General features: G+C 62.2%; 185 protein-coding genes, 7 tRNA genes, 3 rRNA genes and 23 pseudogenes (1 of these 218 only partly in view). 92 read left to right on the top strand and 126 right to left on the bottom strand.

All coding sequences use genetic code 11. From position 1 onward, the window contains the following. Positions 1-8: 8 nt before the first annotated feature. The 4 genes from greB to AB5975_19610 form a co-directional block, all read right to left on the bottom strand. A complete protein-coding gene (gene greB, locus AB5975_19625; protein ID XDR18792.1) occupies positions 9-479 on the bottom strand; it encodes a transcription elongation factor GreB in 471 nt (156 codons plus the stop codon). An 11-nt stretch (positions 480-490) separates the two neighbouring features. Then, positions 491-799, bottom strand: coding sequence for a hypothetical protein (locus AB5975_19620; protein XDR18791.1), 309 nt, complete (start codon positions 797-799; stop codon positions 491-493). A 224-nt stretch (positions 800-1023) separates the two neighbouring features. Beyond that, positions 1024-1461 carry a DoxX family protein gene (locus tag AB5975_19615; protein ID XDR18790.1) on the bottom strand — a complete coding sequence of 146 codons (438 nt, stop codon included), beginning with the start codon at positions 1459-1461 and terminating at the stop codon, positions 1024-1026. A gap of 113 nt (positions 1462-1574) precedes the next feature. Continuing rightward, a complete protein-coding gene (locus tag AB5975_19610; protein ID XDR18789.1) occupies positions 1575-2981 on the bottom strand; it encodes a transglycosylase SLT domain-containing protein in 1407 nt (468 codons plus the stop codon). Positions 2982-3138: 157 nt separating this feature from the next. Here AB5975_19610 and AB5975_19605 point away from each other — a divergent pair, with 157 nt between their 5' ends. From AB5975_19605 to AB5975_19595, 3 genes are all read left to right on the top strand, one after another. Further along, entirely contained in the window at positions 3139-3933 is a 795-nt protein-coding gene (locus AB5975_19605; GenBank protein ID XDR18788.1) for a TatD family hydrolase, read from the top strand. Positions 3934-4027: 94 nt separating this feature from the next. Beyond that, positions 4028-5506, top strand: a complete 1479-nt coding sequence (locus AB5975_19600) for a methyl-accepting chemotaxis protein (protein XDR18787.1) — start codon at positions 4028-4030, stop codon at positions 5504-5506. A gap of 75 nt (positions 5507-5581) precedes the next feature. Then, a complete protein-coding gene (locus AB5975_19595) occupies positions 5582-5950 on the top strand; it encodes an Mpo1-like protein (protein ID XDR18786.1) in 369 nt (122 codons plus the stop codon). Between the two features lie 36 nt (positions 5951-5986). Here the strand turns inward: AB5975_19595 and AB5975_19590 are convergent, their stop codons facing one another. The 3 genes from AB5975_19590 to AB5975_19580 form a co-directional block, all read right to left on the bottom strand. Beyond that, positions 5987-6784, bottom strand: coding sequence for an acyl-CoA thioesterase (locus AB5975_19590; protein ID XDR18785.1), 798 nt, complete (start codon positions 6782-6784; stop codon positions 5987-5989). 77 nt (positions 6785-6861) lie between these two features. Then, the gene (locus AB5975_19585; protein ID XDR18784.1) at positions 6862-7641 is read right to left on the bottom strand and encodes a CHAD domain-containing protein; all 780 of its coding nucleotides are present in this window, start codon (positions 7639-7641) and stop codon (positions 6862-6864) included. A 14-nt stretch (positions 7642-7655) separates the two neighbouring features. Beyond that, positions 7656-7934, bottom strand: a complete 279-nt coding sequence (locus AB5975_19580; protein XDR18783.1) for a lipoprotein — start codon at positions 7932-7934, stop codon at positions 7656-7658. Positions 7935-8111: 177 nt separating this feature from the next. Between AB5975_19580 and AB5975_19575 the strand changes: the two genes are divergently transcribed. Further along, positions 8112-9152: a patatin-like phospholipase family protein gene (locus AB5975_19575; protein ID XDR18782.1), complete on the top strand. Its 1041-nt coding sequence runs from the start codon at positions 8112-8114 to the stop codon at positions 9150-9152. Between the two features lie 82 nt (positions 9153-9234). On the opposite strand, the gene AB5975_19570 is transcribed toward AB5975_19575, so the two are convergent. The 11 genes and pseudogenes from AB5975_19570 to AB5975_19520 form a co-directional block, all read right to left on the bottom strand. Then, positions 9235-11106 (bottom strand): SurA N-terminal domain-containing protein, encoded by a 1872-nt coding sequence (locus tag AB5975_19570; GenBank protein ID XDR18781.1) that lies wholly within the window; start codon positions 11104-11106, stop codon positions 9235-9237. 181 nt (positions 11107-11287) lie between these two features. Continuing rightward, entirely contained in the window at positions 11288-11560 is a 273-nt protein-coding gene (locus AB5975_19565; GenBank protein ID XDR18780.1) for an HU family DNA-binding protein, read from the bottom strand. A 152-nt stretch (positions 11561-11712) separates the two neighbouring features. After that, positions 11713-14047, bottom strand: a pseudogene (gene lon / locus AB5975_19560) (endopeptidase La). Positions 14048-14271: 224 nt separating this feature from the next. Continuing rightward, complete coding sequence (gene clpX / locus AB5975_19555; GenBank protein ID XDR18779.1) at positions 14272-15555, bottom strand: ATP-dependent Clp protease ATP-binding subunit ClpX; 1284 nt, start codon at positions 15553-15555, stop codon at positions 14272-14274. A gap of 108 nt (positions 15556-15663) precedes the next feature. Next, on the bottom strand, positions 15664-16305 hold the full coding sequence (gene clpP / locus AB5975_19550; protein ID XDR18778.1) for an ATP-dependent Clp endopeptidase proteolytic subunit ClpP: 642 nt from the start codon (positions 16303-16305) through the stop codon (positions 15664-15666). A gap of 91 nt (positions 16306-16396) precedes the next feature. After that, positions 16397-17710: a trigger factor gene (tig, locus tag AB5975_19545; protein ID XDR18777.1), complete on the bottom strand. Its 1314-nt coding sequence runs from the start codon at positions 17708-17710 to the stop codon at positions 16397-16399. A 248-nt stretch (positions 17711-17958) separates the two neighbouring features. Next, positions 17959-18258, bottom strand: a complete 300-nt coding sequence (locus AB5975_19540) for a DUF6388 family protein (protein XDR18776.1) — start codon at positions 18256-18258, stop codon at positions 17959-17961. Between the two features lie 244 nt (positions 18259-18502). Then, a tRNA-His gene (locus AB5975_19535) sits at positions 18503-18578 on the bottom strand. Between the two features lie 44 nt (positions 18579-18622). Next, a tRNA-Leu gene (locus tag AB5975_19530) sits at positions 18623-18707 on the bottom strand. A gap of 52 nt (positions 18708-18759) precedes the next feature. Beyond that, positions 18760-18835 (bottom strand) — tRNA-His (locus AB5975_19525). 41 nt (positions 18836-18876) lie between these two features. After that, positions 18877-18953 (bottom strand) — tRNA-Arg (locus tag AB5975_19520). A 270-nt stretch (positions 18954-19223) separates the two neighbouring features. Here AB5975_19520 and folD point away from each other — a divergent pair. Continuing rightward, the gene (folD, locus tag AB5975_19515) at positions 19224-20078 is read left to right on the top strand and encodes a bifunctional methylenetetrahydrofolate dehydrogenase/methenyltetrahydrofolate cyclohydrolase FolD (protein ID XDR18775.1); all 855 of its coding nucleotides are present in this window, start codon (positions 19224-19226) and stop codon (positions 20076-20078) included. Between the two features lie 96 nt (positions 20079-20174). Here the strand turns inward: folD and AB5975_19510 are convergent, their stop codons facing one another. From AB5975_19510 to AB5975_19485, 6 genes are read right to left on the bottom strand one after another with little or no spacing between them, the layout of a single operon-like run. After that, the gene (locus AB5975_19510) at positions 20175-21914 is read right to left on the bottom strand and encodes an extracellular solute-binding protein (protein XDR18774.1); all 1740 of its coding nucleotides are present in this window, start codon (positions 21912-21914) and stop codon (positions 20175-20177) included. A gap of 39 nt (positions 21915-21953) precedes the next feature. Next, positions 21954-22226: a DUF2160 domain-containing protein gene (locus AB5975_19505; protein ID XDR18773.1), complete on the bottom strand. Its 273-nt coding sequence runs from the start codon at positions 22224-22226 to the stop codon at positions 21954-21956. Positions 22227-22238: 12 nt separating this feature from the next. Then, positions 22239-23039, bottom strand: a complete 801-nt coding sequence (locus tag AB5975_19500) for a carbohydrate ABC transporter permease (protein ID XDR18772.1) — start codon at positions 23037-23039, stop codon at positions 22239-22241. Positions 23040-23042: 3 nt separating this feature from the next. After that, positions 23043-23906: a carbohydrate ABC transporter permease gene (locus AB5975_19495; protein ID XDR22997.1), complete on the bottom strand. Its 864-nt coding sequence runs from the start codon at positions 23904-23906 to the stop codon at positions 23043-23045. Then, the gene (locus tag AB5975_19490; GenBank protein XDR18771.1) at positions 23906-25003 is read right to left on the bottom strand and encodes an ABC transporter ATP-binding protein; all 1098 of its coding nucleotides are present in this window, start codon (positions 25001-25003) and stop codon (positions 23906-23908) included. The genes AB5975_19495 and AB5975_19490 overlap by 1 nt, the downstream gene beginning before the upstream one ends. Next, positions 25003-26097, bottom strand: a complete 1095-nt coding sequence (locus tag AB5975_19485; GenBank protein XDR18770.1) for an ABC transporter ATP-binding protein — start codon at positions 26095-26097, stop codon at positions 25003-25005. Before AB5975_19485 ends, AB5975_19490 begins: the two co-directional genes overlap by 1 nt. A gap of 223 nt (positions 26098-26320) precedes the next feature. Here AB5975_19485 and AB5975_19480 point away from each other — a divergent pair. From AB5975_19480 to AB5975_19470, 3 genes and pseudogenes are all read left to right on the top strand, one after another. Then, positions 26321-28068: pseudogene (locus AB5975_19480) on the top strand (sigma-54-dependent Fis family transcriptional regulator). A 165-nt stretch (positions 28069-28233) separates the two neighbouring features. Further along, entirely contained in the window at positions 28234-29298 is a 1065-nt protein-coding gene (locus AB5975_19475) for an ornithine cyclodeaminase (protein ID XDR18769.1), read from the top strand. Between the two features lie 79 nt (positions 29299-29377). Then, on the top strand, positions 29378-29848 hold the full coding sequence (locus AB5975_19470; protein ID XDR18768.1) for an Lrp/AsnC family transcriptional regulator: 471 nt from the start codon (positions 29378-29380) through the stop codon (positions 29846-29848). A gap of 7 nt (positions 29849-29855) precedes the next feature. Here the strand turns inward: AB5975_19470 and AB5975_19465 are convergent. Then, positions 29856-31548: pseudogene (locus AB5975_19465) on the bottom strand (putative bifunctional diguanylate cyclase/phosphodiesterase). A 13-nt stretch (positions 31549-31561) separates the two neighbouring features. Next, a complete protein-coding gene (locus tag AB5975_19460; GenBank protein XDR18767.1) occupies positions 31562-33127 on the bottom strand; it encodes a PAS domain-containing methyl-accepting chemotaxis protein in 1566 nt (521 codons plus the stop codon). 266 nt (positions 33128-33393) lie between these two features. On the opposite strand from AB5975_19460, the gene AB5975_19455 reads away from it, so the two are divergent. From AB5975_19455 to AB5975_19435, 5 genes are all read left to right on the top strand, one after another. After that, the gene (locus tag AB5975_19455) at positions 33394-33708 is read left to right on the top strand and encodes a helix-turn-helix domain-containing protein (GenBank protein ID XDR18766.1); all 315 of its coding nucleotides are present in this window, start codon (positions 33394-33396) and stop codon (positions 33706-33708) included. A 227-nt stretch (positions 33709-33935) separates the two neighbouring features. Continuing rightward, positions 33936-35249, top strand: a complete 1314-nt coding sequence (locus tag AB5975_19450; GenBank protein XDR18765.1) for a C4-dicarboxylate transporter DctA — start codon at positions 33936-33938, stop codon at positions 35247-35249. Between the two features lie 44 nt (positions 35250-35293). Beyond that, the gene (locus tag AB5975_19445) at positions 35294-35998 is read left to right on the top strand and encodes a FadR/GntR family transcriptional regulator (protein XDR18764.1); all 705 of its coding nucleotides are present in this window, start codon (positions 35294-35296) and stop codon (positions 35996-35998) included. Between the two features lie 16 nt (positions 35999-36014). Continuing rightward, the gene (locus AB5975_19440) at positions 36015-36683 is read left to right on the top strand and encodes a GntR family transcriptional regulator (protein XDR18763.1); all 669 of its coding nucleotides are present in this window, start codon (positions 36015-36017) and stop codon (positions 36681-36683) included. A gap of 120 nt (positions 36684-36803) precedes the next feature. Next, complete coding sequence (locus tag AB5975_19435; GenBank protein ID XDR18762.1) at positions 36804-37862, top strand: hypothetical protein; 1059 nt, start codon at positions 36804-36806, stop codon at positions 37860-37862. Positions 37863-37898: 36 nt separating this feature from the next. On the opposite strand, the gene AB5975_19430 is transcribed toward AB5975_19435, so the two are convergent. Further along, positions 37899-38327 (bottom strand): PACE efflux transporter, encoded by a 429-nt coding sequence (locus AB5975_19430; GenBank protein ID XDR18761.1) that lies wholly within the window; start codon positions 38325-38327, stop codon positions 37899-37901. A 101-nt stretch (positions 38328-38428) separates the two neighbouring features. Here AB5975_19430 and AB5975_19425 point away from each other — a divergent pair, with 101 nt between their 5' ends. Together AB5975_19425 and mcpA are read left to right on the top strand one after the other, a co-directional pair. After that, a complete protein-coding gene (locus AB5975_19425) occupies positions 38429-39307 on the top strand; it encodes a LysR family transcriptional regulator (protein ID XDR18760.1) in 879 nt (292 codons plus the stop codon). A 142-nt stretch (positions 39308-39449) separates the two neighbouring features. Beyond that, positions 39450-41336, top strand: a complete 1887-nt coding sequence (mcpA, locus tag AB5975_19420) for a methyl-accepting chemotaxis protein McpA (GenBank protein ID XDR18759.1) — start codon at positions 39450-39452, stop codon at positions 41334-41336. 152 nt (positions 41337-41488) lie between these two features. On the opposite strand, the gene AB5975_19415 is transcribed toward mcpA, so the two are convergent. The 3 genes from AB5975_19415 to AB5975_19405 form a co-directional block, all read right to left on the bottom strand. Then, complete coding sequence (locus tag AB5975_19415; GenBank protein XDR18758.1) at positions 41489-42562, bottom strand: hypothetical protein; 1074 nt, start codon at positions 42560-42562, stop codon at positions 41489-41491. Between the two features lie 94 nt (positions 42563-42656). Continuing rightward, the gene (locus tag AB5975_19410; GenBank protein ID XDR18757.1) at positions 42657-43034 is read right to left on the bottom strand and encodes a RidA family protein; all 378 of its coding nucleotides are present in this window, start codon (positions 43032-43034) and stop codon (positions 42657-42659) included. Then, positions 43024-44181 carry an NAD(P)/FAD-dependent oxidoreductase gene (locus AB5975_19405; protein ID XDR18756.1) on the bottom strand — a complete coding sequence of 386 codons (1158 nt, stop codon included), beginning with the start codon at positions 44179-44181 and terminating at the stop codon, positions 43024-43026. Before AB5975_19405 ends, AB5975_19410 begins: the two co-directional genes overlap by 11 nt. Positions 44182-44296: 115 nt before the next feature. Between AB5975_19405 and AB5975_19400 the strand changes: the two genes are divergently transcribed. Continuing rightward, on the top strand, positions 44297-44890 hold the full coding sequence (locus tag AB5975_19400) for a helix-turn-helix domain-containing protein (protein XDR18755.1): 594 nt from the start codon (positions 44297-44299) through the stop codon (positions 44888-44890). A gap of 110 nt (positions 44891-45000) precedes the next feature. Then, positions 45001-45786: a sulfite exporter TauE/SafE family protein gene (locus AB5975_19395; protein XDR18754.1), complete on the top strand. Its 786-nt coding sequence runs from the start codon at positions 45001-45003 to the stop codon at positions 45784-45786. Positions 45787-45789: 3 nt separating this feature from the next. On the opposite strand, the gene AB5975_19390 is transcribed toward AB5975_19395, so the two are convergent. From AB5975_19390 to AB5975_19370, 5 genes and pseudogenes are all read right to left on the bottom strand, one after another. After that, complete coding sequence (locus tag AB5975_19390) at positions 45790-46329, bottom strand: histidine phosphatase family protein (GenBank protein XDR18753.1); 540 nt, start codon at positions 46327-46329, stop codon at positions 45790-45792. 111 nt (positions 46330-46440) lie between these two features. Next, positions 46441-46779 (bottom strand): DUF3325 domain-containing protein, encoded by a 339-nt coding sequence (locus AB5975_19385; GenBank protein ID XDR18752.1) that lies wholly within the window; start codon positions 46777-46779, stop codon positions 46441-46443. Then, positions 46776-48295: pseudogene (locus AB5975_19380) on the bottom strand (PepSY-associated TM helix domain-containing protein). Before AB5975_19380 ends, AB5975_19385 begins: the two are co-directional and overlap by 4 nt. Further along, entirely contained in the window at positions 48292-48579 is a 288-nt protein-coding gene (locus tag AB5975_19375) for an iron transporter (protein ID XDR18751.1), read from the bottom strand. Before AB5975_19375 ends, AB5975_19380 begins: the two are co-directional and overlap by 4 nt. Before the next feature lie 55 nt (positions 48580-48634). Continuing rightward, positions 48635-50868, bottom strand: a pseudogene (locus tag AB5975_19370) (TonB-dependent siderophore receptor). Positions 50869-51267: 399 nt separating this feature from the next. Here AB5975_19370 and AB5975_19365 point away from each other — a divergent pair. From AB5975_19365 to AB5975_19345, 5 genes are all read left to right on the top strand, one after another. After that, positions 51268-52758, top strand: coding sequence for an aldehyde dehydrogenase (locus tag AB5975_19365; GenBank protein XDR18750.1), 1491 nt, complete (start codon positions 51268-51270; stop codon positions 52756-52758). Positions 52759-52770: 12 nt separating this feature from the next. Further along, on the top strand, positions 52771-53955 hold the full coding sequence (locus AB5975_19360) for an iron-containing alcohol dehydrogenase (GenBank protein ID XDR18749.1): 1185 nt from the start codon (positions 52771-52773) through the stop codon (positions 53953-53955). 58 nt (positions 53956-54013) lie between these two features. Further along, complete coding sequence (locus AB5975_19355; GenBank protein ID XDR18748.1) at positions 54014-55456, top strand: cytosine permease; 1443 nt, start codon at positions 54014-54016, stop codon at positions 55454-55456. A 111-nt stretch (positions 55457-55567) separates the two neighbouring features. Further along, positions 55568-56206, top strand: a complete 639-nt coding sequence (gene betI / locus AB5975_19350) for a transcriptional regulator BetI (GenBank protein ID XDR18747.1) — start codon at positions 55568-55570, stop codon at positions 56204-56206. Between the two features lie 114 nt (positions 56207-56320). Continuing rightward, on the top strand, positions 56321-57526 hold the full coding sequence (locus tag AB5975_19345) for an MFS transporter (GenBank protein XDR18746.1): 1206 nt from the start codon (positions 56321-56323) through the stop codon (positions 57524-57526). Between the two features lie 76 nt (positions 57527-57602). Here the strand turns inward: AB5975_19345 and AB5975_19340 are convergent, their stop codons facing one another. The 6 genes from AB5975_19340 to AB5975_19315 form a co-directional block, all read right to left on the bottom strand. Continuing rightward, positions 57603-59411, bottom strand: a complete 1809-nt coding sequence (locus AB5975_19340) for an ABC transporter ATP-binding protein/permease (protein ID XDR18745.1) — start codon at positions 59409-59411, stop codon at positions 57603-57605. Positions 59412-59584: 173 nt separating this feature from the next. Further along, positions 59585-59700 (bottom strand): 5S ribosomal RNA (gene rrf / locus AB5975_19335). Between the two features lie 136 nt (positions 59701-59836). After that, a 23S ribosomal RNA gene (locus AB5975_19330) occupies positions 59837-62728 on the bottom strand. A 244-nt stretch (positions 62729-62972) separates the two neighbouring features. Then, a tRNA-Ala gene (locus AB5975_19325) sits at positions 62973-63048 on the bottom strand. Positions 63049-63072: 24 nt separating this feature from the next. Further along, positions 63073-63149, bottom strand: a tRNA-Ile gene (locus tag AB5975_19320). Positions 63150-63236: 87 nt separating this feature from the next. Then, positions 63237-64773 (bottom strand): 16S ribosomal RNA (locus tag AB5975_19315). Together the 16S, 23S and 5S rRNA genes with 2 tRNA genes alongside form the textbook arrangement of a ribosomal RNA operon. A gap of 473 nt (positions 64774-65246) precedes the next feature. Between AB5975_19315 and rhtA the strand changes: the two genes are divergently transcribed. Continuing rightward, entirely contained in the window at positions 65247-66134 is an 888-nt protein-coding gene (gene rhtA / locus AB5975_19310) for a threonine/homoserine exporter RhtA (GenBank protein XDR18744.1), read from the top strand. Between the two features lie 190 nt (positions 66135-66324). Then, positions 66325-66606: a hypothetical protein gene (locus tag AB5975_19305; GenBank protein ID XDR18743.1), complete on the top strand. Its 282-nt coding sequence runs from the start codon at positions 66325-66327 to the stop codon at positions 66604-66606. 39 nt (positions 66607-66645) lie between these two features. On the opposite strand, the pseudogene AB5975_19300 reads toward AB5975_19305, so the two are convergent. Then, a pseudogene (locus tag AB5975_19300) lies at positions 66646-68453 on the bottom strand (aminopeptidase P family protein). A gap of 186 nt (positions 68454-68639) precedes the next feature. On the opposite strand from AB5975_19300, the pseudogene AB5975_19295 reads away from it, so the two are divergent. Together AB5975_19295 and AB5975_19290 are read left to right on the top strand one after the other, a co-directional pair. After that, positions 68640-69757: pseudogene (locus AB5975_19295) on the top strand (DUF3182 family protein). Continuing rightward, positions 69741-70511: an alpha/beta hydrolase family protein gene (locus tag AB5975_19290; GenBank protein ID XDR18742.1), complete on the top strand. Its 771-nt coding sequence runs from the start codon at positions 69741-69743 to the stop codon at positions 70509-70511. Before AB5975_19295 ends, AB5975_19290 begins: the two are co-directional and overlap by 17 nt. Here AB5975_19290 and AB5975_19285 read toward each other — a convergent pair. Both AB5975_19285 and AB5975_19280 read right to left on the bottom strand, forming a co-directional pair. Then, complete coding sequence (locus tag AB5975_19285; GenBank protein XDR18741.1) at positions 70490-70870, bottom strand: antibiotic biosynthesis monooxygenase; 381 nt, start codon at positions 70868-70870, stop codon at positions 70490-70492. The genes AB5975_19290 and AB5975_19285 overlap by 22 nt on opposite strands. 81 nt (positions 70871-70951) lie before the next feature. Then, positions 70952-71944: a GlxA family transcriptional regulator gene (locus AB5975_19280; GenBank protein ID XDR18740.1), complete on the bottom strand. Its 993-nt coding sequence runs from the start codon at positions 71942-71944 to the stop codon at positions 70952-70954. Between the two features lie 82 nt (positions 71945-72026). Here AB5975_19280 and AB5975_19275 point away from each other — a divergent pair, with 82 nt between their 5' ends. After that, the gene (locus AB5975_19275) at positions 72027-72575 is read left to right on the top strand and encodes a cysteine hydrolase family protein (GenBank protein ID XDR18739.1); all 549 of its coding nucleotides are present in this window, start codon (positions 72027-72029) and stop codon (positions 72573-72575) included. A 49-nt stretch (positions 72576-72624) separates the two neighbouring features. On the opposite strand, the gene AB5975_19270 is transcribed toward AB5975_19275, so the two are convergent. After that, a complete protein-coding gene (locus AB5975_19270) occupies positions 72625-73188 on the bottom strand; it encodes a helix-turn-helix domain-containing protein (GenBank protein XDR18738.1) in 564 nt (187 codons plus the stop codon). 85 nt (positions 73189-73273) lie between these two features. Between AB5975_19270 and AB5975_19265 the strand changes: the two genes are divergently transcribed. The 7 genes and pseudogenes from AB5975_19265 to AB5975_19235 all read left to right on the top strand — a co-directional run bounded on the left by AB5975_19265 (position 73274) and on the right by AB5975_19235 (position 80429). Then, positions 73274-74224: a DMT family transporter gene (locus tag AB5975_19265; GenBank protein ID XDR18737.1), complete on the top strand. Its 951-nt coding sequence runs from the start codon at positions 73274-73276 to the stop codon at positions 74222-74224. A gap of 149 nt (positions 74225-74373) precedes the next feature. Continuing rightward, positions 74374-77288: pseudogene (locus AB5975_19260) on the top strand (monovalent cation/H+ antiporter subunit A). Beyond that, a pseudogene (locus AB5975_19255) lies at positions 77288-77631 on the top strand (Na+/H+ antiporter subunit C). Before AB5975_19260 ends, AB5975_19255 begins: the two co-directional pseudogenes overlap by 1 nt. Continuing rightward, positions 77628-79307: a monovalent cation/H+ antiporter subunit D gene (locus AB5975_19250; GenBank protein ID XDR18736.1), complete on the top strand. Its 1680-nt coding sequence runs from the start codon at positions 77628-77630 to the stop codon at positions 79305-79307. The pseudogene AB5975_19255 and the gene AB5975_19250 overlap by 4 nt, the downstream one beginning before the upstream one ends. Continuing rightward, positions 79304-79792, top strand: coding sequence for a Na+/H+ antiporter subunit E (locus tag AB5975_19245; protein XDR18735.1), 489 nt, complete (start codon positions 79304-79306; stop codon positions 79790-79792). Before AB5975_19250 ends, AB5975_19245 begins: the two co-directional genes overlap by 4 nt. After that, positions 79789-80067: a K+/H+ antiporter subunit F gene (locus AB5975_19240; GenBank protein ID XDR18734.1), complete on the top strand. Its 279-nt coding sequence runs from the start codon at positions 79789-79791 to the stop codon at positions 80065-80067. Before AB5975_19245 ends, AB5975_19240 begins: the two co-directional genes overlap by 4 nt. Next, positions 80064-80429, top strand: coding sequence for a Na+/H+ antiporter subunit G (locus tag AB5975_19235; GenBank protein ID XDR18733.1), 366 nt, complete (start codon positions 80064-80066; stop codon positions 80427-80429). Before AB5975_19240 ends, AB5975_19235 begins: the two co-directional genes overlap by 4 nt. A gap of 12 nt (positions 80430-80441) precedes the next feature. On the opposite strand, the gene AB5975_19230 is transcribed toward AB5975_19235, so the two are convergent. The 17 genes from AB5975_19230 to AB5975_19150 form a co-directional block, all read right to left on the bottom strand. Further along, on the bottom strand, positions 80442-80654 hold the full coding sequence (locus AB5975_19230) for a hypothetical protein (GenBank protein ID XDR18732.1): 213 nt from the start codon (positions 80652-80654) through the stop codon (positions 80442-80444). After that, positions 80651-81121: a hypothetical protein gene (locus AB5975_19225; GenBank protein ID XDR18731.1), complete on the bottom strand. Its 471-nt coding sequence runs from the start codon at positions 81119-81121 to the stop codon at positions 80651-80653. The genes AB5975_19230 and AB5975_19225 overlap by 4 nt, the downstream gene beginning before the upstream one ends. A gap of 345 nt (positions 81122-81466) precedes the next feature. Continuing rightward, complete coding sequence (locus AB5975_19220; protein XDR18730.1) at positions 81467-81661, bottom strand: hypothetical protein; 195 nt, start codon at positions 81659-81661, stop codon at positions 81467-81469. Positions 81662-81838: 177 nt separating this feature from the next. Further along, positions 81839-82243, bottom strand: coding sequence for a TraR/DksA family transcriptional regulator (locus AB5975_19215; GenBank protein XDR18729.1), 405 nt, complete (start codon positions 82241-82243; stop codon positions 81839-81841). 334 nt (positions 82244-82577) lie between these two features. Further along, positions 82578-83351, bottom strand: coding sequence for an enoyl-CoA hydratase (locus AB5975_19210; GenBank protein XDR18728.1), 774 nt, complete (start codon positions 83349-83351; stop codon positions 82578-82580). Between the two features lie 13 nt (positions 83352-83364). After that, positions 83365-84492 carry an acyl-CoA dehydrogenase gene (locus tag AB5975_19205; GenBank protein ID XDR18727.1) on the bottom strand — a complete coding sequence of 376 codons (1128 nt, stop codon included), beginning with the start codon at positions 84490-84492 and terminating at the stop codon, positions 83365-83367. An 8-nt stretch (positions 84493-84500) separates the two neighbouring features. Next, positions 84501-85694, bottom strand: a complete 1194-nt coding sequence (locus AB5975_19200; protein XDR18726.1) for an acetyl-CoA C-acyltransferase — start codon at positions 85692-85694, stop codon at positions 84501-84503. Positions 85695-85705: 11 nt separating this feature from the next. Then, positions 85706-86473, bottom strand: a complete 768-nt coding sequence (locus AB5975_19195; protein XDR18725.1) for an SDR family NAD(P)-dependent oxidoreductase — start codon at positions 86471-86473, stop codon at positions 85706-85708. Positions 86474-86485: 12 nt separating this feature from the next. Beyond that, positions 86486-88132: an acyl-CoA synthetase gene (locus AB5975_19190; protein XDR18724.1), complete on the bottom strand. Its 1647-nt coding sequence runs from the start codon at positions 88130-88132 to the stop codon at positions 86486-86488. Positions 88133-88256: 124 nt separating this feature from the next. Further along, entirely contained in the window at positions 88257-92783 is a 4527-nt protein-coding gene (locus AB5975_19185; GenBank protein XDR18723.1) for an NEL-type E3 ubiquitin ligase domain-containing protein, read from the bottom strand. 69 nt (positions 92784-92852) lie between these two features. Continuing rightward, positions 92853-93377 carry an NEL-type E3 ubiquitin ligase domain-containing protein gene (locus AB5975_19180; GenBank protein XDR18722.1) on the bottom strand — a complete coding sequence of 175 codons (525 nt, stop codon included), beginning with the start codon at positions 93375-93377 and terminating at the stop codon, positions 92853-92855. Between the two features lie 13 nt (positions 93378-93390). After that, positions 93391-94323 (bottom strand): NEL-type E3 ubiquitin ligase domain-containing protein, encoded by a 933-nt coding sequence (locus AB5975_19175; protein XDR18721.1) that lies wholly within the window; start codon positions 94321-94323, stop codon positions 93391-93393. A gap of 34 nt (positions 94324-94357) precedes the next feature. Continuing rightward, positions 94358-95611 (bottom strand): hypothetical protein, encoded by a 1254-nt coding sequence (locus tag AB5975_19170; GenBank protein ID XDR18720.1) that lies wholly within the window; start codon positions 95609-95611, stop codon positions 94358-94360. 71 nt (positions 95612-95682) lie between these two features. Then, positions 95683-96246: a hypothetical protein gene (locus tag AB5975_19165; protein XDR18719.1), complete on the bottom strand. Its 564-nt coding sequence runs from the start codon at positions 96244-96246 to the stop codon at positions 95683-95685. Beyond that, a complete protein-coding gene (locus AB5975_19160) occupies positions 96195-97379 on the bottom strand; it encodes a DUF6543 domain-containing protein (GenBank protein ID XDR18718.1) in 1185 nt (394 codons plus the stop codon). Before AB5975_19160 ends, AB5975_19165 begins: the two co-directional genes overlap by 52 nt. A 33-nt stretch (positions 97380-97412) precedes the next feature. After that, on the bottom strand, positions 97413-98435 hold the full coding sequence (locus AB5975_19155) for an AraC family transcriptional regulator (GenBank protein ID XDR18717.1): 1023 nt from the start codon (positions 98433-98435) through the stop codon (positions 97413-97415). 38 nt (positions 98436-98473) lie between these two features. Beyond that, the gene (locus tag AB5975_19150; protein XDR18716.1) at positions 98474-99337 is read right to left on the bottom strand and encodes a LysR substrate-binding domain-containing protein; all 864 of its coding nucleotides are present in this window, start codon (positions 99335-99337) and stop codon (positions 98474-98476) included. Between the two features lie 112 nt (positions 99338-99449). On the opposite strand from AB5975_19150, the pseudogene AB5975_19145 reads away from it, so the two are divergent. From AB5975_19145 to panB, 3 genes and pseudogenes are all read left to right on the top strand, one after another. Further along, positions 99450-100555, top strand: a pseudogene (locus tag AB5975_19145) (2-aminoethylphosphonate--pyruvate transaminase). A gap of 34 nt (positions 100556-100589) precedes the next feature. Next, on the top strand, positions 100590-101417 hold the full coding sequence (phnX, locus tag AB5975_19140) for a phosphonoacetaldehyde hydrolase (GenBank protein ID XDR18715.1): 828 nt from the start codon (positions 100590-100592) through the stop codon (positions 101415-101417). A gap of 146 nt (positions 101418-101563) precedes the next feature. After that, positions 101564-102379 carry a 3-methyl-2-oxobutanoate hydroxymethyltransferase gene (gene panB, locus AB5975_19135; GenBank protein XDR18714.1) on the top strand — a complete coding sequence of 272 codons (816 nt, stop codon included), beginning with the start codon at positions 101564-101566 and terminating at the stop codon, positions 102377-102379. Here the strand turns inward: panB and AB5975_19130 are convergent. Together AB5975_19130 and AB5975_19125 are read right to left on the bottom strand one after the other, a co-directional pair. Beyond that, the gene (locus AB5975_19130; protein XDR18713.1) at positions 102367-103776 is read right to left on the bottom strand and encodes a PLP-dependent aminotransferase family protein; all 1410 of its coding nucleotides are present in this window, start codon (positions 103774-103776) and stop codon (positions 102367-102369) included. The genes panB and AB5975_19130 overlap by 13 nt on opposite strands. Positions 103777-103827: 51 nt before the next feature. Then, positions 103828-104891: pseudogene (locus AB5975_19125) on the bottom strand (AI-2E family transporter). Between the two features lie 133 nt (positions 104892-105024). On the opposite strand from AB5975_19125, the gene yegQ reads away from it, so the two are divergent. The 6 genes and pseudogenes from yegQ (at position 105025) to AB5975_19095 (ending at position 110959) form a co-directional block, all read left to right on the top strand. Next, on the top strand, positions 105025-106359 hold the full coding sequence (gene yegQ, locus AB5975_19120; GenBank protein ID XDR18712.1) for a tRNA 5-hydroxyuridine modification protein YegQ: 1335 nt from the start codon (positions 105025-105027) through the stop codon (positions 106357-106359). 78 nt (positions 106360-106437) lie between these two features. After that, positions 106438-108138: a copper resistance system multicopper oxidase gene (locus AB5975_19115; GenBank protein ID XDR18711.1), complete on the top strand. Its 1701-nt coding sequence runs from the start codon at positions 106438-106440 to the stop codon at positions 108136-108138. Continuing rightward, positions 108131-109005: pseudogene (locus AB5975_19110) on the top strand (copper resistance protein B). Before AB5975_19115 ends, AB5975_19110 begins: the two are co-directional and overlap by 8 nt. Before the next feature lie 14 nt (positions 109006-109019). Continuing rightward, entirely contained in the window at positions 109020-109448 is a 429-nt protein-coding gene (locus AB5975_19105; protein XDR18710.1) for a DUF411 domain-containing protein, read from the top strand. Next, positions 109448-109885: a YqaA family protein gene (locus AB5975_19100; GenBank protein XDR18709.1), complete on the top strand. Its 438-nt coding sequence runs from the start codon at positions 109448-109450 to the stop codon at positions 109883-109885. The genes AB5975_19105 and AB5975_19100 overlap by 1 nt, the downstream gene beginning before the upstream one ends. Before the next feature lie 75 nt (positions 109886-109960). Beyond that, on the top strand, positions 109961-110959 hold the full coding sequence (locus AB5975_19095; GenBank protein XDR18708.1) for an alpha/beta fold hydrolase: 999 nt from the start codon (positions 109961-109963) through the stop codon (positions 110957-110959). 32 nt (positions 110960-110991) lie between these two features. Here AB5975_19095 and zapE read toward each other — a convergent pair whose 3' ends face one another. The 5 genes from zapE to AB5975_19070 all read right to left on the bottom strand — a co-directional run bounded on the left by zapE (position 110992) and on the right by AB5975_19070 (position 115987). Then, positions 110992-112098: a cell division protein ZapE gene (zapE, locus tag AB5975_19090; GenBank protein XDR18707.1), complete on the bottom strand. Its 1107-nt coding sequence runs from the start codon at positions 112096-112098 to the stop codon at positions 110992-110994. Positions 112099-112197: 99 nt separating this feature from the next. Continuing rightward, positions 112198-113349 (bottom strand): PQQ-dependent sugar dehydrogenase, encoded by a 1152-nt coding sequence (locus AB5975_19085; GenBank protein XDR18706.1) that lies wholly within the window; start codon positions 113347-113349, stop codon positions 112198-112200. Positions 113350-113371: 22 nt separating this feature from the next. Further along, entirely contained in the window at positions 113372-113689 is a 318-nt protein-coding gene (locus tag AB5975_19080) for a hypothetical protein (GenBank protein XDR18705.1), read from the bottom strand. A 227-nt stretch (positions 113690-113916) separates the two neighbouring features. After that, complete coding sequence (speB, locus tag AB5975_19075; GenBank protein XDR18704.1) at positions 113917-114882, bottom strand: agmatinase; 966 nt, start codon at positions 114880-114882, stop codon at positions 113917-113919. A 25-nt stretch (positions 114883-114907) separates the two neighbouring features. Beyond that, positions 114908-115987 (bottom strand): polyamine ABC transporter substrate-binding protein, encoded by a 1080-nt coding sequence (locus AB5975_19070; protein ID XDR18703.1) that lies wholly within the window; start codon positions 115985-115987, stop codon positions 114908-114910. 102 nt (positions 115988-116089) lie between these two features. Between AB5975_19070 and AB5975_19065 the strand changes: the two genes are divergently transcribed. Continuing rightward, entirely contained in the window at positions 116090-116980 is an 891-nt protein-coding gene (locus AB5975_19065; protein XDR18702.1) for a LysR family transcriptional regulator, read from the top strand. A gap of 40 nt (positions 116981-117020) precedes the next feature. On the opposite strand, the gene AB5975_19060 is transcribed toward AB5975_19065, so the two are convergent. Both AB5975_19060 and AB5975_19055 read right to left on the bottom strand, forming a co-directional pair. Then, positions 117021-119447 (bottom strand): TonB-dependent receptor, encoded by a 2427-nt coding sequence (locus tag AB5975_19060; protein ID XDR18701.1) that lies wholly within the window; start codon positions 119445-119447, stop codon positions 117021-117023. Positions 119448-119594: 147 nt separating this feature from the next. Beyond that, on the bottom strand, positions 119595-120719 hold the full coding sequence (locus AB5975_19055; protein XDR18700.1) for a sigma-70 family RNA polymerase sigma factor: 1125 nt from the start codon (positions 120717-120719) through the stop codon (positions 119595-119597). Between the two features lie 135 nt (positions 120720-120854). Between AB5975_19055 and AB5975_19050 the strand changes: the two are divergent. Then, positions 120855-121336 (top strand): annotated as a pseudogene (locus tag AB5975_19050) (LEA type 2 family protein). Between the two features lie 18 nt (positions 121337-121354). Here AB5975_19050 and AB5975_19045 read toward each other — a convergent pair. Continuing rightward, positions 121355-121618: a hypothetical protein gene (locus AB5975_19045; GenBank protein ID XDR18699.1), complete on the bottom strand. Its 264-nt coding sequence runs from the start codon at positions 121616-121618 to the stop codon at positions 121355-121357. A gap of 128 nt (positions 121619-121746) precedes the next feature. Here AB5975_19045 and AB5975_19040 point away from each other — a divergent pair, with 128 nt between their 5' ends. Continuing rightward, entirely contained in the window at positions 121747-122067 is a 321-nt protein-coding gene (locus tag AB5975_19040) for a YqjD family protein (protein XDR22996.1), read from the top strand. A 22-nt stretch (positions 122068-122089) separates the two neighbouring features. Here the strand turns inward: AB5975_19040 and AB5975_19035 are convergent, their stop codons facing one another. After that, complete coding sequence (locus tag AB5975_19035) at positions 122090-122707, bottom strand: tRNA-(ms[2]io[6]A)-hydroxylase (protein ID XDR18698.1); 618 nt, start codon at positions 122705-122707, stop codon at positions 122090-122092. Positions 122708-122859: 152 nt separating this feature from the next. Between AB5975_19035 and AB5975_19030 the strand changes: the two genes are divergently transcribed. Next, positions 122860-123723 carry a universal stress protein gene (locus tag AB5975_19030; GenBank protein XDR18697.1) on the top strand — a complete coding sequence of 288 codons (864 nt, stop codon included), beginning with the start codon at positions 122860-122862 and terminating at the stop codon, positions 123721-123723. A 160-nt stretch (positions 123724-123883) separates the two neighbouring features. Here the strand turns inward: AB5975_19030 and AB5975_19025 are convergent, their stop codons facing one another. From AB5975_19025 to fepB, 7 genes are all read right to left on the bottom strand, one after another. Next, positions 123884-124087, bottom strand: a complete 204-nt coding sequence (locus AB5975_19025; GenBank protein XDR18696.1) for a formate dehydrogenase subunit delta — start codon at positions 124085-124087, stop codon at positions 123884-123886. Beyond that, positions 124084-126966 (bottom strand): formate dehydrogenase subunit alpha, encoded by a 2883-nt coding sequence (fdhF, locus tag AB5975_19020; protein XDR18695.1) that lies wholly within the window; start codon positions 126964-126966, stop codon positions 124084-124086. The genes AB5975_19025 and fdhF overlap by 4 nt, the downstream gene beginning before the upstream one ends. Next, a complete protein-coding gene (locus AB5975_19015) occupies positions 126963-128522 on the bottom strand; it encodes a formate dehydrogenase beta subunit (GenBank protein XDR18694.1) in 1560 nt (519 codons plus the stop codon). The genes fdhF and AB5975_19015 overlap by 4 nt, the downstream gene beginning before the upstream one ends. Beyond that, positions 128516-128998 carry a formate dehydrogenase subunit gamma gene (locus AB5975_19010; GenBank protein XDR18693.1) on the bottom strand — a complete coding sequence of 161 codons (483 nt, stop codon included), beginning with the start codon at positions 128996-128998 and terminating at the stop codon, positions 128516-128518. Before AB5975_19010 ends, AB5975_19015 begins: the two co-directional genes overlap by 7 nt. A gap of 252 nt (positions 128999-129250) precedes the next feature. Next, the gene (locus AB5975_19005; protein XDR22995.1) at positions 129251-130294 is read right to left on the bottom strand and encodes a FecCD family ABC transporter permease; all 1044 of its coding nucleotides are present in this window, start codon (positions 130292-130294) and stop codon (positions 129251-129253) included. Continuing rightward, the gene (locus AB5975_19000; protein ID XDR18692.1) at positions 130291-131295 is read right to left on the bottom strand and encodes a FecCD family ABC transporter permease; all 1005 of its coding nucleotides are present in this window, start codon (positions 131293-131295) and stop codon (positions 130291-130293) included. Before AB5975_19000 ends, AB5975_19005 begins: the two co-directional genes overlap by 4 nt. Before the next feature lie 2 nt (positions 131296-131297). Continuing rightward, positions 131298-132197 (bottom strand): Fe2+-enterobactin ABC transporter substrate-binding protein, encoded by a 900-nt coding sequence (gene fepB, locus AB5975_18995; protein ID XDR18691.1) that lies wholly within the window; start codon positions 132195-132197, stop codon positions 131298-131300. A 110-nt stretch (positions 132198-132307) separates the two neighbouring features. Between fepB and AB5975_18990 the strand changes: the two genes are divergently transcribed. Continuing rightward, complete coding sequence (locus tag AB5975_18990; GenBank protein ID XDR18690.1) at positions 132308-133111, top strand: ABC transporter ATP-binding protein; 804 nt, start codon at positions 132308-132310, stop codon at positions 133109-133111. A 9-nt stretch (positions 133112-133120) separates the two neighbouring features. On the opposite strand, the gene AB5975_18985 is transcribed toward AB5975_18990, so the two are convergent. Beyond that, on the bottom strand, positions 133121-133873 hold the full coding sequence (locus AB5975_18985; protein XDR22994.1) for an IclR family transcriptional regulator: 753 nt from the start codon (positions 133871-133873) through the stop codon (positions 133121-133123). Positions 133874-134158: 285 nt separating this feature from the next. On the opposite strand from AB5975_18985, the pseudogene AB5975_18980 reads away from it, so the two are divergent. Continuing rightward, a pseudogene (locus AB5975_18980) lies at positions 134159-136242 on the top strand (TonB-dependent receptor). A 57-nt stretch (positions 136243-136299) separates the two neighbouring features. Continuing rightward, positions 136300-137607, top strand: coding sequence for an NtaA/DmoA family FMN-dependent monooxygenase (locus tag AB5975_18975; protein ID XDR18689.1), 1308 nt, complete (start codon positions 136300-136302; stop codon positions 137605-137607). 57 nt (positions 137608-137664) lie between these two features. On the opposite strand, the gene AB5975_18970 is transcribed toward AB5975_18975, so the two are convergent. Beyond that, positions 137665-138246, bottom strand: a complete 582-nt coding sequence (locus tag AB5975_18970; GenBank protein XDR18688.1) for a hypothetical protein — start codon at positions 138244-138246, stop codon at positions 137665-137667. A gap of 93 nt (positions 138247-138339) precedes the next feature. Continuing rightward, the gene (gene sfnG, locus AB5975_18965) at positions 138340-139434 is read right to left on the bottom strand and encodes a dimethylsulfone monooxygenase SfnG (protein XDR18687.1); all 1095 of its coding nucleotides are present in this window, start codon (positions 139432-139434) and stop codon (positions 138340-138342) included. A 294-nt stretch (positions 139435-139728) separates the two neighbouring features. On the opposite strand from sfnG, the gene AB5975_18960 reads away from it, so the two are divergent. Next, complete coding sequence (locus AB5975_18960) at positions 139729-141654, top strand: AMP-binding protein (protein ID XDR18686.1); 1926 nt, start codon at positions 139729-139731, stop codon at positions 141652-141654. Positions 141655-141723: 69 nt separating this feature from the next. On the opposite strand, the gene AB5975_18955 is transcribed toward AB5975_18960, so the two are convergent. From AB5975_18955 to fabG, 3 genes are read right to left on the bottom strand one after another with little or no spacing between them, the layout of a single operon-like run. Continuing rightward, positions 141724-143034 carry an aspartate aminotransferase family protein gene (locus tag AB5975_18955; GenBank protein ID XDR18685.1) on the bottom strand — a complete coding sequence of 437 codons (1311 nt, stop codon included), beginning with the start codon at positions 143032-143034 and terminating at the stop codon, positions 141724-141726. 11 nt (positions 143035-143045) lie between these two features. Then, positions 143046-144596 carry an APC family permease gene (locus AB5975_18950; protein XDR18684.1) on the bottom strand — a complete coding sequence of 517 codons (1551 nt, stop codon included), beginning with the start codon at positions 144594-144596 and terminating at the stop codon, positions 143046-143048. 41 nt (positions 144597-144637) lie between these two features. Continuing rightward, complete coding sequence (gene fabG / locus AB5975_18945) at positions 144638-145411, bottom strand: 3-oxoacyl-ACP reductase FabG (protein XDR18683.1); 774 nt, start codon at positions 145409-145411, stop codon at positions 144638-144640. A 229-nt stretch (positions 145412-145640) separates the two neighbouring features. Between fabG and AB5975_18940 the strand changes: the two genes are divergently transcribed. From AB5975_18940 to AB5975_18930, 3 genes are all read left to right on the top strand, one after another. Continuing rightward, positions 145641-146651 carry a phosphotransferase enzyme family protein gene (locus AB5975_18940; GenBank protein ID XDR18682.1) on the top strand — a complete coding sequence of 337 codons (1011 nt, stop codon included), beginning with the start codon at positions 145641-145643 and terminating at the stop codon, positions 146649-146651. Positions 146652-146846: 195 nt separating this feature from the next. Continuing rightward, positions 146847-147926 (top strand): AraC family transcriptional regulator, encoded by a 1080-nt coding sequence (locus tag AB5975_18935; GenBank protein XDR18681.1) that lies wholly within the window; start codon positions 146847-146849, stop codon positions 147924-147926. A gap of 100 nt (positions 147927-148026) precedes the next feature. Further along, a complete protein-coding gene (locus tag AB5975_18930; GenBank protein ID XDR18680.1) occupies positions 148027-148587 on the top strand; it encodes a nucleotidyltransferase family protein in 561 nt (186 codons plus the stop codon). Between the two features lie 3 nt (positions 148588-148590). Here AB5975_18930 and AB5975_18925 read toward each other — a convergent pair. The 7 genes and pseudogenes from AB5975_18925 to AB5975_18895 form a co-directional block, all read right to left on the bottom strand. Next, positions 148591-148773: pseudogene (locus AB5975_18925) on the bottom strand (MFS transporter). 208 nt (positions 148774-148981) lie between these two features. Continuing rightward, the gene (locus AB5975_18920) at positions 148982-149503 is read right to left on the bottom strand and encodes a ProQ/FinO family protein (protein ID XDR18679.1); all 522 of its coding nucleotides are present in this window, start codon (positions 149501-149503) and stop codon (positions 148982-148984) included. A 111-nt stretch (positions 149504-149614) separates the two neighbouring features. Continuing rightward, a complete protein-coding gene (locus AB5975_18915; GenBank protein XDR18678.1) occupies positions 149615-150169 on the bottom strand; it encodes a helix-turn-helix domain-containing protein in 555 nt (184 codons plus the stop codon). 180 nt (positions 150170-150349) lie between these two features. After that, positions 150350-151708 carry an aspartate aminotransferase family protein gene (locus AB5975_18910; GenBank protein XDR18677.1) on the bottom strand — a complete coding sequence of 453 codons (1359 nt, stop codon included), beginning with the start codon at positions 151706-151708 and terminating at the stop codon, positions 150350-150352. A gap of 68 nt (positions 151709-151776) precedes the next feature. After that, on the bottom strand, positions 151777-152550 hold the full coding sequence (locus tag AB5975_18905; GenBank protein ID XDR18676.1) for a gamma-glutamyl-gamma-aminobutyrate hydrolase family protein: 774 nt from the start codon (positions 152548-152550) through the stop codon (positions 151777-151779). A 72-nt stretch (positions 152551-152622) separates the two neighbouring features. Next, complete coding sequence (locus tag AB5975_18900) at positions 152623-153969, bottom strand: glutamine synthetase family protein (GenBank protein ID XDR18675.1); 1347 nt, start codon at positions 153967-153969, stop codon at positions 152623-152625. Between the two features lie 27 nt (positions 153970-153996). Then, positions 153997-154551, bottom strand: coding sequence for a helix-turn-helix domain-containing protein (locus AB5975_18895; protein ID XDR18674.1), 555 nt, complete (start codon positions 154549-154551; stop codon positions 153997-153999). A 214-nt stretch (positions 154552-154765) separates the two neighbouring features. On the opposite strand from AB5975_18895, the gene AB5975_18890 reads away from it, so the two are divergent. The 3 genes from AB5975_18890 to AB5975_18880 all read left to right on the top strand — a co-directional run bounded on the left by AB5975_18890 (position 154766) and on the right by AB5975_18880 (position 157802). Continuing rightward, the gene (locus AB5975_18890) at positions 154766-155659 is read left to right on the top strand and encodes a LysR substrate-binding domain-containing protein (GenBank protein ID XDR22993.1); all 894 of its coding nucleotides are present in this window, start codon (positions 154766-154768) and stop codon (positions 155657-155659) included. Between the two features lie 152 nt (positions 155660-155811). Beyond that, on the top strand, positions 155812-156945 hold the full coding sequence (locus tag AB5975_18885; GenBank protein ID XDR18673.1) for an aminotransferase class V-fold PLP-dependent enzyme: 1134 nt from the start codon (positions 155812-155814) through the stop codon (positions 156943-156945). A gap of 149 nt (positions 156946-157094) precedes the next feature. Next, the gene (locus AB5975_18880; protein XDR18672.1) at positions 157095-157802 is read left to right on the top strand and encodes a tellurite resistance TerB family protein; all 708 of its coding nucleotides are present in this window, start codon (positions 157095-157097) and stop codon (positions 157800-157802) included. A 16-nt stretch (positions 157803-157818) separates the two neighbouring features. Here the strand turns inward: AB5975_18880 and AB5975_18875 are convergent. Both AB5975_18875 and AB5975_18870 read right to left on the bottom strand, forming a co-directional pair. Beyond that, positions 157819-158448: pseudogene (locus AB5975_18875) on the bottom strand (murein L,D-transpeptidase catalytic domain family protein). Positions 158449-158618: 170 nt separating this feature from the next. Continuing rightward, positions 158619-159653: a L,D-transpeptidase gene (locus tag AB5975_18870; GenBank protein XDR18671.1), complete on the bottom strand. Its 1035-nt coding sequence runs from the start codon at positions 159651-159653 to the stop codon at positions 158619-158621. Between the two features lie 294 nt (positions 159654-159947). Between AB5975_18870 and AB5975_18865 the strand changes: the two genes are divergently transcribed. Further along, entirely contained in the window at positions 159948-161468 is a 1521-nt protein-coding gene (locus AB5975_18865; GenBank protein XDR18670.1) for an NCS1 family nucleobase:cation symporter-1, read from the top strand. A gap of 117 nt (positions 161469-161585) precedes the next feature. Here AB5975_18865 and AB5975_18860 read toward each other — a convergent pair whose 3' ends face one another. Beyond that, on the bottom strand, positions 161586-162818 hold the full coding sequence (locus tag AB5975_18860; protein ID XDR18669.1) for a hypothetical protein: 1233 nt from the start codon (positions 162816-162818) through the stop codon (positions 161586-161588). A gap of 210 nt (positions 162819-163028) precedes the next feature. Here AB5975_18860 and AB5975_18855 point away from each other — a divergent pair, with 210 nt between their 5' ends. The 3 genes from AB5975_18855 to AB5975_18845 all read left to right on the top strand — a co-directional run bounded on the left by AB5975_18855 (position 163029) and on the right by AB5975_18845 (position 165015). Then, on the top strand, positions 163029-163418 hold the full coding sequence (locus AB5975_18855; GenBank protein XDR18668.1) for a GFA family protein: 390 nt from the start codon (positions 163029-163031) through the stop codon (positions 163416-163418). A 198-nt stretch (positions 163419-163616) separates the two neighbouring features. After that, on the top strand, positions 163617-163946 hold the full coding sequence (locus AB5975_18850; GenBank protein ID XDR18667.1) for a hypothetical protein: 330 nt from the start codon (positions 163617-163619) through the stop codon (positions 163944-163946). A gap of 199 nt (positions 163947-164145) precedes the next feature. Continuing rightward, on the top strand, positions 164146-165015 hold the full coding sequence (locus AB5975_18845) for a GyrI-like domain-containing protein (GenBank protein ID XDR18666.1): 870 nt from the start codon (positions 164146-164148) through the stop codon (positions 165013-165015). A gap of 258 nt (positions 165016-165273) precedes the next feature. On the opposite strand, the gene AB5975_18840 is transcribed toward AB5975_18845, so the two are convergent. Continuing rightward, positions 165274-166149: a helix-turn-helix domain-containing protein gene (locus AB5975_18840; GenBank protein XDR18665.1), complete on the bottom strand. Its 876-nt coding sequence runs from the start codon at positions 166147-166149 to the stop codon at positions 165274-165276. A 305-nt stretch (positions 166150-166454) separates the two neighbouring features. On the opposite strand from AB5975_18840, the gene AB5975_18835 reads away from it, so the two are divergent. The 8 genes from AB5975_18835 (at position 166455) to AB5975_18800 (ending at position 175030) form a co-directional block, all read left to right on the top strand. Next, complete coding sequence (locus tag AB5975_18835) at positions 166455-167309, top strand: hypothetical protein (protein XDR18664.1); 855 nt, start codon at positions 166455-166457, stop codon at positions 167307-167309. Positions 167310-167470: 161 nt separating this feature from the next. Next, positions 167471-168709: an MFS transporter gene (locus AB5975_18830; GenBank protein ID XDR18663.1), complete on the top strand. Its 1239-nt coding sequence runs from the start codon at positions 167471-167473 to the stop codon at positions 168707-168709. Between the two features lie 187 nt (positions 168710-168896). After that, positions 168897-169727 carry a dihydroorotate dehydrogenase electron transfer subunit gene (locus AB5975_18825; GenBank protein ID XDR18662.1) on the top strand — a complete coding sequence of 277 codons (831 nt, stop codon included), beginning with the start codon at positions 168897-168899 and terminating at the stop codon, positions 169725-169727. Next, entirely contained in the window at positions 169727-170662 is a 936-nt protein-coding gene (locus AB5975_18820; GenBank protein ID XDR18661.1) for a dihydroorotate dehydrogenase, read from the top strand. The genes AB5975_18825 and AB5975_18820 overlap by 1 nt, the downstream gene beginning before the upstream one ends. Beyond that, the gene (locus AB5975_18815; protein XDR18660.1) at positions 170659-171915 is read left to right on the top strand and encodes a Zn-dependent hydrolase; all 1257 of its coding nucleotides are present in this window, start codon (positions 170659-170661) and stop codon (positions 171913-171915) included. The genes AB5975_18820 and AB5975_18815 overlap by 4 nt, the downstream gene beginning before the upstream one ends. Then, a complete protein-coding gene (locus AB5975_18810; protein XDR18659.1) occupies positions 171912-173273 on the top strand; it encodes a dihydroorotase in 1362 nt (453 codons plus the stop codon). The genes AB5975_18815 and AB5975_18810 overlap by 4 nt, the downstream gene beginning before the upstream one ends. 24 nt (positions 173274-173297) lie before the next feature. After that, on the top strand, positions 173298-173627 hold the full coding sequence (locus AB5975_18805) for a hypothetical protein (protein ID XDR18658.1): 330 nt from the start codon (positions 173298-173300) through the stop codon (positions 173625-173627). Between the two features lie 134 nt (positions 173628-173761). Then, a complete protein-coding gene (locus tag AB5975_18800; GenBank protein ID XDR18657.1) occupies positions 173762-175030 on the top strand; it encodes a malic enzyme-like NAD(P)-binding protein in 1269 nt (422 codons plus the stop codon). A 257-nt stretch (positions 175031-175287) separates the two neighbouring features. Here the strand turns inward: AB5975_18800 and AB5975_18795 are convergent. Then, positions 175288-175443, bottom strand: a pseudogene (locus AB5975_18795) (site-specific integrase). Between the two features lie 104 nt (positions 175444-175547). Here AB5975_18795 and dusA point away from each other — a divergent pair. The 3 genes from dusA (at position 175548) to AB5975_18780 (ending at position 179602) form a co-directional block, all read left to right on the top strand. Next, complete coding sequence (dusA, locus tag AB5975_18790) at positions 175548-176558, top strand: tRNA dihydrouridine(20/20a) synthase DusA (GenBank protein XDR18656.1); 1011 nt, start codon at positions 175548-175550, stop codon at positions 176556-176558. 169 nt (positions 176559-176727) lie between these two features. Then, on the top strand, positions 176728-177654 hold the full coding sequence (gene tal / locus AB5975_18785) for a transaldolase (protein XDR18655.1): 927 nt from the start codon (positions 176728-176730) through the stop codon (positions 177652-177654). A gap of 97 nt (positions 177655-177751) precedes the next feature. Continuing rightward, positions 177752-179602: an alkaline phosphatase D family protein gene (locus AB5975_18780; GenBank protein XDR18654.1), complete on the top strand. Its 1851-nt coding sequence runs from the start codon at positions 177752-177754 to the stop codon at positions 179600-179602. A gap of 74 nt (positions 179603-179676) precedes the next feature. On the opposite strand, the gene rssC is transcribed toward AB5975_18780, so the two are convergent. Together rssC and rssB are read right to left on the bottom strand one after the other, a co-directional pair. Further along, entirely contained in the window at positions 179677-180159 is a 483-nt protein-coding gene (rssC, locus tag AB5975_18775; protein XDR18653.1) for an anti-sigma factor antagonist RssC, read from the bottom strand. Then, on the bottom strand, positions 180156-181337 hold the full coding sequence (gene rssB, locus AB5975_18770) for a two-component system response regulator RssB (GenBank protein ID XDR22992.1): 1182 nt from the start codon (positions 181335-181337) through the stop codon (positions 180156-180158). Before rssB ends, rssC begins: the two co-directional genes overlap by 4 nt. 270 nt (positions 181338-181607) lie before the next feature. On the opposite strand from rssB, the gene AB5975_18765 reads away from it, so the two are divergent. Further along, positions 181608-181907: a PilZ domain-containing protein gene (locus tag AB5975_18765; GenBank protein ID XDR18652.1), complete on the top strand. Its 300-nt coding sequence runs from the start codon at positions 181608-181610 to the stop codon at positions 181905-181907. 34 nt (positions 181908-181941) lie between these two features. On the opposite strand, the gene AB5975_18760 is transcribed toward AB5975_18765, so the two are convergent. Beyond that, a complete protein-coding gene (locus AB5975_18760; protein ID XDR18651.1) occupies positions 181942-182649 on the bottom strand; it encodes a VacJ family lipoprotein in 708 nt (235 codons plus the stop codon). A gap of 200 nt (positions 182650-182849) precedes the next feature. On the opposite strand from AB5975_18760, the gene AB5975_18755 reads away from it, so the two are divergent. Both AB5975_18755 and AB5975_18750 read left to right on the top strand, forming a co-directional pair. Beyond that, positions 182850-183413 carry a phosphonoacetaldehyde phosphonohydrolase-related protein gene (locus tag AB5975_18755; protein XDR18650.1) on the top strand — a complete coding sequence of 188 codons (564 nt, stop codon included), beginning with the start codon at positions 182850-182852 and terminating at the stop codon, positions 183411-183413. A 122-nt stretch (positions 183414-183535) separates the two neighbouring features. Then, the gene (locus AB5975_18750) at positions 183536-183799 is read left to right on the top strand and encodes a DUF4404 family protein (GenBank protein ID XDR18649.1); all 264 of its coding nucleotides are present in this window, start codon (positions 183536-183538) and stop codon (positions 183797-183799) included. A 39-nt stretch (positions 183800-183838) separates the two neighbouring features. Here the strand turns inward: AB5975_18750 and queF are convergent, their stop codons facing one another. Continuing rightward, on the bottom strand, positions 183839-184669 hold the full coding sequence (queF, locus tag AB5975_18745) for an NADPH-dependent 7-cyano-7-deazaguanine reductase QueF (GenBank protein ID XDR18648.1): 831 nt from the start codon (positions 184667-184669) through the stop codon (positions 183839-183841). Between the two features lie 68 nt (positions 184670-184737). After that, entirely contained in the window at positions 184738-185265 is a 528-nt protein-coding gene (locus AB5975_18740) for a cupredoxin family protein (protein XDR18647.1), read from the bottom strand. A gap of 181 nt (positions 185266-185446) precedes the next feature. On the opposite strand from AB5975_18740, the gene cinR reads away from it, so the two are divergent. Further along, on the top strand, positions 185447-186127 hold the full coding sequence (gene cinR, locus AB5975_18735; GenBank protein ID XDR18646.1) for a two-component system response regulator CinR: 681 nt from the start codon (positions 185447-185449) through the stop codon (positions 186125-186127). Next, positions 186124-187476 carry a heavy metal sensor histidine kinase gene (locus tag AB5975_18730; protein ID XDR18645.1) on the top strand — a complete coding sequence of 451 codons (1353 nt, stop codon included), beginning with the start codon at positions 186124-186126 and terminating at the stop codon, positions 187474-187476. The genes cinR and AB5975_18730 overlap by 4 nt, the downstream gene beginning before the upstream one ends. Before the next feature lie 40 nt (positions 187477-187516). Here AB5975_18730 and AB5975_18725 read toward each other — a convergent pair whose 3' ends face one another. From AB5975_18725 to AB5975_18715, 3 genes and pseudogenes are all read right to left on the bottom strand, one after another. Next, complete coding sequence (locus AB5975_18725; protein ID XDR18644.1) at positions 187517-188758, bottom strand: lipoprotein-releasing ABC transporter permease subunit; 1242 nt, start codon at positions 188756-188758, stop codon at positions 187517-187519. 61 nt (positions 188759-188819) lie between these two features. Then, positions 188820-189503, bottom strand: coding sequence for a lipoprotein-releasing ABC transporter ATP-binding protein LolD (gene lolD, locus AB5975_18720; protein XDR18643.1), 684 nt, complete (start codon positions 189501-189503; stop codon positions 188820-188822). A gap of 7 nt (positions 189504-189510) precedes the next feature. After that, positions 189511-190760: pseudogene (locus AB5975_18715) on the bottom strand (lipoprotein-releasing ABC transporter permease subunit). A 93-nt stretch (positions 190761-190853) separates the two neighbouring features. Here AB5975_18715 and AB5975_18710 point away from each other — a divergent pair. Both AB5975_18710 and AB5975_18705 read left to right on the top strand, forming a co-directional pair. Further along, positions 190854-191438, top strand: coding sequence for a PilZ domain-containing protein (locus AB5975_18710; protein XDR18642.1), 585 nt, complete (start codon positions 190854-190856; stop codon positions 191436-191438). Between the two features lie 31 nt (positions 191439-191469). Continuing rightward, positions 191470-192186 (top strand): glycerophosphodiester phosphodiesterase, encoded by a 717-nt coding sequence (locus tag AB5975_18705; GenBank protein ID XDR18641.1) that lies wholly within the window; start codon positions 191470-191472, stop codon positions 192184-192186. 48 nt (positions 192187-192234) lie between these two features. Here the strand turns inward: AB5975_18705 and sthA are convergent, their stop codons facing one another. From sthA to AB5975_18690, 3 genes are all read right to left on the bottom strand, one after another. Next, complete coding sequence (gene sthA, locus AB5975_18700) at positions 192235-193629, bottom strand: Si-specific NAD(P)(+) transhydrogenase (protein XDR18640.1); 1395 nt, start codon at positions 193627-193629, stop codon at positions 192235-192237. A gap of 186 nt (positions 193630-193815) precedes the next feature. Next, entirely contained in the window at positions 193816-194832 is a 1017-nt protein-coding gene (locus tag AB5975_18695) for an FAD:protein FMN transferase (protein ID XDR18639.1), read from the bottom strand. 157 nt (positions 194833-194989) lie between these two features. Next, positions 194990-196453, bottom strand: coding sequence for a glyceraldehyde-3-phosphate dehydrogenase (locus AB5975_18690; GenBank protein ID XDR18638.1), 1464 nt, complete (start codon positions 196451-196453; stop codon positions 194990-194992). Positions 196454-196620: 167 nt separating this feature from the next. Here AB5975_18690 and mfd point away from each other — a divergent pair. The 3 genes and pseudogenes from mfd (at position 196621) to AB5975_18675 (ending at position 203969) form a co-directional block, all read left to right on the top strand. Next, a pseudogene (gene mfd / locus AB5975_18685) lies at positions 196621-200069 on the top strand (transcription-repair coupling factor). Positions 200070-200078: 9 nt separating this feature from the next. Continuing rightward, entirely contained in the window at positions 200079-200651 is a 573-nt protein-coding gene (locus tag AB5975_18680; GenBank protein XDR18637.1) for a CsiV family protein, read from the top strand. Position 200652: 1 nt separating this feature from the next. Beyond that, a pseudogene (locus tag AB5975_18675) lies at positions 200653-203969 on the top strand (SNF2-related protein). Between the two features lie 64 nt (positions 203970-204033). On the opposite strand, the gene nagZ reads toward AB5975_18675, so the two are convergent. Genes nagZ through AB5975_18660 form a run of 3 tightly spaced genes read right to left on the bottom strand, consistent with a single transcriptional unit; the run spans position 204034 to position 206328 of the window. Then, entirely contained in the window at positions 204034-205032 is a 999-nt protein-coding gene (gene nagZ, locus AB5975_18670; protein ID XDR22991.1) for a beta-N-acetylhexosaminidase, read from the bottom strand. Between the two features lie 8 nt (positions 205033-205040). Continuing rightward, positions 205041-205580 carry a L,D-transpeptidase family protein gene (locus AB5975_18665; protein ID XDR18636.1) on the bottom strand — a complete coding sequence of 180 codons (540 nt, stop codon included), beginning with the start codon at positions 205578-205580 and terminating at the stop codon, positions 205041-205043. Positions 205581-205620: 40 nt separating this feature from the next. Further along, a complete protein-coding gene (locus tag AB5975_18660; GenBank protein XDR18635.1) occupies positions 205621-206328 on the bottom strand; it encodes a TetR/AcrR family transcriptional regulator in 708 nt (235 codons plus the stop codon). Positions 206329-206543: 215 nt separating this feature from the next. On the opposite strand from AB5975_18660, the gene lexA reads away from it, so the two are divergent. Beyond that, complete coding sequence (gene lexA, locus AB5975_18655) at positions 206544-207152, top strand: transcriptional repressor LexA (protein ID XDR18634.1); 609 nt, start codon at positions 206544-206546, stop codon at positions 207150-207152. A 13-nt stretch (positions 207153-207165) separates the two neighbouring features. Continuing rightward, positions 207166-207642, top strand: coding sequence for an SOS-induced cell division inhibitor SulA (sulA, locus tag AB5975_18650; protein XDR18633.1), 477 nt, complete (start codon positions 207166-207168; stop codon positions 207640-207642). A gap of 50 nt (positions 207643-207692) precedes the next feature. Here sulA and AB5975_18645 read toward each other — a convergent pair whose 3' ends face one another. The 7 genes and pseudogenes from AB5975_18645 to AB5975_18615 form a co-directional block, all read right to left on the bottom strand. Continuing rightward, positions 207693-207926 (bottom strand): hypothetical protein, encoded by a 234-nt coding sequence (locus AB5975_18645; GenBank protein XDR18632.1) that lies wholly within the window; start codon positions 207924-207926, stop codon positions 207693-207695. 50 nt (positions 207927-207976) lie between these two features. Next, positions 207977-208492 (bottom strand): DUF6586 family protein, encoded by a 516-nt coding sequence (locus AB5975_18640; protein XDR18631.1) that lies wholly within the window; start codon positions 208490-208492, stop codon positions 207977-207979. Between the two features lie 91 nt (positions 208493-208583). Beyond that, positions 208584-211192, bottom strand: a pseudogene (topA, locus tag AB5975_18635) (type I DNA topoisomerase). 100 nt (positions 211193-211292) lie between these two features. Next, positions 211293-211544, bottom strand: a complete 252-nt coding sequence (locus tag AB5975_18630; GenBank protein ID XDR18630.1) for a DUF1653 domain-containing protein — start codon at positions 211542-211544, stop codon at positions 211293-211295. 77 nt (positions 211545-211621) lie between these two features. After that, positions 211622-212797 (bottom strand): acetyl-CoA C-acyltransferase FadA, encoded by a 1176-nt coding sequence (gene fadA / locus AB5975_18625; protein XDR18629.1) that lies wholly within the window; start codon positions 212795-212797, stop codon positions 211622-211624. A gap of 31 nt (positions 212798-212828) precedes the next feature. Further along, positions 212829-214976, bottom strand: coding sequence for a fatty acid oxidation complex subunit alpha FadB (gene fadB / locus AB5975_18620; GenBank protein XDR18628.1), 2148 nt, complete (start codon positions 214974-214976; stop codon positions 212829-212831). A gap of 530 nt (positions 214977-215506) precedes the next feature. Then, positions 215507-215944 (bottom strand): hypothetical protein, encoded by a 438-nt coding sequence (locus tag AB5975_18615; protein XDR18627.1) that lies wholly within the window; start codon positions 215942-215944, stop codon positions 215507-215509. Between the two features lie 110 nt (positions 215945-216054). On the opposite strand from AB5975_18615, the gene AB5975_18610 reads away from it, so the two are divergent. Beyond that, positions 216055-216495, top strand: a complete 441-nt coding sequence (locus AB5975_18610; protein XDR18626.1) for a universal stress protein — start codon at positions 216055-216057, stop codon at positions 216493-216495. A gap of 63 nt (positions 216496-216558) precedes the next feature. On the opposite strand, the gene AB5975_18605 is transcribed toward AB5975_18610, so the two are convergent. After that, positions 216559-218487, bottom strand: a complete 1929-nt coding sequence (locus tag AB5975_18605; GenBank protein ID XDR18625.1) for an ATP-binding cassette domain-containing protein — start codon at positions 218485-218487, stop codon at positions 216559-216561. Positions 218488-218708: 221 nt separating this feature from the next. Between AB5975_18605 and AB5975_18600 the strand changes: the two genes are divergently transcribed. Further along, entirely contained in the window at positions 218709-220634 is a 1926-nt protein-coding gene (locus tag AB5975_18600) for a transglycosylase SLT domain-containing protein (GenBank protein ID XDR18624.1), read from the top strand. Between the two features lie 81 nt (positions 220635-220715). Here the strand turns inward: AB5975_18600 and AB5975_18595 are convergent, their stop codons facing one another. Together AB5975_18595 and AB5975_18590 are read right to left on the bottom strand one after the other, a co-directional pair. Further along, complete coding sequence (locus AB5975_18595) at positions 220716-221519, bottom strand: MOSC domain-containing protein (GenBank protein ID XDR18623.1); 804 nt, start codon at positions 221517-221519, stop codon at positions 220716-220718. Positions 221520-221574: 55 nt separating this feature from the next. Then, on the bottom strand, positions 221575-222510 hold the full coding sequence (locus AB5975_18590) for a chemotaxis protein CheV (GenBank protein ID XDR18622.1): 936 nt from the start codon (positions 222508-222510) through the stop codon (positions 221575-221577). Positions 222511-222859: 349 nt separating this feature from the next. On the opposite strand from AB5975_18590, the gene AB5975_18585 reads away from it, so the two are divergent. The 3 genes from AB5975_18585 (at position 222860) to AB5975_18575 (ending at position 225280) form a co-directional block, all read left to right on the top strand. Next, complete coding sequence (locus AB5975_18585; protein ID XDR18621.1) at positions 222860-223369, top strand: histidine kinase; 510 nt, start codon at positions 222860-222862, stop codon at positions 223367-223369. Positions 223370-223734: 365 nt separating this feature from the next. After that, positions 223735-224631, top strand: a complete 897-nt coding sequence (locus AB5975_18580; GenBank protein XDR22990.1) for a sensor histidine kinase — start codon at positions 223735-223737, stop codon at positions 224629-224631. Continuing rightward, a complete protein-coding gene (locus tag AB5975_18575) occupies positions 224621-225280 on the top strand; it encodes a response regulator (protein ID XDR18620.1) in 660 nt (219 codons plus the stop codon). The genes AB5975_18580 and AB5975_18575 overlap by 11 nt, the downstream gene beginning before the upstream one ends. On the opposite strand, the pseudogene yegS reads toward AB5975_18575, so the two are convergent. Further along, positions 225264-226150: pseudogene (gene yegS / locus AB5975_18570) on the bottom strand (lipid kinase YegS). The gene AB5975_18575 and the pseudogene yegS sit on opposite strands and share 17 nt — an antisense overlap. 230 nt (positions 226151-226380) lie before the next feature. Here yegS and AB5975_18565 point away from each other — a divergent pair. Beyond that, a complete protein-coding gene (locus AB5975_18565) occupies positions 226381-227628 on the top strand; it encodes a glycosyltransferase family 4 protein (GenBank protein ID XDR18619.1) in 1248 nt (415 codons plus the stop codon). Here the strand turns inward: AB5975_18565 and glp are convergent. Both glp and moaB read right to left on the bottom strand, forming a co-directional pair. After that, a pseudogene (gene glp, locus AB5975_18560) lies at positions 227617-228844 on the bottom strand (gephyrin-like molybdotransferase Glp). The gene AB5975_18565 and the pseudogene glp sit on opposite strands and share 12 nt — an antisense overlap. Next, positions 228828-229367: a molybdenum cofactor biosynthesis protein B gene (gene moaB, locus AB5975_18555; GenBank protein XDR18618.1), complete on the bottom strand. Its 540-nt coding sequence runs from the start codon at positions 229365-229367 to the stop codon at positions 228828-228830. Before moaB ends, glp begins: the two are co-directional and overlap by 17 nt. A gap of 187 nt (positions 229368-229554) precedes the next feature. Here moaB and AB5975_18550 point away from each other — a divergent pair, with 187 nt between their 5' ends. Continuing rightward, a complete protein-coding gene (locus AB5975_18550; protein ID XDR18617.1) occupies positions 229555-229776 on the top strand; it encodes a YgdI/YgdR family lipoprotein in 222 nt (73 codons plus the stop codon). Between the two features lie 80 nt (positions 229777-229856). Then, a tRNA-Pro gene (locus tag AB5975_18545) sits at positions 229857-229933 on the top strand. Positions 229934-229989: 56 nt separating this feature from the next. Here the strand turns inward: AB5975_18545 and mqo are convergent. Then, positions 229990-230686, bottom strand: partial view of a malate dehydrogenase (quinone) gene (gene mqo / locus AB5975_18540; GenBank protein ID XDR18616.1) — the end only. Its footprint extends 884 nt past the window's final position; only the last 697 of its 1581 coding nucleotides appear in the window; its start codon lies beyond the right edge, outside the window — the gene reads right to left on this strand; its stop codon occupies positions 229990-229992.

Raw genomic sequence — 230686 nt, 5'->3', positions numbered from 1 at the left:
TCAACTCATCACCCGTAGCTGATGCTGTTCACATACCAGGTCGCTTCACCAGTAGGTGTATGCACCACCACCTCATCGCCCTCCTCCTTCTTCAACAAGGCGCGGGCCATGGGCGAGTCGATCGAAATGTAATCGTTGCGCCCGTAGATCTCGTCATAGCCGACAATGCGAAACTTCATGGTCTCGCCCTCATCGTTCTCGATTTCGACCCAGGCACCGAAAAACACTTTGCCCTCCTGCTGCGGCGAGTACGCCACCACCTTCACATCTTCAAGGCGCTTGCGCAGGTAACGCACTCGGCGGTCGATTTCGCGCAGTAGCTTCTTGTTGTACTGATAGTCGGCGTTCTCGCTACGGTCTCCCAGCGACGCCGCCCAGGCGACTTTCTGGGTGATTTCCGGCCGATACACCCGCCACAGGTGGTCCAGCTCCTTCTTCAGCGCCTCATGGCCTTCCGTGGTGATGATGTTGGTGCTCAACAGCGCACTCCTCAGCGGCGGGTAATCAGGCCTTGGCGCGCGATGCGGGTGAGGTGGCCGATGACTTCGGCAGCCTCCTCCAGCGCTGGCGCCTGGATCACGGCCAGGTCGAAACGGTCAGTGCCATACTGCGCGAGGTAGCAGCCGCTATCGGCGAACTGAATCAGAAAGGCACGCGCCTGGCCCTTGCGCCGTGACAGGCCTTCGAGATGACGCAAAAGGGTGGGCTGATGCTGGCCGCCGAGCAGGATGCGCGGTGTGCGGGACGCCTGGTTGGCAGGCAAAGGGCTCAAACAGACACTGGTACGTGGGCAACTCATGGAGCTTCTCTCCGCCTCGCGAATCCCGCTGGGCAGCGGTGGGAGGCGTCACCGAACCAGCGCTTTAGCGGTATTTCGGATGGCCCGGAGGTGGGGCTTTCCTGCGCCCCGCAAGTAGCTGTTTAAATCGGCGCAGGCGGTATGCTAGAGCTACAAGCGGCAAGATACAAGCCTCAAACCGATCACTTTCGGCTTGAGGCTTGTATCTTGCCGCTTGCGCAGTATCAGCGGGCGATCAGGCGGTCGAGCGAGAAGCGGCCTGCGCCTTCGATCATGACGGCAACGGTACCGGCCAGCAGCGCCAAGGCGAACTCATAGCCGTTGTTGGACATGAACAGGCCATTGCCGATGTGCACCGAGAAGATCGCCACCACCAAGGTCACGGTCAGCGCCAGCGCCGCTGGACGAGCCAGCAGGCCAACCACCAGGGCCAGGCCGCCGAAGAACTCGGCACTACCGGACAGCAGGGCCATCAGGTAACCCGGGGCCAGGCCGATGCTTTCCATCCATTGGCCGGTGCCTTCCAGGCCATAGCCACCGAACAGGCCGAAGAGTTTTTGCGCACCATGCGCCATGAAAATGATGCCGACCAGGATGCGGATAACGCTGAGGCCAGCGCCAGCACGGGTAGAGAACAGGGCGTTGAGGGTAGTGTTGTTCATGTCGGAGCGTCCTTGAAGCGAGGAAGTTGTGTTGGGATGAGCGCCATCATAATCAATTCTACTGATATGAAAATCGCAAAAAGCCCAACATAACAATCTACAAATTCGATACATCAACGCTTCGCTACGCGCTCCAGCGCGACCCGTTCGCGGTTGAACGCCAGGTAGTATTTGTTGACGCTGTTGACGAAATTGACTGGCCCCATACCCACCTGCTCCATGGCGATGCGTTCGGTCTGGAAAAACCACTGGTTACCGTTGAGCCCACGCCGCCGAGCCTCGGCGCGCATGGCCTGGACCCGCTCGGGGCCAAGATTGTAGGCTGCCAGCACAAAGGCCATGCGCTCACGCTCGTTGATCTTGGCACTGGCGAAGAACTTGCGCCGGATAAGCGCCAGGTATCGAGCACTGGCCTGGACATTGCCATCCACCGTCGCGGTGTTGCTCACCCCCACGCGCTGGGCGGCCGAAGGGGTGATCTGCATCAGGCCATGGGCACCACCGGTGCCGCGTGCAGCCGGGTTGAGCGTCGACTCCTTGAAGGCCAGCGCAGCCAGGTTGAGCCAGTCGATCTGCTGCGCCTGACCATGCTTCTGCAGCACCGCCCGCACCGAGGCCAGGCGCTGGCGGTCCTTGCTGGCCAACGGGTTGTGCACCCGATACTGACGGCGGTAGATGCGCTCGAACGCGGCATCCTGGTTGTCAGGCGCGCGGTAACCTTGCAGGAAGTGATCGACCGTCGCCAACAATTGCGGCGCATCACGCCCCACATACCAGCGCATGGCTTGCGGCGCCCCCAGGTGCACCCGGCTGTCCAGGCGCAGGCGCGGCATAACCCGCGCCCATCGGCGGGCAATTGGCTGCTCGACTACGGTCAGGTGGTAGATGCCAGCCTGCACCATCTCCAGCACGTCCTCCACCGCCAGCGTCGAATCGACCCACTCCACCTTGATTGGCGGCCGCTTGCGCAGCGCCAGTTGCTGGTTGACCTGCTGGATCATTGGCCCGGCGGCGCTGGCGCTGGTCAAGGCCACGGTACGCCCGGACAACTGCTCGACCTTGCTGAAGCTTCGCTCGCCTTTACGCCCGACCAGCATCAACGGCACCTGGTCGAGTATCGGCGCACTGCTGCTGACGCCGCGCACCGTGCTGGGGTCGAGCAGTTCGCCAGGCGCAGCCAGGTCACCCTCGCCACGGGCCAAGGCGCCCAGCAACTGCTCCTTGGCCCTTGGGATGAGCTTTAGCTGGATCTGCTGGTCGTCGGCGGTACGAGCATTGAGGTAATGCTCCAGGGCACGCAGGCGATAATACTCAATGCCGACCGGCTCGCCCTTGACCTCACCCGAGCTGTTGCGGCTCTGGTTGACCAGCACTCGCAGCACTTTGCTGGTGCGAATCTGCTGCAGGTCACGCACCTTGGCTGGCGGAATATTCTGCTGCGGCCCCGGCGCGCGCGCCTGTGCCGGACCGGCAAGGACCAGCCCGAGCGTCAGCAGGAAAACAAGCCAGCATCGCAGCATGCGCAAACGTGTCCGTGGTCGGTGGGCGGCATCCATGGGTTGCACCGCCAAGTGATAAATGACGGTAAAAGACCACGGCAACAGCATGAAGTTCTTGGTTTTTTCAGAAAAACGCGGTTTTTGCTATGCTGGCCGCCCCGCGGCACGAGATAGCACCATGCAACTGATCGATATCGGCGTCAACCTGACCAACAGCAGTTTCCACGACCAACAGGCAGCAATCGTCGAGCGCGCACTTGAGGCCGGGGTTACGCAAATGGTGCTGACAGGCACCAGCCTGGCCGTCAGCGAACAGGCGTTGGCGCTGTGCCAGCAGCTGGACCCGAGCAGTGCGCACCTGTTCGCCACGGCCGGCGTGCACCCTCATGACGCCAAAGCCTGGGATGCCGACAGCGAGCGCCAGCTGCGCCTGTTGCTGAATGAACCGCGCGTGCGCGCCGTGGGCGAATGCGGCCTGGATTTCAACCGCGACTTCTCCCCTCGCCCGCTGCAGGAAAAAGCCCTGGAAGCCCAGCTGGCCCTGGCTGTGGAGCTGCGCCTGCCGGTGTTCCTGCACGAGCGTGATGCCAGCGAACGCTTGCTGGCAATCCTCAAAGATTACCGCGACCACTTGACCGGCGCGGTGGTGCACTGCTTTACCGGTGAGCGCGAAGCACTGTTCGCCTATCTGGACATGGACCTGCATATCGGCATTACGGGCTGGATTTGCGACGAACGCCGCGGCACCCACCTGCACCCTCTGGTAGGCAACATTGCGCAAGGCCGGCTGATGCTGGAAAGCGACGCGCCCTACCTGCTGCCGCGCAGCCTGCGGCCCAAGCCAAAAAACGGCCGTAACGAGCCGGCGTTTCTGCCGGAGGTCTTGCGCGAAGTGGCCCTGCATCGAGGTGAGTCGGCCGAGCAGACCGCGGCGCATACCACAGCGACGGCGCGGGCATTTTTCCAAATCTGAATTTGACGCATATCAACAACGGACCTGAGTGATACAGGCACAATGATGGCACCTTGCCAATATTGTTTCCGCTCAACTCAGAGAAGACCTGCCCATGGGTGCCTGGCTTAGCAACGTTTCCTTGAAGTACAAATTCTGGGCCGTCAACGCGGTGGCCTTTGTGACCACCTTGCTGCTGGTGCTGTATGCCGTGCACCTGGAGCAACGCGCACGCGCCGAGGCAGCGCAGGAGCAAGCGGCCGCGCAAGCCCAGTTGTTGGCTGCCTGGCCGGCCGGGCAAGCACTGCCGCGCCCGGCCAACGTCATCAGCTGGTCGGCCGGGCAAACGCCAACCCTCGCCGGTGAGGCCCTTGAAGCCCTGCGCAACGCCCAGGGCTGGGTTGCACTGCCCAGCGCCTGGATCCTCGGTGACAACCCGCTGCGCGGCGCACAGGTACTGCGCAACGGCGACCAGCAGGTTGCCGTGCTGGCCCAGTCGCCCAGCCTGCGCCAGGTATTCTTCGATCGCTTCAGCAATTACGCGGTGTGCGTGCTGATATTGATGCTGGCCATGCTCGGCGCCTCACAACTGCTGATCCGCTTCCTGCTCAGCCAGCTCAATACCCTCAAGGACGTGATGCTGCACGTGGAAAAAACCGGCGACCTGGCGGCTCGGGTACCGCTAGCCTGTGGCGACGAGGTCGGCCAGATGGCCGGGGCCTTCAACGCCATGCAGGCAACCTATCACCGCGTGGTCAGCACCGTCGCCCATACCGCTGCACAGTTGGACTCAGGTGCCGCACGCCTGGCCGCCAGCATGAGCGACGTGCGCCACGGCATGCTTGGCCAACAGAGCGAGACCGATCAAGCGGCCACCGCCATCAACGAAATGTCGGCGACGGTGCACCACATTGCCCAGCACGCCGGCGCCACCCGCGACTTGTCACAATCCGCCGACACCCTGGCCGGCAGTGGCAAAGAGGTGGTCAGCCGGGTGCAGGATTCGATTTCCGGGCTTTCCAGCGGCGTGCAGCAAACTGCCGAGATGATTCGTCAGCTGGCTGAAGACAGTCAGAAAATCAACGGCGTGGTCAGTGTGATCCACAGTATTGCCGAACAGACCAACCTGCTGGCGCTCAACGCCGCCATCGAAGCAGCGCGCGCCGGTGACTTGGGGCGCGGCTTTGCCGTGGTGGCCGATGAAGTGCGCAACCTGGCCAAACGCGTGCAATCCTCCACAGACGAGATCACCACCATGGTTTCGGCCCTGCAGTCGGGCACCCGCGATGCAGTGGAGTTCATGCAGGAAAGCTCGTACAAGGCCGACGACTGCGTGCGCCAGGCACAGGAAGCCGGTGAGGCGCTGGCCGAAATCACCGGTGCCGTGGCGCAAATGCGCGAAAGCAATACCCAGATTGCTGTGGCGGCCGAGCAGCAAAGCCAGGTGGCCGAGGAAATGAACCGCGCGGTGGTGAGCATCCGCGATGTCACCGAGCAGACTGTGCAGCAGACAGTGAGCTCGGCGACCACCAGCAGCGAACTGGCGACCCTGGCAGGCGAACTGAGCAAAGCCATTGGCCAGCTCAAGCTATAGCCACCATAGCCAGCCTCGATTGGCCCCCGCTCGGGGGCCGCACTAAGCTTTGGGCATGACCGAGAGGAATTACCCATGAGCAAACGCCTGCCCAACCTGCCCGCCTGGCAATGGCGCGGCTACCACCATAACCACCGCCACCCGACCAATCTGGTGCTGCACCTGATTGCCGTGCCGTTGTTCATCCTGGGGGCTCTGCTGGTGCTGTCCGGCCTCTTCGGTCTCGACCTGGGCCAGATCGCGGTGGGTATCATTGCCTTGATCGCCGGCCTCGGCCTGCAGCGCCATGGCCACCGCCTGGAAGCCGAACAGCCCGAGCCATTCGCCAACCGCCAGGATGCCATGCAACGCTTACTGACCGAGCAGTTCATCACCTTCCCGCGCTTTGTACTCAGCGGGGCTTGGTGGAAGGCCTGGCGGGAGCGGCACAAGCACCGCCATTGACGTGACGATCATGCGCGCAATCGCTGTGGTTACGGGTTAGGCAAACACGGTGACGGTCTGGCGGCTCAAGGCCAGCAATTCACCCCCTGCGGTCCACAACGCCGCAGCAGCATGCCCATAACCATCCCGCGCATGCTCGGTCTCTACGCAATACCGGCACCAGTCCAGGGTCGATAGCTTCGCTGTGGGCTGAATGAATTCGATGGTCCAGGTCAGCGTGCTGCCCGCTGCGGGCTGCTTGAGAAACGGCATCAGGCTCGGTGGCCAGGCATCGACCAACGCCAGCAGGTGCGTTTCGTTGACCTGTTCTTCAGCCACATCCCGCAACCGTACCCAGCCCCCCATCTTGCGCGACTGATTGCCACTAAACGGCAACCCGCCCACTGCCCAGCGCAATGCCACGTGCCGCATGAACTCCGGGGTAACGCCTTTGATGTACGGTAACTCGGGAGCTGCATCATCGAGTGCCGGTATTTCCATCGCCGGTAATGCTGGCACTTCGACCACCGAAGGCCGGCCTGCACCGAAATTGCCCTGTACCAGCGTCACAACCTGGCCATCCTGAACGGCGCGGCCCAGCAAGGTGCTGACTGCCTTGCCTTCACGCAGCACCTCCACCTCGAAGCGGATCGGCACATCTGCCGCCGCTGGCGCCACAAAGCTGATGGCCAGCGAGCGTACCGGGCGGCTGTCGCTTAGTTTCAGGCGCATGGTTTCATAGACCATTGCCGCCATCAGCCCGCCAAAGGCAGCGCGGCCCTGGGCCCAGCTGGGCGGGATACTGACGGAGTTCGGGTTGGCCCGCACGGCGTCGAGCAGTTGGTTGAAATTCATTGGCCGGCTCCTGCCTGCAGCGAAAAAGGTCTGCCCATCCTAGCCAGCAAACCTCGGGGGATCAGCCCGCATTTCGGTCATTTTTCGGGCTGGCGCCGCGCCAGCGCCCGTTGCAGGGCATCGAGGGTCACATCCGATTGGCGCTCAGCCTCGTGCAGCTCATGCTCCCAAGCCGCCTTGCAGGGGGCCAGGTCGGCATGATCGCGCACTTGCAGCAGCCATTGCAGGCGGTCGTGCCAGTTGCCAAGGTCGCCCTGCGCCTGCTTCAGCAAACGCTGCAGTTTCTTGCCTGCATGGTTGAGCTGCGGGTATGCCTCATCGCCATAGCGCGCACGCTTGATCAGCAAACGCAGCCGATGACGATCGTGGGCCGGGTCCTGCAGCGCTTCGTTCAACCTGCGCCATTGCTTGACCAGGCGTTTGTCGATGCGCTTGCCCAGCGACTTGACCAAACCCTCACGGCCTGCCGCACGCAAAAACAGTGGAAACGCGTCGACAATCGCCAGCACCCTTGCCAGCTGTGGGCTAGCAGCGACACTGGCGAAGATTCTGTCACGCCCCTGAAGGCGCCGCTGGCCGGCCGCGGTTTGGCCGCGCCCCATCAGCTCAGCCGCCAGCACCTCGCGATCACGCAGCGGCGTGGTCAGGGTACCCAGCGCGCTGGCGGCATCTTCCAGTTGCTCCACGCCAGGCAGGCCGCGCAGCGGCCGCAGCAGGCTGCGCAGCCGGCGCAAGGTGATACGCAGGTCGTGCAAGGCCTCGCTGTCGGTATTGGCAGCCAAGCGCTCGCGACAGGCCAGCAGGCGCACCTGCACGGCCAGAATCTGAGCTACGACATGATCGAGCATGGCAGACATTGGACGCTCCTTGGTCAACGCCCGGCGCGCGATTCACGAATGTAGAAGCGCGCCTTTTCAGCTTTGCGGGTACAGCTTTCGTAACCTTCGAACTGCTGCTGGGTCTTGGCCCCGGTGAGCAGCGACAAAGCCTTGGAATAGCTCACGGCACCGGCAAAGCCTTCGGCCTTGGCCAGGTCCAGTTCCTTCCAGGCGGCATCCAGCTGGGTCGCGCAGCTGTCACGGTAGGCCGTCTTGCCCGCACAGCCGGCAAGGGCCAAGGCAATCAGTGGAAGGCAGATCCAGGCTTTCATCAGTAATACCTCAATGGAAAATTCGGTGGCTGTTCGACGCCCCGGCAGCTGAAAAGTGCCCTGCCCGGCCAGCGGGCTCCGGCCGGTTTTAATACAGTAGCTCAGCGCGATCTACATTGAAGCACAGGCAGCGATGGGTGCATTGTAGGACCATGGTGGCAATGGCCGGGAATGTTCATGAGTAAACGCGTAGCGCTGGTACTGGGATCGGGCGGAGCCCGGGGGTATGCACACATCGGCGTCATCGAGGAAATCGAGCGCCGCGGCTACGACATCGCCTGTATCGCCGGCTGCTCCATGGGCGCGGTGATTGGCGGCATCTACTCCGCCGGCAAATTGGACGACTACCGCAACTGGATCGAAAGCCTGGATTATCTGGATGTATTGCGCCTTGTAGACGTCAGCTTTCGACTGGGTGCCATTCGCGGCGACAAGGTGTTTGGGCAGATCCGCAAGATCGTCGGCGAAATCAACATTGAGCAACTGCGTATTCCTTACACAGCAGTGGCCACCGACCTCACCAACCAGCAGGAAATCTGGTTCCAGGAGGGCTGCCTGCATCAGGCCATGCGCGCCTCGGCAGCCATCCCCAGCCTGTTCACACCGGTGATGCAAGGCAACCGCATGCTGGTCGACGGAGGCATCCTCAACCCCTTGCCAATCGTCCCGGTGGTGTCCAGCCATTGCGACCTGATCATCGCGGTCAACCTCAACGCCACCAACCAGAAGCACTATCAGTTGCCGGTGATCGAACGCCCGGCGGCATTCAAGATGCGTTTTGATGCTTTGTTGAGTTCACTGGGTTCACGCTTGCCGTTTCGGCGCAAGCCGGCCGAGGAGCTGATACGCATCGAGCAGGAGATCGTCGCCGAAGGGCTGGCTCCACCCAGCCCATGGCTGAACGATGCCGCCGACCCGGAAAGCCAGCAACCGGCGGCGGCACCGGAGCGCGAGGGTGCACCGAAGTCGGCTACCGGTTCGTTCATCATCGATAACGTGGGGCCTGCTTCGCTGCTGGACCTGATCAACCAGAGCTTCGAGGTCATGCAGACCTCGTTGGCACAGTACAAAATCGCCGGCTATCCGCCAGACGTGCTGATCAACGTGCCTAAACGGGTCTGCCGGTTTTTCGAGTTCTACAAGGCGCCGGAGCTGATTGCTCTAGGGCGGGAGATTGCGCGGGATACGCTGGATAACTATGAAGGGGTGAAGCGCTAACACGATGACCGTGCATGCCTTCACGTGAACCGAAATGAAACAGGCCGCACGAGGCGGCCTGTTTGTTCATGCAGCGATCACCTTAGTAACGGGTGATATCCGCATTGGCTTCCAGCTGCTTGCGGTAGGCCGCGAAGTCCTGCTGGCCAGCACGCGACGCAAGGTAGCGGCGGATCTGCTGCTTCTCTTCGTCGGTGGCAGTTGCGCCTTCGTTGACGCCCTTGAGCTGCAGTACTACCAGGCTACCGTCGCGCAGCACTACGCTGCCATAAACCGGCTTGTCCTTGGCTTGCGGCTTGCCCAGGCGGAACAGCGCCTGCAGCTCGGCCGGGTCAATGCCGTCCTCACCACGGGTAACTGCTTCATAAGCTTTCCAGCCTTGCCCTTCATGCACGCTACCTGCTGCGATGGAACCATCACGCAGGCCGGCAATCAGCTTGTCCGCCTTGGCCTTGAGCTCGGCAGTCGCCTTCTCTTTGGCCAGGTGTTCGCTGATGTTCTTGGCCACAGCTTCCAGCGGCAATTGCTCTGGCTTGCGGTGCTCCTTGACACGCAGCACTACAGTGGTTTCCGGGTCGAGTTCGATGGCGGTGCTGTTGGCACCCTCATCCAGCACTTCTTCGGAGAACGCGGCCTGCACCACTGAACGGTTGGCCGTGATGCCCTCACCGCCTTCGCGGCCAAACGCTGCAGAGGTGTGCACCTTGAGGTTCAGGTCCTGGGCCGGCTGGGCCAGGTCGGAAGCCTCGTAGGCTGCATCCTGCAGTTGCTTGCTGGCGTCGACATAACGCTGCTCGACCAAAGGAATCTTCAGGTCGCGGGTCAGCTTGTCCTTCAGGCTGGCGAAGCTCGGTACTTCTGGCGCCTGCACGCCCAGCAGCTTGATCAGGTGGTAGCCAAACTCGGTACGCACCGGCGTCGATACCTGGCCATCCTGCAGCTTGTAGAGCGCGTCTTCGAAGGCTGGGTCGTATACACCCGGGCCGGCAAAGCCGAGGTCGCCGCCGTTGTTGGCCGAGCCTGGGTCCTGGGAGAACTCCTTGGCCAGCGCGGCGAAGTCTTCACCCTTGGCCAGGCGCTGCTCGATCTCTTCGGCGCGGGCCTTGGCCTGGGCTTCGGTGACCTTGTCGTTGACCTCGATGAGGATGTGCGCGGCATGGCGCTGCTCGGCGAGGTTGGCGATTTCCTTCTCGTACTGGGCCTTGAGTTCTTCGTCGGTGACCTTGACCTGGTCGAAGAACGCCGACTTCTTCAGCTCGATGTAGTCGATCACTACTTGGTCAGGCGACATGAACTCCTTGGCGTGCTGGTCGTAGTGCGCCTTCACCTCTTCTTCGCTGACCTTGACCGCGGCCGGGTCGGCCTTGAAGGTCAGGGAGGCGAAGTCGCGCGTCTGCTTCTCGAGGCGAGCAAAGGCGTCAACCTGCTGATCGGTCACGAAGCTGCTGCCAGCCAGGCCGGTGCGCAGCTGGCCGATGAGCATTTCCTCGGCGAGCATCTCGCGGAACTGCATGCGACCGTAGCCCATCTGGCGGATGACCTGGTCGAAACGGTCGGCACTGAACTTGCCGTCCACCTGAAACTCCGGCGTCTGCAGGATCACCTGATCAAGCGCGGCCTCGGAGAAGGCGAACTTGGCATCTTCGGCGCCTTGCAGCAGCAGCTTGCGGCTGATCAAGCCCTTGAGGGCCTCTTCACGCAGCAATTTGTCATCCAGCAGCGCTGGGTCGAAATCCTTGCCCAACTGTTGCATCAGCTGACGGCGCTGCATGTCGGCCGCCTGGCTCAGCTCGTTCTGGCTGATGGTCTGGCCGTTCACCTTGGCGGCGTCCTGGCTATGGGTGGCGGCCTGAAAAATGGCTTCGAAGCCGGTCAACGCCATCAACACGACGATAAGGCCGATGATGGTCTTGGCAATCCAACCTTGTGAATTGTCCCTGATATTTTGCAGCATGCGTCCCCCAGAAACGGCTGTACCACTGCGTCGACAACCGCGGAGCGTGGGTAGAATCCTGATAAAAGAAAGGCGCATCCGAGGATGCGCCTTTTCTTAGCAAACGTGTCAGGCGGGAACGTTTGCGCCCCGCCGTCACCGTGCTCGGACCAGGCCAGGCCGGGTCCGGCTGAAAGACGACTTAGTTGACGGCGTCTTTCAGGCCTTTGCCTGCCTTGAAACCTGGAACCTTGGCGGCTTCGATCTTGATCGCCTTGCCGGTTTGCGGGTTGCGGCCGGTACGCTCGGCGCGATCCTTGACCGAGAAGGTACCGAAGCCAACCAGTACTACATCGTCACCTTGCTTCAGGGCGCCGGTGACGGATTCGATGACTGCATCCAGCGCACGGCCGGCTACAGCTTTCGGGATGTCTGCAGATGCGGCGATAGCGTCAATCAGTTCCGACTTGTTCACTCTAAGTCCCCTTATTTCTCTATTGAGTTTGTTTCTAAGTATGTAATGAAAAGCTTATGAAACGTGCGCTGGGTGGCCTGTTGACAATAGCGTGCCGCTTTATAGCAAGGCCCCGAAAAAACTGTCAAGGAAAGCCCCCCAGCCAAAAACTACTAATGCGTGCTGATTCTTTCCTTAGCATCGCCGTCGCGCTTTTCATCTTTCGCGACAATCTCAGGAGCCACATCTGGCAAGGGCTCCGGGGCGTATTGCAGCGCAATTTGCAGGACTTCGTCAATCCATTTGACCGGTTTGATCTGAAGATCCTGTTTGATATTTTCCGGAATCTCCTTCAGATCGCGAACATTTTCCTCTGGAATGATCACCGTCTTGATCCGCCACGGTGTGCCGCCAGCAGTTTTTCCTTCAGCCCGCCAATGGCCAACACCTGGCCACGCAGGGTGATTTCGCCGGTCATGGCCACGTCGGCACGTACCGGAATCTGCGTCAGCGCCGACACCAGCGCGGTGCACATGCCGATACCGGCACTTGGGCCGTCCTTCGGCGTGGCGCCTTCAGGCATGTGGATGTGCACGTCGTGCTTCTCGTGGAAGTCGGCTGCAATCCCCAGGCTGCGGGCGCGGCTGCGAACCACGGTCTGCGCGGCGGTGATCGACTCGACCATGACATCGCCCAGCGAGCCGGTCTTGATCAGTTGGCCTTTGCCGGGGATGACCACGGCCTCGATGGTCAGCAGTTCGCCGCCAACCTGAGTCCAGGCCAGGCCGGTCACCTGGCCGATCTGGTCCTGCTGCTCGGCCAGGCCGTAGCGGAACTTGCGCACGCCCAGCAGATGCTCCAGCTGCTCGCTGGCCACCTTGACCTTGACCTGCTTCTGCCCGGTATGTTCCTTGACCACCTTGCGGCAGACCTTGGCGATTTGCCGCTCGAGGCCCCGCACACCGGCTTCGCGGGTGTAGTAGCGGATGATGTCGCGGATCGCCGAGACGTCGACTTCCAGCTCTTCCTTCTTCAAGCCATTGGCCTTGACCTGCTTGGGTACCAGGTACTTGACCGCGATGTTGATCTTCTCGTCCTCGGTGTAACCCGGCAGGCGGATGACTTCCATCCGGTCGAGCAGCGCCGGCGGGATGTTCATCGAGTTCGAGGTGCACAGGAACATCACGTCCGAAAGGTCGTAGTCGACCTCCAGGTAGTGGTCGTTGAAGTTGTGGTTCTGCTCCGGGTCGAGCACTTCAAGCAGCGCCGAGGCCGGGTCGCCGCGCATGTCGCTGCCCATCTTGTCGATTTCATCGAGCAGGAACAGCGGGTTGCGCACCCCCACCTTGGTCATCTTCTGGATCAGACGGCCCGGCATGGAGCCGATGTAGGTACGGCGGTGGCCGCGAATTTCGGCCTCGTCACGCACACCACCCAGGGCCATACGCACGAACTTGCGGTTGGTGGCGGCAGCGATCGACTCGGCCAACGAGGTCTTGCCGACGCCGGGTGGGCCGACCAGGCACAGCACCGGGCCGCGGATTTTCTTGACGCGTTTCTGTACGGCAAGGTACTCGAGGATACGTTCCTTGACCTCTTCCAGACCATAATGGTCGGCGTCGAGGATTTCCTCGGCCTTGGTCAGGTCCAGGCGCACCTTGCTCTGCGCCTTCCACGGCACCTGCACCAGCCAGTCGAGGTACGAACGTACCACGGTGGCCTCGGCCGACATCGGCGACATCTGCTTGAGCTTGTTCAGCTCTGCCTGGGCCTTGGCCAGGGCATCTTTGGGCAGGCCAGCGGCTTCGATACGCTTTTTCAGCTCTTCGACTTCGTTGTGGCCTTCATCGCCATCGCCCAGCTCTTTCTGAATGGCCTTCATCTGCTCATTCAGGTAGTACTCGCGCTGGCTGCGCTCCATCTGCTTCTTGACCCGGCCGCGAATGCGCTTTTCGACCTGCAGCAGGTCGATTTCGGCGTCCAACAGCGCAAGCACGTGTTCGACACGGGTAGTCAGGTCGACGATTTCGAGAATTTCCTGCTTCTGCTCGATCTTCAGGGCCATGTGCGCGGCCATGGTGTCGACCAGACGCCCAGGCTCTTCGATGCTGTTCAGCGAAGACAGCACTTCGGCAGGGACTTTCTTGCCCAACTGAACGTACTGCTCGAACTGCGACAGCAGCGTGCGCACGAACACTTCCGACTCGCGCTCGGCGGCATCGGTTTCGTCGATCAGGGAGACTTCGGCACGGATGTGCCCTTCTACTCGGTGAAACGCTCGACGGCGCCACGCTGCTCGCCTTCGACCAACACCTTCACGGTGCCATCAGGCAGCTTCAGCAGTTGCAGCACAGTGGCAACGGTACCGACGCGGTACAGGGCGTCCTCACCCGGGTCGTCGTCGGCTGGATTCTTCTGGGCCAGCAGGAGGATCTGCTTTTCGCCCGTCATCGCTGCCTCGAGGGCTTCGATGGACTTTTCACGCCCCACGAACAGCGGGATAACCATGTGCGGGTAAACAACGACATCGCGCAATGGCAAAAGAGGCAAGTCGAGGGTGGTCTTCATGATTTCGCCTCTACAGCGGCCTTATGGCCGGAAACCGGTGGAAATGATGCTTGGACCTAATGTGGGGGCACGCCTGGGAAATTACAAGCGCTTGCGCAGGAAAAGCAGAAAGGGGCCCGTAGGCCCCCTTCTTGCTTGCAACCGATAACCGGCCATTACCTGAATCAGGCGTCTGGCGCGGCCTTGGCTTGCGGCTCGCTGTTCTCGTAGATCATCAGCGGCTGCGAGGTGCCCTCGATGACGCTCTCGTCAATCACCACCTTGCTGACCTCCTTCTTCGAAGGAATCTCGTACATGGTGTCGAGCAGCACGCCTTCGAGGATCGAACGCAGGCCACGGGCGCCGGTTTTACGCTCCAGGGCTTTGCGCGCTACGGCCTTGAGCGCATCACTGCGGAACTCGAGGTCGACGCTTTCCATCTCGAACAACTTGGCATACTGCTTGGTCAGGGCGTTCTTCGGCTCGGTGAGGATCTGCATCAACGCAGCCTCGTCCAGCTCGTCGAGTGTAGCCAATACCGGCAGACGGCCGACAAACTCCGGGATCAGGCCAAACTTGACCAGATCGTCCGGCTCGACCTCACGCAGGGATTCGCCAACCTTCTTGCCCTCTTCCTTGCTACGCACTTCGGCGCCAAAACCGATGCCACCCTTGGTGGAACGGTTCTGGATGACCTTTTCCAGGCCCGAGAACGCACCACCGCAAATGAACAGGATGTTGCGGGTATCAACCTGCAGGAATTCCTGTTGCGGGTGTTTGCGGCCACCTTGCGGCGGAACCGAGGCCACGGTGCCCTCGATCAATTTCAGCAACGCCTGCTGCACACCCTCGCCCGAAACATCACGGGTGATGGATGGGTTGTCCGACTTACGCGAGATCTTGTCGATTTCGTCGATGTAGACAATGCCCATCTGGGCCTTTTCCACGTCGTAGTCGCACTTCTGCAACAGCTTCTGGATGATGTTCTCGACGTCCTCACCCACATAACCGGCCTCGGTCAGGGTGGTGGCGTCAGCAATGGTGAACGGTACGTTCAACAGGCGTGCCAGGGTTTCGGCGAGCAGGGTCTTGCCCGAGCCAGTCGGCCCGATGAGCAGGATGTTGCTCTTGCCCAGTTCGACTTCGTCACCCTTCTTGTCACGCTGGTTCAGGCGCTTGTAGTGGTTGTACACCGCTACGGCCAGCACCTTCTTCGCGCGCTCCTGACCAATGACGTACTGGTCCAGGATGCCGCTGATTTCTTTCGGCGAAGGCAATTTGTGCGCGCTGCTTTCGGCCTGGGCTTCCTGCACCTCCTCACGGATGATGTCATTGCACAGGTCGACGCACTCGTCGCAGATAAATACCGAGGGCCCGGCAATCAATTTGCGCACTTCGTGCTGGCTTTTGCCGCAGAAGGAGCAATAGAGCAATTTGCCGCTGTCCTCGCCGTTACGGGTGTCAGTCATTCGATCGATCCAATCCGGTAGGCTTGCAACACAAGATGAAGGCAATTGCGGGCTTTTTCAAGTCCGCAGGTAGGCGCTTTCGGCGCCTACCTGCTCTGGCACCCCGGTTCAGGAGGCCAGTTGCCGCTTGTCGTAGACCGAGTCGATCAGGCCGTACTCGGCCGCGCGCGAGGCGCTCATGAAGTTGTCACGCTCAGTATCGCGCTGAATGGTCTCGAGGTCCTGGCCGGTGTGGTAGGCCAGCAGCTCGTTGAGACGCGCCTTGATGCTGAGGATTTCCTGGGCGTGGATCTGGATGTCGGTAGCCTGGCCCTGGAAGCCGCCCAGCGGCTGGTGAATCATCACCCGCGAGTTAGGCAGGCAGTGACGCTTGCCCTTGGCGCCAGCGGCCAACAGGAAGGCACCCATGCTGCAGGCTTGGCCGATGCAGATGGTCGAGACATCCGGCTTGATGAACTGCATGGTGTCGTAGATCGACATGCCAGCCGTCACCGAACCGCCTGGGGAGTTGATGTAAAGATGGATATCCTTGTCCGGGTTTTCCGCCTCAAGGAACAGCATCTGCGCCACTACCAGGTTGGCCATGTAGTCTTCTACAGGGCCCACCAGGAAGATCACTCGCTCCTTCAACAGGCGCGAGTAGATGTCGTAGGCGCGTTCGCCACGGGCGGACTGCTCGATAACCATCGGGACCAGACCGCCTGCGGCCTGGATGTCAGAGCTCTGCTGAATATAAGAATTGCGGGACATGTCCTGCGCTCACTCCCAAATAGTCATGGCTTGAATACGCACAAGCCAGCTCGAAGGCTGGCTTGTGGGGGTTTCCTACGAGAGAAGCCCGTTACTCAGCAGCGGCAGGAGCCTCAGCTGGCTTAACGGCATCTTCGTACGAGACCGACTTGTCGGTCACAGTCGCTTTCTGCAGAACAGTATCTACAACTTGCTCTTCCAGCACAACCGAACGCACTTCGTTCAGTTGCTGATCGTTCTTGTAGTACCAGGCGATGACCTGCTCAGGCTCTTGGTAAGCCGAAGCCATTTCTTCGATCATCTCGCGAACCTTGGCGTCATCTGGCTTCAGCTCGAACTGCTTGACCACTTCGGCCACGATCAGGCCCAGCACTACGCGGCGCTTGGCTTGCTCTTCGAACAGCTCGACTGGCAGCTGCTCAGGCTTGATGTTGCCACCGAACTGCTGAACAGCCTGCACGCGCAGACGATTGACTTCGTTTTCCAGCAGGGCTTTCGGCACTTCGATCGGGTTGGCAGCCAGCAGACCGTCCATGACCTGGTTTTTCACCTTGGTCTTGATCGCCTGACGCAGCTCACGCTCCATGTTCTTGCGAACTTCGGCGCGGAAGCCTTCCAGGGTCGATTCCTTGATGCCGAACTGGGCGAAGAACTCTTCGTTCAGCTCTGGCAGCACAGGTGCCGAAACGCTGTTGACGGTGATGGTGAACTCGGCGGCTTTGCCAGCCAGGTCCAGGTTCTGGTAATCCTCTGGGAAGGTCACGTTCACAACGCGCTCTTCACCCGCCTTGGCGCCAACCAGACCATCTTCGAAGCCTGGGATCATGCGGCCGGAGCCCAGTACCAGCTGGGTGCCCTTGGCCGAACCACCGGCGAATACTTCACCGTCGACCTTGCCGACGAAGTCGATGTTGACCTGGTCGTCGTTCTGCGCAGCGCGCTCGACGGCCTCGAAACGGGTGTTCTGCTTGCGCAGCACTTCCAGCATGTTGTCCAGGTCGGCGTCAGCCACTTCGGCGCTCAGGCGCTCGACGTTGATCGACTCGAGGCCGGAAACAGTGAACTCTGGGAACACTTCGAAGATGGCGACGAATTCCAGGTCCTTGCCCTTTTCGAAGGACTTCGGCTCTACAGCCGGGGCACCAGCCGGGTTCAGCTTCTGCTCGACGATGGCTTCGTAGAAGGAAGCCTGGACCAGGTCACCGAAAGCCTCTTGACGGGCGTCAGCTTCGAAACGCTGACGGATCACGTTCATCGGCACTTTACCAGGACGGAAGCCCGCAATCTTGGCGCGCTTGGCAGTCTGCTGCAGACGCTTGTTGACTTCGTTCTCGACGCGCTCGGCCGGAACGGCGATGGTCATGCGGCGCTCGAGAGCGGAAGTGTTTTCAACAGAAACTTGCATGGATATTCCTCGTTGCACAGACGTTAGCCGGCGTTAGCCCGACTCCAAGAATCAAGGGCAAGCATTCTAGTGAGTCACGCAGCAGAAGTCACCCCACTCGGGACGACGGGAAACAACGCCGGTCGATTAACTTTCAAGGCCCGCACGGCACACCGCCGGGCCTGCTTCAATAAGGGCTGCACGACACCCGAGGCGACGTGCAGCCGAAATACCTTGTCAAACAACTGCCTGTGGCGAATTCGCTTCCTTTATTCAGGATCGATTTCGTTGAACTGGCAGTACTCTTCCCATTCCAGCCCCAGCGCCTCGGCCACCTCACGGTGCGTCTCCAGACGCATGGCGTTCAGCTGCTCCGGGGTTTCGGCAATCAATTGCAGCGCCAGCTCCCAGGGCTGAATACCCTGCTCGTCGGCTGCATCCTCGAACGCCCACTCGATCTGCTGAGCCTGCTCACGCGCGTCCAGCTCACGGATCTCCTCGAGCAACTGCGGATTGGCTTCGGCAAAGCGCTGCAGCGCCAGGGCCTGACGGGCTTCTTTTGCAATCATCGTGGTGTCCTCTGCCAGCCAAACGGGCCGGTGTTTCAACCGGCTGAAATCTAACAGCTTTTATTGGGGTGTCACCAGTGGATTGCAAGGGCGAGGGATGCGATTTGGCGGGAAGGGGCTCGCCACGACATTTTCGGCGCCTCTGAGATCGAGCGCCGACGCACCCAAGGCATACAACCACAGCCACGCAGAACCCAAAACAAAAAGGCGCCCGATCTCACGATCAAGGCGCCTTTCAAGAATATGGGGTGGACGATGGGAATCGAACCCACGACAACTGGAATCACAATCCAGCGCTCTACCAACTGAGCTACGCCCACCATATTGCGGTCTTGCGATGTTGCGGTACAACCTTACAGAAGCATGGTGCGGACGAAGAGACTCGAACTCTTACAGCTTGCGCCGCTGGAACCTAAATCCAGTGTGTCTACCAATTTCACCACGTCCGCGTAACGCTTAAAACAAAGGCGCCAGATGCTATCGAGGCGCCCTTGAAGAATATGGGGTGGACGATGGGAATCGAACCCACGACAACTGGAATCACAATCCAGCGCTCTACCAACTGAGCTACGCCCACCATATTGCATTACTGCCTACTTGCTTGCCAAAGCTGCCTAATGGCGCACCCGGCAGGACTCGAACCTGCGACCATCCGCTTAGAAGGCGGATGCTCTATCCAGCTGAGCTACGGGCGCTTAAGCTTGAAGCCTAACCGAACAAGACGTTAACAAGTAATTGTTAAACCATTCATTCTGCCCGACTTAGCCAACCAGTGCTAGGCTGTGCCCGACAAGTGCGGCGAATCTTATAGGCGACCCCGAAAGTCGTCAACACCTTTTTAAAAAAAATTTAAATTATTTAAGGGCTTAGGGGATTTGCCCGACCACCCGCCTTTGCCCTTGGCCCATGTCGTGCGAGAATGCGCGTTCTTAATTGTTTCCTTCTCGATGGTTAATCACGCGTCTATGACTGCACACCTAATCGATGGCAAGGCGATCGCCGCCAGCCTGCGCCAGCAGATCGCTCAACGTGTCGTGGAGCGTCGCCAGCAAGGCCTGCGTACGCCGGGCCTGGCGGTGATCCTGGTCGGCACCGACCCCGCCTCCCAAGTCTATGTTTCGCACAAGCGCAAGGACTGCGAAGAGGTCGGCTTCATTTCGCAGGCATTCGACCTGCCCAGCGAGACCACGCAACAAGCCCTGACCGAGCTGATCGACCGCCTCAATGATGACCCGGCCGTCGATGGCATCCTGCTGCAGCTGCCACTTCCGGCGCACCTGGACGCCTCGCTGCTGCTCGAGCGCATTCGCCCGGACAAGGATGTGGACGGCTTCCATCCGTACAACATTGGCCGCCTGGCCCAGCGTATTCCGCTGCTGCGTCCGTGCACGCCAAAAGGCATCATGACCCTGCTGGAAAGCACCGGTCAGGACCTGTACGGCATGAACGCCGTGATCGTCGGCGCGTCCAACATCGTTGGCCGCCCGATGGCCATGGAATTGCTGCTGGCCGGCTGCACCGTGACTGTCTGCCACCGCTTCACCAAGGACCTGGCCGGCCATGTAGGCCGTGCCGACCTGGTGGTGGTGGCTGCCGGCAAGCCGGGCTTGGTCAAGGGTGAGTGGGTCAAGGAAGGCGCCATCGTCATCGACGTGGGCATCAACCGCCAGGAAGACGGCAAACTGGTTGGCGACGTGGTCTACGAGACCGCCCTGCCGCGCGCCGGCTGGATCACGCCGGTGCCGGGTGGCGTCGGGCCGATGACCCGGGCGTGCCTACTGGAAAACACGCTGTATGCGGCAGAAGAGCTGCATAAGTAATACCGCGTGATGTGAAAACGGCACCTCTGGCAGGTGCCGTTTTTTTTGCCTGTGATTTTTCGGTGGCTGCACCGCCTCTTCGCGATGTTCAGCCAATCACTTCCTGGCCGCCTCCCACGACTTCAACAGTTCGTTGTAGCTGACCGTCTCGCCTTTGGGCTTTTCGTTGGCCAGCTTGGGCTTCGGTGCACCCGGCTGGTCGAACCAGTACTGTGCGTCCTTCTCTGGGTTCAGCTTCGGTGCACAGGTCGCCTGGGCATTGGAGCGTTGCAAGCGTTCCATCATGCGATCCTGGTCGCGGGCCAGGCCATCCAGCGCCTCCTGCGGGGTCTTCTCGCCACTGGCCACTTCGGCAATATGGCTCCACCACAACTGCGCCAAGCGCGGATAGTCCGGCACGTTGGTGCCGGTTGGCGTCCACTGCACCCGCGCCGGGCTGCGATAGAACTCGACCAGCCCACCGAGCTTGGGCGCCAGCTCGGTCATGGCCTGGGAGTTGATGTCCGACTCGCGAATCGGCGTCAGGCCGACGATGGTCTTTTTCAGCGACACGGTCTTGGAGGTGACGAATTGGGCATACAACCATGCCGCCAGCCGTTGCTTCTCGGGGGTGGACTTGAAGAACGTCCACGAGCCGGTGTCCTGGTAGCCCAGTTTCATCCCCTCCTCCCAATACGGCCCCTTCGGCGAGGGCGCCATGCGCCACTTCGGTGTGCCGTCGGCATTCACCACCGGCAAGCCGGGCTTGGTCATGTCGGCGGTGAACGCGGTGTACCAGAAGATCTGCTGGGCGATGTTGCCCTGCGCCGGCACCGGGCCGGCTTCGGAGAAGGTCATGCCCTGGGCTTCCTTGGGCGCGTAGGCGCGCATCCAGTCCACATACTTCTGCGTGGCATAGACGGCGGCCGGTCCATTGGTGTCGCCGCCACGGGTCACGCTGGAGCCCACCGGATGGCAGTCCTCCACACGAATGCCCCATTCATCCACCGGCAAACCGTTGGGAAGCCCCTTGTCGCCGCCGCCGGCCATGGAGAACCACGCATCGGTAAAGCGCCAGCCCAGCGATGGGTCTTTCTTGCCGTAGTCCATATGGCCATAGACGCGCTTGCCGTCGATCTCCTTGACGTCTTCGGTGAAGAACTTGGCAATGTCCTCGTAGGCCGACCAGTTCACCGGCACACCTAGCTCGTAGCCGTACTTCTCCTTGAACTTGGCTTTCAGCTCAGGCCGTTCGAACCAGTCGGCACGAAACCAGTACAGGTTGGCGAACTGCTGGTCGGGCAACTGATAGACCTTACCATCAGGCGCGGTGGTGAACGAAATACCGATGAAGTCCTTCAGGTCGAGGGTCGGCGAGGTGTAGTCCTTGCCCTCGTTAGCCATCAGGTCGGTGATCGATTCGACCTTGCCGTAGCGAAAGTGCGTACCGATCAGGTCGGAGTCATTGACCCAGCCGTCGTAGATGTTCTTGTCCGACTGCATCTGTGTCTGCAGCTTTTCCACCACGTCGCCTTCCTGCAGCAGGTCGTGGGTCAGCTGGATGCCGGTGATCTCGCTGAAAGCCTTGGCCAGCACCTTGGACTCGTATTCATGGGTCGTGATGGTTTCCGACACCACATTGATCTTCATCCCACGGAACGGCTCGGCGGCCTTGATAAACCACTGCAGTTCAGCCAACTGCTGCTCTGGGGTAAGGGTCGAAGGCTTGAACTCGCTGCCGATCCATTTTTTGGCCGCATCTTCGTACTGGTCGGCCCAGGCTGAGCCTTGCACGCTGGCCAGTACCAGCAATGCGGCCAGGGTCAAATGTCGCCTGTTGTGCTTGTTATCGAACATTGTGATCTCCCGTTTCAGTTATCCCACAGGGCCGCTCGCTCAGCCCCAGCGCAGTACCACCACCAGCCACGCCAGCGACAGCAGCGAGGCCCCCCACAATGGCCAGTCGCTGACGCCGACCACCAGCAGGTGCAGGTAGGCGCTGGCCAGCAGGCCGATGAACAAGCGGTCACCACGGCTGGTGACCAGCGGCAAGAAGCCCCGTCGCTCCACGCACGGGCGACGCAGTTCAAGCAGGGTCATGCTCAGCAGCAGCATGCCTATGGCGACGAAAAACAGCGCCGTCGGCAAGGTCCAGGCCATCCACTCCATGCGTCGCCCTCCTCACACCCGGCCCAGGGCAAAGCCCTTGGCCACATGGTTGCGCACGAACCAGATCACCAGCATGCCCGGCAAGATGGTCAGTACCCCCGCCGCCGCCAGCACGCCCCAGTCGATACCTGATGCCGACACGGTGCGGGTCATCACTGCGGCAATCGGTTTGGCATTCACCGACGTCAGAGTGCGCGCCAACAGCAGTTCGACCCAGGAGAACATGAAGCAGAAAAACGCCGTGACGCCGATACCGGAGCCAATCAGCGGAATGAAAATCTTCACGAAAAAGCGCGCAAAGCTGTAGCCGTCGATGTAGGCCGTTTCGTCTATCTCCTTCGGCACCCCCGACATGAACCCCTCCAGAATCCACACCGCCAGCGGTACGTTGAACAGGCAATGGGCCAGGGCCACGGCGATATGGGTATCGAACAGGCCAATTGACGAGTACAGCTGGAAGAACGGCAGCAGGAACACCGCAGGTGGCGCCATGCGGTTGGTCAGCAGCCAGAAGAACAGGTGCCGGTCGCCAAGGAAGCGGTAGCGCGAGAAGGCATAGGCCGCCGGCAACGCCACCAGCAAGGAAATCAGCGTGTTCAGGCACACGTAGTACAGCGAGTTGATGTAGCCGCTGTACCAGCTGGCATCGGTGAAGATCACCCGGTAGTTGTCGAGGGTGAACGCCTGCGGCCACAGGGTCAGGCCACCCAGGATCTCGGTGTTGCTCTTGAACGACATGTTCAGCAGCCAGTAGATCGGCACCAGCAGAAAGAAGAAGTACAGCAGCAGGGCCAGCGATTTGCGCGTGCTCATGGCCTAGTCCTTGTCGGCATGGGTCATGGCTGTGTAGAACAGCCACGACACCAGCAGGATGATCAGGAAGTACACCAGCGAGAACGCCGCTGCCGGGCCCAGGTCGAACTGCCCCACGGCCATGCGTGTGAGGGTCTGGCTGAGGAACGTGGTCGCGTTGCCAGGCCCACCACCGGTCAGCACGAATGGCTCGGTGTAGATCATGAAGCTGTCCATGAAGCGCAGCATCACCGCGATCAGCAGCACGTTCTTCAGCTTGGGCAGTTGGATATGGCGGAACACGGCCCAGCCCGAGGCACGGTCGATGCGCGCGGCCTGGTAGTACACGTCGGGGATGGCACGCGGCCCCGAATAGCACAGCAACGCCACCAACGAGGTCCAGTGCCACACATCCATCACCAGCACGGTGAGCCAGGCGTCGAACGGGTCGCCGGCGTAGTTGTAGCTGACCCCAAGCTTGGCCAGGGTGGCGCCGAGCAGGCCGATGTCGGCACGGCCGAAAATCTGCCAGATAGTGCCAACCACGTTCCACGGGATCAGCAACGGAATAGCCATGATGATCAGGCACACCGAGGCCATACGGCCTTTGGTTGGCATGGTCAGGGCAATGCCGATACCCAGCGGGATCTCGATCAGCAGCACGCAGGCGGAGTAGATGAACTGGCGCAGCAATGCATCGTGCAGCGCCGGGTCGCGCAGCACCTGGCGGTACCAGTCGGCGCCGACGAAGTAGCGGTTGGACTGGTCGAAGATGTCCTGCACCGAATAGTTGACCACCGTCATCATCGGCACCACCGCACTGAATGCCACCAGCAGAAACACCGGCAGCACCAGCCACCACGCCTTGTTGTTCGGCACCTTGTTGATCATGGCCCGGCCTCCAGCAGCACATCGTCGACGTACAGCATCAGCCACTGCGCGGGCAGGCTGACCCAGGCCAGCTCCACGGGCAACGGGCGATCCTCGCTCAGCCGCGCCTTGAGCGCGACGCCGCCCAGTTCGAGGGTGACGATGCGGTAGGTACCCAGGTCTTCGACATCCAGCACCCGCGCCGGGTGGGCATCATCGAACGGGCCGTCCCACAGCTGCACGAACTCCGGGCGAATACCCACTTGCAATCGCCCACCCGCCATCGCCGCCAGGCGCTCGCGCAGGCCATCGGGCAGCGCCAGGCGGACATCACCGAACACCACTGCATCTGTCTCGGCGCGCACGTCAATCAGGTTCATCCCGGGGCTGCCGATGAAGTAGCCGACAAACGTATGTCGCGGTCGCTCGAACAGCTCGCGCGGGGTGCCGAACTGGACGATGCGCCCGCCGTGCATCACTGCGATCTTGTCGGCGAAGGTAGAGGCCTCCAGCTGGTCATGGGTGACGTAGATCATGGTGATGTTGAACTGCTCATGGATCTGCTTCAGCTTGCGCCGCAGCTTCCATTTCAGGTGCGGGTCGATCACCGTCAGCGGCTCGTCGAACAGGATTGCCGATACGTCATCGCGCACCAGGCCACGCCCCATCGAGACCTTCTGCTTTTCGTCGGCACTGAGGTTGCGTGCCTTCTTGCGCAGCACGCCAGCCAGGTCGAGCACCTCGGCAATTTCTTCCACCCGGGCACGCACACGCGCTTCGTCCAGCCCCTGGTTGCGCAGGGGAAAAGCCAGGTTGTCGAACACCGTCATGGTGTCGTACACCACCGGAAACTGGAACACCTGAGCGATGTTGCGCGCCTGCGGTGACAACTGGTTGACCGGTTTGCCGTCGAACAGCACCTCGCCATGGGACGGCGTCAGCAGCCCGGAAATGATATTGAGCAACGTCGACTTGCCGCAGCCCGATGGCCCGAGCAAGGCATAAGCACCGCCCTGCTCCCACACATGTTCCAGCGCGTGCAGGGCATAGTCTGCCTCGCTGGCGGGCTGGCGACTGTAACTGTGCGCCAGTTGGCGCAGGCGAATTTCGGCCATTACCCTCTCCTTGCCTGGCGCAGCCCCGGGGCCTGCACCAACACCCCGGCGCTGTCGAAGACGAACAGCTTGTGCGTGGGGATGAACACACGGATCGGCGTATCCACCTGGTATTCGTGCACCCCAGGCAGGTGCAGGACCATGCGCCAGAATTCGTTGCGCACATGCAGAAAGGTTTCTGAACCACTGATCTCTGCCAGTTCCACCAGCACCGCCAATTCCAGGTCATCGTCATGGGCCGGCACCAGGGTGATATGGCTGGGGCGCACGCCAAAGCGGTAGTCGCCCTCGGCCAACGGCTGCAAATCGGCATTGCGGGCAAAGTGCACGGCCTGGGCCAGGCTCACCTCGTTGCCACTGATACGGCCGGGCACCAGGTTGATCGGCGGCTCGGAAAACAACTCGGCAGCCAGCACGCTGCACGGGCGCTGATACACCTCGGCGGTGGGCCCGCTTTGCACGATGCGGCCTTCGTGCACCAGGGTAGTGGTGCCGCCCAGCGCCAGCGCCTCGTTGGGCTCGGTGGTGGCGTACACAGCAATGCAATGGCGGGCCGCGAACAACTCACGCAGCTCTTGGCGCAGGCCCTCGCGCAACTTGTAGTCGAGGTTGACCAATGGCTCGTCGAACAGGATCAACGAGGCGTCCTTGACCAACGCCCTGGCCATCGCCGTGCGCTGCTGCTGGCCACCGGAAAGCTCAAGCGGCAGGCGCTGCAGGTAGGTTTCGATGCGCAGCATCTCGGCGGTTTCCTGCACCCGGCGGCGGATCTGGTCCTCGGCCATGCGCGCCTGGCGCAGCGGTGAGGCGATGTTCTCGTACACGCTCAAGGTAGGGTAATTGATGAACTGCTGATACACCATCGACACATTGCGCTGGCGCACCGGCACGCCGGTGACGTCCTGGCCGTCCATCAGCACCCGCCCCCGGTCCGGGCGGTCGAGCCCGGCCATCAGGCGCATCAAGCTGGTCTTGCCCGCCAGGGTACGGCCCAACAGCACGTTGAACGAACCGGGCTCGAAACGCAGTGAGGCATCGACGACCCAGGGCTGGTTGTCGACACTGCGGCTGACCTGCTCCAGCACCAGGGACATGGCGTGGCCTTTTTGTGAGGGTTGTCCGCCGAGCACAGCCAGTTTCGTGCCAGTCATTCCCCGGTGCTCTGGTCCGGGGCCTGGATGGCAGAACGGGCAAATCGCGGGTTCACAAGTGAACACAATCACTGAACAACTGAACACTTGCCGGTTTGACAATGAACAGCGGTGAACAACACTGAACAGCGGTCCGCCCATAACAACAACCACTTAGGACAGGCCCATGGCCGCATCCGCGTCGACCCACACCCAACTGATCCAGGCGTCCTGGGCCCGCTGCCGCGATCACGGCCTGCAACCACAGCACGCACCGGACTTCGACTGCCTGACCCGTACCGAGCTAAGCGCCCTGCTGGAGCGGCGCCAGGCGCTGCTACGCCTGACCCGCGAGGAAGTGCTGCCGCAATACGCGCACCTGCTGGGCAATGCCAGCTACCTGGTGATGCTGGCCGATGCCGGTGGCTGCCTGCTCGACAGCTGGGGCTCGCGACGCTTCATCGAACCGCACCAACAGCACGGCTTCAGCGCAGGCGCCCATTGGCACGAGCGTGGCGTGGGCACCAATGCCCTGGGCACCGCACTGATTTGCGCCGAGGCGATTCACGTCGGCCAGGACGAGCACTTCCTGCGGCAGAACCGCTACATGTCCAGCGCCGCCGCCCCCCTGTTCGACGCCGCACGACAACTGGTCGGGGTGCTCGACGTAGCGAGCGACGGCTACTTGCCGGCCAGCCAGACGCTTGGCTTGGTGCGCATGATGGGCCAAAGCCTGGAAAACCGCCTGATCCTCGCCGAACATGCCGACCAGCATGCACAGCTGATCTTCAACAGCGCCTCTGACAACCTCGACAGCCCCTGGGCCGGCCTGCTGGTATTCGATGAGCGCGGGCAGGTCATGGCTGCCAATCACCGGGCCGACAGCCTGCTCGGCGGCAACCCGCTGCAACAGAACATCGAGCAACTGTTCCAGTTGCCCCTGCAGCAGCTGCTCAGCCATCCCCAGCAACAGCCCTTCGCCCTGCAGGCCACGGGGCGCAACCGCTTCCATTGCCAGTGGCACCCTGCGCGCGAAGCCACACGCCGCCGCGAGGCTGGCAGTGGCGAGGCGCGCCTGGATAAAGCGTTGCAACAGGCCGGCCTGTTGCTGGAAAAGGACATCCCGGTGTTGGTGCAGGGTGAAACCGGCGTAGGCAAGGAAGTGTTCGTCGAAACCTTGCACCGGGCCAGCAGCCGCGCCAATCAGCCGCTGATTGCCGTCAACTGTGCGGCGATCCCAGCCGAACTGGTGGAGTCGGAACTGTTTGGCTACGACAAAGGCGCGTTCACCGGCGCCCACCACAAGGGCAACCTGGGGCTGATCCGAAAAGCCGACCACGGCATCCTGTTTCTCGACGAAATAGGCGACATGCCACTGCCCACTCAAGCCCGCCTGCTGCGTGTGCTGCAGTCACGCACTATCCAGCCACTGGGTAGCGGCGAGCCGGTAGCGGTAGATATCCGCGTGGTGTCGGCGAGCAACCGCGACCTGGCCGAAGAAGTGCGCGCCGGGCGCTTTCGCCAGGACCTGTACTACCGCATCGCCGGGCTGGCCGTGGTATTGCCTGCGCTGCGCGAGCGCAGTGACCGGCGTCAGTTGATTGAGCAGCTACATGCCCGCTACCGCGACCCCGGGCAACCTGCGCGGCTGCCCCGGCCATTATCGACCTGCTCGATCAACACCCATGGCCAGGCAACCTGCGCGAGCTGGTGAGTGTGCTGCAGGTGGCACTGGCGCTGGCGGGCAACGGACCGGTCGGCATCGAGCACCTGCCTGCGGGCTTTCTGGCCGAGTCGCAGCTACCGGTACGGGTGACGACCGAAGAGACGGACCTGCAGACCCTGGTCGAGCAAGCCAATGGCAACCTGTCGGCGGTGGCGCGGGGGCTGGGTATCAGCCGCACTACGCTGTACAAGCGTTTGCGGGCGCACTGAATCCATTGGCAGGTTTAGGCTCCCCACAGCCGTTTCGGCTGTCAGTGTCTCCAAATCAGCCGTAGCCGCTGCCGCCAGGGCCCATTACAGCCAGCTTTACCTCCCTGCCCACCGCACAATGAACCCAGTGCCCACTCTGGAAGCGTCGCCGCAGGGAGACCCCTCATGACCCGCTTTATCGATGTGCAAGACCTGGCCCGCCTGGTCAACCGCAAAGGCCTGCCTACCTGCCTGCTGGAAATGGCCGAATACATCCGCCAGGACTACCTGCGCTGGCCCGCCTTCGAGAAATGCGCCCGGGTTGCCAACCATTGCGCGGACGGGGTGATCGAGCTGATGCCGGTTGCCGATGCCAGTCGCTACGCCTTCAAGTACGTCAACGGCCACCCGAAGAACACCCGCCACGGCCTGCCCACGGTGATGGCCTTCGGCGCACTGGCCAGCATCGATACCGGCGCACCGTTGCTGCTCAGCGAGATGACCCTGACCACGGCCATTCGCACGGCGGCCACCTCGGCCCTGGCCGCCCGCTACCTGGCGCGAGAGGACAGCCGCAGCATGGCGCTGATCGGCAATGGCTCGCAAAGCGAGTTTCAGGCCATCGCCTTCAATACCCTGCTGGGCATTGACGAAATACGCCTGTTCGACATCGACCCCGCCGCCTCGGCCAAGCTGGTCGCCAACCTGGCCAACCGCCCCGGCCTCAAGCTGACCATCGCACGCTCCGTGGCCGATGCGGTGCGCGGTGCCGATATCGTCACCACGGTGACCGCCGACAAAGCCTACGCCACCATCCTCACCCCCGAGATGATCGAGCCGGGCATGCACCTGAACGCCGTGGGCGGTGACTGCCCAGGCAAGACCGAACTGCACCGGGCAATAGTCGAGCGGGCTCGGGTGATTGTCGAGTACGAGCCGCAAAGCCGGGTTGAAGGCGAGATTCAGCAGATGCCGGCGGATTCGCCGGTGACCGAGTTCTGGCGGGTGGTGGCGGGTGAGGCCAAGGGCCGCGAGCACGCCGAGCAGGTGACGCTGTTCGACTCGGTCGGGTTTGCCTTGGAGGATTTTTCGGCGCTGCGTTATGTGCTGGATACGGCGCAGGCGCTGGGTATCGGCAAGGACATCGGGCTGGTGCCGGTGCTGGAGGATCCGAAGGATCTGTATGCGCTTTTACAGCCGCGCAAGGTTGAGTTGCGAGCGGTGCCCAAGGCTGATTCCGTATGCGCCTGACAGACCTGGGGGCTGCTGTGCAGCAGCGCCCTTTACCGCCTAACCTGTCCATGCCCACTTCTGAAAGAAGCCCACGCGCATGGACACCAATGCCCACCCCCTCGACCGCATCGACGAAGCGATCATCGACATCCTGCGCCACGACGGTCGTATCACGTTCGAAAAACTCTCCACCCTCGTCCACCTCACCCCGCGCCCCTGCCTGGAGCGCGTGCGCAAGCTGGAGCGACGTGGCGTGATTCGTGGCTATGGGGCAATCATCGACCAGCACAAAGTGGCGCCCGGGGTGTCACTGCTGGTGCTGGCGGCCCTGTCCAACCAAAGCGGGCGCGCGGCACAGAAGGCCTTCGAAGCCACCTTGCACAACTGCCCGGAGGTGCATGAATGCCAGCTGATCAGTGGCCACTTCGACTACAGCCTGCGCCTGCACTGCCGCGACATGGAACACTACCGACTGCTCAGCGAACGCTGGATGAACGACGACACCTTGCACATCGACAAGCTGGTGGCGCACCCCGTGCTGGCCGAGGTCAAGACCATGGCCCGCTAATGGGCGTTCACGTGGCCCGCCATTGCTCCGGCTGCCGGTAGGCCTGTGCCCAGGCTTGCACCTCACTGACCGGCATCGGCCGAGCAATGCAGTAACCCTGCGCCAGCTCACAGCCCAGGCCCATCAGCACCCGGCCGTGCTCGACACTCTCCAGCCCCTCGGCAATCACCTCGCGGCCAAACGCCCGGGCCAGGCCGATCACCGCCGCCGTCAGCGCCAGGTCATCCTGGTCGTGAAGGATGTCACGCACGAACGACTGGTCGATCTTGATCGTCTGGGTCGGCAAGCGTTTCAGGTAACTCAACGACGAATAACCGGTGCCGAAATCGTCCAGCGAGAAACGCACGCCCAGTGCACGGCAGGCGTCCAGGCAGCGGCTGACGTGCTGCAGGTTGTCGATGGCAACCGACTCGACGATTTCCAGGTCCAGCCGCGCCGGGTCCACCTCCGGGTACGCTGCCAGTAGCTGCTGCAGGCGCTCGGCGAAGTCATTGCGCTGCAAATGCCGTGCGGCGATATTCACACTCAACGACCAGGGCTGCCCTTGGCGCTGCCAGGCCTGCAGCTGGCTCACTCAGCGCCTGGCCGACCACCCACTCGCCGATTTCGACGATCAGGTCGGTCTGCTCTACCCAAGGCAGGAAGTCGCCGGGCGGCACCACGCCACGGCCTGGCCGTTGCCAGCGCAACAACCCTTCGAAGCCCAGCACCTGGCCGCTGCGCAGGTTGACCTTGGGTTGGTAGTAAAGGCACAGCTCACTGTTGTGCAGTGCCCGGCGCACGCGCGCTACAGTCTGGTGAGTGGCCTTGAGCTCCTGCTCCTGCGACACGTCGAACAGGTGATAGCGGTTGCGCCCGCGCTGCTTGGCCACATACATGGCCTGGTCGGCGTGGCGCACCAAGGTGTCGGCATCTTCGTCATCCTGCGGGTACAGGGTCACGCCGATACTGGCGCTGAGCGAAAGCCTGTGTTCACGCACCACACAGGGCGCCGCCAATGCCCGCAACACCCGCCGCAGAGCTGCATGCAACTGCTGCTCATCATCGACATCGCGCAGGATCAGCACGAATTCGTCGCCCGAAAGCCGGGCCACGGCATCGCCACCACGCAGGATGCTCTTCAAGCGCTGCGCCACTTCCACCAGCAGCAAGTCGCCCACGGCATGCCCATAGCCGTCATTGACCGCCTTGAACCCATCCAGGTCGAGCATGCACACCGCCAGCGGAATGTCTTCGCGGCGCGAGTAGGCCAGGGCCTGATTCAGCAGGTCGGACAGGTAGGCGCGGTTGGGCAGGCCGGTGAGCACATCGTGGCCCACCCGCCACTGCAGGGTATGCAGCAGCTGGCGTTTCTCGGTGACGTCAAAGCGGATCGACACATACTTGCGCACCTGGCCGGTCAGCGGGTCGATCAATGGCACCATGGTGCTGTCGACCCAATACAGCGAACCGTCCTTGGCCCGGTTGCAGATCTCGCCCTTCCATACCCGCCCGGCAGCCAGGGCACGCCACATGCCAACGAAGAACGCCGGTTCGTGCAGGCCCGAGTTGAGGATGCGGTGGTTGGCGCCCAGCAGCTCCTCACGGCTGTAGCCCGAGATGCTGCAGAACTGCTGGTTGACGTAAGTGATGTTCCCACGCAGGTCGGTTTCGGAAAAGATCGCGGCCGCGTCCACGGCCGCGCGATAGTTGTCATCCATAAAGCATCCTGCCTTAGCGGTTGAAGCGCTCCACCAGGGCGCGCAATCCGGCGCACACCTGTTCCAGTTCGGCGCCGCGCGAGGCGGCGGCGTTGGCGCTGTGGGCGCTGTGCTGGGCAATACCGGCTACGCCGTTGATCTGCCGCGAAACGTCTTCGGCCACCGCCGACTGCTGCTGCGAGGCGGTGGCCATCTGTTGGCTCATGTCACTGATGCGCTGCACCGCGTCACGAATGCCGTGCAGCGCCTGCCGGGCTTCCTGTACCTGGGCAACGCCCTGCTCGGCGCCATCGATGCCTTGGCTGGCGATCGCCACGGCCTCCTCGGCACCACTGCGCAGGGCATCGATAATCGCCTGAATGTGCAGGGTCGACTGGCGAGTCTTGTCGGCCAATGCCCGCACCTCATCGGCGACCACGGCAAAACCGCGGCCCTGCTCGCCTGCACGCGCCGCCTCGATGGCGGCGTTGAGGGCCAGCAGGTTGGTCTGCTCAGCAATGCCGCGAATCATCCCAGCAGCCTCGGCGATGGCACCGGTCTGACCAGCGAGGTGGCTGACCGCCTGGTTGATCTGCGTCACGGTGCTGGCCAGGGTCCGAATGGCCGCGCCGCTGGCATCGGCCACCTGGCTACCCTGCTCGGCCAGCAGGTGTGCGGTGTGTGCCTCGGCGGCGGTCAACTGGACGTGATTGGCCACTTCGCCGATAGAGGCGGCCATCTGATTCATTGCCGTGGCGCTCAGGTCAGTTTCGGCACGCTGCTTGAGCAAGGCCACCTCGGTGCTGCGCGACAACTGCCCGGCATCGTGGGCGGCTACCGCCATTTGCCCGGCCAGGTCACTTAGCCGCGTCAATGCGGTTTTCAGGCGTGCCTCTTCGCTGATCAGCATCAGTTGCAACTGCCCGGCGGCACCCGGCAGGTCGCTGTAGGTCAAGGCGGCGACCGGGTCGGCAAACGTGCCTTGCGCGCCCTGCACAACCTGCTGAAGCTGTCGCCCAAGGGCGTTGCGCACCCACAAGCCATAGGCCACGAACAGCCCCACCGTCAGCCCCTGCCCCACCAGGCCAGGCCACAGCTGATGGGCGCCAACTGCCAGCACTCCCCCGGCCAGTGGCAAGGCCAGGGCCTGCGCCAGCAAGCTCAACCGGCGCGGCGCCGACAATGCCGCTTGACCGTTACGCAGCCGCGCATACAAAGCCTCGGCACGGGCCACCTGCTCGCGGGTGGGGCACACCCGCACCGACTCGTAGCCCACTACCCGCCCGCCTTCGAGGATGGGCGTGACGTAGGCGTTGACCCAGTAGTAGTCGCCGTTACGGCAGCGGTTCTTGACGATACCCATCCAGCTCTTGCCGGCTTTCAGGTAGCGCCACATCAGCTCGTACACCGCCGGCGGCATGTCCGGGTGGCGCACCAGGTTGTGCGGGCTGCCGATCAGTTCGGCCTCGCTATAGCCGCTGATGGCAGCGAATTCAGGGTTGCAGTAGGTGATCAGGCTGGCGGTATCGGTAGCAGAAATCAGCCGCTGATCTGAGGGGAAACGTTGCTCGACCGGGGTTACCGGCAAGTTGAGGCGCACGATGAGACTCCATTCACTGACGAACCGGTACCCAGCTCATCGACAGCCGCCGGAACCGATCCATGGCGATCCGCTCCAATTGGCAAATGCGCTTCCCGCCGTTGGGGCACGAGGCCGACCGAAGCAAGGAAGTTGACGATGACTGGCCAGTCAAGCCGTGAATTCTACGAAATTCATCACATAAATAAAACAAAGGTGATCAATCATGGCGTTGCGCCATGCCGATAGATATCGTTAAGTTCTTGATTCTAAATGGGAATTAAGTGATGACGAGATCAGCTTTGGGTTTCGCCCTGCGCCGCTACCGCAAGCTGGCGGGCCTGACCCAGGCACAACTGGCCGAACGGACCGGCTTCGACCCCAAGACCATCAGCCGCTTCGAAACCAGCACCTATACCCCCAGCATTGATGCACTGATGGAGTTCGCTCAGGTGCTGGGTGTAAAACCCAAGGACTTCTTCGCCGAACCGGACGACGAAGAGGAGCAGCGCGCCTACCTGTTCGGTGTCATTCACAACGCCCCGCCCAAGGATCTTGGCAAGCTGATTGCAGCAGTGGAGCAGGCACTGGCCAAGCCCTGACCTGTTCACGCGCCCCCCCTCTACGGTACGCACCGAACTAGAGCCTGGCAGGCCGGATTGCCCCATAACTGGTCAGACCGGTAAGGCCAAAAAACCTTGCACTCAGGGTTTTTTCGCGCTTTTATGGCTTCGCGCTGAACAAACCGGTAAGACCACAATAATTAAGTCCTGCGCTCTTTCGCCCCGTGCGGCTACCGAAGCAAGGACACCGATCAGAGACTCCTCCCATGCTCAAATGGTGCTCGCGTTCGATTTTCCTGCAAGTCGTACTCGGCCTTGCCCTCGGCATCGCCTGCGGTCTGAGCTTCCCCGACCTCTCCCTGCAACTCAAACCTCTTGGCGACGGCTTCATCAAGCTGATCAAGATGCTCATCGGCCTGATCGTGTTCTGCGTGGTGGTCAGCGGCATCTCGGGGGCGGGCGACCTGAAAAAGGTCGGGCGCATCGGCCTGAAATCGGTGATCTACTTCGAAGTGCTGACCACCCTGGCGCTGGTGATCGGCCTGGTGTTCGCCTTCAGCAGTGGCATTGGTAGCGGTGCCAACATTCACCTGGACCAGCTGTCCACCGCTGATGCCAACGGCTTGGCCGAGCGCGGCCAGCACATTCACGGCGCCACGGCGTTCTTCATGGACCTGATCCCCACTTCGGTGATCGGCGCCTTCGCCGACAACAACATTCTCCAGGTGCTGTTGTTCTCGGTACTGTTCGGCAGCGCGCTGAACCTGGTGGGTGACTCGGCCGCCGGCATTTCGCGGCTGATCAACGAACTGAGCCATGTAATCTTCCGCATCATGGGCATGATCGTGCGCCTGGCGCCGATCGGCGTGTTCGGCGCCATTGCCTTCACCACCAGCAAATACGGCCTGGAATCGCTGCAGCACCTGGGCGGCCTGGTCGCGCTGTTCTACCTGACCTGCGCCGGCTTCGTACTGATCGTGCTGGGCACCGTCATGCGCCTGTCGGGCCTCAAACTGCTGCCGTTGATCAAGTACCTGCGTGAGGAGCTGACCATCGTTCTCGGCACCGCTTCTTCCGACGCCGTACTGCCACAAATCATGCGCAAGCTGGAGCACCTGGGCATTGGCAGTTCCACGGTCGGCCTGGTGATTCCGACCGGCTACTCGTTCAACCTCGATGGTTTCTCCATCTACCTGACCCTGGCCATCGTGTTCATCGCCAACGCCACCGGCACACCGCTGGAAATGACCGACCTGCTGACCATCCTGCTGGTGTCGCTGGTGACTTCCAAAGGCGCTCACGGCATCCCAGGCTCGGCGCTGGTGATTCTCGCTGCCACCCTGACCGCCGTACCGGCCATTCCGGTGGTCGGGCTGGTATTGGTACTGGCGGTGGACTGGTTCATGGGTATTGGCCGGGCGCTGACCAACCTGATCGGCAACTGCGTGGCTACCGTGGCCATCGCCCGCTGGGAAAAAGACATTGACCTGGAACGCGCGCAGAACGTGCTCGATGGCAAACTTGGTTTTAACCCCACGCAGCGCAAACAGCCCAACACACACCATCAACAGGAATTTTGACCGAAAGTGGCCGGCGAAGACGCCGGCCCTAGCAGGAGCGAACCGTGATCAGCTCATCGACCGTCGTCAACTCAGTGGTGGAAAAACTGCGCCAGGCCCTGGCCCGCGGCCAATGGCGCACCGGCGACATGCTGCCAGGCCAGCGCGAGCTGGCCGAACAACTGGGTATCAGCCGCCCGAGCCTGCGCGAAGCGGTGACCGTGCTGGAAACCCTGGGCCTTGTGCGCTCAATGCCGGGCAAAGGCGTGCTGGTGCTGGATGCCGATGCCATTAGCCATGAAGCAGGCGTGGACACCAGCGCCGCGGCCAGCCTGGCCGACGTGCTGGAACTGCGCTACACCCTCGAACCCTTCATCGTCGGCCTGGTGGCGCAATCGGCCAACAGCCAGGACATTGGCCAACTGCGGCTGACCCTGATGGACATGCGTGAAGCGCTGGAGGCCGATGACAGCGAAGCCGGGGTCAAGGCCTACATCGCCTTCCATGAGGCGCTGTTCGCCCTGACCACCAACCCGATCTTCCAGAGTGTGGTGCAGCAAACCGGCAATGCCCTGAAGCAGAGCGCCGACATGCTGCGCAACTCGCCAGAGCACCTGGCCGCGCGGCTGAAGGAGAACGAAGCGGTGGTACGCGCCATTCGCGAGCGCAGCAGTGCAAAGGCCAGTGCCCAGATGCGTCAGCATATCGTGGCCGAAGGGCTGCGCATGGGTATTGCGCTGAATATCCCGGACGAACATCCGCATCCATGACTTCAGGAGAGCGACCATGAACGCCGCCCACCACTTGCCTGCCCTGCTCGCGGCCGGTGAAACCCGCCTGTCGGCCGAGCAGATCTACCCGCGCCTGTTCGATGCCATCCTGGAACAGCGCCTGCCACCCGGCAGCCTGCTGCCCGAGGAGGCCCTGGGCCATGCCTTTGGTGTCAGCCGCACGGTGATCCGCCGCGTGCTCGGGCGCCTGTCCGACCAGCAAGTGGTGGTGCAGCGCCCCAGCCACACCGCACACCTGGCCGCGCCCGACCCAGACCAGGCACGCCAGGTACTCAGCGCCCGGCGCCTGGCCGAGACCACGCTGATTACCCTGGCCGCGCAACGCGCCCGGCCGGCGCAGGTTCGCCAGCTGCGGCAACTGGTGGAGCGCGAGCGCCAGCACCATGAAAGTGGTGAACGCTGTTCGGCGATCCGCCTGGGCGGCGAGTTCCACCTGAAACTGGCGCAAGTGGCGGCCAACGCACCACTGGCACGCTTTCTCAATGGGCTGGTGCCGATGACCTCGCTGATCATCGCCCGCTACGAGTCGCCGTGCTGTGACCACTGCGCGTGGCAAGAACATGCAGCAATCATCGATGCCGTCGAGCAAGGTGATGCCGAGGCGGCCTTGGGGCTGATGCACAAACACCTCGACCGCCTGGAAGAAAAGCTCGTCCTGAAGTGATTACGCGGGTTCCTTTGGGAGCGCGTTGGGCAGGCGATTGGCGATGGGCTGCACGGCAGCAGCTCGCACCCCACCCTATACTGCGAGAACCACCCCAGCCTCTACCAGGGAGGCGGTCGCGTGAGCTCTCGAATGCTTTTGTTGCTGTGCCTTCTGCTGGCCCTCGGCGGTTGTGCCAGCAAGCGCCCACCTGCCCCGCCGCCACCTGCAGTACTCACCCCCGCTGCCTGGCAACGCATCGACCAGGAGTTGATCGATGCCTCGGTGGGCGCCGCCGGCTCGGCTAATGACTATGCCCGGCGCTCCATGCGGGTGTGGAAAGAACAGGTACAGCAACGTACCGAAAGCGACTTCATCCCCTGGTTCACTGGCTACTGGACCCAGCAGTGGCTCACCCTCAAGGTGGCCTGGTACAAGCTCGACAGTGGTGAGGGCCGGGAACCGGCAGAAAAGCGCCTGGCGCTGTACCTGCAGGAGCAGTACCACGCACGGGTGATCGAGCCGGTGGCCGAGCAGATCAACCCCGAGGGCATTCGCGACCGGGCCTGCGAGCTGTACCTGCAACTGCTCGGCCAGCAACTGCCGGCCATCATCAGCCGCTACAACGCGCCGCCCGAGCAGTTCAGCCAGCGCCTGAACCGTATTCCCGTCATCGCCCTGGGGCCACCGGATGCGCGCAATGCCAGCCTATATCAGCTGCTGCGGGCCAAGTCGCTGGACCAGCAACCGGCATGGCAAGCCATGCGCCAGCACTTGCATCAGCAAGCCAGCAAAGGCCCCGGCAAGACCGATGTCGGGCTGAACTCGGTGGCCACCCAGGCAAGCGAAAAACTCGGCGCCACCCTGGCCCCACGCGGTATTGCCAGTGCCGTGGCATCGGCAGTGGGCAAGGTGGCAGGGGCGATGATTTCGATTGCAGCGGCCGGTTACGGGATGATGACCCATGACCGTGAACAACCACAGATGGTCGAGCAGCTGCGGGTGATCCTCAACGTGGCGTTGAACCAGGAGTGGCAGGAGTTGATGGAGAACCGCCAGAGCGGGGCCATGGCGGGGGTGTACTACCTGTCGGGGCAGGTTGAGGACAGCTTGCTGGCCAGTGCGCCGCGACCGGTGGAACAACCGGTGCAGCAGGTGAAACAACAGCAGGCGCCATTGATCATTCGCCTGCCGCCGTAGCAGCCTTGTGCCGTGTAGAGGCCAGTACCCGCTAGATCAAGCTGTAGCCATGGCCGAGTTGGGCAACCCAAACACCCGATCAAACGCCCAGTTATAGGCAAAGGTGTAGCACGGCACCAGAATGATGAACGCCATGTCCACCAGCAGCGCTTCCAGCAACGTCATGTCCAGCCACCAGGCAATCAGCGGGATCAGGTACACCACCAGGGTCAACTGGAAGCCGATGGCATGCGCCACCCGCCGCACCACGCTGCGACCACGCTTGGCCTGGCGGCTCTCCCAATACTCGAACAGGCTGTTGTAGACCAGGTTCCAGAGCATGGCGATGGTGGTGATCATCACCGCCAGCGGCCCGGTGTGCGACGCCTGCGTGTCCGACAGGTAAGCCAGCCCTAGGGTCGACATGCACAGCCCGATGAGTTCATAGAACGTCACGTAGACCAGTTTGCGTTTCAGTCCCTGCACGCGGGATTACCTCCAATGAGAAAAGCGATGGGGGCGATCATGCTTCAATGCACTTGACAGCAAAAGTAAGCAGCTGTCAGATCTACTGACAGGAGGCTGCCATGAATTTTTCCAGCGACAACATCCAGCTGTTTCTTGCCGTGCTCGACCGCGGTTCCTTTTCCGCCGCTGCGCGCGCGCTCAAACGCGTGCCGTCGGCCGTGAGCATGGCCATCGGCAACCTTGAGGCGGAACTTGGCTACAACCTATTCGAACGCGGCCCGCGTGAAGTTCGTCCAACTGCACAAGCTTTGGCCCTGGAGCCACACGCCAGGCTGATTGCCGAGCAATTGGGGCTGCTTCAGGTGCATGCCCTGGAGCTTTCCCAGGGGCTGGAGAGCAGCCTGACGCTGGCGGTGGCACCCGACATCGATCACCGCCCGTTGCTGGCGGCCATCGCCAACCTCGGCGAGCGCCACCCTCTGCTGGACATCGCCCTGCTGAGCGCCCCGCAGGAGGAAGCCCTGCAGTTGCTGGACAGCGGCCGCGCCGACCTCTGCGTGGCCTTTGCCGGCCTGCAGGTCGATGCCCGGCGCGGCTTCCAGCACATCGGCATGGAGACGCTGGTGGCTACGCTGTCACCGGCCCACCCGGCCTTGCGTGAGGGGCGTATCCACTACCTTGAGGACCTGACCCAAGTGCGTCAGATTCTGGTGCGCAGCCGCGACCTGCCACTGGCTGACCCTCGCCCGCTGATCGGCGCCACCCACTGGTTCACCGACAGCTTCGACCTGGCTTTGCAGATGGTGGAAACCGGCCTGGGCTGGGGCGACTTGCCGCTGTCGCGGGTCGCGCCGCTGCTGGCCAGCGGGCGCCTGGTACGCCTGGATTTTCGCAATACCCGCAACGAATTGCAGTTGCCGGTGCATATCCTGTGGCGCAAACAACAGCCGCTGCAGCAGGCCGCACGGCTGCTGATCGAACAGTTGGCTGAGCAGTGACTGCCGTCTGTCGAAACGACCGTAAGAAATTTCTGTAAGCGCTTCAATCTTTTACCCCTTGAGCCGATATCTCGGTCGATAGGCCCCGCAGTGCGTCATGAGCGCGCTGCGCCCTCCCCTCATTGGCTCAAGGTCTCGAAACATGAACCTGAAATTTCGCCACAAGATCCTGCTCAGCGCCTGCGGCGTCGTGGTCCTGGCATTTGCCCTGTTCACGCTTTACAACGACTACCTGCAACGCAACACCATCCGCCAGAACATCGAAGCCTCGGTACAGCAGTCCGGTGCACTGACTGCCAGCAGCGTGCAGAACTGGATGAGCGGGCGCATCCTGGTGCTGGAAAACCTGGCCCAGGACATCGGCCAGCAAGGCGCCGGCGACACCCTGGCCGGGCTGATCGAGCAGCCGTCCTACACGCGTAATTTCCTGTTCACCTACCTGGGCCAGGCCAACGGCGTATTCACCCAGCGCCCGGATACCCAGATGCCCGCCGGTTACGACCCGCGCCAGCGCCCCTGGTATGGCGCCGCCGCCAGCGCCGGGCAAACCGTGCTGACCGCCCCATACCAGGGTGCGGTCGGTGGCCTGATGGTAACCATCGCCACCCCGGTGAAGAGCAAGAGCAATGGCGAACTGATCGGCGTGGTCGGCGGTGACGTGACCCTCGATACCCTGGTAGAAATCATCAACTCGGTCGACTTCGGTGGCATCGGTCACGCCTTCCTGGCCGACGCCAACGGCCAGGTGATCGTCAGCCCCAACAAAGACCAGGTGATGAAGAACCTCAAGGACATCTACCCAGGCAGCAACCTGCGGGTTGCCGCCGGCATGCAGGATGTCACCCTCAACGGCCAGGACCGCATCATTTCGTTCGCCCCGGTGAACGGCCTGCCGTCGGCGCAGTGGTACATCGGCCTGTCCATCGACAAGGACAAAGCCTACGCCGCGCTCAGCCAGTTCCGCACCTCGGCGATCATTGCCATGCTGATTGCCGTGGCCGCCATTGCCGGCCTGCTCGGCCTGCTGATCCCTGTGCTGATGAGCCCGCTGACCACCATGGGCCGCGCCATGCGTGACATCGCCGAAGGCGAAGGTGACCTTACCCGCCGCCTGGCCGTGCAGAACAAGGATGAGTTCGGCGAACTGGCCACCTCGTTCAACCGCTTTGTCGAGCGTATCCATGCCTCGATCAGCGAAGTGTCCTCGGCCACCCGCCTGGTGCATGACCTGTCGGAGAAAGTGGTCAGTGCGTCCAATGCGTCTATCAGCGGCTCTGAAGAACAGAGCATGCGCACCAACAGTGTGGCTGCGGCCATCAACGAACTGGGCGCAGCCACCCAGGAAATCGCCCGCAATGCCGCCGATGCTTCGCAACATGCCAGCGGTGCCAGCGAACAGGCGCACGGTGGCCGTGAAGTGGTTGAAGAAGCCATCAGCGCCATGACGGCCCTGTCGCAGCGCATCAGCGAGTCGTGCGCGCAGATCGAAACGCTCAACGCCAGCACCGACGAAATCGGCAAGATACTCGACGTGATCAAGGGCATCTCGCAGCAGACCAACCTGCTGGCGCTGAACGCCGCCATCGAAGCGGCCCGTGCCGGTGAAGCCGGCCGTGGTTTTGCCGTGGTGGCCGACGAAGTGCGTAACCTGGCGCACCGGACCCAGGAATCGGCGGAAGAAATCCACCGCATGATCACCAGCCTGCAGGTGGGCTCGCGCGAAGCGGTGCACACCATGAACACCAGCCAGGTTTCCAGCGAGCAGACCGTGCAGGTGGCCAACCAGGCCGGCGAACGCCTGGCCAGCGTGACCCAGCGTATTGGCGAAATCGATGGCATGAACCAGTCGGTGGCCACGGCTACCGAAGAGCAGACCGCCGTGGTCGAGAGCCTTAACCTGGACATTACCCAGATCAACGCCCTGAACCAGCAAGGTGTGGAGAACCTCAACGACACCCTGCGCCATTGCGATCAGCTGGCCCAGCAGGCCGGGCGCTTGAAACAGCTGGTAGGCAGCTTCAGGATCTAAATCGGAACACACCCTGTAGGAGCGGCCTTGTGTCGCGAAAGGGCCGCAGAGCGGCCCCGGCAATTTCTGCGGCTTAGCTGAAAATCCGGGGCCGCAACGCGCCCCTTTCGCGACATAAGGCTGCTACTACAGGGGATCGCGTCAGCAGCAAATCATGCGTCAGCAGTGAGCGCCGCTTTAACGGCCCTACCCCGCCGCACCCACGCCAGCAACACCGCTGCCATCAGTACAAAGCCCAAATAACCGAAAAGCGGGTACACCTGGCCCACCAGGCTGATGAACCCCACCAGGCTGCAGCCGAACGCCACCACCCCGGTCACTACCGAGCCCCAACGGAACTTCGCCGTGCCTGCCGGCAACAGCCGCGAGAGGAACGAAAACAGCGTGCCCACTGCAGTGTTGACGATCATGCCGAAGATGATCAGGCACATCACCAGCCCCAGCAGCGGTGACACTTCGTTGGCAATCGACAGCATCGGCATGGGCAGGTCGGCCACACTGTCCAGCCGCGACAACAGCCCGGCACTCATCACCAGCATCAGGCCACCCAGTGCCGCACCACCCAGCAGGCCACCCCATATTGCAGTTTTCTCGCCCTTGGCCGAACCGCCCAGAATGGCCAGGATCGGCGCACCGGCCACGATGTTGTACGACACATACAGGAACGCACCCAGCAGCCAGTGGCGGGTGCCGGCCTGTTGCTGGCTGGCCAGCTGGTCGAGCGCCGCGAAGCTCTGTTCACGGGTGAACACGGCGTACAAGGCAATTGCCGAGGCCACCAGAATCAGCAGCGGGGTAATGGCGCCAATCGCCAGGATCACCTTGCGCACGTCCAGGCACACGATGGCCACCACCACCAGCGTCACCATTACACTGCCGGTCAGCGCCGGAATACCGAACTGCTGCTCCAGCAACGCACCACCGCCGGCCAGCATGACCACGGTGACCGCGAACATGAAAAAGGTGATCAGCCAGTCGACGAACAGGCCCAGGTGACGGCCACAGATGGCCTGGATTACGTCCTTGTGCGAAGTGGCCTGCTGGCGGTTGCCCAAGCCGGCCAAGGCCATGCCAAGGAAGGTGAACAAGGCGGCGCTGACCAACGCGCCAACCAGCCCCCACACGCCGAAATCGACAAAGAACAACAACAGTTCCCGCCCCGAAGCGAACCCCGCCCCCACGATCACGCCGACAAATGCGCCGGCAATCTTCAGCTGCTCTTGCATGTGAACCTCTGGATTTATTGTTGTTGTGTCATTGGCGCCGCCTATCTCTTGTTGGCGCAGCCTTGCGCTGCGCCTACAAAAGCGCTTTGTTCGGTCACAGGTCGCCGACGAACGCCTGCACTTCAATCTCTACATCCACCCCAAGCGCCAACGCCGAGGCTACGGTAGAACGCACCGGCAGCGCCGCGCCGAAGAACTCCTTGTACACCTCGTTGAAACCGGCGAAATGGCTCATGTCCGACAGCCACACCGTGGCCTTGACCACCTGGTCGAAACGCGCCCCGCAAGCGGCCAGGCTTTCGGCAATGCGCTCGCAGGCTGCGCGGGTCTGGGCCTGGATATCACCGCGTACCACTTCACCGCTGGCGCTCATCGGCACCTGGCCAGAGAGGAACAGAAAGCCACCGGCCTTTACCGCGCGGGAGAAAGGGAACGGCAGGCTGCTGGGGAAACGCTGGATGTCATTGCTCATGGGGTACTCCTTCAAGGGTGTTGGAAACGGGCCGGGACAGGCGCTCGGGCGCCACGCCCTGGCTGACAAGGCTAGGACACAAGGGCTGGCCAAGCAGCAGGTCGGCGGCCAGGCGCGAAGCGCCCGCTGCCGACTGGATGCCATAGCCACCTTGCGCCGCCAGCCAGAAAAACGCGGGAGCGTGTGCATCGAAACCGATCACCAGGTCGCCATCGGCAACGAACGAGCGCAACCCGGCCCAGGTGTGGCTGGGGCGGCGGATCGCCAAGGTGGTCATGGCTTCGATGTTGTAGATACCCAAGGCCACGTCGAGCTCCTCGGGCGCGGCGTCCTGCGGTTCGACCGGGTCGGCATTGGCAGGCGACCCAAGCAACTGGCCGGCATCAGGCTTGAAGTAGAAGCTTTCGTCGACGCCGATCACCGCTGGCCAGCGGACGAAGTCCTGATCCGCAGGGCCTGGGAAGGTAAAGGCGCTACGTCGGCACGGTTGCAGGCCGATGCGCGCCACACCGCACTGCTCGGCCACGCGGTCGGCCCAGGCACCTGCGGCATTGACCAGTTGGCGTGCCTGCACGCGGCTGCCATCAGCCAGTTCCACCTGCCACAGGCCGTCCAGGTACCAGGCCTGGATCAGCTCGGCGTTGCAGCGCAGCTCACCGCCGGCCGCGCGATAACCGCGCAAGAAGCCCTGGTGCAGGGCGTGCACATCCAGGTCCATCGCGCCCGGCTCAAGTACTGCGCCGGCCAGGGTTTCGCCACGCAGGCTGGGCACCAGGGCCAGGGCGGCGTCACGGTCCAGCAGGCTGACTTCGGTGCCATTGGCCAGGTTCTGCGCGTGGGTCTGCTCCAGCAGCGCGTGCTGCTCCAGGCTGGCCACATACAGGCAGCCACGCGGTTCCAGCAGCGGGTGCTCGCAGAAGCCCTGCGGCGGCGCTTCGTAAAAGGCCCGGCTGGCGCGGGTCAACGCCTGTATCTGTGGCGTGCCGTAGGCTTCCATGAACATGGCCGCCGAACGCCCGGTGGAATGGTAGCCAGGCTGCGACTCGCGTTCGAGCAACAGCACATGCTGCTGGCCGGCCAAGCGATAGCCCAGCGAGGCGCCGGCAATGCCGGCACCGATGATCAGGGTGTCGTAGGTCGGGGTCATGCACGCTCCTGTCAGGCAAATTATCATTTATGAGAATTCTAATATATGAGAATTTAGAAATGCGCAAGGGTCCAAGGTAAGATGCCCGACCAACGCCGTATACCGAGAACCCTGAATGCCCGCTGCCCTACCCCTGCTCGACCGCGCCGTAGTCGGCCAGCGCCTGCGCCAGGTGCGCAAGGCGCGCCAGATGACCCTCAAGCAATTGTCCGAAGCCAGTGGCGTGCCGGTATCCACCTTGTCGAAGATGGAACTGGCGCAGGTGTCGGTCAGCTATGAAAAGCTCGCCGCTGCAGCGCGGGCGTTGAATGTCGACATCGCCCAGTTGTTTCGCGCCAGCGGCACGGTCAGCGCCCCGGTGCCGGTGACCGTAGTGGTCGATTCATTGCCGGCGGCGGCGGGCTATTCGACCGGTACCTATGACTATCACCCGATTGCCGGTGACTTCCCCGAACGGCGCATGACACCGGCCTATGCCCGCATCATTGCCCGCGAACGCGGCCAGTTCGACGATTTTATCCGCCACCCAGGGCAAGAGTTCGCCCTGGTACTGAGCGGGCGTGTGCGCATCGAGTTCGAAACCGGAGAAGCGGTGAGCATCGGGCCGCAGGAGACCGCTTATTTTGACAGCCAGGTAGGGCACATCTACCTGTCGGAAAGCGATGACGGGGGTGATGCGCATGTCATGGTGGTGATGACCGATCGGTGATTGGGTGCACCCAGTTATAACCTAATAACGAACAAGTCTATTTGGCTATAAAAAAATCTATATGCTGGCTTGCATCCGATAACGGGCAAAGTTGGGCAGTCGAGTAGCGTATGGATGTAGGTTCTTTCGGTTTCACCATTGCTGGCCTGGTCGTGGGTTTCATCGTCGGTATGACCGGCGTCGGTGGCGGCTCGCTGATGACCCCGATCCTGTTGTGGTTTGGCATCAACCCGGCGACAGCAGTCGGCACCGACCTACTCTATGCGGCCATCACCAAGGCCAGTGGCGTCTGGGTGCATGCGCGCCAAAAGAACATCGACTGGAAGATCACCGGCCTGCTCAGCCTGGGCAGCGTGCCCGCTGCGGCGCTGACCTTGTGGTTCCTCAGCACCCTGCACACCGACACCTCGGCGCTAAATGCGATCATCAAGCAAGGCCTGGCGGTGGTGCTGATCCTCACTGCGCTGGCCATCCTGTTCAAATCGCGCCTGCAGGCCTTCGCCAGCCGCCATGCCGGTGACCACTACCACCTCAGTGACCGCAGCCTCAATATCCTCACTGTGCTGACCGGTGTGGTGCTGGGCGTGATGGTTACCCTCACGTCCATCGGTGCTGGCGCATTGGGCACCGTGGCGCTGTTCCTGCTTTACCCGTTCCTGGTCACCCGCCGGCTGGTCGGCACCGAAATTGCCCACGCCGTACCGTTGACCCTGGTAGCAGGCCTGGGCCACGCGGGCATGGGCAACATGGACTGGTCGTTGCTGGGCTACCTGCTGTTGGGCTCGCTGCCGGGTATCTACCTGGGCAGCCACCTCACCGGACGCATCTCCGACCGCGTGCTGCGCCCGTGCCTGGCCGCCATGCTGTTACTGATCGGTTACAAGCTGGCGTTCTGAACCTTAGCCCAGGCGCAGCCGCCACTGCCCCGTGAAACTCAACACAAGGCGTGACAGTGGCAGCACATCGATACGCTGACCAGCAGTCAACGGGCACCCTAGCAACTGCACCAGTACCGCGCGCATGACCATCGGGTGGGTCACCGCCAACCATTCACCCGGCCTGTCGAAGGCCGCCAGCCAGGCGGCCAGGCGCTGGCACAGCGCCGCGAACGACTCCCCACCATGCACCGCACTGGCCGGGTCTTGCAGCCATTCGGCCAACGCCTGCGGTTGCTCGGCTTGCAACTGTTTCAACGACAACCCTTGCCAGCGCCCCAGGTCGCAATCGGCCAATGCCGGCTCGATTTGCACCTGCCCCGACAACCACGCCGCCGTCTCGCAGGCTCGCCGTTCTGGCGCAGTCAGCACGCGCATGCCGGGCAGAAGAACGTCGGCTTTCTGGGTCAACGGCAAGATGCCATCATCTGCACAGTGCAGGCTTCCGGTTTTCTGAGCCTGGGTCAGGGCATGGCAGATAAAGGTAAGGCGAATGGCTTTCACCGGGGCTCTCTCGCAGCAGGCTGGGGCCAATGGTTTAGCATGCTGCGAGGCTTTTGGCTGCAACAATGTCGTCGACTGAACAAACGCGTACCCCTTGCAGGAGCGTTCAGTTCACAGCGAAGAAACCCCTTGCACCAATCCCCATACCGGCAGCGCCCCCACCAGCCCCACTGCCAGCCGCGGCCAGTACGGCAGTAGCATCACCAGCAACAAGCCCGCCAGCGACAGCACGCCGAACCAGGCCACCGGCCCCATGGCCCAGCCCCAGGCCTGGGCGCACAGCGTCAGGCTAGCCAGCAACGCCAACCAACCTGCACTGCGCAGGCCGATACGCAACACGCGTGGGCAGGTGCGATTCCACACCTGCTTGTAGTGCCGCTCCAGCCCTTGGCACAGCCCGAGCATGCCGGCGTAGGCGAACAGCACGCCGCCTATGACCCACATCGTCATGCCTCGGCCTCCATGCGCCGCCCCGCCCTGGCCTTCTGTGGCACCGGTTGCGCCTGCCGCACCCGCCAGGCCGCCAGCCCAAGCATTGCCCCCAGCACCAGCGCACATGTCGCAACCCCCTGGCGCATCGAGTCTTCAAAGCCGCCAAACGCACCCAGGCCAATGCACAGCGTTGCCGCCAGCAGTAGTTGCTCGGCCCAGGCCCGGCGTGCCGGCCTGACGCCGGCATGCAACAGCGCCAGTAGCCAAATGCCAAAGAACGCACGCACCTCCCAGCTTTCCCGCTGTATCAGGTCAACCGGCAGCAACCGGCTGGCCCACAGCAGCCCTACGCACGCCAGCAACAGGCCGCTGATGAAGCCGACGTTGCACACCTCGGCCACCCGGTACCAGCGTCGCGCCGAAGCATCGGCCGTGGTGCTGGTGTACTTGCGCCCGCGCTTCACGCAGAACAGCACCAGACCACTGGCGATCATCAGGCAGCTGACCAGCCCGCAAACGAAGTACAACCAACGCATCGGGTAACCGCCGAACTGGGCGAAGTGCAGGCCGACCATGACTCGCTGGGTCAAAGGCACCGCGCGCCACTGCGGCACGTCGCTGAGCAACTGCCCGCTGACGCCATCGAAGACCATCGCCTGCCCCTTGGCCAGGGCAATGCGGTTGCCCAACTCGGGGCGGATTTCGATACGCGCTGCCGCAGTGTTGGGGTTACGAATATTCAAGCCAGCAATCGGCCCCAAGCGCGCTTCGGCCTGGGCCAGCAACGGCACCACATCGACCAGCGGCGCTGGCTGCCTTGTCGCGCCACGGGGCTGTTCCAGGCGTGCATTGCCCTGGGCCTGGAAGTAGGCGCGCGTGTCGCCGGCGAACAATGCATCTACCCGGCAGGGATATAGATGAGCATGAAAATCACCAGGCCGGTGTAGGTGATCATCAAGTGGAACGGCAGCAACAGCACAGCGCTGGCATTGTGAAAGTCCAGCCACGAACGCTGGCCCTTGTTTGGCCGGAAAGTGAAGAACTCCTTGAAGATCTTCTTGTGAATGACAATACCGGTGACCAACGCAGCAAGCATCACCAGCGCCAGCGCACCGACCACGAAGATGCCCCAGTTGCGTGGCAGGTCGAGGGTAAAGTGGAAGCGGAAGAAGAAGTTGCCGCCCACGCTGTCGCGCACCTCGATGGCCTCGCCAGTGCTCGGGTCAAGCTGCGCGCCACCGCCGTGGCGCCGCTCACCGGTGGATACGCGCAACCCAGGCGATCGCTCGCTCGGCAGGCTGATACCCCAGTTGCCCGCCTGCGGCTCATGGGCCTGCAGGTAGGTGATGGCGCGCCGGGCGGCGTCGGCCTGGGACACCTGGGTGGCCGGGATTTCCGGCTGCATCCAGTGGTTGAGCTCCTTGTCGAACACCGCCAGGGTGCCGGTGACGAAGATGGCGAACAGCAGCCAGCCGAAGATCAGCCCGGCCCAGGTGTGCAGCCAGGCCATCGATTGGGTGAAGGTGTTCTTCATGCCAGCCACCCCAGCACTTGCGGCCAGAAGCCGATCAGGTTGAGGGGCACTGCCAGCGCCAGCGGCGCCCAGGCACGCAGGGCATCACGGCAGGCAAACGCCCAGAGGATGGCGGCGGTGTAGAAGATGAAGGCCGGCAGTGTTGCGACGATGACCGCGTCGGTGGCGGACAGCGGCAGGGTACGAGCCAGGCACGCACTGGCGGCGTAGCTGAGGGCATAGCCGCCGAGCAGCGCGGCGCCGCTGCGGGAGAGGATTTGTAGCCAGGCGGGAAATTTAAACATTTGGCTTCCTGGAAAAACGTGTCCGCCGCGAATGGGCCGCAAAGCGGCCCGGGTCTCAGAAATTGATGTTCAGCGCAGCGAACACCGCCCTGCCCGGCTGGTTGTAGTGTTTGCCCCCGAGCTGCTGGCATTGCCACCCCGCAGGATCTGCTTGTTGAACACGTTGTTCACCCCCACGCGCACGTCGTAGTTGGCGTTGAACTTGTACCCGGCACTCACGTCCACCAGGCCATAGGCCTCGACGTCCTGCTGTGCGGTCTTGTCGTAGTCTTGCTGGGTGCGGTAGTTGTAGGTCGGCGATTTCTGCTTGCCGAAATAGGTACCTGCCACCTGGAACGACAGCTGCTCGGTGGCACGCCAGTCGAGGGTGGTGTTGACGGTGTATTCCGGGATCACCGACAGCGGCTCGCCCGTCTCGCGGTTGTCGTTGTCGAGCATCCAGGTCAGGTTGGTGTTCCAGTCCAGGGTCGGGGTCAGCTCGATGAAGAGGTTGCCTTCGATACCTTCGACCCGCGCCTTGCCGGCGTTATCCCACTGGGTCACGCGACTGCCGGTACCGATGGTGTAAAGCACATCGGTATCACCGATGATTTTGTTCTTGTAGTCGTTGCGGAAGTAGGTGGCACTGGTGCGCCAGGTACCACGGTCGTACTGCAGGCCGATCTCCTTGTTGACGCTGATCTCGGGCTTGAGGTCGGCGTTGCCCTGCAGGTAGCAGCCACCATTGTTGGTCTGCTGCACACTGCAGCCGTTACCGCGGCTGTACAGCAAGTAGTTGGGGTTGGATTGGTAGAGGTTCGGGACCTTATAGGCACGGGCAATGCCGCCTTTTACCGACAGCGCTTCGGTCAGCTTGTGGGACAGGTTGAGGCTGGGGCTGAAGTTGTCGCCGAAGCTTTCGTGGTGGTCGAAGCGCAAGCCAGGGGTAATGGTGGTGTCGCCAACAATGATGTTGTCTTCGACGAACAGCGCATAGCTGCGTGCGGTCATCTTCGAGCTGCTGCGATCGAAGCCGACAAGCCCGCCATTGCTGGTGGGGTCGGAACTTTGCGGGCGCAACGAACCCTGGTCGTTGAGGGCTTCATACAGGTACTCGCCGCCCAAAGTGAGCACGTGCTCGGTGCTGCCCATGGCGAACGGCAGGTTAACTTCACTGCTCAGGCGCGTGTTGCGCAAGCGTGACATGGCTCCACCCTCGTCGCTTGGCGCACCTTCGGTGCGGCCTGCCAGGCCCTCGTTGAGCCGCCAGTTGCGCACGTACTCGTAGGCCAGCGTGGTCTTGCTGGTGCCCCAGGTGAAATCACCGAGGTGGGTCAGGTCGTAGGTGCTGCGCTGCATGACGTTGGTTTCGTGGCCGTACAGACTGGAGACGAAATCGACGTCGCCGCCGCCATTGCTGTTCATGGTGTCGCCGGCAAAAATGTTGCCCTGGCGGCTGTAACCGGCGCTGGCTTCGAGGCGATGCTCGTCGTTCAGTTTCCAGCTCAGCAGCCCGTTGATGTCCTTGTTGCGCACCCCTTCACGCCCCGCCACCAGTGCACTGGTGGCATGCCCGGCGTTGATGTCCAGGTCGTCGGCATCCGTCTTGGCCAGGCCGCCATACAGGCGGAAGCCGAGGTTATCGGTAAGCCCACCGCCGAGGTTGAAGTTGGCCCGGCGGCTGGCGCCTTCGGCGCTGTCTTCGGGCAGTTGGGTGTATAGGCTGACGCTGCCTTTCAGCTCGTCAGAAGGGCGCTTGGTGATGATGTTGACCACCCCGCCCATAGCGCCGGAGCCGTATCGTGCGGCGGCCGGGCCCCGCAGGATCTCGATGCGCTCGACCGCTTCGGCCGGCACCCAATTGGTTTCACCCCGGGTATCTCGGTCACCGTTCCAGCCATAGCGCACGGCGTTGCGCGCGCTGGACGGCTTGCCGTCGATGAGGATCAGGGTGTTTTCCGGGCCCATGCCGCGCAGGTCGATCTGGCGGTTGTTGCCGCGTGCGCCACTGGCGCTGTTGCCGGTCAGGTTGACGCCGGGCTCGCGGCGAATAATGTCGGACAGGTCATTGGCCGGCGGGTGGCGCTTGATGTCTTCGGCGGTGATGATCGACGTACCCAGGGCCTGTCGCGCTTCGCGCTCGGCAGTGATCAGGGTGTCCTGGATCACCAACGCATTGTCGGCAACCGGCACTTCCAGCACCTCACCCGCACGCTGCTCCTCGGCTTCTGCCGCGGTGGCCATCATGGCCGGCGACGCCAGCGCGACGAACGCCAGGGCCAGGCTGTTGGGTGAAGTTCTGCACTGCATGGGTACATCTCCTGCGATTCATGAGCAAAAAGGCACATCCCTGTCGGAAACCGGGAGCCCTCGCCCACCGGCCCCGCAAACACAGTTTGGCGGCCAACAGGGGTGGTAAATATAGGGAATCGCAAATGCGAGTAAATCTTATTTACGAACTTTACATGTTTGTAACGGAACTTTGCTGAACCGCGGAATAGAGCGCCGCTTTAGGCTCGCGGCGGACTCGGCAACGCCGAGCTCGCTATTTGTCACCGAGCCCTCTGGTGACCTTGGCGGAAAAAATAGCGCTACCATTTTCGGTCATTACTGAAAAAGTCTTCAATAGCAACCGCCTCACTATTGAATAGATTTTCAGTATGCCATAGGATCTCCGAGCCTAAACAAAAACAACATGAGGAGATGCGCATGCCGCAACTCAGAGATGCCGTCTATTGGCGTGGACGAAGCACCGACCTGGTGGTGGAGGCGCGTGCGTTCATCGCCGGTGCCTATGTGGGGGCCAGCGAAGGCGAGACGTTTGCTGTGTGCAGCCCGATTGATGGCCGCGAGCTGGCGCAGGTTGCGTTGTGCCGTGGGACTGACGTAGAACGCGCCGTGGCTGCCGCCCGCGGGGCATTCGAGCGCGGTGGCTGGGCCGACCTGGTACCACGCCAGCGCAAGGCCGTTCTGCTGCGCTGGGCTGCGTTGATGAGGGAGCACGCCGAGGAGCTGGCGCTGCTGGAAACCCTGGACACTGGCAAACCCATCGCCGATACCACGGCGGTGGATATTCCCAGTTCCATCTACTGCCTGGAATGGTTCGCCGAGCTGGTCGACAAGGTCACCGGCGAGGTGCCCGCCTGCGATCCGCAGTTCCTCGGCACCGTGACCCGCGAGCCGGTCGGCGTGGTGGCGGCAATAGTGCCCTGGAACTACCCGCTGCTGATGGCGACCTGGAAGTTCGCCCCAGCCCTGGCCGCCGGCAACAGCCTAATCCTCAAGCCTTCGGAGAAGAGCCCGCTGAGCGCCTTGCGCATTGCCGGCCTTGCCCGCGAGGCGGGTATTCCCGAGGGCGTTTTCAACGTGGTGCCGGGCGATGGCGAGACCGGTCGCCTGCTCAGCCTGCACCCGCAGATCGACTGCCTGGCCTTCACCGGCTCCGGCGCTGTTGGCCGGCAGATCAGCCGCAATGCGGCGGACAGCAATCTCAAGCGCGTCTGGCTGGAGCTGGGCGGCAAATCGGCGAACATCGTCATGGCCGACTGCCCGGACCTGCGCCGTGCGGCTGAGGCTGCCGCGGCTGCGGTGTTCAGCAACATGGGCCAGGTGTGCAGCGCAGGTTCGCGCCTGTTGGTGCAACGCCCTATCGCCGGGGCCTTCATCGCCGAACTGCTGGAGGCCGCGCGCGCCTACCTGCCCGGCGACCCGTTGGACCCGACCAGCGTCACCGGCAGCCTGATCGATGAAGCCCAGTACCAGCGTGTACGCCAATACATCGAGCTGGGCAAGCGTGAAGCGCGCCTGCTGCTGGGGGGCGAGGACTGCGCGGCGGTCCCCGGCGGCCACTATCTGCAACCGACCATCTTCGCCACTGACGCCACCTCGCGCATCGCCCGCGAAGAGGTCTTCGGGCCGGTGCTGAGCGTCATCGAATTCGATGGGCTGGACGACGCCATCGCTGTCGCCAATGCCAGCGAATACGGCCTGGCGGCGGCCTTCTGGTCGGCCGACCTCGGCGCCATCCGCCGTGCCTCGCGACGCCTGCGTGCCGGCACCGTGTGGGTGAACTGCTACGACGAGCTGCTCGACATGAACTTCCCGTTCGGTGGCTTCAAGGAGTCCGGCAATGGCCGGGACAACTCCGTGCACGCCCTGGACAAGTACAGCGAACTCAAGTCGACCATCATCCGCTGCTGAAGGTGCAATACCGTGATTGACAATCTTTCCCCCCTGTCGCGGCAGAGCTGGAGCCTGCCACTTCCCATCGAGTACGGCCCTGGCGCGCGGACCGCGCTGGTCGAGCTGTGCAAACGGCATGGCATTTCCCGGCCGTTGATCGTGACCGACCAGGGCTCGATGCGCCTGCCCTTCGTGGCCGAGCTGCAGGACTTGCTGAACGATGCGGGCCTGGCATGCGGGCTGTTCGGCGAGGTCGAGCCCAACCCCAGTGATCGCGCCGTGCTCAAAGGCGCCGCGGCGTTTCGCGAGTGGCGCGCCGACGGCATCATCGCCCTCGGTGGCGGTAGTGGCCTGGACGGCGGCAAGGCCGTGGCCCTGGTGGCCCGGCAGACACGTCTGCCGTTGTGGGCGTTCGATTTCGACAAGCCGGTACCCGAAGGCCTGGTCGCCAACGATTTCCCGCCGGTGATCTGCATCCCGACCACCGCCGGCACCGGTGCCGAGACCGAGAGCACGGCGATGCTCACCGACAGCGAGCGCGCTATCAAAGGCTGCGTCTGGCATCCGCTGGCGCGTCCCCAGGCGGTGATCCTCGACCCCGAACTGACCCTCAGCCTGCCGGCGCACCTGACGGCCTGGACCGGCCTGGATGCGGTCATCCATGCCCTGGAAGCCTACTTCGTGCCAACCTTCAATCCGCTCTGCGACGGCGCCGCGCTGCAGGCGCTGGAACTGCTCTGGGGTTCCCTGGAGCAAGCTGTGGAACAGGGCGACGATCTCGAAGCACGCGGACGCATGCTGATCGGTTCGTGCCTGGCGGGCGTGGCCTTCCTCAAAGGGCTTGGCCTGGTCCATGCGCTCAGCCACATGGTCGGTGCCACCTACAACAGCCATCATGGTTTGACCAACGCCATGATTCTGCCCAGGGTGCTGCGCTTCAACCGCGCGGCCATCGAGCCGCGCCTGGGGCCGGTGTGTCGCGCCATGGGGTTGGCGGGCGAAGACTTCGAGAGCTTCCAACGGGCGATCTGTGCGTGCCTGGACCGCCTTGCCATCCCGGTTTCCCTGGCCTCGCTGGGCTTACGCAGCGATGACATTCCAGCCATTGCGCGCAAAGCCATGGGCGATCCGGCGCGGCAGACCAACCCGCGCCCAAGCAGTCTCGAAGACCTGGAAGCGCTGCTGCATCAAGCCCTGGAAGAGAAACGGGCCTAGTCGCGGGAAGCGACGACCTTGCTGTGCTCACAACAATATCAATAAAGGTACGAACCCCATGTCAGCTCCCAAGACTGCCTCCGCCAACGGACGGCTGAATCTGGAAACCCGTTCCATCGACTACGTGCCCCTCGCCGAGCGCCACGGCAAGGCTTGGCACCTGTGGCCAATCTGGTTCTGTGGCGAGGCGCACCTGACCACCCTGGCGGTAGGCATCATCGGCATCGGCCTGGGGGCCAACCTGATGTGGTCCGCCATCGCCATCTTCCTCGGTTGTGCCTTCGGCACCCTGTTCATGGCCGGGCACTCCACCCAGGGGCCACAGATGGGGCTGCCGCAACTGATCCAGTCGCGGCCGCAGTTCGGCTACTTGGGAGCGCTGTTGGTGTACGTGGTGGCCATCGTCACCTACGTTGGCTACAACGCCTTCAACCAACTGCTGGTGGGGCAGACCCTGCACGAGCTGTTCGACGCCCCGCAGGAGCCCTCGGCGATCCTCTTCTCGCTAGTGGCCATCGCCATGGCCATCGCCGGCTACAACACCTTCCACAAGGTGCAGCGCTGGCTGGCGTTCCTGCTGATCGGGGTCATGGCGGTGTTTACCGTCGGCCTGTGCGTCTACGTGAAACTGCCGCAGGAGCACTTGACCCTCAGCGGTTTCAAGGCCACGCCCTTCCTTGCGCAGTTTTTTGTTGCCGCCGCGTACCAGTTGAGCTGGGCGATCTATGTGTCGGACTACTCGCGCTACCTGCCGCCGAATGTCAGTGTCCGCTCATCGTTCTGGTGGACGTACCTGGGCGCGATGATCGGTGGCGTGTGGATGATGCTCCTCGGCGCGTTGGCCGCCGCCTTGAGTCCCGGCCAGAATCTCGCCAAGGGCTTGGTGCTGCTGGGCGACATGGTGTTCCACGGTTTCGGCGAGTTTGTCCTGATTCTCGCCGTGCTGAGCCTGGTGACCAGTGCCGCACAGAACTTCTACGGCGCGTCGATCACGCTCTTGAGCATCGTCGACACGGTGAAGCCCCAGACGTCGACCCTGCTCAAGCGTGTGCTATCGATGCTGGCAGTGGGCGGCGCGGCGATCTATATCGCGATGACCGCCTCCGACAACTTCGTAAAGGACTTCGGTGACTTCCTCGCAATCCTGCTGTACCTGTTCACGCCTTGGACGGCAATCAACCTGGTGGACTTCTACGTAGTGCGTCACGGCAAGTTCTCTATCCGGGAAATTTTCAAGCCCAAAGGCATCTATGGACGCTGGAACTGGCGGGGCATTGGTGCCTACCTGGTGGGCTTCGTGGTCATGCTGCCATTCTCCGCGACTGGGCTGTACACCGGTTACGTGGCGCGGCAACTGGACGGCGCCGACATCAGCATGCCGATCGGCCTTGCGGTATCGGCGCTCGCTTACTGGTGGCTGTGCCGCTCGCAAAACATTAAACAAGAGCTCAGTCAGGTCGGCCGCCTCGATCAGGACCTGGAAAACGGCGCAACAGCTTGAGGTTGAGCTTCGGCACCTGCACGCATCGGTAAATCTTGTTAGATTGGCGTCCCCGCCCGGCGCTCTGCATCGGGCGGGCTTGCCATTCCAGTGAGAGAAACGGATTCAGCCATGAGCGTGGACAGCCAGAACGATAAGCCCCGAAAGCGCAGGACCAGAGTCGATCCAGAGACACGGCGCAAGGCCATCGTCGAAGCGACCATGCGCTGCATCACGCGCTTCGGCCACGCCGGCACTACCATCGAACGCATCTGCGACGAGGCCGAGGTGTCGGTCGGGCTGATCGGTCATCATTTCTCCAGCAAGGACGAACTGATGCTCGCCACCTATCAGGAGCTCACCAACCAGTTGCGCGAGGAGACCCGCCGCTATCTGGAAACCAAGGGCAGTACGCCTGTGGAGCGTCTCACCGCGATCATCCGCTCCTCATTCCGGGGCAGCATTTTCAATGAGTTCATCCTCACCACTTGGCTCGGCTTCTGGAGCGCGGCGGTGTCTTCCGAGCAACTGCGGGAGCTCAATCGCAAACTCTATGCTGACTACCGCAAGGAGCTTGAGGGGGTGTTCAAAGCCATCGCAGCCGAGCGAGACCTGGCGCTAGATGCCAAGGGCAGCGCGCTGATTATCACCGCTTTGATTGATGGCTTCTGGTTGGAGTGGGCACTGGACCATAGGGCTTTCAGCGCCCGCAAGGCAGAAAAGTGCTGTTTGCAGACGGCGCAGCTGTTGATTGGTGCGCAGCCCGTCTAAGAGCTGTGGGGGTTATCTGCCTGAGCATGTACCTGCTTTCACTTGCGACATCCGATTTGCATCCTGCGTAGGGGCTCCTACAGTTTCGAACGTACAACTCTGCCGAGAGCCCAGATGCGCAGCAATGAAGACAGCAGCCCCGCCAGGGGCCTGACGAAAATCCCTCGCAGTGTCTGGGCACTGGGCTTCGTGTCGATGTTCATGGACATCTCCTCGGAAATGATCCACGCCCTGTTGCCCTTGTACATGGTCAGTGTGCTTGGTGCTTCGGTAGTAGCTGTGGGCTTTATCGAAGGCATCGCCGAGGCGACTGCATCGATCACCAAGGTATTTTCCGGTGCTCTCAGCGACCGGCTGGGCAAACGCAAGCTGCTGACGGTACTCGGCTACGGCCTGGGTGCGCTGACCAAACCGGTATTTCCCATGGCCTCGGGGCTTGAGTGGCTGACGGCGGCACGCTTCGTCGACCGGGTCGGAAAAGGCATTCGTGGGGCGCCGCGCGATGCGCTGGTGGCCGATGTTACGCCAGCCGAGTTGCGTGGCGCGGCGTTCGGCCTGCGCCAGGCCCTCGACACCGTGGGCGCCTTCCTCGGACCGTTGTTGGCGATCGTGTTGATGTGGCTGACCGCGAGCCATTTCCAGACCGTATTCTGGGTGGCGGTGATCCCTGCTTTCGTGGCGGTATACATCCTCATCGCCTTCGTTCGCGAACCTGAAACGCCGGCCACGGGGCGGCCGGTACGCTCACCGTTGGCACTGCACGAACTGGGGCGCCTTGGGCCGCCCTATTGGCGCCTGATCGGCCTGGCCACGTTATTCACCCTCGCCCGCTTCAGCGAGGCATTCCTGCTGCTGCGTGCGCAAGACATGGGCCTGGCACCTTTGTGGGCGCCGGCGGTGCTGGTATTGATGGCACTGGCCTACTCACTGTCGGCCTACCCCGCCGGGGTGCTGTCGGACCGGGTGGGGCGCCGTGGCGTGCTGATGGTCGGGCTGGGTTTGCTGATCACTGCCGACCTGCTATTGGCCCTGCTGCCGGGCTGGGCCGGGTTGGCCCTTGGGGTAGCGGCCTGGGGCTTGCACCTGGGCTTCAGCCAAGGCATTTTCGCGACCATGATCGCCGACAGCGCCCCGGCCAACCTGCGTGGTACCGCCTTCGGCCTGTTCAACCTGCTGACCGGTGTAGCGCTGCTGGTGGCCAGCGTGGTAGCCGGATTGCTGTGGGATGGTGTGGGGTTCCAGGCAACGTTCCTGGTCGGTGCGGGGTTCGCCGGCGCTACACTGGCGGGACTGACGCTAATGAAGGTGACAGGATCATGATCACTACCACCGCCATGTCCATGACCGCCAGCCTCTGGTGGTGGGGCTGGCGGATACATGCTTGGATCGATCCGGGCTAGGCCATCGCTGCCTGCTGCTCCAGCAACGTCCAGCCGCCCTGCCCGTTCACCTCCAGCCGGTGGGTATGGAACCCTGCCAGCGTGCTGCGGTGGCCGACACTGACCAGCAATGCACCCGGCATTTCTGAGCGCAGCAGCGCATACAGGGCATGCTCGAGCCCCTCATCCATCGCTGAGGTGGACTCGTCGAGGAACACCACCTGCGGCCGGTTGAACAGCACCCTGGCGAACGCCAGGCGCTGCTGCTCACCCACCGAGAGGATGTGTGACCAGTCGCTGCTGACGTCCAGGCGCTCGGCCAGGTGGGCCAGGTTGACCTGGTGCAACGCCTGCTGCATTCGCGCCTCATCCTCGGGCTTGCCGGCTGCCGGATAGGCAATGACGGTACGCAAGTCACCCAGTGGCAGGTATGGACGCTGCGACAGGAACAACGCCTGGTGACCCGTCGGCCGCCTGACTTCACCTTCGGCATACGGCCACAACCCTGCCAGGGCGCGCAGCAGCGTGGTCTTGCCACTGCCCGATGGCCCTTTGATCAACAGCGCCTGACCGGCATGCAAGCTCAAGTCCAGGTCGGCGATAAGGGCGTGTCCGTCCGGGCGTAGTACCTGCAGCCCCATGATCTGCAGCGCATGCGCCTGGTCTTCGGTAGTCACTCGCGGCAACCCACTTGCCTGCTCGTTAGCATCGAGAAAACCAGTCAGACGGTCGAGGGTAGCGCGATACTGGGCAAACGCATCGTACGACTCTCGGAAGAACGACAAAGAGTCCTGCACCTGGCCAAAGGCCTGGGACGTTTGCATGACATCGCCCAGCTTGATCGCACCACTGAAGAAGCGCGGCGCCTGGAGAATGAACGGGAACACCACGGCAACCTGGCTGACCCCCAGGTTGAAGCCACTGAACTTCAGGTTCCGGAACACCAATGCCCAGGCATTGACGATCAAGGCAGCAAAACGGCCCAGCAACGTGCCCCGCTCCACTTGCGCACCTTGATAGAAGGCAATGTTCTCTGCGTTCTCACGCAGGCGCATCAACGCGTAACGGAAGTTGGCGGTGAGTTTTTCGTTGAGGAAGTTCAGGCGGATCAGCGGGCGCCCGAGGCGGAAGGCGACCCAGGTGGCGACGATGACATACAGGTACACGGCAAACACCATCGCCCGAGGGATCTCCACCCCAGCCACTGTCAACGGTGCTGACAGCCCCCAGAGGATACCGGTGAACGCCACCAGTGAAACCAGCGCACTGACCGCGCCCAGGGCAAGGGTGACCGAGTTGGTGACGAAGGCGTTGACGTCCAGTTCGATACGCTGGTCGGGGTTGTCCACCGGCTCGGCGAGGAACTGGCCACGGTAGTAGGCATCGCCCTGCATCCAGTCGTGGGTCAGGCGCTCGGTCAACCAGACCCGCCACTTGATGCTGAATGCCTGGCTTACATAGAAGGTAAACAACGAGCGCAGCACGTGGATGGTGGCCAGTACCGCGAAGACCCCGAGCAGGTACCAGAAAGCGGCTTGGTCGAGGCCCTGCAGGGCGCTGTAGAAGCCGTTGTACCAGAATGAAAACAGCACATTGAGCCGAACCGAGAACAGCGTCAGTACCAGCAGAAGGGCAAACACCAGCAACGGTCGCCAACTGCGCCTGAAACTGAAATAGGGCCCGGCGAGCTGCCAGAACTGGCTACCCCAGCGCGTGCAACGCACAGCCAGTGCTGCGGCTGCAGTGAAGCAGACAAGGGTGATGAACGAGGCGATCGCCAGCCAGCTCAGGCTCTCTTGCAGGGCCTGGTGCCAGTTCATTTCCATGGTAGGTATCCGTGATGAGTATTTCCGCGAGCGTAGCATTGTCCCGCGATTCGTCAGGCATAGATGACGCACATTTCATGAACTGTAGAAGCGACAATGCGTGGGGCTTGGATTTCAAGCCACAAAGACAAAACCCCTACCTGCATGCGCAGATAGGGGTTTTGCGAAATGAATCTTGACGATGACCTACTCTCACATGGGGAAACCCCACACTACCATCGGCGATGCATCGTTTCACTGCTGAGTTCGGGATGGGATCAGGTGGTTCCAATGCTCTATGGTCGTCAAGAAATTCTGTAGCCAGAATGTCCAGATGGACAGCCCAGCGAATTCGGATATGTGATTGTGTGGTTCGTTGCGAACTTTCGGTTCGTATCATCTTCACCACCGCAATTTGGCTGACGCGCAAATTGCTTGGGTGTTATATGGTCAAGCCTCACGGGCAATTAGTATTGGTTAGCTCAACGCCTCACAGCGCTTACACACCCAACCTATCAACGTCGTAGTCTTCGACGGCCCTTTAGGGGATTCAAGATCCCAGTGAGATCTCATCTTGAGGCAAGTTTCCCGCTTAGATGCTTTCAGCGGTTATCTCTTCCGAACATAGCTACCCGGCAATGCCACTGGCGTGACAACCGGAACACCAGAGGTTCGTCCACTCCGGTCCTCTCGTACTAGGAGCAGCCCCTCTCAAATCTCAAACGTCCACGGCAGATAGGGACCGAACTGTCTCACGACGTTCTAAACCCAGCTCGCGTACCACTTTAAATGGCGAACAGCCATACCCTTGGGACCGGCTTCAGCCCCAGGATGTGATGAGCCGACATCGAGGTGCCAAACACCGCCGTCGATATGAACTCTTGGGCGGTATCAGCCTGTTATCCCCGGAGTACCTTTTATCCGTTGAGCGATGGCCCTTCCATACAGAACCACCGGATCACTAAGACCTACTTTCGTACCTGCTCGACGTGTGTGTCTCGCAGTCAAGCGCGCTTTTGCCTTTATACTCTACGACCGATTTCCGACCGGTCTGAGCGCACCTTCGTACTCCTCCGTTACTCTTTGGGAGGAGACCGCCCCAGTCAAACTACCCACCATACACTGTCCTCGATCCGGATAACGGACCTGAGTTAGAACCTCAAAGTTGCCAGGGTGGTATTTCAAGGATGGCTCCATGAGAACTGGCGTCCCCACTTCAAAGCCTCCCACCTATCCTACACAAGCAAATTCAAAGTCCAGTGCAAAGCTATAGTAAAGGTTCACGGGGTCTTTCCGTCTAGCCGCGGATACACTGCATCTTCACAGCGATTTCAATTTCACTGAGTCTCGGGTGGAGACAGCGCCGCCATCGTTACGCCATTCGTGCAGGTCGGAACTTACCCGACAAGGAATTTCGCTACCTTAGGACCGTTATAGTTACGGCCGCCGTTTACCGGGGCTTCGATCAAGAGCTTCGCTTGCGCTAACCCCATCAATTAACCTTCCGGCACCGGGCAGGCGTCACACCCTATACGTCCACTTTCGTGTTTGCAGAGTGCTGTGTTTTTAATAAACAGTCGCAGCGGCCTGGTATCTTCGACCGGCATGGGCTTACGGAGCAAGTCCTTGACCCTCGCCGGCGCACCTTCTCCCGAAGTTACGGTGCCATTTTGCCTAGTTCCTTCACCCGAGTTCTCTCAAGCGCCTTGGTATTCTCTACCTAACCACCTGTGTCGGTTTGGGGTACGGTTCCCAGTTATCTGAAGCTTAGGAGCTTTTCTTGGAAGCATGGTATCAACCACTTCGTCGCCTAAAGGCAACTCGTCATCAGCTCTCGGCCTTAGAATCCCGGATTTGCCTAAGATTCCAGCCTACCACCTTAAACCTGGACAACCAACGCCAGGCTGGCCTAACCTTCTCCGTCCCTCCATCGCAATAACTGGAAGTACAGGAATATTAACCTGTTTTCCATCGACTACGCTTTTCAGCCTCGCCTTAGGGACCGACTAACCCTGCGTCGATTAACGTTGCGCAGGAAACCTTGGTCTTTCGGCGTGCGAGTTTTTCACTCGCATTGTCGTTACTCATGTCAGCATTCGCACTTCTGATACCTCCAGCAAGCTTCTCAACTCACCTTCACAGGCTTACAGAACGCTCCTCTACCGCATCACCAAAAGGTGATACCCGTAGCTTCGGTGCATGGTTTGAGCCCCGTTACATCTTCCGCGCAGGCCGACTCGACTAGTGAGCTATTACGCTTTCTTTAAAGGGTGGCTGCTTCTAAGCCAACCTCCTAGCTGTCTAAGCCTTCCCACATCGTTTCCCACTTAACCATGACTTTGGGACCTTAGCTGACGGTCTGGGTTGTTTCCCTTTTCACGACGGACGTTAGCACCCGCCGTGTGTCTCCCATGCTCGGCACTTGTAGGTATTCGGAGTTTGCATCGGTTTGGTAAGTCGGGATGACCCCCTAGCCGAAACAGTGCTCTACCCCTACAGTGATACATGAGGCGCTACCTAAATAGCTTTCGAGGAGAACCAGCTATCTCCGAGCTTGATTAGCCTTTCACTCCGATCCACAGGTCATCCGCTAACTTTTCAACGGTAGTCGGTTCGGTCCTCCAGTCAGTGTTACCTAACCTTCAACCTGCCCATGGATAGATCGCCCGGTTTCGGGTCTATACCCAGCGACTAAACGCCCTATTAAGACTCGCTTTCGCTACGCCTCCCCTATTCGGTTAAGCTCGCCACTGAATATAAGTCGCTGACCCATTATACAAAAGGTACGCAGTCACCTAACAAAGTAGGCTCCCACTGCTTGTACGCATACGGTTTCAGGTTCTATTTCACTCCCCTCTCCGGGGTTCTTTTCGCCTTTCCCTCACGGTACTGGTTCACTATCGGTCAGTCAGTAGTATTTAGCCTTGGAGGATGGTCCCCCCATATTCAGACAAAGTTTCTCGTGCTCCGTCCTACTCGATTTCGTTGATAAGAGATTTTCGTGTACGGGGCTATCACCCACTATGGCCGCACTTTCCAGAGCGTTCCACTAATCTCAAACCAACTTAAGGGCTGGTCCCCGTTCGCTCGCCACTACTAAGGGAATCTCGGTTGATTTCTTTTCCTCAGGGTACTTAGATGTTTCAGTTCCCCTGGTTCGCCTCTTGCACCTATGTATTCAGTACAAGATAACCAGCTTGTGCTGGCTGGGTTCCCCCATTCAGAGATCTCTGGATCACAGTCTGTTTGCCGACTCCCCAAAGCTTATCGCAGGCTACCACGTCTTTCATCGCCTCTGACTGCCAAGGCATCCACCGTATGCGCTTCTTCACTTGACCATATAACCCCAAGCAATCTGGTTATACTGTGAAGACGACATTCGCCGAAAATTCGCACGTCGCTCTTTCGAGCAGAACTCACAAATTTTACCTTAGCCTGATTAACCAGCAGTGAAACTGGCCATCAGTCTATTTCTATCACATATCCGAATTTTTAAAGAACGATCTGACAAAAGTCAGAAATCAACATTCATCAACGAATGTTCATTTCTAAGTTCTGACAAGTAACTGCTTACTGCAAAAGTGGTGGAGCCAAGCGGGATCGAACCGCTGACCTCCTGCGTGCAAGGCAGGCGCTCTCCCAGCTGAGCTATGGCCCCGTATTTTACGCCTTAACCATGTGATGGTAGGTCTGGGCAGATTTGAACTGCCGACCTCACCCTTATCAGGGGTGCGCTCTAACCAACTGAGCTACAGACCTATAACAGGGTCGCGTTACAGCATCGTCTTTATACAAGTGAATCAAGCAATTCGTGTGGGAGCTCATCAGCAGGCTGATGTCGTCGATTAAGGAGGTGATCCAGCCGCAGGTTCCCCTACGGCTACCTTGTTACGACTTCACCCCAGTCATGAATCACACCGTGGTAACCGTCCTCCCGAAGGTTAGACTAGCTACTTCTGGTGCAACCCACTCCCATGGTGTGACGGGCGGTGTGTACAAGGCCCGGGAACGTATTCACCGCGACATTCTGATTCGCGATTACTAGCGATTCCGACTTCACGCAGTCGAGTTGCAGACTGCGATCCGGACTACGATCGGTTTTGTGAGATTAGCTCCACCTCGCGGCTTGGCAACCCTCTGTACCGACCATTGTAGCACGTGTGTAGCCCAGGCCGTAAGGGCCATGATGACTTGACGTCATCCCCACCTTCCTCCGGTTTGTCACCGGCAGTCTCCTCAGAGTGCCCACCATAACGTGCTGGTAACTAAGGACAAGGGTTGCGCTCGTTACGGGACTTAACCCAACATCTCACGACACGAGCTGACGACAGCCATGCAGCACCTGTGTCAGAGCTCCCGAAGGCACCAATCCATCTCTGGAAAGTTCTCTGCATGTCAAGGCCTGGTAAGGTTCTTCGCGTTGCTTCGAATTAAACCACATGCTCCACCGCTTGTGCGGGCCCCCGTCAATTCATTTGAGTTTTAACCTTGCGGCCGTACTCCCCAGGCGGTCAACTTAATGCGTTAGCTGCGCCACTAAAATCTCAAGGATTCCAACGGCTAGTTGACATCGTTTACGGCGTGGACTACCAGGGTATCTAATCCTGTTTGCTCCCCACGCTTTCGCACCTCAGTGTCAGTATCAGTCCAGGTGGTCGCCTTCGCCACTGGTGTTCCTTCCTATATCTACGCATTTCACCGCTACACAGGAAATTCCACCACCCTCTACCGTACTCTAGCTTGCCAGTTTTGGATGCAGTTCCCAGGTTGAGCCCGGGGCTTTCACATCCAACTTAACAAACCACCTACGCGCGCTTTACGCCCAGTAATTCCGATTAACGCTTGCACCCTCTGTATTACCGCGGCTGCTGGCACAGAGTTAGCCGGTGCTTATTCTGTCGGTAACGTCAAAACAGCAAGGTATTAGCTTACTGCCCTTCCTCCCAACTTAAAGTGCTTTACAATCCGAAGACCTTCTTCACACACGCGGCATGGCTGGATCAGGCTTTCGCCCATTGTCCAATATTCCCCACTGCTGCCTCCCGTAGGAGTCTGGACCGTGTCTCAGTTCCAGTGTGACTGATCATCCTCTCAGACCAGTTACGGATCGTCGCCTTGGTGAGCCATTACCCCACCAACTAGCTAATCCGACCTAGGCTCATCTGATAGCGCAAGGCCCGAAGGTCCCCTGCTTTCTCCCGTAGGACGTATGCGGTATTAGCGTTCCTTTCGAAACGTTGTCCCCCACTACCAGGCAGATTCCTAGGCATTACTCACCCGTCCGCCGCTGAATCAAGGAGCAAGCTCCCGTCATCCGCTCGACTTGCATGTGTTAGGCCTGCCGCCAGCGTTCAATCTGAGCCATGATCAAACTCTTCAGTTCAATACTGCTTGGGTTTTTAAGAAACCCTAAACTTGGCTCAGCAATCTCAAATGACTATGTGATTTCTCGCATGGCCACTTGTGATGCTGATAATCTTTTTGACTATCAGCCCGTACTCACAAGCACCCACACGAATTGCTTGATTCAATTTGTTAAAGAGCGTTTGGTTAAGAGCTTTTCGTCCCAACCGAGGCGCGCATTCTACGCTTTCCTCAGAGCCTGTCAAGCGTTTATTTTGAAGTTTTTTGCGAGAAACTCGTTTAGCTTCAAACACTTGACTCAACAGGGTGGCTAGCTTTACTTCGCTACCGCGTTGGAGTGGTGCGCATTATAGGGCGGCCTTCACGGAGGTCAACCTTTAATTTCAATGATTTGAAATATATCTGCTGCAAACACCTCAGGGCTACCACGCGCCCCTGCAATTGCGCACTATATTGCTCACCTCCCACCCGCCCAAGGATCGCCGCACCTAAATGAACACCCAACCCCGCAGCCTGGCCGCTACCCTTTTCCCGATCGGCCTGCTGCTAATCGCCATGGCATCGATTCAGTCCGGGGCCTCCCTGGCCAAAAGCATGTTCCCCATCATTGGCGCCCAAGGCACCACCACCCTGCGCCTGATCTTCGCCAGCATCATCATGCTCCTTATACTGCGCCCGTGGCGGGTACGCATGACCGCCAACACGTTGCGTAACGTGGTCATCTACGGCATGGCGCTGGGTGGCATGAACTTCCTGTTCTATATGGCCTTGCAAACGCTGCCTATCGGTATTGCCGTGGCCCTGGAGTTCACCGGCCCACTGGCCGTGGCGATTTTCTCCTCGCGCCGACCGATCGACTTCCTATGGATTGCCCTGGCCATCGCCGGCTTGCTGCTATTGCTGCCGGCAGGCCAAAGCGGCCAGACACTCGACCCACTGGGCGCTGCCTATGCACTGGGCGCGGGTGTATGCTGGGCCCTATATATCCTGTTCGGGCAACGTGCGGGAGCAGAGCACGGCATCCAGAGTGCGGCCTTGGGGGTGGTAGTCGCCGCCCTGTTCGTCGCCCCCATTGGTATCGCCCACGCTGGTAGCGCACTGCTCACACCTGCCGTGATCCCGATGGCCCTGGCCGTTGCAGTGCTGTCCACCGCCCTGCCCTACAGCTTGGAAATGGTTGCCCTCACGCGCATCCCGGCGCGCACCTTCGGGACTCTGATGAGCATCGAACCGGCATTTGGCGCATTGTCCGGCCTGCTGTTCCTCGGCGAGGTGCTGACGGTTACACAGTGGCTGGCGATCCTGGCGATCATTACCGCATCGGTCGGCACCACCCTGTCCATGCGCAACACGTCCAAACCGGCCATCGCGGCAGACTGATATGAGAAATATTTTCATTTGAGACAGGATTAATGATTGTAGCAGCCCGCCTCGCTGATTAAGCTGTCACAGAATCATCATCTTTACGCTATCTACTGGACCGAACACGGAAGCTGGGGAAGTTTCAGGAAGAACCGAAGCGATAACGACAGGGCGTGACAACTGATTTGCCCTGCATTTAAGGACAGGAATGAAACGTATTTTTCTCATCCTGGCCATCTTGGCTATTGCTGGATGTGCCGCCACAGCCAAGACCGAGGTCAAAAGGGGCAAAAAGGGCCTGCATATCAATTGCTCCGGCCTTTCCTCCTCGTGGGATAATTGCTATAGCAAGGCCGCAAGCTCCTGCAGCACGCGGGGCTACCGGGTCATTGCACGCTCGGGCGATAGCGATGAAGAGGCCGGTGACTACTTGTTCGGCATCAACCCGGCGGGGTACACCAGCCGCAGCATGATCGTCATGTGCAAGTAGTGAAAAGGGCAGCTCGTAAGCTGCCCTTTTTCATTTGCCTTACAGCGGCGCAGTACGTGCCTCCAGCCAGGCCAGTGCATCACCCTTGAGTAGAGGCGCAAGGCGCTCACGCACATTGGCATGATAGCCGTTCAGCCACTCCACCTCTTCCTTTACCAGCAGCGCGGGCAGCAGACAGCGGGTATCGATCGGGCACAGGGTCAAGGTCTCGAAGCACAGGAAATCGCCGAACGCACTCCTGCCCGCTTCGCGGTTGACCACCAGGTTCTCGATACGTACCCCCCACTGCCCCGGCCGGTACGTACCCGGCTCGATCGAGCTGATCATGCCCGCTTGCATCGCCGTCTGCGGTGCAGCCACTGCCTGATAGGCAATTACTTGCGGCCCTTCGTGTACGTTCATGAAGTAGCCCACCCCGTGCCCGGTGCCATGGCCATAGTCGACCTGGTCAGCCCAGATCGGCGCCCGGGCGATAGCGTCGAGCAACGGCGACAGTACCCCCGCGGGAACGTGGCACGCGACAGGGCAATCATGCCCTTCAGTACCCGCGTGCAGTCCTGCTTCTGTGCATGGCTGGGGTTACCGACTGGCACCATGCGGGTGATGTCGGTGGTGCCGCCCAGGTATTGCCCACCCGAGTCGATCAGCAGCAAGCCATCACCTTCGATGACCGCATGCGACTGCTCGGTGGCACGGTAATGCGGCATGGCGCCATTGCCATTGAAGGCGGCAATGGTCGAGAAGCTCAGCGACACGAAATTCGGGCGCCGGGCACGTGCGGCACTCAATTGCTCGTCAACTGTAAGCTCAGTGACAACCTCTCGCCCAAGGTTCGCCTCGAACCAGGCAAAGAACTCGCACAAGGCCGCGCCGTCTTGCTCCATGACCTGGCGGATATGCACCAAGTCATCGCCGCCTTTGCAGGACTTGCTCAGCGTGGTGGGGTTTAGCCCCTCGACCAGCACCACCTCTGCCGCCAGGTTGGCCAACAGGCCGCAGGTGACACGGGCAGGATCCACCAGCAACCGCCCACCCGCCGCAACAGCGGCCAGGGCCTTGCCTGCCTCGCTATAGTCGCGCACCTCGATGCCGTCGACCGCCAGCACCTGGCGCAGGTGCGCATCCACCTTGTCCTGGCCTACGAACAAAATGGCCTGCTGCGGGTTGATCAGGGCAAAGGCCAGGAAAACCGGGTTGTAGGAGACATCGCTACCGCGCAGGTTGAACAACCAGGCAATGTCATCGAGGGTTGCGATAAAGTGCCAGTCGGCCCCCTTGTCCTGGATGCCCTGGCGCAGTTGCGCGAGCTTTTCCGCCCGGCTCACCGTGGCATGTGGCGGCAAGTGCTGGTACACAGGGTTGGCTGGGAGCGCCGGGCGCCCGTCCCAGACCTGGGCCAGCAGGTCCTTGTCGGTCACCAGCCGCGCCCCACGTGCCTTCAGCCGCTCACCTAGCTGGCGCGCCGAAGCCAGAGCCATGACCGCACCATCTACCGCGACGCTACCGTTGGGCTTGACGTTATCACCCAGCCACTCCAGCGCCCCTGGCTTGCCTGGCAACAGTTTCATCAGTTCGATGCCGCTGCCCGCCAGCTCGTGATCCGCCTGCTCCCAGTAGCGGCTATCGACCCACAGCCCGGCGAACCCAGAGGTGACCACCAGCGTACCGACCGAGCCATGGAACCCCGACAGCCACTGGCGCCCCTGCCAGTGACCGGGCAGGTATTCGGAAAGGTGAGGGTCGGCCGAGGGTACCAGCAAGGCATCGATGCCCCCTGCCGCCATGGCCTCGCGCACGTGCGCCAGTCGCTGTGGCACGCTTTGCTCAAGGGTGGTCTGGACGTTCATGCGCTCTCCTGCGGCTACATCAGAATTGATCCAATACACCGATAATGGAACAGCCGCCAGAGCCCTGCAATCGCCGCTGCACAAACAGGACACTTCCTACAGCTGGGCCTGGACCACCGATCCAGTTTTGCTGAACTTCCCCAAGGCACCGGCTTCACACACAGTACATTCATTGCACACAGGCAAATGACCATGCCCAGTGCCAGCGAACCGAAAGCCGGCGTGGTGCTGCTCGATACCCGCGATCACACCCCCGAACATGAGCATGCCGTGCACCTCAAGCTTGCCGATGGCCTGGCCGGCCTGCTGGGCTGCCCGCACGTGAAACCCACCCCCTCAGCAACCGCCGTCGATGGCTACTACTACCTGCCCACCGAAACCCTGATCGACGCCAGACGTCAGGCTGCTAGAGGTATCCGCAGCGAGCAGGATCTGTTTGGCGGGCTGGTCGACCAGCCCTACATGGCAACCAAGGCGATCTCTCACCCGCTACCGGCCGGGGCCAGTTTTCCGCCGGGCTGGACCGATGACTTCGCCCGGCAGGCCAGTGACGCCTTGCTGCGCGGCTATACCGTATTCAGCAAAGCCGATGCGCGCACTGCTGCACAGCTACTGCTGCTCGACGGCCCCGTGCGGGTCAAGCCCGTGTTGGCCTGCGCAGGGCGCGGGCAGCAAGTCATCACCCTGGCAGACGCGCTGGAGCCCCTGCTGGCCGCCATGGACGACCAGCAGTTGGCACGGTGGGGGCTGGTACTCGAAGAGGACTTGAGCGACGTGCAAACCTTCAGCGTCGGCCAGGTGCGCGTCGCCGGCCTGACCTGCAGCTATCACGGCACTCAACAACTGACCCGCGACCATCAAGGCACCGAGGTGTACGGAGGTTCCGACCTGGTGGTGGTACGCGGCGACTACCAGGCACTCCTCCAACTCCCCATGGAAGAGCACCTGCGACTGGCCATCAACCAGGCCATCACCTACGAGCAGGCTGCCGAGCAGCACTTCCCTGGTTTCATTGCCTCCCGGCGCAACTACGACATCGCCCGCGGCCTCGATTCGCAGGGCCACCTGCGCAGCGGCGTACTCGAACAATCCTGGCGCCTGGGCGGTGCCAGCAGCGCCGAGCTGTTGGCCCTGCAGGCTTTTGCCGATGACCCGGCATTACAGCGGTGCGAGCCTCCACCCATGAAGTGTTCGGCACCCCCGACCTGCCCACTGACGCCACCCTCTTCTACCAAGGAAACGACAGTGAACTCGGACAACTCAGCAAATTTGCGCGGATTCGCGAACATGACCATTCAGAGTGAAACCGTTGAACTGCAGGTCGAAAATGATCGCATCAATGGCACCCTGGTCAGCCCGGGCAGCAAGATGCCAGGTATTCTCTTCGTCCACGGCTGGGGCGGCAGCCAGCAACGCGACCTCGCCCGCGCCCGGCATATTACCGGGCTGGGTTGCGTGTGCATGACGTTCGACCTGCGCGGCCACGAAAAAACCGAGAGCCAGCGCCTCACGGTCACGCGTGAGCAAAACTTGCAGGACTTGCTGGCGGCCTACGATCGACTGGTCAGTCACCCGGCCGTCGATAGCAGCGCCATCGCCATCATCGGCAGCAGCTATGGCGGTTACCTGGCCACCCTGCTGACCCGCGAACGGTCAGTCAGATGGCTGGCCCTGCGGGTACCTGCCATGTATTGGGACGATGAATGGGGCAGCCCCAAGCAAACGCTCGACCGTCAACGCCTGAACGACTACCGCCGACGTCCGCTCGGCCCGGCGGACAACCGCGCGCTGGCCGCCTGCGCCGAATTCAGCGGGGATGTACTGCTGGTGGAGTCCGAGCAGGACGACTACGTACCGCACAGCACACTGATGAGCTACCGCTCGGCGTTCGTCAGTGCCCACTCGCTCACCCATCGCATCGTCGACGGCGCCGACCACGCACTGTCCAGCGAAGAAAGCCAGAAAGCCTACAGCTCGATCCTGGCGGCATGGATCGGCGAAATGGTCATCGGTGCCCGTCTGGACCGCTACCCGCACTATGCACCCTGGTATGCATGAGGCTCGCCCACCTGGCAATGCAGGCCGCCATCCGTGCCGCGCACCAGGCTGCGCAGGGCCTGGTAGGCGGCGAAGTTGACGCCCCGGGCCTGATGCTGCCCCAGCAGGTCAAGGAACGATTCTTCGACGAAGTGCACTGCCGCCTCCGCCCAGGCCTGGCGTGACTGCCATTGCAGGTACTGCAACACCCGGCTGCCATCGTCACTGGCCTGGATGCTCACACCCTGCAAGCCTTCGCAACGCGTGGCCAACACTTCGCTACGCGCCACCAGGGCCTGGGCCAGTGCGTGCTGGCACACGCTGGGCACTTCATATTCGATCATCTGGGTGAACCACAAGGCATGAGCGTTTGCCGACATCGACGGTCTCCTGGATAAGGACGCATGCAGCGCGATGCCGAGCAGGGTAAAACCTCAAGCAAAGTCAAGGTCAAGTGGTTTCTACATACCCTGATCGGACACCGCAAACCGCCGCCGATAGTCGCTCGGGGTAAAGCCGGTGACGCGTTGGAACACCTTGCGAAAGGCGCCCGGATCCTGGTAGCCCACACCCCAGGCGATCTGTTCGACGTTGCGCCGGGTAAACTCCAGCAAACGGCACGCCCGCCCTACCCTGACCTGCTGGCAGTACTCGGTCGGGCGTAGCCCGGTAGCAGCACGAAATCGCCGCAAGAAGGTCCGCGCCTCCAGCCCCGCGCAGGCAGCCATCGCGGCCAGGTCGGCATCCTGCCCACCATTGCCCTGCAACCAGTGTTGTACTTTCAGCACGGCCTCGTCACCGTGATCCAGGCGCGGGCTGAATACAGCCCCGGGCAGCGTCGCCGTGACCGGATCGACGGCCAGATAGCGGGCGGTCTCCCGTGCCACCGTAGCCCCCAGAAAGCGCTCCAGCAGGCGCAAGCCCAAGTCGGTCCAGGCCATGAGCCCGGCCGAGGTCACGATGTCCCCGTCATCCAGCAACGGCTGCTGGGCCTCTACCCGCACCTTGGGGAAGCGCTGTGCAAGCGCCTGTACATAGTTCCAGTGGGTGCAGGCCGGGCGCCCGTCCAGCAGGCCGCTGGCGGCAATGAAAAACACCCCGATACATACTGACGCCAGCACCGTACCCTGCACGTGCAGTTGGCACAGCAACGCGCGGTGACGCTCGAGCAGCTCGGCTTGCGGAGCCGACTCCAGGCTCGGCGGAATGATCAAAACGCGCAAGCCCAGCCCGGCATCAGCCGGGCTATCCGGGGCAGGCAGCAATCGCCCCAATTCATCTGCCTGCCAGAAGCTGACGCGAATAGTCGGCAACCCAACGCCACCCAGCTCGGCCGCAACCCGGTTGGCCACCAGGAACAGGTCGGCCAGCCCATGCACGGCGGCGCGCTGCACGCCGGGGTACAGCAGCAGACCGATGTCCAGGCTGGATGGGGTGTCAGTTTTTGCCCGCATAGTGTCGTTCGCGCCAATCCTCATGTCAGTGCACACAGCCTATAACTAACGTCTATCCACGACTACTGCCACAGGAGGCAGCATGAGCAAGCAGGCACTGATCATCATCGACATCCAGAACGACTACTTCCCGGGCGGCAAGTGGACACTCGATGGCGCCGACCAGGCGGCCGACAACGCTGCACGCTTATTGGCAGCAGCGCGCCAGCGTGGCGACCTGGTGGTGCACGTGCGGCATGAGTTCGACAGCGCCGATGCGCCATTCTTCGCCCCAGGCTCGCAGGGTGCGGCCATCCACTCCAAGGTCGCGCCGGTAAAAGGCGAGCCGGTGGTGCTCAAGCACAAGGTCAATGCCTTCCTAGGCACCGAGCTTGAGCACACGCTGGACCGGCATGGTGTCGAGGCCCTGACCATTGCCGGCAGCATGAGCCACATGTGCATCGACGCCGCTACCCGCGCCGCGGCAGATTTGGGCTATACGGTGACCGTGGCGCACGATGCCTGCGCGACCCTACCACTGGAATTCGACGGCAAGCAGGTGCCGGCGGCGCAGGTGCATGATTCGGCGATGGCGGCGTTGGCGTTTGCCTACGCCAAGGTGGTGAAGACCGAAGAACTGCTGAAAGATTGATCAGCTCGAGAGCTTTGGGGGCTGCTGTGCAGCCCCTAAAGCTGCAAGCTCAAATCACCACATTGCGCACAAACCGCACCGCCACCGCGCCATCGTTACGGTAGGCATACCGGCAATTGCTGGGGAACACGTGGAACTGCCCCACCTGCAAGCGATGCTCGACATCTTCGATGATCAGCGTCAATTGCCCTTCGGCCACATAAATCTGCTCGCTCCAGCCTTCGGCATCAGCCTCGCTGGAATAGCACTCGCCCGGTGCGAGGGTCCACTCCCACAGCTCCACCTCGCGCCGTGCCGCACTGGTGCCAAGCAACACCGCCCTGCTCTGCGGATGTTCGCCAGCCCAGGCCAGCTCTTCGATGCGCCCGGGGTCGCGCAGGTCTGGCGCCTGGATCAGGGTACTGAAGGCCACGCCCAAGGCTTCAGCGATCAAGTCCAGGGTGGTCAAGCTGACATTCTTCTCGCCCGCCTCGATCGCTACCAGCATGCGGCGGCTGACCCCGGAGCGCTCGGCAAGCGCCGTCTGGCTCATTCCGGCAGCGTTGCGCAGGCTGCGCACATTGAGGCTGACATGTTGCAGCACCGATGCCCGGTGCAAAGAATCTTTGTGCACTATATTGCTCACTGGTCAAGATTGCGCAGTATACTGCCCACTTTTGCGGCGATTGTGCGCCGCCCCCCGCCGAGTGTGCAAGACCATGAGCCAGCCCAGCAGCAAGTCGACCTCCACCGTTACCTTTCGCCTGAGCAAGGCCGAACTGGTGCTGGTGTTCATCACCATGTTGTGGGGCGGCACCTTCCTGCTGGTGCACAACGTGATGACCGTCAGCGGCCCGATGTTCTTCGTCGGCCTGCGCTTTGCGGCAGCCGCGCTGTTCGTAGCCGTGGTGTCGGCACGAGCGCTGCCTGGGCTGACCTTTACCGAACTGAAGGCCGGCATGCTGATCGGTGTGTCGATCATGCTCGGCTACGGCTTGCAGACCATGGGCCTGCAAACCATCAGCAGCAGCCAGTCGGCGTTCATCACCGCACTTTACGTGCCGTTCGTGCCGCTGCTGCAGTGGCTGGTGCTGGGCCGGCGGCCTGGCCTGATGCCCAGCATCGGCATTTGCCTGGCGTTCATCGGCCTGATGCTGCTGGCCGGGCCCGAAGGCGGCAGCCTGCACTTCAGCGAAGGCGAACTGGTCACCTTGGTCAGCGCGGTGGCCATTGCAGGCGAAATCATCCTGATCAGCCGCTATGCAGGCCAGGTCGATGTGCGACGGGTCACCGTCGTGCAACTGGCGACTGCTTCACTGCTAGCGTTCCTGATGATCGTGCCGACCCAGGAGCGCATCCCCGACTTCTCCTGGCTGCTGCTGACCAGCGCAGTGGGCCTGGGCGCCATGAGCGCAGTCATTCAGGTGGCAATGAACTGGGCGCAAAAGTCGGTCTCCCCCACCCGCGCGACCCTCATCTATGCCGGTGAACCGGTGTGGGCCGGTATCGTCGGGCGCCTAGCCGGCGAGCGCCTGCCGGGCGTGGCGCTGCTTGGCGGCTTGCTGATCGTGATCGCGGTGGTGGTCAGCGAACTCAAGGTGCGCCGCCCGCGCGAAGTCGATGCCGCACGGGACGTGCAAAATTCAGGCGAGCGCCAGGCAGGGCTGTAAAGCCGCCAACTACGACTATGCTTTGTAAAAAACTGTTATAAAAAAACAGCTTGTCACAGCCTGTTTGTAGGATTCTGCGACAGCTTGCGTGTTGGTGATCATCCACTCGGCACGTATGATCTTTGCAAACTTCTCCAGAATAGGCCGCTATGTCTTTGATAGTGCTACTGCTTCTGCCGTTCGTGGGCAGTTGCCTGGCAGCCGTGCTGCCGCACAACGCACGTAACGCCGAGTCCATTCTTGCCGGGCTCGTAGCCCTGGTCGGTACCGTCCAGGTAGCACTTCTGTACCCTCAGATTGCCCACGGTGGCGTAATTCGCGAAGAATTCCTGTGGCTGCCCAGCCTGGGGTTGAACCTGGTGCTGCGCATGGACGGCTTTGCCTGGCTGTTCTCGTTGCTGGTGCTGGGCATTGGTACGCTGGTGTCGCTGTATGCCCGCTACTACATGTCGCCGCAAGACCCGGTACCGCGTTTCTTCGCCTTCTTCCTGGCCTTCATGGGCGCCATGCTCGGCCTGGTGATCTCCGGCAACCTGATCCAGCTGGTGTTCTTCTGGGAACTCACCAGCCTGTTCTCCTTCCTGCTCATCGGCTACTGGCACCACCGCGCCGACGCCCGCCGCGGCGCCTACATGGCGCTGATGGTCACCGGCGCGGGCGGTTTGTGCCTGTTGGTAGGGGCCCTGCTGCTAGGCCATGTGGTCGGCAGCTACGACCTGGACAAGGTCCTGGCTGCCGGCGACACCATCCGCCAGCATGCGCTGTACCCGGTGCTGCTGCCCCTGATCCTCATCGGCGCCCTGAGCAAGAGCGCACAGTTCCCCTTCCATTTCTGGCTGCCCACGCCATGGCAGCGCCCACCCCGGTATCGGCCTATCTGCACTCCGCCACCATGGTCAAAGCGGGCGTGTTCCTGCTGGCGCGCTTCTGGCCGGTGCTGTCGGGCAGCGATGAGTGGTTCTGGATCGTCGGCGGCGCCGGCGCCCTCACTCTGCTGCTCGGCGCTTTCGCCGCCATGTTCCAGAACGACCTCAAGGGCCTGCTGGCCTATTCGACCATCAGCCACCTGGGCCTCATTACCCTGCTGCTAGGTCTGAACAGCCCGCTGGCGGCCGTTGCCGCCGTGTTCCACATTCTCAACCATGCCACCTTCAAAGCCTCCCTGTTCATGGCCGCCGGTATCATCGACCACGAAAGCGGTACGCGTGACATCCGCCGCCTCAGTGGCCTGATCCGCCTGGTGCCATACACCGCCACCCTGGCCATGGTGGCCAGCGCCTCGATGGCCGGCGTCCCGTTGATGAACGGCTTCCTGTCGAAAGAAATGTTCTTCGCCGAAACCGTATTCATCAGCTCCACCGCCTGGGTCGAAACGACGTTGCCGGTGATCGCCACCCTGGCCGGTACCTTCAGCGTGGCTTATGCCCTGCGCTTCACGGTCGATGTGTTCTTCGGGCCGCCAGCCCAGGACCTGCCCCATACCCCGCACGAGCCGCCACGCTGGATGCGTGCGCCGGTCGAGCTGCTGGTGCTCACCTGCCTGGTAGTGGGCATCTTCCCTGCTCAGTCGGTCGGCCCGCTGCTGGCCGCTGCGGCCCTGCCGGTAGTAGGCGGCACACTGCCGGAATACAGCCTGGCCATCTGGCATGGCTGGAACGCACCGCTGATCATGAGCCTGGTGGCCATGAGCGGCGGCATCGTCCTGTACCTGCTGCTGCGCAAGCAGCTGCGCCTGGGCCGCTTCCCCTACCCACCGCTGATCGAGCGCTTCAACGGCAAGCGCCTGTTCGAGCACGGCCAAGTGCACCTGATGCTGCTGGCACGTCGCATCGAGCGCCTGTTCACCACCCGTCGCCTGCAGTCGCAGCTGTTCATGCTGGTCGTCGCCGCGTTTCTTGCTGGCCTCACGCCCATGCTCTATAGCGGCCTGAGCTGGGGCGACCGGCCGAAGATTCCGGGTTCGGGTGTGTTCGTCGCCCTGTGGCTGATCGCCATTGCCTGCGCCATCGGCGCCGCCTACCAGGCCAAATACCACCGTCTGGCAGCACTGATCATGGTCAGCGTCTGCGGCTTGATGACCTGCATCACCTTCGTCTGGTTCTCCGCGCCCGATCTGGCCCTGACCCAGTTGGTGGTGGAAGTGGTCACCACTGTGCTGATCCTGCTCGGCTTGCGCTGGTTGCCGCGACGGATTGAAGGCGTGTCGCCACTACCGGGCAGCCTGGAGCGCGCGCGCATGCGCCGCCTGCGCGACCTGCTGCTGGCGGTGCTGGTAGGGGGCGGCATGGCCGTGCTGTCCTACGCGATGCTGACCCGGCCGACGCCCAACGATATTTCCTCGTTCTACCTGAGTCGGGCGCTGCCTCAGGGCGGTGGTACCAATGTGGTCAATGTCATGCTGGTCGACTTCCGCGGCTTCGATACCCTCGGTGAAATTACCGTGCTGGTGGCCGTGGCGCTGACCGTGTTCGCCCTGCTGCGGCGCTTCCGCCCACCGAAGGAGAGCATGCAACTGCCGGCGCAGCAGCGCCAGCTGGCGCCCGACGTGGTCACCGACCTGATCAACCCGCGGCACGCCACCGACACCGCACTCGGTTTCATGATGGTGCCGGCGGTACTGGTGCGCCTGCTGCTGCCGATCGCCCTGCTGGTGTCGATGTACTTGTTCATGCGCGGGCACAACCAGCCGGGCGGTGGCTTTGTCGCCGGCCTGGTGATGTCGGTGGCGTTCATCCTGCAGTACATGGTGGCCGGCACCCAGTGGGTCGAAGCACAGATGAGCCTGCGGCCGCTGCGCTGGATGGGCACCGGGCTGCTGTGCGCGACCCTGACTGGAGTCGGTGCCATGTTGCTTGGCTATCCGTTCCTCACCACTCATACCGCCCACCTGCACCTGCCGTTGCTCGGTGACGTGCACGTGGCCAGCGCGCTGTTCTTCGATGTCGGCGTGTACACCGTGGTGGTCGGCTCGACGCTGTTGATCCTCACGGCCCTGGCGCACCAGTCGGTGCGCGCCTACCGCCCGGGCAACCCGGCGAAAACCAGCCAAGCAGGAGCCGCCTGATGGAAGAAGTGATTGCAGTCGCCATCGGCGTGCTGGCCGCCTCGGGGGTGTGGCTGATCCTGCGCCCGCGTACCTACCAGGTAATCATGGGCCTGTGCCTGCTGTCTTACGGGTCAACCTGTTCATTTTCAGCATGGGCAGCCTGTTCATTGGCAAGGAGCCGATCATCAAGGACGGCGTCACTCAGGACCTGCTGCATTACACCGACCCACTGCCGCAGGCGCTGGTGTTAACCGCCATCGTCATCAGTTTCGCCATGACTGCGCTGTTTCTGGTGGTGCTGCTGGCCTCGCGTGGCCTGACTGGTACCGACCACGTGGATGGCCGGGAGCGTGACGAATGAGTGGCATGAGTCAACTGATCGTCGCCCCCATTCTGCTGCCGCTGATTACTGCATCGGTGATGTTGCTGCTGGGTGAAAAGCACAGGCATATCAAGGCCAGGCTGAACCTGCTGTCAACCTTCGCCGGCCTGGTCATCGCGGTCTCTCTGCTGCTGTGGGTGCGGACCCAGGGCCAGGCAGAGTCGATAGGCGTGTACCTGCCGGGTAACTGGCCGGCGCCATTCGGCATCGTGCTGGTGGTGGACCACTTGTCTGCGCTCTTGCTGACCCTGACCGGGGTCATCGGTTTCAGTGCGCTACTGTTTGCCCGTGCCCGCTGGGACGGCGCCGGGGCCAGCTTCCATGCGCTGTTCCAGATCCAGCTGATGGGCCTGTACGGGGCCTTCCTCACCGCCGACCTGTTCAACCTGTTCGTGTTCTTCGAAGTGCTGCTGGCCGCCTCCTATGGCCTGCTGCTGCATGGCTCGGGTCGCGCTCGGGTGCGCGCCGGCCTGCACTACATCGCCATCAACCTGTTCGCCTCATCGTTGTTCCTGATCGGCGCAGCAATGCTGTATGGCGTGACCGGTACCTTGAACATGGCCGATCTGGCACTGAAGATTCCACTGGTACCGGAGGCCGACCGTGGCCTGCTGCATGCCGGCGCGGCAATCCTGGCCATGGCCTTCCTGGTCAAGGCCGGTATCTGGCCGCTGAACTTCTGGCTGGTGCCAGCCTACGCCTCGGCCAGTGCGCCGGTGGCTGCGCTGTTCGCCATCATGACCAAAGTCGGCCTGTACGCCGTGCTGCGCCTGTGGACGCTGCTGTTCTCCGGGCAGGCCGGAGCCTCGGCGCATTTCGGCGGCGAGTGGCTGGTGTACGGCGGCCTGGTCACTCTGGCGGTGGCAGCAGTATCGATCCTTGCCGCACAGCGCCTGGAGCGCATGGCGGCCCTGAGCATACTGGTCTCGGCCGGCACCCTGCTCGGCGCCGTCGGCTTTGCCCAGTCGGCGCTGACCGGCGCGGCGTTGTTCTATCTGGTCAACTCGACCCTCGCGCTGTGCGCACTGTTCCTGCTCGCTGAACTGGTCGAGCGTTCGCGCTCGGCCAATGAAGCACCGCTGGACGAAGAAGAAGACGCCATGCCCCCACCGCTGGAATCGCTGCACCCGCCCAAAGGCATCAACCTCGACGATGAGCAGAAGGCGGTGATCGGCCAGATCATCCCGTGGACCATGGCCTTCCTCGGCCTCAGCTTCATCGCTTGTGCGCTGCTGATCATCGGCATGCCGCCGCTGTCGGGTTTTGTCGCCAAGCTCAACCTTATCAGCGCGCTATTCAACCCACTGGGCCTCGGCGTGCCCGCCGAACAGCCGCTGAGTGTGGCCGGCTGGGGTCTCGTGGCCTTGCTGATCCTCTCCGGTTTGGCCTCGCTGATCGCCTTCGGCCGCGTTGGCATCCAGCGTTTCTGGAAACCCGAAGAACGGCCCTCGCCGGTACTGCGCCGCTATGAGTGCCTGCCAATCGTCATCCTGCTCGGCCTGTGCATCATACTCAGCCTCAAGGCCGAGCCGTTGCTGCGCTACACCCAGGACACAGCTGCCAGCCTGCAGGCCCCGGACGCCTATATCGAAGCCGTGATGGCCGCCCGGCCGATTCCTGGCCCCACCACGCTCGACGTACAGGTGCAGCCATGAACCGACTGTTCCCCGCCCCACTGCTGTCGGTCTCGCTGTTCGGCCTGTGGCTGTTGCTGAACCTCTCGGTAAGCCCTGGCAACCTGCTGCTAGGCGCCGCACTCGGCGTGCTGGCGCCGCTGCTGATGGCGCCCCTGCGTCCGCAGCATGCCCACGTACGCCGGCCACTGGTCATCGCCAGGCTGATCGCCCGGGTCGGCCTGGATGTAATCATCTCCAACCTGCTGGTTGCTCGTGGCGTGCTGCGTGCCGGCAAGCAGCCTCCACGCTCCGCGTTCGTCCACATATCGCTGGCACTGCGCGACGCGCACGGCCTGGCAGCGCTGTCGATGATTACCACGGTGGTACCGGGCACCGTCTGGTCCGAACTGGCGCTGGACCGCAGTGTCTTGCTGCTGCACGTGTTCGACCTGGAGGATGAAGCGGCCTTCATCCAACACTTCAAGGACACCTACGAACGCCCGCTGATGGAGATTTTCCAATGACAGGCCTGCTCGCCAATGCTGTTCTCGCCAGCCTGTTCATCTTCGCCCTGGCCATGGGCCTGGCGCTGATCCGGCTGTTCCGTGGCCCATCCGCCCAGGACCGTGTGCTGGCGCTGGACTACCTGTACATCCTGGCCATGCTGACCATGCTGGTGCTGGGTATCCGCTATGCCAGTGACACCTATTTCGAGGGTGCCCTGCTGATTGCGCTGTTCGGCTTCGTCGGCTCGTTTGCCCTGGCCAAGTTCCTGCTGCGCGGTGAGGTGATCGAATGACTGAAACCCTGGTACTGCCGTTTTGGCTGGAACTGGTCACTGCCGCGCTGCTGCTGACCGGCAGCCTGTTCGCCCTGATCGGTGCGATAGGCCTGGTGCGCCTGAAAGACTACTTCCAACGCATGCACCCGCCCGCACTGGCCTCGACCATTGGCGCCTGGTGCGTGGCACTGGCCTCGATCATCTATTTCTCGTGGCTCAAGGACGCCCCGGTGCTGCATGCCTGGCTGATCCCGATACTGCTGTCGATCACCGTGCCGGTCACCACGCTACTGCTGGCGCGGGCGGCGCTGTTCCGCAAGCGCATGTCGAAAGAGCCGGTCCCTGAAGAGGTCAGCAGCGGCAGCGACCGAGGTAACTGAAGGGTTGCCGCCTCAGCCTTGGCTGAGGCGCTGCAACTCGCGCCGAACCATGGCGGCATATGGCGGCGGGCTGAGGCCATAGAGCTCAGCCGCCACCCAGTTCAACCAGGTGCCTTTCAGCTCCTCGCGCTTGGCCAGCATGCGTTCGGCCTCGGCCACGGCATGTGCTTGGTGCTGCCGATGAAACTCGGACCGCGAGGCAGGACCGGCGTCAGCGTCGGTCATTCACTGGCCTTGAACGTGGTCAGTTCACCCTTGCGCCACTTGGCAACTTTGCCGGTCACCGCTTTGAGCAACTTGCCCAGGCCTTCCTGCACTTGTTGCTGCGCGGCGAACACCAGCATCACGCCATGCCCTTCCCGAAACACGATCCCATCGCCTTCCGGCACCGAAACGAAGGCGTAATCGCCCACGCCATACACATTCAACTTTATTTCGCGAAAGCGCATTTCCAGCTTGCCGCCTTCGCGGCTGGGCAATACGGCAGCGCGGAAGTGGTCGCCGACTTTCAGCTCAAGGCGCTGTTTGTCATCGACCACCAGTGCACTTTCGGTGTCGATTTCGGCCATGTACAGGCCTTCGGGATTCTGTTCGGTGACATAGATGAAGCGACCCTGGAACAGTTGGGCCAATTTACCGCGCAAGTCGCCCAAGGCGAACAACGCATGAGTATCAAGTGTGCTGACTGCCAATGAAGTAATCCTCAACCGGTTACAACCCGCCCTCTCCCAAGCTCGGGGAGGCACGGCCACTTCTTATCGATAGGCGAAAAGAGTAATAAAGCGATATGCGAAATGTCTGTGCTCGCTGACGATGCAGCGTGCAGGAATCTTTACTCTGGTCTGCCAGATTCGCCTTCAACCGAAGGCGTTTGGCTCATCCCCGGTTAGGGAAGTGTGATGCCTGAGATCACTCGCCAGAAAACGCAACCATGGGAGTGAGCCTGCAAGAAAACAAGCCCTGGCATCCATGTGCGCATTACTGTAGAACAAATATGCCCGAAAACACTGAAACACGTCGAGAGGCAATAAACATTTTCAGGCTGCCAACCCCTTCTTCAGCTGCTGCTGCCAGGCAGCCTGGCACTCCAGCGCTTCTTCACGCGTGGCAAACGCGGTGCCACGGCGCTCGCCATTGACCAGCACCACCCAGCAAATGCGCTTACCCAGTGCCTGCAGGGTGGCCGGCACACCCGAACCAATCATCACGGCTACATCGACTCGGCTATTCATCATTCCCTCCGGAATTTAATTAGCACCCTAACGATAAGGCCATGATACGCCTGCCTGCGAAGAGAAAACAGCGCATGCCAGTACAGCAGTGTTTCTTATGGCGCAACAAAAACGGCGGCGACGACAAGCGCAAAAAGCCCCAGGGATCGCTCCGTGGGGCTTTGCACCTGGCGCGGGTTATACCTGGCGCTGGTGGCGGTCGAGCTGCTCGTGGCGCTCCTGGGCTTCGATGCAGTACTTGGTGGTCGGGCTGATCAGCAGGCGCTTCAGGCCGATTGGCTCACCACTGTCATCGCACCAGCCGAAGCTTTCGTCGGTAATGCGGTCCAGGGCCATTTCCAGCTGTGGCAGCAGGCGTTGGTCGCGGTCGATGGCATTTACCAGCCAGCTACGTTCTTCTTCGACCGAAGCCACGTCGGCAGGGTCCGACGGGGTGTCAAGGCCTTCGATGGTGGTGCGGCTGAGCTCGATGCGTTCATGGGTTTCGACTTTCATCGCCTGCAGCAGCTCAGTGAAGAAGGCCAGCTGGTCGGCGTTCATGTAGTCATCGGCCGACATGGCCAGCAACTGTTCCTTGGTCATCGATTTCTCTATGAAAAAATGTGCATTTGGGCGATTCATGTGCCGCCGACGCCTTGGCATCGGCAGCGGAATTCTTCAAGCGCCAACCGGCACTCTTTTACAGGGGGCGGCAGTCTAAGGCGCCACGTCGCGTGGAGCAACTGCAAATGGGTGCGAATTTGCTTCCAGTGCTTACAATCCGCCGGTCGGTGCAGGGATGGCTGGTCTTGGGAGGCTCGCCACAACCTTTTCAGCGCCCATGAGATCGAGCGCCACCCGCCCGGCGCTCGATCTCACAGCGACCAGACCTCTCAAGGCATGCACCTGGAGGCCCAGCCCAAATTCCCAGCTGGCATCAACGATCCTTGAACTGCGCCTCGCGCTTGGCGATGAAGGCGGCCATGCCTTCTTTTTGGTCTTCAGTGGAGAAAGCCGCATGGAAGACCCGGCGTTCAAAGCGCACGCCCTCGCTGAGGGTAACTTCAAACGCTCGGTTAACGCTCTCCTTGACCATCATGCTCACCGGGATCGATTTGCTGGCAATGGTCGCAGCCACCTTAAGCGCCTCTTCCAGCAACTCCGCCTGCGGCACGATTCGCGCCACCAAGCCAGCCCTCTCAGCCTCTTCAGCCCCCATCAGGCGGCCAGTCAGGCACAGTTCCATGGCCTTGGCCTTACCCACGGCACGGGTCAGACGCTGGGTACCGCCCATGCCCGGCAACACGCCAAGGTTGATTTCCGGTTGACCGAACTTGGCGTTGTCGGCGGCGAGGATAAAGTCACACATCATCGCCAACTCGCAGCCGCCGCCCAGCGCGAAGCCGGAGACCGCCGCGATGATCGGCTTGCGCCGGTTGGCAATGCGGTCAGCATCGCTGAACAGGTCGTCGACATAGATCTGCGGGTATTGCAGTTCGGCCATTTCCTTGATGTCGGCGCCAGCGGCAAAGGCCTTGGCCGAACCTGTCAGCACCACGCAACCGATATTCGGGTCACGCTCGAGCTGGTCAAGGGCCTGGTTGATCTCGCCGACAATCTGCGCGTTCAGCGCATTGAGGGCTTGCGGGCGGTTGAGGGTGATCAGGCCGACCTTGCCGTGGATGTCCAACAGGATGGTTTCGAATGCCATGCAGTCTGCTCCTTCAAAGATTGCGCGCAATGACCATGCGCTGAATGTCGCTGGTGCCTTCGTAGATCTGGCAAACCCGAACGTCACGGTAGATCCGCTCCAGCGGGAAGTCGCTCAGATAGCCATAACCGCCCAGGGTCTGCAAGGCATCCGAGCAGACCTTTTCGGCCATTTCCGAGGCAAAAAGCTTGGCCATCGACGCCTCCACCAACGCCGGGCGCCCGGCGTCACGCAGCGCGGCGGCGTGCAGCACCATCTGCCGGGCAACGGCGATTTTCGTCGCCATGTCGGCCAGGCGGAAGGCCACAGCCTGGTGCTCGATCAACGCCTTGCCGAAGCTTTGCCGCTCGTTGGCGTAGTCGCGCGCCACTTCGAACGCGGCCCGGGCCATGCCAACCGCCTGCGAGGCGATACCGATGCGGCCACCTTCAAGGTTGGCCAAGGCTATCTTGTAGCCCTCGCCTTCTGCACCCAGGCGGTTGACCACCGGCACACGCACGTTGTCGAAGACGATCTGGCAGGTGTCGGATGCATGCTGGCCGAGCTTGTCCTCCACCCGCGCCACCTGGTAGCCCGGCGAATCGGTGGGCACGATGAAGGCGCTGATCCCGCGCTTGCCGGCGTCCGGGTCGGTCACGGCAAACACGATCACCACCCCGGCGTTCTGCCCGGAGGTGATGAACTGCTTGCTGCCAGTGAGCACATAGTGGTCACCGTCCAGACGCGCACGGGCCTTCAGGCTGCTGGCATCGGAGCCCGCCTGCGGTTCGGTCAGGGCAAAGGCGCCGAGCATCGCACCGCTGGCCAGCGGGGTGAGAAACCGTGCTTTCTGCTGCTCGGTGCCGAAACGCAGGATCGGCACGCAACCGACCGAGTTGTGCACGCTCATGATGGTCGAGCAGGCCCCATCACCGGCGGCGATCTCTTCCAGGGCCATGGCATAGGCCACATAACCGGTGTCGCTGCCGCCCCACTGCTCCGGCACCAGCATGCCGAACAGGCCCAGCTCGGCCATTTCGTCAATGGCCTCTTTCGGGAACCGATGTTCCTTGTCCCATTGTTCGGCGAACGGTCTCAGGCGCTCCTGGGCGAAGGTACGTACCGCATCGGCTATCTGTTGTTGCTCGTCAGTTACCAGCATGGTTCACCTCAGTACAGGCATTCGACAGCCATGGCCGTGGCCTCGCCACCGCCGATGCAGATGGCGGCCACACCTCGGCGCAGGTTGTTCTGGCGCAAGGCCGACAACAGGGTTACCAGAATGCGAGCGCCAGAAGCGCCAATCGGGTGCCCGAGTGCGCAGGCGCCGCCGTGGATGTTGACCTTTTCGTGGGGCAGGTCGAGGTGCTTCATGGCCGCCAGCGTGACCACCGCAAAGGCCTCGTTGATCTCGAACAAGTCGACTTCTGCCAGGTTCCAACCGGTGCGTTTCAGCAGTTTGTCGATGGCCCCGATCGGCGCGGTCGGGAACAACGCCGGGGCGTCGGCGAAGGCAGCATGGCCATGGATGACTGCCAGGGGCTTGAGGCCGCGCTTGTCAGCTTCGGAGCGGCGCATCAGCACCAGCGCGGCAGCGCCGTCGGAAATCGAACTGGAGTTGGCCGCCGTCACGGTGCCACCTTCACGGAACGCCGGCTTGAGCTGCGGGATCTTGTCCAAGCGCGCCTTGGGCGGCTGCTCGTCATCCTTGATCACGCGTTTTTCCTTGCCCTCGGCGACTTCCACCGGCACGATCTCGGCGGCAAAGCGGCCGCTGCTGATCGCGTCCTGGGCACGGGTCAGCGAGGCGATGGCGAACTGGTCCTGGGCTTCGCGGCTGAAGGCGTTGGCCTGAGCGCAGTCTTCAGCGAAGGTACCCATCAGGCGGCCTTTGTCGTAGGCGTCTTCCAGGCCGTCCATGAACATATGGTCGATGATCTTGCCGTGTCCCATGCGGTAACCACCACGGGCTTTGTCCAGCAGGTACGGGGCATTGGTCATGCTTTCCATGCCCCCCGCTACCACCACGTCTGCAGTGCCGGCCAGCAGCAAGTCATGGGCCATGATCGCGGCTTGCATGCCCGAGCCACACATCTTGTTCAGGGTGGTGCAGGTGGTGTGCTTGTCCAGCCCGGCGCCCAGCGCGGCCTGGCGCGCCGGGGCCTGGCCTTGCCCGGCCGGCAGCACGCAGCCGAACAACACTTGCTCGACACTGGCGGCGTCGATGCCGGCGCGCTCCACGGCGCCGCGAATGGCCGCGCTGCCCAGTTGCGGCGCTGTCAGGCTTTTGAGGTCGCCCTGCAGCCCACCCATGGGCGTGCGCACGGCGCTGACGATAACGATCGGGTCATTGGCGAGGGTCATGTTCGTTCTCCTTACTTGGCAGCCATGCGCAGTGCACCGTCGAGGCGGATCACCTCGCCGTTGAGCATGCTGTTCTCGATGATGTGACGGGCCAGTGCGGCATATTCCTGGGGGCGACCCAGACGCGGCGGGAACGGCACGCCGGCAGCCAGCGAAGCACGCACGTCCTCGGTCATGCCGGCCATCATCGGTGTTTCGAAGATGCCTGGGGCGATGGTCATCACACGGATACCGAAGCGCGCCAGTTCGCGGGCGGCCGGCAAGGTCAGGCTGGCGATGGCGCCCTTGGAGGCCGCGTAGGCGGCCTGGCCGATCTGCCCGTCATAAGCGGCAATGGACGCAGTGTTGATGATCACCCCGCGTTCGCCCCCCTCGTCGGCAGCCCCTTCGGCCATGGCCGCAGCAGCCAGACGCAGCAGGTTGAAGCTGCCGATCAGGTTGACGTTGATGACCTTGGCGAAGCTGCCCAGGCCATGCGGGCCCTGCTTGCCCAACACCTTCTCGGCACCGACGATGCCGGCGCAATTGACCAGCCCATGCAAGCTGCCAAAGGCGTTGACGGCTGCATCGACCGCCGCCTGGGCAGCCTGCTCGTCGCTGATGTCGGCCACCGCGAAGCGGGCGTTGTCGCCCAGCTCGCGAGCCTTGGCCTCGACGGCCTGGGCATTGAGGTCGACCAGCATGACCTTGGCGCCGGCCTCGACCAGCATCTGAGCAGTAGCGGCACCCAGCCCGGAAGCGGCGCCGCTGACGATGAAGTGTTTGTTGGCTATGTGCATGATCGGTTCCTTTCAGGCGCTGGCAGGGGTGGCCTGTTGCGCGTGTTGTTTGGCGACTTCCTGATTACGCAGGATGAAGCGTTGCAGCTTGCCGCTCGGGGTCTTGGGCAGCTCGCTGACGAATTCGATTTCTCTGGGGTAGGCATGCGCGTATAGGCGCTGGCGCACGTGCTGGCGCAAGGTTTCTTCCAGCTCGGCGTTGCCGGCGACGCCGCTGGCCAAGACCACGAAGGCCTTGATCAGCTCGGTGCGCTCCGGGTCCGGTTTGCCGATCACGGCCGCCTCGATCACCGCCGGGTGCTCGATCAACGCACTCTCCACATCGAATGGGCCGACCCGGTAGCCAGAGGTAGTGATCACATCGTCGCTACGGCCGACGAAACTGATGCTGCCATCCTGGTTCAGCTCGACGGTGTCGCCACTGAGGTAGTACTTGCCGACGAACGATTTGGTCGGCAAGCCGTGGTAACCACCGAACCAGCACAGCGGCGACTGCTCGCGATCGACCGCAAGGATGCCCGGCTGGCCGGCAGGTAGTTCGCTACCCTGCTCGTCCAGCACGACAATGCGATGACCGGGGATGGCGAAGCCGGCCGAGCCCAGATGCACCGGGTGCTGCAGGCCATGGTGGTTGCACAGCACCATGCCCAGCTCGGTCTGGCCGTAATGGTCGTGGATGGTGACCCCAAGCTCGTCGGCAAACCAGCGGATCACTTCCGGGTTAAGCGGCTCACCGGCACTGCTGACTACCCGCAGGCGGCCTTTGACGGGCGCCGAAAAAGCACTGCCGGCGGCGATCAACAGGCGGTACGCGGTGGGCGAGCCTGCCAGGTTGGTGATGCCAAGCTTGTCGATGACTCGCGCGCAGCTTTCGACGCTGAACGGGCCATCGTAGAACGTGGTGGCATGGCCCAGCGACAACGGGCCGGTGACCGCGTAGTACAGGCCATAGGCCCACCCCGGGTCGGCCAGGTTCCAGAAGTTGTCTTCGGGGCGCAGGTCGATGGCGTCGCGCATGTAGCCTTGAAACGCGACGATGGCACGCAGAGGCACTTCCAGTGGCTTGGCCGGGCCAGTCGTGCCTGAAGTGAACATGAGCAAGAACGGGTCGTTACCCGCGCGCATGACCGGTTCACAGTCGTCTGCCGCACGCTCAAGGCACTGTTGGAAATCCAGCTCGCCAACGCGAGCCTTGACCGTGATGATCGTCGGGCAGGCATGCACGTCGTCCAGCTTGGCACGGTTTTGGCTGTCGGTGACGACGACACGGGCGTGCGACTGCTCAAGGCGATGCTCGATGGCCTTGGGGCCGAACGCAGTGAACAACGGCTGATACACCGCCCCCAGGCGCCAGGTGGCGAGGATGGTGACAAGCAACTCAGGTGTACGGGGCATTAGACCCGCCACCCGGTCCCCGGCACTCACGCCTTGCGCCTTGAGTACATTGGCAAAACGGGCAGCCTGCACCTTGAGTTGCTCGAAACTGTACCGCTCAGTGTGGCCGTCCCGGTCTTCGTGGATCAGCGCCAGCTTGCCGCCACCGGCATGGCGGTCGCAGCATTCGACACAGGCATTGAGGGCTTCGAGGTTGCCATGCAGTGCCGCAGTAGCGGCCTGCGCAAGGTCGAACGCTCGAGCGGCCTCGGCGTAATCACGCATCGTCGGACTCCTGGTTTCTTGTTTTTGGAGTTGAACCATCGGTCCGACGATGTTCGCGCCGCTCAAGCACGGCGGCAATGGCCAAAGCTGTCAATCTCGATGACCGGTTTGGCCGCCTTGCAGGTCAGCCGTCGCCCCGACTCTCGCCACGCAAGTAGGACTCGGTCAGGCCTGCCTGCAATCGTTCTCTATCGCGTTGCTCCTGATCCTCCAGATCCGCGACCTGCGAACGAAGCTGCTCAGCCGAGAGCGGTGGCTGGATAGCGCGCAGGTTCGCCCTGCGCTGGAGATAGTCGGTTCTGAGCGACTCGAACAAGTTCCGGTGCTGCTCACCAAGAAAAGTCTCCCAGAACGCTTGACTCACCAGGCTTTGAGTGCGCGCCTCGATCGTCTCGTTGGCGAGGACAGCCGCAGCCACATCGTTGATGTGTTGATCGCTCAGCGCGACAGCGTTCGGGTAACGCATCGCCCATGGCTGACCAGGCAAATCAAGACGCTCGCGCAAGCGCACACGGTATGCCAGTGACCAGGCCGAGCGCCCCACCTGCTCACCTTCGACACCCTGGCGCAGGATCGCCTGGCGGGCCTGCTGCTGCACCTGGTCAAGACGGTACAGCTGCCGACCGAACGCCATGAGCTGCGCCCGTTGCGTCAGGTCTTGTGCGTCCGCTTCAGCCTTGGCCAACAAGACCTGTACATTCATGTGGCTGAACCGATCGCTGACCATGTCCGAGCAGGAAACCGGTTGATTGGCCGCTTCAAAAACGCGCAACCGCAGCGCTGGACTGACGTCCATCGCCTGCAGCATGGCCCACACATCACGCACAAGTACTTCCCGACCGCCCCCGGCAACTGCTGAAGCATAATCAGCGGTATGCTCCAACCACGCCAGGATACGAAAAAAACCCGCACTGTCTGGTTCGGCCAGCAGACCGTCCCATAGCACTGCGCGCGCAGCGCGGTCGTTTTCGGCAATATGCTGCAGCCACAGGCTGCGCGCATGAGGCAAGTCGACCTTGCCCATCGACTCTGGCAGATGCCCATGCTCCTCAATGGGATCCAGCGCGTACAAGCGTTGCAGTTGACCCCCCCTCAGTGGGTTGCGATCAACGATAAGCCCCCGGCGCCAGGCATAGGGCATTGCAATCACCGCTTCCGGTGGCGTCGGCAATTGGTTGTCGCGCAGATCACAGTGCACCAGCAGGCCGCACAGTTCGATGCGGCTGGGCCAGGCCCCCAGCCGGCAGTGGCGCAGGTTCAGGTGAGTCAGGGCCGAGAGATGGTTGAAGCGTAGGTCGAGGTCTTCCAGACGGTTGTAGCTCAAGTCTAGATGCAACAAGCCAGGCATAGCCTGCAGAATACCGACTGCTTGGGCATTGAGGCGGATCTGGTTATGTGCCAGGCGCAAACGCTGCAATTGCGGCAGATAAGCAATCCCGAGCGGAATGTTGCGCAGTTGGTTGAAGCTCATGTCCAACTCGGTCAGCGCGGTAAACGGGCACAAGAAACTCACTGGCACCGTATCAACCGCAGACTCCTGCAGGCGCAGGGTGGTAATACGGTGGAAATCGATGGCCGCCGGTAACTCCGGCAAACTGCTGAGCTGCACGCCACTCAGCGACAGGCGCTGGCCGGTCACCATGCCTGCATGGTCGTAAATACAGTCGCCCTGCAAGCGCCAGGCACGCAGAATAGCGTCGGCTGATCGCTGGCGAAGCCGCTGGCGCCTTTCGCTCAGCTCTGCGCTGACCCAGCGGTTGAGGTGGCGGATCAACTGATCTTGGTCGTCCTCAAGCTCTACAATGCGCTCATAGGCGGATTGCTGCCTATTCATCAGCAGTGCCTGTTCCTGATCCAGCTGTGCCTCATCCAGCCCTGGATAAAGCTGGCGCAAGCGCTCACGAACACGTGCCGGCAGTGAGTGGCTGTCGCCCGTACCACGGCCACTGAGCAGATAGCCAACCCGGCCATCAGCCAAGCGTCGCCCAGGGTTGAACCACTGCACCTGGGTTGGCCATTGCAACAGTTCGACAACCTCCTGGTGCGTAGCGGGAAGTCGTGCCAGCAGTCGCTGACGTAGCTGCGTTCCCATATCGTTTTCAGCCATGCCAAGCGCCGTGCGGTGCTCAGGTGCCAAGGCCGCGGCAAGCATGTCGTACAGGTTTGCCGAATCACCAGCGCCGAACGGCAACGCACGGCCCAAGCCATCATAGAGATGGAAGCGCCCGTCTTTGCGCACCACTACCCGACGCATCCGGGGGACGCCAGCGGGGCCCACGGCCTTGAGCAAATGCCCGTCCGGTGCGCTTTCACGCAATTGCAGGTCAAGGGCATTGGCAGACACACCGTTGCTGCTTTCCACTTCCTTCTGAAGCAGCGCGAAAGCCAGTTCGCCGGTTTCGTTGCAGTAGCTGCCGGGCAGGTAAAGCCCTTCGAGTGCACGGTTCAATCTGGCCAGACGCAGCAGCGCGCGGGCCTTGCTTGCTAAATTCAGCGTCACACGCCCACCTGACATTGCCAGGAACCGCTCGCCTTCGCTGAACTGCGCCGCCAGCGACTGCGCATAAGCTTCCGGCAAACCGGCAAAGTCCCGCCTTATCAACGTCAGCAGAGCGTCATCGCCAGCTGGCGAACTGCTCAGGTGGTCGAGAAGAGGCCCCCACAGGGCAGCTTGCTGGCGCAGCAGGACGTCGCTGTTGGTGCTGCCAGCACGAGCCTCACACCAGGCGAGCAATGCACTGTCTTGGGTGACAAGCGAGTAGCTGGCCAGACGAGTGAAAAACGCCTCGATACGGGCATGGGCTTCGAAGCGCCGCAAGGTCTCTCGCAAGTTGACAGGCGCCGGTCGGTTTTCCACCAGCACGCCCCGCAACTCCTCGGCATCCACACCGGCTACCCGCAGCACCTGCGCAGCCCGCTGTGCGTCAATGGAAGGATGCTGCGGCCACAGGGTATCGAGCATCATGGCCACGTCGCTCCAGCGCTGCGGCTGGTCCTGCATCAGGCGCCAGCTACGCTCGCCGTTGTGCAGCACGGCCGGCCCGTACGCCTTTTCGCCACTGGGGTGACACAAGCGGTAAGGGGCTTCAGGCTCGCTGCGCTGTACCTCATAGTAACGCTGGCCCCTGCGCATCCAGCGCCTGCTCTCGTCGCCGTAGAGCCCATCGTCACGTAGGGCGATGGTGCCTGGGGTCGACTCATAGGCCGTAATGTCATCGGAACCCAACAGGCCACGCCGCCCGCCCACGCTCACAGGCTGCAGGCCATCGACGAAGGCGCTGCGCAGAACGCTCACACCCGCCACGGTCAACGCCGTCGCAGCCACCGTTTCAGCTACACCCAGCATATGCTCCAGGGCTTCGTGCTGGTGCCCACGGGCCCAATCCCTGACGCCCTCGAAAACCTCGCCAAGCGTCTGCACCACCAGCTGACCAAGCAATATCGCCCCTACGACAGGGATGAAAAGCCCCGCCAGGTTGAGCAGATCGAGGCCCGCGGCACGCCAGGCAGCCCGACGCGCACGGGCCGCTGCAGCATCGGCGTCCGCGGTGGGTACCAGCAACAGGCGAGCATCGTCCTTGACTCGCTGCACCTGTTGCGCAGCCAGCGCAGCGAACAGGTCCCCGAAGGCTGTAGGGCCCCTCAACGCCAGGTCGGGCTGTGGATCCGAGAGGCGCGCACTCAGCAGACCAGCGAAGCTCGCCCGCTGTCGCAAGCTGATGAGCTGGGTGAAGTAGTCTCGGTAGCCCTTCTCTTGCAACGTTGCAGCCATTGCAGCGTTCATGGCCTCTGTGGAATCGAAACGGCGCAGCGCCTGCACGGGATCACTGGGCAGGTAGAGCACCACCCCTCGGTCCTGGCCAACAGAGTCTCGCAGGCGAATGAACAGCCCGTCAGCCACACGTTGGCCCAACACCTCCAGCAGGCCAGGGTAACCATGCAGGCCTGTGTCAGAATGGGGGCCACCGCCCTCCACCACCTGCAGCAAGGCATGCTGTACCTGCTCGTCGATGTCACCCTTGAGCATCGCGACTTGCGCAGCCAATGCCAGGCCCGAACGTTTGTCCTGGGCAAGGATGCCCTCGGTGGTGGCATTGAACGTCCGCGCCAGCTCGTCCTGGTAAAGCCGACCCACATCCAGCGCACGGCATGCTGCAACCAATTGCTCGGGCGTGCCGGTCAGCAAGTCATCTCGCCCCGGGAGAACCAGCCCGGTGCCCAGGAAAAACGATTCGTCAGGGCCGAAATTACCCATCAGCCTCAGCAAACCATCCCGGCGGGTGGCCGAGTAGTGATAGGTCTGCTGAAGCGTACCGGGGAAGGTACCGATGCGCGGTGAAACCTGCAGCCATTCCAGCCCTGCGAGGGTCATGCCTACTGGCAGTGGCTTCACCAGCACACCCTGCAGATGCTGTTGGGCGAACACCTGCAGGGGTTGCAGGGTCTGCGTGAGCCCACGCAAACGGGCCTGGCTGGCCTGATGTGTGTTGAGGCTGGTGCGCAGGGCGATGATCTGGGCCTGGCTGGCCCGTTTCAACCAGTCAGGTAGCCTGGCGGCAATGAAATCATCAGTTGCTTTCTGATGGCTGGTTTCAAGGTTGGAGGTGCTGGAAATCATGGCAATCCCGGGAGCGAAGAATGAGGCTGGCATGCTCGCCAACCTGCTCTGGGCAAGGCACAAGGAAATGCAGCCATGCCCGTGATTCGCCCCCGGTTACATTCACGGCCGCGCCAGCAGCGCTTCGCGAGTCAAGCGCAGGGCCAATGCATTCAGCGCCACTTCACGGTCCTTGCCTATCTGGTTGGCTTGTTGCACGTACGCGGCACTGCCAAGCGTCTCCTTTCGCTCATCCAGTGCCTGCAGTTGCGTGTCGAACTGTTCCTCCAACGCCGCGAAATCTTCGGCCCGCTGCGCGCGCAGTACTGGCAACCAGAAGTCACGTTGGCTGATGAACAGCGCAAGTTCGTCACTCGCTTCCGCCTCCTGCACAGCTTGGTAGACCCTGTCCAGGTCACTGCGGCTCACCCCGGCAATCGCGCGAAACTGCATGGTCCGTGGCTGCCCGATCAGATCGAGCCGCACCGAGAGCCCGACGCGATAGGCAAGGCTGACTTCCACCTCGTCCACGTCTTCAGCATTCGCCAGTTGCGATCGGGACTGGAAGTCCTGCCGCGCAAACGCTTCCACCCGGTCGAGCCGGAAGAGGCGCCGGGCCAACAGCAGCCGCGCATCACGTGTGGTCAACGGATCACCCCCGTCAGTGGCCTGGAGCACCTGTTGGCGCACCTCCAAAATGACCGAAGCAACTGGCAACACTGTCTACGCAAGTACGCGGATCGGCCGCCAGTTCGAACAGCTCCTCGCGCATGCGTGTGTCCTGGTTGAGCGCCTCGACCATCGCCCAGACACGTCGGCTTAGATCGGAGCGCACCAGACGGTAGTCCGAGCTCCTGGTTAGCTCATCGAGCAGTTGAAAGAACGCATTGCTTCCCGGCTCACGCTGCAGTGCTTGCCATTGGCGGCGTCGATTTTCAATATCCTCCCCCTCCAGGGTAGCCAGCCAGCCAGCCTCACCCTCCCTCACCTCCACCCTGTTGCCGCTTACGCCCACGTGTGCAGGTTGAGCATACAAGCGCTCGGTGACCTGCGCCGACAACGCGTTCCCTTGCACAGCTATTACTCGACGCAGAGGTTCCGGGGCATTGAGCAGGGCCTCTGGCAGGTCGTTGAACTGGTTGTTGCGCAGATCGGCATGCTCCAGCATCCCCAACCACTCCAACCCTGCCGGCACCCGCCGCAAGCCGCAACGAAACAGCCGCAAATCACGTAGACGGGACAACTGATTGAAATCAAGGCTGATTGCACCCAACGGATTCTCGCTCAAATCAAGCGTTCGCAAATCAGGCAGAGCAGCCAAGGCACTGGACTGGTTTGCCGCCACACGGATCCTGTTGCGCCGCAGATGCAAGTGCCGTAAGCCACGCAGCTGGGTTAGATGTTCAGGCAACGCACTCAAGGCATTGTTGCTCAGGTCCAGACGCCGCACGGCAGGGAAGCTGCGTAGAAAACCTGGCGGCAGCGCCTCCAGACGCAACCCCACCAGCAGCAGGTCGATCACATGAGCGAAGTCGGTACCGGCGGGTATGCTTGGCAGCTCCCCCACCGACCACGCGACGATACTCAGGCGCAAGCCGGCCGTCTCACCATTGCCATCGACTACCTCCTCACCCTCCAGCCGCCAGACACGCCGGAAAGCATCGGCAACCTCCTGCCGGGTGTTTCTCGCACGGGCCAGAGACGGCCTCCGTCCAGGTTTGCAAATGCTCATCCAGGCGCTGATATTCCTGCTCCATGCGCAGCAGGCTCGAATAGGCCGAGCCAGCAGAGCGCATGAGCGTCCGCAGGAAGCGCTCGACCTCTTGCTCGTCGAAAGCTGGGTAAAGGCTGCGAATCCGCTGGCGCATGACCTGCCCTGACGGCACTGACGATGTGGCCCGCCCACTGAGCAGGTAACCGACCCGGCCGTCAGCAAGGCGCTGCAAGGACGACGCGAGCGGGCGTGCTTCGCGCCAGCCAAGCAGACGCAGCAACGCCTGCCGTTGCGCTGGCACCCAGCCTTGCATCGACGCCCGGATACGTGCCGGGACATCATCACCCACCCAGCCCTGACGCTGCCGATAGGCTTCAGGAAGGCAAGCGGCCAACACTTCGAAGATGCCTCGTGGCTCGGCGGCTTCCAGCCCACTGCGCAGCCCGTTTTCGTCGTATAGATCGAAGGCGCCTTCTCGCCATACCAGTACCAGGCTGCGCTGACCCCGCGTTTCGGGAAACAGCATCGCCAGCACTCGACCGTTCTCGGACTGGTCACGCTGTATCAGATTGAACGGGAGCTGCGTCAGGCCATGTCGTCGTAGCAACACAAACAGCAGTTCAACTGCATCGGCGTGGTAACTGCCCCTCAGGTGCAGCGCCTCGCGCAGTCGGACCAGACGGGCTTCCTGTAGCAGGCTACGCGCTCGCTCCATCAAGGCCAGTGGCAGCCGCGCTTCGGTGCGCATGCGTGTGCGCATCGTTTCATCGGCCTGTTGCAGCACCTCGAGCGCATAGGCATCAGGGAGTGTCGGAAAGTCTCTTTTCACCAGGCTCAGCGCCTCGTCATCGCCGAGGTACTGGGTGGAGAAGTGCTCCAGCAGCGGCCCTCGCAGGCTAACTTCACGCGCGTGGAGCGAAGCCACCTGCTCATCCAGTGGCAAGCCTGCCAATTGCAGCCTATCGACACACCACTGCCAGAGCTCAGTATCGCTTTCGTTCGGCGTCATCGCCTGGAAGAAACGTTGTGCTGGCGCATCCACCGAAAATCGTTCCAGCGTATCGCGCAAGCAGACTGGCAGACGTCGCCCCTCCACCAACAGGCCACGCAGGTGCGCCTCATCGACATCGGCAACCTTGAGAATCTGCGTAACACGCTCGCTACCCAAATCCCTTGCCGATGGCCATAGACGGCTCAGCAGCTTCGTCTCACCCTGCCATTCCAATGGGCGTTCGAAGGTCAGGCGCCAAGCACGTTCGCCATTGCCTCGCAAGGCCGGCCCATAGGTATCATGGCCGTCCCGATGCAAAAGACGCCAGTTCCCCTGGCGTCCTGCCGCACGCGGTAATAACCCTGCTCGTCACGCCACCAGTGGCCGCTACCATCGCTGTACAACCCGTTATCCTGCTCGATCAGCGGCTCGCTGGGCTTGGCCTGGCGGTAGGGTTGCAGATCGCATCGCCACAAACGTTGCCCGCCCGCTTCGGTGGTGACCGGCTCCAGCACATCGAAAAACGGGCTGCGGGCAAGGGCGACGCCTCCCGCCACCAGCCCCGTGGCGGCAAGGTCGCTGGCCAGTTGCAGCAGGTGGTCAACGGCTTCGTGCTGATGCCCTTGGCTCCAGTCCTTGACGCCCTCATAGACGTGGCCAAGCAGCTGCCGCCCCCAGTCAAGCAGCAAGAGTTCGCCTATTCCTGGCACAAAAAAACTCGCCAGGCCGAGCAGCGCAAGGCCTGCGCTTTCAAGGTCCTTCAGACGCTGGGCAGCCGCGGCGGCATCGGCCTGTGCCGTGGGTACGGCCATAAAGCGTGCGTCGCTCTTGATTCGCCGCACGTGCCAGGCAGCCATGTCACTGATTCCCGCAGCCGAACCTCGTTCCACGGCGGGATCCAGATGGGGCTGCTATCGAGCAGACGCGTCCCGAGCAATGTCATGTACTTCACCCGGTCTTCAAGGGTGATACGGCGCTCGATGCCCTGCCGGTAACCGTCATGTGCAAAAGCCGCGACCAATGCCTGATTGGCCGCCTGCCACCCATCGAAGTAACGCAGTGGCTGCTCAACATCATCAGGCAGGTACAACAATACCCCAACAGTCTGTTCCGGCGACGGAAACGGGCTGCTGGGTTTACCCCACGAAAAGAGCAGTTCAAATGCAAGCGCGCCATCCACCCGGCACCCCAGCACCTTCAGGCCACCGACCACTACGCGCGTGCTACGGGGGTGCGTGATGGGTGTACCCGCTAGCGCTTGGCGCAGCAGGCGCAATTCATCGTCACCCAGCTGGCGCTTCATGGCCGCTATCTCGACCGCCAACGCCAGTTCGCAGCGTTTGTCCGCGACCAGATCGCGCTCGAAGTCACTGGTCAACACCTGCGCCAAATGTCGCTGGTAGGCTGCGCCTACATCCGTTTGCCGGCACAGGCTGACAAGGCCGTCAATGTCACTGCTCAGGGTCGCTTCGCCGCTAGCCCCCTGTTGGGCGGCCTGCACCAGCGCAGTGTCGGAGAAGAACGATTCAGCCTCCTTGAAGTTCTGCATCATTTTTTGCAGCGCAGGTACCCTGACGAAGTAAGAGGTGAACTCCCGCACCGTCCCTTGCACGATTTTCAAGCGCCTGCGCTCTTCTCGCCAAGTCGCCTGGTCAAGGTCGAGCGTCAACCCCATCCGGGCCTGCATGGCCTGTTCGAGCTGCTGCTTGGCGAACGTGTGCAAAGGCTGGAGTTGCCGCGTCACGGCAGCCACGCGGCGCTGGCTCGCATGGTGCGCTGCCACCTTGCTGCGCAGTGTATTGAGTTGCCGTGGCGTGGCATTGCTCAGCCAAGCGGGCAGTTGCTCGGCAATGAACTCCCTATCGGCATTCTGTTCTTTGGGATTGACTTGAGTCTGCGGCATGTCGGTCTCCTTGCGATGGAAAAACCGACAACCTGCCTGCACGCCAGTGTCAGCGGCAGTGGGAACCTCCACCCTTCAACCCGCCGCCCCTTGGGCCTGAATCAGTGCACGGTAGTGCCCAGGGTTGCAACCGAACCACTTGCGAAATGCCTTGTAGAACGAACTGCCATCGGCAAACCCAAGGCGCTCGGCAATTTCCCCCATGGGCGCTTCGACCTGGCTTAACCAGGCGATGGCCAGTTCACGCCGGACACTGTCCTTGAGCACCTGGTAACTCTGCCCCTCCTCCGCCAGCCGACGGCGCAAGGTGGACGGGGACAGGCACAATTGTCGTGCCAGGGCATCGGCATCCGGCCAGCAGGACGGGTCCAATTGCAGCAAGTCGGCGCGGATACGCCGCCCCAGGCTGGCCGGGTCACGGTACTTGACCAGGATGTTGCCGGGCGCCTCGGCCAGAAAGCGCTGCAGGTCCTCAGAGCTGCGGCGCAGCGGCACGTCGAGGCAGTCGGCACTGATGATCATGCGAGTGCGTGGCCGCTCGAACTGCAGGTTCTCGGAAAACATCACCCGGTAATCGTCACAATACGGTGGTTCGGCACAGCGCAGCTCAATGGCCAGAATGGCAATGCGTCGCCCGGCCAGCCAGCAGGCCACTCCATGCACGATCATCCAGAATGTGAAATAGGTGAACGCACGCCGTGGCAGGTCGCGCGGCTCATTGATGACAATTTCCGCCAGGCCCTGCTGACGCACCAGGCTTGGCTGCAGGTCTTCGAGCATCAGCGAAAGAAACGCCAGCGCGGTTTCCAGGCCCTCGCCCAAAGTTGGCTGTGCCATGCTCGCCCGGCACAGGAACGCCAGGCTGCCGCCGCGCAGGCCGCGCGGGTCCATGGCGAAGAATTCGTCATTGCAACGCCGCGCCAGCAAGCGCCAGAGCCGGGCATAGGCCTCGGCACTGACGCGAGCATCCGGGGCTTGCAACTGCCCGGCATCGATACCGGCGCGCGCCAGCAACGCAGCATCCGGCTCGCCTGCCGGGCAGGTCTGCAACAGGGCCTCGCGCACCAGTTGCATGGAAATGGTGTCTTTCTCGCTCATCAGCAGTCCATCAGGTTATGTCGCCATCTTAGGCCGGCTCAGAGGCTGGCCGCCAGGCCCAGGAATGCCTGGATCAAGCGTAACTCACGGCGCCGCTCAAGGCAGCCGACCATGTGCTGGTTGACCAGGCCCTGCCCGGCCAGCGGCCGCGCCACCACTCGGGGGTCGTTGGCCACTTCCGTGGACGACACCACACCAATGCCAAGCTGCGATGCCACCGCCTCGGTAACCGCCTCACGGCTGTCCAGCTCCAGTTGCACACGTGGCTGCACACCGGCAGTGCCGCAGGCCTTGTCGAAGGTGCGTCGGGTAGTCGAACTGGGCTCGCGCAGCACCATGATCTGCTGGTGCAGCTCGGCCAGGGGTAAGTCACCTTCGCCATCGGCCCAGGCATGCCCCGCTGGCAACAGCGCGCATAGTCGCGATTCGCACAGGTTCTGCAGATACAGGCCCTTGCGCGGTTCGATTTCGGTCAACACCGCCACATCGGCATGTTCGGACAACAGCGCAGCCAGCGTCTCCTGTGCGTTGCCCAGGCGCAAGTTGACGGTGATGCCAGGGTAGCGTTCGCGCAACTGCGCCAGCATGGGCATGACCCGGTGCGGACCGTCGGCGGCGACCTCCAGGCGCCCGGTCAGCAACTGGCGGTTGGCCTCGAGCATGGCTTGCGCTTCTTCAGCCAGACCGAACATGGCGCGGGTAATGGCCGCCAGGCGGGTACCCTCTTCGGTCAGTTCCACTCGCCGTGCAGTACGCCGCAGCAAGGTGATCTGGTAATGCTCCTCCAGTGCCTTCACATGCCCGGTCACCGCCGGCTGGCTGATGAACAGACGCTCGGCAGCACGGGTAAAGCTGCCCTCACGGGCCACGGCATCGAAAGCGCGCAACTGGAACAGGTTCATAATTATCGGCCTGACTTATAGCTGGGATAACAACAAACAATTTGATTGATGGCAGCGTGAATTGCAACCTAGGCCCCGTAGTTTCAGCCCACCGCTTGTGAGGAATAACGGAATGAGCAACGCCCCGATTCTGCTGACCCCAGGTCCCCTGACCACATCAATCCGCACCCGCCAAGCCATGCTGGTGGACTGGGGCTCCTGGGACCGCGACTTCAATCAACTGACCGCCAGTGTGTGCGAGCAACTGCTGGCGATCATCGACGGCAGCGCCAGCCACCACTGCGTGCCGCTGCAAGGCAGCGGCACCTTCGCCGTGGAAGCGGCCATCGGCACCCTGGTGCCACGCGATGGCAAGGTGCTGGTGCTGATCAATGGCGCCTATGGCCAGCGCCTGGCGAAGATCTGCAAAGTGCTGGGCCGTCCCTACAGCACCTTCGAAACCGCCGAAGACCAGCCGACCACCGCCGCCGACGTCGACCGCCTGCTGGCCGCCGACCCCGCCGTGACCCACGTTGCGCTGATCCACTGCGAAACCAGCACCGGCATTCTCAACCCGTTGCCCGAAATCGCTCAGGTGATCAAACGCCACGGAAAACGCCTGATCATCGATGCCATGAGTTCGTTCGGCGCGCTGCCGATCGACGCCCGCGAAATTCCCTTCGAGGCGCTGATCGCCGCTTCCGGCAAGTGCTTGGAAGGCGTCCCAGGCATGGGCTTCGTCTTCGCCGAAAAAACCGCTCTGGCCGCTGCCGAAGGCAATGCCCACTCGCTGGCCATGGACCTGCACGACCAGCACGCCTACATGGCCAAGACCGGCCAGTGGCGCTTCACCCCGCCCACCCACGTGGTCGCGGCCCTGCATGAAGCGCTGCAGCAATACAACGAGGAAGGTGGCCTGCCGGCTCGCCACCAGCGCTACGCCGACAACTGCAAGACCCTGCTCGACGGCATGGCTGCCATTGGCCTGCGCAGCTTCCTGCCAGCCGAGATCCAGGCGCCGATCATCGTCACCTTCCACGCACCGAACGATGCCCGCTATCAGTTCAAGGACTTCTATGAGCGGGTCAAGGCCAAGGGTTTCATCCTCTACCCAGGCAAGCTGACCCAAGTCGAAACCTTCCGCGTCGGCTGCATCGGTGTGGTCGGGCGGACGGCATGCAGGCCGCCGTGAATGCCGTAGCCCAAGTGCTGCGGGAAATGGAAGTGCTGGACATCTGACCCTTTGCCCACCCGAATTCAGGAATTAGCGCACATGAACTACAGCAACCCAACCCAGCTGCAAGCCGCCATCCTCGACTGGGCCGGCACCGTGGTCGATTTCGGCTCCTTCGCTCCCACCCAGATCTTCGTCGAAGCCTTCGCCGAATTCGATGTGCAGGTGTCCATCGAAGAAGCCCGTGGCCCGATGGGCATGGGCAAATGGGACCATATCCGCACCCTGTGCGACGTGCCGGAAATTGCCGAGCGCTACCGCAAGGTGTTTGGCCGTACCCCGACCGACGATGACGTCACGGCCATCTACAACCGCTTCATGCCGCTGCAAATCGAGAAGATCGCCGTACATTCGGCACTGATCCCTGGTGCCCTTGAGACCTTGACCGGTCTGCGCCAAGACGGGCTGAAGATCGGCTCATGCTCGGGCTACCCGAAAGTGGTCATGGACAAGGTGGTGGAACTGGCAGCACAGAACGGCTACGTGGCGGACCACGTGGTGGCCACCGACGAAACCCCGAACGGCCGGCCGTGGCCGGCCCAGGCCCTGGCCAACGTGATCGCGCTGGGCATCGACGATGTAGCGGCCTGCGTGAAGGTCGACGACACCGTGCCAGGCATTCTCGAAGGCCGCCGTGCCGGCATGTGGACCGTGGCGCTGGTGTGCTCGGGCAACGCGCTGGGGCTGACCTGGGAAGGTTTCCGGGCACTGAGTGCCGAGAAACTGGAAAGCGAGCGCCAACGCATCCATGCGCTGTTCGCCGGTTCCCGCCCGCACTACCTGATCGACACCATCAATGAACTGCCCGAAGTGATTGCCGACATCAACCGGTGCCTGGCCAAAGGCGAGATGCCGCAAACCTTCTGACCCGTCCATGGGGCCGCTTCGCGGCCCTTTTCAGTCAACCATCTCGCGACTGATCTGGGTTGCTTTTCAGCCTGAATCTGTACATTGAGTTGCCGCCGCAAGTTGCCAAAAATGGGCCATCCCTGTTCTGAGATGCCCAACCCCCGATGAGCACACACACCCGCAACAGCCGTCTCACCGTGCCGCAACTGGTGGCCATGAAAGGCCGACAGAAGATCGTTTCGCTCACCGCTTACTCAAGCTCGATCGCACGGGTGATCGATCCGCTGGTCGACTTCATCCTGGTCGGCGACTCCACCGCCATGGTCGGCTATGGCCGCCCGTCCACACTGGGTATGCGCCTGGACGAAACCATCGCCCATACCCGCGCCGTGGTCGACAGCACCCGCCTGGCCTGCGTGATCGCCGACATGCCGTTCGGCAGTTATCAGGAATCCCACGAGCAGGCGTTTCGCAATTGTGCCCAAGTATTGGCCAGCACCGGCTGCGACGCACTCAAGCTGGAAGCGAACCAGGCGTTGGCCAGCACCGTCGAGTTCCTGGTCGCAAGAGGGATACCGATCATGGCGCACATCGGCCTGATGCCGCAGTTCGTCAATGCCATGGGCGGCTACAAAGCCCAGGGGTTGAGCCCGGACAGCGCTGCAGCGTTACGGGCCGACGCGCAAGCCAACCTGCACGCTGGCGCTTTCAGCCTTTTGCTGGAAGGCGTAGCCGAACCCGTGGCCCGCGCCATCACCCAGGCCACCGACAAACCCACTGTCGGCATTGGCGCTTCCCCCGCCTGCGATGGCCAGGTGCTGGTCACCGAAGACCTGCTAGGGCTCGGTGGCGCGCACGTGCCACGCTTCGTCAAGCAGTATGCCGACCTCGGCCTGGCAATCCGTGAAGCCTGCGCCCGCTACGCTGATGAGGTGCGCGACGGCACCTTCCCTGCCATGCACCATTGTTACGGAGTGTGAAGTTCATCCTCGATGGCCTTGACCAGGCATTGCAGCGCCTGGGCGATATCCTTGCTCCAGTCCACCGTGCAGCACAGCCGCAGATGACTGCGCCAAAGGCCGCACTGGCTGAAAATTTCACCGGGCGCAATGACGATACGCTGCGCCAGCAACCGCTCGAAGACCCGGCGCATATCCACCGGCCGGGTCGCCTGCAGCCACAGGCTGGCCCCGCCCTGCGACTCGGCGATGCGCAGGCAGCCCTGGCCGTGCGCTTCCAGTAGCCGCCTCATCTGCTGTAAACGCTCGCGCAACTTCGGCAGCAAACGCTGCACATGCAACTCGACCCGACGCGAGGTGAAAAGCCGGGCGATGGCCCTTTGGCGGATCGGCGACAAGCGAAAGGCTCGTTCCAGGAACAGCTGCTGAAAGCGTTCGGTCTGCTTGCGACAAAGCAGGTAGCCAAAGGGCGCCTCTGCGCCAATCAGTTTGTCGAAGGTCGAAAACACCAGCAGCCGGTCAGGGTCGGCGAAGTCCCGGTAGCGCGGTGCTCCGGCGTGGAAGCACAACTCGCCGTAGCCATCGTTTTCAAACAGCCACACAGCGTGCTTGGCAAGCCAGCGGCAGACCAGCTGCTTGTCTGACGCAGGCATCAGACCACCCTGGGGTACGTTGGCCGCCGACGACAGCACGGCCAGGCGTATCGGCTGATCGCGCAACAGCCGGTGAACCTGCTGCAAATCGAAACGCCCGTCATCACCCAAGGGCACTTCGATGATGGTCATGCGCGCAGCCTGCAATTGCCTCAGCACTGCCCAGTTGCAGGGCGACTCCACCAATGCCAGCTGGCCTTCGAGGCCCAGGGCGCGTAAGGACACTTCCAGCACACTGCGCAGGTCCGCGCCGATGAACACGTGATCGGCGCTCCAGTACTGCTGTGCCGAGCGGGTGTAGCGGTCGGCCAGTACCGTGCGCAACTCGGGCTCACCGAAGGGCTGATACAGCGGCGCCAAAGAATGCGGGTATTGACGCGCCAGTTCGCGCTCGATCATCAGCAGCGGCTGCTGCAGCGACAGCAACATGGCCGGCGCATCGCTGCCCAAGGCCAACATACCCGGCTGTCGGGCGCTGGCGAATACGGTGTCGAGCAGGTTTTCCGAATGCTGCACACAGATGGCGGTGGGACGGGCTCGGCTGAAGTAGCCCTGCTTTGGCCGAGCATACACCCGCCCTTCGTCTTCGAGCAGCGCATAGGCGTACTGGGTACTCGATACCGAAACATGCAATTGCCGCGCAAGCTGGCGCAGCGACGGCAGACGCTGCTCCACATCGGCAGGTGCGGCCTCGATCCTGTCGAGCAAGTAGCCGTAGACCGCCTGGTAGGTAAAGTTGGGCTTGTCGATTTGGCTGTTTTCCATAACGGCGCCAGGGACGGCATTGAACCCAACCTTGGGCACGTCGGTAAACCCCTACTGGGGTAATTGCACCTGGGGTTTGGTTGCCGCGAAGATCCCCAGCTGGACATGAACAGCGCCGCGATCAATGGCCCGATCACGAAGCCGTTGAGGCCGAACACCGCCAGCCCGCCCAGGGTCGACACCAGGATCAGATAGTCTGGCATGCGTGTGTCCTTGCCCACCAGGATCGGCCGCAGCAGGTTGTCCACCAGGCCGATCACCAGCACACCGAACGCGGTCAGGATCACCCCAGGCAGTATCGCCCCAGTCAGCAGGAAATACGCGGCCACCGGCGCCCAGACGATCCCAGCGCCTACCGCCGGCAGCAGCGACAAGAACGCCATCAGCACCGCCCACACCAATGCACTCGGAATATCCAGCACCCAGAAGATGAAACCGCCCAGCGCGCCCTGGGTAATGGCCACCAGCACGTTGCCTTTCACGGTCGCCCGCACCACACGGTTGAACTTCAGCTGCAAACGACGCTTCTGGTGCTCAGGCAGTGGCACGGCCAGCCGCACCCGACGGGCCACCTCGGGCCCTTCACGCAGGAAGAAGAACAGCAGGTACATCATGATGCCAAAACTGATCACGAACTCGAATGTGCCCTGGCCAAAACTGAACGCCTGGCTAGCCAGTGCCTGGCTACCCTGGGTTGCCCACTTGGTGATCTTGTCGCGCAACCCGTCGAGGTTGCCCATGCCCATGTTGTCCAGGCCATGCTGGGCGAATGCCGGGAGCATGTCCTTGCCGTGCTCGACGTATCCGGCGATGTCCAGTTGCCCGCTTTCGATGCGCTGGTACAGCGTGGCGCCCTCTTGTACCAGCAGCGCACTGGTGATGATCACCGGCAGGATCGCCACCAGCAGGCACACCAGTGTGGTCGCGGCGGCGGCCAGGTTGCGCCGCCGTCCGAAACGGATCAGCAGGTGGCGCTGCAGCGGGGCGAACAGGATGCCAAGGATCACCGCCCAGAAGATGGCGCCGTAGTACGGCAGCAGGATCCAGAAGAAGGCGATGGTCACCAGCGCCAGGAGTACGGCCAGGGCTTTGTTCTGTAGCGCGGTTTCGTTCATCGCAGGTTCTCGCGTGGCTTCTGGGATATTAGTGCTCACCGGCTGGCTAAAAGTGCCGTTACTCCCTTGATGCAAATCAATACGCGTGTTTGCCACTGGCCCTAGCATCCGCGCCTTTTGCCCTGGTGCGCACATGAACCCTACCGCCAAGCCCGAATTGCTGGCCCCCGCCGGCACCCTCAAGACCATGCGCTACGCCTTTGCCTACGGCGCCGACGCGGTCTACGCCGGCCAGCCGCGCTACAGCTTGCGAGTGCGTAACAACGAATTCGACCACGCCAACCTGGCGCTGGGCATCCAGGAGGCACACGCCCTGGGCAAGCGCTTCTACGTGGTGGTCAACATCGCCCCGCACAATGCCAAGCTCAAGACATTCCTCAAGGACCTGGCGCCCGTGATCGAGATGGCGCCAGACGCGCTGATCATGTCCGACCCCGGCCTGATCATGCTGGTGCGCCAGCACTTCCCGCAGATGCCGGTACACCTGTCGGTGCAGGCCAACACAGTCAACTGGGCCAGTGTGCAATTCTGGCAGCAACTGGGCCTGAGCCGGGTGATCCTGTCACGGGAGCTGTCGCTGGAAGAGATCGAAGAAATTCGCCAGCAGGTGCCGGACATGGAGCTGGAGGTGTTCGTCCACGGCGCCCTGTGCATGGCCTACTCCGGCCGCTGCCTGCTGTCGGGCTACCTCAATAAGCGTGACGCCAACCAGGGCACCTGCACCAACGCCTGCCGCTGGAAGTACGACGCCACGCCCGCCACCGAGAACGCCACCGGCGATATCGTGCGCGAAGTGCAGCCCACCCTGGGCCTGGGCGCCCCTACCGAGCAGGTATTCCTGCTGCAGGAAAGCAACCGCCCTGGCACTGAAATGCCGGCGTTCGAAGATGAACACGGCACCTACATCATGAATGCCAAGGACCTGCGCGCCATCCAGCACGTCGAGCGCCTGGCCGGGATGGGCGTGCATTCGTTGAAAATCGAGGGCCGCACCAAATCGCACTTCTACTGTGCCCGCGCAGTGCAGTCGTATCGCCAGGCGATCGACGACGCGGTGGCCGGGCGGCCATTCGACCGCGCCCTGATGGGCAACCTCGAATCGCTCGCACAACGCGGCTACACCGAAGGCTTCCTGCGCCGCCACGTGCACGACGAGTACCAAAACTACCAGCGCGGCAATTCCGTGTCCGAGCGTCAGCAGTTCGTTGGCGAGTTGACCGGCGTGCGCGTCGACGGCCTGGCCGAGGTCAAGGTGAAAAACCGCTTCGCCGTGGGCGACCACCTGGAGTTGATGACCCCGCGCGGCAATTACCACTTCGACCTGCACCGCCTGTGCGACCGCCAGCAGCAGGCCATCGAGGTGGCGCCGGGCGATGGCCATGTGGTGTATCTGCCGATCCCGGAGCAGGTAACCCTCGACTACGGCCTGCTGATGCGCGACCTCGGCGCTGACGAGGCCGCAAGCTGACAGCGCTGTAATGTGCACCTCAGCTGCCTGACAGGCGGCGGCAGCGAACATCGTGGCTCTCCCGCATGAGGCCACGCCATGTTGCGCAACCCCTCCCGCCGTACCTTCGTCAAAGGCCTGGGCGCCGCCAGCACACTGGCGGGCCTGGGGCTGTGGCGCCCGCTGGCCCAGGCCGCCGAAGGCCGTGACCTGGCCGGCCAGCACTTCGAGCTGTTCATCGGCCAGACGCCGGTGAACATCACTGGCCGCCCGCGCACCGCATTGACCATCAACAACAGCCTGCCCGGCCCTCTGCTGCGCTGGCGCGAAGGCGACACCGTGACCCTGCGCGTGCGCAACCGCCTGGCACAGGACACCTCGATCCATTGGCACGGCATCATCCTGCCGGCCAACATGGACGGCGTACCTGGCCTGAGCTTCGCCGGCATCGAGCCCGGCGGCGACTACCGGTACCAGTTCACCCTGCGCCAAAGCGGCACCTACTGGTACCACAGCCATTCGGGGCTGCAGGAACAGGCCGGGGTATACGGGGCGATCGTGATCGAACCACGCGAGCCCGAAGCGCATCGCTACCAGCGCGACCATGTGCTGCTGTTCAGCGACTGGTCCGACCAGGCGCCGGAGCAATTGATGGCCACGCTGAAGAAACAGTCCGACGCGTACAACTACCACAAGCGCACCGTCGGCGACTTCATCGACGACGTTGCCGATAAGGGCTGGAGCCCGACCGTCGCCGAGCGCACGGCCTGGGCACGCATGCGCATGAGCCCCACCGACCTGGCGGATATCAGCGCCGCCACCTACACCTACCTGCTCAACGGCCAGCCGCCGGAGGGCAACTTCACCTGCCTGTTCCAGCCGGGCGAGACCGTGCGTCTACGGCTGATCAACGCTTCGGCCATGACCTATTTCGACTTCCGCATCCCTGGGCTTAAGCTGACGGTGATCGCCGCCGACGGCTTGCCGGTGACGCCGGTGAGCGTGGACGAACTGCGCATTGCCGTGGCCGAGACCTACGACGTGCTGGTGACCGTGGGCGACCAACCTGCCTACACCCTGTTCGCCCAGAGCATGGACCGCACCGGCTTCGCCCGCGGCACCCTGGCTCGCGCCGCCGGGCTACAGGCGCCAGTGCCTGCACCCGACCCGCGCCCGGTCTTGAGCATGGATGACATGGGCCACGGTGGCATGGGCGCCATGGCCAGCATGGACCACAGCAACATGGCCGGCATGGACCACGCCGCCATGTCGGCCATGCAGCAACACCCGGCCAGCGAAACCGACAACCCGCTCGTGGACATGCAGACCATGGCCCCACGCGCCAACCTGGCCGACCCTGGTATCGGCCTGCGCAACAATGGCCGCCGCGTACTCACCTATGCCGACCTGCGCAGCCCCTACCCCGACCCCGACGGCCGCACGCCATCAAGAGACATCGAGCTGCACCTGACCGGCCACATGGAGCGCTTCGCCTGGTCGTTCGACGGCATCAAGTTCAGTGATGCCGAGCCGTTGCGCCTGACCTACGGCGAGCGGTCCCGCATCACCCTGGTCAACGACACCATGATGACCCACCCCATCCACTTGCACGGCATGTGGAGCGACCTGGAAGACGAGCACGGCCAGTTCCTGGTGCGCAAGCACACCCTCGACATCCCGCCCGGCAGCCGCCGTTCCTACCGGGTGACCGCCGATGCGTTGGGCCGCTGGGCCTATCACTGCCACCTGCTCTACCACATGGAGACCGGCATGTTCCGCGAGGTACGCGTCGATGAATGACACCCGCAAAAGCATCATGGCTGGCGTGACGCTGCTGACCTTGCTCGCCAGCGAACGGGCGACGGCCGCTGGCATGGCACACATGAACCACGCCAGCATGGAGCACGGCACCATGAACCATGAAAGCATGGGCCATGGCCAGGCAACCCCCAGCCAGCCTCGCACGCCGCTGCCAGCCATCACCGACGCCGACCGCCGCGCCGCCTTCCCACCTTTGCCCGGGCACCAGGTGCATGACAGGGCGCTGAACTGGGCGGTGGTCGTGGACAACTCGAATACCAGAACTTCGAGAGCAGCAGTGCCCTGAACTGGAATGCCACCGCCTGGGTCGGCGGCGATATCGACCGCCTGTGGCTACGCAGTGAAGGCGAGCGCGAACAGGGCAAGACCCACAAGGCCGAGCTGCAGGCACTGTGGGGCCATGCGGTGAGCCCGTGGTGGGAGCTGGTGGCCGGCGTGCGCCAGGACTTCAAGCCAGCCAGCGGCCAGGCTTGGGCCGCCTTCGGTATCCAGGGCACGCCATTGTACGGCCTGGAGCTGCAAGCCACCGCTTATGCCGGCGAGCGGCAACAGACCGCGCTGCGCCTGGAAGCCGCTTACGCTATGCTGCTGACCAACCGCTGGATACTGGAACCGACCCTGGAAGCCAACCTCTACGGCCGCAATGACGCCGGGCGCGAGCAAGGCGCGGGGCTGGCCGACAGCGAAGTGGGCCTGCGCCTGCGCTACGAAATCACGCGCGGCTTCGCCCCCTACGTCGGGGTCAGTTTCAACCGCCTGCACGGCACGCGTGCCGACCAGGCCCGCGAAGACGGCGAAGACCAAGGCCAGACCCGCCTGGTCGCCGGTATCCGCCTGCGTTTCTAAAGGAGTGCTTCACCATGCTGCGCAAACACCTGCTGACCCTGGGCCTGCTGGCCGTCACCGGCCTGGCCCAGGCCGCCGAGACCATCGACGTCTACCGCGACCCCAACTGCGGCTGCTGCAAGGCCTGGATCAGCCACCTGCGGGACAACGGCTTCACCGTCAACGACCACGTCGAGCCGAACATGAGCGCGGTCAAGCAACGTCTGGGCGTGGCGCCACGGCTGGCGTCGTGCCATACCGGGGTGATCGACGGCAAGTTCGTCGAAGGCCACGTACCGGCCGAGCAGGTACGCCTGCTGACCAAGCGCAGCGACCTCAAGGGCCTGGCCGTGCCGGGCATGCCCATGGGCTCGCCGGGCATGGAAATGGGTGACCACAAGGATGCCTACCAGGTTATCGGTGTGACCCAGGAGGGCCAGGACACCGTTGTAGCCAACTACTGATGCTCAGCCTGTGGGCGCTGTTCCTCAGCGCCTTTGGCGCCGCCACCCTGCTACCGCTGCAATCGGAGGCCGTACTGGTCGGCCTATTGCTGCGCCAGCCCGAGGCCTGGGCGACGCTGCTGCTGGTCGCCACCCTGGGCAATGTGTTGGGTTCGGTAGTCAACTGGCTGCTGGGGCGGGCCATTGAACACCTGCGTGACAAGCGTTGGTTCCCGTTCAGTGCTGCCCAGTTGGAGCGTGCGCAGCAGCGCTACCAGCGCTGGGGGCAATGGTCACTGCTGCTCAGCTGGATGCCGGTGATCGGCGACCCGCTGACGCTGATCGCCGGGATCATGCGTGAGCCGTTCTGGCGCTTTTTGTTGCTGGTGACCCTGGCCAAGGCCGGCCGCTATGCGGTGCTGGCCATGATTACCCTGGGCTGGTTTCACGGCTGGTAACACCTTTCACGTTTCCGGCCCGCGCCTGGCTGCTAAAGTCGCCCATTCCTACATGGCCCTACACGGAGTGCCCACATGCTGCGCGCAACCGCCCTGGCTCTGGCCTGCCTGGCCGGCAGTTCGGCCATCGCCGCCGAGTCGCCCACCTACGGCCCACAACTGCAAGGGTTCAACTACCCACACCCCCTCAAGCATTTCGACTTCAAGTCTCAGGGCCAGGCCCTGCAGATGGGCTACATGGACGTGCCCGCCCAGGGCCAGGCCAACGGCCACAGCGTGGTACTGATGCACGGCAAGAACTTTTGCGCCGCCACCTGGGAAACCACCATCGACGCCCTGAGCAAGGCCGGCTACCGGGTCATCGCCCCCGATCAGGTCGGCTTCTGTACATCGAGCAAACCGGCGCATTACCAGTACAGCTTCCAGCAACTGGCGGACAATACCCATGCCCTGCTCGAACAGCTCGGCGTGAAGCGAACCACCGTGCTCGGCCACTCCACCGGCGGGATGCTCGCCACCCGCTACGCGCTGATGTACCCACAGCAAGTTGAACGCCTTGCCATGGTCAACCCGATCGGCCTGGAAGACTGGAAAGCCCTGGGCGTGCCCTACCGCACCGTGGACCAGTGGTATGCCCGCGAGCTCAAGCTGGATGCCGAGGGGGTGCGCGAATATGAGCGCAAGACCTACTACGCCGGCCGCTGGAAGCCGGAATACGAGCGTTGGGTACAGATGCTGGTGGGCCTGAACAAAGGGCCGGGGCATGAAGCCGTGGCGTGGAATTCGGCGCTGATCTACGACATGATCTTCACCCAGCCGGTGTACCACGAGTTCAGCGACCTGCAGATGCCGACCTTGCTACTGATAGGCGACAAGGACACCACGGCCATCGGCAGCGATATCGCGCCGCCGGAAGTAAAGGCGAAGCTGGGCAAGTATGCAGAGCTGGGGCCACAGGTGGCCAAGCTGATCCCCAAAGGTGAACTGATCACCTTCGAAGGCATGGGGCATGCACCGCAGATCGAGGAGCCGGTGCGGTTCAACCGTACCTTGGTTGAGTGGCTGAACAAGTAAGCCCGTAGTCGGGTGCATGCTTGGGCGCCTTTTCAGGCAAAGCGTTGCAGTTGCATCTCCCGAAGCCGGCTCAGGGTTCGTTGGTACGGAAAGGCCAAGTACCCTTGGGTGTAGAGGGCATCGAGCGGCACCTGTGCTTCCAGGTACAAGGCCACACGGCGGTCGTAGCATTCGTCGACCAGGGCAATGAAGCGGCGTACCGCGTCATCCTTGGGTGACAGTGCCGGCAGTTCACGGTCGCCTGCCACCACCCGCGCCGCGCCATCCTCGGTGCCGCGGGCAATACGCCCCGCCCGCTGCTCACCACCCAGCGCCGGTATGCCGGATAGCAAAATCGCGGGAAATTGATCGCACAAGGCCATGAACTCCATGGCCGCCAAAGGTTGTTCGCACAGATCGGCGAAGCGGCACCAGATAGCCTGCCCACTGCGCCGCACCACTTGAACCTGCCTGGAGCCGATCACCAATGGCCGATCAGTGCCGCTGTCTTCCGGGCTAAGCTGGCAGAACACCCCGCCCAACTGGCTGGCCTGCCCCGCCTCCGCTACCCAGTAGCGCTGCCGCTCTGCACCGGGGTGCAGACGGTGGTCCTGCTCGCCCGTCACCGGCAGTACCTGCATGTGCCGCTGGATGGCGGCAATAGCCGGCAGGAACCGCTCGCGGTTGAAGCCATCGCGGTAGAGCTGCTCGGGTGGCTGGTTGGAAGTGGCGACAATCACCACACCCTGGTCGAACAGAACCTGAAACAGGCGGCCGAGGATGATCGCATCACCGATGTCGTTGACGAACAGTTCATCGAAGCACAGCACACGGATCTGCCCGGCCAAGTCCCGAGCCAGGGCCAGAAGCGGGTCGGCAGTGCCGTTAAGCTGAAACAGGCGCTGATGGACCCAGGCCATGAAGTGGTGGAAGTGCTGGCGCCGGCTGGGTAGGCGCAGACAGCGGTGGAACTGATCCATCAGCCAGGTCTTGCCCCGGCCCACCGGCCCCCAGAGGTAGATACCCTGGGTGGGGCGGCCTTGCTCGACGGCCTGGAAGCAAGCTTGCAGGGCCTCGACGGCGCGGGCCTGGGCGGGGTCGGCGACAAAGCCCTGGGTGTTCAGGGCTTGCTGGTAGCAGGATTGGGGGTCGGTAGCCATGCCGCATTCTACACAGCGGGTGCAGAGCACACATTGTGGGTGCAACTGTTGTGTATGAAACTCCAGAGCTGGCACTGACCGCCCCCACAAGAGAGCGCGTCAGGCGTCGCCGTCCAAGCCCACCTTCAGCAACGCCCCATCCTTGTCATCGGTCAGTACATACAGGTACCCATCCGGCCCCACCCGCACATCGCGAATACGCGCCTTCAAGTCACCCAGCAAACGCTCCTCATGCACCACCTTGTCCCCCTTCAGCTGCAAGCGGATGAGTTCCTGAGTGGCCAACGCACCAATGAACAGGTTGTGGTCCCAGGCCTTGAACGTCGGGCTGTCGTAGAACGCCATGCCGCTGATACCGGGTGACTTTTCCCACACATGGTGCGGGTCGACCATGCCGTCGACGTGCTTGCCCTTGGCCTCGGGGATCGGCAGCAGCGAGTAGTTGATGCCATGGGTCGCAATCGGCCAGCCGTAGTTCTTGCCGGGTTCGGGTATGTTGATTTCGTCGCCGCCACGCGGGCCGTGCTCGTGGGTCCACAGCTTGCCGGTCCAAGGGTTGAGCGCGGCGCCTTGCTGGTTGCGGTGGCCGTACGACCAGATCTCCGGCCGCACATTGCTCTTGCCGACAAAGGGGTTGTCCTTGGGCACTTCGCCGTCCGGCAAGATGCGCACGATCTTGCCTTGCAGCTTGTCCAGGTCTTGGGCAGTGGGGCGCTGGTTGTTCTCGCCCAAGGCAATGAACAGGTAGCCGTTGCGGTCGAATACCAGGCGCGAGCCGAAGTGGTTACCCACCGACAGCTTGGGCTGCTGGCGGAAAACCACCGTGAAGTTCTCCAACCGGGCACGGTCTTCAGACAGCTGGCCACGGCCCACGGCGGTACCGGCCTTGCCATCACTGCCCTCCTCGGCGTACGACAGGTACACGGTGCGGTCCTTGCCGAACTCCGGCGACAGCACTACGTCCAGCAAGCCGCCCTGGCCTTCGGCCCAGACCTTGGGTACGCCACTGATCGGCGGGCCAACCTTGCCCTCGGCATTGACCAGCCGCAGGTTGCCGGTGCGTTCGGTCACCAGCATGTCCTTGCCGCCCGGCAGAAACGCCAGTGCCCAAGGGTTGCGCAGGCCATCGGCAACGGTGCTGACGGTCAAGGTGCCTTCTTCACTGCGAAACTGCTGTTCCGCCGCTGCCTGCGCCAGCAAGGGCAGCAACGCGGCGGCAGTCAGGGTGGCAAGCCAGGGTGCTCGAAGCATGCAGGATTCCTTTCAATCGGGCTTATGGCGCACGCGGATTGTCGCGCGGTGGCCGGGTGGGTTCCAGGTTCGGGGTTTGCTGCTGGCGGCGCAGGTTGTCGCCGTTGCCGATGCCGCGGTTGTCCAGCGTGGGGGTACGCTGGTACGGGTCGGTGGACGGGCCGCGCACCGGTGGCGTGGCCGGCATGCTGCCCTGGCGGCTGTTGGGGTTGGCGCGCTGGATCGGGCTGTTGTAGGGGTTGTTGTTGCCGGCGGCGAGCTGCAAAGGCTGCTGCAGGGCTGCGTGCGCGGGCAGGCACAAAGCCAGGCCGAGGGCCAGGATGGGCAATGTCGGGGTCATGCTTCACCTCCTGTACGAAAATGCCGCGCCTGGTCGGTTTGATAGCCTAAGGCGCGAAGGGTTCGCGGCAAAAGTGTGAATATGGATGGAGATGATTCCTGATGTTTCAGTATGCGCCCATGGGGCTGCATTGCAGCCCATCGCGACGCAAGGACGCTCCTACAGGGGGCACGCGCTCGCTTCTAGCAGCGGCCTAGCATCGCGATGGGCCGCAACGCGGCTCCAAGTTACTGGCCCTTATCCACTTTATGCCGGGCGGCATACAGACACAGCATCTCCATCGCCAGCGTCGCCCCCGCCAGCGCCGTGATATCGGCATGGTCATAAGCCGGCGCCACTTCCACCAGGTCCATGCCCACCAGGTTGATACCGCGCAGCCCACCCAGGATCTCCAGCGCCTGCACCGTGCTCAGCCCGCCACACACCGGCGTACCGGTGCCAGGCGCATAGGCCGGGTCGAGGCAGTCGATGTCGAAGGTCAGGTACACCGGGCGCTCGCCCACCCGCTGACGAATCGCTGCAATCACCGCCTCGGTGCCTTGGCGGTGCACCTGTCGGGCGTCGAGAATGGCAAAGCCCTGGCTGTCGTCATTGGTGGTGCGCAGGCCGATCTGCAACGAGTGAGCCGGGTCCACCAGGCCTTCGCGGGCGGCATGCCAGAACATGGTGCCGTGGTCGATGCGCTTGCCCTCCTCGTCCGGCCAGGTATCACTGTGGGCATCGAAGTGAATCAGCGCCAGCGGGCCATGGCGGCGGGCGTGAGCCTTTAGCAGCGGGTAGCTGATGAAGTGGTCGCCACCGAGGGTGAGCATGGCGCAACCCGCCTGCAGGATATGCTCTGCATGGGCCTCGATGCTGTCCGGCACCGACTGCGGCGTGCCGCTGTCGAAGGGGCAGTCACCAAAGTCGATTACCGCCAGGTGGTCGAAGGGGTCGAACGCCCACGGCCAGTGCCGGGCCCAGGCCTGCTGCACCGAAGCGGCGCGGATCGCCCGTGGGCCGAAACGCGCGCCGGGGCGGTTGCTGGTGGCAGTATCGAACGGCACACCGCTGACCACCACATCCACACCCCGCAAATCGCGGCTGTAGCGGCGGCGAGAGAAACTGGTAATACCGGCGTAGGTACTTTCGGCGGCAGTGCCATACAGGCTGTCGCGGGTCATCGCCTGGTCGTTGCTTGCGGCTTGCTCCACGGTCGGGCTCCTTGGTTGTCATGTCTCATTGGCGGCTGCGGAAAGCCGTCCAAAGGCGGTTACGCTGGCGCAAATCGGCCAAGGCCATGCTGCGGTCGGCGAACAGGCGCTGGCGTACCTCGGCGGGTGGGTAGATGTCCGGGTCGTTGCGCACCGCTTCGTCCACCAGTGGTGTGGCGGCTTGGTTGGCATTGGCGAAGAACAGCGTGTTGGTCAGCGCCGCCACCGACTCGGGCTTGAGCATGAAGGCAATGAACGCTCGCGCGGCCTCGGGGTGCGGGGCGTCTTTTGGAATGACCAGGTTGTCCTGCCACACCAGCGTGCCTTCGCGGGGGATGCGGTAGATCAGCTCGAACGGCTTGCCGGCACGGCGGGCCTGGTCGGCGGCCATTGCCGCATCACCGTTATAGGTCAGCGCCAGGCACACGCTGCCATTGGCCAGGTCGCTGATCTGCCGGCCATTGGCGACATAGCTGATCGACGGCTGCAACTGGCTGAGCAGGTTCTGCGCGGCAGCCAGGTCATCCTTGTTCTGGCTGTAAGGGTCTTTGCCCAGGTAGTTCAGGGCAACCCCTATCACTTCCTGTGGCGAATCGGGCATGGCAATGCCGCAGTCCTTCAGACGGCTGGCGTACTCGGGCTTGAACAGCAGGTCGAGGCTGTCGAGCGGCACATCGCCCAGGCGCTGGCGCACGGCCTCCACATTCACCCCAAGGCCCAGCGTTCCCCAGGTGTACGGCACGGCATGGCGGTTGCCGGGGTCGGCCTCGGCGAGCTTGGCCAGCAGGTCCTTGTCGAGATTGCTGTAGCCGGGCATGGCCTGAGGATCGAGCGGTTGCAGGGCATTGGCCTTGAGCGCCCTGGCCAGCACGGTAGCTGACGGCACCACCACGTCGTAACCGCTACCACCGGTCAGCAGCTTGGTTTCCAGCACTTCAGTGGTGTCGAAGGTGTCGTAGCGCACCTTGTAGCCGGTTTCTCGCTCGAAGCGCTGAAGGGTTTGCGGGGCAACGTAGTCGGCCCAGCTATAGAGGTTCACGACCTTTTCTTGCGCCTGTAACGGCAAGGCCAGGACCAGGGACAACAAGCACAACGATCGACGCATGGCGGACACCTCGGCTAATGGGTGGATGCCGCGAGCATGCCAGCCGGGTTACATTGCAGAAATGGCAAGTTTGCAAAGCTGACATTCACCAGGACCAATGTAATGCTCGGACAATTGCACGACCCCGATCTGCACCTGCTGCGGCTGTTCGTCACTGTAGTCCAGGCCGGTGGCTTCAGCGCCGCGCAAGGCGTGCTGGGCCTGAGCCAGCCCACCATAAGCCAGCGCATGGCACAGCTGGAGGCTCGCCTGGGTTACCGTCTGTGCAGCCGTGGCAAGGGTGGTTTTCGCCTGACGGACAAAGGTGAATTGTTATTGGAGGCGGCGCGTGGCCTGCTGCTGAACATCGAGCAGTTCCGCCAGCAGGCCAACGGCGTTGCTGGGCGGTTGCTGGGCAACGTGCGCATCGGTCTGGCGGAAAACCAGGACAAGGCAGTCAGCCTGAAGCTGGCGGCGGCCATTGCGGCGTTTCGCAAGCGAGAGGAATCGGTGCAATTGGAGCTGATCAGTGCACCGCCAGCGGAGCTTGAGCGGTTGTTGCTGGAGCAGCGGCTGGACTGTGCCATCAGCTACTTTTCCGGCAACCAGGCGGCCTTTGATTACCAGCCATTGTTCGAGGAGAGGCAACGGCTGTATTGCGGCAAAGGGCATGTGCTGTTCGGCGAGTCGGGGGTTGGGCTTGAGCGGCTGCTGGACATGGACCAGGTGCGCCATCCGTACCGTTTTCTCAAAGGCGGTGAGCCGTTCCAGAGCCAGCGCAGCATGGCGGTGGCGGAGCAGATCGAGAGCGTGCTGACGTTCATTCTGTCGGGGCGGCATATCGGCTACCTGCCATGCCACTGCGCGCAGGACTGGGAGGCCGAGGGGTTATTGTGGGCGCTGGACCCAGGGCTGGATTTCGTGGTGCCGTTTACCCTGGCCCGGCACCGGGCACAGGGGGTTGGTGAAGCACAGCAGGCGTTTGCGCAGGACTTGCTGGCAGCATTTGCCTGAACCGGCCCGCGCCCACAGAGGCCAGTTCAGGCTGCAACACTCAGTAAGCCATGCTCCAGGTCAGCGTGTAGGTGCGCCCACGCCCTTGGTAGTCATACAGGTACGCTGGCCCGTAGGTCGGTGAATAGAAGAGCGTCGCACGCTGCCCCCAGACCGTGCTGTACTGCTTGTCCAGCAGGTTCTGGATGCCGGCACTGAAGGTACCGAAACCGGTGTCCTGGCTGCCAAGCAAGTCGAAGGTGGTGTAGCCGTCGATCTCGTGGTCGGCATCGTCCTTCAGGCTGAAAGCATGGTTGGCCTGCAACCGCGCGCTGCGGCCATCGCCCTTCCAGCCGACGAACGCGGTGGCCTTGGACAGCGAAGCATAGCGGGCATCACGCTTGATCCAGCCACCGTCTGCAGCCTCTTCTTCGGAGCGGGTCAGGTGCAAGGTGCCGCCGGTTTCCCAACCGGCCTGGAAGTGCCGGGTCAGCGCACCTTCAAAGCCAAAGTCGCGGCTCTTCTGCTCTTCCACGTTGATGGTCAGCGTTTGCGAATCGACGTTGATGATCTTGTCCGACCAGATGTAGTACAGCGCTGCCTGGGCATCCCAGCCCAGGTCGGCATAGCGCCAGCCCAGCTCCACCTGGCGGCTCTTGATGCCAGCCAGCGGGTTGTCGGCCACGCTCAGGCTCGGCTTGCCGTAGTACTTGGCTGGGTCCGGCAGGTCGAAGCCTTCGCCATAGTTGGTCCACACCTGGTGGCCGTTCTTGAAATCGTAGATGGCACCGACGTTGAACAGGTTCACCTGGTAGTCGTTGCTGCCGCCCGGTACGCCCTTGAAGTCGCTGACATCCACGTCCATCTGCTGGCGACGAGCGCCGCCCGAGAACGTCAGGTTGTCGGTGGCGTGCCAGTCCAGCTGGGCATACACCGACACACCATCGACCCGATAGCTGGGGTAACGCGCCGCCTTGCTGTCCTTTTCCATCTCCAGGCCGCCCGACTCGGACGAAGTCAGGGCATTGAAGGTGGTCTGCTCGGCGTTGAACCGCTCGCGGTCCAGGTCGACGCCGTAGGTCAGCTTCAGCGTGTCCCATTGCTTGGCGAACAGCCCCTTGAGGCTGGTGACCTCGAAGTTCTGCTGCGAGGCAGCAAAGTACACCCCGCGCGAACCGGTGGGCGTGGCACGGTTGTAGTACGGGAACGGGTAGAAGTTGTCGTCTTCCTTGCGGTACGAGGCTTGCAGGTAGAAATCCTGGCCCAGCACGTCGTTGTGGTGGTAATTGGCGTTCAGCAACAAGCGTCGGGTACGCGGCTCCAGGTCCGACGAATAACCGCTGCGCAGCTCGGCGTCTTCCAGGTCTGACGGCGCGTTGTAGTTGAGGTTGGGGAAGTAGATACCCGTGCTGCCGTGGTTGCCCGAGTCGTAGTACTGGGCCAACAGGTCGAGGCTCTGCTGGTCGTTCAACTGCAGGCCCAAGGTACCGAGCACATCGATGGTGCGGTTGTACTGCAGGTCGGTCTGGGTGTTGTCGATGAAGATCTGGTCGCCTGCACCATCGTAAAAGGCTTCGTTCTGCTCACCGGAGATACCCAGCCGGGCATTGACCCGCTCGTTGCCGCCGCTGATCGACTGGGCGAAGCGAGTGGCCAGGTCGTCGCTGTTGTTGAAGCCGCTGCTGGCGCCCAGCTGGGTCTCGAACCGCGCCGGGCCGGGCTCGCCCTTCTTGGTCACGATGTTGATGATGCCGCCGGTGGCGCCACCGCCGTAGATGGCGCTGGCACCCGACAACACTTCGACGCGCTCGACGTTGAACGGCGAAATGCTGTCGAACTGGCGCGACAGGCCGCGCGAGCTGTTCTGGCTGACCCCGTCGATCATCACCAGCACGTTGCGCCCGCGCATGTTCTGGCCGTAGTTGGTGCGCCCTTCCGGCGCCAGGTCGAGGCCCGGCACCAGCTTGCCGATGGCTTCCTTCAGGCTGACACCGCTGTCGATCTGCTCGCGCAACTGCTGCTGCTCGACCACCCAGACGGTGCCGGGGATTTCGCTGATTGCGGTGCTGGTGCGCGAGGCCACGCTGACTTCGATCGGCTTGAGGTTGACCGCCTGCGGCGCGGCCTCGGTTTTACGCAGGGTGACCGTACGGGCATCGCTGAACTGCCAACTCATGCCGCTGCCGGCCAGCAGCTGCTGCAGGGCCTGCTCGACACTGTAGCTGCCCTGCAACGCCGGGCTGGCCTGATCTGCGACATCACCAGTGGTGAACAACAGGTGCAGGCCAGCCTGATCGGCGAAAGTGGTCAGGGCCTGGCCCAACGGTTGGGCTGGCACGTCGAGCTGAACCTGGCGAGCCTGCATCTGGGTCTGTTCGGTGGTCGTCGCGGCCCACACATGCAGCGGACCGACCAGCATGGCCAGGGCACTGCAGGACATCAGGGCGTGGTGAAGAGAACCGCGACGGCGGTGCAAGGGCTTGAGCATCAGAGGCACGTATGAGCTTCCTGACAAGTCGTAAATGAGAATGGGTTGCTGATCAGTCCCACTACGACGATCTGGCTTGCACGAACTTGCAGTGCCAAATGGAAAATATTTTTATTTCTGTAGTGCGACGAGGTCGCTGCAGGCCGATCAATACACCACGGCCAACCACGGCAGGTAGGTAACCTTCAGGCCATATCGCTGCTCAAGCGTCCGCAACAGGGCCTCAGGCTCATCCAGATCAAATACCCCGCTCACCTCCATCGCTGCCAGCTTGCTGTCGGACAGCACAATGCGCCCATGGCGGTATCGCTCAAGCTCCTCCAGTACCTGCCCCAGCGGCTTGCCGTTGAAGATCAGCTTGCCGCGCTGCCAGGCCATTTGCATGCCGGCATCGGCCGCTACCGCCAGTTCGCGTTGACCTACCTTGGCCTCACCGTGCGCCAACACCACGTGGCCATCGCGGCGCACGCTGAAGGTCGCGGCAGTGCCCTGCACCCGCTCACCGGCGGTATCGACCACAAACGGCCGTGAATCAGCAGCGGTCTCGAACAATGCTTCACCGGCATCAAGCACCACACGCCGCTCATGCTCACTGAAAACGACGCTCATGGCACTGGCGCTGTTCAGCGTCACCCGCGTGCCATCAGCCAACGTAATGATCTGCCGCTCGCCGACAGCAGTGTGGTAATCCGCCAGCAGCATCGGCGCCTGCCGCCAACCCGCCACGGCGGCGACCAGCACCACCACGGACGCCGCCACACCCGCCTGCTTAAGCCAACCGCGGCAATGGCGCAGCGCCTGGCCGATGTACTTCGCCACCATGCTCTCGGAAACGCCCAGGCGTTGAGCGATCTGCTTCTGGGTCAGGCCTTCGACGCGGTTGAGCAACAGCGCCCGGCGGGCGTTGTCGGGCAGTTGCAACAGCGCCTGGTCAAGAATCCGCAGGCGCTCGCGGGCCAGCAATGCCGCCTCGGGCGCCGGTGCCGGGCAGGCCACCTCACAGGCGCCGTCACTGTCGTCGTGGCTGGCGGCGATGCGCTTCTCGCGGCGCAAGGCATCGATTGCCAGGTTGCCGGCCACGCGAAAGATGAAACTGCGCGCATGCAACACCGGCACCGCCTGCTCGTCGATGTTCACCAGTTTCAGATAGGTTTCCTGCGCCACGTCGGCGGCGCGCTGGCGGTCGCTCATGCGCCGGGTCAGGAACTGCAACAGGTCGTCGTAGTGCTCCTGGAAAGTCGCCAGCAGGCCCGACACGGGTGACGTCAGCATGGGTTTGGAAACTGCCAGTAAGATGAGTTATCGGACGTTAATGAGAAACAGTATCTTTCATCTGCGAGGATACTTTCAACGCCGACGCGCATTTGCCACACTGACCGTTCGCTCACTTTGGCAAGGTCGCCCTCAATGACTGCCCGCCTGCACCACTGTATCCGCCTGTTTCTCGTCCTGCTGATGGCGTATGGCCTAGGAGCCTGCGCCCTGTTCCAGCCACGCGACCCGGTCAACATCAGCGTGATCGGCATCGAGCCACTGCCCGGCCAGGAGCTGGAGCTGCGCATGGCGGTGAAAATGCGGGTACAGAACCCCAACGAGGCGCCGATCGATTACAACGGTGTCGCCATCAACCTGGAAGTCAACGGCCAGCCGCTAGCGGCCGGGTCAGCGACCAGCAGGGCCATATTGGCCGATATGACGAAGCGGTAATCGTGGTGCCCGTCAGCATCACGGCGTTTTCCTTCCTGCGCCAGGCCTATGGGCTGGGCAAGGTAGAGTCGCTGCAGGGTTTGCCCTACACGCTGCGCGGCAAGCTGGCCGGCGGGCCGCTGGGCACCGTGCGCTTTACCGACGAGGGCAAGCTGGACCTGCCCAAGGGCGCTTACTGGTAAACGCCCGGTGGGGTGTGCTCAGCGGTTGGCGCTGGCCGCGGCCATCAGCTTGTTGACTTCGCTGCGCACCATGCTGGCGTACTCGGGCGGCGTCATGGCGTCCAGTTCGGCGCGTACCCACTCGGCCCACTTGCCCTTGCGCCGTGGCTTTTCGGCAATCAGCCGGGCCGCATCGCCCTTGGCCTTGCCCAGGTTGTTCTGCCACATCTCGAACAGCCGAGCCTTCTCTGCCTCGATCTGCGCCCGTTCCTCGAAGCTCATGTTGGCCAGATTGAAACTCATGAAGGTACCTGCAGGTTTGAAAATGGCCGCTATCTTACACCCAGGCAACGCAACATCGGAAAGCCGCCGCAACTTTCCCGACGTGGCGGTATCCATTGTTCACACCCCCCATCGACGAGGACGAGTTCATGGCCCGGAAAAACGCCACGCTGGCGGACAGCGATCAGATCAAGGACCAGGTATTCAGCGAACTGCAATCGCTGATCGAAGAATCGGAAAAACTGCTGAACGACAGTGCCGCCCTGGTGGGCGAAGAAGCAGAATCCCTGCGGGCGCAGGTCAGCCTCAAACTGAAACAGGCGCGCCAGGCCGCAGGCAATGTGCGGGACAAGGCGCAACCGGTGGTGGACGCCACTCAGGATTATATTGGCGGCCACCCCTGGCAGACCGTGGCCATTTCCGCCGGCCTCGGCCTGGTGATCGGCCTGTTGCTGGGCCGGCGCGACTGAACCCAGGGCCGCCTGCTGCGACTCAGGCGGCTAGTGCCTGCGGTATACCGCTGTGGAAGCGCAGTTCCTGGTCCGGTGACTGGATCAGTTCCATTTCCGCAGCGCGCACCAGTTCCACGCGGCGGGCGATGTCCGCCTCATCGCCGTAGTTGTGCGCCAGTTTCAGGTAGCCCTGGTAGTGGCGCGCTTCACTTTTCAACAAACCGTGGTAGAAGCGGCCCAGTTCTTCATCCAGGTGCGGCACCAGCGCAGCGAAGCGCTCACAGCTGCGCGCCTCGATGAACGCCCCCACCACCAGCGTATCCACCAGTTTCACTGGCTCGTGGGCACGCACCAGGCGGCGCAGCCCCGACGCATAGCGCCCCGCCGACACAGGGCGCAGCGGCACACCACGGCGCTTCATCAGGCGCAGCACCTGCTCATGGTGCACCAGCTCCTCGCGGGCCAGGCGCGACATCATGTTGATCAGATCAAGGTGCGTGTTGTATTTGGCCATCAGGCTCAAGGCCGTGCTGGCGGCCTTGAACTCGCAGTTCTTGTGGTCGATCAGCAGGGTTTCCTGGTCGGCGAGCGCCGCTTCGATCCAGGCATCTGGCGTCGGGCAACCAAGAAAAGCGTCGATTTCGGGGATCAGGGACATAAACGTGCAACCACAGGAACAGGCAGAGGCGGCGATTATACCGACGGCGGCGGGTGGCGCCAGTGACTATGCTTGACGTATATCAAGCGCCAGCGGGGGAAGCGCCGACTATAGTCAGGCATTGGTCGCCACCTTTGAGGGAGTTCACGCCCATGCAAGCCGTCCGCAGCATCCTCGTCGTCCTCGACCCTGAGCACGCCCACAGCCGGGCGCTGACCCGGGCCAAGCTGATCGCTGGCGTCACTGGCGCACGCCTGCACCTGCTGATGTGCGACAAACGGCATGATCACAGTGCACTACTGAGCCTGTTGAGCAGCCAGTTGCATGATGACGGGTACGACAACATCACCCACGAAGAGGCCTGGCGCGACAACCTGCACGACACCATCATCTATGTGCAGCAGGCCGAGGGCTGCGAGTTGGTGATCAAGGAACACCGCCCGGACAACCCGCTGAAGAAGGCCCTGCTCACCCCCAGCGACTGGAAGCTGCTGCGCCAGTGCCCGTGCGCTGTGCTGATGGTCAAGAGCGAACGGCCGTGGACCGGGGGCAAGATTCTGGCTGCAGTGGACGTGGGCAACCAGGACGAGGACCACCGCCGCCTGCATGCCAGCATCATCGACCATGGCTTCGAGATTGCCAAACTGGCCAAGGGCGAGCTGCATGTCATCAGCGCCCACCCGTCGCCAATGCTGTCGGCCTCGGACCCGGCATACCAACTGAGCGATACCATCGAAAAACGTTACCGCGAAGCGTGCAAGGCGTTCCAGGCCGAGTACGGCATCAGTGAAGCGTGCCTACACGTGGCCGAAGGGCCGGCGGATGTGCTGATTCCGCATACCGAGAAGGAGCTTGATGCGGTTGTGACGGTGATCGGTACGGTGTGCCGCACGGGGATTTCCGGGGCGTTGATTGGCAATACTTCCGAGGTGGTGCTGGATGCGCTCGAGGGCGATGTGCTGGTGCTCAAGAGCGAAGAAGCCATCGCCCACCAGGCCGAACTGGCCCGCGGCTGACGCAATTGCCACGATTGGCGCGGTCCCTGTAGGAGCGGCCTTGTGTCGCGAAAGGGCCGCAAGGCGGCCCCAGAAATTTATGCATCAAAGCTGAAATCTGGGGCTGCTTCGCGGCCCTTTCGCGACACAAGGCCGCTCCTACAGGGACCGCGCAGGCCCGCTAGGCCATCGCCTCGCGCACCTTCGGGTCCAGGCCCTCCCCTGCGTTGGCCTCGATCCACTCCGCCAGTTGCCGGCGCATGGCCGGCGTCCAGAAGCTTTGCAAATGCTGCCGCACCCCCTGCACCGCCAGCGCCCGGTTTGGCTCACTGTCGAAGTAATGGGCAATCTGGTTGGCCATCTTGACCAGGTTGTCACTGCTCATCGGCGCACCTCGGCTTTTTCCGCTGTGCGGCGCTCTATCAGCAGCCGCCGCTGTTCATCACTGAAGTCCTGGTAGCGCTTTTGCCATTGTGATGGCTGGAACACTTTCACCACTTCCACAGCCGTCACCTTGTACTCGGGGCAGTTGGTGGCCCAGTCGGAGTTGTCGGTGGTGATCACGTTCGCCCCCGATTCAGGGAAGTGGAACGTGGTGTACACCACGCCCGGCGCCACCCGTGCGCTGACCTTGGCACGCAGCACGGTCTGCCCGGCGCGGCTGCCGATTCCCACCCAGTCACCGTCCTGAATGCCACGGCTTTCGGCGTCGGTTGGGTGGATCTCCAAACGGTCGGCGTCATGCCAGGCGACGTTGCCGGTACGCCGGGTCTGAGCCCCGACGTTGTACTGGCTGAGGATGCGCCCGGTGGTCAGCAGCAGCGGATAGCGGTTGTTGACCTTTTCGTCGGTGGGCACGTAGCCGGTAAGCATGAAGCGGCCCTTGCCACGCACGAACTGGTCGATGTGCATGGTCGGTGTGCCATCGGGTGCAGCATCGTTGCATGGCCATTGCAGGCTGCCATGGCGGTCGATCTCGGCGTAGCTTACCCGGCGGAAGGTCGGCGTCAGGCGAGCGATCTCGTCCATGATCTCGGACGGGTGGCGGTAGTTCATCGGGTAGCCCAGGGCGTTGGCCAGGGCCACGGTGGCTTCCCAGTCGGCCTTGCCGGCCAGCGGCTCCATGACCTTGCGCACCCGCGAAATGCGCCGCTCGGCATTGGTGAAAGTGCCGTCCTTTTCCAGGAATGAACTGCCCGGCAGGAAAACATGGGCGAACTTGGCGGTTTCGTTGAGGAAAATATCCTGCACCACCACGCACTCCATGGCGTGCAAGGCTGCCGTGACGTGCTGGGTGTTAGGGTCGCTCTGGGCGATGTCCTCACCCTGGCAGTACAACGCTTTGAAGCTGCCGTCCAACGCAGCCTCGAACATGTTGGGAATGCGCAGACCAGGGTCGGGCTGCAGGGTCACGCCCCAGGCTCGTTCGAACTCGGCGCGCACGCCCTCGTTGGAGATATGCCGGTAGCCGGGCAGCTCGTGGGGGAACGAACCCATGTCGCACGAACCCTGCACGTTGTTCTGCCCGCGCAACGGGTTCACCCCTACCCCCTCGCGGCCGATATTGCCGGTGGCCATGGCCAGGTTGGCGATGCCCATCACCGCAGTACTACCCTGGCTGTGCTCGGTCACGCCCAAGCCGTAATAGATGGCTGCGTTGCCGCCGGTGGCATACAACCGCGCAGCGGCGCGGATCTGCTCGGCAGGCACACCACAGACCGGGCCGAGCACCTCGGGGGCGTTGTCTGCCAGGCTGACGAAGTCGCGCCAGCGGGCGAAGTCTTCGGTTTCGCAGCGGGCATCGATGAAGCGTTGAGCCAGCAGGCCCTCGGTGACTATCACGTGGGCCAGGGCGTTGAGCATGGCCACGTTGGTGCCTGGGCGCAGTTGCAGATGCAGCTCGGCACGGGCGTGCGGCGAGTCGACCAGGTCGATACGCCGTGGGTCGATCACGATCAGCCGAGCCCCCTGGCGCAAGCGACGCTTGAGTTGCGAACCAAACACCGGGTGAGCATCGGTGGGGTTGGCGCCGATCACCAGCACCACGTCGGCCTGCATCACCGAATCGAAGCTTTGCGTGCCCGCCGATTCACCCAGGGTCTGCTTCAGGCCATAGCCAGTGGGCGAATGGCACACCCGCGCGCAGGTATCGACGTTGTTGTTGCCGAATGCCGTGCGCACCAATTTCTGCACCAGGTAGGCTTCTTCGTTGGTGCAGCGGCTGGAGGTGATGCCGCCAATGGCGTCGCGCCCGTACTTGAGCTGGATGCGGCGGAACTCGCTGGCGGCATAGGTCACCGCCTCGTCCCAGCTCACTTCCTGCCACGGGTCTTCCAGGCGCTTGCGAATCATCGGCTTGGTAATGCGGTCCGGGTGGGTGGCATAACCCCAGGCGAAGCGGCCTTTGACGCAGGCGTGGCCATGGTTGGCGCCGCCGTTCTTGTCCGGGACCATGCGCACCAGCTGGTCGCCCTTCATTTCGGCGCGGAACGAACAGCCAACGCCGCAGTAGGCGCACGTGGTAATGACCGAACGCTCAGGCTGGCCAAGTTGCACCAGGCTCTTTTCCGTCAGGGTCGCAGTCGGGCAGGCCTGCACGCAGGCGCCGCACGACACGCACTCGGAAGTGAGGAAGTCATCACCACCCGCTGCCGCTACCCGCGATTCAAAACCACGCCCGGTAATGGTCAGGGCAAAGGTGCCCTGGATATCCTCGCAGGCGCGCACGCAGCGGCTGCAAACGATGCACTTGCTCGGCTCGTAGTCGAAATACGGGTTGGAAACGTCCTTTTTCTCGGCCAGGTGGTTGGCGCCGTCATAGCCATAGCGCACCTCGCGCAGGCCCACCTGGCCAGCCACGGTCTGCAGCTCGCAGTTACCGTTGGCCGAGCAGGTCAGACAGTCCAGCGGGTGGTCGGAAATGTACAGCTCCATCACGTTGCGGCGCAGGCCGGCCAGGCGCGGGGTTTCGGTACGTACCACCATGCCTTCGCTGACCGGCGTGGTGCAGGACGCCGGGTAGCCGCGCATGCCTTCGATTTCCACCATGCACATGCGGCACGAGCCGAAGGCTTCAAGGCTGTCGGTGGCGCACAGTTTGGGGATGCTGGTGCCGAGCATCGCGGCGGCGCGCATCACCGAGGTGCCGGCGGGCACACTGATGGCGCGGCCGTCGATGCTCAGGCTGACCTGCACGTCGCTGTCACGGGCCGGGGTGCCGAGGTCGCTGTTTTTATCAGAAGCGGGGTCGAAGAAATTGATCACTGCGCGGCCTCCGTGGTGGTCAGCCCAAAATCGGCAGGGAAGTACTTGAGCGCACTGGCCACCGGGTAGGCGGTCATGCCACCCATGGCGCACAGCGAGCCGTACTGCATCGTGTCGCACAGGTCGCGCAGCACCAGCGCCTGGTCGTGGCGTTCAGCGAGGTCGCTGCTGGCGATCAGCCGGTCGACCACTTCCATGCCCCGCGTCGAGCCGATGCGGCATGGGGTGCACTTGCCACAGGACTCCTCGGCGCAGAACTGCAGGGCGAAACGCGCCATGCTGGCCATGTTCAGGGTGTCGTCGGCCACCACTACACCGCCGTGGCCGAGCATCGCGCCCATGGCGGCGAAGGCTTCATAGTCCAGCGGCGTGTCGAAGTGGCTGGGGGGTACCCAGGCACCAAGCGGCCCCCCGACCTGCGCGGCCTTCAGCGGCCGGCCACTGGCCGTGCCACCGCCGTAACCGTCCACCAGTTCGCGCAGGGTCAGGCCGAACGCACGCTCCACCAAGCCACCCTGGCGGATGTTACCGGCCAGCTGGAACGGCATGGTGCCCAGCGAGCGGCCCATGCCGAAATCGCGATAGAACGCCGCGCCCTTGGCCAGAATGATGGGCACCGAAGCCAGGGTAAGCACGTTGTGCACCAGCGTCGGCAAGCCGAACAGGCCTTGCAGCGCGGGCAGTGGGGGCTTGGCGCGGACGATGCCGCGCTTGCCTTCGATGGATTCGAGCAACGCGGTTTCTTCGCCGCAGATATAGGCGCCGGCGCCCACCCGCACTTCCAGGTCGAACGCCAGGCCGCTGCCGGCTACGTCAGTGCCGAGGTACCCCGCATCACGGGCAATGGTGAAGGCCTGGTCAAGCGAGCGGATAGCGTCGGGATATTCCGAGCGTACATAGATGTATCCCTTGTCGGCCCCGACGGCGAGGCCGGCAATGATCATGCCCTCGATCAGCAGGAAGGGGTCGCCCTCCATCAGCATGCGGTCGGCAAAGGTGCCGGAGTCACCCTCGTCAGCGTTGCACACCACGTATTTTTGCCCGGCATCGGCGTCACGCACGGTGCGCCACTTGATGCCAGCCGGGAACGCCGCGCCACCACGGCCACGCAGACCGGAATCGAGTACCGCAGCGACCACGTCGGCACCGTCCAGGGCCACGGCTGCCTCCAGCCCTGCGAAACCGCCGTGGGCGCGGTAGTCATCCAGCGACAACGGGCGGGTGATGCCGGCGCGGGCGAACAACAGGCGCTGCTGGGTCTTGAGGTAAGGTATTTCTTCGACCGCGCCCAGTGCCAGTGAGTGGCCACCAGGATCACCGGCCAGGGCATCGAGCAGGGACGGCACGTCCTGCGGGGTAACCGGGCCGAAGCCCTGGCGCCCTTGCGCACTGTCGCACTCGATCAGCGGCTCCAGCCAGTACAACCCGCGTGAGCTGGTGCGTTGGATGTCCAGAGGCAACTGGCGGCGCTCGGCCTCGCGCTGCAAGGCCTCGACGACCTGATCGGCACCCACGGCGCGGGCGACCGAATCGCAGGGAATGTACAGGGTCAGCATGCAGCGTCCTCCCGGCAACCATTGACCAGGGCGCGCAGGCGCTCGGGGGTGAGGCGCGCGTGCACTTGGCCGTCCAGCTCCAGCGCCGGCGAGCAGGCACAGGCGCCCAGGCAATACACCGGCCGAAGGCTGATGGCGCCGTCGGCGCTGGTGCCATGATCGTCCAGTGCCAGCTGTTCACGCAGCTGCGCGGCCAGGGCCTCGGCGCCACGGCTCTGGCACGACTCGGCGCGGCACAGGCGCAGAGTATGACGGGCAGGCGGCGCGGTGCGGAAATCGTGGTAGAAGCTGATCACCCCGCGCACCTCGGCCAGGCTAAGGTTCAGGGCATGAGCGATTTCGGGGACAGCCGCATCGGGGATGTAACCGATGTCGTGCTGGATGGCATGCAGGATCGGCAACAGGGCCCCCGGGGTGGCCTTGTCGCGGGCCAGAATGCGCTGGATATCGGGCAGGTGGAGCAATTCATCAGGCATACAGCGGACCTCGGCATCACGGACCCTGCCTGAATGATTGTGAGGGCAGGTGTCCGGCGTGTTCTGCTGCGGCGCGCCGGCCACGTCACGGTTGCGTGGTACTGGCGGCCTCCTTGCCCATGGCCGCACATCTGCGCGCGCTGGTCCCTGGGCATCCTGCAAGCATGGCACTTGTGGCGTCGAGGGGTTGCGTGCGAGCGACCAGGCGCATCCTGAAACCGACCTGTGGTCAGGAGGCCGGCCAGCCAGGCTTCACCCTGCTCCAGACCCTTGACGCTGAGCCGTAATCAGCCACAGCAGGTAGCAACCACCCAATACTCCGGTCACCAACCCCACCGGCAACTGCGCCGTGGCCGCCAGGCGTTGGCTCAGCCAATCGGCCACCAGCAGCAGCGCCGCGCCCATCAAGGCGGCACACAGCAATGGCACCCCCGCAGTACGCGTAAGCCGCCGCGCCAATTGCGGGCCAGCCAGGGCGATGAAAGCAATCGGCCCGGCTGCGGCAGTGGCAATGGCAGTAAGCCCTACCGCTGCAAGCACCAGGCGCAACCGCGAACGCTCCACCGCCACGCCCAACTGACCAGCCATGCCATCGCCCATTTCCATCAGTGCCAGTTCACGCTTGTACAGCAGGGCCACCGGTACCATCAGTGCCAACCCCAGCGTGGCAGGCAACACATGGGCCCAGGTACGAGTGTTGAGCGAACCGGCCAGCCACAGCTGGGCGAACAGTGCCTGGTCGAGGTCGCCGGTGACCAGCAGCAGCTGGTTGAGGCCCGACAGCGTGGCGCCCATGCCTATACCCACCAGCACCAGCCGGTAACCCTGGCCGCCCTGCCCGCGACGCGCCAACAGCAACACCAGCAACGCGGTAAGCATGCCGCCTGCAACAGCGGCCAACGCCGTGGCCAACGGGCCGGCATCGAACAGGATGATTTGCACGATGGCACCACTCGCAGCGCCTGTGGTAAAGCCAATGACATCGGGCGAACCCAGAGCATTGCGCGCGATCGACTGGAAGATTGCCCCAGCCATGCCCAGCGCCGCGCCCACCAGCATTGCCGTGAGTACCCGCGGCAAACGCACGCGGATGACAATGCGGCTGGCCATCTCGTTGTCACCCTGCCCAAACAGGCTGGTCAACACCTGGCCTGCATGGATCGGCAGGCTACCCGTACCCAGCAGCAACACCGCCAGGCCCATCACCAACAGCGACAGTGCACTGCCGACCAGCACGGCCCGCAAACTGAAACGCAGGCTCAGGGGCCCGCATCGAAGCACACGCAACCCATTCACAGCTGACATAGGCGAAACCTGCCAATCAATACGATAAAGGCCGGCCCACCAAGCAACAGCGCCAGGGTCCCGGCGGCCAGCTCCGCGGGTGCCGCCAGCACGCGGCCCAGCAGGTCGGCGCCCAGCAGCAACAGCGCAGCGATCAGCGCGGCATAGGGCAGCATGCGCCGGTAGTCCGGCCCCACCAGCGATCGTGCCAGGTGCGGCGCCACCAACCCGACGAAACCGATCGGCCCGGCAATGGCGGTAGCACTGCCGGCCAGCAACATCAGCGCCACGCAGGCCAGCGCCCAGGTCAGGCGCACATTCACGCCCAACGCCCGGCCCAGATCTCGGCCCAGCGCCAAGGCATTGAGTTGTGGCATCAAGGCGGCGGCCAGGGCCAGGCCCAAGGCGATCGCCAAGGTCGGCAATGGCAGCGCAGCCGTACTGCTGCCGGCCAACGAGCCGGCCGCCCAATTGCGGAAATGGTCATAGACCTGAGGTGGGGTGTTGAGCACGAGGATGGCCGTGAGCGAGGCCAGCAGCATGCTCAGCCCTGCCCCGGCCAGTACCAGGCGCACCGGGCTGCTGTCGGCAGCGCCGGCCTGGCCAAGCAGAAACACGACAACTCCGGCGATGCCAGCGCCGAAAAAGGCCAGCGGGATGTACTGGCTGACCTGGGTCAGACCAAACAATGCTACGCCTAGGATGACCGCGAGCGCGGCGCCGGCATTCACGCCCAGCAGCCCCGGTTCGGCCAGCGGGTTGCGTGTCAGTGCCTGCATCAAAGTACCCGCTGCCCCCAGCGCGAGGCCAGCCAGCAGCGCCACCAACGTGCGTGGCACGCGTAACTCACGCACGATGAGGTGCTCATCGTTCAGCAGGTCGGGCTGGTAGAGGGCGTCGAATACCACGCCGACGGTAATCGGATGCGAGCCAATCAGCAGGCTCGCCAGCGCCGCCATGAACAGCAGCAATAGCCCTGCCAGCAGCGCAGGGCGCAAAGTCGGGCCAGCCATGGTCAGTGGAAGTAGCCGGCGACGGTGTCGAGCATCTGCCGCCCGGAATAGTAGTCGATGCGGAACGAACTGGGCCCCAACGGGTACACGCGCTTGTGCTGCACCGCGCGCAGGTTGGCCAGCACTGGGTCGTGGAGGAAGGCTTGGGCATCTTTGTCGTCGGCGCTGAGCAGGAACACATCCGCATCACCGATGGCGGCGACCAGGTTTTCGCGGGAAATGAACTGGAATTCGGTGGCGCGAATCACCTGCCCCGCCATCGCCTCGGGCAGTTCACGCACTTGAAAGCCGAGTGCGGTCAGCAGCCTTGCCTGCGGGCTGAATGTGCGGCCGATGGAATAACTGCCACCGATGTTGTAGCCGATCAGGACGACCGGCCTTGGCGAGGGGGTCAGGCGGGCTGCCGTTTCGCGGGTGTAGTCGTCGAACCGCTGGATCACCGCCTTGGCCTGCTGTTGCAGTTCGGTCTTTTCTCCAAGCTCGGTAGCCAGGTCCTGCCAGGACTGGTTGGAGTAGTTGATCACCAGCGTCGGCACGCCCTGGGCTTTCAGCTCGGCCAGGTGCGGCGCGGCGCTGTCGGCACCGGTGGCAGACACCACCAGCAAGTCGGGGGCGCTGGCCACCACGGCCTCGATGTCGAACTGCAGGTTACGGTACAGCACCTGCACATCACGCTGGTCGGCCACAGCTGCCCATTGCGAGAAGAAGCCCTTGTCATCGGTCAGGCGGCTAGGCGTGGCGGCGGCGCTGGCCACCAAGGGGGCCTGCATGGCCAGCAGGATGCCGGTCACGCTCGGTGTGGTAGAGACGATTCGCGCGGGCGCGGCTATTGCACTCGGGATCACCCCAGCCAGCGCCAGGGCGACGGCGGCCAGTGCTGCACAAACTCGAAAACGCTTCATTGCTCGGCTTCGCTCAGAGGGAATCAGCTGCGCATGATAATACTTCTCATACAGATAATTCCATCATGTAGAATACGTTCCGCAAAATACCGGATTGCCAAGGACCCGCCATGAGCCCTCGCCTGCAAGCCCGCGCGCTGACCCTGCGCCGCGACCAAAGAACCCTGTCGCACGATCTGTCGCTGGACATCCAGGACGGTGCCTTCACTGTGATAATCGGCCCCAACGCCTGCGGTAAATCGACCCTGCTGGCAGCACTGTCGCGGCTGTTGGTGCCCAGCTGCGGCCAGGTGCTGCTCGATGGCCAGGACATTCAGCAGCGCCCGGCCAAGGACGTGGCCCGGCGCCTGGCCCTGCTGCCGCAAAGTGCCAGCGCACCGGACGGCATTCGCGTAGCCGAACTGGTCGCGCGCGGCCGCTATCCGCACCAGCGTCTGTGGCAACAGTGGTCACCCGAGGATGAACAGGCGGTACAGCGCGCGATGCATGCGACCGGCATCGAGGCGCTGGCCGAGCGCCCGGTGCAGGCATTGTCTGGCGGCCAGCGCCAGCGCGTGTGGATTGCCATGGTGCTGGCGCAGGACACCCCACTGTTGCTGCTGGATGAGCCCACCACTTACCTGGATATCGCCCACCAGTATGAATTGCTGGAGTTGCTGCGCGACCTGAACCGACAGGGGCGCACCATCGTGGCGGTGCTACACGACCTGAACCAGGCCTGCCGTTATGCCAGCCACTTGGTGGCCATGCGTGAAGGCGCCATCGTCGCCCAGGGGGCGCCGGCGCAGATCTTCACCGAGGCGCTGGTGCAGCAGGTCTTTGGGTTATCCGGGCTGGTGATTGACGACCCGGTGAGCGGGACGCCTATGCTGGTGCCACGAGGGCGACGCGAGCCTCAACCCGGCGAACAGTAAGACCTGCGCTCATGCCGGCAGCACCGGCGCCGGCGCACCCAGCATGCGCCCACCGGTCGCCTGGTTGACCAACCCTGCCTCATGGAACAACGCCTGGCGATCCTCCGGTGTACGCAACTGCCCCAGGTCGGTCACCGTAGTCATCACACAAACAATCTCCTGCTGCGCATCGAACACCGGCGCCGCTTGCCCGGTCACGCTGGACAGCAAGTGGCTGGTCAATTCGGCCCAGCAATGCTGGCGGATCTGCTCCAGCACTTTGGCACTGGGCGGGGTGCCACGAAAATGCGCCGGCTGCAGCTTGCGCGCCGCCTCGATGGTAGCTTTGGGCAGGAACGCCTGGAAAATCAGCCCGCAGGCCGTGTTGTCGATCGGCAGGATATCGCCCAGAGCCAGGGGGTTGATCGAGAAGTAAGCGCTGCGGTACCAACGCACCAGTGTCGGGCCCCGGTCGGTCCAGATCGCCACCCCGCCGCTGGCGGCATGCCGCTGGGCCAGCCCCTTCATGTGCTGGGCGGCAATTTCCACGGCATCCACACGCTTGAGGGCGCCGATACCGATGCTGAGCGCGGCCGGGCCCAGGTCATACAGCGCACTGGCCGGGTCCTGCTTGGCCAGCCCCTCCTTGACCAGGCTCTGCAGGTAGCGGTGCGCCGTGGAACCGCCGGTGCCTGTGCGCCGGGCCACCTCACCCAGGCTCAGTTCATTCTCCGCATTGGCCAGTACATTCAGGAACCGCGCAGCGATAGACACCGACTGAATGGTGCCGGAACGCTTCTCGCCCGGGCTCTCCGGCTCCGTGTCGGCGGGGGACTGAAAGTGTTCAACGGGGCTATCTCCTCATTTCTGGTTTTTCCGCCAGGCATCACTAGGGTGGCCGGCAAGCGCGGCTGCCCATCATACCGCCAGCGGCCCCGGCCTGGCGCGCACGCCGGCTAGGCCAAGCATCAGCATACCACTCTGAGGAATAGATTCTTTATTGCGGAACGCAATGGCACCGTGATACCTTGCAGCGCAAACGAGGATCGTTCTCATTTGGAGGTTGTCTTGAAGTACCCTGCGCAACGCTCGTTCAGCCATGGATTCGGTGTGCTGACCCTGTCTACCCTGCTCGCAGCCCCCCACGCCCTGGCCGACCAGCCCACCACTGCCGGCAGCTCGCAGCTGGTGCTCACCCCCGTGCTGGTCAGCGGCGAAAAGGTCGAACGTGACCTGCGCAACACCGCTTCGTCGGTGTCGGTGAAAAGCGCCAGCGAAATCGACAGCCTCAAGACCGGCAATGCCTCGGTACACGAAGTGCTCAACGACGTCCCCAATGTGATCTACACCGACACGGTGGGCGCGCCGATCATTCGCGGCCAGGACACCCAGGGGCCGAACAACGGCGCCAACGTGTTCTGGGGCGGTACTGTGCCGCGCGCCACCATCAACCTTGACGGGCACTACCTGAACTACAACGAGATGTACTTTGGCGCGCCATCGGTGTGGGACGTGGACAGCATCGAGGTGTACCGCGGCCCGCAGACCACCAGCCAGGGTGCCAACGCCATTGCCGGCGCCATCGTGGTCAAGACCAAGGACCCGACCTTCACCCCGGAGGCGGCCTACCAGGCCGAGATCGGCAGCTACCACTCACGGCGCTCTTCGCTGGCAGTCTCCGGCCCACTGAGCGACAACCTGGCCGGGCGCCTGGCACTGGACTATGCAGCGCGCGACACCTTCATCGACTACACCAACCCCTCGTTTGCCAGCCACAACACCGACCAGGATTTCCGCGCCCTGAACCTGCGTGGCAAGCTGCTGTGGCTGCCTGATGCGGTGCCCGGCCTGGGTCTGAAGTACACCTTCGCCCACGGCGACTCCAATCGCCCCACCCAGGAAGCAGCCTCGCGGCCGTTCCACAAGCTGGACCACACCGGCGCCACCATGCCCAGCTGGCACCAACAGAGCAACACGCACATCGTCGACGTGGATTACGAACTGGACAACGGCATGAAGCTGTTCAACCAGACCCAGTATTCGCTGTCCAACGTGCATCGGGTGATTGGCGTGGCGAACGGCGGAGATGCCGACATTCGCCAGAAAAACTTCTCCAACGAAAGCCGCATCACCTTCGGCGAGCAACAGGACACCCTCAGCGGTATGGCTGGCCTGTACCTGGCGCGCACCGACTCGGACGAAATCCTGTATTACGGCGGCATCTCGGACTTCGACGACACCAAGCGCAACCTGGGCGTATTCGGTGAGGTCAGCTACCGCCTCAATGACCGCTGGACGCTCACCACTGCCCTGCGCCTGCAGCAGGACCAGATCCAGCGCAGCGGCACTTCGCCGTTCGCCGCCAATGGGCTGGACTACGACAAGACCTTCACCGCGCTCCTACCCAAGGTGTCTTTGGCCTACGCCCTGACCCCGCAGTGGACCGTCGGCGGCATGGTCAGCCGCGGCTACAACCCGGGTGGTGTGTCGCTCAACCTAAGCAGCAAGCGCTTCGAGGCGTTCGACGATGAGCGCATGTGGAACTACGAGCTGTTCGCCCGCGCCAGCCTGCTGGACGACCGCCTGCACCTGAACGCCAACCTGTTCTACATGGACATGCAAGATGCCCAGTACAACATCCCGGTGGTGCTGGCCTCGGGCCTGACCCAGTCCTACACCATCAACGCCGAGAAGGCCCATGCCTATGGCTTCGAGCTGTCGGCGGACTACCGCGTGCTGGATAACCTGACCCTCAAGGCCAGCGCGGGTGCCCTGCAAACCCGCATCGACGAAATCGACGCCAACAACCGCTATGCCGGCAACGAATTTGCCCGTTCGCCCGGTTACACCGTCAGCTTCGGCCCGAGCTGGGACATCACTGACCGCGTCAACCTCAATGCCCAGGTGCGGCACATCGACGGTTACTACTCGGACGTTGCCAACACCAAAAGCTATGCCATCGACGGCTACACCGTGGCCGACGCGCGCGTGAGCTACCGCTTCAGCGACCAGGTGCAGGTGTACACCTACGTGAAAAACGTGTTCGACGAACGCACCCCTACCTATATGCAAACCAACCGGGGATAGGCGGTATCGAAGCGAGCATGACCGAGCCGCGTACCGTGGGAGTGGGTGTCAAAGGCGCCTTCTGATGTCAACCGGGCCGCTTCGCGGCCCCAACCCGCAACAGCCAGCAACCGGAGACCCTGATGAAATTGAAAAAAGGCCTGCACATCGGCATGTCGCTCGCCCCCACCTGGCTCAGCGGCGAGGGCTGGCGGCGCGTCGACAGCCGCGTCGAAACCCTGTTCGGCAGCGATTTCGCCATGGACATCGCGCGCCGCTCGGAAGCCGCGCACCTGGACTTCGTGTTCCGCCCTGATGTCAGTTGCGTAGTCGCCGATGCCCTGGCAAGTGGCTCGGGCTTTACCAGCCTCGACCCCACCGTGCTACTGGCCGCGCTTACCCGCGAGACCCACCATATTGGCCTGGTGTCCACGGTCTCGACCACTTTCTTCCCGCCCTACCTGGTCGCGCGTCAGCTACAGTCGCTGAACTGGCTGAGCCAGGGCCGGGTTGGCTGGAACATCGTCACAGCCTTGCAGGGCCACGAAAACTTCGGCCTGGCGGCCATGCCCTGCGCAGAACAACGCTACGCCCGCGCCGCCGAGTTCACCGAAGTGGTCCAGCGGCTATGGCGCAGCTTCCCGCAGCAGGCCCTGCGCATCGACCGCGAGAACGGGATGTATGCCGACCCGGCGCAGGTCCTGCCGATCAACCACCAAGGTGACTTCCTGCAGGTGCAGGGCCCACTGAACTTGCCCGAACAGGGGGCGCGCATTCCACTGATCCAGGCGGGTGCATCCGACAGCGGCCGCGACTTTGCCGCCCGTGTCGCGGACATCGTGTTTGCCCCTACCCCCGACCAGGCCGCCGCCGCCGACCTGCGCCGCGATCTGTCGCGCCGTGCGCAAAAGCATGGTCGCCAGGCCGATGACATTCGCCTGCTGCCAGGCCTGAGTCTGTACCTGGCGCCCACCCGTCAGCAGGCCCGCGAGCTGTTCATGGACACCCACGCCCAGGTGGACAAGCCGCGCAAGTTTGCTGCTATCGAGAAGATGATCGGCATCGACCTGACCAACTGGCCGAGCGACCGGCGCATTCAAGCGGCCGACCTGCCGCCGCTACAGTTGCTGCCCGGTGCCAGCCGCACCCATGTAAGCCTGCTGCGCCGGCTGATCGAGCGCGAGTCGCTATTGCCAGAAGAACTGCTGATGCGCCCGGAAGTGCTGTCGGCGGCGCACTGGCAGGTGATCGGCACGGTCGATGATGCCGTGGCCGAGATTGCCGACTGGGCTGAGGCAGGGGTAATGGATGGCTTTATCGCCGCGCCAGGAGGCTCGTTTGGCTCGGTGTACAGCTTTCTGGATGAGGTGGTGCCGCGACTGGTGGAGCGTGGGTTGTTCCGTGAGCGCTATCAGGGGGCTACGTTCGCCGAGCACCTGCAGCGGTATTGACGGTCAACGAGGGCTGCTACGCAGCCCATCGCGACACAAAGCAATGCCCACAAAAGTTCAAGGCGTGCCCTTCCCCTCCACCGCCTTGGCCGTTTCAATCAGCTTGTCGAACTTGCGATTGAGCTGGGCAAAGGTCTCATCGCTCTTGGCCCGCGCCTTGATGTTGTTCGCCGAGCTGGCCTTGTCGGCGATGGTCACCACTGTCCAGCCCCAGTCTTTGGACACCCAGTAAACCAACTCACCGTCTGCGGAAAACGCTTCTAGCCGGCCACCGGAACGCGGCACCCGCTTGGCGTCCTTGGTCATCGGTAACAGCTGCTGGACCCGCGCCTCGTCGGTGGTGTCCAACTGCACCTGCACCTGGCGAAGCTGGTCGGCCTCGTTGAAGGACGCCTTCACTTTCGAGACGGGTATACCGCCGAGGTTGTAATTTCCCTTCGGGCCGGCCCCCTGAAAAAACTCGGTAGGCACCTGATAGTGATAGCCGGTGAATTGCTCTACCTCACCGAACTGCTGCTGCAGAATGGCGAGGACCTGGGGCTTGGGCATGCCCAGGGTGAACTGGCCGACTTCAAGCGCCGACCAGGCTTGCAGGGGGAAAATCGCGCAGGCGAACAGCAGCGGTAAGGTCCGTTTCATGGGGTTGTCTTCCTTGAAGTGAGCCGGCAAACCTAACCCCTGCACGACAATCCGACAATACTGGCAGGGTGCCAAGGCCGCCCTGCCCCGGCTTCAGGCCACCGCTTTTTCCGCGCCGTGCGTGGCTTCCAGCTCGCGCACCAATGGCAGCACGTGCTCACCGAAATACGCCACTTCTTCCTGAAAATGCAGGAACCCGGAAAGGATCAGGTCGACGCCCACCGCCTTCAGAGCAACGATTCGCTCGGCAATCTGCCGAGGCGTGCCGATCAGGTTGGTCTTGAAACCATCGTTGTACTGCACCAGGTCCTCGAAGCTGGACTTGGCCCAGTTACCCTCGCCCTCCGGGCTGGCCGACCCCGCATGCTTCACTTCCTGACCGAACGCCCGCACCGCTTCGGGGTTGGCCTTGTCGATAATTTCCTGCAGCACTGCGCGCGCCTGTTCCTCGGTGTCGCGGGCGATGAGGAAGGCATTGACCCCGATCTTTACCGAGTGGCCGTTGGCCGCCGCCTTGGCGCGGATATCGTCGACCTGGGCCTTGATCCCCTCGACGCTGTTGCCGTTGGTGAAGTACCAGTCCGACACGCGCGCCGCCATGTCCCGCGCAGCACGCGAGCTACCACCCTGGAAAATCTCCGGGTGTGGCTGCTGCAGCGGCTTGGGTTTGAGGTTGTAGTTGCGAAAGCGGTAGAAGTCGCCGTTGAAGGTGAAGTTGTCCTGGGTCCAGATGCCCTTCAGCGCGCGGATGAACTCTTCGGAACGGCGATAGCGCTCGTCGTGGTCCAGCCAAGGCTCACCGATGGCATGGAACTCGCCCTTGAACCAGCCCGAGACCACGTTGATGGCGATACGGCCATGGGTGAAGTGGTCGATGCTGGCCAGCTGCTTGGCCGCCAGCGCCGGGTTCCAGGGGCCTGGAAGGATGGCGGCGATAACCTTGAGTTTTTCTGTGGCAGCCAGCAGCGCGTGGCTGATGGTGACCGACTCATGCTGGTTGTCGGCGCCGTAACCGGCTGTGAAACGGATTTGCGACAGGGCGTAGTCGAAGCCGGCCTTTTCAGCAATTTGCGCAAGCTTGCGGTTGTAGTCGATGTCCCAGCTGGTGCGCTGCTCGATGGTGCTGACCACCAGGCCACCGCTGACATTGGGGACCCAGTAGGCGAACTTGATTGGGGCGTGGCTCATGGGGAGGCTCCTTGAGAGTCCTTGGGGTTCGAGGAGACAGGAGCAGCAACCGTGCCAATCGACAAACCCAAAAATATCAACAAGTTGCACGAAGTTCACCTGCTGTCCGAGTGCATGGCAGACAGCAGACTGTAAAACCACTGTTGCCCCTGCAACAGCACGCCAGAAGGCGCCAGCCAAGCGCTCGGCGGTCAATTAATTGTGCCCGATGGTCAAGCGACTCTCCGCGCTGACTGGGAGGATTACAGCAGGCCGCAAGGCCGGTAAAACAATAACAGCAACCAGGAGAACCCCATGACTAGCTACCTGCAGGCCTATGCCCGCGCTGCCGACGACCCCGAAGGTTTCTGGCGCGAACAGGCCGCCGCACTGGACTGGCATCGCTTTCCGCAACAGATCTTCACTGCCCAGGCTGATGGCAGCGGCCGCTGGTTCGCCGATGGCCAACTGAACACCTGCCACTTGGCCGTGGACCGCCACGTCGCGGATGGCGCAGGCGAGCGCTGCGCCATCCTTTACGACTCACCCGCCACAGGCGTGCAGGAGCGCATCAGCTACCAGCAGCTGCAAGCGCGCGTGGCCCGGTGCGCCGGTATGCTGCGCGCCCTTGGGGTGGGGCGTGGTGACCGAGTGATCATCTACATGCCGATGATCCCCCAGGCGCTCGTCGGCATGCTGGCCTGTGCGCGGTTGGGTGCCGTGCATTCGGTGGTGTTTGGCGGTTTCTCCGCCGCCGAGCTGGCGGTGCGAATCCGCGATGCCCAGCCCAAGGTGCTGCTCAGCGCCAGCTGCGGCATCGAGTACGACCGGGTGGTGCCCTACAAGCCGCTGCTCGACCAGGCCCTGCAACTGGCCAACGGGCATAGCCCGCACCTGGTGATCGAGCAACGCGAACAGGCCCTGGCCCCGTTGCACGGCCCCCGCGAGCACGACTGGCAACAACTGCAGGCCCAAGCCGAAGCCGTACCTGCGGTGCCAGTGAATGCCACTGACCCGCTGTACATCCTCTATACCTCGGGCACCACGGGTAAACCCAAAGGAGTAGTGCGTGACCACGGCGGGCATGCCGTGGCGCTCAACTTCAGCATGCAGGCCCTGTACGACGCACACCCCGGCGAGGTGTTCTGGGCCGCCTCGGACATCGGCTGGGTCGTGGGCCATTCGTACATCGTCTATGCCCCGCTGATCCGTGGCTGCACCACCTTGCTGTACGAGGGCAAGCCGGTGCGCACGCCCGACGCCGGGGCGTTCTGGCGGGTGATCGCCGAACACCAGGTGAATGTGTTCTTCACTGCCCCCACTGCCTTCCGCGCCATCAAGCGCGAAGACCCGCAGGTACAGCTGGCCGCCGGTCGCGACTTGTCCTGCCTGAAGGCCGTGTACGTGGCCGGCGAGCGCCTGGACCCGCCAACCAGCCAATGGCTGCAGGGGTTTCTGCCCTGCCCGGTTGTCGACCACTGGTGGCAGACCGAGACCGGCTGGGCGATTGCCGGCAACCCGCGCGGGCTGGATGACTTGCCGATGAAGACCGGCTCGGCCAGCGTACCGATGCCGGGCTACCGGCTGGACATTCTGGACGACGAAGGCCAGCCTGTCCCCTGCAACCAGCCGGGCAACATCGCCCTGCGCCTGCCATTGCCGCCCGGCACCCTGACCACCCTGTGGGGCGACCCGCAGCGCTTTGCCGACAGCTACCTGAGCAGCTTCCCCGGCTACTATTGCAGCGGCGACGGCGGCTACCTGGACGAAGACGGCTACCTGTTCGTCATGGGCCGGGTGGACGATGTGATCAACGTGGCCGGGCACCGGCTGTCCAGCGGTAGCCTGGAAGAAGCCCTGGGCGAGCACCCGGCCGTTGCCGAGTGCGCGGTGGTGGCACTGGCCGAGGAGCTCAAGGGCGAGGTGCCGGTGGGGTTCGTGGTGCTCAAGCACGGCCAGCAGCCCGACCCGGCGCTGCTGGAACGCGAACTGGTCGCCAGGGTGCGCGATGCGGTCGGCGCTGTCGCTTCGCTACGGCGGGTGTTCATCCTCAAGCGCCTGCCCAAGACCCGCTCTGGCAAGATTCTGCGCAAGACCCTGCGCAGCCTGGCCGCCAACCCCGAAGTGGCCATGCCTGCGACCATCGAAGACCCGGCCGTGCTGGATGAAGTGCGCGCGGTGTTCGAACAGGCAGGTTGCTATGACGCCGCCCAGGGACGCAAGGCTGCCACCGGGCACTGACCAGGCTGAAAAAACAAACCCCGCCAAGGCAAACCTTGGCGGGGCGCGCGTACAACCGGGGTCACACCGTCACAGCTGGTGCAGCACACGCTGCAAGGCGCTGAGGAACTGCTCGACGTTCTGCGCCGAGAAGCACAACTGCGGGCGGATCTTCAGGGCATTGTTGTCGGCCCCCGACACGCCGATCAGCATGCCTTCTTCCCGTAGCAGGTTGACGATACGCCGCGCCGTGGCGCCATCGGCAGCGCCCGACGGCGCTACCACATCCACCCCAATGAACAACCCCGCGCCACGTACCTGGCCAAGGCAGGCATGCTCGCGTGCAAGGCCCTCCAGGCCCTCCTTCAGTTGGCCCCCCACCTGCCGGGCATTCTCCTGCAGGCCTTCGTCCTCGATCACTTGCAGCACTGCCAGGCCCACGGCCGCAGACACCGGGTTGCCGCCAAACGTGTTGAAGTAACTGGCGTTGCGGCCGAAGCGTTCCAGGATTTCAGGGCGCACCGTCAAACCTGCCAGCGGGTGACCATTGCCCATCGGTTTGCCCATGGTCACCAGGTCGGGCACCAGGCCATGGCGCTGGAAGCCCCACATGTGCGTGCCGGTGCGGCCAAAACCTGGCTGCACCTCGTCGGCGATGAACAGGCCACCCGCAGCGCGCACCGCCTCCACCGCTTCGACAAGAAAGCCGGCAGGGTCGGCGAACACGCCATCGCTGGTGAACAACGTGTCGACCAACAACGCAGCCGGGCGGATGCCATGACGCTGCATGTCGGCCAGCGCAGCACGCACCTGGGCGGCGAACTGCTGGCCAACCTGGTGCGGGGCGTGCGGCAGGTGCAACGGGGCGTCGACCACGCGGATATCACGGCCCAGCGGCACGTAGTCGCCCACCGACGGCGACAGCTCGGCGATGGCCGCCGTCATACCGTGGTAGGCATAGCGGGTAACGATCACGCCTGTGCCCCCGGTGTAGTCCCGGGCAATGCGCAGGGCCAGGTCATTGGCCTCACTGCCGGTGCAGGTGAACATCACGTTGCCCAACTGCGCCGGCATGGTCGCCAGCAGCTTCTCGGCATAATCGAGTACGCCTTCATGCAGGTAGCGGGTATGGGTATTGAGCGCAGCCGCCTGCCCGGCCAGGGCTTCGACCACACGAGGGTGGCTATGGCCCACCGAGGCGACGTTGTTGTACAGGTCGAGGTAGGCCCGCCCTGCCGTGTCGTACAGCCACGTACCCGCGCCGCGCACCAGGTGCAGCGGGTTGTCGTAGAACAGCTGGTAGGCCGGCCCCAGCAGGCGTTGGCGGCGCTCGATCAGGCGGCGCTCGGCGGCATCCAGGGCAGCAGCCTGCTCGGGCTGGAAGGCATTTACTTTCAACATGGTCGGTCTCCTCAGGTGTCCTGGCGGGCGTCGTCCATGACGATGCTGCCGATGATGTGGTACTTGCGGCGGTCGAAGTAACGGAAGTACAAGGCGATCGAGCCACCCAACGCGAAGCTGGCGGCGACGATCCACGGGATCAGCCGGAACAACAGCGATTCGGCCGCGCTGCCAGCGGCGAAGCTGAGGTTGGCGAACAGCAGGTAAACCACGTACAGCATGCCGATGCCGCCCAGCAGGGGCGCGAGGAAGGTCTTGAACCAATGGGCCTGGGCACGGCGTTGGGTGCCGACATGGAAGTAGCAGATCACGGCGAAGGCGCACAGCGCCTGGACGATCAGAATGCCCATGGTGCCGAGGATTGCCAGCAAGGCATACAAGTCGGCATACGGGTCTTTACCGGTGAGCAGGAACGCCAGCACGATCAGCGTGGCGATCACGCTTTGCACGGTCGAGGCTACATGCGGCGAGCCATGGCGGGCATGAGTACGGCCAACGGTGCGGCCTAGGAACACGAACAGGTTCTCCCGGCCCAGGGCATAGAGGTAGCGCGCGGCACAGTTATGGAAGGCCATGCCGCAGGCAAACGAGCCGGTCACCACCAACAGCTTGAACAGGCTCACGGCCCACTCGCCCAGGTACAGGCGGGTCGGCCCGTAGAACACCTCGGCGGCACTGGCCGGGTCCTGCGCCAGGCGAATGGCTTCGGCAGGGCCGGAACCGGCGATGGCCATCCACGAGACGAACACATAGAACACGCCGATGCCGATCACCGCGAGCAGCGTCGCCAAGGGGATGATCTTTTTCGGGTTGCGTGATTCCTCGCCGTACATGGCCGAGGACTCGAAACCCACCCAGGACCAGAAGGCGAAGAACAGGCCGATGCCAGCGTTCGCACCTATCACCCCCTCGGCTGGCCGGAAGGCGTTGAGCGGGTTGATCGACTCCACCGCCATGCCCTGCGGCCCACCGCCGTGGAACAGCACGGCAAAGGCCATCAGCCCCAGCATCAGGATCTCCAGCACCAGGCACAGCCCCAGCACCTTGGCAGTGAGGGAGATGTCGAAGTAGCTGAGCACGCCGTTGGCCAATAGCATGGCCAGGGCAAACACGATCCATGGCACATGCAGGCCGACGACACTGGCCAGCAGGTCTTCACAGAAGAAGGCGAAAATGCCCACCAACGCCGCTTCGAAAACGATGTAGGTCAGCGTTACGGCAAGCCCCGAGGCCATGCCCACCACCCGGCCCAAGCCATGGGAAATGAAGCCGTAGAACGCCCCTGTGGCGGTGATGTACTTGGCCATCTGTGCATAGCCAATGGCGAACAGCGCCAGGATGATCGTGGCCACCAGGTAGCCCGCCGGCGCGTACTGACCATTGCCGCTGCCGATGGCGATCGGCACGTTGCCAAGCATGGCGGTGATCGGCGCCGCAGTGGCAACCGTCATGAACAGCACACCCATCAAGCCCACTGCATTCTTGCGCAGGCGCTGCACCTCATGGGGCTGTGCCTGGCTGTCAAGCCGGCGCTCCAGTTCACCGCTGTAGGTCTCGCTCATCAGGATCCACTCCGTGCTTTTATGGTTTTGGTGGAAAAGGGTCAGGCCAGTGCTTGCAGGGACTCGGGCAGGATCTGCCCACCATCGATGATCAGGCTTTGCCCAGTGATGTAGCCGGCCTCTCTGGAAGCAAAGAACAACGCGGCATTGGCAATGTCCTCGACCTGGCCGAGGCGCTTGAGCGGAATGGACGCGGCCATGCTGGCCTGGTAGTCCTCGCCCATGCCCTGCAAGCCTTCGGTAACGATGTTGCCTGGCAGCAGGGCATTGATGGTGATGCCATCGCGGGCCAGCTCGATCGCTGCGGTACGCATGAAACCCAGCTGCGCTGCCTTGCTCGCGCCGTAGTGCGCCCAGCCTGGAAAGCCGGTGACTGGCCCGGTGATGGACGAGGTCAGGATCACCCGGCCGTACTCGGCCCTGCGCAAATACGGCAGCGCCGCCTGCACGCAGAGGAAGGTGCCTTTGGCATTGGTGCCGAGCACCTTGTCCCAGTCGGTATCGCTCATCTCGGCCAGTGCGGCAGAGGGGAAGACCCCGGCATTGGCGCACAGTACATCGAGCCCGCCCTGGGCCTGCGCCACCTCTTCGATCATCCGCAGCACCTGCGCGCGGTCACCCACATCGGCCACCAGGCCGATGACGGCCAGGCCTTGATCACGCAAGCGGCTGGCGACAGCCTCAACCTTGTCCCGGTGCCGGCCACTGATCGCCACCTTGGCGCCCTGGCGGGCGAAGCCGACGGCGATGCCCAGGCCGATACCGCTGGTACCGCCGGTGACCAATACGCTTTTGCCTTGTAGTGAAGTCAGCATGCTCTAGCCCTCGATCCGCTGTTTACGCCAGTGATGGGGGCCGATGGTGGGCCGGCCGGCAGGTGGCGACTTGACCGCAGGGCACAAGTTGAGGGCTGCAGGATCAAATTCTCGAAGCGGCCCAGGCGGCTTGTGGCGTGTGGTCAAGATTTCGCGGTTTGCGGTCAAGCCAGTGGCGCGGGGCTCGACTCATGCTGGCAGCCAGACCCCTGCCAACGGAGCGTGCCTGATGACCAACGATCACACATCTCACACCAGCCCTGCCGTGCTTGAACGTTTCGCCCAACACGCGCTGGCTGGCTATGCCGATACCTACCAGGGCCAGATCGAGTTGCTGGTGCACTCCGAGAACGCCACGTATCGGGTACGGGGCTTGCGGCAACGGTATGTGATGCGTGTGCACCGCGCCGGCTATCACCAACACGCCGACATCGCCAGTGAACTGGCCTGGCTGGCCGCGCTGGAGCAGGCCGGCCTGGAGGTACCAGTGCCCATCGCCGGGGTGGACGGCGAAGCGATTCAAAGGGTCGAGCTGCCCGGCCTTGGCCATCGTTACGTGGTGCTGTTTCATTGGATAGAGGGCGGCGAGCCCGACCAGCAACAGTTGAATGCTTCGTTCCGCCGGCTTGGCGCCATCAATGCCCACCTGCATCGCCACGCCCGCAGTTGGCAACGCCCCGACAATTTTCAACGGCTGACCTGGAACCACCAAAGCATGCTGGGTGAGCACGGCCACTGGGGCAGCTGGCGCGAAGCGCCCTACCTGGATGCCCGGGGCAGCGCCTTGATCAGCGAAGCGGTACAGGTGATCGGCGCGCGCCTGGCCGGCTATGGCGAAGACCCATCACGCTTTGGCCTTATCCACGCTGACCTACGCCTGACCAACCTGCTGGTGCAAGGTGATCGCACCCGCATCATCGACTTCGACGACTGCGGCATGGGCTGGTACCTGCACGACCTGGCAGCGGCCCTGAGCTTCTTCGAACACCACCCCGACCTGCCGCAGTGGATCGACAACTGGCTGGCGGGTTACAGCAGCGTGGCCAGCCTGGATGCCAGCGACATCGCCATGCTGCCGACGCTGATCATGCAGCGGCGTCTGCAACTGCTGGCCTGGACCGGCACCCACCGCGGCACGCCACAAGTGGAGTGCCTGGGCCCGCAATGGGTCGAGCAGACCGTGGGCCTGTGCCAGCGTTACTTGCAGGAGCGGCCGGTGGGCGCACTCGCACGGGCATGATCGAAACAGTTTTGTAACCAAAGGCTACGCACCGTGCTGGTGCGCAGCCTGCGCCATGAGGGCCCCCGGCAGCGCCGCAATGAGTTGCCCTTGAGCGGTCGACAGGCTGGCGTACGGCCGTTGGCCCGGCGTGGAATGAAAATTGCTCCTTCATTTACCCAGCAACAGCCGGTAAACGACCGAGGAGGAAGCTTCGTGCACGTTATCCATACAGGCTCGCGCCAACCAGCGAGTGCCCCGCCTGGCAACTCGATAGGCATTCTGGCCTCGGCGGCGACCGGCCTGGTCGGCTTCATCGGCCAGCAAGGTGGCGATGCCGAACGCATCCTGGGGCGCGCCGGCATCGACAGCGAGCGCCTGGAGCACCCTACCCTCACCCTGGACCTGAACCAGTACTGCCAGGTATTCGAGGAGGCGGCTCGGCAAACCGGCAATGACAACTTCGGCCTGCGCTTCGGCCAGCAGTTCAAGCCCGACGCGCTCGGGCTGCTCGGCTACGTGGGCATGTGCTCTGCCACCTTGGGCGATGCCCTGCGCAACGTGGTCAACACCTTCCCGGTGCACCAGCAGAGCAGCCTGTTGCGGCTGGAGGAAATGGGCGAGTTCTACCGCCTGGACTACCAGGTGCAATACGGCGCCATCCTGCGCAAGCGGCAGGACGCCGAACTGTCGCTGGGCATGTTCTTCAACCTGATGCGCCATGCGCTGGGGCAAAACTGGGCACCCGAAAAGGTGTTGTTCGAGCACCCGCAACCCGAGGCCTGGCATGAGCACTGCAAAGTGTTCGACGCCCCGGTGCTGTTTGGTCAGCAGCGCAATGCGCTGGTGTTTCGCCGCAGCGTGCTCGACCGGCCAATGCCCGGCCGCGACCCACGCTTGCTGGCCATCGTCATCGAAAGCATGCACCTGCTCCGCGGCCAGGCCGGCACGCTCAACCGCCCAGGCATTGTCGATGATGTGAAAACCCAGGTTCGCGCCCTGTTGGGCGACGGCTACCCGAGCCTGGAGCAGGTAGCCGAGCAATTGCGCCTGCCCAGCTGGACCGTGCAACGCCGCCTGCAGGAGCAGGGGCTGAGTTTTTCGACCCTGGTCGACACCGTGCGCCAGGAGCTGGCGACCTATTACCTGCAGCAGTCGGCGCTGCCGATTTCCGAGTTGGCATTGCTGCTGGGGTACTCGGAAATCAGCGCGTTCTCGCGGGCGTTTCGCCGCTGGTTCGATGTCAGCCCCAAACAATGGCGCCAGGCGCACAAGGGGCAGAGGGTGGATGCCTAGCACTGGAGCTGCTGCTTGCGTGCATCGCATGCTTCGCGGATGTGCCCACTATCACAGGGTAAACTCGCTCCTTGGCAAGCAGCCTTCAAGGACGACACCCATGTATTCACTGACTGATGAACAGGTTCTGGCGACCATCCAGGAAAACCCGATAAACCGGGCACTGCTGGCCATCTTGCCAACGCTGGATATGCCTCACTGCATGCTAACGGCCGGCGCGCTGTTCCAGACCTTCTGGAACCAACGCGCCGGGCGGCCTGTCGCGTGGGGTATCAAGGACTACGACATCGCCTATTTCGACACCGACTTGTCCTGGGAAGCAGAAGACCGGGTTATCGCCAAGGTTCAGCAGGCGTGTGCGCACCTGGGCGTCAACGTCGAAGTGCGCAATCAGGCCCGCGTTCACCTGTGGTACCAAGCGAAATTCGGCGGCACCTACTCGGCATTGCACAAGGTTACCGATGGCATTGACCGCTACCTGATCCGCTCGACCTGCCTGGGCGTCGATGTGCTCACGGGCTCGTTGTACAGCACCCATGGCCTGGAAGACTTGCAGAACAACCTTTTGAGGATGAACGAACTGAATCCACGCCCCGACTTGTTCAAGGCAAAAGCTGCCAGCTACCGGGAGCGCTGGCCATGGCTTGAGTTGATCGAGTGAGGTCTACGCCATGGCGTTGTGCAAGTTGCCCTTGCGCCACACCAGCCGTCCGAGCGTAATCGACCAATTGAGCACGGATACCCCCAGCAGGATCAACAGCATCATCGACAAACCTTTGTCGATGATGATTTTGCCGGCAAGGAACGGGAACCCGAATACACCAACAAAATAAGAAAGGCTGAACAGGGGCTTTGACACGACCCTATTGCGTTCACCCTCGAAAACCATGAGAAACCCTGAGTGATTGGACCGAACACGCAGTGTGCGTGGCGGGCCGGAACAGGGTAAATCCAGGATTTTTGATCTGAAGGTAAGTTGCCACACACCTAACGCAGGCGGCAGCCCCGCAAGGGGCTGCCCTCCAGCGTGGCGACAGGGCAACGCGCGACTTAATTCAGTCGGTAGTCTGCACTGCTGCGGTGTCGGCGGCAGAGGTCTGCGACTGCGACTGCGACTGCGCTTTGGACTTCGCCCGGTTGCGGCGGTCCTGGCTACGTTGCCGCGAGGCTTGCTGCTTCGCATGCAGTGCCTGGGCGGCGGTCACAACGCCAGCTGCCTGCCCGTTCAGGTCCAGACGCGGTGCATCTTCCACCATGCTTGCCCAGTATCGAGCACCCCGGCACCACGTAGAAATGCCCAGTTTCAGCTGCTCACGGGTTAACCCAAGCAGCTCCAAGTGTTGCTCGGCATCCTTGAAAATGCCCTCCTTGAGCGGCACCTTGGGGGCAGGATTGACCGGGAAAGCCAAGGGAAAATGCTTCTGCAGAGGCCAAATCGCTGCCACCGCCGGGTCCTGCTCACGCGGCTTCGCCTGCGCGGGCGACTTGCGCTTGGGCGGTTTCGGGCTATCGGCCTTGGTCTGCCCTTTTTCCGCCCGCAGGCGGTCACGTAGCTCAGCTAGTTGTTCAAAACCCATCGTTCATTCACTGCTTCGAAGTTGTTTGCGTGGCATAAGGATACCCCATGCAGCCAGCATATTGCTTGCAGGCCAACTTTCCCGGCCAGCCGGATGCGACGCACAAGCCCCTCAGCTGAACACCCAAAGCACGCGCGTGGGCTTGTCGGTGAGGTTGGCGTAACGAAAACTGGCATGGGGTTGCAACTGAAAACTGTCACTGGCGCGCAGCGTGACCGGCTCACCGCCGTCCAGCCAGACGGTCAGTTCGCCTTCGAGCACGAAGCAGCCTTGCTCCGAGCTGTCGTCCAGGTACTCTTCGCCACTGCTGGCCCCCGGCTGCAAATGGCTATCGAGCATGGAGAACGCCCCCGTTATCGTGGGGGATGCCAGCACATCGGTGATGCCGCCGGCCAGATGCAGCGTGCGGCGCTCGTGAGGGCGGGTGACCCAGTCGAGCTCGCGGGGTTTGTCCAGCTTGTAGAAGTAGGCGGTCGAGACACCGAGCTCTTCGCTGATGGCAGTGAGGTCGGCCACGGTCGGGCGCGATACGCCGCGTTCGACCTGGGACAGAAAGCCTACCGAACGGCCGATGCGCTGGGCCAGCTCGCCCAATGTCAGGCCTTTGAATTTGCGCAGGTCGCGAATCAGTACTGCCAGGCCTTCGATTTCTTCGTGCACTTTCATAGTTGAATCGCGACTTTCGGATGGGTGATGAATGCCCTGAAAAGTACATGATTCATCTCACAAAGCAAAATGCTTCAGGGTTCGCTGGCTGTCAGCCAAGCCAGCGCCCACAGTTGCAATGCATGTCTCAACCCTGTGGGAGCTGGCTTGCCGGCGATGGGATGCGAAGCAGCCCCTTTCTTACCGAACAGCTTCGTACGTCAGGTCCAGGCACTTGCGAGCCTTCTGCACCAGCTCGTCGATCTCTTCGACACTGATCACCAGCGGTGGCGCGATGATCATGGTGTCGCCCACGGCGCGCATGATCAGGCCGTTGTCGAAGCAGTGCTGGCGGCAGATCATGCCGACACCTTTGCCTTCATAACGGGCGCGGGTGGCCTTGTCCTTCACCAGCTCGATCGCACCGAGCATGCCCAAGCCGCGGACTTCGCCTACCAGCGGGTGGTCGGCCAGTTCGCGCAGGCGTTGCTGCAGATAAGGTGCGGTTTTATCGTGCACCTGCTGGATGATCTGCTCGTCGCGCAGAATGCGCAGGTTCTCCAGGCCCACCGCAGCCGCTACCGGGTGGCCGGAATAGGTGAAGCCGTGGTTGAAGTCGCCGCCTTCGCTGATGACCTTGGCCACTTCGTCACGCACGATCACTCCGCCCATGGGGATGTAACCGGAGGTCAGGCCCTTGGCGATGGTCATCAGGTCGGGCTTGAGGTCGTAGTAGTCAGTACCGAACCACTCACCGGTACGGCCGAAACCGCAAATGACTTCGTCGGCGACGAAGAGGATGTCGTACCTGGCCAGGATTTCCTTGACCTTCGGCCAGTAGGTCTGCGGCGGGATGATCACACCGCCGGCGCCCTGGATCGGCTCGGCGATGAAGGCGGCAACGTTGTCCACGCCAACTTCGAGGATCTTCTTCTCCAACTGCTCGGCCGCCCACACGCCGAAGTCGGCCTCGGTCATGTCGCCGCCTTCACCGAACCAGTAGGGCTGCGGGATGTGCACGATATCCGGGATCACCCCGCCCTGCTGGTGCATACCGCTCATGCCGCCCAGGGCCGCGCCCGCCACGGTAGAGCCGTGGTAACCGTTGATGCGGCCGATGATGACGTTCTTGTTTTTCTTGCCCTTCAACGCCCAGTAATGGCGAACCATGCGCAGTACGGTGTCGTTGCCTTCGGAGCCGGAGCCTGTGAAGAACACGTGGTTCATGCCTTGCGGCGCCACATCGGCGATTGCCTTGGCCAGCTCCAGCGCAGGCGGGTGGGCAGTCTGGAAGAACAGGTTGTAGTAAGGCAGCTGCTTCATCTGCTGGCTGGCGACCTCGGCCAGCTCGTCGCGACCATAGCCGACCGCCACGCACCACAGGCCCGCCATGCCATCGAGAATCTTGTTACCTTCACTGTCCCAGAGGTACACGCCCTTGGCCGAGGTGATAATGCGCGGGCCTTTCTCGGCCAGTTGTTTGACATCGCTGAACGGGGCCAGGTGGTGGTCGCGGCTCAGCGCTTGCCAGGCCTGGGTCTGCGAATTCTGTTCACTCATTGACTTCACTCCATCAAGTTGCGCAGCGGTGCTGCGCGGGTATTTTCGTAGGTGGGCAAGGTGGCTGTTCAGGCGGACAGCAACAGCCTCTGGCGCAGCACCGAGCGCTGCCGGCAGGCCTTGCCGAATGACTGGAAGATGGCCAGGTACTGCGGGTTGTCCATGACCTGGAACTCCGGGTGCCATTGCACGGCCAGGGCAAACCCCTTGCTGTTCTCGACCGAAATCGCCTCCACCAGGCCATCTGGTGCCAATGCTTCCACCCGTAGCCCCGGGGCCAGTACATCAATGCCCTGGCCGTGGATGGAATTGACGTCGAAGATCGCCGGCAAGCCCATGCGGTCGAGCAGGCCACCGGGTTCCACATGCATGGTGTGACGCGGGCCATACTGCTTTTCGATGGGCTCGCCCTTGCCTTCGCGGTGATCCATGAACACCCCAGCCTCGTGGACCTTCTGGTACAGGGTGCCACCCAACGCCACGTTCATTTCCTGAAAGCCACGGCAAATGCCAAGTACAGGCACACCGGCGGCGATGGCCGCACGCATCAGCGGCAACGTGGTGGCATCACGCAAAGGGTCATGATGGGTGCCTACCGCACTGGCCGGGCCGTTGTAGTGAAACGGCTCGATGTTGGACGGCGAACCGGTGAAGATCAGCCCATCCACCACGTCGAGAATATCGGCGCTGTCCATCAGGTCACCGAGGCTGGGGATCACGATGGGCAGCCCACACGCCGCTTTGGCGGCCGCGCGTGCGTACTTCTCGGCGATGGTCTGGGTGGCATGCTGCTCAATCATGCTGGTGCATGCGGTAATGCCAATAACGGGCACACGTGGCATATCTTCCTCCGGCAAATCGGTATTGCGCGTGGTATTCAAACGTTGAAAAAGCGTCTGTTCGGACCGCAGCAGTCAAAGGAACCAGCGGTATTCGCGGGCATCGATGTGGCGCATGAAGTCCAGTTGCTCCTGGTATTTGTTTTCGCAATAAACCATCACGAACTCACTGCCCAGGCCTTCGTTGACCACCGGGTGGTGACGCATGGCGGCCAGAGCGCTGAGGGCATCCTTGGGGAAGTCGATGCCGCTCTGGCGGTTGTCGTTCAACGGCGCAATGGGTTCCACGCCACGGTCCAGGCCATGCTCCATCCCGGTCAGGATGGCCGCCAGCACCAGATACGGGTTGGCATCGGCGCCCGCGAGGCGGTGCTCGATGCGCAGGTTGCGCGGGTCGGATTCCGGGATGCGAATGCACGCATCACGGTCCTCGAAGCCCCAGCTGGCCTTGCTCGCCGCGTTGACCATCGCGCCATAACGGCGGTAGGCATTGTGGTTGGGGGCAAAGATCGGCATGCAGTGCGGCAGCAGCTCCAGGCACCCTGCCACCGCATGACGCAGCTTGCGCTGCTCGGCACCGGCCAGGATGTTGTTGCCGGCGTCGTCGTACAGGCTGACATGCACATGCATGCCGCTGCCTGGCGCGTCCAGGTACGGCTTGCTCATGAAGCTGGCACGGTAGCCGTGCTTCATCGCGATACCCCGGGTACTGCGGCAGAACAGCGCCGACCAGTCCGCCGCGCTCAGGGCATCGTCGCTGTGGGAGAAGTTGATTTCGAACTGGCCGGGGCCTAGCTCAGCGGTGATCACGTTCGCCGGCACGCCCTGCTCGTTGGCGCCATCGACCATCTCGTGCAGCACCGACGAGAAGCGCGACAGCCGCTCGATGTGCATGTTCGGTTGGTCGTCTTCGTCCCCGGTTGCCGTGTCGCGCGGGTACTGCGGCAGGCCGTTATCGAGCTTGCGGTCGAACAGGTAGAACTCCAGTTCGAACGCCACCACCGGGCGGATACCACGCTTGGCCAGGCGCTGAAGCACGCGAGCCAGCACTTCTCGGGGTTCGAACTCGATCGGCTTGGCAGTGCCGTCGGAGGTGATGAGCATCTGGGCGATCACTTCCTTTTCCCAGCGCACCGGCTTGAGGGTGCCCGGTACCAGGCGCCGCGCGGCATCCGGGTCGCCGTCGGCGAAGCAGTAGTCACCAATCGGGTAGAGCCCACCCTGGGTGCCCAGCAGCACGCAGTTCTGCGGCAGTTTCAAAGGCGCACCGGCTGCGACTTTCTCCAGCATGTCGATGGGGTAGCGCTTGCCATAGAAATGCCCGGGGATATCCAGTGCAATCAAGTCGACATAGCGTATTGCCGGGTGTTCTGCTCGGAACGAGCGCACTTCAGCCAGCAGATCCGGAAAGATGACACTCATCTTCTTATCCTTGTGAGGTGAACGAATTCAATTGAAGACCCAGAGCACACGGGTGGTCTTTTCCGTCAGGTTGGCGTAACGGAATTGCGCGTGGGGTTGCAGCTGGAAGCAGTCGTTGGCTTGCAGGGTCACGGCGTCACCCTGGTCCAGCCATACCGTGAGCTCGCCTTCGAGCACGAAGCAGCCCTGCTCGGAACGATCGCTCAGGTAGTCCTCGCCACTGGTGGCGCCGGGCTCGAGATGGCTGTCGAGCATGGCGAACGCGCCGGCGATGGTCGGCGAGGCCAGCACGTCGGTAATGCCCGACTCCAGGTACAGCGTGCGCCGCTCATGGGGGCGCGTGACCCAGCCGATGCTGCGGGGCTTGCTCAGGTTGTAGAAGTACGCGGTGGATACGCCGAGCGCTTCGCTGATAGCGGTGAGGTCCGCCACGGTCGGGCGTGAAACACCGCGTTCGACCTGGGAGAGAAAACCGACAGAGCGGTTGATGCGCTCGGCCAGTTCACCCAAGGTCAGGTTCTTGAATTTGCGCAGGTCGTGAATAAGGATCGCGAGGGCTTCAACCTCTTCGTGCATCTTCATCGTTTCGGACTGCCGTGAAATTTTTATGTTTATTTTTCATGAAAAATTACACTAAAAATTTCACGAGTCAAGCTGCACGATGAAAAACCGCTGCCGCGAAAAGAGCGCTTGAGGTTCAGGAGCTTGAATTGAAGGCGCTGGCGCGGGTTTCTTTAAAGGTGCTCAGGGAGTAGCCTCGGCAATGAATTTTTCCAGCCCGGCCATTGCCAACGTCATGCCAAACGGTTTCCCTGAATTGCCCTCGCTTAATGCGCTACGCGTGTTTGAAGTGGTCGCCCGCCACCTTAACTTCCGCCTGGCCGCCGAAGAATTGGGCGTGACCCAGGCGGCAGTTGCACAACAGATACGCGGGCTGGAGGCAAGCCTGAACCTTCGCCTGTTCGAGCGCCTGCCCCGGGGCCTGGCACTGACCGATGCAGGGCTGGGTTACAGCGGCAGCATCCGCAGTGCCCTGGCCATGATCGATGAGGCGACACGCCTGCTGCGGCCACAATCAGCGCACCTTACGGTCAGCGTTACCCCGACCTTTGCCTCCAAATGGCTTATTCCCAGGCTGGGCAGTTTTGCGCAAAGCCACCCGGACATCGATTTACGTGTGCTGGCTACAGATCGACTGTCCCACTTCAACACCGATGGCGTGGATATCGCCGTCCGCTATGGCAAGCCCGAAATCGGCGCAGGCCTGAACAGCGAACTGTTGATGGAGGATCGCATCGTCGCAGTGGCCAGCCCTGCGTTATTCGAGGGCAGCCAAGTCCCCGCCAGCTTCGAGCAACTGCAAGATTTCATCATGCTCCACGATGCCCATAACTTCTGGCCTCAGTTCCTTGCTGCAGTGTTTCCGCAACACGTGCAACCGACCGCCAAGAACCTGCGGTTCAATCAGACCTCATTGGCCATTGATGCGGCCATCAGTGGCCAGGGCATTGCGTTGGCCAGCCTGGCGTTCGTCAGTGATGACATCGTCGCCGGCAGGCTGATTCAAGTCTTCGCTCAGCAGCTCAGGCTCGACAAGTCGTTCTATCTGGTGTGGCCACGCAAGCTGCAGCAGCCTGAGTCGCTTGGCGTCGTGCAACACTGGCTGAAGCAACAGACAGGCAATAGTTAATCTACGGTTAGAGCAAAGTTTAGCGGTCACCGGTACCGGTGAGGCTGTTGATAAGGTCGACCGAAGCCGCACACCGCCCTGCCCCGTCTTGTCATTTGCCAGGGCTTAGGGCAGGGTCGATATCACGGACATCTCTGCCAAGGAGTCACCCCATGTCAACGCTCTACTCCAGTATTGATCCTGAGGGGCTGGTCGAGTACTCGGTGGTGTACACCGACCGCTCGCTCAATCACATGTCTCAGGCATTTCAAGGCGTGATGAAGAACATTTCCAAGACCCTGAAACAGGTCTATGGCGCCCAGGCTGTTGCGGTAGTGCCGGGCAGCGGTACATTCGGCATGGAAGCAGTTGCGCGCCAGTTTGCCACTGGCCAGCAATGCCTGGTGATACGCAACGGCTGGTTCAGTTATCGCTGGAGCCAAATCCTCGATACGGGCAACATCCCGGCGGCCACCACGGTGCTGAAAGCCCGACCGGTCGACACGGGGCGCCAGGCGGCCTACGCGCCACCGCCTCTGGAGCAAGTGCTGGCGGCAATTGAGGCGCACAAGCCTCAGATTGTCTTCGCGCCCCACGTTGAAACCTCATCAGGGATTATCCTGCCCGACGATTACCTGCGGGCCGTCGGCGATGCCGTGCATGCAGTGGGTGGCCTGTTCGTACTGGACTGCATCGCCTCCGGCACGATTTGGGTCGATATGCACAAGTGCGCGGTCGACCTGCTGATCAGCGCACCGCAAAAAGGCTGGAGCGCCTCACCTTGCTGCGCCTTGGTGATGTTCAGCGCGTTGGCCCTCGAACGCATCGAGCACACACAGAGCAGCAGCTTTGCCTGCGACCTGAAAAAGTGGCTTCAGATCATGCAGGCCTACGAGCAAGGTGGGCATGCGTACCATGCGACCATGCCCAGCGATTCGCTCGCACGGTTCAACGACGTGGTGAACGAGATGCAAGCCTACGGCTTCGACAAGGTCCGCGCGGAACAACAGGCGCTAGGTGATCGGGTGCGCGCCCTGTTGACTGGCAAAGGCATCAAGAGCGTGGCCGCATCGGGCTTTCAGGCACCGGGCGTCGTGGTGAGCTACACCGATGATGCCGATATCAAGAGCGGCAAGAAATTTGCCGATCACGGCCTGCAGATAGCCGCCGGCGTGCCGTTGCAATGTGACGAGCCAGCCGACTTCCAGACCTTCCGCATCGGTCTGTTCGGGCTCGAAAAGCTGCACAATATCGAGCGCACGGTCAGCACCCTTGAGCAGGCATTGGACGAAGTGATGAGAGGCTGAGCCAGTACCCTGGCTGCAGCACCTGCCATATGGGTGCCTGACCCGACCTTGGCCCTTCTGGGCCAAGTCTGCCAAACGGTCATGGCAGTTCGCCTCGAGGGGGCTATCGTTGCTTGTCTGGGCAACGACTACCGACCGAGGGCGGTGCCATGAACACGACTGATCTACTCGAACAGCTGCTGCGCGCCGGACAAGGCTCGCGAGCGCAACAAGGGAACGGCGGCCTGGCATCGCAAGACGGCCTGGGCGGCTTGCTGGGAGGGCTGCTTGGCGGCGGCAGTGCAACGGGTGGCGCTGGCGGTCTTGGTGGTTTACTGGGCGGGCTTTTGGGTGGCGGCAGCGCGCTTGGCTCTACCCAGGGCCGCTCTGCGGGTGGCACCAATTATGCCGCGCTGGCGTCGTTGGGCATGATGGCGTTCCAGGCCTATCAAAGCTGGCAACGCAGCCAGGCAGCCGCCCCGCAACAGGCCATGCGTACGGTCGATCAACTGTCGGGCGCCGAAGCCGAAGGCCACAGCCATGCGGTACTGCGCGCATTGATCGCGGCAGCCAAGGCTGACGGTCGCATCGACGAGCAAGAAGAACAGTTGATCTACGCCGAAATCAAACGCCACACCAGCGACCCGCAACTGCAGCAATGGCTGGATGAGGAGGTTAGCAAACCACTCGATGCAGCCGAGGTGGCACAGTCTGCCCAGGACCCCGCCATGGCTGCCGAAATGTACCTGGCTAGCGTGATGCTGGTGGATGACCAGCAGCCCGCAGAGCGGGCCTACCTGGACGAACTGGCCAGCGCACTGCAAATCGATCCGACGTTGCAGGTGCACCTGGAGCAACAGGCCAAGGGTAATCAGTAACTACCCACCGTTGCCTCTACTTGCTGGCGAGCGACTGATTTGCCAGCGGGCAGCTCTGTGCGTTGAGAAAACGTGATGTTTTCAGCCAGTTCTGCTGCGGGTAATAGGCAAACACATAGCTACCGCGTTGCAACGTCTCGATCAGCTTGCCGGCAATGGCCGGCCGAACGGCAGGGCAGCCCTGGCTGCGCCCCAGGCGCCCTAGGCCGGGCACAACCTTGGGGTCGGCATACGCGGCGGCATGCATCACGATTGCCCGCGACATGCTGTTGTCGTTGAACCCCGGCTCCAACCCTTGCAGGCGCAGCGAGCGGCCATGCTTGCCGCTGTAGGTCTGGCCGGTTTCATACAGGCCGATGGAGGACTGGTAACTGTTCGGCGCGTTGGAGAACGTGGTCGGCACATCGGCGCCGCTGTTCTTGCCATGGGCGACCCACTCTTCGAACAGCAGTTTCCGGGCCCGCAGGTCGAACACCCACAGGCGTTTGTCACGCGAGGCCTTGGAGTAATCGATCACCGTCAGCAACTTGTTCGCGTCGTTGTGACTGGCGCATGAATAGGCAGTAAGGGCCAGGGCCAAGGTGGACAGGTTGGCGTTCGGCGCCAACTGCTGCAGCTCGGCAGCACTAGGCAGAGATTGCGCGTAGGCAGCAGGCCAGGCGCTCAAGAAAACAGGCCAATACTGGCCACCGAGAGCCGGACGGCTCCGCGCAAAGGTTCAAACATCGACATAGGGTACCCTGTTGAAAACGTGTCTTATCTGCCTTGTTTGCAGCCAAAAACCGCTACTTTGCTTGATTTACTGAAGATTGCCGATCATTTCTTGACCAATGGTTTAGATTCTTCACTGCCCTCGGTGCTGATCACCGTGAATTGTCCATTGCTGCGGGTATCCCGAGTAGACGCCCAGTCGGTGATCACCAGCATCGTGCCAACGTCCATTGCCGCTCGTAGATGACGGCGAAATTCCGGGTTGATGTTCAATTGCCCCAATTGTTCATAAGGCGTATTTCCATACTCCGGGTTGCTCAAGCCCACCACTGACCAGCGTAAGGGTAGCCCGCCATCGAGTGCCAAGCTGGATGGCTTTTGCAACAGGGAATACACCGCCATGCCACTGCGATGCTGGCCGCTTTCAGCCGAAAGTGCCGGCGCCGAACCGATCAACTGGCCACCGCGGAACACGTAGGCCCGCAAGTCGGCGCGGCTGATCAGGATCGACAGTGGCCCAGCCGTCGGGTCTGGGTCGTTCCAGAACTGTTGGTTGTTCAATACCAGCGGGCCTTGGGCCTTGCCATCGCTGACCGTAGGCGCCAGCACGCCGGGGTGGTAGACCTCCACCGGCGCACTGTTGGTATCGGAAACGATGACAGTCGTCGAACTGAAACCGGTGACTTCGTACAGCTTCTTGGCAAAGTCCATCGGCAACCGGACACAACCATGCGAAGCGGGGTAGCCCGGCAGATGGCCAGCGTGCAAGGCAATGCCGTCCCACGTCAGGCGCTCCATATAGGGCATCGGCGCGCTGTTGTAGAGGCTGGATTTGTGCTCGACCTTCTTCTGCAGAATGCTGAATACCCCGGTGGGGGTTTCCCGGCCTGGCTTGCCGCTGCTCACGGTACTGACGCCAATGGCAATGCCATTGCGATAGACGTAGGCACGTTGCTCGGTAAGGCTCACCACCACGGTCACCGGCCCTACCGGCGAAACCTGCGGGTACCAGAGAAACTGGCCAGGCTTGAGGCTTTCGAGCTGGCTCCTCAGTGCGGCCGGGGTGGGCACCTGCAGTGGGGCTGCTTCGACCAAGGCAGCGGCAAGTAACAGACCCAGTCCGAGCGATACATGCGACATCGAAAAGCCCCCATAGAATCCTGTTGGCAGATTAGTCCGAACATTCCCTTGAAAGCCACCCGTTCAGCGCGTCAGCTCAACCTGGTGAACAGGTAAGCATCCCCGCCTGGCGCGTGCGGTAACAACTTTGCACAAAAAATGTGCACAAAATACCCACTTCTCGGCGAGGCGTATCACGCAAAAATGCCGAATGAAGGCTGTAGAAGGCTGGCCTCAACCGAACGCGTGGGTTGGTATGAATCTTGTGTGTATACAAATTCAATAATAAAAGTACACAACCATCATGGAGTCCCGATGGCGTCGATTTCACGTTCCGATGTTGGTCAGCTTGATGTTCTCCCCGCCGATACGGCCGAGCCCAATCAGCTGGCGTTGAGCCCGCGTCTGTACAGTGCCGACCTTGCCCCGACCCGCGCGGCCAATCGCACCTGGGGGCGTTACAGCCTGTTCGCGCTGTGGACCAACGATGTGCATAACATCGCCAACTATTCCTTCGCCATCGGCCTGTTCGCCCTGGGCATGAGCGGCGCGCAGATCCTCGCCGCCTTCGCGCTTGGTGCGCTGGTGATCTACGGCCTGATGAACCTGTCGGGCTACATGGGCCAGAAGACCGGCCTGCCCTACCCCGTCATGTGCCGTATCAGCTTCGGCATTCATGGTGCGCAGATCCCGGCACTGATCCGCGCGGTGATCGCTATCGCCTGGTTCGGCATACAAACCTACCTCGCCTCGGTCGTGCTGCGCGTGCTGCTGACCGCCATCGCTCCAGACCTCAAAGCCTACGACCAGAACTCGATCCTCGGTCTGTCGACGCTGGGCTGGATCACCTTCCTAGGCATATGGTGCGTGCAGGTGGCGATTTTTGCCTACGGCATGGAGATGGTGCGCCGCTTCGAGTCCATCACCGGGCCGATCATTCTGGTCGCCTTTGCCTGCCTGGCGGGCTGGATGTACTGGCGCAGTGGCCTGTCGATTTCATGGTCCAGCGGCAACGCGCCAACCGGCTCGACTATGTGGCTGAAAGTGCTCGGTGCCGCCGCGCTGTGGGTCTCGCTGTACGGCACCATGATTCTCAACTTCTGCGATTTTACCCGTAACTGCCCAGACCGCCGCACCATCAGCGTGGGCAACTTCTGGGGCCTGCCGGTGAACATGCTCGGCTTCGCGCTGATCGCCGTGGTACTGGCCGGCGCGCAGTTCAGCATCGACGGCAAGCTGGTGCAGGGACCGACCGAAATCGTCGCCGCCATCCCCAACACCGCCGGCCTGGTGCTGGCCTGCCTGGCCTTCCTGATCGTCACCGTCGCGGTGAACATCATGGCCAACTTCGTCGCCCCGGCCTACGTGCTCGCCAACCTCGCGCCGAACCTGCTGAACTTCCGCCGCGCCGGCTTGCTCAGCGCCGCCATCGCGGTGCTGATCCTGCCTTGGCACCTGTATAACAGCCCGTCGGTGATCGTGTATTTCCTCGGCGGCCTGGGTGCCCTGCTCGGCCCACTGTACGGAATCATCGTCACCGACTACTACCTGGTTCGCCGCAGCCGGGTAAACCTGCCGCAGCTGTACAGCGAAAGTACAGAGGCTGCCTATCACTACAACCGTGGGGTCAACCTGCGCGCTGTAGCGGCGTTCATCCCGGCTGCGCTGATCGCCATCGTGCTGGCGCTGGTGCCGGCGTTCGATACGCTGTCGCAGTTTTCGTGGTTCTTTGGGGCAGGTTTGGGCGGGTTGATTCATTACGCCATTGCCGATCGCAGTGCCCGCTACACCGAAGTATCCGGCGAAGGCATCGCAGTGGATAGCGCGCAGCACTGACAGGGGCTGGCTGCGCTACCACCGGTTTTCACTCTGGGACGTTAACAGCCATTTGGCGAATGGCTGTTAACGATGAAGGGTGAAACATGGCTAATTCAATACTGCATTCAACCTTGCCTAGATGTTTCGATTCAAAATATCTGCAATCAGAAGGCAAACATTGGGGTCGAGAGCAATACTTGCGACGCCGTTCTGTGAGTGCACAGTGGCGGGCTGTTTGATATTCTCGCTTTGCGATACGCCCTTTGCAATACTTTTTCCATTCACGCTCACGATGAGCCGAACATTCCTGACGACAAGCGGAATTGCAAATTGTTCATCCAGAAACTGAGCACCCGCCACTCCAGATATACGGGGATCGACCAGAGTATCGACTGAGTCATATAGATTCACGAAGCGTTCAATCAACAGCCCGTCCGCTCTTCCGAACAGAAGCTTAAGATCCAGATTCATGAGCGCCTGAAAGTCAACTTCCACCCGGCAACAGCAAAACGTCAAAACACTCAATAATACCTGTGAACTTTTAAATCTACTGCTTTTCTCGCCATTTGAACTGTAGGATTCTGACAAATGCAAGCGGGTCAAATAGAGCGTATCGTTTTCCCAAAGCAAGTTTATATCTAGCCGCGAAGGCATTGGTTTTACGCCAGCATGTTTAAACCCGTACCACTCGTAGAAACCGCCAAATCGCTCATGCATTGGCGTGTCCGGCCTGCGACCATTGTTGATGTCCGATTCATGGTAGAGCATGCTTGAGCAGAGCGACTCTGACAGCTCCTCCGTTGGGGAAATTTTGCCCCACGTCCATTCGCCCATTTGTGTGAAGCGCTGATCTTGCTGCAAGATCTCCTTCTGCAGCAGTTTGCTTCCACTTCCGGCGAGGTAGCACGTGCCAAAATTTTCTGTTTCGACAGACAGTTCTGATCGATGGGTGAATGCATGCTTCCGATTGTTTCTGTCGATCAGAACACCTAAAACATGGAAGCGCCTTGCCTGCTCTCCCATGCTGATCAATATACGCTGCAGCATGTCATGATCGACCAAGGCGCCCGGGTCGTAAGAGATCCTGGTATTGATTGCGTCAGACAGCGCAACCCAAAACTCGAAGGCCGGTCGGCAGTCACCTGCAAAGGCAAGCATCCCACCACCATTGGGGAGGACGATCGTCTTGCGAGCCATACGTACCAGATGGAAAGGCCCATCAAGGTCTTGCCAATCTGTTTGAACGATGCCTAACGAAGGGACCCAAATCGACTTCGCTGTGCGGCCATCCTGCCCATCAGAAGTAATCAGGCAGTCAGCAATTAGGTGCGGATCATTGTCTGGGTTGATCAGGGCAATTACAGTCATTTGTTAAACACACTCTGGCCGGCGAGACGGGGCTTAGGATACCGTATTCACCCAACCAGGGTATCAATCGAGTGTTCTACTGATACCTTGAACATTCGCATAGGATCAACTGCACTTTTTCGCCAACGACAACTATAGGTTGAAAGTGATCAGTCGACTGATCAAGCCTGTGCGTTTACCCTGGCGTTTTCATCCTGCACGGAAGCACCAATGACAGAGGTATACCAAGGAAGCTGCCTATGCACAGCGGTCAGTTACCTGCTACTCACCCCACCCAAGGCAGTGAGCCATTGCCATTGCAGCCAATGCCGTAAAGGTCATGGCGCCGCATTCGCTTCGTACGGCAGCGTGCCGCGCAGTATGCTGCGCATACTACGCGGTGCTACCTACATCAAGACGTTCGCCTCTTCACCGACGGTAGTGCGCGAGTTTTGCGTCGCGTGCGGCTCAAGCTTGTTCTGGTCACGGTCCCAAGGTGATTTTGCCGACTGGGTTTCGATAGCCCTGGGCACACTTGATACTCCGTTCCTGCCCAAGAAGCAGAAACACGTTCACATCGATTCCGCGGCCCCCTGGTACTCACCCTGCAGCCTTGCCTGAAAAACACGGCTGCTCTACCCCACCAGCCCAGACAACTTCGTCAAGGTTTCAAGCACCCGGGTGCATGCAACTTTGCTGATCAGGCCCGGTCTGTATAATCCCGCGGCGTAGCGCCCATGCGGATGTCCATGGACCTGCTACAGGCACTCCGCTTTCATGATGCCTCTCACCATCAAAACCAACCGATAAGGAAATCACATGCGTACATTCAAACTGGTACTCGCAGCGCTGCCATTCTTTGTACTGGCCGGCTGCGGCAACGACGCCCTGGAAGGGACTTACGAAGCCACCACCACGGTGATGGGTTTCAAAAGCCCCAAGCAAAAGTGGGAGTTCTCCAAGGACTACATCATCGCCAATGGCAGCAAGGTCAAGGTCGAAGAGTGGGAGCGCAAGGATGATGTGGTCACGGCGCGCAACAAGGACGGGCTTGCACTGATCAATGTGCGCGTACTGGAGGGCGGCAAGCGCCTGGAAGCCGTCGGCGGCAGTGAAATGGCCAAGAACGAGTTCGTGCGGGTGGATTGACCCACCTGTCAGCTAGCGTTACAGGGGCCGCTTTTGCGGCCCAACTTGCTTAACTGGCCGGTAGCGCGGTACACCCGGCCACACTGGCGTCATCCACGGCATGGTCAAGACAATCCCCGATTGAGCAATCACGGCTAGGCACCTCGATGCCTGAACAACGGATGCTAGCGCTCACCGCACCTTCCGGAGATTCCGTTCGTTGACTGACTCACAGCACAACCCTACCTACGCAAAGCGGTTCGAAGCCGTGCTTGCCTACATCGACAGCCACCTTGAAGGCGACCTGTCGGTGAATGCCCTGAGCCGCATCGCCAACTTCTCGGCGTTTCACTTCCATCGGCAGTTCACGGCATACATGGGCATTCCGGTTTCGCGGTATGTGCAACTGATGAGGCTTCGACGCGCGGCGCACCAGCTGGTCGCCTCACCCGCAATGCCCGTCCTGGAAGCCGCATTCGGCGCCGGTTTCGAAAGCCCCGAAGCCTTTTCCAGAGCGTTCAAGCGTGCCTTTGGCATGGCGCCCAGCGTCTTCGCCAAGGCGCCGAACTGGCAGGCCTGGAGTGCGGTATTCGTTGTTCCACACCTTTCCAGGAGTATCACCATGCAGATCCGTATCGTGGATTTCGCCGAAACCCGCGTAGCCGCGCTCGAACACCGAGGGCCACCCGGCCTGGTCGGCGAAAGCGTCGCGCGTTTTCGCCAATGGCGCATGCACAGCGGCCAGTCGCCGGTGGCCAGCAGCCGCACGTTCGGCATTCCCTACGACAACCCCGACACCACCCCGCCCGACGCTTTTCGCTTTGCCGTTTGCGGTGAGATTGATGAGGCTGTGCAGCCCAACGATTTCGCCGTACATGAGCGGGTCATCCCGGCCGGGCGTTGCGCCGTGATCCGGCATATCGGCTCGCCTGACTACATCGGCGAAACCATCTACCCGCTTTATCGTGACTGGCTGCCATCGAGCAATGAAGAATTGCGCGACCATCCGTTGTTCTTCCAGTACCTGAGCGTGTACCCGGAAACGCCGCTGGAGCAGTGGCAAACGGATATCTACGTGCCGCTGAAGTAAGTGGGGCCTTGGGCAGCGATCAACACCGATCATCACCGGCCCGGACGTATGTTTGGGCCAAGTTGGTGGGCTATGCCCGTTCCCCAAATCCACCCGGCGCCGGGCAACCGAGCCGGGTATCAGATACGTGCCCCAGAAGCCTCGATTTAGCTCGACTGACTTCCTCTGGGCGTTGAGGTGGCCGTTTGCCGAGCTTGGCTAACGACCAAAATCAGTCGCTTAAAAGTGTCCAGGAAAGCCAGGGCGACGCACGTCTAGTTACAACTTTGCCAGCAGCTGCTGGAGCTTCCTCATAGCGTCTCGGCCTGAATATGCTCGGCTCAACAAGTCGGTAGACATGGCTTTGTACATGTCCACCGCCTGGGCCGATGACGTCACGCTAGCAATGCCTACATGCAGATTGGGCAATTCGCCCAGTCGGTAGGGGCTGACTGCTACGTAGCTTGTGTTTTTCTGTTCGAAGATCTGGAAGGTGGCGCTTGGGAGCGCTTCGTCGATCAGATAGATGTTCGGATGATCGCTGTTCGATTCCACGATGCTGATCAGGTTTTCGATCTCTCGGCGGGCGAGCAAAGCCCGCTCCATACGAACACTGGGCGGTAAGTCCAAACGACCTACCAGGCCAATGTGCAAATAGCGCTCAATCTGGCGCAGACCGACGATGGACTTGACCTCGAATTTTTGGCGGAAGAAGGTGGATTTCCGCTCGTCCAGGATACTCAGTATCTGGTCTTCCATCGCTTCTTGAGCACCGCTGAAAACCCGAGGCCTGGCCTCGTAGAGCATCGTTTTGAACAGCTCAGAGTACTCAGGCGTTGTCAGGAGATAAGAGAACGGATCGAAGTAGGAGATGATGCTGCTGGACCTCGCTTCCAGCTGCCTCATGCGCTCGAAGTAACCCAGCGCATTGTCGAAGTACTCCGTGTCTGAACCCAGCAGGCTGGTCAGCGAGACCTTCAACAGCTCCGCCAACCGCTCCAGCGTTTCGAGCTTTACGATTTTGCCGAGTTCGAGGCGATAAACCGCAGCACGCGAGATGCCGAGCTTTTCTGCAACCTGATCGGCATTCAGCTGACGGCCAATTCGAAAAGCCCTGAGACGTTCGCCGATTGCTTGGTAATCAATCTGGTTCAATGAGAATCCTTATCATTATTGGATGAGTGCGCGTGTCCGACCAGATCGGCTTGACGAAGTCATGCTGCAAGTGTATCAATATTTAGACAGGTGAAGTTGTTCGTCTAAAAAATACAAAAAAAGGCCGGCTCATGTCTACTCAACTCCCCTCGCGCCGACCCGCGGCTAGGTATCTCAGCACACACTCCGCACCGTTTTGTAGCACTTCCTTGCCTGCTTGCTTGGCTTTGGTCCTAGGACCTGACAGCTAGGCAGTTTTTTCCTGCCCAACGCGTAATAACAACACTCTGATTGGAGCTTCGGTAATGAAGACCAGAATCGGCGCGCCCGTACTCGCCCTTTTTTTGACCCCAGCTGTCATGGCAGCTCAACCCCCAGCGTTCAGCGATACCTTCATTGGATATCGCTACAGCAGTCATTTCTCGGACCCAGGCAAAAAGAAAGACGTGGCTAAGCACATCGTCCAGCTCACCCATGTCAGCACCTACGCGCTGGGCCAGCAATTTGCGAACCTTGATGTGTTCAAGTCAGATCACAATGACCCCAAAAAGGAGAGCGACAGTGGCGCCACCGAAATCTACCTGACTTATCGCAATCAACTGCAGTACGGCCGGATTTTCGATAAGCCCCTGGCCTTCGGCCCGGTCAAGGATGTCGCGCTGACCCTGGGTTTTGACTGGAATACAAAGAACAACGCATTCCAGTCACGCAAGCGAATGGTGGTGATCGGTCCAACCCTCAAATTTGCGCTGCCGGCGGGTTTTCTCGACCTGAGCCTGTATTACGCACGGGAATGGAACCACTGCGGCCTAGACAGCTGTGACCTACCCGGGAACCACTCATCGATGCTGTTCGACCCCTTCTACCAACTGAACCTGACATGGGGTGTCCCGTTCACGGTTGGCAGTGTGCCGATGAAATTCCAGGGCTTCTACAGCTACAACACTGAAAAGGGTGATGACTACCGCAACAACCCCACCGCAGATGAGCAACTGATGCGTACCTCCTTGATGGTCGACGCAGGTCAGCTCGTCGGGGCCAAGAAGAACGTGTTCTGGGTTGGGCCCGGATACGAGTATTGGCGGAACAAATTCGGCAACCGCACGGGCGATGGGATTGATGTCGACGCACTTTCCATCAACCTCGAATGGCACCTTTAGTGCATTCGCTGTTTCGGGCTTTTCGTGAAATCTAAATATTTAGACAAAAGCCGGCGCTAGCAGTAACCTGTGGTCAGCCCTTGAGGTGCCAGCAGGTGGCGGGTCTGGCGAGTCCCTCTGTCAGGTCGTCTAAAAAACTATACAAAAACAAGAGGTAAAGCATGATGGCTTCGTCCGACATGGTTCAAAAAAAGGATGCGTCACCGCGCAAGGCTTTGATAGCCAGTGTGACGGGTTATGCAATGGACGGCTTCGACTTACTGATTCTCGGGTTTATGCTGCCTGCGATTACGATCGGCCTTGCGCTGACATCATCGGAGGCCGGCTCGCTGGTGACTTGGACGTTATTGGGAGCTGTGGCAGGCGGGCTGATATTTGGCCAATTGAGCGATCGCTATGGCCGGGTTCGAATGCTGACCCTGTGCATCCTGACCTTCTCCATCTTCACTGGTCTCTGCGCAATCGCTCAGGGCTATTGGGATCTGTTGATCTACAGGACCCTCGCCGGTTTCGGTTTGGGTGGTGAGTTCGGTATCGGCATGGCGCTGATCGCCGAGACCTGGCCGGCACACCGGCGCAACCGAGCCTCCTCTTATGTGGGCATGGGATGGCAAGCCGGTGTTCTTGCGGCGGCTCTTCTCACACCATTGCTTCTGCCTTACATCGGCTGGCGTGGCATGTTCCTGGTCGGCTTGCTGCCTGCTTTCGTTTCTTTGATTGTCCGTCACACGATGAGTGAGCCGGCTGAGTTCGTGAAGGCTGCAGCTGATCCTGTTCCGTTTGCTCGGCGATTCACTGACCTTTTCAAAGACCGGCAGACCACCAAGGCCAGTGTTGGGGTGATGGTCCTGACTTCTGTGCAGAACTTTGGGTACTACGGCCTGATGATCTGGATGCCCAGCTACTTGTCCAAGAAATTCGGCTTTTCGCTCATGGCATCTGGTACTTGGACTGCAGTCACTGTGCTGGGCATGGCATTCGGGATTTGGCTGTTCGGCCAACTGGCGGATCGCTTTGGCCGCAAGAAGATGTTCCTGCTCTACCAAGCAGGCGCAGCGATCATGGTCATTGCTTATGCCAACCTTGATAACCCGACCGTCATGCTGTTCGCCGGCGCGATCATGGGGATTTTTGTGAACGGTATGATCGGCGGTTATGGGGCGTTGATCTCTGATCTCTATCCGGCGCAGATACGCGCCACGGCCCAGAACGTGCTGTTCAACATTGGCCGTGCTGCGGGCGGGTTCGGTCCATTAGTTGTGGGGGCGGTAGCACTTCATTACTCCTTCACTGCCGCGATCATGTTGCTCTCGTCGCTTTACGTCGTGGCGATGGCCGCTACGGTCTTTCTGCTTCCTGCCTGTCAGAGTGAACAGCTGAAAAAGGCTCAGCCGGCTTAATCATCGAAGCCGGCTATCAGCCTGCCTCGCCTGATTCGTATCAAAAATTAGACAGAATAAATCGACTGCGGTAGATTCAACTCACGCAATCCCTGAAACACCGAGTTACCCGCCGCCTCAACACTGAGGCGGCAATTTCTATTGACCATGCTGTATAAAAAATTAGACAAATGCGAGGCCACCCACAATGAACGTGATTTCCGGTTGCTGCCAGGCCACTGCCATCACCCCCCCTAACGACACGTTGGCGGTCGTCATCTCCAACGAATGGGTCAACGATGAGTACAAGCGCCTAGTGCTTCAAGCCGACGGTGCTGCATGCCAGTCGCTGCCGGGGCAGTTCTTCAACCTGCTGTGCCCAAACGAAGGCGACAACAAACCGTACTTCCGCCGGCCAATGAGCACCTACAAGGCAGACCCCAGCAAGGGTCAGGTCGAATTCTTGTACAAGGTGACCGGCAAAGGCACCTACGGCCTGGAAACACTCCGCGAAGCGCAAACGTTGGAGATTCTGGGCCCACTGGGTAAGGGATTTGACCTGGACTCTTCCTGGGATCACATGATCATCGTGGCTCGCGGTGTCGGCTTGGCAACGCTCGCACCACTGGCGGAAGCTGCGCATCAGCTGGGTATCCGACTGACCGCCGTGCTGAGTGCCCGCAGCGAAAAAAGCCTGCTTTCGCGTGAGCGATTCGCCTCGCTCGGCGCCGACGTACAGGTAGTCCTGGACGAAGACGGCAGCAGTGCACCAGACCAACTGGAGCACCTGCTCAGACAAATCATCGCTCGTGAAAAGACCAGCGCGCTCTTTACCTGCGGCTCGAAGCGGCTGACCCGTCTGCTGAAAAAGCTCAGCGCAGAGCTTGGCCTGGTAGGCCAAGTGGCACTTGAGCAGCAAATGGTGTGTGGCCTAGGGATGTGCCAGTGCTGCGTCGAAGTATTCGAAGTCGACGGGCTCAGGGTGGGTAAGCGGGTATGCCTTGAAGGCCCTGTATTTGACCTGGCGGAGGTGGTGTGATGATCGATCTCAGCGTACAAGTGGGCGGACTGCGCCTGAAAAACCCGGTAATGCCAGCCTCGGGTACCTTCGCAGAGGAGCTGATCCACCTGCTGGATTTCAACCAGCTTGGCGCCTTGGTCACCAAGACCATCACTTCGGATAAGCGAACCGGAAACCCGATGCCACGCGTTTGTGAGCTGGCGGACGGGATGATGAACGCGATCGGTATCCCAAGTAAGGGTGCAGATCTGTTCATCGACAAGGTCGTTCCCTTCTACCGGAATTTCGATTCACCGCTGATCGTGAGCATCTCGGCGCCAACGGCTCAAGGCTTCGCCGAGCTGGCTGCCCGGCTGAGTGACGTGCCGGGTGTGGCGGGTATCGAAGCCAACATTTCCTGCCCCAACCTGGAAGCCCACGGCCAGTCGTTTGGCATGCAGGCCGAAAGTACACGTAATGTTGTCGCACTGATGCGGCAGGCCACCTCCCTCCCCCTGTGGGTCAAACTGACCCCTAATGCTGGTGAAGTCGTACCGGTTGCCCTGGCTGCGCAAGACTCCGGTGCTGATGCCGTAGTGGTCGGTAACACGCTGCTCGGGCTCTCCATCGACATCGAGCGTGGTCGTGCAAGGCTCGGGAATTTCATGGGTGGTATCTCAGGTGCCGCTATTCGACCGCTGATGGTGCGTCTGACCTATCAGTGCGCCCAGGCTCTGGAAATCCCAATCATTGGTTGCGGTGGTATTTCCACGGCCGATGATGCCCTGGAGTTCATCTATGCCGGTGCATCGGCTGTTCAGGTGGGTACGGCCACCTTCCTTCACCCCAAGACCATGAACACGATGGTGGGTGAGTTGGCGGCCTTCTGTGAGCGTAAAGGTGTTTCTTCTATTAGTTCGCTGATCGGGGCTCTGGATGACTCGCCTGCAGAACCCTTCGGAGCCCTGCCATGACTGCCCAATGGCGTGAGCAGGCCGAAAAGCTGTTCAACGATGTCGCATCACTGTCTCGTGATCCCCACGAAGGCATCACTCGTGAAAGCTACGGCCCGGGCGAAAACGACACCATCGCTTACCTGAGCGATTTTGCTTTGACGCATGGTCTTGATGTGGTGCCTGACCGCGCTGGCAACGTGATCTTCAAACGCAAGAGCGACAATGGTGAGCCTGCTTTGTGGTATGGCTCGCACCTTGATTCCGTCCCGCAAGGTGGTAATTACGATGGGCTGGCCGGCGTTGTGGCGGGTCTGCTTTGCCTGTGCCGAATGGACCAGGAAAAAGTAGAGACGGCGCGACCCATTCGTGTAATCGGCTTGCGAGGCGAGGAAAGCGCCTGGTACGGCAAGTCGTACATCGGATCACGAGCGCTGTTTGGTGGGCTGACTGATCAGGACCTTTGCCTTACCAACCGCTTTAGCAAGCGCACGCTTGCTGAAGCCATGGAGGCGGTGGGCGCAGACCTTGAGGCAATTCGTCGCCAAGAGTGGCTTATCGATCGCTCGCAATTTGCCGGCTACCTTGAAATCCACATTGAGCAAGCCGAGTCGTTGGAACGTATGGGGCAAGCTCTGGGCATCGTTCCCGGCATTCGCGGAAATTTCCGTCATAACCAAGTCCGTTGCCTAGGTGAAGACGGCCACTCGGGGGCCGTCGCGCGCGAAGACCGCCACGACGCCGTATTTGCCGTGAGTGAGCTCGTTGCTCGAATTGACGAGCTGTGGAGTGAATACGTCGCGGCGGAGCGCGACCTGGTGGTTACCGTTGGTACCTTGGGTACAAATGCTGCCCACCACGCTGTCTCGCGTATCCCAGGCGAAGTCAGCTTCAGCCTCGAAATGCGCAGCCTGCATCATGACACGCTCAAGGCGTTTTACTCGGCTGCGCTGGCCGAGGCCAAATCAATCGAGACGTCTCGCCAGGTTCGATTCGAGTTCGACAAGCGGATCGATACCGCCCCCGCCGCCATGCATGGTCCCTGGACGGACGTTTTCGTTCGACAAGCCCGTGATAAGGGTTGGAAAGGCGTTCTCACGCCTAGTGGTGCTGGCCACGACGCAGCGGTTTTCGCAAACGTCGGCATCCCTAGCGCAATGATCTTCATCCGAAACCAGCATGGGTCCCACAACCCTCACGAGGCGATGGGGTTGGACGACTTCCTGGCAGCGACAGAGGTGCTGTATCACTCAACATTGGAGCTGAAACCATGACCGTTCGAGATAACGCTTGGCTGATCCGTAATGCAACCCTGGTCAATGAAGGACTTCGTTGGGTCGGTGATCTTCGAGTGCGAAATGGTCGCATCGATACTATCGGCGAAGCCCTAGAACAGCTGCCCGGAGAGGAACTGATCGACGCTACTGGGCTGTGGTTGTTACCGGGAATGATTGATGATCAAGTGCACTTCCGGGAGCCTGGCTTGACCCACAAGGCTAACATCGCCAGTGAGTCTCGCGCCTGTGCAGCGGGTGGTATCACCAGCTTCATGGAAATGCCGAACACCAAGCCAGCCGCGCTGGATCGTGCAACCTTGGAAGCGAAGTACGATATTGCGGCTGGCTCGAGTGTTGTCAACTACGCCTTCTACATGGGGGCAAGCAACGACAACCTGGACGCAATTCGTGACATCGACCCGGCCAGCACACCCGGCCTGAAGGTATTCATGGGCGCCTCGACCGGTAACATGCTGGTCGACAACCCAGACGTGTTGAACGAGATCTTCCGTGTGTCCCCGGTGCCGATCATCACGCACTGTGAAGATACCCCGATGATCAACGCGGAACTGGAAAAAGCCAAAGCACGCTTCGGCGACGACATTCCAGCCCGAGAGCACCCGCTGATTCGTTCACGCGAGGCATGCATCAAATCTACTCGGCTGGCCATTGAGTTGGCGCGCAAGCACGGTACTCGGCTCCACGTGCTGCACATCTCCACCGCAGAAGAGCTTGAGCTGTTTGAACCAGGGCCAATCGCAAGCAAGCGCATTACCGCTGAGACCTGTGTGCATTTCCTGCACTTCACCGAGCACGACTATGACCGTCTCGGTTTCTTGATCAAGTGCAACCCGGCCATCAAGACTGCCCGTGACCGGGATGCCATCGTGAGGGCGCTAGCTGAAGGCCGCCTCGACGTATTGGCGACTGACCACGCGCCGCACCTGCTTGAAGAGAAGCAAGGCAACTACAGCCAAGCGCCATCAGGTATTCCGCTTGTCCAATATGCACTCCAAACCGCCCTGGAGCGTGTGTTCCAAGGAGAGCTGACGCTCGAAAGACTGGTTGAAGTCGTGAGCCATGCGCCGGCTGAACTGTTCCGCGTAAGCAACCGCGGCTACCTCCGTGAAGGCTACGCCGCTGACCTGGTTCTTGTTGATCCTCATCGTCCGCACGACGTGACCAACGATGAGGTGCTTTCCAAGTGCGGCTGGACGCCTTTCGATGACACCGCATTTTCGTCGAGCATCGTCGCCACCTTTGTAAATGGCGAGCGTGTGTGGGACGGGACAGCGGTAGACAGTTCGGTACGTGGCCAGCGGCTTTCGTTCACTCCCCGCGCTGACCGTGCTTAGTGCAGATATGAGGTTTAGACAAGCATGAACTTTTCAGAAATGGTGCAACGATTCGCCGTCGCTCTTCCAGGGACCGATTCGTTCAAGCACGCCAATACTCATTGCGAAGCCATCATCCAAAATGAGCCATTCCAATCCTGTGCAGCGTTCTTGATTGCCGGTTTCTGCCGCACATACGTGCTCATCTATGAAGACCAAGCGCTAGAGGCTGACTTCGCCAGACGAAACCACCGCCAGCTGCTGGAGTATATGAACCAGCTGGACACGGCCTTGGTCACCCAAGACCACAGCGTTGTTCACCAAGCGTTGATCGACGTAGTTGAACACTACGCGAAAAGCGACCGAATCTTCTAAGCACCTCGTTTGCCGCGTGAGGGTGACACGGGTGCCACGCACACCTGTAGCGTCCTTGCGCGGCAACTCCTGATAAAAATAAAACAAGTCTGCGCAGCCGAATGCTCGGGGCCAGACCCTTTTAGGATGCTGCAATGAGTCTCAAAAACGACGCGCTCGAATACCACGCCCAGCCACGACCAGGAAAACTCAGCGTAGAGCTTTCGAAGCCTACCGCCACCGCCCGGGACCTATCTTTGGCCTACAGCCCAGGTGTTGCAGAGCCCGTACGTGAAATTGCTCGTGATGCTGAATTGGCCTACAGGTACACCGGCAAGGGCAATCTGGTCGCGGTGATTTCCGATGGCACCGCCATCCTCGGTCTGGGTGACCTCGGCCCACTGGCTTCCAAGCCGGTCATGGAAGGCAAGGGTGTTCTGTTCAAGCGTTTCGCCGGTATCGATGTGTTCGACATCGAGGTCGAGTCGGAAAGCCCGCAAGCGTTCATCGACACCGTTCGCCGCATTTCGATCACCTTCGGTGGCATCAACCTTGAAGACATCAAGGCCCCTGAGTGCTTCGAAATCGAGCGCACCTTGATCGAGCAGTGCGACATCCCGGTGTTCCACGATGACCAGCACGGTACCGCCATCGTTACCGCCGCCGGCATGATCAACGCCCTGGAAATCGCCGGCAAGAAGCTGGAGGACGCCAAGATCGTCTGCCTGGGGGCTGGCGCTGCAGCCATCTCTTGCATGAAGCTGCTGGTGAGCATGGGTGCCAAGGTCGAGAACATCTACATGATCGACCGCAGCGGCGTGATCCACGCTGGCCGTGATGACCTGAACCAGTACAAGGCGCAGTTCGCCCACGCTACCGACAAGCGCACCCTGGCTGACGCCCTTGACGGTGCCGACGTGTTCGTAGGCCTGTCCGGCCCGAACCTGCTGAGCCCGGAAGGCCTGAAGTCGATGGCGGCCAACCCGATCGTGTTCGCCTGCTCGAACCCGGACCCGGAAATCTCGCCAGAGCTGGCGCACGCCACTCGCAGCGACGTGATCATGGCTACCGGTCGTTCCGACTACCCGAACCAGGTCAACAACGTACTGGGCTTCCCGTTCATCTTCCGTGGTGCCCTGGACGTTCGCGCCAAGCGCATCAACGAAGAAATGAAGATCGCCGCTGCTATCGCCCTGAAAGACCTGGCCAAGCTGCCAGTGCCTAAGGAAGTGTGCGAAGCCTACGGTGTCGAAGGCCTGGAGTTCGGTCGTGAGTACATCATTCCGAAGCCGCTGGACGCTCGTCTGATCAGCGCCGTATCCGATGCGGTGGCACGTGCTGCGATCGAGTCGGGTGTCGCAACGCTCCCGTACCCAACGCACTATCCGCTCTCGTCTGTCTCTGAGGTGTTCGGCGGCAATTAAGCCCCGCCATTCGAGTTGATCCAATAAAAGCGCCTGCGCTATCGCAGACGCTTTATGCCATGCAGACGGATAAGTGCTTAACAGCGTGTATGAGGTCGACAGTTAACATAAGCGTTGACGCGTGTGTGGCATCGCGTGTCCAACCTCGGAGCTACCGCGCCCTCTTCATCCGCTGCTCAATCAGGGCTTACTACCTGAAGGCATAGAATGACCGCTTCACGCCCTGAGGAGGTCAGTCACCCTAAATCGAGGGTTTTGAGAAGCGTCTGCCGCTTCGCTCGGGCCTGCGCAGCGTGTTTACAGGCGAACGTCTGGGACTCTTGGTAAACTAGGACATCCTTTTTCTTGAGGCGGAGCTGGACGGTATAGCTGACCGTTCCATCGGCCTTTTCCCTTGCTCTGATCGTTGCCATGGTTTTCGGTGGTACAAGCGTGGCTAGCGGTGGTACGCCGTACCACTGCCACACCAAAAACGCCTCAAAAACCCGAAAAATGGCACAAGTATGCGTAGACCAGAATGGCCCTAGAATTAGCTTCAAACCAACAAACCACGCGCCCTGAGCCGTCACGCCGCTTCAGCGTTGCACCCATGATGGACTGGACAGACCGCCATTGCCGGTTCTTCCTGCGCCTGCTCTCCAAGCAAACCCTGCTCTACACCGAAATGGTCACCACCGGCGCCCTGTTGCACAACGATGCCCAGCGCTTCCTGCGTCACGATGCCTCCGAGCACCCGCTGGCCCTGCAACTGGGCGGCAGTGTGCCGGCCGACCTGGCCGCTTGCGCGCGTCTGGCCGAAGACGCTGGCTACGACGAGGTCAACCTGAACGTCGGCTGCCCGAGCGACCGGGTGCAGAACAACATGATCGGCGCCTGCCTGATGGCTCACCCGGCGTTGGTGGCCGACTGCGTGAAAGCCATGCGTGATGCGGTGTCGACCCCGGTGACGGTGAAGCACCGCATTGGCATCAATGGCCGCGACAGCTACGCCGAGCTGTGCGATTTCGTCGGCCAGGTGCGCGAGGCCGGCTGCCGGAGCTTCACCGTGCATGCGCGTATCGCGATTCTGGAGGGGCTGTCGCCGAAGGAAAACCGCGAAATTCCACCCCTGCGCTATGACGTGGCCGCGCAGTTGAAGGCGGACTTCCCGGACCTGGAGATCGTGCTCAACGGCGGGATCAAGACCCTGGACGAATGCCAGAAGCACCTTGAAACCTTCGATGGTGTAATGCTAGGGCGTGAGGCGTATCACAACCCTTATCTGCTGGCCGAAGTGGACCAGCAGCTGTTTGCCAGCGATGCGCCGGTGGTCAGCCGTAGCGAGGCGTTGGCGCAGTTGCGGCCTTATATCGTGGCGCACATGGAAAGCGGTGGCGCGATGCACCACGTTACCCGGCATATTCTGGGGCTGGCCCAAGGGTTCAAAGGCGCGCGGCGTTTCCGCCAACTGCTGTCGGCGGACATCCACAAGGCGGCAGAGCCGCTGGCGGTGTTTGATCAGGCGGTGGAGTTGTTGCAGGGGCGGTGACCCCAAGGGCGAGGGAACCTCAGGCTTGCTTGCGACTCGAAACTTCACCCTTCGTACAGCCCTTCGCGGGCAAGCCCGCTCCCGCGGCTGGCCCGCAGGGCTCCGAGGCCCTTGAGCGGCTGTCGGGGCTCGGGTAATGTCGAGTAAATGCACAGGACAGAGCACGCACATGACCTCCAAGCTGGAACAACTCAAGCAGTTCACCACCGTGGTCGCCGACACCGGGGACCTGGACGCCATCACCCGCCTGAAGCCGGTCGATGCCACCACCAACCCGTCCTTGCTGCTAAAGGCCGCTGCCATCCCAGGCTACGCCGACCTGCTCAAGCAAGTGAAGGCCGACGCCAAGGGTGATGTCGACCTGGCCTGCGACAAGTTTGCCGTGGCCGTGGGCTCGGGCATTCTCAAGGTCATCCCAGGGCGTATCTCCACCGAGGTTGATGCACGCCTGTCGTTCGATGAGCCGGCCCTGCTGAACAAGGCTCGCCAGTTGATCGCCCTTTACGAGGCGGCCGGTGTGCCAAAAGACCGAGTGCTGATCAAGCTGGCCTCCACCTGGGAAGGCATTCGCGCCGCCGAGAAGCTGGAGAAGGAAGGCATCCAGACCAACCTCACCCTGCTGTTCTCCTTCGCCCAGGCCCAGGCCTGCGCCGATGCCGGCGTGTTTCTGATTTCGCCGTTCGTGGGCCGTATCTACGACTGGTACAAAAAAAGCACTGGCAAGGACTACGTCGGCGCCGAGGACCCGGGCGTGCAGTCGGTCACGCGTATCTACAACTACTACAAGGCCAATGGCTACAACACCGTGGTCATGGGCGCCAGCTTCCGCAATATCGGCCAGATCGAGCAACTGGCCGGCTGTGACCGCCTGACCATCAGCCCGGAACTGCTGCAACAGCTTAGCGATGACCAGGGCGAACTGCCGCAGGTGCTGAAGCCAGGCAATGCCGGTGAAGCCAAGCAGCCGTTGAACGAAAGCCAGTTCCGCTGGGCAATGAATGAAGATGCCATGGGCACCGAGAAGCTGGCCGAGGGTATTCGCCAGTTTGCGCGGGACCAGGAGAAGCTGGAGAAGTTGATGGCTGAAAAGGCCTGATACAGTTCTGGTTTGCCCGACGGGCGGGAAGTGTTCAGCATTTTCCGCCCGTTTTGTTTTGCCTGGCCTTAGTTGTGTATAGCCACCCGAGCTGTCGATGACCTCCTCTACCTCCTTGCCCCTCGTACTCGCCGGCCCGGTACTGCGCCGCCTGGAACCGCAGCGCCTGGCCATTTGGCTGGTCGCTACCCAACCGCTGCAACCCGAATTCATCTGCCCGACCAGCGAAGCTCAGGTCGATTGCCAAGTGGTCGTGGCCGGCCAGCATGCATTCATTCATCTGCTGGACATCCACTTCGCCCGCCCCTTGCCCTGCAACCAACTGCTGGACTACGACCTGATCATCAACGGCCAGGGCATCGCAGGCTGGGCACCGCACCTGCTCTACCCCGGCACCCAGCGCCCAAACCTGGTACTGCGCGAGCGCCTCGACCACTTGCTGCACGGTTCCTGCCGCAAGCCGCATCACCCCGCGGCCGACGGCCTGCTTTGCGCCGACCGCCTGCTACAGGGCTGCGCAAGGCCCGAAGACCGCCCCGCCGTGCTGCTGATGAGCGGCGACCAGGTGTATGCCGACGATGTCGCCGGCCCCATGCTGCGCGCCATCCATAGCCTGATCACGCGCCTAGGCCTGTTCGAAGAGCAGCTGGAGGGCGCAGTGGTGGCCGACAGCCAGGCGCTTTACCAGCACCCGGCCAGCTACTACCACCGCGCCGACCTGCTACCGGCGCAAGCACTGAACGACACCCTGCGCGAACGCTTTTTTGGCGGCAAGCGCAAGCCGATCTTCTCGTCCAGCAACGCCGACAACCATCTGGTGACCTTCGCCGAAGTCATGGCCATGTACCTGCTGGTATGGTCGCCAGTACCCTGGCAGCTGGTGAACATGGGCATGCCCAGCGGGCTCAGCGACGAGCATCAAGCCCGTTACCAACAGGAGCTGCCGCTGGTCCAGGGATTTGCCGACAACCTCGGCCAGGTGGCGCGGGTGATGGCCCACCTGCCCTGCCTGATGATCTTTGACGACCATGACATCACCGACGACTGGAACCTCTCGGCGCAATGGGAAGAAACCGCCTACGGCCACCCGTTCTCGCGAAGAATCATCGGCAATGCCCTGCTCGGCTACCTGCTCTGCCAGGCCTGGGGTAACAACCCGGACGGGTGCAACCCACTGATCGAGCAATGCCAGGCATTGACCCGCCAGAACCAGGATGAGCTGATCGGCGAGCTGCTGCGCTTTCAGGGCTGGCAGTACAGCCTGCCCACAGAGCCACCACTGCTGGTACTGGACACCCGCACCCGTCGCTGGCGTAGCGAGAGCAACCTGGCAAAGCCATCCGGCCTGCTCGATTGGGAGGCGCTGAGCGAACTGCAGCAAGCGCTGCTTGACCACCCGTCAGCAATCATCGTGTCGCCTGCGCCAATTTTCGGTGTAAAGCTGATAGAAACGGTGCAGAAGGTGTTCAGCTGGCTGGGGTACCCGCTGCTGGTGGATGCCGAGAACTGGATGGCCCACCGCGGTGCGGCGCAGGTCATCCTGAACATCTTCCGCCACTCGCGCACACCGGGGCACTACGTGGTGCTGTCTGGAGATGTGCATTACTCGTTCGTCTATGAAGTACTGATCCGCCATCGCCAGCGCAGCCCGCATTTGTGGCAGGTGACCAGCAGCGGGATCAAGAACGAGTTCCCCCGGCGCTTGCTGGACGTGCTCGATCGGCTCAACCGCTGGCTGTATGCGCCACGCTCGCCGCTCAACTGGTTTACCAAGCGTCGCGAGATGGAAGTGGTGCCGCGTACGCCCAGCCACAGCAAGGCTGGGGAGCGGTTATGGAACGGCGCAGGGTTGGGGCAAGTGTTCTTCGATGAACAGGGGCGGCCTGCGCGGGTGTTTCAGCTGGATGCAGGCGGGGGTAAGGCGACCGAGTTTGTCGGCCGAGAGTAGTCCAGAGAAGGCCCTAAAGCCTGTACCGGCCCTTTTGTGCGTATACCCGCTAAAGGGCTAGGACAGGCTACAGATCAGCTGCGCTCCAGCGCATTGACCAGGTCATGGAAGGCTTCACGGTTGGAGTCGTTCAGGCCCATGAGAATCTTGTGCGCCTCCAGCACCTTGGAACGCACCACATCTTCGTTCTGGTCCTGCGACGGCAGGTCAGTCAGGCATTCGGGGCACGGTATCGGTCGATCGACGATGTTGAACACCTGATCGAAGCCCATTGACTGCAGCAGCCGGGAAATGTCCGGGTTGGTGGTGACCACGGTCGGCAGCAGGCCCACTTTTTGCCGCGACAGAATCGACAGCTTGGCCAGCAGGCCCAGGGTGGTGCTGTCGATACTTTCGGTTTCGGTCAGGTCGATGACAATCGCCGAGAAGTTCAGCGCGGTGAAAATCTTCTCGATCGTCGCATCCAGCGCCGAACACAGGGTCAGGCGCACTTCACCGACGAATTTCAGTACGAAGGTACCGCTCTGCTCGGCGAACTGGATTCTACCGGTACTCATTGAAGGTTCCTGCTCAACACCAATAGGGCGATATCATCCGGCATCTCCCCAAGCGTAGCCAATCCAAATCGTTGACGCAGCCCATCCAGGCTGCCACCTGCTGCCTTGACGATTTCCGGCAAGGCGGCTTCTTTATCTTTGAGCGTATCACCCGGCAAAAGGTCCAGAATGCCATCGGACATCAGGCTGAGGCTGAACTGCGGGGGCAGCTCCACGACCAAGTCCTGGTAGGTGGCCTCATCGAACAGCCCCACCGGCAGGCCACGGCCTTCCAGGTAGCGAGTGTGCTCGGGGGTATGCAGCACGGGCAGCGGCAAGTGGCCGCCGACGGCGTAGGTCAACAGACCAGACTCTTCGTCGATCACCCCACCGACCATGGTTACGTGCTTGCCCAGCTTGCTATTGATCAGGCCGCGGTTGATGTGACTGAGCACTTCCGACGGCTTGAACTCGCGCATCTTGCTGCGCCTGAGCTCGAACATGAGCCGCGTGGTCATGAATTTCAAAAGCACCGTGACAAAGGCCGACGACGCGCCATGCCCGGAAACATCGGCGAGGTAGAAGGCGATGCGCCGCTCGTCCACGCGGAAGTAGTCGACAAAATCACCCGACAGGTACAGCGACGGAATGATTTGGTGCTCGAACGCAAATTCACCGGCCACCCAAGGGCTTTCCGGCAACATGTTCATCTGCACCTGGCGACCGGCGGTCTGGTCTTCCTGCAGCAGGTGCAGGCTAGCCTCCAGTTCACGGTTGGCCGCTTCGAGCTTGTCGCGGTAGCGCTGGTTTTCCAGCACCAGGCGCGAGCGGTCGAGGGCACGGCGCACCGAATGTTCGAGCACGGCCAGGTCTTCCAGCGGCTTGATCAGGTAGTCGGCGGCGCCCAGGCGCAACGCTTCCACCGCATCGCTCATGACGCCGGCACCGGACACCACGATCACCGGCAACTGCGGCGCCCGCTCGCTGACCTGGCGGATCAGCTCGAGACCGCCCATCTGCGGCATGCGCAGATCGCAGATCACGAGGTCGGGCTGGTGTTCTTCGAAGACCTGAAGCCCCTGCTGGCCATTGCCGGCCTGGAGGACGCTGAAGCCACTGTCTTCAAGGTAGGCGGCGAGGCTCGCACGGACCACGTCGTCGTCATCGATGATCAGCAGCGTTGCACTGGTTTTCTGCATGTGGGCGAACGGCGCCGATTTGGGTTGGTGCAGCGGTGTCGGCAAGGCAGACGGCCAGCTACGGGAATTCTTTATAGTCACACTCTACTTGAGTTGTAGGACAAGAACACTTGCCCGGCAACTGTCAGAGGTACCTTGTAAGGCGCAGACGGTACTCCCATCCGCCAGGGGTTTCAAGCATGCAAGGGTCGACCTTGTCGCTCTTTACAGGGCAAATCACCGGGAGTTATAAGAAAGTCGACCAGCGCAACCCGATGGGAAGGATGCAGCATGCCCCACACGCCCTCCAGCCACAGCGAGAAACGCGACTTCATTCGCATGCGTATCGATACCGAAGTCAGCCTTTTGCACGAAGGCCTGGTAATTGCGGCGGTGTGCCTGGACCTGTCCAGCGGCGGCATGCAGGTACAGGCGCCGCAGCGCTTTGCGGTGGGGGATCGGATCGAGGTACGGATCGACTCCGACCACCCGGCGCTCAAGGGGCTGCATGCCAGCACCGAAGTGGTATGGATTGCCGACCAGCCGGGCGGGCAACAAAAGTTCGGGTTGCGGATTCTGGCCATGCATTGAACCTGGAGCCGCACAGCGGCCCCAAGCTCACCGATTAGAAGTCGTCTTCGACCTCGCCATCCTTGACCTTGAACTCGCGGTTCTGCAGGTAAGCATTGCGAATGAAGATGTACTTGTCACCCTGAATCAGCTTCTCGGCCGAGAGCAGGCTGGCGCGGGTGTCGATCACGTCCAGGGCGAAGATCGAGTTGCGCGTCGGCACGTGGTCGATGTAGCGGTAGGGTTCGGTGTAGGTGTCCGGGTACTTGGCCACACCGTCACGCACGGTGCTTGGGCCCAGCAGCGGAATGACCACGTACGGGCCGCTTGGCACGCCCCAGTAGCCCAGTGTCTGGCCGAAGTCTTCGTCGCTGCGCTGCAGGCCCATCTTGGTACCCACATCGAAGAAGCCACCCAGGCCAAAGGTGGTGTTGACGATCAACCGCGCAGTATCCACGCCCGCCGCGTGGGGCTTGAGCTGCAGCAGGTTGTTGGCCAGGTTGGTCACGTCGCCCAGGTTGCGGAAGATGTTGTGAATGCCATCTTCAAGAAACTGCGGGGTGACAGCCTGGTAGCCCTTGGCCAATGGCTTGAGGGCATAAGTGTCGACCGTATCGTTGAAGCGAAAGATCGGGCGGTTGACCGCTTCCCAGGGATCTTCCTCGGTGGCGGCCTGGGTAGCTGCCACGGGCGCCAGCAGCATGCTGGCGCAGACACAGGCCTGGGTGACTCGTTCGATCACACTGGCACCGATCCTACGCATAGATGTTTCTCCATCGAATTTCTCGGCCGCAAGCGCGACAGGCGCGCTGCTATCAAGGCGGCAGTATAGAGGCTTGCGGGCTGATAAACAGCTTTACACATTTTTGCTCAATATTTTGTGAACAACTGTTGCGCAATGACCGATGTCACAGTGCGGTAACAATCAGCGCATAGCCTGCGGACTATTTGGGGGAAGTTGCCATGGACGCTGCACCCGCCTTCACTGCTGTGCTGTTCGGCTTGCGCGGCTGCCTGGTGCAGGCCACCAATGGCGCACCCTCGCCCGCCCCCGGCGCTCTGGCCACCCTCGCCAGCCTGCGCCAGCGCCAGGTGCCCTGCATCTGGCTGGATGACCTCAATAGCACGCAAAGCAAGCGCCTGGCCCATGTGTTGCCCGCCTGGCTGCCAGGGCATTCGGTCAACGGCGTGCGCTGGCCGGCGCCAAACGCCTGCTGGCAGGCGCTGATGACCCTGGACAGCGAACGCCTGGACGGCTGCGTGCTGGTGAGTGGTGACCCGCGCTTGCTGCAGTCAGGCTTGAACGCGGGGCTATGGACGGTTGGCCTGGCAGCCTGCAGCCCGTTCTGTGACCGAGGCTCCGAGCAATGGCAAGGCATGACCCCAAAGGAACAGGACCAGGCCCGCGGCAAGGCCACGCTGGAGCTGTTCAGCCTGGGCGTGCATTCGGTGATCGACCACCTGGAAGCGCTGGACACCTGCCTGCAGGACATCGCCCAGCGCCGGCGCAAGGGTGAAAAACCCTGATACAGCACCTTTGACGCGGATCATGCAAATTGGCGACAGGTGGATTACGCTGAAGACAGGCCAGAACCTTTGCCGCTTCGCTGAGGTCCATGGCTTGCCAAGCCCTTGATGGAGAAATGCCAATGCCTGCCCGCGAATTGCAAGAGCGCCTGAACAGCTTGCGCGAGCAACTGGACCGCAACGTACCGCTTTCGGAAGACGAACTGGCCGCGTTGCACGAAGAAGCGCGCCAGATCGAGGCGCAACTGAAACTCGAAGAAGCCACGCCCGACAATAACCTGGTGGACGGGGTGAACCTGGCGATCGAGCGCTTCGAGGCCGACCACCCTGACCTCACCGCTACCTTGCGCAGCATCGCCAACTCGCTGCACAGCATGGGTATCTGAAGTAGCGGGGCCGCAAAGCGGCCCCCGCATTCCTTGAACTTACTGCCGAACCAAACGCTTGTTATCCGGTTTGATTACCCCGGTACTGCGGTACGGGTTGATGTCCAGCCCACCGCGGCGCACATAGCGCGCATACACCGTCAAATGCTCTGGCTGCAGCAGGTTCTTCAAGTCCAGGTAAATTCGCTCCACGCATTGTTCGTGGAAGTCGGCATGCTGGCGGAAGCTGACCAGGTAAGTCAGTAGGCTGGCGTGGTCCAGCGCCCTGCCCTTGTACTCGACCACCACGCTGCCCCAGTCCGGCTGGCCAGTGACCGGGCAATTGGACTTGAGCAGGTGGCTGTGCAGGGTTTCTTCCACCACCTGCGCCGGGTTGCAGCGCAGCAGCTCTGGCTGCGGCTGCTCGTAGTTGCTGATGGCCACGTCCAATGCATCGATGCACTGCCCCGGCAACGCTACCACCCCCTGGGCTTCAACTTCGGCCAAGGTGCGCACCTTCACGCCCACAGGCTTGCCGGCAGCGGCGGACAGGTCTTTCTCCAGGCATGCCTGCAACTCGCCCAGCGAGGCGAACACTGTCTGGTTCAGTGAGTTGAGGTACAGCTTGAACGACTTGGACTCGATGATGTTCGGCGAATCGGCCGGGATGGCGAACTCGCCGATCGCCACCACAGGCTTGCCCGAAGGCAGCAGCCAGCTCAGCTCGAAACAGTTCCAGTAATCCACGCCTTGCCAGGGCAAGGTCTGTGCAGTGACGCCCAGCTCGGCCCACTTGGCAGTACGCGGGATCGGGAACAGCTGCTCCGGGGAGTAGGTGGCGATGTATTCGCTGGATTTGCCCAGCGGGGAGTGTTCGGCAGCGGGATGCATGGAAACTGACCTACAGGTTCGAAATTGCCCTTAGTCTACCGGTTTTGCACCCCGCCTTGCAGGGCCAGTCACTCGATGGTCAATGCCCCGACCATGCCGGCCTGGTAATGCCCCGGCACGTTGCAGGCAAACTCGATGGGTGCCGACTTACGGAAGGTCCAGGTCAGCTCGGCGCGCTGGCCGGGCATTACCAGCACGGTGTTGCCACCACCGTGGCCATGGCCACCGCCGTGACCCATCATTTGCCCGTGGTTCGCCATCTGACCGTGGTCCATGCCTTCGTGGTTCATGGCCTCGGTGAACATCTTGCCTTGCATGGCGACCATTTCCTTCTGGTGTTCGGCATGCATGGCCTTGTCGCCCAGGTTGAACTCGTGTGGCAGCTTGCCCTCGTTGACCAGCACGAAACGCACGGTCTCGCCGGCTTTTACCTGCAGGCTCTTAGGCTCGAAAGCAACGTCCTTGAGCACCACGTTGACCGTGCGGGTGGCCTTGGCCGCTGCAGCCGGCTCGCCAAAGGCGAAGGTTTGCGCCTCGTCGGCAAAGGTCGGCAGGCTGGCCAGGGCAAGGGTGGCGGCAATGAACAGGCGCTTCATGATGACTCCGGGAATACACAACGAGAGAGTGCCACCTTAGTCAGGGGCGACTGGCAGCTACCTGACGGGAAGATTACAACTTTGTCAGCTTGGGCGAGCCGGCGCATCGTCACGTATCATTTCAGCCACCGCATCGCCCGCTCCCACAGGGTAGGCACAACCTTCAGATTATGGACAGTGCATGAAACTGCTGATCGTCGAAGACCAGGCCCGCACCGGCCAGTACCTGAGCCAGGGCCTGAGCGAGGCCGGCTTTGCCACCGAGTTGGCCACCGATGGCGAGACCGGGCAGTTCCTCGCCCTGACCGGCGACCACGACCTGCTGATCCTCGACGTGATGCTGCCCGGGCGCGACGGCTGGCAAATCCTTCAGGCCGTGCGCCAGGCTGGCCTGGATACACCCGTGCTGTTCCTGACCGCCCGCGACGCCGTCGAGGACCGCGTGCATGGCTTGGAGCTGGGCGCCGATGATTACCTGGTCAAGCCGTTCGCCTTTTCCGAACTGCTGGCCCGGGTACGCAGCCTGCTGCGCCGGGGCGCCAGCCCAAGCCAGGACACCACCCTGAGCCTGGCCGACCTGCGCCTGGACCTGATCCGCCGCCGCGCCGAACGCGCAGGCACCCGTATCGACCTGACCGCCAAGGAGTTCTGCCTGCTCGAACTGCTGCTGCGCCGCCAGGGTGAGGTGTTGCCAAAATCGCTGATCGCCTCGCAGGTGTGGGACATGAACTTCGACAGCGATACCAATGTGATCGAAGTGGCAATCCGCCGCCTGCGCCTGAAAATCGACGACCCGCACCCCAACAAGCTGATCCACACAGTGCGCGGCATGGGCTACGTACTCGAAGAACGCACTGAATGATGCGCCGGGTATCCCTGGGCAGCCGGCTGGCGCTGCTGTTCGCCGCCTGCACCGCCACCGTATCGCTGGGCGCCGGCCTGCTCTTCAGCCGGGCCAGCGAGCAGCACTTCGTCGAACTCGACCAACAACTGCTGGACTCGCGCCTGTCGCTGTTCCGTACACAACTGGCCGGCGTCAGCACGCCGGATGAGCTGCAGGCGCGCCTGCCCGCGCTGCGCGACGAATTGAGCCACCAGGCCGACCTGGCCCTGCGCATCAGCGGCAGCGACGGCGCCACGTGGTTCGAAAGCCGCAGCGGGCTACCGCAGGCACCGCTGCCCGCCGGGCTGGCCACCTTGCACGCGCAAGGCACCGACTACCGCAGCCTGGCTGTACACCTGGCGCAGGGCGCCGCGCAGTCGCCGCAACTGACCCTGTACCTCGACATCACCCACCACCAGCATTTTCTGCAGGGCATGCAGCGGCTGATCTGGCTGACTGTCGGCCTATCGGCGCTGGCCACTGCGCTGCTCGGCGCCTGGGCCGCCCGCAGCGGCCTGCGCCCACTGCGGCAGATGGGCCAAGTGGCCGCCAGCGTGTCAGCCCGTTCGCTCACCACCCGCCTGCCGCTGGCGCAGATGCCCGAAGAGCTGGCCGAGTTGGCCGGCAGGATGAACGCGATGCTGCAGCGCCTGGACGATGCCTTCCAACGCCTGTCAGCGTTTTCAGCCGACATCGCCCACGAACTGCGTACACCGCTTTCCAACCTGCTGACCCACACCCAGGTCACCCTCACCCGCCCACGTAGCCTCGAGGAATACCGCGAAGCGCTGCATGGCAACCTGGAAGAGCTGCAATGGATGGCGCAGATGATCAACGACATGCTGTTCCTGGCCAAGGCCGACCACGGCCTGCTGGTACCGGGGCAAGCGCCTTTGGCGCTGCATGACGAAGTGGATGCACTGCTGGAGTACTACGCGCCACTGGCCGAGGACAGCGGCGTACGGATGCTGCGCGAAGGCGAGGCGATGCTGCAGGGCGACCGGCATATGCTGCGCCGGGCGCTGTCCAACCTGCTGGACAATGCCTTGCGCTTTACCCCGGCGGGAGGGCAGATAAAGGTGACGCTGGAACCGGGAGCGAAAATCAGTGTGGCCAATACCGGGCAGGCTATCGAGCCGACTGCGTTACCGCGACTGTTCGACCGCTTCTACCGAGTGGACCAGGCGCGGCGGGAAGGCAGCAGTGAGCATGCGGGGTTGGGCTTGGCGATTACCCGGTCGATCGTGCAGGCCCATGGCGGGTGCATTCGGGCAGAGTGCGGGGATGGGTGGACGCGGTTTGTGATCGAGTTCACTGAAGGCCGGTGAAATTGGGGCTGCTTTGCAGCCCCATAATTTCAGGCAAGCATCAAACCGCCAGACCGATCGCCGGCTGCACCTGCGACGCCCGGTAAGCCGGGTAAATGGTCGCCAGGAAGCTCATCACCAGGCCAGCCGTGCAAATCATGGCCACATCACCCCATTGCAATTGCGACGGCAAGCTGCTGACGAAGTACACATCCGAGGTAAAGATGTGCTGCCCGCTCACCCGCTCCAGCCAACCAACGATTTGACTGACATTGAACGCCGCAATCACGCCCAGCACGCCGCCGATCAGCGTCCCGACAACACCAATCAGGCTGCCCTGAACCATGAACGTGCCCATGATCTGCGCTGGCGTGGCGCCCAAGGTACGCAGGATGGCAATGTCCGGCCCCTTGTCGTTCACCACCATCACCAGGGTGGCGATGATATTGAACGCCGCCACCGCGATGATCATCATCAGCAGCAGGCCGATCATGGTCTTCTCCATTTTCATGGCGCTGAACAGGCTGCCCTGGGTGTGCGACCAGTCATCGGCGCGGTAGGCGTCGCCGAGCCCTGCAGCAATTGCCTTGGACACCTGCGGCGCGGCATACAGGTCATGCAGCTTCAGGCGCACGCCCTGCACCTGGCCAGGCGCCCAGCGTTGCATCTCGGCAGCATCAGCCACATGGATATAGGCCTGCGAACCATCCAGCTCGGCACCGACCTTGAAGATCCCGACCACCGTCAGGCGCTGCATGCGCGGGGTAATGCCACCCGGCTCCTTGCTGATTTCCGGCACGATCAAGGTCAGTTTGTCGCCAGTGTTCAGACGAAAACGCCGCGCCGTCAGCTCACCGATGACCACACCGAACTCACCTGGCTGCAGGTCTTGCAAGCGGCCCTGCACGATGTGCTGGCCAACGATCGAGACCTTGCCCTCCTCGGCCGGGTCGATACCACCCACCTGAATCGGCTGCATCGCACCTTTATACGACAGCATGCCTTCCATCTCGGTAATCGGCGCCACCGCCATCACCGCCGGGTTCTGCATGGCAGCGTCGGCCACCTTGTGCCAATCGTCCAATGGCTGCACGCCAAGGATGGCGGCATGCGGCACCAACCCGAGAATGCGCGAGCTCATTTCGCGCTGAAAGCCGTTCATCACCGACAGCACCACGATCATCGCCAGCACGCCCAGCGACAGGCCGATCATCGACGTCATCGAGATGAACGAGATGAAGTGGTTGCGACGCTTGGCTCGGGTGTAGCGCGCGCCGATAAAAATGGGCAAGGGTCTGAACATGTACGAAATCACCCAATGAAAACAGGAAAACGGGGCGGCACCAGCCACCCCGAGCAGTCGATCAGATCGCCACCAGATGGCCGTCGTCGAGCTTCAATACACGGTCCATCTGCCGCGCCAGGTTGAGGTCATGGGTAACCACCAGGAATGCCGTGCGCGAGGCGCTGGACAGCTCCTGCATCAGTTCCTGAATGCCCTGAGCGGTATGGTGGTCGAGGTTGCCGGTCGGCTCGTCGAGCATCACCAGGCCAGGGCGGTTGACCAGCGCTCGGGCAATCGCCACGCGCTGGCGCTCGCCACCGGACAGCTCGGCCGGTTTGTGGTTCAAACGGTGGCCCAGGCCTACGCGCTTGAGCAGCGCCTCGGCACGCTCACGGGCCTCGGGGATGGGCGTGCGGCCGATCAGCAGCGGCATGCACACGTTCTCGATGGCGGTGAACTCTGGCAGCAGGTGGTGAAACTGATAGACAAAGCCCAACTCACGGTTGCGCAGCAGGCCACGGGCACGCTCGCCTAGCGCGGACAGCTCTTCGCCCGCCAGCCACACGCTGCCTTGGGTCGGCCGATCGAGGCCACCCAGCAGGTTGAGCAAGGTGCTCTTGCCAGAGCCCGAGCTGCCGACGATGGCGATACGCTCACCGGCGTGCAGCTCCAGGTTGAGGCCGGACAGCACCTGCACCGACTCCGGGCCCTCGTCGTAGGACTTGCCCAGGTTGCGGCAACTCAGAACGGCTTTATCACTCATGCGCGACTCACTCATAACGTAGCGCCTCTGCAGGCTGGGTGCGGGCCGCACGCCAGGCCGGGTACAGGGTGGCGAAGAAACTCAGGACCAGCGCCGCACCGCAGACCATGTACACGTCCTGGGCCTGGATCTGCGACGGCAGGTAATCGATGAAGTACACGTCGGCGTTGAGGAACTTGTGCCCGATCAGTTTCTCGATGCCGGCGATCGCCGCGCTCACGTTCAGCGCGGCGACGATCCCGACCACGGCGCCGATCAGGGTACCGATCACCCCGATCACCGTGCCCTGGACCATGAAGATGAGCATGATCTGCCCAGGCGTGGCGCCCAGGGTGCGCAGGATGGCGATGTCGCCGCGCTTGTCGTTGACCACCATCACCAGGGTGGAAATGATGTTGAACGCCGCCACCGCCACGATCAGCAGCAACAATAGGCCGATCATGGCCTTTTCCATGCGGATCGCCTGGTACAGGTTGCCGTGGGTACGGGTCCAGTCACGGCTGTAGAACTCCTGGTCGCCCAGCTGCTGGGCAATGCTCCAGGCGACGCGCGGCGCCTGGAACAGGTCGTCGAACTTCAGGCGCAGGCCCTGTACCTGGTCGGGCTTCCAGCGGTGCAGACGGGACAGGTCGCTGATGTTGGTCAAGCCCAGGTAGCCGTCGATTTCGCCCGCGCCAACATGGAAGGTACCCACCACGGTGAAGCGCTTCATGCGCGGGAACATGCCGGCGGGAGTCACGCTGACTTCCGGGGCGACGAAGGTGAGCTTGTCGCCGATGGCCACGCCCAGCTTGGCCGCGGCCTTGTCGCCGATCATGATGCCCCACTCGCCCGGCGCCAGCTGGTCCAGGCGGCCTTGCAAGACGAAGTTGTCGATGATCGACACCTCGCGCTCGCGAGCCGGGTCGATGCCGTTGAGCAGCACCTTCTGCACCTTGCCATCATGGGTCAGCAAGCCCTGCATCTGGGTGAACGGCGCAACCGCCACCACCTGCGGATTCTGCTTTACTTGTTGGGCAAGGGCCGGCCAGTCGGCAATGGGCTGGCCGCTCTCCAGCGTGGCATGGGGATCATGCCCAACACGCGGGTGCGCATCTCGTGGTCGAAACCGTTCATCACCGACAGCACCACGATCATCACCACCACGCCCAGGGCGAGGCCGATCATCGAGGTCAGGGAAATGAACGAGACGAAGTGATTACGGCGTTTGGCACGGGTATAACGCGTACCGATGAATGCGAAAAGAGGTCTGAACATGTCGGGGCTTGTTCGGATGAAAGGGAACGTCCTTGTGGCGAGGCGCCTACGGCGGCTTTACACTCGGACCACCGCCGCTACCTTGGGTTCGCCATGACGACATTAGACGAAGAAGATCGCCGCGAATACTACCGCATCGAAGATCGGATCGCACTTCAAATAAGCCCCCTCAGCGCGGCCGAAGCCCTTGACCCAGATGTGTTGCAAGATGATTCCCCGCTGTTCAACCTGCTCAGCGAGCTGCACCTGTCCGACTTCGAGTCGCAGCACCTGTTGCGCCAGCTGAGCGACAAGGACCGCACCCTTGCCGCCTTCCTGCGGGCGCAGAACAAGCGCCTCGACCTGCTCAGCGCGGTGGTTGCGCAAACCCTGCTGGGTGAAGTCGGCCAGCCGTTGCCGGTGGTCATTTCCGAAGGCGGCATCGAGTTCACCCAGGCCACGCAGATTGCCCCCGGCACTCGGGTCAAAGTGAAAATGGTGCTGATGCCACGCGCCCATGGCCTGCTGCTGCGCGGCAAGGTCACCCATTGCGACCCGCGCCCGGAGGGCGGCTTCGAGGTCGGCACCGAATTCATCGACATGACCGACGCCCAACGGCAATTGCTGGCCCGTTATATCCTGCAGCGCCAGCAACAGCAGCGGCGCCAGCAACTGGGGCAGAACGACCCTGCCTCCTGAGCCCATTTCTCTCTGATTTGAAGGAACGAACGTGACCCTGATCTACGGCCATCGCGGCGCCAAGGGCGAAGCGCCCGAGAATACCCTGAAGAGCTTTCAGCAATGCCTGGCCCATGGCGTGACCCGCTGCGAGCTGGACCTGCACCTGTCAGCCGACAACGAGCTAATGGTCATCCACGACGCCACCCTCAAGCGCACCACTGGGCGGCGCGGCAAAGTGGTCGAACACCCGGCCGCCGACCTGATCAAGATCGATGCCCGCAAAGGCGGCCCGGGCCATGTGCAACCCTGCCCGATTCCGAAACTGGAAGAACTGTTCGAAAAATGCCCGTTCGATCACTGGCAGCTGGAAGTAAAAAGTGCCTCGCGTACCCGTGCCGCCACCACCGTGCTGGCGATTCGCGAACTGGCCCAGGCGTATGGCCTGCTGGACAAGGTCACCATCACCTCCAGCTCACGTGAAGTACTGGGCGCTGCCCTGGAACTGGTGCCGGACGTGAAGCGCGGGCTGGTGGCCGAATACGCCTGGCTCGACCCCCTGAAGGTGGCACAGAACTATGGCTGCGAGCTGCTGGCATTGAACTGGACACTGTGCACCCCCGAGCGCCTGCTCAAAGCACAGGGCCAGGGTTTGCACGTGTCGGTATGGACAGTCAACGAGCCGGCACTGATGCGCCGGCTTGCTGACTTTGGTGTGGACAGCCTGATTACAGACTTTCCCGGTTTGGCCAAGACCACCCTCGGGTAGGGTTGAAATCGGTCTCTCCGACCGGCTCAGGCCACCGGTCGGAGCCGCTCAAAAAAGCCGGTTCAGGCCGTCGTAGGCTGCTACCCGATAGGCTTCGGCCATGGTCGGGTAGTTGAAGGTGGTGTTGACGAAGTACTTCAGGTTGTTGTGCTCACCCGGCTGGTTCATGATCGCCTGGCCGATGTGGACAATTTCCGAGGCCTGGTAGCCGAAGCAGTGCACGCCGAGGATTTCCAGGGTTTCGCGGTGGAACAGGATCTTCAGCATGCCCTGCGGTTCGCCGGCAATCTGCGCACGCGCCATGCCTTTGAAGAACGCCTTGCCCACTTCGTATGGCACCTTGGCCTGGGTCAGCTCTTGCTCGTTCTTGCCGATCGAGCTGATTTCCGGAATGGTATAGATACCGGTCGGCACGTCGTTGACGAAGCGCCAGCTGCCATTGTCGACGATGCTGCCAGCGGCCGAGCGGCCCTGGTCATGGGCGGCACTGGCCAGGCTTGGCCAGCCAATCACGTCACCGGCACCGTAGATGTTCGGCACGGTGGTTCGGTAGGCCTCGTCGACCTCGATCTGGCCGCGGCTGTTGACCTTGATGCCGATGTTTTCCAAGCCCAGCTTGTCGGTGTTGCCGGTACGACCGTTGCACCACAGCAAGGCGTCGGCCTTGATCTTCTTGCCCGACTTCAGGTGCAGGATCACCCCGTTGTCCAGGCCTTCGACGCGCTCGTACTCTTCGTTGTGGCGCACGGTGATGTTGTTGTTGCTGAAGTGGTAGCTCAGCGCCTGGGAAATTTCCGAATCGAGGAAGCTCAGCAGCTGGCCACGGTTGTCGACCAATTCCACCAATACACCCAGGCCACTGAAGATCGACGCGTATTCACAACCGATCACACCGGCACCGTAAACGATCAACTTGCGTGGGGTGTGGCTGAGGCTGAGGATGGTGTCGCTGTCGTAAACGCGCGGGTGGTGGAAGTCGATGTCGGCCGGGCGGTAGGGGCGCGAGCCGGTGGCAATGATGATGTGCTTGGCGTTGAGTTTCTCGACCACACCGTTCGGGCACACCACTTCCACGGTTTGCTCGTCGGCGAAGCTGCCGGTGCCGAAGAACACGTCGACGCGGTTACGGGCGTAGTAGCCGGTGCGCGATGCAACTTGCTTGGAAATCACCTTTTCGGCGCTTTTCAGCACGTCCGGGAACGAGAACCAGCGCGGCTCGCCGATAGCACGGAACATCGGGTTGGTGTTGAACTGCATGATCTGCCGCACCGAGTGACGCAGTGCCTTGGACGGGATGGTACCCAGGTGCGTGCAGTTGCCACCGACCTGGCGACGGTCATCGACCATTGCCACCTTGCGCCCTGCTTTGGCGGCGTTCATTGCCGCGCCTTCACCGGCCGGGCCGGAACCCAGCACCACTACGTCGTAGTTGTAGACAGCCATGCGTACTCCTTCAGAACTGGCCCGCAAGCCACGGTCGCTCGCGGGGCGCGATCATGCCGCCGGGGCGTCATGAGAAAATTCGGGTGCAGTCTAATCAAGCGTGAACGCCGCGCACATTAACCCTTGGTCGCGTCGTAGGCCAATTTCGCCCGCACTACATATGGTTCACCCATTCCCTGGCGGCAATCATCCCTGCTTGTGCTTTCGCTCGCCTTTCACCGCCCGTTCGAACGCGGGCGTAGCTCGGGAGACGAAGCCACCCTCGGCTCGAGTCACCAATACCGCGGCCAAGCCATGCGCCACGGCAAAATCCCAGCCACGCTCAGGGCCAAGGATCAACAGCAGCGTCGAATAGCCGTCGGCCTGCAGCGCCGAGGCGCTCAGCACTGTAACGGCCGCCAGGTCATGCTCGACCGGGCGCCCCAGGCGGGCATCGAAGGTGTGCGAATAGCGCCGGCCATTCTGCTCGAAATAGTGCCGATAGTCACCCGAGGTCGATACTGAAAGGCCATTGACCGGGATGATCTGGCGGGCGATCTGGCGGTCTTCGCGGGGCAGCTCCAGGGCAATGCGCCAGGGGCTGCCATCGGGCTTGCGGCCGACCGCCTTCAATTCGCCGGTAGCCTCGGCGACGAAGCTGGCCACGCCCATGGCCTGAAGGCGTGCGGCGATCAGGTCGACAGCGTGGCCGGCGGCGATGCTGTTGAAGTCGAGCTGTACCGGGGCATCCTTGCACAGAGACTGGCCTTTGACGTGCAGGTGCTGGTAACCCACGCGCAGGCGTACCTGGGCCAGGGTTTGCGGGTCGGGCACCTGCTCGTGGCGGGCCTGGGGGCCAAAGCCCCACAGGTCGAGTAGCGGCTCGACGGTGAGGTCGAAGGCGCCTTCGCTCTGCTCGGCCAGCTGCTGGCCAAGGGCTACCAGTTCGAGCATGTCGGGCGGCAGGGCCAGGCACTGATTGGCCGGTAACTGGTTGAAAAGGCTGACGACGGAGTCACCGCGATAGGTCGAATAGTGCTGGTCGATGTCGCTCAGGATGGCTTCGACCGCTGCCTGCACCTGGGCCGGCGCCGGGCCGCCGGGCTCGCGGACGTATTGGATGCTGTAGCTGCTGCCCATGGTCGGGCCGCCCAGGCGCTCCAGGGTGGGGCCTTGGTTGCAGGCGGTGACCAGCAGGAAGATGAACAGTAAGGCTGTGCGCAAAAATTCGGTTCCTGGGTGCTTGGCTTGAGTTTTGTGGTGTGGCACATATCGAGCGCCGCGCGGGCGGCGCCCGATCTCACAGGCGCCACACAACTTACTCCAGGCAAAAAAAACGGGAACCCGAAGGTTCCCGTTTTTTCATTGCCTTACAAGCGAATCAGCGTGGAAACGCTGGCGGGTTCACACCGGCCATGTCTTCCATCACACGAACCACCTGGCAGCTGTAACCGAATTCGTTGTCGTACCAAACGTACAGGACAACGCGGTTGTCGTTGGCGATGGTCGCCTCTGCGTCAACCACACCGGCGTGGCGCGAGCCCACGAAGTCGGTCGAAACCACTTCCTGCGAGGCCACGTAGTCGATCTGCTTGTGCAGTTCCGAGTGCATGGCGGTCTGGCGCAGGTACTCGTTGATCTCGTCGCGAGTCGTGGCCTTTTCCAGGTTCAGGTTCAGGATGGCCATCGAAACGTTCGGCGTCGGTACGCGAATGGCATTGCCGGTCAGCTTGCCCTTCAGCACTGGCAGAGCCTTGGCAGCAGCGGTGGCGGCGCCGGTTTCGGTGATGACCATGTTCAGCGGCGCGGCACGGCCACGGCGGCTGCCCTTGTGGAAGTTGTCGATCAGGTTCTGGTCGTTGGTGAACGAGTGAACGGTTTCGACGTGGCCGTTGACGATGCCGTACTGGTCGTTGATGGCCTTGAGCACCGGCACGATGGCGTTGGTGGTGCACGAAGCAGCCGAGATGATCTTGTCATCGGCAGCGATGTCACCGTGGTTGATGCCATGCACGATGTTCTTCAGCGCGCCCTTGCCAGGTGCGGTGAGGATCACGCGGGCAGCGCCCGGGCAGGCCAGGTGCTGGCCCAGGCCGTCGGCATCACGCCATACGCCGGTGTTGTCGACGATCAGCGCGTTGTCGATGCCGTACTGGGTGTAGTCGACTTCGCTCGGGCTCTTGGCGTAGATAACCTGGATCAGGTTGCCGTTGGCGGTGATGGTGTTGTTGGCTTCATCGATGGTGATGGTGCCATCGAACGGGCCGTGCACCGAGTCACGGCGCAGCAGGCTGGCACGCTTGACCAGGTCGTTCTCGGCGCCTTTGCGCACGACGATGGCACGCAGGCGCAGGCCGTCGCCGCCACCGGTCTTCTCGATCAGGATGCGCGCCAGCAGGCGGCCGATGCGGCCGAAGCCGTACAGCACGACGTCGGTGCCTTTGCGCGCCGAAGCGTTCTGCTGGCCAACCACGTCGGCCAGCTCTTCACGGACGAACTGCTCGGCAGTGCGGCCATTGCCTTCCTGCTTGAACTTGTTGGCCAGCTTGCCCAGGTCGACCGAAGCGGCGCCCAGTTTCAGCTCGCTCATGGCTTTGAGCAGGGGGAATGTCTCGTGGACGGACAGTTCGGTTTCGTCGGTTTGACGATGACGCGCAAAGCGGTGCGCCTTGAGGATCGAGATAACCGAACGGTTGATCAGGCTACGGCCATAAATCGAGCTCACCACGTTGTTGTTGCGGTAGAGCTGACCGATAAGCGGGATCATCGCTTCAGCCAGAGCTTCACGATCAATCCACTCACCAAGACACTGGTCGGGCTTCTGAGTCACGGGAACCTTCCACATGTAGGGACAGAAAAAAGGGGCTACATTATGACGCCCCAACGCAGAACCGGCAATGAGCGCCTGTCGCAGTGACGCAAGCCAGCGTTCACGCCCTTTCGAGCCTGACAGCCGGCACCGTCACCGGTACAATCGGTCTCTTTGCCGCAACGCTTGGAGTGCAATCTCCCGTGTCAGTTCTGCGCCTTCCGCACATGTCGGCCACGGCCGGCAAACAAACCTGGGCAACCTGCCCGGTGCCGCCCTCAGCCTTGCCATCGCCGAGGCCGCCACCAGCGCTGGCCGCTTCACCCTGCTGCTGACAGCCGACAGCCAGGCCGCCGACCGTCTGGAGCAGGAGCTGCGCTTCTTCGCCCCGGACCTGCCGGTGCTGCCGTTCCCCGATTGGGAAACCCTGCCCTACGACCTGTTCTCGCCGCACCAGGACATCATTTCCCAGCGCATCGCCAGCCTGTACCGCCTGCCGGAACTGAGCCACGGCATCCTCGTGGTGCCGATCACCACCGCCCTGCACCGCCTGGCACCCACGCGCTTCCTGCTGGGCAGCAGCCTGGTGCTGGATGTGGGCCAGACCATCGATGTGGAACAGATGCGCACGCGCCTGGAGGCCAGCGGCTATCGCTGCGTCGACACCGTCTACGAGCATGGCGAGTTCGCCGTGCGCGGCGCGCTGATCGACCTGTTCCCGATGGGCAGCAAGCTGCCCTACCGCATCGACCTGTTCGATGACGAGATCGAGACGCTGCGCACCTTCGACCCCGAGACCCAACGCTCGATCGACAAGGTGGATTCGGTACGCCTGCTGCCGGCGCGTGAATTCCCGATGCAGAAAGAGGAAGTGACCCGCTTCAAGGCACGCTTTCGCGAGCGCTTCGATGTCGATTTCCGCCGCAGCGCGATCTTCCAGGACCTGGCCAGCGGCATTATTCCCGCTGGCATCGAGTACTACCTGCCGCTGTTCTTCGAAGAAACTTCGACCCTGTTCGACTACCTGCCGGCCGACACCCAGGTGTTCTCGCTGCCTGGCGTGGAACAGGCCGCCGAACACTTCTGGAACGACGTGCGTGGGCGCTATGAAGACCGCCGTGGCGACCTCAGCCGGCCGCTGCTGCCACCGGCCGAACTGTTCCTGCCGGTGGAGGACTGCTTCGCCCAGCTCAAACAATGGCCTCGGGTGGTGGTCAGCAGCGAAGACCTCGACCCAGGTGTGGGTCGCGAACGCTTTCCGGCACGCGCGCTACCCAACCTGGCCATCGAAGCCAAGGCCAACCAGCCGCTGGCCGAGCTGGCCAACTTCCTCGACCAGTTCCCCGGCCGCGTGCTGTTCACCGCCGAATCGGCGGGGCGCCGTGAAGTGCTGCTGGAGCTGCTCGAGCGGCTGAAGCTGCGCCCGCATACCGTCGACGGCTGGGACGACTTCGTTACCGGCAGCGAGCGCCTGGCAATCACCATCGCGCCGCTGGACGACGGCCTGCTGCTGGACGACCCAGGCCTGGCCCTGGTCGCCGAAAGCCCGCTGTTCGGCCAGCGGGTGATGCAACGCCGGCGCCGTGACAAACGTGGCGAAACCGCCAACGATGCAGTCATCAAGAACCTCACCGAGCTGCGCGAAGGCGCACCGGTGGTGCACATCGACCATGGCGTTGGTCGCTACCTGGGCCTGGCCACGCTGGAAATCGACGGCCAGGCCGCCGAATTTCTCACCTTGGAATACGCCGAGAACGCCAAGCTGTACGTGCCAGTGGCCAACCTGCACCTGATCGCCCGCTACACCGGCAGCGACGATGCGTTGGCACCGCTGCACCGGCTGGGCTCGGAGGCCTGGCAGAAAGCCAAGCGAAAAGCCGCCGAACAGGTGCGCGACGTGGCCGCCGAGCTGCTCGACATCTATGCCCGTCGCGCCGCACGCAAGGGCTATGCATTTGCCGACCCGTCAGCCGACTACGCCACCTTCAGCGCTGGCTTCCCGTTCGAGGAAACCCCGGACCAACAGGCCGCCATCGAAGCCGTGCGTGCCGACATGCTGGCGCCCAAGCCGATGGACCGCCTGGTCTGCGGCGATGTGGGCTTCGGCAAGACCGAAGTGGCCATGCGCGCGGCATTCATCGCCGTGCACAGCGGCCGCCAGGTGGCCGTACTGGTGCCCACCACCCTTTTGGCCCAGCAGCACTACAACAGCTTCCGCGACCGCTTCGCCGACTGGCCGGTGACGGTGGAGGTGATGAGCCGCTTCAAGTCGGCCAAGGAAGTGGCCGCCGCTGCCGCCGACCTTGCCGAAGGCAAGATCGACATTCTCATCGGCACCCACAAGCTGCTGCAGGACGATGTGCGCTTCAAGGACCTGGGCCTGGCCATCATCGACGAAGAACACCGCTTTGGCGTGCGCCAGAAGGAACAGCTCAAGGCCCTGCGCAGCGAGGTCGACATTCTCACCCTGACCGCCACGCCGATTCCGCGCACGCTGAACATGGCTGTGGCGGGCATGCGCGACCTGTCCATCATCGCCACGCCGCCGGCGCGCCGCCTGTCCGTGCGCACCTTCGTCATGGAGCAGAACAAGAGCACGGTGAAGGAAGCGCTGCTGCGTGAGTTGCTGCGCGGCGGCCAGGTTTACTACCTGCACAACGATGTGAAAACCATCGAAAAATGCGCCGCCGACCTCGCCGAGCTGGTGCCCGAGGCACGCATCGGCATTGGCCATGGGCAAATGCGCGAACGCGAGCTGGAACAGGTGATGAGCGACTTCTACCACAAGCGCTTCAACGTGCTGGTAGCCTCGACCATCATCGAAACCGGCATCGACGTGCCAAGCGCCAACACCATCGTCATCGAACGTGCCGACAAGTTCGGCCTGGCCCAGTTGCACCAGCTGCGCGGCCGAGTTGGCCGTAGCCACCACCAGGCCTACGCCTACCTGCTCACGCCGACCCGGCAGAAGGTCAGTGCCGACGCCGAAAAGCGCCTGGAAGCCATCGCCAACACCCAGGACCTGGGCGCGGGCTTTGTGCTGGCCACCAACGACCTGGAAATCCGCGGTGCCGGCGAGCTGCTGGGCGAAGGCCAGAGCGGGCAGATCCAGGCCGTGGGCTTCACCCTGTACATGGAAATGCTCGAGCGCGCGGTCAAGGCAATCCGTAAAGGCACCCAGCCAAACCTTGAACAACCACTGGGCGGCGGCCCGGAGATCAACCTGCGCTTGCCGGCGCTGATCCCCGAGGACTACCTGCCCGACGTGCATGCGCGGCTGATCCTGTACAAACGCATCGCCTCGGCGGCCGACGAGGAAGGCCTCAAGGACCTGCAGGTCGAGATGATCGACCGCTTCGGCTTGCTGCCCGAGCCAACCAAGAACCTGATGCGCCTGACCTCGCTCAAGCTGCACGCGGAAAAGCTCGGCATCAAGAAAGTCGATGCCGGCCCCAACGGCGGCAAGCTCGAGTTCGAAGCCGAAACCCCGGTCGACCCGCTGACCCTGATCAAGCTGATCCAGGGCCAGCCCAAACGATACAAGTTCGAAGGTGCTACCCAGTTCCGTTTCCTGGTGCCGATGGAACGCCCCGACGAACGCTTCAATACCCTGGAGGCGCTGTTCGAGCGCCTGACCCCACAGCCTGCCTAAGGAAGACCCATGCGTGCCATCCGTTGCCTGACCTTGCTGCTGGCGCTGTTCGCCCCAGCTGCCTTCGCCGAAGGCCTGTATCAGGTAGAAATGATTCTGGTGCGGCAGAACAGCGTGCCCGCCTTCACCAGCCCGTTCGCCCCCGAAGACTGGAGCGCCGGCGCCCCGCGCCTGGCAAAAGACGCCGAACGCCGCCTGGCGCTGGAAGACGAAGCCACCCGCCTGGAAGCCACCGCCGACTACACCGTGCTGCTGCACAAGGCCTGGCAACAGCAAGTAGGCAGCGAGCCCAGCCGCATCGCGCTGGGCGAAGGCGCCGAGCGGTTCGGCCACTTCCCTATCGAGGGCAACCTCAGCGTCGCTGAAGGCCGCTTCATCGCGGTCGAGGCCAACTTCTGGGTCAACCAGCTGGACAGCAACGGCAACGTACTGCAAAGCGAGCAGTTCAAGCAGAGCAACAGCAACGTCAAGGGCGGCCAGCTGACCTTCCTCGACGGTGGGCACCTGGCGGTGCTGCTGAAGGTGACACCGCCGGGCACGCCGAAAATGCCGGTGATGGACCCGGAGATGATGGAGCAGTGATGTGAGCGATGGCGATGCGCAGCAACTGCTGAGGGCCTATCCGGGGTGGGTCGACTTCATCGAAGCCGGCACGATGGCACGAGGCCGCAGCTATGCTGCGCAAGAGCGAGCACGCATCCTGTCGCTGCACGGCGCAACGATCGAAGCCATCTGCAAGGGCTCCACAGGCGAGACCTACCAGCAGAACATCCGGCTGGTCGTTAACTACGGGGACCTGCGGGTATTTGGGCGCTGCAGCTGCCCAGTTGGGCTCAACTGCAAACACTGCGTCGCGGCGCTGCTGCAATTGCAGGACGGCCTCGACGCCGCAGGCCCCCATGAACAATCCGCCCTGTCGCTGCCACCGGACCTCAACCTGTGGGTGCAAACCCTTGAGTCCCCCTCCCAACCTGCATCGCCTCAAGGGCCAGCACGCAAAGGCCCGGCAATCTATTACCGCATTCACGTGGATCACGGCGTCTGGCGACTCGAGCCGATCAAGGGCACCCGACAGGCAGACGACACCTTGAAGATCGGTCGCATCACATCGATGCCCGAAATGCTCTACTACACACCTCGCTACGTCACAGAAGACGATGCGCGGCTTTTGCGCCTGATTGATTCGCGCAGCGAAACCACTACGCCCATGGCGCAACTGGAAGGCAAGCAGGGCGGGGAGCTCTACAGCTATGCCCTGGCCACCGGTCGCCTGCTATTTGAGGACGACTTGGCGCCACTGTCCCCTGGGCCGGAGCTGCATGCCGAGTTTCGCTGGGTCAGGCTGGACAATGGCAGCTACCGTGGCGCCTGGTACCACGATGATCACCAGCAGTTGCGGGCAGTGCCCATCGAGCCCATGCACTATGTCGACCGACAGCGGCATTTGACCGGCAAACTGCGCCACGACCTCGACCCCTTCATTGCCAGCCAGCTTGCGCGCGCGCCCATCGTGCCGGAGCATCTGGTCATCCCCTTGAGTCACCGATTGAACGCCTTGAACCGTCACGTCCCCACGCCCACTGCCGTGAGCACCGAACATATCGAAGACATCACGCCAAACGGGCGACTGACGCTGGGCAGCCTCGAATTCAGCGCCTACATGCCCAAGACCGGCCGTATGCAGCGACAACTGCAACACCGTGCCGCGCTGGCATTCGACTACGACGACCTGCGTACCAGCGGTAACGACGAAAAGCCGCTGACCCGCCTGGTCGGCAACACCAGCCAGCGCATCCGCCGCCAGCCGCAAGCCGAACAGGCCCTGCGCAAGGTGTTACGCGACCTGGGCTTCAAGGCCGCCACCCGGCAGAGCAAGGCGCTGCCCGACAGCGCCGGCGAAATGTTCCAGCTACCCGACGACGAGGCCTGGCTGCGTTTCGCCCGCGAAGGCCTGCCGCGCTTGCGCCAAGCCGGTTGGAACATAGACGTCCAGCGCGACTTCGCCTTCAACCTGCAGGAGGTGGACGACTGGTATGCGAGCATCGACGAGGCGCCCGGCCATGAATGGTTCGACCTGGAGCTTGGCATTGTGGTCGATGGCCAGCGTCACAGCCTGCTGCCGATCGTGTTGCAACTGCTACGCAGCAGCCCAGAGCTGCTGCGCCCCAGCGAACTGGCCCGGCGCAGTGACGACGAGCACCTGCTGATCGACCTCAACCGTGGTCGCCTGGACAGCCCGGCCCTGCGCGTCGCCCTCCCGTATGGCCGCGTCAAAGCGGTCATGGCCACCCTGGGCGAGCTCTACCTGCACGAACACACAACCGGCCCGTCCCTGCGCATGGAACGTGCCGACGCCGCGCGCCTGAACGAAATCGAAGGCCTGCCCCTGCAATGGGAAGGCGGCGAGCACGTTCGCGACCTGGGCCGGCGCCTGCGCGATGCCCGTGATTTGCAGGTTGAACCACCGACAGGGCTGCAGGCCAGCATGCGCCCCTACCAGCAACAAGGCCTGAACTGGTTGCAGGCCCTTCGCGAGATGGGCACCGGTGGCATCCTGGGCGACGACATGGGCCTGGGCAAGACCCTGCAGGCCTTGGCCCACTTGCTGCTGGAGAAAGAATCCGGGCGCTTGAGTACACCGGCACTGGCGGTCATGCCCACCAGCCTGATACCCAACTGGCTCGACGAAGCCCAGCGCTTCGCCCCCGATCTGCGCGTACTGGCACTGCATGGGCCGGGGCGCAGCAAGCATTTTGCCACGCTGCATGAGTACGATCTGGTCCTGACCACCTACGCCCTGATGCCACGCGACCTCGAACACCTGCGCACGCAGGCCTGGCACGTCCTGGTACTGGACGAGGCGCAGAACATCAAGAGCAGCACCAGCAAGGCCGCCCTCGCCGTCTGCGAGCTACAGGCCGGCCAGCGCCTGTGCCTGACCGGTACGCCGATGGAAAACAACCTGGGCGAGCTGTGGTCGATCTTCCACTTCTTGATGCCCGGCTGGCTGGGCGACCTCAAACGCTTCAACCAGGACTACCGCACGCCGATCGAGCGCCACGGCGACAGCGAGCGCATGGCCCACCTGGCCAGCCGCATCCGCCCGTTCCTGCTGCGCCGCACCAAGGAACAGGTGGCCACCGAACTGCCGGCCAAGACCGAGATGGTGCACTGGGTCGAACTCAGCGACGCCCAGCGCGATACCTACGAGGCCGTGCGCGTGGCCATGGACCAGAAGGTCCGCGACGAAATTGCCCGCAATGGCGCCGCACGCAGCCAGATCGTCATCCTCGACGCGCTGCTCAAGCTGCGCCAGGTATGCTGCGACCTGCGCCTGGTCAAGGGCGTGGAAAGCAAAGGCAACCAGGCCGACAAGGGCAAGCTGGGTGCACTGCTGGAAATGCTCGAAGAGCTGCTCAGCGAAGGCCGCCGCGTGCTGTTGTTCTCGCAGTTCACCTCGATGCTGGCGCTGATCGAACAGGAGCTGGAAAAGCGCAAGATCCGCTACAGCTTGCTGACCGGCGACACGCGCGACCGTCGCACACCCGTGCGGCAGTTTCAGCAGGGTGACAGCGAAGTGTTCCTGATCAGCCTCAAGGCGGGGGCGTGGGCTTGAACCTGACAGCTGCGGACACCGTGATCCACTTCGACCCCTGGTGGAACCCGGCCAGCGAAAACCAGGCCACCGACCGCGCCTACCGCATTGGCCAGGACAAGCCGGTGTTCGTGTTCAAGCTGATTACCCGGGGGACGGTGGAAGAGAAGATTCAGCTGTTGCAGCAGGAAAAGGCGGCGCTGGCGGCCAGCTTGCTGGACGGCGGCCAAGCCGGGCAGTGGCGGCTTGGCGACGAAGAAATCGAGGCACTGTTTGCGCCGCTGCCTGGAAAGCGCGGGCGTTGAGGCCGCACCTTCTGCTGCCTGTACCGGCCTCTTCGCGAGCGTGCCCGCGAAGAGGCCAGCGCGATCAATCGACCAGCTGAGCGTCCTTCAGCGCACCCAATGCCTCCAGCCAGCGCGGCTGCTGACGGTAATCGGTCCGCGCAAACCCTTGCCCGCGCATGCGCGCAATCCGCGGCGACGGCTTGACCTTCATGCGCTGTGCCGCACTCAGCGCCAGCTCTGCCGCCGCCCGGTCATTGCATACCAGGCCCATGTCACAGCCGGCGCTTAACGCCGCCTCGATACGACTGGCCGCGTCCCCCACCACATGCGCACCGGCCATCGACAGATCATCGCTGAAAATCACCCCGTCAAAGCCCAGCTCACCACGCAGGATGTCCTGCAGCCAACGCCGCGAGAAGCCAGCTGGCTGGTTATCGACCTGCGGGTAGATGACATGCGCCGGCATCACTGCCGCCAACTGCCCGCTCAGGCGGGTGAACGGCACCAGGTCGGCCTGGCGCAGTTGCTCCAGGCTGCGCTCATCGGTAGGGATCGCCACATGCGAGTCCGCCTCGGCCCAGCCGTGCCCAGGGAAGTGCTTGCCACAGGCCGCCATGCCGGCCGCATTCATACCACGAATGAACGCCCCGGCCAGTTGCGTGGCACGCAGCGGGTCACCCTCGAAAGCTCGGCTGCCAACCACGGCACTACGCTGGTGATCCAGGTCGAGCACAGGGGCAAAACTGAGGTCCAGGCCAACCGCCAATACCTCGGTCGCCATTAGCCAGCCACACTGCTCTGCCAGGTAATCGGCATTGTCATTGTCGGCCAGCGCGCGCATGGCTGGCAGCCGCACAAAGCCCTGGCGCAGGCGCTGTACGCGGCCACCTTCCTGGTCCACCGCCAGGATCAGCTCGGGGCGAATAGCGCGGATCGACGCGCACAACTCGCGCACCTGACGCGGGCTGTCGATGTTGCGGGCAAAGATGATCAGGCCAGCCACTTCGGGCTGACGCAACAGGTGACGGTCTTCGGCGGTCAGCCATTTACCGGCGATATCCACCATCAGGGAGCCTTGCAGGCTGACGGTCATGGGTAATCCTTCATTGAAAACTTCAGAGACGCCCACTGGGGGCAGGCGGCTTGCTCGATACGTACCGGGCAATGGGCCGGCACCCGCTCGAACAGGCTTAGCAAGTCGGTGTTGCGCAGGCGTATGCAGCCATGGGACAACGCTATGCCCATGGGTTCCGTGTCAGGGGTGCCGTGCAGGTAGATATAGCGGCGAAACGTATCGACCGCGCCCAGGCGGTTGACACCGGGTTCACAGCCGCTGAGCCAGAGGATGCGAGTGAGGATCCAGTCGCGATCTGGATTTTTCGCATGCAACTCCGGCGACCACACCTCTCCAGCCCAGCGCCGCCCGACCAATACCGCATTCAGCGGCAGCCCCGCGCCAATCTTCGCCCGCACCTGATGCATGCCACGCGGCGTGCAGCCTGAACCATTGCGCTCACCGGCACCGTTGCGCGCCGTGGAAACCGGCACACGCACGCGCAGCTGGCCACGGGCAAAACCGTACAGGCATTGATCAGCAAGGGAGATGTGCAGCAGATCGAGATCGGGCATGAGCGCTAGCTTAGCCGAAGCGCCCTGCCTCGCCCAGCCTTCAGGCCTTGGCTGTGGCGCTACTGATCTTGGTGCGCGGGCGCAACTGCGCAGTGGCCATGGCATCGTCGGTGACACCGCTGTCGGCGCGCATGCCTGCAGCCAGGAACGGCACCATCAGGCGCATCACCTGCTCGATCGAGGTGTTGATACCAAAGTCGGTCTCGGCAATCGCCCGCAGGGCCTTGATACCGGACATGCTGAAGGCCGCAGCACCAAGCATGAAGTGGACGCGCCAGAACAGCTCCAGTGGCGGAATGCGTGGCGCAGCCTCGTTGACCAGCAGCATGTAGCGGCGAAACACCTTGCCGTACATGTCTTCCAGATAACGCCGCAGGTGGCCCTGGCTCTGGCTGAACGCCAGGCCCAGCAGGCGCATGAAGATCGACAGGTCGTTGTTGCTGCGCGGCTGCACGGCCAACGCCTGCTCTACCAGCATTTCCAGCAGTTCTTCGAGGGTCGGCTTGTGCTCCGGCTTGGCCTGGCGCCGCTCCAGCTCACGCTCGAGGCTGGTGCAGAACGGGCCGAGGAAGCGCGAGAACACCGCCTGAATCAGTGCCTTCTTGGAGCCGAAGTGATAGTTGACGGCCGCCAGGTTGACCCCGGCCTTGCTGGTAATCAGCCGCAACGAGGTTTCGGCGAACCCCCTTTCCGCGAACAGCTGCTCGGCAGCATCGAGAATGCGTTCAACGGTTTCCGATTGGGCCATGACTACTCCGACTACTCCGCCAGACAAACAAGTGTTTGAAACATACGTTTCAGCCCTGCTTCTGTCAAGGCTCGGTGACCGGGCGGTCGCCATTTAAAAGTGCCAGACGCCCGGCTGCAAGCGCCACCTGTACTGTTTATTGCGCCTTTTGGCTTGCAGCGCATCCAGTACTGTATATAATCCCAGTCACTGTACAAAAAGACAGAGCGCTCACCATGTTGAAACTGACGCCACGCCAAGCCGAAATTCTCGCGTTCATCAAGCGCTGCCTGGAAGACAACGGCTTCCCGCCGACCCGCGCCGAAATCGCTCAGGAGCTGGGTTTCAAATCGCCCAACGCCGCCGAGGAGCACCTCAAGGCCCTCGCCCGCAAGGGCGCGATCGAAATGACGCCAGGCGCCTCGCGCGGCATCCGCATTCCTGGCCTGGAAACCAAAGCCGAAGAAAGCGGCCTGCCGATCATCGGCCGGGTTGCTGCTGGCGCGCCGATTCTTGCCGAACAGCACATCGAGCAATCCTGCAACATCAACCCTGCCTTCTTCCACCCCCAGGCCGACTATTTGCTGCGCGTACACGGCATGAGCATGAAGGACGTCGGCATCTTCGATGGCGACCTGCTGGCGGTACACACCTGCCGCGAAGCGCGTAACGGCCAAATCGTGGTAGCGCGCATCGGCGACGAAGTCACCGTCAAGCGCTTCAAGCGCGAAGGCAGCAAGGTCTGGCTGCTTGCCGAAAACCCCGAATTCGCCCCCATCGAAGTCGACCTGAAAGAACAGGAGCTGGTGATCGAGGGCTTGAGCGTCGGCGTCATTCGCCGCTGATCCAGGAGGCGTCATGCAGCAGTTCATTCACGCACCCGAGCAAGCCCAGTTGCCCCTGTTCGAAGCATTCCTCGCCCAACCCGTGCTACCTGGCCTGAAAGCCAGTGAACTGGCACGCAAGAGCAGCCAGCCGGACCTCTTCAGCGAATTGTCGCTACGCGGTGCCCCAGAGCACTGCCAAAGCCTGCTGGCACCCGTCCTGCGCGAGCTGAGCGAAGAAGATGAGGCCCGCTGGCTGACCCTGATCGCTCCGCCATCGAGCCTGACACAGGCCTGGTTACGCGATGCCGGGCTCAACCGTGAACGTATTCTGCTGCTGCAACCCCGCAGCAATCAAAGCCCACTGCAACTGGCCTGCGAAGCTTTGCGCCTTGGCCTCAGTCACACCGTGGTCAGCTGGCTGGGCAACGTCAACGCCACCTCACGCCAGCAACTTCTGCGCGCAGCCAGCACCGGAAACGCACAAAGCCTGAACATCCGCCTCGGCTGATGTCCAGGCTTTGCCTGGTAATTCAAAAAGCTTGATACGCCGCTGCACCCTCAGTGCAGCACGCGCGGCCCTTCATCACGCTCGAGCTCGCCATCCATCAGGCGACCGGCCATCTGCACGCCCACACTGAGCATGGCCTTGGCCACTTCCACATGCTGCCCCTGCAGGAACACCTTGGCGTCTTCCGAGAAATCCAGGGTTACCAGAGAGCCCTCATCCTCGGCGCGACGCAGTTCGATGCGGCCATCAGGCAACTCGACAATTTCCAGAAAAGACGTAGACATAGATGGCAGTTCTCCGCGAAAGGCCGTTATTGTACCAGCCGCTGCGGCTATCAGCACTCACTCAACGCGTCGCGGAAACGTCTCACCAAGCCCTTGAGGTTGTTGCGCCAGCTTTCCAACTCGGCACGCGACAGCGCTGCAGGCTCAGGTTCATCGAGATTGACCGCTTGAATCAGGGGTTGGGTAACGTCGGTTTTCGGCGCTTTCCTGGCGACCGGTGGTCGGAACAAATCGGCATAAGCACCGAGCATTTGCGCCAGCCACGTTTCACGCTGGCGAGCCAATTCCAGCAACTCTGCCACTTCCGGAATGGCGATGCCGCTCAGGGCGTCGTCAGCCAAGGCTTGCTCGACCCCTGCAACCACCGGCAAGCGGTAGAAGCCACCAATTTCATGGCACAGCCCCAGCAGCGCACCATACAGATGGAACAGCGCCGACTCGCGCTCGGCCTGGACCAGGCCCTGGGCATTCATGGCCTGGCTTTGTTCGGCCTTGGCCATGGATTCCAGGGCGAGACCGGCAAAAAACAGTTTCTGATTGGTGCGGGTATAGAGTTCCTGGGCCATTTCAGTGTGCTCCCATGAGGCTGCAAGGCGGATAGCTGCATCATAAATGATTGGGGCCGCGAAGAGCGGCCCCAATTACAACGCCAAACGATCAGCGCTTGTCTTCAACCTTCCACGCATTACCGTCGTAGAACGCCTTCCAGCCGGTCGGCTTGCCATCGACCTCGGACTGCACGTACTGCTCCTTGGTCTTGCGGCTGTAGCGAATTACCGCCGGGCGGCCATCTGGGTCTTTCTGCGGCGCATCGCACAGGAAGTGGTACTTCGGGTCGATCTCATGCTTGTGCGGCACGATCTCGAGCACCAGCGGCGCGCGGGTTTCGCGGTTTTTAGGGAACTGGCTGGCAGCCAGGAACAACCCCGAAGCACCGTCGCGCAGCACATAGGTGTCGTCGACCTTCTCGCACTTGAGCTCCGGCATGTCCACCTTGTCCATCTTCGGTGGTGCCGCCTCGCCACTCTTGAGCAGCTTACGGGTGTTCTTGCATGCCGGGTTGGTGCAGCCGAAGAACTTGCCGAAACGACCGGTCTTCAATTGCATCTCGCTGCCGCACTTGTCGCACTCCAGGCTAGGCCCTTCGTAACCCTTGATGCGGTAGCTGCCCTCTTCGATCTCATAGCCAACGCAATCGGGGTTGTTACCGCAGATGTGCAGCTTGTGCTTCTCATCCAGCAGGTAAGCGTCCATCGCCGTGGCGCAGATCGGGCAACGGTGCTTGCCCAGCAGCACGCGCGACTCCGATTCGCCCTCGTCATCAGCGGCAATTTCGTCGCCCGGCACCAGGTTGACGGTGGCCTTGCAGCGCTCTTTTGGCGGCAAGGTGTAACCCGAGCAACCCAGGAACACACCGGTGGACGCGGTGCGGATCATCATTGGCCGGCCACATTCCTTGCACGGAATGTTGGTCATGGTCGGCTGGTTGGCGCGCATGCCGTCTTCGCTGGACTCGGCAGTCTGCAGCTTCTTGCTGAAGTCGCCGTAGAACTCGTCGAGCACGTTCTTCCAGTCACGCTCGCCCTGGGCCACGTCGTCGAGGTTCTCTTCCATGTCGGCGGTAAAGCCATAGTCCATCAGGTTGGAGAAGCTCTCCGACAGGCGCTCGGTGACGATATCGCCCATCTTCTCGGAGTAGAAGCGGCGGTTGTGCAGGGTCACATAGCCACGGTCCTGAATGGTGGAAATGATCGCCGCGTAGGTCGATGGGCGGCCGATGCCGCGCTTTTCCATTTCCTTGACCAGGCTGGCTTCGGTGAAGCGCGCCGGTGGCTTGGTGAAGTGCTGGCTCGGGTCGATCTGGATCAGCTTTAGCGCTTCACCCTGAACCATTTCTGGCAGCACGTCGTCTTCGCCCGGCTTGCTCTGCTGTGGCAGCACACGGGTGTAACCGTCGAACTTGAGGATACGACCCTTGGCACGCAGCTCGAAATCACCGGCAGCCACGGTAACGCTGGTGGACAGGTACTGCGCAGGCGGCATCTGGCATGCCAGGAACTGGCGCCAGATCAGCTCGTACAGGCGCTCGGCGTCACGCTCCATGCCACTGAGCTTGGTCGGGTGGGTATTCACGTCAGAAGGACGAATCGCTTCGTGCGCCTCCTGGGCGCCTTCCTTGCTGCCGTATACCAGCGGCGCTTCCGGCAGGTACTGCTTGCCGAATTCACGCTCGATGTAGCTGCGCGCCATGTCCAGGGCATCAGCCGACAGGTTGGTCGAGTCGGTACGCATGTAAGTGATGTAGCCGGCTTCGTACAAGCGCTGGGCCATCATCATGGTTTTCTTTACCCCAAAGCCCAGGCGGTTACTGGCTGCCTGCTGCAGGGTCGAAGTAATGAACGGCGCCGACGGTTTGCTGCTGGTCGGGCGATCTTCACGCTTGACCACGCTGTAGCTGGAAGCCTTCAGCTTCTCTAGCGCAGCCATGGCCTGGGCTTCGTTCAGCGGCTTGAAGGCCTCGCCCTTCTCGCGCGCCACCTCAAAACGCACCTTGGCGTTCTTCGCGGTGCCGAGGTCGGCGTGGATCTCCCAGTACTCTTCCGGGATGAACGCGCGGATTTCACGCTCGCGCTCCACCACCAGCTTGACCGCTACCGACTGCACACGGCCAGCGGACAGGCCACGGGCAATCTTGGCCCACAGCAGTGGCGAGACCATGTAACCGACCACGCGGTCAAGGAAGCGCCGCGCCTGCTGGGCGTTGACCCGGTCGATGTCCAGCTCGCCCGGCTGCGAGAAGGCCTCCTGAATGGCCTTCTTGGTAATTTCGTTGAACACCACGCGCTTGTAGCGGGTGTCGTCGCCGCCGATGGCCTCGCGCAGGTGCCAGGCAATGGCTTCCCCTCGCGATCCAAGTCGGTTGCGAGATAGATGGTGTCGGCATCCTTGGCCAGGCGGCGCAGTTCTTCGATCACCTTTTCCTTGCCAGGCAGGATTTCGTACTTCGCCTTCCAGCCATGGTCGGGGTCGACACCCATGCGCGCTACCAGCTGGCGACGAGCTTTTTCTTTCGGCGAAAGGGCCGGAGCCTCACCCGCGGCCTTGCCACGCTTGGCGGCCGGCTCTTTGCTCGCGCTGGCCGAACCGCTGGTGGGGAGGTCTCGGATATGGCCGATACTCGACTTCACCACGTACTGGTTGCCCAGGTACTTGTTGATGGTCTTGGCCTTGGCCGGGGATTCCACAATGACCAGCGATTTGCCCATGGATCGGAGTATTCCTGAATCTGAAGATGAAAAACGCGTCAGGTGCCAGACGCGGCACCGCTATATATAGTGGCAAAAGTGTGAGGTCAAGCTCGGACGATCACTCGTGCGACTTGCCCAGCAACCCAGGCAGCCCTTCTTCGGCCTTGACCAAAGCAAAGCGTGGCACCTGCTCGCCGTCAACCTCGACGCACTCCTGGAACATCGAAAGGGGGCGCACCCAGAAGCTGTAATCACCATACAGGCATTGGTAGAACACCATCCACTCTTCGCTTTCGGAGTGCCGCGCAACACTGAAGACACGGTACTCAGGCCCTTTGTAATGCCGGTATACGCCTGGTTGTATCTGCATGTTGCACACCCTCTTGAATAAAACCTGAAAAAAACAAAACCGGGGCACATGGCCCCGGCTGCTGTCCTGCTACGCGATCAGACGCGTTCGAAGACAGTGGTGATACCTTGCCCCAGGCCGACGCACATGGTCGCCACCCCCAGCGTACCGCCATTTTGCTTCATGACGTTGAGCAGGGTGCCGGAAATCCGCGCCCCGGAGCAACCGAACGGGTGGCCCAAGGCAATCGCGCCGCCGTGCAGGTTAACCTTCTCATCCATCTTGTCGAGCACTTTCAAGTCTTTCAGCACTGGCAGGGCCTGTGCAGCGAAGGCTTCGTTGAGCTCGATGAAGTCGATGTCGGCCATGGTCAGGCCGGCACGCTTGAGGGCTTTCTGGGTCGAAGGCACCGGGCCGTAGCCCATGATCGCCGGATCGACACCGGCCACCGCCATCGAACGGATCACTGCCAATGGCTGGATCCCCAGGTCCATGGCACGCTGGCCGGACATGACGATCATGCACGATGCGCCATCAGTGATCTGCGACGAGGTACCGGCCGTGACAGTCCCCCCTTTCGGGTTGAACGCCGGCTTGAGCGACGCCAGGCCTTCGAGGGTGGTTTCCGGGCGAATGGTTTCGTCGAAATCGAACACCTTCAGGAAGCCGTTCTCGTCATAGCCCTGCATCGGGATGATCTCGTCCTTGAACTTGCCTTCGACCGTGGCCTTGTGGGCCAACTGGTGCGAACGCACGCCGAACAGGTCCTGCTGCTCACGGGTGATGCCATGCATCTTGCCGAGCATTTCTGCAGTCAGGCCCATCATCCCGGAAGCCTTGGCGGCATGCAAGGACAGGTGCGGGTTGGGATCGACGCCGTGCATCATGCTGACGTGCCCCATGTGCTCCACGCCACCGACCACGAACACATCACCGTTACCGGTCATGATCGCCTGGGCGGCAGTGTGCAGCGCGCTCATCGACGAACCGCAAAGACGGCTGACGGTCTGGGCCGCAGAGGTGTGCGGGATCTGGGTCATCAGCGACGCCATGCGGGCGATGTTCCAGCCCTGTTCCAGGGTCTGGTTGACGCAGCCCCAGATCACGTCCTCGACTTCTTTCGGGTCAACCTTGCCGTTGCGTTCCAGCAACTTGCTGATCAGGTGCGCCGACATGTCTTCGGCGCGGGTATTACGGTGCATGCCACCCTTGGAGCGGCCCATTGGCGTGCGACCGAAGTCGACAATCACCACGTCTCTTGGATTCAGGCTCATATCAAATCTCTCGCTCTAGCTCGTTGACCGCTCAGTTGAAGAAGCGCTGGCCGTTCTTGGCCATTTCACGCAGCTTGGCGGTCGGGTGGTACAGCGGCCCCAGATCGGCATACTGATCGGCCAGGGCGACGAATTCGGCAACACCGATCGAGTCGATGTAACGCAGCGCACCACCGCGGAAGGGAGGGAAACCAATGCCGTAGACCAGGCCCATATCGGCTTCGGCAGCGGTTTCGACGATGCCGTCCTCCAGGCAGCGCACGGTCTCCAGGCACAGCGGGACCATCATCCAGTTGATGATGTCTTCGTCGGTGACTTCACGCTGCTCGAACACGATCGGCTTGAGCACATCGAGCACGGTGGCGTCGAAGACCTTCTTCGGCTTGCCGCGCTTGTCGGTTTCGTAGGCGTAGAAGCCTTTACCATTCTTCTGGCCCAGGCGGTTGGCCTCGTACAGCGCATCGACGGCCGAGCGGCGCTCGTCCTTCATGCGGTCCGGGAAACCTTCGGCCATTACGTCGCGACCATGGTGGCCGGTGTCGATACCGACCACGTCCATCAGGTAGGCCGGGCCCATCGGCCAGCCGAACTTTTCCATTACCTTGTCGATGCGCACGAAGTCGACACCGGCACTGACCAGCTTGGCGAAGCCGCCGAAGTAAGGGAACAGCACGCGGTTGACCAAAAAGCCCGGGCAGTCGTTGACCACGATCGGGTTCTTGCCCATTTTCTTGGCGTAGGCCACGGTGGTGGCAACCGCCACTTCACTGGACTTCTCGCCACGAATCACTTCCACCAGCGGCATCATGTGCACCGGGTTGAAGAAGTGCATGCCGACGAAGTTTTCCGGGCGCTTGAGCGCCTTGGCCAGCAGGTTGATGGAAATGGTCGAAGTGTTGGAGGCGAGGATCGCATCGTCCTTCACCTGGCCTTCCACTTCCGCCAGTACCGCTTGCTTGACCTTCGGGTTCTCGACCACGGCCTCGACGACGATGTCGACATTGGCGAAATCGCCATAGGACAGGGTCGGGCGAATGGCGTTGAGTGCCTCGGCCATCTTGGCCGGGGTCAGGCGGCCCTTCTCGACGCGGTTGCCGAGCAGCTTGGAGGCCTCGTTCAGGCCCAGCTGGATGGCTTCCTCGCGGATGTCCTTCATCAGGATCGGGGTGCCCTTGACCGCCGACTGGTAGGCAATGCCGCCACCCATGATGCCGGCGCCGAGCACGGCGGCCTGCTTCACGTCATGGGCGATTTCGTCATGCGCCTTGGCCTTGCGCTTGAGCTCCTGGTCGTTGAGGAACAGGCCGATCAGGCTCTCGGCGACCGAAGTCTTGGCCAGCTTGGCAAAGCCTGCGGCTTCGACTTCCAGCGCTTTGTCGCGACCGAAGTTGGCGGCTTTCTGAATGGACTTGATGGCTTCGACCGGGGCTGGGTAGTTCGGCCCGGCCTGGCCGGCGACAAAGCCCTTGGCGGTCTCGAAGGCCATCATCTGCTCGATGGCGTTGAGCTTGAGTTTCTCCAGCTTTGGCTGGCGCTTGGCCTTGTAATCCAGCTCGCCACTGATGGCGCGCTTGATCAGGTCGAGAGCACCGGCCAGCAGCAGCTCAGGGGCGACCACGGCGTCAACGGCCCCCACTTTCAGGGCGTCCTCGGCACGGTTTTCCTTGCCGGCGGCGATCCACTCGATGGCGTTGTCCGAGCCGATCAGGCGTGGCAGACGCACGGTGCCGCCGAAGCCAGGGTAGATACCCAGCTTGACTTCTGGCAGGCCGATCTTGGCGCTGCTGGACATGACCCGGTAGTCGGCTGCCAGGCACATTTCCAGGCCGCCGCCCAGGGCGATGCCGTTGATGGCGGCAACGGTGGGCACTTCGAGGTCTTCGAAGGCGTTGAAGATGCGGTTGGCTTCCAGGTTGCCGGCGACCAGTTCGGCCTCGGGCAGCTTGAAGTTGTCGACGAACTCGGTGATGTCGGCGCCGACGATGAACACGTCCTTGCCACTGCTGACGATCACGCCCTTGACCGAGGCGTCGGCCTGGATGGCTTCGACGGCCTGGCGCAGCTCGTTCAGGGTCAGGCGGTTGAACTTGTTGACGGACTCACCCTTGAGGTCGAACTTGAGCTCGACGATGCCACTTTCAAGAGCCTTAACCGTGATGGCTTTACCTTCGTAAATCATCAACTGATCTCCACGATATGGAAGCTGAACTGTACACGCCGATCGCTGCAGCAAAAGCAGGCCTAGCTGCCCTGCCCCAGGCACACCCGTCAGCGCGCTAGTCGGAAGTATGGCTTGGCGTCATGACATACAAACGCTCAATTCATACGCCCGTTTGATTTGGGTGTGCACACATTCTCCGAAAAGATCGGCGTTGTCAAATGCTCACGAGCACGGGAAAACGCGACTTTCCAGTCATTTTGTATCGGATGGGTACAAAACATGATGACAGTGATCGCCGAGCATTCATGTCAGCGATTGACCACACGCGCTGGCAGTGTGCTGCAACTTTCGGCTTGCGTGGCAAGCGCGGGCGGCTACACTGGCACTTGCTTGAATGAATACCCGGCCTGCCTGGCCTTTTCTGCGCAGCAGAACGCAAAGCGGCGACTTGGCACCCCACCCCTTCAGGGTTCTGCCAAGCCGCCGCTTTGTCGTTTGAGAACAGGTTTATCGCGCGTGACGCCTACCCTGCGGGAGCAAGGCAGGACTCAGGCCAGGGTTTCGAGGGCGTAGGCAACATCCTGCAATACAGCCGTATCGCCCCGTTCGGTCCAGTACAAGGCAATCATCCGCGCATCGGCCTCGACCTTGTAGACGCTCGCCGGCAGGCGCGCCAACGCCTCCATGAAGCGCGGGTCTTCGCAGGGTTCGCGCCACTGGTTCCACCACACCCCCGGGCTGACCTGCCAGAAGCTAAAGCTGTCCTCATGCCCACGGCGCCTGGCCCGGTGGTACTGCGGGCAAGGGCTTGGCGGCTCCTTTTCCAGCCAGTGCGGCCACTGCTGCGGCGCCAGTTGCATGGCCAGGCCCATGCGCCGCGCCTCCAGGCGCAGCTTCATCTGCTCGCTCTGCTTGCGCGAGCTGCGCAGCCAGGAAAGCGGGCTGAGAATCAGCGCAAGGATTGACACCACCAGCAATACCGTCATATCAGTACATCCCATAAAGCGTTGCAAATGAGCTGGTTAGCCATTTTTCACGGTAGACCCGCCCGAAAGCGACCATACTTCTTCTATCGCGATTGTCAGGAGTACCGCTCATGTCCTACGAACATCTTCTGGTTGCCGTCGACCTGACCGAAGAATGCGACCCGGTGATCAAGCGCGCCATGGCGCTGGCCGCGCCTTCGAACGCCAAGGTTTCGCTGGTGCACATCGTCGAGCCGATGGCCATGGCATTTGGCGGTGACGTGCCGATGGACCTGTCGCAACTGCAACAGCAGCAGTTCGACCAGGCCAAAGAGCGCATGGACCGCCTGTTCAATAAATACCCGGACATCAAGCGCGGCGACTCCCACTTGACCTACGGCCAACCGCGCCAGGAAATCCACCAGCTGGCCAAGGACCAGAACTGCGACCTGATCGTGGTCGGCAGCCATGGCCGTCATGGTCTGGCGCTGCTGCTGGGCTCCACGGCCAATGACGTGCTGCATGGCGCGCCGTGTGATGTGCTGGCGGTACGCCTGCTGAAGAAAGAATGACTTAACCAGATCTGGCCTCTTCGCGGGCTTGCCCGCAAGGAGGCCAGATCTGGCTGACGCCGATCAGCCTTCCAGCTCAGCCCAGCGCTCTACCAACGCATCCAGCTCACCTTGCAGCTTCTCGATGTTGGCCAGCACTGCCGAGGTTTCCGCGATCGGCCGCTGGTAGAAGCCCGCCGCATTCACTTCTTCCTGAGCCTCAGCCATGCGCTGTTCAACTTCGTCGATCTGCCCTGGCAGCATCTCCAGCTCACGCTGCAGCTTGTAGCTGAGTTTCTTTTTCGAAGCCTCTTCCACCACTGGTGCCGCAACGGGCGCGGGCTTGGCCTCGACCTTCTCCACAACCGCGCTGTTGAGTGCGGACTTGCCACCTTTGCTCTCGGTCACGCCCAGCAGTTTCGGCGAGCCGCCCTGACGAATCCAGTCCTCGTAACCACCCACATACTCACGCACCTTGCCCTCGCCTTCGAACACCAGGGTGCTGGTGACGACGTTGTCGAGGAAGGCCCGGTCGTGGCTGACCATCAGCACGGTGCCCTTGTAGTTGGACAGCACCTCTTCGAGCAGCTCGAGGGTTTCCACATCCAGATCGTTGGTCGGTTCGTCGAGTACCAGCAGGTTGGCCGGCTTGCTGAACAGCTTGGCCAGCAGCAGCCGCGCACGCTCACCACCCGACAGCGCCTTGACCGGCGTGCGCGCACGCTGGGGGCTGAACAGGAAATCGCCAAGGTAGCTCAGCACGTGGCGGTTCTGACCATCGATCTCGATGAAATCGCGGCCTTCGGCCAGGTTGTCGATCACGGTCTTTTCCAGGTCGAGCTGGTGGCGCATCTGGTCGAAATAGGCCACCTCAAGCTTGGTACCGCGCTCCACTTTGCCCGCGGTGGGCTCAAGGTCGCCCAGCATCATCTTGAGCAACGTGGTCTTGCCGGTACCATTCGCGCCCAGTAGACCGATACGATCCTGGCGTTGCAGGACCATGGAGAAATCCTTGACCAGCAGGGGACCGTCCTTGTGATGGAAGCTGACATTTTCCAGCACCATCACCTGCTTGCCGGATTTGTCCGCTGCTTCGATCTGGATGTTGGCCTTGCCCTGGCGCTCACGGCGCTCGCCACGCTCCACACGCAACGCCTTCAGTGCACGCACGCGGCCTTCGTTACGGGTACGCCGGGCCTTGATACCCTGGCGAATCCACACTTCTTCCTGGGCCAGGCGCTTGTCGAACAGCGCGTTGGCGGTTTCTTCGGCGGCCAATGCGGCCTCCTTGTGCACCAGGAAGCTGGCGTAGTCGCCGTTCCAGTCGATCAGGCCGCCGCGATCCAGCTCAAGGATACGGGTGGCCAGGTTCTGCAGGAAGGAACGGTCGTGGGTAATGAACAGCACCGCGCCGTTGAAGCCGCGCAGGGCCTCTTCAAGCCAGGCGATGGCGCCGATATCCAGGTGGTTGGTTGGCTCATCGAGCAGCAGCAGGTCGGGCTCGGACACCAGAGCCTGAGCCAGCAGCACACGGCGGCGCCAGCCACCGGACAACTCGGCCAGGGTCTTGTCGGCCGGCAGCTGCAAGCGGCTCAGGGTGCTTTCCACCACCTGCTGCAGGCGCCAGCCGTCACGGGCTTCCAGCTCGTGCTGAACGTGCATGAGTTTTTCCAGGTCTTCGTCGCCCTGGATGTTCATGCTCAGGTGATGGAACTGCGCCAGCAACTCGCCCACACCGTCCAGGCCAGCGGCAACCACGTCGAACACCGTGCGCTCGTCGGCCACCGGCAGCTCCTGAGGCAGCTCGCCGATCTTCAGGCCAGGGGCACGCCAGATTTCACCGTCATCGCCCTTCTGCTCGCCCTTGACCAGGCGCAGCATGCTCGACTTGCCGGTGCCGTTGCGGCCGATGATGCACACCCGCTCGCCACGAGCGATCTGCCAGGACACTTTGTCCAGCAGCGGCATGGCGCCGAATGCGAGGGACACATCGCTGAATTTGAGCAGGGTCATGTTGGTCTCCATAAATCGGGCGCGCATTCTACCTGACTTGGGCCTCGACGGCACCCGCCAGCCCCACCGGCGAGCGACAGGTGACATCTGGTCGTACTTAATATCCCGATACAAGCACAGTGCTTTCACCCGCCGCCGGCAAACGGCTAAGCTAAGGCAATAGCTTTCAACAGTGCTGGCTCCGCCGTCACTTCCCCATGGTTCAACTGCCCGGACGTATCATGCGCAGCCGCCTGTTACATATTGCATCCTGCCTGCTGCTTACCGCCGCCACCTGCGCGGCGCAGGCCACCGACCTGACCCTGCAACGCCAGTATTATGACGAGGCCAAGCGTGCGCTGGCCAAAGGCGACAAAGGCCCATACCTGCGCTATGCCCAGGCCCTGAGCGACTACCCGCTGACGCCCTACCTGGCCTACGACGAGCTCACCGCCCGCCTGAAAAGCGCCAGCAACCAGGAGATCGAAGGTTTTCTCGCCAAGCATGGCGACCTGCCCCAGGCCAACTGGATGAAGCTGCGTTGGTTGCGCTGGCTGGCCGAGCGCGGCGAGTGGGACACCTTCGTCAAGTACTACGACCCCAAGCTCAACTTCACCGAACTGGACTGCCTCAACGGCCAGTACCAGCTCAGCCACGGCCTGCGCGCCGAAGGCTACGCCACCGCCGATAAGCTGTGGAACGTCGGCAAGTCGCAACCCGCTGCCTGCGACACACTGTTCGGCATGTGGGCAGCCGAAGGCCAGCTGACCGAGGCCAAGCGCTGGGAACGCACCAAACTGGCGGCCCAAGCACGCAACTATGGCCTGGCTAACAACCTGGTCAAAACCCTGACTACCCTCGGCCCGCAGGGGAGCCTGCTGGTCGACGTGGCGCAGAAGCCCGAGCTGCTCAACCAGCCGTCACGCTTCACCCCGGTCAACGAAGCGATGTCCGACGTGGTCAGCCTCGGCCTTCGTCGCCTGGCCCGGCAGGACCCGGAGCGAGCCATGGCGCTACTCGACGACTACGCCCAGCGCATGCACTTCTCCCGCGACGAAAAGGTGGCCATCGCCCGCGAAATCGGCCTGACCCTGGCGCGTCGTTACGACCCGCGCGCGCTCGACCTCATGACCCGCTACGACCCCGAGCTGCGCGACAACACCGTCAGCGAATGGCGCCTGCGCCTGCTGCTGCGCCTGGGCCGCTGGGAAGACGCCTACGAGTTGACCAAACGCCTGCCCCAGGACCTGGCCAGCAGCAGCCGCTGGAAGTACTGGCAGGCTCGCAGCCTGGAGCTGGCACAGCCAAACAACCCGCAGATTCCACTGCTGTACAAGACCGTGGCGCGTGAACGCGACTTCTATGGTTTCCTGGCCGCCGACCGGGCACAGACGCCTTACCAACTGAACAACAAGCCACTGCCGCTGAGCCCGCAACTGGTCAAAAAGGTGCGCAATACGCCCGGCATTCAACGCGCACTGGAATTCCACGCCCGTGGCCAGATCGTCGAAGGCCGCCGCGAGTGGTACCACGTCAGCCGTCACTTCACCCGCGACGAAATGGTTGCCCAGGCACGCCTGGGCTATGAGCTGCGCTGGTATTTCCCGGCTATCCGTACCATCAGTCAGGCGCAGTACTGGGACGACCTGGACATCCGCTTCCCGATGGCCCACCGCGACACCCTGGTACGCGAGGCCAAAGTTCGCGGCCTGCATTCGAGCTGGGTATTCGCCATCACCCGCCAGGAAAGCGCCTTCATGGAAGACGCACGCTCACCGGTGGGCGCCAGCGGCCTGATGCAACTGATGCCGGCCACCGCCAAAGAGACCGCGCGCAAGTTCAGCATCCCGCTGGCATCACCCGCGCAAGTGCTGAACCCAGACAAGAACATCCAGCTGGGTGCGGCCTACCTGAGCCAGGTACACAGCCAATTCAACGGCAATCGAGTGCTGGCTTCGGCGGCCTACAACGCCGGCCCCGGGCGCGTGCGTCAGTGGCTCAAAGGCGCCAAGCACCTGAGTTTCGATGTATGGGTGGAGTCGATCCCGTTCGACGAAACACGCCAGTATGTGCAGAACGTGCTGTCGTATTCGGTGATCTACGGGCAGAAGCTGAATTCGCCACAGCCGCTGGTGGATTGGCATGAGCGGTATTTCGACGACATGTAAGGGTTGCAGAGCCTGTACAGCCCTTGCAGGAGCGGCCTGGTGTCGCGCCTACTAGGGCCAGTGCTGGCGCTGGCAACACGGCTATTCCAGAACCTCTACCTGCATCCCTACCTCTAACCGCCCACTGCCATCCACCGCCAGGTTTTGCCCGAACAGCACATCCCCCTCCTTCTCGCGAAAGGTTTTGAGCGTCGCCATCGGCTCACGGTCGGCACTGCGCTCCCCGGTAGCCGGATCGATGGTGGTGAAAATGCACCGCACACTGGGCTTGAGCACGCGAAATTCCAGGCTGCCTATACGAATTCGCTTCCAACCATCCTCGGCAAACGGCGCTGCCCCCTGCACCACCAGGTTGGGGCGAAAGCGCAGCATCTCCATGGGCCGGCCGATGCGCCGGTTGAGCTCGTCCAGCGAGCCCTGACCAATCAACAGCAACGGGAAGCCATCCGGAAACGCCGCCCGATCACTGTTGAAGCCATAACCATTGGGCAGGTAACGCGCACGCGGCTCCGGGCAATGCACCAGGCGTACGGCTTTACCCAGCAACTCGCTCAGCCAGGCCGCCGCGGCATCGCCGGCGTCCGGCACACGCAGGGTATCGCGCCAGATGGTCACGCCGCGCAGGGCGTCATCCGCAGGCGGCACAGGCACCTGCAACAGATCCTGCCCAGGGGCCTGTAGCAGCAACTGACCGCTGTCGTCTTCGCGCGCGTCGATCTGGCCAAGTTGTGGCCAGGCACGCTGGGTCAGGAAGCGTCCGTTTTCCTCCTCGACCACCATCCAGCGGCGGTCGCCTTGCACGCCCAGCAACCCCACGGCTGCGGTCTGCAGGCTTTGCGCCCGCCCCGACTTCACCGGGTATCGATACAACTCACTTAGAAACATCCCTGCTGCCTCGCGTCATGCCAAAAGCCAAGCTTATACTTGGCCGGCTCAACGTTCACGCAGTGGCGCTATCCAGCAACAGGCGTTGCTTGACCACGTCGACCAAGCGATCAGGCTGGAACTTGGAAAGGAAGTTGTCGCAGCCCACCTTCTTCACCATGGATTCGTTGAAGCTGCCCGACAGCGAGGTATGCAGCACCACATAAAGGGGCCGCAGGCGCGCATCGCTGCGGATCTCGGTGGTTAGCCGGTAGCCATCCATTTCCGGCATTTCGGCATCGGTAAACACCATCAGCAGCTTCTCGCACACGTCCTCGCCAGCATCCGCCCAGCCCTTGAGCATGCGCAGCGCCTTCAGACCATCACTGGCCACGTGCAGCTTCATGCCCAACTGGGACAAGGTATCGCGCAACTGCGCCAGGGCCACACTGGAGTCATCCACCAGCAACACCTCGCGGCCACGGGCCCGGGCCAGCACCGGGTCGGCGAGTTTATCGCCAGAGACCCGAGCGTTGTATGGCACGATTTCAGCCAGCACCTTCTCCACGTCGATCACTTCGACCAGTTTTTCGTCGACCTTGGTGATGGCGGTCAGATAATGCTGGCGGCCGGCGCTAGTCGGCGGCGGCATGATCGACTCCCAGTTCATGTTGACGATGCGGTCGACACCGCCCACCAGGAAAGCCTGCACCGAGCGGTTGTATTCGGTGACGATGATCGTGCTGTCCGGCCCCGGTTGCAGCGGGCGCATGCCAATCGCCTGGGACAGGTCGATCACCGGCAGGGTTTGCCCGCGCAGGTTCACCACACCGCAGACGAAGGCATGGCGCTGGGGCATCAGTGTGAGCTTGGGCAGTTGCAGCACTTCCTGCACCTTGAACACGTTGATCGCGAACAACTGGCGACCGGCCAGGCGAAACATCAGAATTTCCAGGCGGTTCTCACCCACCAATTGCGTGCGTTGGTCTACCGTGTCGAGAATGCCAGCCATTGGAAAGCCCCCAGGCTCAAGTCGAAAAAAGTGAAATCATCTACCCTGTATCGGCGGCTCCACACACACCTTGACCCCTGCGGGAAAATGCTGCGAAGGCAATTGATATCACCATGCCATCATGCTTTACTGCGGGCATCCAGCGCAAATCAAGGCTTCGGCAAAAGTTCCCCACCCTAGCCTCGCATCAGGGAAACCCTTAGCAGCAATCGGGTGCAACCTGATGTTCGCGATATCCTTTAGCCATTAATGTGACGCCATTCTCATTGCATGAATGGAGTCAGGCTTTTGCTAGCTATCGTTTTGGCGTGCCCGCCCCCGCGCCTCATCCACGCGCGGGGACCTGATGATGGACACTGCCTTATCGTTCGATGACGCCCTGCAGGGCTTCCTGCTGGATGCCCAAGTGCTGCTGACCCAGGCCCAGGAGTGCCTGCAGCATCTGGAGCTGATCGACAATGACCTGGACGCCTGTCGCTGCCTGGAAAACGCCCTCGACAGCCTCGCCCGACAGGCCACACGCCTGGGCCTGCGTGAAGTCGCCCACTACACCACTGCCCTGCAACAGTTGCTCGCCCCGGCCTGCCACGGTGCTTGCCTGCAACGTGCCGCCCTACCTGCGATAGGGGCCTGCCTGACCCTGCTGGCCTGGCAGCTGGAGCTGGTAGATACCCGGACCGGGCGGTTGAACCTGGACATCGGCGAGCAGCTGGTGCTACTGGGCGAGTTGGCCAAGGTCGTGCAACAGCCCTTTGCGCCAGCCTGCGCATTTTGCAATGAGCAAGGCAGCGAGTGCATTCACCCGCACAGCCACATGGCAGCCGGCACGCACCCCAGCCGCTCTACCTCCACGTATTGACTTTGCATGAAGTGCAACTAAGGCTGCTTGTTCAAGTACCACCATGGTCGAACTTGAAAAGTGCTTCAAGTTTTTCAGTGTCACGTTGAAACTTGACCGCGCTAGTTGCAGCACAAGTGCACAGTGAGTGACTAAAGGGTGGCACTTTGCTACCCGAAACTGCCCGACCAGCAGGCGTTTCAAAGCGTTACCCAGCCGCGACCGATGCAATGCGAAGTGGTAATATGCGCCCCCACAAACGCTTGCTACCGGAAGCAAGGTTGCAAGATCACGTGTTTAAAAAAATATCGAAAGTACTGCGCCAAAGCCTCTGACCAGCATTGTGCAAGGCCTCCATCAGCAAGACTTCAGTGGCTTCCCTATCTATGTTCCCACGCTTGAAGACTTCTCTGCGTTGCTGCCCCCGCGCTGCCCTGCTGCGTTGGACGACGGTCGGGCTGTGCGTGGCCTCGCTGCTTGCCAACCTGGCGCTGTACCTGACCCATCAGGCAATCCCGCCCAGCCTGCTGATGCTGCAGCTGGTCGCCACGCTGGGCGCCGCTGTGCAACTGGGCCTGGGCGCCAGGTCGATCAGCCTGCGTCCGGCCGAGCTGGCCGAGCGCATGCTCAAGGTGCAGGAAGATGAGCGTCAGCACCTGGGCCGGGAACTGCACGACGACATCGGCCAACTGCTCACCGCCGCCAAGCTGCAATTGCAGTGGTTGCAGCGGCGCATGCCCGACGAGTTGCAGAACCACTGCGACGCCCTGCGCAGCACGCTGGATGACACCTTGGGCAACGTCCGGGATGTATCTGCCCTGCTCAACCCGCGGCAGTTGGCCAGCCTGGGCCTGGAAGCCAGCCTGCGTGCGCACCTGGTACGTACCTTGGCCAGCAGCGGGGTGCACTGGAGCCTGGCGTGCAACCAGCGACTGGGCGGCATCGACGAGACGGTAGCCATGGCAGTGTTCCGTATCACCCAGGAGGCGGTGACCAACATGCTGCGTCACGCCCAGGCGCACAACCTGGTCATTCGCCTGCAGCGCACTCCAGAGGGGCTTACTTTGTCGATCCACGACGATGGCTGTGGTTTCGTACCCGCCCGCCACCCGGCCGAGGCCGGCCAGCGCGGCCTGGCCGGCATGCAGGAGCGGGTAACCGCGCTGCAGGGTAGGCTCGACATTACCAGCCAACTTGGCCTGGGCACGCAGATCGAGGCGATGTTCCCGTGGCCTCCGCGCACCCAGCAGCGCGCCAGGAGTACGCCCGCCCATGACCTGTAGGCTGCTGCTGGTAGACGACCACTCATTGATCCGCGCCGGGGTACGTGCGTTGGTCTGCGATATCCCCGGCTATGATGTGATCGGCGAAGCCGATGATGGCAGCCAGTTGCTCGAACAGGTTCGCACACTGGCCCCAGACATCGTCCTGCTGGACATCTCGATGCGTTCGACCAGCGGCCTGGACGCTCTCACCCAGCTGCGGGCCAGCGGCAGCACGTGCAAGGTGCTGATCCTGTCGATGCACACCGACCCGGACCTGATCATGCGGGCCCTGGAAAGCGGCGCCCACGGCTATCTGCTCAAGGACACCAGCGCCACCGAGCTGGAACAGGCCCTGAGCGCCGTGCGCAACGGCGAGCGTTACCTCAGCCCGGCCATTGCCCACACCGTCATCAACCAGGCGCTGCGCCACACCAAGCAAGGCAAGCAAAGCGCTGGCGAGCGGCACAACCTGACGGCACGGCAACTGGAGATTCTGCGCCTGATCGTGCGCGGCAAGTCCACCCGGGAAATTGCTACAGGCCTGGGCCTGTCGATCAAGACCATTGAAACCCACCGTTCGCAAATCATGAAGCGCCTGCAAATTCACGACGTAGCGGGCCTGGTGCTGTTCGCCGTGCGCGAGAAAATCATCAGCCTGGACGACTGAGCAATGGCGACCCGGCCGGCAGGTGCAGGCGCAACGCCGCAGGCCTGGCCTGAAAGCGCAGGTTGGCAGCCTGCAAGGGCTCGCCATCGAGGTTGATGTCCAGCCCTTGCGCGCTCTTGATCTCGACCCACGGCAACCTGGCCCGAATGAACAGGCCGTCACCGGCCAACAAGTCACGTAGCGCCCCTACCACTTCCTGTGGCGCAGGCAGGATGGCGATATCAAGCAGACCGTCGTTGATGATGGCCTCAGGGCATAGCACCTGCCCGCCCCCGCCTGACGGCCATTGCCGATACCCAGCGCCAATAAGTCCCCTTGCCAGTGGAAGTCCGGGCCCTGCAACTCCACCGAAGCCGCCTGCAGCTCACTGAAGCGCGACAACCCGGTGAACAGGTAGGCGGCAGCGCCCAACACCTTCTTGAGGTCTTCCGAGGTATTGGCGGTGACCTGGCTGCCAAAGCCGCCAGTGGCCATGTTGAGGAACAGCTGGTCACCAGCCTGCCCCAGGTCTATGGGTTGTGGCGCGACATTCAACAAAGCCAGCGCCGAGGCTGGCACCTGGGGGATGCCAGCGGCCTTGGCAAAATCGTTGGCCGTACCCAATGGCAACAAGGCCAGGCTGGCGCTGGTGGCGGCCAACCCCATGGCCTCGGCCACATCGCGTAATGTGCCATCACCGCCACCGGCGACGATATGGCTGTAACCCGCAGCCAGTGCTTCAGCGACCAACCGCTGGGCGTCGCCCGCTTCCCAAGTGACTCGTACATCCAGCACCCAGCCACTATCGCGCAGCTCGCGCACGGCGCTGCGGACCTCTTCGTTCATCGCCTGCTTGCCGTGCAGCACCAGCATTGCCTTGCGCCCTTGCATGTGCGCGTCTCCGTAAAATGGGCCAACCCAGATCTCGACCACTGGCACGCCCGGATCGTTGCATACCCTGGCAAAGAATCGTGCAGGCCGGTCATTTTTCCCACGCCTGGGAATGCCCGGCTATGCTCAGCAGATACACCTTTTGCCATGGACGCGCCCGGCAGTGGCTCCCCCACTGCTGCCAATGGGCGCGTTTTGCTATCTGCAACCTTTCACGAGGATTCCGGGTAATGCGCATTCTCTGGACACTGCCTTACTTGCCCTGGCCGACCACCAGCGGCTGCAAGACCCGGCAATACCACTTGCTGCGCGCACTGGCTCAACGCGGCCACCGGATCACCCTGCTGGTGCAGTCGAAAATCCCCCTCAGCGATGGCGCTCGTGATGCCCTGGAACCACTGCTCGAACGCCTGATCGTTTTGCCCCGCCGCCCGCTGCACAGCCCGCTGAACCTGCTGGCTTCACCCATCATCGACTACCCCATGCGAGCCATCATCAATGGCCTTTCCTCTTGCCTGCGGCACCGCTTCGAGCAGTTGCTGGACGAGCCCTGGGACGTCATCCAGATCGAGCACAGCTACAGCTTCCAGCCGTTCGAAAAAGCCCTGCAGGCCCGAGGGCTGCCCTACATGCTCAGCGAGCACACCTTGGAGTCGGTTATGGGCGGCGCTTGCCACGACCGCCTGCCGCTGTGGCTACGCCCGCTCAACGCCTTCGACCGCTGGCGCTATCGGCGCTGGGAACATCGCGTACTGCGCCAGCCCACCGAGCTGGTGGCGGTCAGCACCCACGATGCCGAACTGATTGGCCAGATCAGCGGGCGCCCAGTGAACGTGGTGGTCAATGGTGTGGATTGTGATTTTTACCAGCAGGTACAACCTGCGCTGCACAGCCAACGCCTGTTGTTCGTCGGCAACTTCGAATATGGCGCCAACCTGGAGGCCATCGAATGGGCGCTGGAAGACATCATGCCGCAGGTATGGATGAGCAACCCAGCGGTGCGCCTGGCAATTGCCGGGCATGCAATGCCCGCCAACTGGAAATTGCACTGGAACGACCCGCGCATCGAGTGGTTGGGCTACCGACCCGACCTGCGTGAACTGCAGCGGCGCTCCGCGCTGTTTTTCGCGCCACTGCGCTATGCCGGTGGCTCGAAGGTGAAAATCCTCGAAGCGATGGCCGCCGGCCTGCCAGTAATCACCACCGGCAAGGGCGTTTCAGGCCTGAGCGCGAACAATGGCGAGCATTACCTGGGCAGCGACGACGGTGACCAACTGGCGCTGCTGATCACCCAGCTGCTCAACCAGCCCTGGCGCATGAGCCAGTTGAGCGCGGCCGGGCGCCAGTTCGCCCGCCAGCGCCACGACTGGAGCGTGGCCGCCCAGCAACTGGAGAATGTGCACATGCGCCTGACCCAGGTGGCCCCGGCCGAGGCCGCGCCGCTGGCCAATGCCTGGCTGGGTCGCTCAGCCAAGTAACTCGCTGAAGGGGATGAACGGCACGCTGTCACCGCGCTTTGGCGTGCTGCCCTCACGCACCTCTACCAAGCCCTCGGCCCAGGCCGCGCTACGCAGCACACCCGAGCTCTGGTTCTTGTAGATGCGCACCTGGCCCTGCTCGATGCGCGCACGCAGGTATTCGCGGCGCGTCCCAGGCTTGGGCCAGTCAAAGCCCGCTGGCATATCGAAGCGCAATGGCGTGACGTCGGCCACACCCTGGCGGCGCAGCAGGTAGGGCCGGGTCAGCAGGCCAAAGGTGACCAGCGTCGAGGCCGGGTTACCTGGCAGGCCGATCACCGGCACGCCCTGGAAGTGGCCAAACGTCAGCGGCTTGCCCGGCTTGATCGCCAGCTTCCACAGCGCCAGCTCGCCAGCTTCGCGCAGGGCAGCACCAAGGTAGTCGGCCTCGCCCACCGAGACACCGCCGGTGGACAGGATCAGGTCTACGCCCCCCAGCTCGGCCAGGCAGGTGCGGGTACGGGCCAGGTCATCTGGCAGGATGCCGGCGTCGACCACTTCGCAGCCCAGTCGCTGCAGCCAGCTGACCAGCAACCTGCGGTTGCTGTTGTAGATTTGCCCAGGCCCCAGCGGTAGGCCGGGCTCGACCAGTTCGTCGCCGGTAGACAGCACCGCCACTTTCACCTTGCGCACTAGATCCAGGCGGCCATACCCCAGGGTCGCCGCCAGGCCCAGCTCGATCGGCCCGAGGCGGGTACCGGCGCTCATTACCTGTTCGCCCTTGCGGGTTTCCTGGCCCTGAGGGCGTATGTTCTGTTCGGTTTGCAACGCTTCGAGAAACGCGCACCCGGCCATCTTCGAGCACTTCGGTGTTTTCCTGCATCTCGACGCAGTCGGCCCCTTCCGGCACCGGTGCACCGGTGAAGATCCGCGCGCAGGTGCCCGGTTGCAGCGGCTGTGGCGCATGGCCGGCGAAAATACGCTGGCTGACCGGCAGCGGCTGGCCCTGCCAGTCGGCTTTACGCAAGGCATAACCGTCCATGGCGCTGTTCGGCCAGGGCGGCAGGTCGAGCGACGCCACCAGGTCGGTGGCCAACACACGGCCTTCGGCTTCGGCCAGCGGCAAGTTCTCGGTGTCGCGGATCGGTGCCGCCTCGGCCAATGCCAGCAGCTGCTCCAGGGCCTGTTCCACCGGCATCAGCGGCCGGGCCTGGCTGAGCTCAGCCACGGCTGTCACAGGCCGCTGCCTGCTTCAGATGCGCCACGAAGTTGCACGGGCGATGACGGGCATCGAGCTGCTCGGCAAGGATGCCATCCCAGCCGGTGCGCACCGCATTGGTCGAGCCCGGCAGACAGCACACCAGGGTGCCGTTGGCCAGCCCGGCCAACGCACGCGACTGCACGGTGGAGGTGCCAATGTCGGCCACGGAGATCTGCCGGAACAGCTCGCCAAAGCCGTCCACCTGCTTGTCCAACAGGCAGGCCACCGCCTCGGGGGTGCTGTCGCGGCCGGTAAAACCGGTCCCCCCGGTAATCAACACCACTTGCACGCTGTCGTCGGCGATCCAGGTGGCGACCTGGGCGCGGATCTTGTACAGGTCGTCCTTGAGCAGCACGCGCTCGGCCAGGCGATGGCCGGCGGCGCTCAGGCGGTCGACGAACATTTGCCCAGAGCTGTCGGTTTCGAAGGTACGGGTGTCGCTGACCGTGAGCACGGCGATGTTCAACGCCACGAAGGGGGTATCTGCCTTGGCTTTCATGGGGGTCCGTCACAACAAGATGAGATGGCCGCAGTTATATCACAGCGCACCTTTTCCGGCGTTGCGCCCATCGCCCTTGCCCTGGGTCAAGGGGACGAAATCGTCGCTATGCTGCACTGGGAGTGAACTTGCACTAACGTCCTGCGTCATAAATGTCATCTAGCACCATCGCACTTGGAGAAACACGATGATCAAACGGACCCTCCCCGCCTTCCTGCTCGCCCTGGGCCTGGGCGCCCTCGCCGGCTGTGCATCGCCGACTGTCATTACCCTTAACGATGGTCGCGAAATCCAGGCCACCGACACGCCGAAGTTCGACGAAGACTCCGGTTTCTACGAATTCGAGCAGCTGGACGGCAAGCGCACGCGCCTGAACAAGGACCAGATCCGCACCGTCAAAGAGCTCTGATCAAGCCCCCGTTTTGGCAATGGCCCTTTAAACAACAAGGGCTTGCTGGCGAAAACGGGATACAGTAGGATTTTGTTCATCGGAGTGTAGCGCAGCCAGGTAGCGCGTCTCGTTCGGGACGAGAAGGCCGCAGGTTCGAATCCTGTCTCTCCGACCAGGTTCTGCTAAAAAAGCCCGCCTTGCGCGGGCTTTTTGTTGTGCGCGAGAACGACGTCAGTGCGCGGCTTGGGCTTCAGCTTCTACGGGCATATGCAACAACTGCAAGCGCTCGCTGCTCCACGCGCGGGTCTGGTTGGTCAGCGCCAGGTCGTTGTTCAGCTTCTGGCCGTAGCTCGGCACGATTTCCTTGAGCCTGGCCTGCCAGGCAGGCGACTGGATGCGGTCCTTGAAGGTCTTTTCCAGCACGGTCAGCATGATCGGCGCGGCGGTCGAGGCGCCAGGCGAAGCGCCCAACAGCGCGGCGATACTGCCGTCCTGCGCCGCCACCACTTCGGTACCGAACTGCAGCACACCACCCAGTACCGGGTCCTTCTTGATCACCTGCACCCGCTGGCCAGCCTGCAGCAGCTTCCAGTCTTCGTTCTTGGCGTTGGGGAAGTACTCGCGCAGCGCGTTCATGCGGTCATCGAAGCTGAGCATCAATTGCCCCATCAGGTAGGTGCTGAGGTCGATGTTGTCGATACCGGCATTGAGCATGGGCAACACGTTGTGGCTGTTCAGCGAGGCGAACATGTCCAGCAGCGAACCGTGCTTGAGGTACTTGGTGGAGAACGTGGCGAACGGGCCGAACAACAGCACCTGTTTGCCATCGATCATCCGCGTGTCCAGGTGCGGCACCGACATGGGTGGAGCGCCAACCGAAGCCTTGCCGTACAGTTTGGCCTGGTGACGCGCGACCAGGTCAGGGTTA

The organism is Pseudomonas putida (genome assembly GCA_041071465.1).
GTDB classification, from domain to species: domain Bacteria; phylum Pseudomonadota; class Gammaproteobacteria; order Pseudomonadales; family Pseudomonadaceae; genus Aquipseudomonas; species Aquipseudomonas putida_P.
This window is presented reverse-complemented; position numbering and strand designations above follow the sequence as displayed.

Bases quoted from the DNA above. Each gene is read 5' to 3' on its own strand.
- AB5975_19620 (XDR18791.1), bottom strand. From the start codon at position 799: ATGAGTTGCCCACGTACCAGTGTCTGTTTGAGCCCTTTGCCTGCCAAC.
- AB5975_19615 (XDR18790.1), bottom strand. From the start codon at position 1,461: ATGAACAACACTACCCTCAACGCCCTGTTCTCTACCCGTGCTGGCGCT.
- AB5975_19610 (XDR18789.1), bottom strand. From the start codon at position 2,981: ATGCTGCGATGCTGGCTTGTTTTCCTGCTGACGCTCGGGCTGGTCCTT.
- AB5975_19605 (XDR18788.1), top strand. From the start codon at position 3,139: ATGCAACTGATCGATATCGGCGTCAACCTGACCAACAGCAGTTTCCAC.
- AB5975_19600 (XDR18787.1), top strand. From the start codon at position 4,028: ATGGGTGCCTGGCTTAGCAACGTTTCCTTGAAGTACAAATTCTGGGCC.
- AB5975_19595 (XDR18786.1), top strand. From the start codon at position 5,582: ATGAGCAAACGCCTGCCCAACCTGCCCGCCTGGCAATGGCGCGGCTAC.
- AB5975_19590 (XDR18785.1), bottom strand. From the start codon at position 6,784: ATGAATTTCAACCAACTGCTCGACGCCGTGCGGGCCAACCCGAACTCC.
- AB5975_19585 (XDR18784.1), bottom strand. From the start codon at position 7,641: ATGTCTGCCATGCTCGATCATGTCGTAGCTCAGATTCTGGCCGTGCAG.
- AB5975_19580 (XDR18783.1), bottom strand. From the start codon at position 7,934: ATGAAAGCCTGGATCTGCCTTCCACTGATTGCCTTGGCCCTTGCCGGC.
- AB5975_19575 (XDR18782.1), top strand. From the start codon at position 8,112: ATGAGTAAACGCGTAGCGCTGGTACTGGGATCGGGCGGAGCCCGGGGG.
- AB5975_19570 (XDR18781.1), bottom strand. From the start codon at position 11,106: ATGCTGCAAAATATCAGGGACAATTCACAAGGTTGGATTGCCAAGACC.
- clpX (XDR18779.1), bottom strand. From the start codon at position 15,555: ATGACTGACACCCGTAACGGCGAGGACAGCGGCAAATTGCTCTATTGC.
- clpP (XDR18778.1), bottom strand. From the start codon at position 16,305: ATGTCCCGCAATTCTTATATTCAGCAGAGCTCTGACATCCAGGCCGCA.
- tig (XDR18777.1), bottom strand. From the start codon at position 17,710: ATGCAAGTTTCTGTTGAAAACACTTCCGCTCTCGAGCGCCGCATGACC.
- AB5975_19540 (XDR18776.1), bottom strand. From the start codon at position 18,258: ATGATTGCAAAAGAAGCCCGTCAGGCCCTGGCGCTGCAGCGCTTTGCC.
- folD (XDR18775.1), top strand. From the start codon at position 19,224: ATGACTGCACACCTAATCGATGGCAAGGCGATCGCCGCCAGCCTGCGC.
- AB5975_19510 (XDR18774.1), bottom strand. From the start codon at position 21,914: ATGTTCGATAACAAGCACAACAGGCGACATTTGACCCTGGCCGCATTG.
- AB5975_19505 (XDR18773.1), bottom strand. From the start codon at position 22,226: ATGGAGTGGATGGCCTGGACCTTGCCGACGGCGCTGTTTTTCGTCGCC.
- AB5975_19500 (XDR18772.1), bottom strand. From the start codon at position 23,039: ATGAGCACGCGCAAATCGCTGGCCCTGCTGCTGTACTTCTTCTTTCTG.
- AB5975_19490 (XDR18771.1), bottom strand. From the start codon at position 25,003: ATGGCCGAAATTCGCCTGCGCCAACTGGCGCACAGTTACAGTCGCCAG.
- AB5975_19485 (XDR18770.1), bottom strand. From the start codon at position 26,097: ATGTCCCTGGTGCTGGAGCAGGTCAGCCGCAGTGTCGACAACCAGCCC.
- AB5975_19475 (XDR18769.1), top strand. From the start codon at position 28,234: ATGACCCGCTTTATCGATGTGCAAGACCTGGCCCGCCTGGTCAACCGC.
- AB5975_19470 (XDR18768.1), top strand. From the start codon at position 29,378: ATGGACACCAATGCCCACCCCCTCGACCGCATCGACGAAGCGATCATC.
- AB5975_19455 (XDR18766.1), top strand. From the start codon at position 33,394: ATGACGAGATCAGCTTTGGGTTTCGCCCTGCGCCGCTACCGCAAGCTG.
- AB5975_19450 (XDR18765.1), top strand. From the start codon at position 33,936: ATGCTCAAATGGTGCTCGCGTTCGATTTTCCTGCAAGTCGTACTCGGC.
- AB5975_19440 (XDR18763.1), top strand. From the start codon at position 36,015: ATGAACGCCGCCCACCACTTGCCTGCCCTGCTCGCGGCCGGTGAAACC.
- AB5975_19425 (XDR18760.1), top strand. From the start codon at position 38,429: ATGAATTTTTCCAGCGACAACATCCAGCTGTTTCTTGCCGTGCTCGAC.
- mcpA (XDR18759.1), top strand. From the start codon at position 39,450: ATGAACCTGAAATTTCGCCACAAGATCCTGCTCAGCGCCTGCGGCGTC.
- AB5975_19415 (XDR18758.1), bottom strand. From the start codon at position 42,562: ATGCAAGAGCAGCTGAAGATTGCCGGCGCATTTGTCGGCGTGATCGTG.
- AB5975_19410 (XDR18757.1), bottom strand. From the start codon at position 43,034: ATGAGCAATGACATCCAGCGTTTCCCCAGCAGCCTGCCGTTCCCTTTC.
- AB5975_19405 (XDR18756.1), bottom strand. From the start codon at position 44,181: ATGACCCCGACCTACGACACCCTGATCATCGGTGCCGGCATTGCCGGC.
- AB5975_19400 (XDR18755.1), top strand. From the start codon at position 44,297: ATGCCCGCTGCCCTACCCCTGCTCGACCGCGCCGTAGTCGGCCAGCGC.
- AB5975_19395 (XDR18754.1), top strand. From the start codon at position 45,001: ATGGATGTAGGTTCTTTCGGTTTCACCATTGCTGGCCTGGTCGTGGGT.
- AB5975_19385 (XDR18752.1), bottom strand. From the start codon at position 46,779: ATGACGATGTGGGTCATAGGCGGCGTGCTGTTCGCCTACGCCGGCATG.
- AB5975_19375 (XDR18751.1), bottom strand. From the start codon at position 48,579: ATGTTTAAATTTCCCGCCTGGCTACAAATCCTCTCCCGCAGCGGCGCC.
- AB5975_19365 (XDR18750.1), top strand. From the start codon at position 51,268: ATGCCGCAACTCAGAGATGCCGTCTATTGGCGTGGACGAAGCACCGAC.
- AB5975_19355 (XDR18748.1), top strand. From the start codon at position 54,014: ATGTCAGCTCCCAAGACTGCCTCCGCCAACGGACGGCTGAATCTGGAA.
- betI (XDR18747.1), top strand. From the start codon at position 55,568: ATGAGCGTGGACAGCCAGAACGATAAGCCCCGAAAGCGCAGGACCAGA.
- AB5975_19345 (XDR18746.1), top strand. From the start codon at position 56,321: ATGCGCAGCAATGAAGACAGCAGCCCCGCCAGGGGCCTGACGAAAATC.
- AB5975_19340 (XDR18745.1), bottom strand. From the start codon at position 59,411: ATGGAAATGAACTGGCACCAGGCCCTGCAAGAGAGCCTGAGCTGGCTG.
- rhtA (XDR18744.1), top strand. From the start codon at position 65,247: ATGAACACCCAACCCCGCAGCCTGGCCGCTACCCTTTTCCCGATCGGC.
- AB5975_19305 (XDR18743.1), top strand. From the start codon at position 66,325: ATGAAACGTATTTTTCTCATCCTGGCCATCTTGGCTATTGCTGGATGT.
- AB5975_19290 (XDR18742.1), top strand. From the start codon at position 69,741: ATGACCATTCAGAGTGAAACCGTTGAACTGCAGGTCGAAAATGATCGC.
- AB5975_19285 (XDR18741.1), bottom strand. From the start codon at position 70,870: ATGTCGGCAAACGCTCATGCCTTGTGGTTCACCCAGATGATCGAATAT.
- AB5975_19280 (XDR18740.1), bottom strand. From the start codon at position 71,944: ATGCGGGCAAAAACTGACACCCCATCCAGCCTGGACATCGGTCTGCTG.
- AB5975_19275 (XDR18739.1), top strand. From the start codon at position 72,027: ATGAGCAAGCAGGCACTGATCATCATCGACATCCAGAACGACTACTTC.
- AB5975_19265 (XDR18737.1), top strand. From the start codon at position 73,274: ATGAGCCAGCCCAGCAGCAAGTCGACCTCCACCGTTACCTTTCGCCTG.
- AB5975_19250 (XDR18736.1), top strand. From the start codon at position 77,628: ATGAGTGGCATGAGTCAACTGATCGTCGCCCCCATTCTGCTGCCGCTG.
- AB5975_19245 (XDR18735.1), top strand. From the start codon at position 79,304: ATGAACCGACTGTTCCCCGCCCCACTGCTGTCGGTCTCGCTGTTCGGC.
- AB5975_19240 (XDR18734.1), top strand. From the start codon at position 79,789: ATGACAGGCCTGCTCGCCAATGCTGTTCTCGCCAGCCTGTTCATCTTC.
- AB5975_19235 (XDR18733.1), top strand. From the start codon at position 80,064: ATGACTGAAACCCTGGTACTGCCGTTTTGGCTGGAACTGGTCACTGCC.
- AB5975_19230 (XDR18732.1), bottom strand. From the start codon at position 80,654: ATGACCGACGCTGACGCCGGTCCTGCCTCGCGGTCCGAGTTTCATCGG.
- AB5975_19220 (XDR18730.1), bottom strand. From the start codon at position 81,661: ATGAATAGCCGAGTCGATGTAGCCGTGATGATTGGTTCGGGTGTGCCG.
- AB5975_19215 (XDR18729.1), bottom strand. From the start codon at position 82,243: ATGACCAAGGAACAGTTGCTGGCCATGTCGGCCGATGACTACATGAAC.
- AB5975_19210 (XDR18728.1), bottom strand. From the start codon at position 83,351: ATGGCATTCGAAACCATCCTGTTGGACATCCACGGCAAGGTCGGCCTG.
- AB5975_19205 (XDR18727.1), bottom strand. From the start codon at position 84,492: ATGCTGGTAACTGACGAGCAACAACAGATAGCCGATGCGGTACGTACC.
- AB5975_19200 (XDR18726.1), bottom strand. From the start codon at position 85,694: ATGACCCTCGCCAATGACCCGATCGTTATCGTCAGCGCCGTGCGCACG.
- AB5975_19195 (XDR18725.1), bottom strand. From the start codon at position 86,473: ATGCACATAGCCAACAAACACTTCATCGTCAGCGGCGCCGCTTCCGGG.
- AB5975_19190 (XDR18724.1), bottom strand. From the start codon at position 88,132: ATGCGTGATTACGCCGAGGCCGCTCGAGCGTTCGACCTTGCGCAGGCC.
- AB5975_19185 (XDR18723.1), bottom strand. From the start codon at position 92,783: ATGCCAGCCTCATTCTTCGCTCCCGGGATTGCCATGATTTCCAGCACC.
- AB5975_19165 (XDR18719.1), bottom strand. From the start codon at position 96,246: ATGGCCGTACCCACGGCACAGGCCGATGCCGCCGCGGCTGCCCAGCGT.
- AB5975_19155 (XDR18717.1), bottom strand. From the start codon at position 98,435: ATGAGCGAGAAAGACACCATTTCCATGCAACTGGTGCGCGAGGCCCTG.
- AB5975_19150 (XDR18716.1), bottom strand. From the start codon at position 99,337: ATGAACCTGTTCCAGTTGCGCGCTTTCGATGCCGTGGCCCGTGAGGGC.
- phnX (XDR18715.1), top strand. From the start codon at position 100,590: ATGAACTACAGCAACCCAACCCAGCTGCAAGCCGCCATCCTCGACTGG.
- panB (XDR18714.1), top strand. From the start codon at position 101,564: ATGAGCACACACACCCGCAACAGCCGTCTCACCGTGCCGCAACTGGTG.
- AB5975_19130 (XDR18713.1), bottom strand. From the start codon at position 103,776: ATGGAAAACAGCCAAATCGACAAGCCCAACTTTACCTACCAGGCGGTC.
- yegQ (XDR18712.1), top strand. From the start codon at position 105,025: ATGAACCCTACCGCCAAGCCCGAATTGCTGGCCCCCGCCGGCACCCTC.
- AB5975_19115 (XDR18711.1), top strand. From the start codon at position 106,438: ATGTTGCGCAACCCCTCCCGCCGTACCTTCGTCAAAGGCCTGGGCGCC.
- AB5975_19105 (XDR18710.1), top strand. From the start codon at position 109,020: ATGCTGCGCAAACACCTGCTGACCCTGGGCCTGCTGGCCGTCACCGGC.
- AB5975_19100 (XDR18709.1), top strand. From the start codon at position 109,448: ATGCTCAGCCTGTGGGCGCTGTTCCTCAGCGCCTTTGGCGCCGCCACC.
- AB5975_19095 (XDR18708.1), top strand. From the start codon at position 109,961: ATGCTGCGCGCAACCGCCCTGGCTCTGGCCTGCCTGGCCGGCAGTTCG.
- zapE (XDR18707.1), bottom strand. From the start codon at position 112,098: ATGGCTACCGACCCCCAATCCTGCTACCAGCAAGCCCTGAACACCCAG.
- AB5975_19085 (XDR18706.1), bottom strand. From the start codon at position 113,349: ATGCTTCGAGCACCCTGGCTTGCCACCCTGACTGCCGCCGCGTTGCTG.
- AB5975_19080 (XDR18705.1), bottom strand. From the start codon at position 113,689: ATGACCCCGACATTGCCCATCCTGGCCCTCGGCCTGGCTTTGTGCCTG.
- AB5975_19070 (XDR18703.1), bottom strand. From the start codon at position 115,987: ATGCGTCGATCGTTGTGCTTGTTGTCCCTGGTCCTGGCCTTGCCGTTA.
- AB5975_19065 (XDR18702.1), top strand. From the start codon at position 116,090: ATGCTCGGACAATTGCACGACCCCGATCTGCACCTGCTGCGGCTGTTC.
- AB5975_19060 (XDR18701.1), bottom strand. From the start codon at position 119,447: ATGCTCAAGCCCTTGCACCGCCGTCGCGGTTCTCTTCACCACGCCCTG.
- AB5975_19055 (XDR18700.1), bottom strand. From the start codon at position 120,719: ATGCTGACGTCACCCGTGTCGGGCCTGCTGGCGACTTTCCAGGAGCAC.
- AB5975_19045 (XDR18699.1), bottom strand. From the start codon at position 121,618: ATGAGTTTCAATCTGGCCAACATGAGCTTCGAGGAACGGGCGCAGATC.
- AB5975_19040 (XDR22996.1), top strand. From the start codon at position 121,747: ATGGCCCGGAAAAACGCCACGCTGGCGGACAGCGATCAGATCAAGGAC.
- AB5975_19035 (XDR18698.1), bottom strand. From the start codon at position 122,707: ATGTCCCTGATCCCCGAAATCGACGCTTTTCTTGGTTGCCCGACGCCA.
- AB5975_19030 (XDR18697.1), top strand. From the start codon at position 122,860: ATGCAAGCCGTCCGCAGCATCCTCGTCGTCCTCGACCCTGAGCACGCC.
- AB5975_19025 (XDR18696.1), bottom strand. From the start codon at position 124,087: ATGAGCAGTGACAACCTGGTCAAGATGGCCAACCAGATTGCCCATTAC.
- AB5975_19015 (XDR18694.1), bottom strand. From the start codon at position 128,522: ATGCTGACCCTGTACATTCCCTGCGATTCGGTCGCCCGCGCCGTGGGT.
- AB5975_19010 (XDR18693.1), bottom strand. From the start codon at position 128,998: ATGCCTGATGAATTGCTCCACCTGCCCGATATCCAGCGCATTCTGGCC.
- AB5975_19000 (XDR18692.1), bottom strand. From the start codon at position 131,295: ATGGCTGGCCCGACTTTGCGCCCTGCGCTGCTGGCAGGGCTATTGCTG.
- fepB (XDR18691.1), bottom strand. From the start codon at position 132,197: ATGAAGCGTTTTCGAGTTTGTGCAGCACTGGCCGCCGTCGCCCTGGCG.
- AB5975_18990 (XDR18690.1), top strand. From the start codon at position 132,308: ATGAGCCCTCGCCTGCAAGCCCGCGCGCTGACCCTGCGCCGCGACCAA.
- AB5975_18975 (XDR18689.1), top strand. From the start codon at position 136,300: ATGAAATTGAAAAAAGGCCTGCACATCGGCATGTCGCTCGCCCCCACC.
- AB5975_18970 (XDR18688.1), bottom strand. From the start codon at position 138,246: ATGAAACGGACCTTACCGCTGCTGTTCGCCTGCGCGATTTTCCCCCTG.
- sfnG (XDR18687.1), bottom strand. From the start codon at position 139,434: ATGAGCCACGCCCCAATCAAGTTCGCCTACTGGGTCCCCAATGTCAGC.
- AB5975_18960 (XDR18686.1), top strand. From the start codon at position 139,729: ATGACTAGCTACCTGCAGGCCTATGCCCGCGCTGCCGACGACCCCGAA.
- AB5975_18955 (XDR18685.1), bottom strand. From the start codon at position 143,034: ATGTTGAAAGTAAATGCCTTCCAGCCCGAGCAGGCTGCTGCCCTGGAT.
- AB5975_18950 (XDR18684.1), bottom strand. From the start codon at position 144,596: ATGAGCGAGACCTACAGCGGTGAACTGGAGCGCCGGCTTGACAGCCAG.
- fabG (XDR18683.1), bottom strand. From the start codon at position 145,411: ATGCTGACTTCACTACAAGGCAAAAGCGTATTGGTCACCGGCGGTACC.
- AB5975_18940 (XDR18682.1), top strand. From the start codon at position 145,641: ATGACCAACGATCACACATCTCACACCAGCCCTGCCGTGCTTGAACGT.
- AB5975_18930 (XDR18680.1), top strand. From the start codon at position 148,027: ATGTATTCACTGACTGATGAACAGGTTCTGGCGACCATCCAGGAAAAC.
- AB5975_18920 (XDR18679.1), bottom strand. From the start codon at position 149,503: ATGGGTTTTGAACAACTAGCTGAGCTACGTGACCGCCTGCGGGCGGAA.
- AB5975_18915 (XDR18678.1), bottom strand. From the start codon at position 150,169: ATGAAAGTGCACGAAGAAATCGAAGGCCTGGCAGTACTGATTCGCGAC.
- AB5975_18910 (XDR18677.1), bottom strand. From the start codon at position 151,708: ATGAGTGAACAGAATTCGCAGACCCAGGCCTGGCAAGCGCTGAGCCGC.
- AB5975_18905 (XDR18676.1), bottom strand. From the start codon at position 152,550: ATGCCACGTGTGCCCGTTATTGGCATTACCGCATGCACCAGCATGATT.
- AB5975_18900 (XDR18675.1), bottom strand. From the start codon at position 153,969: ATGAGTGTCATCTTTCCGGATCTGCTGGCTGAAGTGCGCTCGTTCCGA.
- AB5975_18895 (XDR18674.1), bottom strand. From the start codon at position 154,551: ATGAAGATGCACGAAGAGGTTGAAGCCCTCGCGATCCTTATTCACGAC.
- AB5975_18890 (XDR22993.1), top strand. From the start codon at position 154,766: ATGCCAAACGGTTTCCCTGAATTGCCCTCGCTTAATGCGCTACGCGTG.
- AB5975_18885 (XDR18673.1), top strand. From the start codon at position 155,812: ATGTCAACGCTCTACTCCAGTATTGATCCTGAGGGGCTGGTCGAGTAC.
- AB5975_18880 (XDR18672.1), top strand. From the start codon at position 157,095: ATGAACACGACTGATCTACTCGAACAGCTGCTGCGCGCCGGACAAGGC.
- AB5975_18870 (XDR18671.1), bottom strand. From the start codon at position 159,653: ATGTCGCATGTATCGCTCGGACTGGGTCTGTTACTTGCCGCTGCCTTG.
- AB5975_18865 (XDR18670.1), top strand. From the start codon at position 159,948: ATGGCGTCGATTTCACGTTCCGATGTTGGTCAGCTTGATGTTCTCCCC.
- AB5975_18860 (XDR18669.1), bottom strand. From the start codon at position 162,818: ATGACTGTAATTGCCCTGATCAACCCAGACAATGATCCGCACCTAATT.
- AB5975_18855 (XDR18668.1), top strand. From the start codon at position 163,029: ATGACAGAGGTATACCAAGGAAGCTGCCTATGCACAGCGGTCAGTTAC.
- AB5975_18850 (XDR18667.1), top strand. From the start codon at position 163,617: ATGCGTACATTCAAACTGGTACTCGCAGCGCTGCCATTCTTTGTACTG.
- AB5975_18835 (XDR18664.1), top strand. From the start codon at position 166,455: ATGAAGACCAGAATCGGCGCGCCCGTACTCGCCCTTTTTTTGACCCCA.
- AB5975_18830 (XDR18663.1), top strand. From the start codon at position 167,471: ATGATGGCTTCGTCCGACATGGTTCAAAAAAAGGATGCGTCACCGCGC.
- AB5975_18825 (XDR18662.1), top strand. From the start codon at position 168,897: ATGAACGTGATTTCCGGTTGCTGCCAGGCCACTGCCATCACCCCCCCT.
- AB5975_18820 (XDR18661.1), top strand. From the start codon at position 169,727: ATGATCGATCTCAGCGTACAAGTGGGCGGACTGCGCCTGAAAAACCCG.
- AB5975_18815 (XDR18660.1), top strand. From the start codon at position 170,659: ATGACTGCCCAATGGCGTGAGCAGGCCGAAAAGCTGTTCAACGATGTC.
- AB5975_18810 (XDR18659.1), top strand. From the start codon at position 171,912: ATGACCGTTCGAGATAACGCTTGGCTGATCCGTAATGCAACCCTGGTC.
- AB5975_18805 (XDR18658.1), top strand. From the start codon at position 173,298: ATGAACTTTTCAGAAATGGTGCAACGATTCGCCGTCGCTCTTCCAGGG.
- AB5975_18800 (XDR18657.1), top strand. From the start codon at position 173,762: ATGAGTCTCAAAAACGACGCGCTCGAATACCACGCCCAGCCACGACCA.
- dusA (XDR18656.1), top strand. From the start codon at position 175,548: ATGGCCCTAGAATTAGCTTCAAACCAACAAACCACGCGCCCTGAGCCG.
- tal (XDR18655.1), top strand. From the start codon at position 176,728: ATGACCTCCAAGCTGGAACAACTCAAGCAGTTCACCACCGTGGTCGCC.
- AB5975_18780 (XDR18654.1), top strand. From the start codon at position 177,752: ATGACCTCCTCTACCTCCTTGCCCCTCGTACTCGCCGGCCCGGTACTG.
- rssC (XDR18653.1), bottom strand. From the start codon at position 180,159: ATGAGTACCGGTAGAATCCAGTTCGCCGAGCAGAGCGGTACCTTCGTA.
- rssB (XDR22992.1), bottom strand. From the start codon at position 181,337: ATGCAGAAAACCAGTGCAACGCTGCTGATCATCGATGACGACGACGTG.
- AB5975_18765 (XDR18652.1), top strand. From the start codon at position 181,608: ATGCCCCACACGCCCTCCAGCCACAGCGAGAAACGCGACTTCATTCGC.
- AB5975_18760 (XDR18651.1), bottom strand. From the start codon at position 182,649: ATGCGTAGGATCGGTGCCAGTGTGATCGAACGAGTCACCCAGGCCTGT.
- AB5975_18755 (XDR18650.1), top strand. From the start codon at position 182,850: ATGGACGCTGCACCCGCCTTCACTGCTGTGCTGTTCGGCTTGCGCGGC.
- AB5975_18750 (XDR18649.1), top strand. From the start codon at position 183,536: ATGCCTGCCCGCGAATTGCAAGAGCGCCTGAACAGCTTGCGCGAGCAA.
- queF (XDR18648.1), bottom strand. From the start codon at position 184,669: ATGCATCCCGCTGCCGAACACTCCCCGCTGGGCAAATCCAGCGAATAC.
- AB5975_18740 (XDR18647.1), bottom strand. From the start codon at position 185,265: ATGAAGCGCCTGTTCATTGCCGCCACCCTTGCCCTGGCCAGCCTGCCG.
- cinR (XDR18646.1), top strand. From the start codon at position 185,447: ATGAAACTGCTGATCGTCGAAGACCAGGCCCGCACCGGCCAGTACCTG.
- AB5975_18730 (XDR18645.1), top strand. From the start codon at position 186,124: ATGATGCGCCGGGTATCCCTGGGCAGCCGGCTGGCGCTGCTGTTCGCC.
- AB5975_18725 (XDR18644.1), bottom strand. From the start codon at position 188,758: ATGTTCAGACCCTTGCCCATTTTTATCGGCGCGCGCTACACCCGAGCC.
- lolD (XDR18643.1), bottom strand. From the start codon at position 189,503: ATGAGTGATAAAGCCGTTCTGAGTTGCCGCAACCTGGGCAAGTCCTAC.
- AB5975_18710 (XDR18642.1), top strand. From the start codon at position 190,854: ATGACGACATTAGACGAAGAAGATCGCCGCGAATACTACCGCATCGAA.
- sthA (XDR18640.1), bottom strand. From the start codon at position 193,629: ATGGCTGTCTACAACTACGACGTAGTGGTGCTGGGTTCCGGCCCGGCC.
- AB5975_18690 (XDR18638.1), bottom strand. From the start codon at position 196,453: ATGTGGAAGGTTCCCGTGACTCAGAAGCCCGACCAGTGTCTTGGTGAG.
- AB5975_18680 (XDR18637.1), top strand. From the start codon at position 200,079: ATGCGTGCCATCCGTTGCCTGACCTTGCTGCTGGCGCTGTTCGCCCCA.
- AB5975_18665 (XDR18636.1), bottom strand. From the start codon at position 205,580: ATGCCCGATCTCGATCTGCTGCACATCTCCCTTGCTGATCAATGCCTG.
- AB5975_18660 (XDR18635.1), bottom strand. From the start codon at position 206,328: ATGGCCCAATCGGAAACCGTTGAACGCATTCTCGATGCTGCCGAGCAG.
- lexA (XDR18634.1), top strand. From the start codon at position 206,544: ATGTTGAAACTGACGCCACGCCAAGCCGAAATTCTCGCGTTCATCAAG.
- sulA (XDR18633.1), top strand. From the start codon at position 207,166: ATGCAGCAGTTCATTCACGCACCCGAGCAAGCCCAGTTGCCCCTGTTC.
- AB5975_18645 (XDR18632.1), bottom strand. From the start codon at position 207,926: ATGTCTACGTCTTTTCTGGAAATTGTCGAGTTGCCTGATGGCCGCATC.
- AB5975_18640 (XDR18631.1), bottom strand. From the start codon at position 208,492: ATGGCCCAGGAACTCTATACCCGCACCAATCAGAAACTGTTTTTTGCC.
- AB5975_18630 (XDR18630.1), bottom strand. From the start codon at position 211,544: ATGCAGATACAACCAGGCGTATACCGGCATTACAAAGGGCCTGAGTAC.
- fadA (XDR18629.1), bottom strand. From the start codon at position 212,797: ATGAGCCTGAATCCAAGAGACGTGGTGATTGTCGACTTCGGTCGCACG.
- fadB (XDR18628.1), bottom strand. From the start codon at position 214,976: ATGATTTACGAAGGTAAAGCCATCACGGTTAAGGCTCTTGAAAGTGGC.
- AB5975_18615 (XDR18627.1), bottom strand. From the start codon at position 215,944: ATGACGGTATTGCTGGTGGTGTCAATCCTTGCGCTGATTCTCAGCCCG.
- AB5975_18610 (XDR18626.1), top strand. From the start codon at position 216,055: ATGTCCTACGAACATCTTCTGGTTGCCGTCGACCTGACCGAAGAATGC.
- AB5975_18605 (XDR18625.1), bottom strand. From the start codon at position 218,487: ATGACCCTGCTCAAATTCAGCGATGTGTCCCTCGCATTCGGCGCCATG.
- AB5975_18600 (XDR18624.1), top strand. From the start codon at position 218,709: ATGCGCAGCCGCCTGTTACATATTGCATCCTGCCTGCTGCTTACCGCC.
- AB5975_18595 (XDR18623.1), bottom strand. From the start codon at position 221,519: ATGTTTCTAAGTGAGTTGTATCGATACCCGGTGAAGTCGGGGCGGGCG.
- AB5975_18590 (XDR18622.1), bottom strand. From the start codon at position 222,510: ATGGCTGGCATTCTCGACACGGTAGACCAACGCACGCAATTGGTGGGT.
- AB5975_18585 (XDR18621.1), top strand. From the start codon at position 222,860: ATGGACACTGCCTTATCGTTCGATGACGCCCTGCAGGGCTTCCTGCTG.
- AB5975_18580 (XDR22990.1), top strand. From the start codon at position 223,735: ATGTTCCCACGCTTGAAGACTTCTCTGCGTTGCTGCCCCCGCGCTGCC.
- AB5975_18575 (XDR18620.1), top strand. From the start codon at position 224,621: ATGACCTGTAGGCTGCTGCTGGTAGACGACCACTCATTGATCCGCGCC.
- AB5975_18565 (XDR18619.1), top strand. From the start codon at position 226,381: ATGCGCATTCTCTGGACACTGCCTTACTTGCCCTGGCCGACCACCAGC.
- moaB (XDR18618.1), bottom strand. From the start codon at position 229,367: ATGAAAGCCAAGGCAGATACCCCCTTCGTGGCGTTGAACATCGCCGTG.
- AB5975_18550 (XDR18617.1), top strand. From the start codon at position 229,555: ATGATCAAACGGACCCTCCCCGCCTTCCTGCTCGCCCTGGGCCTGGGC.